The organism is Spirosoma foliorum (genome assembly GCF_014117325.1).
Lineage (GTDB): Bacteria > Bacteroidota > Bacteroidia > Cytophagales > Spirosomataceae > Spirosoma > Spirosoma foliorum.
In genome coordinates this window covers 864684-1095369 of sequence record NZ_CP059732.1, presented here as the reverse complement: position 1 = coordinate 1095369, position 230686 = coordinate 864684, and the positions used below count along the sequence as shown (strand labels likewise).

The following is a 230686-nucleotide window of genomic DNA, read 5'->3' as shown; positions in this document are numbered from 1 at the left end:
CCATAGTCAGGGTTGCCTTTGACAGCCTCTGGGTTAAAACTTATATCCTGCATACCATGCGCTGCGGACGGCATATTAACCCGCAACAACTCCCGTCGTTTACCGCTAAATACCGGGCTAGTTATATCATCCTGTTTCCATTCCGAAACAACCCATTGCAAAGCCATCTCTACCGAATCGCTGTAGGCGTAATCGGCCCGTTTGCCCTTGACAGCTTCTGTATGCGTACTGTACATAAGCCCGTTAGTCAGATAGTCGGGGTGGAATGCAAAACTACCTAAACCAGTGCCGAGCCCCGGCTCGTTGATGAAATTTTCGATCAAGGGACGAACATCCAGAAAAGGCTGAACTTCTCTGCCGACGATTCGATAAATCAGTCCGCGTTGGTCACTTACGAACTGCGACCCGTCGCCTGAAGGGTGAGCGCGCATCGTAGCAATCCGGGTGCGAGGCATTTTATCGCTGGAGGGCGGAATGGTAACAAAATCTTCCAGCTCGATGGTAAGATTTGATTTAGCTACAGGTTCTGTCAATCGCGCTGTCGCTCCTCCTGTATCGTTTTTGACTTCCAGCGGTTGACTATTGCGCTTTTGGGTCTCCTCAGCAATGTAAGCCACAATGGATTTCAGCTCATCATCCTTCAGAAAATCGAAAGACGGCATAATCATCTTGTAGCGTTTCGAAAGATTCACCGCCCGCACATTTCCCGACTCAATTGCTTTAACCGGATTCTGCATAAACGCAATGAGTTCTTTCTCAGACAGCAGGCGGGTAATGCCCCCAAGTTTTGGCCCGATTCCATCCTGCTCCAGCGCGTGACAGGATACACAGTGTGTTTTAAAAAGTGCCTGCCCCTGTGAATCGGCTGTTGTTGGATGCGTCCGGATAGAACCCGACAGGTCATGGTCATTAGACGTATTGAGCCATACCAAAACCAGAAAGGGAAGGCTGTAGAGGTAGCGTAACAAAAAGGCCATGTATAAAGGATCAAGCCTTTAAAAGCCAACTTACGCTAGCAACTACCATTCGGGGACCGACAACTACTGTTTTCAGCGGAGATTACTGTCAACTAAGCTAATCAATCCAAGTTGGCTACAATAGCCAAGCTAATAAGGGATTTACTAAATGGAATGGTGGTTGGCTCGAAGACTCTACAACGGTACTTTGACTACAACATTCTGCCTTTTGGCTAAAACGGTTTTGCCCCTGCTGCGGACTTTTGCATAGACAAAACAGTTAACCACATGAACATTGTATTAACAGGCTCGCTAGGGAATATTGGCAAACCGCTCACCCAGCAATTGGTGCAAAAAGGGCATTCCGTTACCGTTATTAGCAGTAACGCTACCCGACAAAAAGAGATTGAAGCGATGGGCACAAAAGCCGCCATCGGGACCATGCAGGATACTGACTTTCTGACCCAAACCTTTACTGGTGCCGATATTGTTTACCTCATGGAAACCATGGAAGCCGTCGGAGATAGCTTTGATCAGTCGGTCGATTTCATTGGCCAGATCACTCAGATTGGTCAGCATTACAAGCAGGCTATTGAGCGCTCGGGCGTCAATAAGGTGATACACCTGAGCAGCATTGGTGCGGATATGGATCAGGGGAATGGTATTCTTTTGTTCCATTATAACGTAGAACAGCTCTTACGGCAGCTATCTGCAGAGGTAGCCATTAAATTCATTCGCCCCGTTGGCTTTTACCTCAATATGCTCTCGTTTATACCCACTATTAAGCGGCAGGGAGCCATTATTTCCAACTATGGAGGTGATACCAAAGAGCCGTGGGTATCACCAAAAGACATTGCCAATGTGATTAGCGAAGAGATGGACAAATCGTTTGATGGCCGTACGGTTCGCTATGTGGCCAGCGATGAAGTATCGCCAAATGAAATTGCCAGCGCGCTGGGGAAAGCGATTGGAAAGCCGGATCTACGCTGGAACGTCATTTCGGACGAACAACTACTGACCGGTTGGCTAAAAATCGGATTTAATGAGCAGGTAGCCAAAGGTTTTGTAGAACTGCAGGCCAGTCAGGGTAATGGCAAGTTGTATGAAGACTATTACCGGAATCGGCCAGTGCTGGGAGCCGTTAAACTAGCCGACTTTGCAAATGATTTTGCCCTTGTATACCACAACGAATAAACCAAGTTTTCCATGAAAACAGTACTCATAACAGGCGCCAACAAAGGAATTGGTTTCGAAACAGCTAAACAGCTGGCGGAGCTAGGCTACTTTGTTTACATTGGGAGCCGGAACCAACAAAATGGCCAAGAAGCCGTAGAAAAGCTGAAAGCTCTGGGGTTAGTCAATGTCGATTTTATCCAGATTGATGTAGCCGAGCTGGATTCTGTTAAAGAGGCAAGAGCAGAACTGGAATCAAAGATTGATGCCCTGGATATTTTAATCAACAATGCCGGCATCTCTGGCGAGCAGCCTCAGTCATTTTCTACCGGCAACATGGCTAATTTACGCAATCTGTTTGATACCAATTTTTTCGGCACGGTTCAAACGACGCAACAATTCCTGCCGCTGTTGAACAAGTCGACTCAACCCGTTATTATTAATGTATCGAGCGAAGTAGGATCGTTGACCCTGCATGCGCGTGAAGGCAAAAGCCCGAACTGGAATTTATACAGTGCGTATGGATCAACCAAAACGGCCCTGAATGCTTTTACTATTATGCTGGCGAATGAATTGAGAGGAACCGCATTTCGGGTAAACAGCGTGACACCCGGCTATACCGCTACCGACCTCAATCAGCATAAAGGACTCAAAACGGCAGAAGAAGGGGCAAAACCGATCGTGCGTATCGCGACTCAACTGGATAGAAGCGACACCGGAAAATTTTATAAAGACACCGGCGAAGTACCCTGGTAGGCTACTCTTTCCGGGTGTCGTTAGCCCGCTTACGTAGTCCAATCAATAACCCTACAGTAGCCATGTCAAGTGTTCAGCGCATCAAATCCGTCAGCGAGTTTCACCGACTCAGAGGCCTGCCCAAACCCGAACATCCACTCATCAGCGTGGTGGATTACAGCGCCATCCAGCGCACACCCGATATGAGTTTGGTAAGCTGGGTGCTGGATTTTTACCAGATTTCCATTAAACGGGGCGTGTCTGCCAAGCTAAAATACGGTCAGCAGGAATATGATTTTGATGAAGGTGTCATGTTTTTCATTGCCCCTGGTCAGGTATTCCGTATTGAGGCCGATCCAGACCCGAGCAGTCAGCGGTCAGGTTGGATGCTACTGATTCATCCAGACTTTTTGTGGAATACACCCCTGGCCAGGACTATCAAACAATACGAGTATTTTGACTATTCGGTGGCGGAAGCTCTTTTTCTCTCGGATAAGGAAGAGACAATCATTAACACCATCATTGAAACGATCCGGCAGGAGTATCACGCCAATATGGACAAATTCAGTCAGGGAATTATTATCTCCCAGCTAGAAACCTTACTGGGCTATGCCGAGCGCTTTTATCATCGTCAGTTCATCACCCGAAAAATCAGTAACCACGCGATTCTGGACCGTTTGGAAAATGTGCTGACGGATTATTTTCGCCAGGATGAGTTGATAAAAAGTGGGATACCCAGTGTTCACTATTTGGCTGATGCCCTGCATGTTTCGCCCAAGTATTTAAGTAGTTTGTTAAAAGTGCTGACTGGGCAAACCGCCCAGCAGCACATTCATAATAAGCTCATTGAGCAGGCGAAAGAGCATCTGTCCACCACCGACCTTTCGGTGGGCGAAATTGCCTTTGCTTTGGGCTTTGAGCACCAGCAATCCTTCAGTAAGCTATTTAAAGCAAAGACTCAGCTTACCCCACTGGCGTTCCGGCAATCGTTTACCGAAAATTGACTATGGCTCTGTTCCAGCTGTTTCTCCGTGATCAGGTCGGCAAATTGCTCGGCAATGGGTTGAACAGTTGAAGGCTGTAATCCTCCAAACGGATGGGTTAGCTAAAAGGATAGCATCTTAAACGTAAGCGGACAATCCCAATCAGCCAAATAGATAGCACAGGCAATCAGTGCAGTAAAGCAGCATCGGCATCCTGTTGAACCTCAACCTGTGTGCGGATCGTTCGGCGGCCCACCAATAGCACCAGCAACGCCAGTGTAGCCGCTCCTGCCATGCCAATCACCATAGGTATAGCCGAAGGCACCTCGAACATACTGATGAACACGGAAATTAGGGTGCCCATGCCCATTTGTAGAGCGCCCATCAAGGCCGAGGCACTACCGGCATTTTTGGCAAAAGGAGCCAGTGATAAGGCCGCGGCATTGGGGTTTGTATAACCAATGCAGCAAAGGTACAGAAACAGAAAAATAATGGTAGTCGAAAGCGTCAGCCAACCCGCTAGTGCCACGGCCAGAAATGTCAAACCAACGATAGACTGACAGATCAACGCCACATTAACAATCTGTTCACTCTTGTAGCGTCGAAGCAGTAGAGTATTTATCTGACTTGACCCGATAAAACCGACAGAAAGAAAGGCGAATATCCAGCCATATACTTTTTCATCGGTATGAAACACTTCCATAAACAAAATTGGCGAGCCGGAAACGTAAGCAAAAAGGCCCGAAAAGGCGATGGCGCTGGTGAAGGCATAGGTATAAAACTGCGGTTCACGTAGGACCTGCCAGAAATTAAGTAAAATCGGTTTTGGCTTCAGCGAAATCGACAAGTCGGGTTTATACTTGGCAGGCAGCCAGAAAAAAACGGCGATCAAAATAGCGACTCCCATCCCCATCAGAATAACAAATACGGCTTGCCATCCCAGCGCAGCGGTAACGTAACCCCCAACCGTTGGCGCGATCATTGGCGAAGCGCCCACCACAAGCAGGAGAAGAGAAAATACCTTCGCATTGTCTTTCACCGGAAACAAATCGCGCACCATAGCCACCGAGGCTACCGCTGCCGCGCAGCTTCCTATGGCCTGCACAACCCGCATGAAAATCAGGCCATCAATACTTACCGTAGAGGCACAGCCGGCCGAGGCTAGTATGTATACAATCAGGCCTATGTATAACGGTTTTTTTCGCCCAAAGCGGTCGAGCAATGGGCCGTACAGCAATTGCCCTAACGAAATACCAATGAAAAAGCCGGACAGGGACAGCGAGACTTTTGCCGCCGTGGTATGCAGATCTTTAGCAATGGCGGGAAATCCTGGCAAGTACATGTCAATAGAAAACGGTCCTAGCGCCGTTAGGCTACCCAAAATCAGGATAAGAAAGAAATAAGTCTTTTTAGACATCGAGTGTAAAAGCGGTGAAAGCGATCGGAATGGGTTGGCTGACCTAATGGCCAGATAAAGAAGCAGGCTATTTTACCCAACTCAGACTCATTATTTATACACAAGTTCGGGCTTAATAATTTCCGGAATGTTCAGGGATTATTTCAGAATCAGAATTGAACTTCCTACTTATTACTGAACAGTAAGCTCATCCTTAATTTTGTGTCCAGGTTAACCTAGCAAGTCCAGTTTCCTTTGTACATTTGAGGTATTACCCTCAATATAATACATTTATGACTGGTATTAAAAACTCGTTACACGCCTTTAAACTCTTTTTCTGGGGTCTTGCCGGAATATTCATGACAAGTATTTCGCTAGCTCAAACGACAGGTACGGCCCTTACGCTAGGCGGTAAAACAATTCATACCGTTGGTAAACTACCAGCAGTAGGAACGTCTATTAAAGATTTCACATTGACCGGTGTTGATCTTAAGGATAACACGTTAGCCGATTACAAGGGCAAATATGTGATCATGAATATTTTCCCCAGTGTGAATACGGGTGTTTGTTCCAAATCGGTACGGAAATTTAATGAAGATGCGGCTGGGCTAAAAAACACCGCTGTGCTCTGTATTTCCAAAGATCTACCGTTTGCGCAGAAGGCTTTTTGTGGCGCGGAAGGCATTAAAAATGTCGTGATGCTTTCGGATTTCAGAACAGATTTTGGTACTTCTTATGGCGTTCAAATTGCCGACGGACCCATGAAAGGCCTGTTAAGTCGTGCGGTAATCGTCGTTAATCCCGAAGGGAAAATCGTTTACGAACAGCAAGTACCTGAAATAGGGCAAGAGCCTGATTACGCTGCCGCTATTGCAGCCATCAAGTAAGGTCCAAACTAAATTTCCGTATTTTGTGGAAAATTGACCCTGTTATAGTGAACCACCAATCTCGTTTAAACGGGATTAACGGCTCACTATAACAGGGTCAATTTCAGAGGTGATCGCCCCCCACCTACAAGCCGCCCCTTTCCCAAATGGTAGTGCACATTCGGGTCAGACCGGGCAACTGGTCATCACGATGAGACGATCGGAATAATTTGTTAGTTCCTACTATACGAGACGATTTAGGCTGGATGCCGACGCAATCCTGTATCCATAAAGAGACTCAGCGATGGCCATAAAGAATGAATAAATTTAATCGACGTGAACTAAATTTATTTACCGATCGTTCGGTATAAAAAGAAGCAAAAAGTGGCGCACGCAAAAGTTGAACACGACGTCGTTATCGACAAACTGATGGAGGTCTTCCGCTCATCCGGCTACGACGGTTCGAGTATGGCTACTCTGGCGGAAGCGACCCAATTAAAAAAGGCTAGTCTGTATCATAGGTTTCCACAGGGTAAGCAGGCAATGGCTCATGCCGTGTTAAGCTATGTTGCCGATTGGACTCAAACCAGGATTGTCGATGTACTTTTTTCAGCCAGCACGCCGAAAGAACGTCTGGAAAAGGCCTTGAAAGCCATAGACGAACTGTATGACGGCGGTCGGCTCGACTGCATTCTCAGGGCATTGTCTCACGGATCGGAGGCCAACATTTTTCAGAATGAAATTGCTGCGGTTTTCCAGCTGTGGATCGATGCTTTTACTCATTTAGCCCTTGATTTCGGATACGATCAGAAGGAATCAGACCGGTTGGCAAAACTGGCGATCACCAAGATTCAGGGTACCCTAATTCTGGCTAGAGCTTTTGGGCAGCCATCGCTGTTTACCGAAGCGCTGGATGAATTGAGATCATTGTTTACCAGATAATTTCATGAAACTCATCAATAGGTAAATTCCTTTACGAAAGCGAATTCATGTATTAGTATGTTTCAACCTTTTACTGAACGTTCGGTAATTATTTTCATAGTTCACATAAACCAAACAAATGCGATGACGAATCACGTAAAAACAGCCCTTATTATCCTTTCAGACCCTAACGTGGGTTCGGACGACGTAAACGGCAAATTATTCAATGCCCTGGCTGCTGCTTACGACTTCAAACAAGCGGATCAGGAAGTAACGATTCTGTTTCAGGGAGCAGGAACACGCTGGCCAGCCCTACTGGAGCAACCTGATAATCCATTTCATGGTTTATTTGAAGCTGTAAAAGATAAGGTTCAAGGGGTTTCTAGTGGCTGTGCCACCGTTTTTGGTGCTGACCCCTCTGGCTATGATTTGATCACAACGAATGCCGTGCCTGGTACATCAGGGCTCCCCAGCTTTGTTCAACTCCAACAGGAGGGTTATCAAATTATCACGTTCTAGGTAACGATCTAGTTTCCAGCCGTCATCAGGCTGCCTTGATGACGACTACATCTCTTCTTTGCGTATGGACACAACCCCATTTCATCCGGGCGAACAGCAAATACAAGCCCGAGCGGGCGAAGAGCATATTGCTCGCCGAAACGGCCAGCTTATTGCCAACCGCATACCAAATGGAGCGTTAAAATTTGTCGAAAAACAACCCTTTGTTGTGGCCGCCAGTCTGGATAGTCAGCAAGCTATGTGGGTATCGCTGCTGGCGGGTCAGTCGGGCTTTCTGAAAGCCGAAAGCCCTGAAGTTGTTCAGTTGAACACCGATTATCTGCTATCAGCCAAGGATGATCGCTTCTGGGCGAACGTGTCCTATCATCCAGTGGCTGGCCTGCTTTTCATCGAACTGAGTTCCCGGAAGCGCTTGAAAGTAAACGGACGGGTGACAGTTTCTCCCAATGAGACTAGTTTGACCATACGCGTACAGGAAGCCTTTCCCCTTTGTCCCCGCTATATCCAGCGACGGGAAGTGGACGTAACTACCCTCGCCCAGCCGACAGACCAGGTTAGCTTGATAGGCTCTCAACTAACCCCTGAACTGCACGATTGGATTGCTGGGGCGGACACCTTCTTTGTGGGTAGCGCTCATGACGACGACCACCTGGACGTGAGCCATCGGGGTGGAAAGCCAGGGTTTGTCCAGGTTCTCGATAGCCAAACCCTGCTGATTCCTGATTACAATGGTAATGGTATGTTCAATTCGATGGGAAACTTTTCGGTCAATCCCCGAGCGGGGCTCCTGTTTGTTAACTTTGAGACGGGTGACAGTTTACAACTCACCGGACATGCCGACGTCCAGTTTACCGAGTCAGCTGCCGATGATCCCACCGGTGGGACCGGTCGTTACTGGCAATTTCACCTCCATAACTGGGCTCGCCAATCGAGTCTATCGGGGTTAAACTGGACCTTCTTAGAGTATTCACCGTTTAACATTTAGCCCGTATGTTCAGTTCTGTTTACGTAATCGATAAAGTAACTATCAGAGAAGACTATGAGCTCCAGTTGGCCGATTCTCACCGCTACCTATATACCCATCTGGGGACCTTCTCCTATTGTGATGGCTCTTAACTAGTTTCTCATTATTAAATCACTTACCGTGAACTAGTTATGACTACCTGTCATCTAATCAGACTTCAGTACAAATCAACTAATTGATAAGACTACCATGAATAAATTAACCGACGAAGACGATGTGCCCTTTGTTAAAGAGGAATGTGGGGACACTATGTGGGATGAAGCGATGCTCGATCAGCTTACAGAATCCACAACTAGCCAACAATTGCCCAGTTTATTAAACCCTGCTCTACCACCTGTAGAACAAGCGGGCGGTGCCAAGACTGACCAATTGAATCAAGACAGCCAGGAATAGGGAAAACTAAGCCCGCGCCATTGGTTTTCCAATTAAGTAATTGGTTGCAGCGACCAATGTGCGTTAATGTAAACCGCTCAGAAAGATAACGAAAACTGCTCTCCATTCATTCGTTGGCGCTTGTTTGTCGTCAAGTTCTGTCACTGTTTCAAATAGTGAAGCGCCACACTGCCGGATTTGAAAGCAATCGTATCAACCAGCTTTAACTTAAGCTTTTCCTGAAGGCTTCCCCCATGAAGCAAGGGTCTCCCCTGTCCCACCATGACTGGATGAACTACCAACTGAAATTCATCGATAAGACCGGCTTGGATCAATTCAGGAAGTAAACTTACACTGTCCACCGAAATTTTGTTGCCCCGTTGCTGCTTCAGTTTGAGGAGTTCTTCGGCCGGGTGGCTCCTAACAAGGCGTGTCTTATCATCTATGCTGTTTAATGAGCTTGACATAACCACTCGGTCGATCGACGACAGTCGTTGGGCAAATCTATTTTCAGCCGCTGTGCCGGATTGTTTTTGGGCCACATCAGCCCAATAGGGAAACATAAGCTGATACATGAAACGACCGAAAAAGAGCAGATCTACCTCCCTCAACGTTTCCGTGAAATACTCCAGCACCTCTTCACTAGGGTTGAACATCGTGTGATCGCAATAGCCATCCAGGCTAGTATTCATAGTGAATGTTACCGTTCTCATGGGGTTAGATAGTAGTTGTCCAATTTAAATTCTAGAAATTCTTTCGACCCTAATTGATCGCTTAGATATTGATTATCAATAGAATGACACCAATAGAATTGACCAGAATCAACAAAGTCTACCTTGGAAAAGCACTAGTAGTTTACTGTTTATACAAAAGTAAATTGGACGAGCTACGCTAATGAGGGTCAATCGCGACAATATGAGGGCATTTTGTGGCCATTTGCTCTATTGAAAGCCATCATTTTATAATCTTGATCAAATCTGTTCAGAGATACAGGCGCTATTGAGGTTATATATTAAATAGCGAGTTATGGGTTTGTAGTACCGTTTCTATAGTAACTGTCATTTCCCAAGCTGAAGCTGTTTTATAACGCAAACCTTATTACAACTCAGAAGCCGTTTTTAGCGGTACTTTACGCGCAGTTAGCAAGCTTAATCTATGGATATTCTCATAATACTAGCTAATTCAACCAGTTAGCTTACACTGAGTTTTGCTATCTTTAATGAATCGTTGTTATCGCTCATTTCTAGCTATTAGCGAAGGAATTCAGGCAACTGTCGATAAACAGCTACCTGTTAACTGGACAATTTAGTGGCTTAAGGAAATGTGGACTTGTTTCGTAAAATTGACCAGTAAAATCATGTTTAATTTAGTTTCAAGTAAAAAGTAACAAGTCCAAACTAGTACAATATGAAGGAAGAGCCGCTAGATCTATCTGGTACAGCTAGTATTTTCCATTTTCACAAAACGTTGATCGAACGGCATGGTGCTGGTACAACCCGGGCATTGGGGTGGCGGAAAATTGAAGGCCAGTGGATGCGCTTTGAAAAATTAAGCCAAATAGGTGATCTAAGCGGGCACTCTGTACTAGATGCCGGATGTGGGCACGCAGATCTTTTCGCCTTTTTAAAGAAAAGGTTTTCGTCAATTACGTATTATGGATGTGAACAAATACCTGAATTACTCCAGATAGCCACCCAACGATATCAACGTGAGAATAATGTACTCCTACTACAAGGGAGCTTTCTCGATACAACGATGCCCATGACCGATTTTGTGTTGGCTAGTGGATCACTTACTTATCGGCATAGTGATGACGAGTTTGTTTATAAGGCTATTGAAACCCTATTTGCCAAATGTCGTATCGCCTTAGGATTTAACTTGTTGAGTGGAGGAGTCGAACCCAACACGCTGCTGAGGTCTTACTCTCCCGATGAAATACTCCAATTTTGTCAGACCCTATCAAAAACGGTGCAACTCCAGGTTGGCTATTGGCCAGATGATTTCACCATTTTCCTATACAAAGAATGAAGGAGGCCTCCTTATGCAGTGCGCAGCTAAATTAGTTAGGATAAAATTAAGGTGTAAAGCCACTCCTTGACTAAACCGAATTGCTTAGCTTTGAAAGCAATTACCACGACTCTATCGAAAAAATAGCTGTTGTTAAAACGGCCAATTACCCCCGCTTGCTTAAAAATAGGCGGCTCTAGTTAAGCCTAGATTTGTCAAGCTATTTCATAGCTGACGCCCTTAGGACGGTCAATTATATAACAATCTTCTGCTTAAGAACGTCTTCCTTATGCCAGTGTCGCTTCGTCACTCCTCAACGCTGCCCAGAAGATGATTTTCCCTAGCCTGTCCAGACTAATCTTAATACTACTAATTGTCAGGCCATTATTTTTTCAGCCCGCCAAAGCCCAGGTCGATACCTTGTTTCGGCTTAGTCCCGATCTGCGGATTTTTCGCCTGTTTCAGAAGCAGGCGCCTTATTACTCCATTGGGCATACGCCCTATCTGAAGAACGCGCAGGATTCAGCCCGCGCATTCGCCCAACTCGATCGGCTGGCCACCTTTGCCCAAAATCAGGATGACGACCGTCTGTTCTGGACCGTACAACTTCATAAAATCCTGTGCCGGCATGAACTTGTCAAAGCAATGGGCAAACCCTCTTCGGTTTTACTAGCCGCTCAGCCCTACATGGACAAGTGCCCGGTTCCCGTCGTTCAGGCCGCCTACTGGCACCATCGGGGTCGGTATGCCTATGAAACCCAACAATTCGACGAAGGGTTTCGGTGGCTGCTACGGGCTCAGCAGACCTTTGAGCAGATTGGTTATGAGCACATTCCCGAAATTAATGACTACCTCTATAACTTGGGGGCAGAATATTATTTCTTTGGTGAGTACAAGACCTGCATTCACTATCTGCTGAGCTCTTTCTACTACCCACCCCTAGTCGAACGAATCGGGATTGCCGCTCACAATACGGTTGGTCTTTGCTACCAGCACCTCCATCAGTATGGTAAAGCACAGGCGTACTTCTTCCAAACCCTGAGGCTGGCTGGTAAGCACGGAGACTCGGCCTATGTGGCCATTGCCAATTCGAATATAGGCCATTTACTGCTGCTACAGAACAAGTCCAGGCTGGCCCTGCCCTATCTGTATAAAGGCTACCAATTTAGCTTTCAACGCAGACATGAGTACCAGGTACCTGAGAATGCAGCCCTGACAGCCTTATATGTGGCTCAGGCCTTATTGAATCTGGATAGTACCCAGAAAGCCAGGACTTACCTTATTCACTCGACCCGATTGTTTACTAACCGCCCCTGGTCGGACTATGATCTACAGTATTATCAGGTCCAGACTCAGTATTACAAAAAAGTGGGCAACTTCCGGCTGGCGACCATCTACCTGGATTCGCTCCGGGGAATAGAAAATTCTCAGCGGACCCTGTTCAATACCCGCCTGCTGGCAGCTAGTCAAAGTCAGGTTAACGCCGAGCGGTACCTGAATGATCTGCGCAAGCTGGAGGCTAGTCAGAGCAAGGCGGTGTGGGTACGCAATATGGTCCTCCTTGTTGCTGTGCTACTGATTCTGGCTGGGATCTATGCCTTTCGGCAAAATCAGCAGAAACGCTGGCAGGAAAAGCAGGTGTTACTGGCCCAACAGCAACGTGCTGAACAATTGCTAGCTCAATATATGGTTAACATTCAGGAGAAGAACCACCTTATAGACACCATTTCAGCTCAAATCGACCCCGATGAGCTAGCCCATCCAACACGACCCTCCATTAAAAGTTTACAGAATCGGGTTATTTTGACCGAGGACGACTGGCAGCAGTTCAAGGAACTGTTTGAAGACGTTTATCCGAATTTTTTCTCGGTTATTCTAAGTCGCTATCCTGACTTAACCAAAGCTGAAATCCGCCTGCTTGTCCTCTCCAAACTCCAGATCGATACTACTCAGATGAGCCGAATTTTAGGCATTTCACCCGAATCGATTCATAAAACAACGTATCGGTTGCGAAAGAAACTAGGGATCAGTGGCAAGATAAACCTAAACAACCTGTTCGAAAACGAGTCCACAACGCAATCTTGATAAAGTAGCGGTAATCACTTTATTGGCCTTCGCTAGACCTACTGTTAGAATGGCTGCTCCTCCCATTTATAGCAACCCTCCGCCAAACCAGGAAAGAGCAAATCTTTACCTCGATATTCGCTAACGAACCGATTTAAAGCGGGCATCTCTTGCCGACAAAGAAACGAAACAAAAAATCCGAGAGCCAAACTTAATCTCCTCTTAGGCCTATTTTGTAAACACTCCGTATGAGAATCAGTTAAGGGACTAGGCAATCAGGCACATTGATTGCGCTCCTGCTACCCATATATGGTTACCCAATTTCTGTTTGCCACCGGCATCGAAAATAGCAATCCAACCATTCAGGGCGGCACCTATCGCCAGGATGAATTAGCCAAATGCGGACACTACCAGCACTGGCAAACCGATTTCGACCTGGTCGAGCAACTAGGCATTCGTTTCCTGCGCTACGGACCGCCCATTCATACCACATTTCTTGGCCAAGGAAAATACGACTGGGCTTTTGCCGACCTAACCTTTGGTGAGTTGCGTAAGCGTGATATCGTCCCCATTGTGGATCTGTGTCATTTTGGGGTACCTGATTGGATTGGCAATTTCCAGAATCCCGATTTTCCCGCTCTTTTTGCGGGCTATGCTCGCGCGTTTGCACAACGCTTTCCCTGGGTTCAACTTTACACACCCGTCAACGAGATGTATATCTGTCATGTCATCACGCGCCAGTACCATGACCGGTATCGTCTGCCAGTCATGCATACCGAGACGAATCTTTGGCAGGGGCCCAATGGCGACGAAGCCGTGAACTGGCTTTGGAAAGAGTGGGCCAACGTCCTGCGGGTACGGAATGATGGCGTACCCATGATTGGTTTTACCTGGTATTCTCTGACGGATCAGGTCGACTGGGATTCGGCGCTACGGGAAAATAATGGCAACGTTAATCCGCTTGGCTTATGTGATCTTAATCGTCAGATTCGCCCAGTCGGTCAGGCCTACAAGCAACTTATCAGTGACTGGAAGCAAGTGCTGCCAGCCCAAAGTGTTTGTCTTGAGGTACCTATTGTGATGCCCAGTGAGAGCAATCAGCCGTGGGCCTACCAGAAGCAAACCGAGGCAAAGCAGGCACGTCAGCGTGTAGCTAATGCCGTTTCTAAAGACAACCAAACAATTGAATAGAACCTCATACGATTTCAGGAAAACGTAGTCATTGTGACTTGTGGTTGTATTGAACGGGCCATAGCTAACCGACTGGTATCTGAAGGAGCCCGAATAGTATTAGTTGACCGAAACGAGTTTAAGTCAGCTGGATGTGATTTTTAACAACATCGGACTATTGCAATTCAAACCAAAGGAGAAATTAACGAGTGAGGACTGGTTGCGCTAAATGATCATTTACTTTTACTAGGTGCGTTTTACTTTACTAAACTGGACTCTGAGGCTTTGACTCCGTCAGAATTACCCATCGCCATGTTATCGTCGCGAGTGTGCGTTGTATTGACCCAGATAGGGACAGTTGGTTGCTTACATTGCTCTAAAGTAAGAATTAACAGGGGGCCAGCACAAATTCGATGAAACGCCGATAGTATAAATATTCATTGTGCTACTGCCCTTTGTCTGCAATAGGCCTGCTTGAGCGATTCCGTACACCACACCGTATACTACTAAAAACGAATAACCCCTAACCATCTGCAACGCAGTTTGTTAGGGGTTATCTTGTACCGGGAGCCGGACTCGAACCGGCATGTCCTTGCAGACAATGGTGTTTGAGACCATCGCGTCTACCGATTCCGCCATCCCGGCGACTGAATCGTCCCGCCGAAGCGAGATGCGTTTGTCAAACGTGGGTGCAAAAGTAGGAATTAATGGATAATGTACAAGGGCTAATGAATAATTTTATTTCAGCTATCACCAACTGCATTATCCATTCTGCATTATTCATTAATCCTTACTCATATCGGAGCGCATCAATAGGGTCTAATTTGGAAGCGCGCACGGCGGGGTAAATCCCCGCAAATAACCCAACCGAGATACACACGACCAACCCAAGACCCATCCAGGTCCAGGGCACAACAAAGCTTCCTTTCCCCTGGCTAACAACACTTGAGATCAGGTTGCCTACACCCAATCCCAGAACCACCCCTCCAATTCCGCCAAGAATACAGATGACAATAGCCTCGATCAGAAACTGTTCCCGGATTCGTTGTGGAGTGGCCCCCAATGATTTTCGAATCCCAATCTCACGGGTTCGCTCCGTGACCGATACCAACATAATATTTAATAGAGCGATGGATGCACCAAGCAAGGTAATAAACCCAATGCCAAAGCCACCGATACGCAAATAACCGGTAATATTCCCGGTCTCTTTTGCCAATTCGTCGGCGCGTTCAATTTCAAACGAATCGGGCTGGCCAAGTTGGTCACGTCGAACCAGTCGCATGGTGCCGCGTGCTTCGTCTACGGCCTCATCCTGATCAGCAACTGTGGGTACCGATGCCGTGATATCAAATGTTAGTTTTTGATTTCCAGCCAGCGCACGTCCATTATCGAGTGGTATCAGGATTATACGATCGTCGCCCCCGCCCGAAAAACCACCTTTTTTAGCCAATACACCAATGATTTTATACTGGTTACCCGCTACCCGAATTACCTGATTGATGGGGTCCAGCTTCTTTTCGAACAACGTGTTCGCTACTTCGCTACCAATAATGGCCACATTGCGGGCACCAGTTAAGTCATTAGTAGTCAGATTACGACCACTTTGAATCGTGAACCCTTTTACAGACAAGTAGTTATCATCTCCCCCCGTAAGCTGAATATTCGGGTTTGTCTTTTTCGAGCCGAACTTAGCCTGAGCCGCCCCCGCCACAACCGACGAAACAGAAATAGTGGCCCCATACGGAAATCGGCGCTTAAACTGCACCGCGTCGAAATAGTCAATCGGGGCATCCTGACGCTGAACACGTCCACCCCGCCGAAAAGCATCCTGCCGGGCTACAATGCTGAATGTATTTGCACCCAAACCGGCAAAGCTGCTATCCACCGAACTTTGAATCCCATCGATAGCGGTCAGGATACCCACTAATGAGGTGATACCAATGGCAATAATGAGCGAGGTTAGAATGGTTCGCAGTCGATTCCCGGCAATTGAACGCAGCCCTTCGCGTATGTTTTCGAGTAGATTCATTTATCAATGAGTGAATAATTGAATGATTGAATAATCGAATGATGCTGATGCAGGTATTCACTCATTCAACAATTCATTCATTCAATCATTCAACCTCGCACAATATTTGCTTATCTTTCGTTATTACAAAACTACCAAGCGCATTCTTAATAGGGAAACCAATGAAACGGCTGCTGTTACCGCTTATCCTAATTCTGACCCTGGTGGGCCGGACATGGGCCTCTAAGATCCTGATTCCTATGGATGATGCCCAAAAAAACCATTTAAAAGCCTATGGTATTGCCTATTGGGTGCTTAAGGTTCATGACACCGAAATTGACTGGTTGTTAAATTACCGGGGCGGGTCGTTTATGATGCCGCAAAGCCAGGCATTTATCAACGAAATGGTGATTCGGGGCGTTAGTTACGAGGTAATTTCGGATGCGCAGTCGGCGCAGATTTTAAGCGAAGTGGCCGCTGCTGATGCCAATATGGATGCGGTCAAGTTGCAAAAACCGCCTAAAGTGGCCGTTTATTCGCCTAAAACAAAGCAGCCCTGGGACGATGCCGTAACGATGGTAATGACCTATGCCGAGATCCCCTACGATGTTGTGTTCGATGAAGAAGTCATGAATGGTAAGTTACCTGAATATGACTGGATTCACCTGCACCATGAGGATTTTACGGGACAATATGGCAAGTTTTTCCACTTTAAAGATCAGCCCTGGTATATTGCCCAAAAGCGTGAAGCTGAAACGATTGCAAATAAATTTGGCTTCTCAAAAGTCCCTCAGCTGAAGTTGGCTGTAGCGCAAAAAATCCGCGATTTCGTGTTGGGTGGTGGGTATTTGTTCGCGATGTGTAACGCTACCGATACTTATGATATCGCCCTGGCTTCGCATAATACCGACATTGTCGACACATTTTACGACGGTGATCCGGCCGACCCAAATGCAAACAGCAAACTGGATTATAGCCAGACTTTTGCCTTCCGGAATTTTCAGGTCTATACAAATCCTTACCTAATCGAATTTTCGAACATCGATAACCAGCCCGAAGAGCGGGGCTTGAGTGAGCATAACGATTATTTTACGCTCTTTCAGTTTTCTGCCAAGTATGATCCTATTCCAACCATGCTTACCCAAAATCACCTGAATGTGATTAAGGGGTTCATGGGTCAGACAACGGCGTTTAAGAAAAATTATATTAAGCCCGAAGTTGTGATCATGGCCGAAAATCGTGCCGCAGGTGAGGCTCGCTATATTCATTCCCCTTATGGTCGGGGTTTTTTCACCTTCTATGGCGGTCATGATCCCGAAGATTATCGGCATGAAATCGGCGAGGAGCCTACAGATTTAAACTTACACCCTAATTCAGCCGGTTACCGCCTGATTTTGAACAACATCCTCTTCCCGGCGGCTAAGAAGAAGAAACAGAAAACCTAGGCATGACAACTTTCACTGAAACACAACGATTCCGCCAATGGTGGCTTTGGCTTCTGTTAACCGCCGTAGTGATCGTTACGGCAAGTCCTTTGTGGGTCGCGAATGGTCAAAGTAAGCCGTCTGCCTGGATTGGCATAGGCATTAGTTTGTTCATTATGTTGTTGTTCTATGTCTGGCGATTAGATACACGTCTGGATTCCAATGGGATTCATTATCGTGTTTTCCCGATTTTCTCCTGGCGCACCATTTCATGGAACAACATACAGACCGTATCCATCACTCAATATGGTTTTGTTGGTTATGGAATCCGGTTGGGGTTCGATGGTTGGGTGTATAATATAGCCGGAAACAAAGGCTTGCGAATCGAATACAAGAACAAACGAAAAATTACCATTGGCACCCAACGCCCCGACGAACTTCAGGCTTTTTTAGACGCTCGTTTAAGTTTAATAACAACTTAACTTCTTTTCAATCAGGGTTTAACGAGCAAACCGGTAGTTAGCGAAACGATTCAAATCTTTTGTTTACTACCATGAAAAAGCTTATATTCTGTTTGCTATCAGCGCTGTTTATCATCAGTTGCACCACCATTCGCCAGGGCGAAGTTGGGGTGAAACGTCGGCTCGGGAAATTAGATCCAGTGGTAAAAGGATCGGGTATACACAGCTACAATCCGTTCACAACAACCATCATTCGGGTACCAACTCGCACCATTAATTTGCCACTCGCTCTGGAAAATATTCCCTCGAAAGAAGGCTTGAATATTAGTGCCGAGATGGCCGTTCTGTATCGAATAATCCCGGAAAAAGCGCCACAGGTACTTACAACGATCGGCGAGAAATACGAAAGCGTTGTTATTGTGAGTGTATTTCGTTCGGCTGCTGCTGATGTCTGCGCCCGCTTCTTCGCCAAAGACATGTACACAGGCCAGCGGGAGGAAATCGAAAAGGAAATTGCCGCTGAAATGCATACCGTACTGGAGAAGCGGGGTATTATTGTTGAAAGCGTACTCATGAAAAGCATTCAACTACCGAAAGGGCTAGCGCAATCTATCGAGCAAAAACTCGAAGCTGAACAACAGGCGCAGCAAATGGAGTTTGTTCTACAAAAAGAGCACAAGGAAGCTGATAGAAAAGTAATTGAGGCCAAAGGGATTGCAGACTCTCAGAAAATCATTTCAGAAGGCTTGAACAAGCAGATTATCGAATACAAAACTATCGAAGCCTTCCGACAGCTGGCCACTTCACCAAACGCAAAGATTATCATCACTGACGGCAAAACGCCGATGCTCATAAACCCAAATGGGCAATAGTTTTTTCAAGTTCAATGTTTCAAGTTTCATGTTCCATGTTCCAAGAGCACTAATTTCACTGAAACCTGAAACATTGAACTTGAAACAATAAACAGTTTTAATTGTCAAACCACTCGTCCACTACCTCTTCGCGGCTTTTACTTTCGAGCTTTTGTTCCAGATCGTCGGGAATTTTGGGAAAGAAATCGAGTCCTGTTAGTTGCTCAATAAGATCCACAGGTACCACAAATTCTTTCAACGACTTGTTTGAGCCTTCATTAGTCATCAGAAAGCCAACCATCCGAATATCGGGCTTGTTGCAGTACAGAATTACTTTATAAAACTTCTCGGGCACGCTCACCTCCGTACTTTTCCCAATCGTCGATAAACCGGGCTTGAGTACCGGTCCGGTCACTACATAAACCCCCTTATCACGACGCGCCCATGACCGTATTTGATTCTCCAGATCACCCCAAATACCTCGGTTAAACTCAGGTACCTGCGGGGTAATGTTGCTCATAAAAAAGGTTTCCCGCATCATCCGCTGCGAAAATTTAAAATCGGCAGCTGGAGCCAGGTGTCCCCGATCGTAGCCAGAACGCGTGTAATCAAATGGCAGCGCCGTGCCATCTTCCACAGCAGGATCGGGCTTGAATTGTTCATTTTTTCGGTCAGCATCGCCCGTTGTTTCATAGGCCAGCAGTGGATAAGCTACCCACTCGGCATCTTTATACTGATTTCGATAACTGAGCGTATAGCCCTCATGCCGAATTAGTTCGCCATTGGCTTTGGATACAGGGAGTAGAAAGTCAACCTGTTTTTCAAAGTCAAATCGCTGATTACCAGACGATGCTTCCGATGGGCTGCTCGAATTATTGTCACTGGCTTCACTCTCATTCGATTGCCCTCCTCTCCGATCGTCGGTTGCCTCATCAGACTTGGGTTCGGGCGCTTTATAGGGATTTGATCCTTCTCGGTCTGATCGAGAGCGGCCTAATCCAATAATTTGTCGGAAATCATTCCAGAACGCCACAACCGGTTTCGTCCGACCGCCATAGTGGAGAAAAAGGCCGATCAGAAAAAACACGAACAAGGTGATCAGCGAGTTGCCCCGCAGCCGAAAGCCCCGACGGGCGTAGTTTTTAGTTGAAAATCGAGGTTTGAAAAACATAAATCAAAGTTAGTTTTTTGTTCCAGGTTTATCCACTTTCAAGTTTCAGGTTTAATGTTCCAGGTTGGCAGTATTTATAAAATCAGGGGCGTAGTCTGATTGAAACAGGGAACATGAAACTTGAAACACCTGTTAGTGCCCTATGTCATCTCTGAATATTATTGTTATCGGTGGTGGAGCCGCCGGTTTCTTTGGGGCCATCACAGCTGCCGAAACCTATCCCAATGCTACCGTTACACTTCTCGAAAAAAATCGTACTGTCCTGAACAAAGTCCGCATTTCGGGCGGAGGCCGCTGCAATGTTACACATGCCTGTTTCGATAATCGGCAACTCGTAAAATTTTACCCTCGCGGAGAGAAACCCCTGCGCGCCCTGCTTACTCAGTTCGATACGACGGCCACAGTAAAGTGGTTCGAACAACGGGGAGTCAGTCTGAAAACGGAAGCCGATGGGCGTATGTTTCCCGAATCCAATACGTCTGATACAATTGTCGACTGCTTGCTCACTACAGCCCGACGATCAGGCATTCAGGTTCGTACCAGTTGCGGAGTGGCGTCAATTCGGCAAAGTGCTTCTGCACAGTGGCTAGTCGATTTACTAACCAACGAAACCATCGTTGCCGACCGGCTTCTGATTGCAACCGGTGGTTACCCTCAGCTAACCTCTTATGACTGGCTGCCTGCTCAAAGTGAACCCTTGTCAGCCCCTGTACCGTCGTTATTTACCTTTAATGTACCCGACAGTTATTTAATCCCGTTGGCGGGCGTAGCCGTACCCGATGCAAAAGTGTATGTTTTGGGAACGAAACAGGAACAGCGCGGCCCGGTTTTAGTAACGCACTGGGGATTTAGTGGGCCCGCCGTCTTACGCTTATCGGCTTGGGCTGCCCGCGAGCTGGCTGATAAAAACTACAATTTCACGCTTCGGATCAACTGGACCCCCGACCTGAACGATAATACGTTGCGGAACAAGTTGCAGGACTTTCGTCAGCAAAACGGACGTAAACAGGTTGTTTCGCAGAACCCATTCGGGCTGCCTTCGCGTTTATGGCAGGCGTTTGCCACAGAAGCTGGTATTTCCGATTCGCAACGGTGGGCGGATCTGCCCGCTAAACTCCTGAATCGCCTAAGCGAACGAGTTATAAACAGTCAGTTTCAGGTATCCGGCAAAACAACCTTTAAAGATGAATTTGTAACCTGTGGCGGTATTTCGCTGGATGGACTCAATCCGCAAACACTCGAAAGTAAATCCCAACCGGGAGTTTATTTTGCAGGCGAAGTGCTGGACATTGATGGCATCACGGGGGGCTTCAACTTCCAGAACGCCTGGACAACCGGTTACGTAGCCGGTTTGAACATTGGGAAATAGCCATTTTGTCCTGGCCAGGCACCAGCTTAGCCAGGACAAAATGTGAGTCATTCAATTGGAAAAATACTAGGCAGCTGACGACAGATCCAGGTTCGACTCCGACTGGTCAGTAGACTCACCCCAAGTTGAGTCACTGGGCTCAAGCATCGTTGCATTTAGAGAGATTAAGCGGGCCTGGTAGCTTTGCTGAAGATCGCCTAACGCTTCCTGCCCTGTTTCCCAACGCCGAACAACATTAACCTCACGGATAACTTCGGGCGCTTTAGGGACGTTTGCGTGGGCAAAATACTCTGGCATCCGGGCCGTCATCTCGCTAATCAGATCTACAATTGGGCCATTAATGAGTTCAGGCGATTGTTTAGTAATCTGAATAAGCGCACGGGCCATCGACGCGGAGTAAAAAGCGCAATCAATATCCTGATGACGAATTGGGACACCATCGTGCAGCCGCTGAAGATTTAGCCCGCCATCCTCCAGACGGTCGGAGGCCATTGGACTTCCTTCTGGTTGTGGAAAAACGGCATCCACATACCGCTTAAACTTCCCCCACCAGGGTGGCTTACCATTCGGCTTCAACGTGTCACAGAAAATTATCCGTAGAGGTAGTTCGGGCTGTTGAACCTGCATAACGACAAAAGCTGCCCCCAGATGCCGATCATCGGCTGCGTGCCGTCGTTGCACAACAAAGCAGTGAAGTGATTGCAGATTCTCTCCTTCTTCCCGTAATTTCTCCGTCGCTAATCGAATCGCCCGTAGTGAATCTTCCATATAGCCTTCTGTCACCACATGAATCGGCAGAGAGGTTGAAAAGAGGGCTTCCCGACGAAGCTGACGGGCAATTAGGTTCAAGGCAGTTGTATCCGATCGGCGGGTACCGAAATAGAAGCCAATGTCTTCCCGAACTTCACTGGACATTTCAGCCAAACTGATCGAATCGCCAAAGGCGCTTTGCCGGCTCTTAGGGCTGTATCGAAACGGCACTTCCAGAGGTTCGCGGTGAGCCGCTACATTATAAATGCGCTTTTCGAAGATAGACAACAGTGGTTCATAAGCATCGGGCTCGAAAAAAACCTGTGCACTGGGCCGTAGCAAATGTCGGGCAATTTCCTCCTCCTGAAGCAGGCGTTCGAGCGCATCGTCATGCTGCTTAAAAAAACTCTGTAAAGCTCCTTGCTGAATAAATTCGTCGGTACCGTTTTGCAGTTCTAGCCAGTAATCCGCGTCCGCGGCTAAACGCTGCTCAATCCATTGGTGGAGGTACCGTTTTATAGCCTCATCAAAGGCACTATTTGCCGCTTCTGCCTGCGATCTGGTATAGTCAATATAGGAAATTTGTAGGCAATTCATCGACTCGGATTCGCTGGAACCGAGCGTCATAAATAAGGTCATGGCAGGAAAATGCAGCGGTATAAATTCGTAGCTAATATACGAATTTATCAGGGTATTATTTTGACTTATCAGTAACCTGTCATAAATAAATTTTGGTATTTCTTTATCCGACAGATTTATGAATAGAAATCAACTAATAGCCACGAGAGCCATCATATACCACTCTATACTTTCTCCTTACGCTATTCCTTATTCAGCACAGTTCGCGCTGTTTCTTCGTCCCGTTTTAGCTGAGCAACCAGCGCGGGCAAGCCGTCGAATTTTTGTTCAGGGCGCAGAAATTCCCGGAGTTTCAGGGTCAGATGTTCTCCGTAGATATCCTTATCAAAATCGAAAATATAGGTCTCAATAGTTTGATTCGTGCCCGCCACTGTCGGCCGGAAACCAATGTTGAGCATACCTCCAAACTTCTGTCCAGCGTACTCAACATTAACGGCATACACGCCATTAGCCGGAATGAGCTTGGCAGGGTCGTCTACCTGCAAGTTAGCTGTCGGGAAACCAATGGTTCGGCCTAGTTGCCGTCCTTTCACGATTGTTCCGGTTAGGTTGTACGCCCTTCCCAGAAACAGATTGGCTGTGTGAACATGGCCTTCATTGAGAGCCGCCCGGATTTTCGACGAACTCACCCCTACCGCATCAATATCCTGGCGAGGTATTTCTTCTACCTCGAATCCATACTCACTCTGGTGTGCCTTTATGTATTCGAATCCGCCCTCACGATCACGGCCGAAACGGTGATCATAGCCGATAACCAGTTTTTTGGTGCCGATTTTTTCGATCAGAATCTGTCGAATGTATTCCTCTGAGGTTAGTTGTGAGAACGAACGGGTAAACGGAATAATCACTAAATGCTCAACCCCGGCCTGATCGAGCAGCTCGATTTTCTCATCAAGCGTGGTTAGTAGCTTTAAATTCTGGCTATCATTGGAAACAACGGTGCGCGGGTGTGGCCAATACGTAATCAGCACCGACTCTCCTCCGCTCGCTTTAGCCACTTCTGTTAAGCGAGTCAGAATTGTCTGATGACCACGGTGTACTCCGTCAAAAGTACCACTCGTAACAACGGCGTTCGCTAAAGGTTGTATATCGTTGAGACCTCTGTAAATAATCATTTTTTAGTCTTTAGTCAGCAGTCTATCGTCAGTAGTGAATAAGCCGTCCGCTTAACTACTGACGACTCACTCGGCTAATTACTATAGACTAGTTTCCCGGTGCATTTCGATGAATTTCTCAATGGTATGTGCATCCTCAACCCGGAAATCGCCGATGCGTGTCCGCCGTAGCTTGCTCATATAGGCTCCATTGTTAAGCAACAGGCCCAAATCGCGTACCAGACTACGAATATAGGTCCCTTTGGAACACACGATGCGAAAATCTACTTCGGGGAAACGTTCCGTATTGACTTCAAATACCGAAACCGTTACCTGACGCGCCTTAATGCCTCCCTCAACCTGATCGGCGGTTTCACCCCGGCGGGCTTTCTCGTACAAACGCTCTCCATTAACCCGAATAGCAGAATAAATAGGGGGCACTTGTAGAATATCGCCCGTTAGTTTTTGCGCTGCTTCCTGTATTTGTTCAGGGGTAATGCCAGCCGTATCGAACTCGGCGTCGAAGGTAGTTTCCAAATCGACGGAAGGCGTGGTTTTACCCAGAACAAGCGTTCCGGTATATTCTTTTTCCTGCGCCTGGTATTGGTCGATCTGTTTCGTCATCTTGCCCGTGCAGAGTATGATCAAACCCGTTGCCAACGGATCGAGCGTACCGGCATGACCGATTTTCTTAAACTTACAGGCAAATTTCAACTTATTCGCCACATCGAACGATGTCCAGGTAAGTGGCTTATCAATCAGAATAATCTGGCCGGGATCGGGTGCCGGCGGAGTTTGTTGTGTCACAGAGATACTCGGAGTAGCACAGAGATACACAAAGAAAAGATAACCAAGAATCTCAGTGCGTCTCTTTTTCCTCTGTGTATCTCTGTGTCAAAATTAGACTAAAGCACATCCAACTTCACGCCAGCCGCTACTAAGCCGAGCAGTAGTAAGCCAAGTGCAATGCGGTAGTAACCAAATACTTTAAAGCCATAACGGGTCAGGAAGCCAACAAAACCACGAATTGCCAGCAGACCCACAACAAAGGCAATTGCATTACCGATGAGCAGCATCTGATAATCGTCGGGTTGGAGCAATTTATAGGTTTTCAGGAGTTTATAGCCCGATGCCGCAGCCATAGTTGGTACAGCCAGAAAGAACGAAAACTCAGCGGCCTGTGTCCGGGTTAATCCCTGGAACATGCCTCCAATAATCGTTGCTGCCGAACGTGAAACCCCCGGAATCATAGCAATACACTGAAAGAAGCCAATTTTAAGCGCGTCGGGCACACTCACATCACCATCTTTAGGCTGTACATTCACAATTCGGTCAATAAATACCAAAACAATCCCGCCCAATAATAACGTAACAGCCACAACCACTACATTTTCGAGTAGCGAATCGATGAAATCGTTCAGTAGAAAGCCAATGACAGCAGCAGGCAGGAACGCAATCAGGATTTTGCTATAGAAATCCAGCATCGGTTGCCAGCGCGGAGGAAATGATTTTAAGTAGCTGGGTACGACAAATTTTTCGGTACGGGGATCAGTCAGGAAACGACGATGATAGAGCACCAGAACCGACAAAATACAACCGAACTGAATATCGACCGTGTAGAGTTTGGTGAATTCATTACCGGCAATGCCAGCCAAAGAAGAGTAGATGATCATGTGGCCAGTTGAGGACACTGGCAAAAACTCCGTTAGCCCTTCAATTATGGCCAACGCAATTGCGTGAATAAGCTCCATTTACAGAGTTATAAAGTTGTAGCGGTTATAAAGCTGTAAAATTGCCTTTCAAAAACGTTATAACCACTACAACTCAACAACTTTATAACTGCTTTTATGCCTTTGGGCGGGCCAGAATGGCAAAAAATTCGAGTACAAAACCGCCCATAACCACAATAGGGCCAAGCGTAAGGCCTAAAAAGCCAAAGCCAAACTCTTCTTTGTCCAGGCTCATAATAAAGAACCCGGCCAGAATAATGGCAATCCCTGCTAACATCAGCGTGTAGTTCTGCCGACCAAATGGCAGAGAAGCTGCTGACCGGGAAGGATCGCTGATCACCGACCGAGTTGGCGTAGGTTTAGGCGCCACAGTCGATGCAGCCGCTGCTTTTTTCACTGGTTCGTCACGTGTTAGCGTTGCTGGTCCAGCCTGTTTATCTTTTGCCATAGTCTTTTTTGTTATCAATGTATAATGAACAATGCAAAATGAAAAATGGATTGGCTACCCCATTTCATCACCGCATTTTATTTCATTATGCATTCTTCATTTTACATTATACATTAATCAATAAAGCTCATCTAGTGTTAGGCCCAGGTACCGATGAACGGCCTGAAATGTACTCACAAAACCAATTAGTACGCCTAGCCCAACAATACCTACCATCAGAAAAATTATCTTTTCTGGGTCCTGGAACGTCGATAATTCAGGCAGGTTATGAATAGCGAGCTGCAAGCCTGCAATCAGCAAGCCAACGGCAATAATGCCCGCCAGAAACCCCTGCCAAATACCACGTCCCAAAAACGGTCGGGTAATAAATGCATTTGTTGCGCCGACTAATTGCATGCTTCTGATGAGCATTCGTTGCGAATGAAGCGCCAACCGAATAGTATTATTCATCAACACCACAATAATGATCAGCAGAATGACCGCAAAGGCCGACATGATCGCGTAAATCTTGGTGATATTCCGATTGATATTATCTACCAGATTTTCCTGATAAACAACTTCAAACACACCATCGATCTGCTCTAAATCTTGTTTAACCTCCTGTAGTTTGGCTTCCTCAAAATATCCCTCATTGAGTTTAATTCGGTAGCTATCATGCAGTGGGTTCTCACCTAAAAACTTCGAAAAATCCTCTTTTGTTTCTGCAATAAACTCTTTGGCGGCTTCATCTTTCGTAACCAGATTAACCTGTGGTTTACCGTTAGCTACTAGCACATAAGGTCGTTCGGCGATGGTTTTATACAACGTTTCCGTTTTTTTCTCGCTGAGGTCTTTATCTAAAAACGCCCGGATTTCGTAGTTCTCGCGGATGTAGGTGACTAACTTCTTCGACTGAATCGCCAGCAACCCACAAAAACCAATTAAAAACAAGGCCAGCGTCAGACTGAATAAAATCATGCCGCTGGGGTACATACCTACTTTCTTCTTTGTACGAGCCATTCAGGGGTTCGTGTTATGAGACAAAAATAACGGATTCGACCGCTAAGCGGCTCAATTTAACAAAATTTAAGGGGAAACCGGCAAGGGGCGTGGGGCAGGGTGTACGGAGTAGGAATAATTGCTTAGATAAACCCTGCTCCCTGTCCCATGCTCCTCGCCAACAACACCTCATTGGGATAACCAACTTCAACTAAAAATAAACCATTGGCAGGTGCCGCCCGACCAGCTTTGTTCCGATCTCGGGACAGGATAATCTGCTCAAACAGTTCAAGACTCATCCGCTTCTGCCCTATTTCAATCATCGTACCAACAATGGTCCGAACCATGCCCCATAAGAACCGATCCGCTCGAATATGAAACGTCAGCGAATCCTCATTTATGCGTTCCCAGTAGGCAAAATCAAGTCGGCAATTGAAATGCGTGACGTTTGCCCGAGCCTTGCTGAAACTCTGAAAATTAGTATGTTGCAAGAGTATTTTGCAGGCTTCATTCATCAGGATTTCGTCAAGTGTCGGTCGAAAATGGTAGGTTAAGCCGCTCTCAAAAGCACTTTTCTGACGACTAATCAGGTATTGATAATAGCGAAACGTAGCCGAAAATCGCGCATGGTCTTTCTCCCGAACGGGAAAAATCCGGTGGATGACAATATCTTCAGGCAGGATACAATTGAGCGAATAAATAAATGAATCGGTAAATAAAAACGGCTCTACCAACTCAACATGGGCAAACTGCTGACGAGCATGAACACCGGCATCTGTTCGGCCACTTGCCATAACATACATCGGCTTGCCGAATCGTTGTGTTAGCGCAGCTTCGAGGGTTGTCTGCACACTCGTTCCATTTGCCTGCGTCTGCCAGCCATGATAAGCCGTTCCCCGGTACGATAATTCAATAAAATAACGCATCTGCGGCAAAAGTACCGCTTAATCCCTTGCGCTGCTACTTACTCGTCTTTAATCATCTTCCGGTGCTCCTTGCCCCAGTCGATCATTGCCTGTATGATATTCCCAAAGGATTTGCAATAAGGTGTCGTTTCATATTCCACCAGAACGGGCGAATCGGGATATACCTTACGAACGATAATCTTATTCATTTCCATCTCCTTCAATTCCTTCGAGAGCATTCGGGTTGTGATTTGGGGAATGCTCCGTTGAATCTCCCGGAAGCGCCGATTCCCATTACATAACGAGTTGATAATCGGCAGTTTCCACTTACCGCCAATCACATAGATCGTATCCTGTAGCGCTTGAATCTCCTCGGCAGGATTCCGTTTTGTAAGTACCTCAGCCATTTTGTATCGTATTCAATTTTGGTATACATGAGTATACTGATTACAAAGTTATACCAATCGACAAATACCTTTGCAACGTCCTAAAAAAATAATAAAATGAGTACACAAACAGAAACTCTTCATAGCGACCGTCGCACTGTTTTTATTACGGGAACCAGTACCGGACTAGGCCGACTAACGGCACTTTATTTTGCCAATCAGGGCTGGCAAGTGGCCGCTACCATGCGAACACCAGAAACTGAAACTGAGCTACAACAGCATCCAAATATTCAGGTTTTCAAACTGGACGTAACCAATCTTGATCAGGTAAAAGCAGCAACCGAACAGGCAATTTCCGCTTTCGGAAAAATAGATGTCGTTGTTAACAACGCCGGAATGGGGACTTATGGACCTCTGGAATTTGCCGAAGAAACAACCATCGACTGGCAGTTTGCTGTAAACGTTCGAGGGCCAATTAATATAATTCGTGCCTTTCTGCCTCATTTTAGAGCAAACGGCGGTGGTATGTTCATCAACATCAGTTCGTTTATGGGCGTGACAACAGCGGTGCCGATCGGGTCGCTGTACAACATGTCGAAGTTTGCCCTGGAGGGTTTAACCGAAGGCCTATATTACGAGCTGAAGCCGTTAAATATTGACCTGCGGCTGGTTGAACAAGGCGGTTCATCAGGAAATAATTTCGGAGCCAATATTATCTGGAATACCCACGAAACGATCAAGGACTATGACGTCCTAACCGACAAAGTAAAAAATCTGATAGGTAAATCTGACCCAAGCTTACTCGATGACCCACAGGACATTGTCGATGTAATTTATAACCTGGCAACGGGCGAAACCAAGCAATTCCGAACCTTAGTGGGCGATATGGGGAAAAATTTGATGGCTCTCAGAAACTCGATTCCAATTGAGGACTATCTAGAAAAAATAGCGGCTAATTATCAGTAAACAATCTAATCAATCAAGCAGATTTAGATTCTACTGATGCTGAGATTCTATAGTTGATTAGGTGCTTAGTTGAGCAAGAAAAAGCCACGTATCTAGTCAGATACGTGGCTTTTTCTTGCTCTATTATTCATTAACGTGGACCACGTCCGCGATGTTCTCCTCCATTCCCACCACCACTTGGTTGCTGAGGCTGACTTGGGGCTTGTGGCTGCATGCCACCACGGCCACCCTCTGCGCTCCGTTGGAAATCTCCACCGCTTCGGCCACCGGGCATCCCTTGCGGACTCATCTGAGGCTGAGGTTGCCGCTCAACACGTTCGAACGAACGATTGGGCTGCTGCATTCCTCCAGAAGGATTGCCTCCTTGCTGGAAGCCACCGGGCGAATAACTTCCACGATTGGGCTGAGTTTGTGGGCTGCTGGGTACAGGTGTTGTTCCGTAATTGCCTCCCCGATCAGTTGGGGCACCAGGCGCATTACTTCCATAATTTCCACGATTTGGAACATTGCCTCCGCCATCAAAAGAAGGACGATTAGGCGTAGCATTGTTGTTAAAATCCCGGTTAGGGGCACCATTGTTACCGTTTCCATTAAAATCTCGGTTGGGAGCACCGTTACCACCATTGCCGCCATTACCATTAAAATCTCGGTTGGGAGCGCCATTGCCACCGTTCCCGTTATAGCCTCGGTTGGGAGCACCATTACCATTGTAATCTCGATTTGGCGTATTATTCCCGTTGTTAAAATCCCGATTTGGTGCGTTGCCAGGACCGCCATAATAGCCTCGGTTCGAAGGGAAATTTCCGTTATTACCAGGTCGGCCTGAGTTATCGAATCGGTCATTACGACCGTAATCACGTCGATTATCAAACCCGCCACCACCAGGGCGATAGAACCCTACGGAACCATTGCCTACAACCGAACGACCTGGCCGATCCATTTGATCGATACGATAAACTGGGACGTTCCGTCGCGTAATACGCTCTATATCACCACGCGGTGGTCCGTACACATAAGCCCGGTTGTTCGACCGATAGATATTATTGAAAATCACGGTGCGTTGATAGATGTTCACGATCTGAGGTCGTGGCACATAATAGCTATACAAGTTGGGACTCGTGATATAAATCTGAGGAACGAAGATCCAGTACGGAGCTGGAATGTTAATGTTCACATTGATATCCCAGCCAGGTGCTAACGGAGCCCAGCCGTAATAGCCTCCACCCGACCGCCACGACACCCAGGCTGGTCCCCAGTCAGAGCCTGGAATCCAGAGCCATCCACCATAGGCCTGATCAAAAATCCAGCGACCATAGTGAAATGGTGCCCAACCCCAGGCATAATCAGACACCCAGGTATTCCCGTATTCTGTAACAACCCAGTGTCCAGCGCTGGCATAAGGTTGAAAATCGGGACCCGCATTGGGCAACCACACGTTGCCGTAGCCAGGGTACTGTATCCATTGCCCATAAGGAGCCAGTTCATTATAAAACGACTCGATTGGTACGCTAACGCCCGGCTGAGCAGCCACTTTGCCAGAATAAACAAAGCTGCTCATTACCAGCGCAATCAGGGCGATATATCTTATTGGTTTCATGATATTCATGGCGCGTTGCTGTTTTACTTGTCAGCATTATCTGACACTCATAATCGTTAGATAGCCTAGCCATCCAAACGTTTAACAACCGTCAAAAAAAAACGCTTATTAAATTCTCTAAAAAAATGCCCGACTGAATGAATCAATCGGGCAGGTATCAGTAGGGTTTAGTTTCTGAGGATTCTATTGATTCTCTGGATTCTATTGTGTGATAACTAGAATCCAGAGAATCTAAAGAATCGATAGAATCTACTTTATCAAAGCACTAATCTTCGTTGGTAATAAACATTTTTGGCTTGGGTGCTTCAATGCCATCTTTACCAAACTGGCGGGCAATGTTTTCGAGCATATAGTAATAGGTCTCCCAATAGGTGTCGCTCTTGGTCCAGACACGCACGTCATACTCGCGCGAATTTGGATTCAATTTGGCGATCAGAACATCGTGCTGACGATCTTTCAGTGCATACGGACAAGCCTCAACTACCCGCATAATAGAGGCCTTAGTTGCGTCGATATCATTCTGACTGCCAACCCCATATACCTGATCGACCCGAATAACACCTTTCGTGCTGATGTTCACAATGGACGATGTCGATAAGGGGCCATTAGGCAGGATAATCGTTTTGTTATCCAAGGTCACCAGCGTTGTGTCGAAAATACGGATGGCCTCCACATTACCGGTAAAACCTTGTGCCGTAACCAGATCGCCTACGCGGAATGGCTTAAAAATCAGAATCAATACGCCACCGGCAAAATTGGCTAAACTTCCCTGAAGGGCTAGCCCAACGGCCAAACCGGCAGCGCCGATAATGGCGACAAAGGACGTGGTTTGAACGCCAAGCGTGCTGGCAATACTTAATAAGAGTAGTACCCGTAACAGGCCATTTACCAACGAGATCAGGAACGGTTGCACATCGCGATCAACGTGCCGTTTTGCCATCGAAGACGACAGCAATCGAATGATCCAGCCAATTACCCAAAGACCCACTATAAGGGTTAAGATAGCCAGCAATACGCGTCCGCCATAAACGGTAACAAAGGTTACCAGCTGGCTGTAAAAAAGTTCAACTTTTGTCTGCGCCTGTTCCATAAGGTATATAGATGGGAATTTAGTTTGGAACTAAGACGCAGATAAATAGAAAAGTAACCCCCTGACAGTTACCTTTCTGCAATATATTTTGAGGCTAATTAAGGTTCTATAGCCAGTTTTTACGCCGGAAAATCCAGACCGTTAACGCCGACGAAATTACCATCATGGCCAGGGCAAACACATACCCATATTTCCAGTGCACTTCTGGCATTTCATCGAAGTTCATGCCCCAGATACTCGCCAGCAAAGTAGGCGGCAGAAACACCAGCGAGACAACGGTGAATATTTTAACGACCCGGTTCTGCTCCAGGTCAATCAAACCGAGGTAGGTATTTTGAAGGAACTCCAGTCGCTCAAAAATGAAATTGGTATGATCGATTAGCGAGTTAATGTCTTTGATCAGGGTTCGGAGTCGTTGCTGTTCGAGTTCATTGAACCAACCATCAGACCGAATCATCGACGAAATAACGCGCTGTTTATCAACCACATTCTCTCGAATTGACATAGTCAACTCCTGATAATCGTTAATATTCAGCAGCATTTCTTTGTCCAGATTCGCATCCAGATCGAGTATTCGATTGATCGCTTTGATTTCGCCTGACACCAATTCAATCAAATCAGCATCATAATCAATCCGCGACTCGAAAATAGAGATCAATATCTGTGCCCCATCGCTAAACAACGCCCGGCGCGACTTAATCCGCTTGACCGTATCGGCAAACGACTTGATGTCAGCATTTCGATAGGTGAACAGGGTATCATCTTTGAGGATAAAACTTACGGGCACGGTTACGTAACGCTGTTCCTGATCGGGCACCAGGAAATTGGAGTTCGCAATCATGAATTCGTCCTCTTCAATGTAGCGCGAACTACTTTCAATTTCCAACTGCTCCTGCTGGCTTAGAAAATCGACATCGAATTTTTCTTCAACGCTCTTGATTTCGGCGGCTGTCGGATTTTGCAGATCCACCCAGAGGGTTCGTTCGGTATCGGAAAACGAGTCAATATCACGAATTTTGCGAACAGCGGTTTCGTCTTGCTGAAAGATACGAATCATAGTAGTTGAGTGACGGATGGCACGGCCGCAAAGTTCGCACAAACAACCAGAATGCCATCTACCACTACCTCATTTCCGGGATTGTCATGCCTAGTGCTTTGCCAAACTAGATTCTATTGATTCCACCGGATTCTATTGCATTGATTATCAACAAAAATCAATTTAGAATCTATTTTGAAAGAACACTAGATCAATTTCAGCGCAATCAACAGGGGTTGTTTCAGGCCAGTTTAAATAAAAGCATAACTTCTCCACCTAATTCAATCTGATCTCCATCCTGAAGCGGATAAACCAGATTCGCAATATCGGCCCGTTCAACCTGCTCATCGGGATGCATGATCTTTGTTTTGTTGCCATTGGCAGGAAGCCCCCCGGCATCCACCAGAAGAACATACCGTTGCTGCTCTGCCTCATACCGGATGGTTGCATGCGACCGACTAACGGCACCATTTCCAGCCCCCTTCTGAGGGTCGAAGCCCGGATCATCCTCATTGAGAATCACAATATCGTTCGTCCGAACCCGGCCCGATGCTGTTTGAGTCGTATGCCCACGGCCAATGCAGTAAACGGTCTTTTGAGCAGGATCGAGTAGATAGCTTGCCTGTTCCATTTGCCCTACTAATGCACTGATACTAGCTCGAAGTGATGCGTTATTCGGCTTTGATTTATCCAGTACAGTCAGCCCCAGATTCCCTTCCAGATAAGTACTATCGGGTAGTTCGTCCGAGAAAAATGAATAGTTAAACTGCCAGTTGGGGGGCAGTGTAATGTAGTTATCGGCCAGTTGCCGATTCAGTTCACGCTGAAACTTACCGGGTTGATTTTCCCACAAAGCCACTCGGTACAACTCTTCCTCTTCGGGGCTTGCCCTTAAAATACCCAATCGAAGCCCAATAGGAGCCGTTTCCGGTTCGTTCTGGTAAGCCCGAAGTTTACTGACTATAAACCGAATGATCCGCTCCCGCTGCAGAGCGGCTGGCGGAGGCCCTGCCGGAACCGATTTTGGCGTAACAGGATCTGAGTCATCGCCTTTTGGCAAATCGATTATCGGTTCAACAGAAGCGTGTTGTTCCGCAGCAGTAAAGCCAAATAAGTTTTTCACTTTTTCGATCAAACTCATAGTTGATTGATGGTTACTGGTTAAGCAAAATGTACCTGCGGGCTTCAGCCCGTGAATGAATTGACTAATAATACGGGCTGAAGCCCGCAGGTACATTTAAATTCCTTAAAAGCTACCCAAATAGCCCCGCTGTTTTAAGATTGGGGCCACAACAGTATTCGCCAGATTGACGGCGTCGGCCGATGAGTTGCCCAACTCAATTCGTACAACCACAACGGTATGTGAGCGGCCGTTCGGTGTAGGAGCGAAAAATACATACCAGCCATCGTTTTCCTGAACACCCTGCACAATACGTTCAGGCGTACCCGTTTTACCCGCCACTCGGGCAACGCTAATTTTGTTCCGCCCCTCTGAAGGATTCGATTGCTCAATCATGAACTCCTGCAATTGCTCCGCATAATCGGGCCGACGGGCTATTGGTTTTCCGGTAGCCAGAGGTTTTGCTTTCCCAGCCTGATCCAACAGATAGCGCGATGGTTGCAGGATACCTTTGTTTGCAATAGCGCCCGCCATTCTGGCCATTGATGCGGGCGTTGCGGTCAACTGTCCCTGCCCCCAGGCCAGACCGGAGAATTCAGAACGATAACGCCTTGGGTACTGCGTACTCTGGTACAACTTCCGACGCACCACAAAGGATGAGTCGCGCCAGTGTTTCCGAATCTGAACCCGCTCAGCATCGGTGTGCGTATCCGAAAAGGAATAGCCGCCAATCAGATCGACGTTCATCCCCGTAGCCAGATAGAGGTCGGCCATCTCATTATCTAACGAATTATCGTTCGCTGTTCGGATGAAATACACGTTACTCGACCGAACAATCGCTTTCCGCATGTCCACCGATTCACCGCAAGGTTCTGATTCCCGTGTCCCTCGTCGGATAATCTCCTGACAGGAAATCGGATAGGTAACGCCCGATGCCGACGAGCCTAACTTATTAAATGCAGCCATTGCCGTCAGGATTTTAGCCGTTGAACCGGGAGCCGTTGGATAGGTCATACCCAGGTCACGCTCGGTTACCAGATACGGTAGTTTCAGACGGTCTCGATCCGACAACAGCAGCGTTTCAGGCGTTTTTAGGGCGGGAAGCGGGTACATTGCCGACGCCATTACATCGCCCGATGCAGCGTCCAGCACCACCACAGAAAGGCGCTTGTTATTGTATGCCGATTGGGCAAGGCCCTGTTGGATAGCTACTTGCAATTCTGCATTTACGCTTAGGTGTAGATCACGATTTTGTGCCTTACGACGAGCCACTTCGCGACTATCAATCCCGGCTCGTAAGGCTGGGGCCAGCTCACTATAATCGTAAACCGAAAGCGTACGCTCCTGCTGAACCGATGGGCTGAAGCGATCGGCGCGATACTCGGTAGCCACAAGGTTCGTTTTGCGAGGGCGACTGTTGAAACCCCGTAACTCACTGAAATGGGTGGCCTCAGCGTAATAGCCATTACTTTGCCCCCAGAAAAGCTGCGTATTCAAATCGCCAACCCAGAAAAACAGTTGTTCACCAAACGGGTAATAGCGTTGCAGCCGCTTTTGCGTAAGCGTTTCGATCTGGTCGGATTTCAGACCACTTTGCCGTAACCTGGAAAATTGCTGCCGAACAAGTTCCGGCGAACTCGTTGCCAGTACCAGACCGTTTCGGTCGTAGATCGTGCCGGATGCCAGTACACGGGTCAGACGCTCAATTCGAGGATTGTAGCTATAAACAGGATCACCGTTTCGCGTAACGACTCGGGCTGGCCGCACAATATAGTCGTTGCCTTTCCAGCTAATAATTGGCAATAAGCGACCAATCAGAATTAACACCCCAATCAGGAAACCGGCAATACCCGACATCAACACCAGATCGTAATGCTTCTCCAGGTATTCCCGTTGCTCAACCTGCCCCGGTCGATGTGCCACGCTGAACACAACACCCATCGCCATTAAATTGATGATCAGGGAGATTTTCCCGTAACTCAGAAAGGGAACACTAATGCCCGTAAGTGGTAATAAGCCAATTGATCCGCCAGCAATAATCAGGAATTGAACACCTGTGGCAATAGCGATTCCGGCAACCAGAAAAAAACTGAATGGTTGACCGGCCCGACGAGCGTGCAGGAATGTCCGATGCAACAGAATACCCATCAGCAGAAATACAGCAATGACGCCTAATCCGCCCAACTCCTCCCCCACGCTGGGCAGAATCATATCGGTATGGGCGGCTGGCATAGCGCTGGCAAACCCCTTACCGAGTCCCTGCCCTGTCCAGCCACCCGACGCCAATGTCCAGAAGCTATGTGCCAGGTGATCGCCCCCGTACACATCGTTATTCCATGGACTGAGCCACATTGCTTTTCGGCCAGCCAGACGGTCGCCAACGAATGGCAATTGATCGCCAAAGGCAAACATCGCCATTACTAATAAGAGCAATACCGGTGCTTCGGTTAATAAAGCGGCCCAGCCTAGTCCTGTCGTTGAGCGGGCTTCGCCCCGCCAGTACATATAGCCGATCAAGATCACCAACGAAAGGATGGTAGCAATTCCGCCGGGCAGCAGCCAGAGCATAATCCCATACCCCAGCCCTGTTGCCAGCGTCAACAGTAAATTGCCCCGAGCGATGCTATAAAACAACAGGAACGTAAAACAGACGACTAGCGCGGGGCCCATATCACCCAGCAACAAGTAGAGTAGCATAAGCAGTCCCGCTCCGGCCAACGCCCCAAAGCTTACGGTAAACCGCCAGCGTAAATCGGGTAGCTGGCGAATCTGTTGTTCATTGGCGGCAAAGAAACCGGCAAAGAACAGAACAAGCAGGTATTTGGTAATCTCACTGGGTTGTATCGTTAGCCCTAGTATCGACAGATTAACCCGTACGCCACTGCCCTCGGGACCCGAACCAACCAATAATGTCAGCGCAGCCAGCCCGACGGCGAGTACCAGCCATGTCCAGCCAGACAACTTAACAGACGTTCGGTTTCGAAATGCAAATAGCCAGTCATAACGCCAGTCCGCGTAAAAACGACCGATGTTTACTTGCGATAGAATTGTCATGCCGATCAACCCAACAGCAACCCCTTGTAGCGTTTGCCAGGCGTAGAGAATATCCTGCAACGGGTCTTGAATGGCTAAAAGTGTTAATACCGATATGCCCGTGAGGAGCATGAGTATGGGCAGTAGCAATGGATCTGACTGGAAACGCCGAAGTGACCAGAAGCCCTCGACGAGCCAGAAGGCCAGAATAAAGAGAATAACAATAGACCAGAATTGCGCAGTATACGCGTTTGGTGTCCGTACCGTAAAGGCATGATCGGTTTTAAGCTGCCCGTATACAATGGAGCCAATCAGACGTAGCTGGTGTGGGCGAGCCGAAAATGTATAGTCCTGATGGCTCGTCAGCCGACTTATGCCCCGACGGCTCCCGAATTCGAAACCAGGTTTAAGCGGCACAACGCTATACCCAGCCCCTTCCGACAACCCAGTAAAGCTGAATTTACCATCGGCATCTGTACGAGCGTAGGCAAATCGATCTGGGAGTGTATCGGGTTGAGCGGTGGCCGGATGGCGCTTTAATTGCACTAACACGTTCGCCATTGGCTGCTCGTCACGAAGTACTTCTCCCGAAATCGACTCCGATCCAGCACCTAGGTTAACGGTAGCCGGGTATGTTTTGGGGTTATTCCGTTCGCGGACATAAAGCACCGAATCGAACCCCATTTGCTGGCGAGACGCCTGCAACCGACTCTGAAAATCAACCCCACCAATCCGGCTCCGCCACGCTACGGGAGCCAGTACCGAAAACTGCCGCTTATTGATGGCCCCCAGATTGTCGAGCGAACCGTTTTGGCGAAGTTTGGCAGCTAACGAATCGGCAACGAACGCTATGTCTTTCGGGTCACTGTAGTAGTTGCCGCTGTTAAGTAATCGCTGAATTGATGTCGATTTGAGCTTTTCGTCAAGCAGTAAGGCCTGTCCACTGGCAAAGGCTTCCCTGGCTTTACTAAGCCCCGGAAACAGGTTCATATACAGCCGGGCAAACAGAACCAGCAGCATAACCGATGCACCTACTAAATACAAACGTCCAGACGGAACGGTAGTTTCTTTCATGTAATCGTATTGATGGTGCTTAAGGAATCCTCGTTGTATCCTCCACCACACCCGACGAATCGGGCATCGATATGGGTGGCACAGGTTCTGTTGTGGTTTCGGAATGGTCCTCTATTTCGTCGGAATCCTCTGACGACCTGCTGGAATGATCTGACCAAGTAGAGGTCGTATCGGCAGCAACTTCGGTGGCAGTCGATGAATCCGTTATCATCTGTGTTGAGTCCGGCGTTATCGTAGAGCTGACCTTATTCTTCTGGCGATTTGTATAAATAACGGCCAGACCAATTAATAAAGCCACCAGCAAACTGGCTAAGCCAATGTTCCACTTCGTTAAGCTATTGGCAGGCTCTTCCTCATAGATTGGCTGAGATGGGACTGGTCGGGGTGTTTGTGGGGCGGCAATAGGTGCGGCTACGGTTCGGGCAGAAACCGGAGCCCGGCGACCACCTGAACGACTTGCCTGCAACTGCTCAACGTTTGCCTGACCAAGCAGTAGCACCAGTTCGTTTACGTCACTAAGTCGTTCGGCGGGATTTTTGACTAGCATCCAGTCCAGCAGTGTATTCAGGCTGGGGGGCAGATATTGCCCCGAAGGAAGTTGTAATTCGGGCGGAGATGTGCGCAAGACCTGGTTCATAAACGTAGCCATTCCCGAACTGTCTGTCATTGAAAAAGGCACCCGACCCGACAGGCTTTCGTATAGTACAACGCCCAGCGAATAGTAATCCGTGGCTACGTCGACACCTCTGGGGTTGTCAAATTGTTCGGGCGAGGCATATTCATAGGTCATCAACGATTGTCCCGTCATGGTTTGCGACTGTTCACGCAGACGAGCAACACCAAAGTCCGTTAAGAGGAAATGGATTTCTTCGCTGGGCAGCACCCGGAATAGAATGTTTTCAGGCTTGATGTCACGATGGATAATTCCTCGCGAATGAATTGCCTTAAACGCTTCGGCCATCTGCTGCCCCAACCGAATACTCACCGGCACATCCAGGTACTCCCGCTCGGCAAGAAGCGTTCGCAAATTGCCGCCCTCAATCCAGTCCATAACAATAAACGGCATGGGCATATCGAGTTGCACCTCCCGAACACGCACAACATTTGGGTGCCGAATATCAGTCATTAGCTGCGATTCGAGCCGGAATCGACGAAGTGTTTCGGCATCGGTATTGAGCGCAAAGTGTTTAATCGCCACCAATTCGCCCGTGGCCAAATGACGCGCCTTCAGAACACGGGCATTTGAGCGACCCAGTTCGCCAATAATTTCGTAACCCGGAAAATGCGTATTGACACTTACGGTTGGCATCAGTCAATTAATTTAACGAGTCTGACATCATTGTATTCGTAAGAGAATCCAGCGGTGGAGCAAACTGATGATTCACAATTTTGCAGCTCAATCGGACTCCCCGATCGCTATTAGGGGCATTTTGAAGTAACGAGGCATTCGGTCCGACTGAGCTAAACGACACGTTCTCCGATTTATACAACCCGCCACTTTCTTTGTAATAATTCACCCGAACCGTAACTGACGAAAAGGTGACGGCACTTGGGTTCGTCAGTTGAAGTTGAATATTCTTGATACCCCCGAATAAGCCAACCCGAAAATCCGTAGTCTTTACGCGCAAGCTCTTGACTGCAGCCAGCGCTTCCTGTCGAAGTTGTTCCTGTCGCTGCGCTTCTTCGGCTTCCCGCTGCTGGATTGCCGATACTTCCGCCAGATTAGTAGGCGCAATAGAGTCCCCGCTAGCGGCCGAATTTTCAATGGGATCTACAGCCCCGCTCTTACTGCCCGACTTGGACCCAACCAGGACATAATAGAACGCAAAGCCAACGAGTAAAGCAGCCAATGCCAACGTTTCCAGTTTTAACCAGCCTCCTTTTTGTTTAGGTAACTGGCGTTCTGGAACGGGCGAGGATTCTTCAGAAGCAACCGATAGAGCAGGCAACTGCTTTTGTTCAGATTCCTGAATAAGCGGGGCAACTTGTGGCGACTTAGCCTGTACAGTGGGAGTCGCCATAACTCGACCAGCCTGCAAATAATTGAGCTCAGCCTGTTTAAGGAGCCACATTAATTCGTCGGGGTCGCTTAGGCGGTCACTGGCTTTTTTCTGCAATAAACCTTGCAATAACTCCCAGAACGGATTCAGCGATTGATCGTCGGTGATGGTTAGCGCGGGTGGTGCTTCGGCCAATACCCGATTCATAAACGTTACAATTCCTGAATGATCGTCCAGGGCAAAGGGCACACACCCATGAAGGCATTGGTACAAAACCACGCCCAGTGAGTAATAATCCGTTGCAGGTCCCACGCTTTTAGGATCGTTAAATTGCTCCGGCGATGCATACTCATAGGTCATCAACGACTGGCCTGTCAGTGTATTGGACTGTTCGTGCAGGCGAGCCACGCCAAAATCCGTCAGAAGAAAATGGAGCTCTCCGCTGGGTAATGGCCGATACAGAATATTTTCGGGTTTTATATCCCGGTGAACAATGCCTTGTGGGTGAATCGCTTTAAACGCGCTGGCCATTTGCAAACCCAGCCGAATAACTGTGGGTACGTCCACGCAATCCTGACCAGCAATGAGTTGCTTCAAATTGCCCCCTTCAATCAGTTCCATGACGATGTAGGGTAATTCGGCTTCTAGCTGAACCTCTCGTACCTTAACAATATTGGGGTGGGCAATGCTGGTCATGATAGCCGACTCGCGCTGAAACCGCCGGAGCGTTTCGGCATCGGTATTCAGGGCAAAGTGCTTAATCGCCACCAGATCGCCAGTGGCCAGGTGACGCGCCTTTAGAATCCGGGCATTCGAGCGACCTAGTTCACTCAGCACTTCATAGCCCGGAAATCGCGTATCAAATCGAATCGTAGCCATCAGGGGTGAACTCGTTTAGATGAATCAGGTTGGTTTTTTACGGAAATCTCAATAACGGCATTTCGGAACGTATCCTGCCGAATAACCGCGCCAATCGGCAACGCTACGTTTCGAAAAGAAACGTTTGCCAGTTGTAACTTCGTTTTGGGTGTCGTTTCAATTCCTGTCTTAAATCCAGCAATGACGATGTTTTCCAGCCGAACAGGTCCCACTCGCGTTATACGTAACGCCACTTGCGCTCGCAGCGTATCGGCGGGCATGAATACGGTCAATTTCTTATCGCCCAAAACGCTGAGCAGCGAATCGGTCAGTAAAAGGGGGGTATTAAGACGAAACGTATCGGCTGGCAAAATCAGTCGATGATCTTTGCTCCGATGCGCAGCTTGTAACAGTGAGTCAAACCGCGACATGGCCTCTGTCACGATCGATGTAGCTCCGGGCTCCGTACTAATGGCAGATAAACTGTCGGTCGTTGTTACATCGGCTTGACGGGATGGCTGGAATTGATACCAGGCAATTACCGCGATTAAGCCCCCTACCAGCAACCCCAGAACACTCCATAATCCGGTCAGACTTCGTTTTTTTACTTGCGGTTTTTCTGTGACGGGTTCGGGAGTAACGTCCACAATGGGTACTGACTGCTGTGGCAGCGCGGGCACCTCAACCGCTTTTTTAGCCGGTGTTGGTGATGATTGCGTTTTCGTATTTCGGGCAAGTACAACGGTAATATTATCCTTTCCACCCTGTTCATTGGCGATGCGTATCAGTTCAGCGATCTGTTTTTCGAGGGGAACCCCTCGATCCAAAACAGTCTTGATCTGTGCCTGTGTAATCATATCGGTCAGGCCATCGCTGCATAACAACAGTTGATCGCCCGGCAGAAAATCTGTTTCGTCCGATTCCAGGAAATCAGGATCATCGACCCGGTGTTCCGCCGATCCAACTTCCCGTAGGATTTCGTTGCGTCGGGGGTGCTGCATGGCCTCAGCTTCGGTGAGTTCGTTTGCATCTTCCCGAATCCCAACCATTGAATGATCGTGGGTAAGCTTTTCGAGTGTTCCCTGTCGATACCGGTACAAGCGGGTGTCGCCCACATGCACGAACGACAGTTTATGAGAACGATCATCAACCACGACAGCCGTCAGTACACAACACATCTGCGCCAGTCGAGGGTCCTCCTGCCGTTGATCATTAATCCGATTATTGGCAAATACCACCGCTTCGCGAAGCATAGACAACGGTTTCCCGGTGGGCGTTGCCATGTATTGTTCAATCGACTCTTTGGCAATCGCTGCCGCCCGGTCGCCACCAGCATAACCACCAACGCCATCGATAACCACCAGCAACGCACTGGCGTTGTCCCAGATCATGGAGCAAACAAACGTGTCCTGGTTATCAGTTCGGCGCTGGCCAACATCTGTCTGACCGGCAATTTGGATTGAATTCATTCAGTAACGCGGGTGGAAACCCGCTGTTTATACATCATAATCGCGGGTTTCCACCCACGCTACTGGTATATTATCGAGGTAAGTCCTGAAAATGTTTTGCCGCTATCCCTAGTACAAATACGAGCAACAGCGTAACCAGCAAGGCGTCGATCATAGCTTAGGCGTTCCGTTTAAAGTGTAACGTAACCATGCTGTTGAGCAAAATCTGGGCATTATCCGGCAAGGTATACCACTGTGGATTAGCGGGTTCGCTACGAGAAATCAACTGTTCATTGACTCGCGTTTCGTTTCGACTAAAGGAGGCTATCTGAAAGGAATCTGTTGCATCGTTGAAGCGAATTCGGGCATGCGGATTCGAGACATAGACCGATTCGACCAACAGATAATTCGGAAAATGCTGATTGTCGGGTTCTTTACGAGCTACCACAATTTCCCGATCACGCATGAGGTAGGTATTCTCTTTGTTCAGTTCGGCAATGTAATAGTCAATCTGCGCCAGTCCAGCACTCAGGCTTCGGGGCAGTTGCGCGGCATGCTGTGTAGCACCAGCCGAACCGACAGGACTTTTCGGGCTGGGCACCGATGAATCGAAATTGAATTTCACCACAAAGGCGCCCGGTTCACGGAAGTCGATATGCTGGAACATAGTCAGGCCAACATCTACTTTTTCGTAGCGATTCGTCTGTTTAACCCGACGTGTTACATTCACCCGCTCCGACGATTGAGCCTGTCCATTGCCGGGCAGAATTCCAGTCAATGCACCTACCACGATGATATCGGACGGAGTTACTTCCTGCTCACCAAACTCTCTCCCACCCCCAAACTTAAAAAACCAGCTCGACGCTACAGGCGCTACGTAGGCATACTGCCCTTTCTGCGACTCAATGATCGCTTTAAAGGCATTTACCGCTTCGTTCACGATGACGGGAAACGCATTCTGGCGATCTTCATAGGTATCAGGATGCAGAATAATCAGAAAGTGCGCGTTGAACAACATACTTTTCCCAACCGACTCCCGGTGTATCGAATCCTCGAAAGAAGCCACAAGCTCTTCCAGAATGCGCTTATTGGTTACCGTATTTACCGAATTGGTTGGTGTTTGGCTGGCTGGAACCAGCAGATTACCCAATTTACCAAGCCACCCTTCAGGCCGATTTGCCATGTATGAACCGATTAGTGAGGATTACAGCCTTCTAAACGATCAGAGGAGCTGGTTTCGTTTATCAATTAGTAGCAACGGTTGTTTTTACGCCTGAAGGGAGTTTTTGAGGGGTTGTGGTTGGGCCGAGAATCGTTATGGTGCCATTTTTCACCTGCATTCGGTCGAGGCAAACCACCCGTTCGTCGCCGGTTTTGGCGGTTCGTGCGTGATAGACGCAAAACATCTCCTTGCCATCCGGCGAATACGCAATGCTGTTATGGCCAGTGCCCGTTACCGAACCTCCCTTGTCCGTATTTTTCTGCAAGATTGGGTTGTTAGCCGCTTTTTTGAATGGGCCTAACGGCGAACTGCCCGTGGCGTAACCGATGGCGTAATACTGGCCGCCAAAATGATTGGCCGAGTACATAATGTAATAGATATTGTCTTTTTTAAACGTTACCGAACCTTCGGTCCAGCGCCGATTTACCTCACGTGAAGTAACCGACCGGCTTTCCCATTCGGCCTGCTTATCGTTTAGACTAACCGGAGGGCGCAGTACTAAAACAGGCTCGCCAATCACGCCCGAAAAATCGGATTTGAGTTCAACGCCATACACCCAACTTTCTTCAATTTCGTTGAACCAGCCTTTCGTTTTGGCTAAGTCGGCAACGTCGCTTTTGACCGGATGCTTGTAGCAACAGCGCGAAAAATACAGATAGGTTTTCCCGTTGGTATCGAAAAACACATTGGCGTCGATGATCGGATAGCCGGGATCAAAAACGGGCTTATTAGTCAGGTCAATAAACGGCCCGGTAGGTTTGTCGGCAACGGCTACGCCAATCCGAAAATTTTCCGCTTCCTTCGTCGGATTCACCTTCCATTGGGCACTGTAAAATAGGTAAAATTTACCTTTCACCTCATATACTTCAGGTGCCCAGTAAGCGCCACCCCAGTTGGCTTTCGGGTCGCTCCAGCCGTTGGCGTTTTCATGAAAATAGACCTGTCCTTCTGCTTTCCAGTTCACCATATCGTTCGATGAATAAGCCATGAAGCCCTTATTCGCTCCCCCACCCGTGCCATACATGTAATACATATTTCCCGTATGCAAAATGTAAGGATCGCCGAACTCAACAGACAATGGATTTGAGAAAGTGGCTTTAGATGTGGTAACCTGTGCGCTGGCAGAACGCAAAATCAGAGCGACCGCAATAAAAAATAAGGACAGTACTTTTCGCATGGTAAGGGGTATACTTTTCGAACTAAAGGTAAGCAAATTGTTCAGGAGGTTATGGCCTTTCCTAGGCCGTAATCTAGGGTAACACAAACGACAAACGTCTGATAGGCAGCTTTACAAAGCTGTCCGTCAGACGTTTATCGTTTGTGTTTTAACTCAATGCACTCAAATGAGCGATACATTGATCCACTTCTTTAATATACGTATCGAGTTGGCCTAAAAGAGCGCTATTCGATTCGAGATTGATCGTATGGGTCGATTTCTTAATGGGAACAACCGGCGTTTTATCGATGCTGGCTAGTTTCCGTCGCAATTCCAGTACTTGTTTTTGCTCCTCTCTCAGGCTTTCCTGAAGCGCAGCATTTTCCTCCTCCAGCAACACTATCTGCTGTCGAGATTCATTATATCTAACAAGTAGTTGCTTCAGCTTGTGCTCGAATCGCTCAACCAGAGCCAGAATTTGTTTTTCAGAAACCATAAACAATCAGACGTTCAAAACTGAGTTTAGCTCCCCTTTTTCACCACATATACTTCCCTGATTCGTTATTTTCTGATCACAGCGCCGAGCTCTTTCTCGAAGGCTGCCATCAGTCGATTCATGGTTTTTTCGATAGCCGTATCCGTCAGTGTTTGGGCTTCGTCCTGAAGCGTAAAACTTACCGAATAGGCTTTCTTATCCTGACCCAGATTTTGTCCTTCGTACGTATCAAATACATTGACCGCCCGCAGTATTTTCCGCTCGGTTTGTTGCGCCAGTCGGCTGATTTGTTCAAAATTCACCTGTTTGTCCAATACCAGCGACAAATCGCGTCTAACTTCCGGGAAACGAGGCACTTCCTGATAGCGAGCCTTAGTAGACGACAGTTTCAGGAGCGCCTGCCAGTCGAAATCGGCATAAAACACGTCCTGCTTCAGATCAACCAGTTTTGCCAATTTTGGTTGAACCAGCCCTAAGCTGACAATTGGTTTCTTATTAACAAAATACGTTAAGCCATATTGAAAGAGAGTCGTATCGGCAGCCTGCGTCTCAAACGATTTGACCCGGAACAAACTCAACACCCGCTGAACCGTTGAGGCTAAATCGTGATAAACAAGTTGCTGATTTTTTTCGAGCCAGCTTTCAGCATGTTGCTGTCCAGTCATTGCCAGACTCAGCCGCATCCGTTCTTTATAGGTTGATTTACCATCTTCACCAGTAACTTTATGATAGACCTTCCCAAATTCGAACGTCTTAAGATCTTTCTGCCGTCGGTTAATATTATACACCAACGTTTCCAGAGACGAGAACAACAGGCTTTGCCGCATCACCGATAGTTCATCGCTAAGCGGATTCAGTAGGGTTACATCGGCACCCAGTAATGTCGACCGGATAGCATCATTATACGCAGGTCGGGTAAGCGACAGGGTAAGGATTTCGTAAAACCCGTTAGCCGCCAATAACTGACCAACCCGGCCTTGCCATTGATCCGGATCGGTTTTCGGAAATTCGGATAGCGAATCAGCGGATAAATTCACCGACAGCGGAACATTGTCCAATCCATAAATCCGCAGTATTTCCTCGATCACATCCGCTTCACGCGTCACATCGACCCGGTAAGGTGGCACAATGGCCACAAAGCCTGTCTCGCTGGTTTCCTCAGCGGTAATATCCAGTGCTTCCAGGATACGGTGTATCTCTGTATGGTCAATGGCGATACCGATCAGTCGATCGATGTGTTTGTACAGAACCGGAACCCGGAATGGTTGAATCGGGTCAGGGTAAATATCGATAAGCTCCGAACTTACATTCCCTCCAGCAACCTCCTGAATCAAAAGTGCTGCCCGCTTGAGCGCATAAACAGGCATGTTCGGATCGGTGCCACGTTCAAAGCGGAAAGACGCATCCGTTTTCAACCCATGATGCTGCGCCGTTTTCCGAACAGAAGCGGCCGAAAAATAAGCGGCTTCCAGAAAGATACCTGTTGTTTCGGCCGATACACCCGAATGCAAACCACCGAAAACACCGGCAATACACATAGGCTTTTCAGCATCGCAAACCATCAGATCGGTTGCGAGCAGCTTACGCTCAACGCCATCCAGTGTTACGAAAGGGGTACCTTCTGGCAGCGTTTTCACCACAACCAGATCGCCAGCAATTTTGGCCGCATCGTAGGCATGGAGGGGCTGGCCGAGATCGTAACAGACAAAATTGGTGATATCGACAATGTTGTTAATCGGCTTAAGGCCAATACTCAACAATCGTTTTTTTAGCCAGTCCGGCGACTCCCCTACCTGAAGCCCACTTATGGTAAGACCACTAAAACGAGGGCATGCGGCTTGATCCTCAATGCGAACTGCCACAACCTTGCTGTTATCGTTAACGGCAAATGTATCCACCGATGGCATGCGTAATGGACGATTTAACACCGCTTTCAGATCTCTTGCCGTACCAAAATGAGACGCAGCATCGATTCTGTTTGGGGTTAAACCAATCGCAATTTGGTAGTCGGCTTCCAGATTGAAGTAAACAGCGGCAGGTGTTCCATTAGCGAGAGTGGTATCCAGCACCAAAATACCAGCGTGGGAAGTTCCTAACCCCAATTCGTCTTCGGCACAGAGCATTCCCTCCGAGACAGCGCCACGTATTTTCGTTTTTTTCAGCTGAATGGGATCACCCGAACTAGGATGAAGTGTTGCTCCGACCAGCGCCACCACCACTTTCTGGCCAGCCGCCACATTAGGCGCGCCACAAACAATGGACAATGGCTCGGGTTGCCCCACATCGACGGTTGTCAGGCTTAGCTTATCGGCTTCCGGGTGTTTGATACAGGTCAAGACTTCACCAATCACCACCCCAGCCAATCCGCCAGGAATCATATCAATTTTTTCAATTCCTTCCACTTCCAGACCTGTACCCGTCAACAGTTTGCCTACTTCTTCAGGCGATTCGGGTAAGTCAATAAACTCTTTTAACCAACTATATGAAACTTCCATGCCAAAGCAAATACAGATAAATACCTCAAAGGTAGCCAGAAGGCAAATCGTACAAAAACAAAAACTGTAAAACTATGAACACCAAGTGATTTAACTGCCTCATCTTTCACTTTAGATTTAACCAGGATAGTGGTGTCCACGGGCTAGAACAGATAGCTCATTTTCAATGAAATACGGAAAATAATTAAGTAGAATTATATTTTATCATTTACGGCCTTGTGTGACCCCGATGGGGTCAAATGTTTATAGAAGAGAGCTTCCACTATAAATATTCGACCCCATCGGGGTCGCACAAAATAGTAGGTCAACTTAATTCTGCTTAATTGCTAGTGTTTATTTTCAAGGTAAAAGATGGTTGAGAAGTGTGGTTTAAAGTCAATGAATGCTACGATTCCAGAGGCATCCCTTGACCCCAATAGCTGTTGTAGGATTATAAAATTGTTTAAGGGATGGTGACCCTTCAGGTAGTACCGAGTTCTTTTCATTGAAAAAGCGGAGTTCTCATTTCGCAGTGACAGATGTCACCGTGATAATGGGGTATGCAGGCCCCATAGTGGTACACGCTTGGCCCTCACTAGCTACTGTTTTACGAATTGTCACTTGAAGACTTGTGCCGACCCTCGCATAAGTTGAGTCAAGATTAATGGCATAATACCATTTATAAGGAGACGTTTGACCAATGAGCGCCCCTACTTCGGCGGTTCGGGACCCGAAATCAAGCAATGGCAGTTTGCAGTCCCCGCCAATACCCTGCGCTACGACATCAAAGGTTGATGTTATTCCGTCGTTTTGGGTTTTACAGCTGAATACTATCAAGGAGAATATTCCTGCAAAAAGTATATATCCTGTTTTCATCTATTGAATTAGTTTACAGATCCAAAACGAAATATTCCTGTTATGTAAGCAAGAAAGTCCTTTCAAATTTTACGCTGCGTTTGAAAGAAGCGTTCCTGAATAATCAATGGGAAGATTGCCCAAAACAGCGTATTGAGCACCATACAGATAGCTATACCCCCCAAAGTATTAGCAGGCAGCTTAATGAGTAAGCCGAAGGGTAGCAGAATGCAACCTACCACTTGTTGCCAGAGTGGAGACACGTTAGGCGTTAAGAAAAAAAGCACCCAAAAGAGGAACAGTACAACGCATATCGACAAATAGATACCTCCGTTCCACATTAACTTAACGGTATTGTGCTGCCAAATCATTTTGTCCTTCATAAAGATCAGCCTTATAGCTATAGAGTGGCTTAATCAATTAAAAATAAGCACTTTATAATTCTATACTCTTCAATTTATTTAACTTTAACGTTCTTTCGAAAAAATCGAAATGCGTAACAGAGTGAGGCTATTATGAAAACTAAAAAGCCAATATTTATAAAAAGCCAACCCCATTCCATTATTCCTGCAATGATCATAGACGTAAGGTTTTAAAAGAGCAAGTTTATTCTATAAGTGCCCTTTATGTTAGAAAGGTCTACGAATAAAGGCTTTAATTCCACAATTGATTCGCAGCGGTCAGGATGATCGGTTTATTATCAGTAACGACAATCGTATGTTCATGCTGCACCGCAAAACTGTCCTTGGCAATTAATGTCCAACCATCCCCTTTTTCATGAGCATACGTGGCTTTGGTGGATAAAAACGTCTCGATAGCTACAACCGAATTCTTCCGGAACCGCGTTTTATTGGACCGATCATAATAACATAGAATCTCATGAGGTTCTTCATGCAGGCTCCGACCTACTCCATGTCCGGCCAGATTCTTAATGACTCGATAACCACTTCGTTTGGCTTCTGTTTCAATCAAGCGCCCAATCTCTGCTATTTGTACGCCCCCTCGGATATGACTAATAGCTTTGGCCAGGATTCGCTTCGACGCTTCTACTAAAGCACTTTGCTGATGAATATCTTTCCCCAAAACGAAAGAACCACCATTGTCTGACCAATAGCCATTCAATTCGGCAGATACATCAATGTTCACTAGATCTCCTTCCTGAAGAATTCGTTTGATAGAAGGAATGCCGTGACAGACTTCCTCATTTAAACTAATACAGGTCCAGCCCGGAAAGCCATAGGTAAGTTTGGGCGCAGATCGGGCACCGTACTGTTCCAGCAATTGTCGCCCATATTGGTCTAGTTCAAATGTCGACATCCCTGGCCGGGCATACTGTTGCATCTGCTTAAGAGTAGAGCCAACAACATGACTAATCTGCTGCATACCGAGCAAGTCCTCTTCAGATTTCAATGACATAACCTTGTGATTTTGCTTTGATAATTCCCAATAGGCTACGCACTAAACCTATCGCTTGTTTTCATAACCCAGATCGGCAATTTTACGTCCCTCTCTGTGGCAATTAATAAGCCAAAATTAGCTACTCCAACTCTAAGGAATCTGTTTCTTTGCCCGTTTTATCGTAACGGTTACACTTTAGAGTGGTGATTTTCCATTGCTGTTTCGCTGTATCACCTTGCCCTTTTATTGGACTTGAATTGGTAAGGATTAACAGCTCGAGAATAGTACAAAAAATAACGCCCATACAAGACTGTATGGGCGTTTGATATTGGGATTATGCAACCTAGTGGAGAATATCGGAGTCGAACCGATGACCTCTTCCATGCCATGGAAGCGCTCTAGCCAGCTGAGCTAATCCCCCATTTTTGTGGGTGCAAAGATGAACAAAAAATTAATGTAGCCCAAACACAAGCTTATTTTTTTTGACCTATTAAACATACTTTCCCGTATACACAGCTAAAGTTTGTTTTGTATTACCATTTATGTAGATTTGACAATAGTCTCGTAATCGTATGCATACCGTTTATATTATTTATAGTCCTAGCACCGACCAGTACTTCATTGGTCAAGCCAAAGATATGCGAATAGCCTTGTGGCAACACAATGCGAAAACGAACCCGGCTACAGCGGAAGGAAAACCCTGGGAAGTCAAATTCACGCAGCAATTTGCTACCCGCAACGAAGCCCTAAGCCTTGAAATGAAATTAAAGAACAAGGATCGCACTCATTGGGAAAACCTAATCAACAGCACTCAACCAGCGGTGTAATTACCTCTCTACAACTCATAAAAAAAACCGCCCCGAAGGCGGTTTTTCGTTTTTCTTTTTGTCATTCCGACGATAGGAGGAATCTCAAGCTTAATTAATGAGATTTGAGATTCCTCCTATCGTCGGAATGACAAAAAGAAAAATCAAAACGGGCGCAACGCTTTCACAAAACGACCTTTAAAATAGTCCGTATACAGATTATCCTCTCGAACACCACGCGATGATGAGGCATGAATGAATCGGATATTTTGTGCACCATTCACCTCTGTTACAATACCCGTATGCGACACATAGCCAGCTTGCCCTTTGTCCGGCACGAAGAAAATTAGATCGCCGGGCAAAATTTCATTGACCTCTACTTCATGCCCCACTTCCGACTGCTGCCACGAAATCCGGGGCATTTTCAAACCCACCGTGTTAAAAACTGCGTATACCAGGCCCGAACAGTCGATCCCATCCGTTGTGTTGCCACCTGAGCGATAAGGTGTACCCGTATAGGTACGTGCAATCTTGACCACTTCAGGCACGTACCGATCTTCGTATGTACGCACATCAACCACTTTACCGGCAGGTTTTGCGGGTACAGAAGGGGGACGAGCGGGAGTTTTACCCGTTGGAGTTCGACGGGCAACCGGTTTTGACGATGATGGACGACGGCTGACAGATGGGCCAGAGGAGCGAAGAGCTTCGCAGGCCGAAAGCGTTGACAAAAGGTAGGCACTCAGCAGTACGGGGTATAACTGTTCCCGGAGCCAGCGTAGTTGCATACAGAATGGGATTAGGGTTCTTGTTGTAGCTCTATACGGTTTTAAAAATCGTATAGAGCTGAATAATGATACTAGCAACCTATTAAAATTTCATGGATAAAGCAATGCGTTTGCGAGCTTTATCGACCTCCATGACCTTAACTTTTACTTTCTGGTACACTTTAACAACCGTTTTAGGGTCAGATACAAAATGGTTGGCTAATTGCGATACGTGCACCAAACCATCCTGCTTAACGCCAATATCAACAAAGGCACCAAAGGCGGTAATGTTAGTAACGACCCCATTCAGTACCATGCCCTCGTGTAAATCATCAACGGATCGAACGCGCGCATCGTATTCAAACACCGAAAGTTGTTCGCGTGGATCGCGTCCGGGCTTGGCCAATTCGGTCAGAATATCGCGTAGCGTGGGTAAGCCAACCTCGTTTGTCACGTAGCGTTCGGTCTTGATTTGCTGACGCAGATCGGCCTTACGGATCAGGTCGATAACCGTACTGCCTACATCGGTAGCCATGCGTTCGACAACGGCGTAACGTTCGGGATGAACCGCGCTATTGTCCAGTGGGTTTTTAGCGCCTTCGATTCGTAAAAAGCCTGCACATTGCTCAAACGCTTTCGGACCAAGGCGAGGCACTTTTTTGAGCTGATCGCGCGATGTGAAGGCTCCATGCTCGGCCCGGTAGGCAACAATATTACCAGCCAATTGTGGTCCGAGCCCCGAAACGTAGCGCAACAGATATGCGCTGGCTGTATTTAACGACACTCCCACCTGGTTTACGCAACTTTCAACGACGGTATCCAGACTGGTTTTTAAATCGGTTTGATCAACATCGTGCTGGTATTGGCCAACCCCGATTGACTTAGGATCAATCTTTACCAATTCGGCCAGTGGGTCCATAAGACGGCGACCGATGCTAACAGCTCCCCGAACCGTAACGTCATGGTCAGGAAATTCACTACGAGCTACTTCCGACGCCGAATAGATAGATGCCCCCTGCTCGCTAACCATGAAAATGGGCAGGGTTTCGCCTGAGGCAGTGGCTAATTTCAACCCTTGCACAAATTCCTCCGTCTCACGTCCGGCGGTACCGTTTCCAATGGCAATAGCCTCGATTTTATATTGGCTAACCAGTTTCTGCACCGTTTGGGCCGCTTGCTGCCGCTGTCCTTCAGACTGGCTCAGATACAAGACTGTATCTGTCAGCAAATTACCCTGCGCATCCAGGCAAACGGTTTTGCAACCTGTTCGATACCCCGGATCAATAGCCAGCACGCGTTGCTGTCCTAACGGTGAACTCAGTAACAACTGACGCAGGTTATCGGCAAAGATCCGAATGGCTTCGGCATCCGCTTTTTCTTTGGAAAAGTTCGCAAACTCTGTTTCGAGTGAGGGTTTAAGCAATCGTTTGTAGCCATCACGAATGGCAAGCGAAACCTGTTCTTTGCAATCTGCCGTCCCCGACCGTTCGGCCACAAATTGTCGTTCAAGCCGTTCTATAGCCGCGTCTTCGTCTGGCCCGATACTTACAGCCAAGAAACCTTCAGCCTCTCCCCCTACGTAACGCCAGCAATCGGTGCGAAGGCACCCGTCGAAGCGGCTCAGCGAAATCGAAGTAGTCCTTAAATTTTATCCCTTCTATATCCTTCCCTTTTTTTACCGTCGAACGAATAATGGCTTCTCGCTCGAATAAGTTACGAATGCGTTGTCGGGCATCAGCATCTTCACTGATTCGTTCGGCCAGAATATCGCGAGCGCCCTGTAAGGCATCAGCCACGGTCGGAACAGCGTCAGAAAGGTAACGTTGGGCGACTCGTTCGAGATTTGATTCCCGCTGGCCAACAATCACATTGGCAAGCGGCTCTAACCCGCGTTCAATGGCAATGATAGCCCGCGTTTTCCGCTTCTGTTTGTACGGTAGGTAAAGATCTTCGAGGTCGATGAGCGAATCGGTCGCTTCGATTTTCCGGCGTAGATCGGTCGTCAACTTTCCCTGTTCATCAATAGACTTTAGAATAGCCTCCCGCCGTTTGTCAAGTTCCAGTAACTTCTGGTAGGTTTCCTTAATCTGGCCGATCTGTACTTCGTCGAGCGGTATACCAGTAGTTGAAGCGGTTGCTTCTTTTCGATAGCGGGCGATAAAGGGAACGGTCGCTCCGCCGTTGAGTAATTCGATCGTAGCGGCTACCGACCGGGCATTGAGGCCGAGTCGGGCAGCCACACGTTGTTCAGGCAATTGGGTCATACGAACTGTCAGGTATTGTAGAACAGGTCAGGAGGTAGTCAGATATTGTCAAAAATGGTCAAGCGTTGTCAATAATTGCGTTTCTACACATACAGCACCTGACTACTTCTGACTAAACCTTGCCAATACCTGACCACTTTCTGACTCTTTGTTTGTGGCCACAAAAATGGCTCTACGAACCGACAGGGCAAAAAAAAACATGCCATCTGGCATGTTTTTTACAACGGTTGTCTTTATATCTTACAATTAAGCTATTTCGACGTTAACGGCGTTTAGGCCTTTCTTACCGCGCTCGACATTGAACTTAACTTTGTCGTTTTCACGGATTTGGTCGATGAGACCGGAAGCGTGTACAAAAATATCTTCGCCACCTTCATCGGGTTTAATGAAGCCAAACCCTTTGGTTTCATTAAAGAATTTTACAGTTCCTGTTTGCATTGTTTGTTTTAAATTTGGGCGAATAACGACACAATAAAATTTATTTCCAAATGAATTTGAGATTTTTCCTGTGTCGGTAAAAAATATTTTTTCACTAAGCCCAATAACTTTGCAGATGTAGTTATCTGGTGACTTTACATGTAAAATTCTGTCTCTTTCGGTTAATGTATTCTATCCAGATGATCAATGCTTCTGTCTAGTTTGAGTCATCTTTTCATAGGCCTGTCGCATGACTTTGTGTATTTTTGGCCACTTAATCGAAAAATTAGCGTAGTGAAGATTGACGTAATTTCGTTCATGCGAGTACTGGGCATTGTAGGGGCATTATTAATTGGGGGGCTCAATGCCGCTTCATCGCAGGTTGTTAGCAGCAACACAGACGAACCCACATTGTATACCTATTGCCAACAGTTCCAGACCTTATACACACAAATTCGAGAGCAATCCATTACACCTGATTCCGCACGGCTTCAGTTCAGTAGCATTATGAACAACCTGCAAGCTCGGTTTCGGAGTATGGAGAGTTATAAGCAGGATTCGCTCCAGCGCGACAGTCTGCGCCGAACGGGGCAATATTTTTCGTTTCCCATACGCGGTTATTCGAGTAGTGCCATTGGCGGTTCGCACGGCGAAGGTTATCGGGGCAATGGCTTTGACCTGTTTGATTATAACGTGCGGGGAAGCCATCCAGCACAGGATATTTTTATCAGCGATCGTAATCAGGACAATATCGACGATCGAACAAGCAAACCTGTAGACATACTAGCCATGAGTCGAGGGCTGGTATTAGCCATCGAAACTGATTGGAAACCCGGTTCCGAGTATCGGGGCGGAAATTGGATTTGGGTGTATGACCCTACGCTTCACGGACTATTTTATTACGCACACAATAGCGAAGTAGATGTATCGCCGGGCCAGTGGGTTCACGCCGGCGAAAAACTCGCCGAAATGGGGCGAACGGGGTTCAATGCCTACAAAACCCGCTCGCCAACACATCTGCATCTGATGTATCTGCAAATTCAGCCGAACGGACTTCCTTTGCCAATAAACCCCTATGAGTGGCTACTAACCGCTAAAGCAACAAAATAAGTGATTCTGATTAGCGTACGTTAATGATCAACTGCCCCGATTGCAAATTGGGCGAACTGGCTGTTAGTGTGACGCTTCCAGCCAATCCTTTTGGACGAACAACGGCTAAACACCGACCCCGGAACGTCGTTTTTCGGGCTTGTTGAAAACTGCTCAAATCCGTTGGATTTCCATTGGCCACACCCGCCAATTCGCCGTCTCCTGCCAGTTGGAAGGTGACAGGAAGATTCGCCGTTGGAATCACCTGACCTTGTTCGTCCAGCACTTCAACCGTTACGTACGACAGGTCGTTACGACTAGCGTTTATAGCCGTCCGGTCGGCTGTTAAACGAAGGTGGTGCGGTTTACCCACAGTGCGCAATTCGACAGTGCCCGTTGGCTTGCCGTTAGCATAGCTAGTCGCTTTTAAGACGCCCGGATCGTATGGAACACTGAAGGTTGCCGTGATAGTGCTGTCGGGAATTTGCTGCTCGCCAATGAGTTTGCCATTCAATTCCAGCCGGACCGACTGACTGCGCGAGAAAACCCGTACCTGAAGTGGTTTACCTTCGGTACTTGCCCAGGACCAACTTTGCTGTTCGTCAGGCCAACCCCAATTGGTGACGGTTTCTTTCATACCGTCGGGAATAGGACTATGGACAGCCATAGCGATTGGCCGGTTTCGCCAGACAACATCGCGGTAGTAGGATTGCGGCTTTTTACTTCCAATCAAATCCAGATCACCGCACCAGGCATTGAACCAGGGCCAGGGTAACACCGCCTTTGTACTATCTTTATCCGCTTTCGGCTGAATAATCGTATGGCCAATCGCCGTCTCGCCCATGTAATCCATGGCGGTCCAGACAAAATCGCCGATGACATAGGGGTGTTTCTCGACTTGCTGCCAGTTTTCAAACGCTTCTTTGGCAAAGGTTTCAGTACCCACGATAATCCGCTCGGGATGACGCTGATGATCCGATTCGTTGTGCTTCCATTCGTAGTTATAACCGCCTACATCCAGGATCGCAAAGGCCTTGTCGGAATCTTCCCAGACTTTTTTGGGATGCTCCCAAAACACACAAAGTGCTTCGGTGACTGGGCGTGTTGGATCTAACCGATGCGCTTCATCCGTCAGTTTTTTCGTGATCTCCAGCCCGGATGGATCAGCCCGCTCGTTGATTTCGTTCCCGATACTCCAGAGAATGATGGACGGATGATTTCGGTCGCGTTGAATCATAGCAGTTAAATCACGCTGCCACCACGTGTCGAAAAAGCGATGGTAATCCTGTGGCTTTTTGGGACGTTGCCACATGTCGAACGCTTCGTCGATAACCAGCATGCCCAGGCGGTCGCAGGCGTCCAGTAAAGCGCTGGAAGGCGGATTATGGCTAGTACGAATGGCGTTGAACCCATTGGCTTTCAGCAGTTCTATCTTTCGCTCTTCGGCCCGATCGATGGCTGCGGCTCCCAGCGGGCCGTTATCGTGATGAATGCAACCACCTTTCAATAAAACCCGTTTTCCATTCAGCACAAAGCCTCGACTAGCACTAAACTCAATCGACCGAATACCAAACGTAGTCATTACGCTATCCAGCCGTTTCGTTCCTTGCCAGATGACTACCTTAGCTTTATACAAGTAGGGCGTTTCGGGCGACCATAGCTGTGGACTGTCCAACCTTAGCATCTGTTTACTCTCCGCTTGACCGGTAGCCGATACGGTTACTGTCTGCCGAGACACAGTACCTGCCGGTTTACCATTCGGTGCAATTAATTGCGTTTGCAAGACAATCGGCATCGACTTTCCACTAGCATTGTCAATCGTCGCAACAAGCTGTACCTGAGCTGATTTTTCGGTAATCTGAGGAGTAGTGATGGAAATACCTAGCGGGGCAATATGCACGGATTCGGCAACCGTTAACCAGACGTGTCGATAGATACCCGAACCGGTATACCAACGGCTATTTTGGCCCAGATTTTTTACCCGAACAGCCAGCACGTTCTTAGTGCCTGATGGGGACAAATAGGGTGTTAGATCATAACTGAAAGGTGTATAACCATAGGGATGATAGCCCAGGTGGTGGCCATTCAACCACACATCCGTCTCGGTATACACCCCATCGAACTGAATCAGAACCGACTTTCCTTTTTCCGACGAACTAAGCGTAAAGGATTTTCGATACCAGCCTATTCCGCCTACCGTATAGCCCGTAGACGTACCGCCAACACTTGCTTGGGAGAACGGTCCTGTTACCTGATTAGGCAAGTCCTCCATGCTCCAGTCGTGAGGTAGGTCTAATTTTCGCCAATTGGCGTCATTATAGGCAGGCTGTTCAGCCTGGACGGTACTGTCCTTCAAAAATCGCCAGTCCGAGTCGAAAAGCCGGTTTCGACTTGGTTGTTGTTGCCCGAATGCCAACGAAGAAACAAGGAGACAGCACGCTAAAAATAGTCTTTTCATAACGCTTATTGATAGACGAGAAAGCCGTTTGTTAATGGATTCTTCTGTAAACTTCCGACTTTGATTGTCAACTTGCCGTTTTTCCACGTCCACGCGCTAAACGGTTTTTCTATTTTATTGCTAACGGCAACAACTTTGGTTAATCATCTGGCCGGATAAATAGCCCTGATCGACTACGCTCATGCAGTAACTCTTCTCGTAAAAATGCTTCCAGATTAAATTGCGAAATAGACTTGTTACTAACCGTGAACTGTAAATCTTAACAACGACTCTGGCTTATTTATGATTCGAAAACTATTGCTAAGCGGCTATTGCTGCCTGTCTGCGCTCATCGGACTGGCTCAACAAGAAATCCCCTTATATACTGGCCCAATACCCAATGCAAAACAATCGGACGTCCATGAAATCAAACGACCCGACCAGAGTGTATCCAACGTTGTCCAACCGACACTCACGATCTTTCTGCCATCCAAAGAAAAGGTTACTGGTGCTGCTGTGATTGTCTGCCCTGGCGGTGGTTATGAAACGCTGGTAATGAAGCGGGAAGGCTTCGATATTGCCGACGCTTTCAACAAACTAGGCGTGGCGGCTTTTGTATTGAAGTATCGGCTACCCAGCGAAAAAACGATGATTGATCCGTCCATTGGCCCGTTGCAGGATGCCCAACAGGCGCTGAAAATCATTCGCCAACGCGCGACTGAGTGGGGTCTTGATTCAAAACGAGTCGGAATTATGGGTTTTTCGGCAGGCGGTCATCTGGCAGCTACAGCCGGAACCCATTTTCAACAGCCGGTGATCGACAATCCAGAAGCGGTAAATCTCCGCCCGGATTTTATGATTCTGATTTATCCGGTCATTAGCCTGTCCGCGGAAATCGGTAGCGCCAAATCCCGCAAAAACCTGCTGGGGAAATCGCCGAAACCGGATCAAATTCAGCGCTATTCCAATGAATTACAAGTTGATAAAGCCACACCGCCAACCTTCCTCACGCATGCGAGTGACGATTCGAAGGTTCCCGTCAAAAATAGCCTGGTCTTTTATGAAGCTCTCCTGCAAAATGGTATTCCGGCCGACTTGCATATCTACCAAAAAGGGGAGCACGGTTTCGGCAAAACTCCGACATTCGACGAATGGTTTGGCCGCATTCGCCATTGGCTGACAGATAGCGGCTTACTTACTCCATAATGGTTTCTCATATCTAATGATTGTCCATATACTCTTTGCGAATGCCTAGCTTTTTCATTTTAGAATTTAAGGTTGTGGGAGGAACATTCAGCATTTCAGCGGCTCCGCCAGCGCCCCAGATACGGCCATTGCATTTTTTGAGTACGGCAATGATATGATCCCGCTCATTTTCATCGATGGTTTTGATCCGATGCTCTTCGGGCGTCGTTGATACCGTCGGTTGACCCATGTTGAGCAAGCCTACCTCCTCAATCAGCGTTCCTTTTGTGAGCAGCACGCTTCGCTCAATCAGGTGTTCCAGTTCCCGAATGTTGCCCGGCCAGTGGTACGACTGTAACGTACTCAATGCCTGAGCCGACAGCCCCGTGATTTTCTTGCCCGTTTTCTGATTATACTGCCGGATAAAGTGCTGAACAAGAGCCGGTATATCTTCTTTTCGATCCCGCAACGGTGGCAGCGAAACGGGAAAAACATTCAGTCGATAATACAGATCGAGCCGGAAACGACCCTCGGCTACTTCTTTTTCCAGATTGCGGTTGGTGGCCGCAATAATGCGCACGTTGATTTTAATGGACGACTGGCCCCCGATGCGTTCAATCTCTTTTTCCTGTAATACCCGCAGCAACTTAACCTGTAGCTCAACCGGCATCTCCCCTATTTCGTCCAGAAAGATTGTCCCTCCGTCAGCCTGTTCAAACCGGCCGATTCGCTTTTCGGTGGCGCCCGTGAATGATCCTTTTTCGTGGCCAAATAGCTCAGATTCAATCAGATTGACGGGCAAGGTAGCGCAGTTGACCCGAATGAGGGGTTTGCGTTTTCGGGGAGAGAGGTTATGAATCGTAGACGCAATACGTTCTTTGCCAGTCCCGCTCTCGCCCAAAATCAGGACCGATGTATCGGAAGGGGCAACCAGCGACAGATGATCGAAAACCGTCAACAGCAAGTGACTACTACCCACAATACCCTCGAATGTAGTCGGACTGGAAAGACTGTCTGACGCTTGAGAAATGGACTCGGTTGATGGAGTGGAGATTACAGTCGAAGTTTTGGGATTCGCATTCAGCCGGTTTTCAATGGCCGTGGTCAGTACGGGTTTTAATTGACTAAACAGGGTACTATGTTCTTCCTGATAGGCATCTGGACGACGACTATAAAACGAGAAATTAAACTGTTCACCACTCGGTACAACCAGCGGCAGCACCAGGTGAGAACGCATCAAAAACGTATCGGCAATCAATTTTCGGATGGACGGTAACTGACAGGCTCGCTTAAACCCGTGCTCGTCATACCAGATTGCTTCGGTTTCGATGGGTGTTTTTGCCTGCAATACAGCCAGTTCATGCCTCTTTAGATTCGTCATAACCATTAGCTCGTTTGGCCCCACGAGCTGGTATTCGTCAAAACCGATTCGCAGATAACCCTGATCGGTATACGCAGTTGTATTGGCTTCGGCAAAGCCAGTCGCCATATAATCAAAGGGAATGAATGGTTGAATCGCCTTCCCTATGTTTAGTAATTTCTGCTCCCAGTCAACGGGCTCTGCCAGCAGTTTGGTGAGTTGTTTCAAGAGCTGAGCGCCCCGGCGGAAACTGGCTTCCTGACTATGTTCATGCCGATACTTAGCGACTTCGAGTGTGACCAGCACATCTTTCTCCCGAAAGGGTTTGACTAAAAAACCGTCGGGTTGGGTCGCTTTGGCTGCCGTCAAAACATCCTCCGTGGAGTTGGCCGAGAGATAAATAAACGGGATCGCATCCTCTTTTAATTGTTTGGCCAGATCAATGCCGGTCAGCGGACCCTTCAGAAAAATATCCAGCAACACAACATCCGGCTTTTCCTGCCCGATGAGTTCCAGCGCATTGGGAACCGAACGGGCGATACCGGTAACCCGGTAACCCGCCTTTTGCAGCATTAACCGCAGGTCGTTAGCTTCAATAAACTGATCTTCAACAATAAGTATGGATTGGTTCATAACGCAGTCGTTTCAAAAGGAAGGTTTGGGGAAATGCTAGCTGATTCTGGCTGGTCAGTTGGTTCGTAGACAAAGCTGATGTTGATAAGCGTACCGTTGTCGTTCGCTATCGTAAAGTGGCCATCAATGTCGTCACTGAGTCCACGCATCAGGCTCAGTCCCAGCGAATCGTGTTGTTGGCTATCCATGTTGGCTGGTAACCCAATCCCATTATCAGCAATGGTGAGCAAATAATTCATACCGCCTGTATGCTGGAATGAAATAACGATCTGACCCGATTTATTGCCAGGAAACGCATACTTGATACTGTTGGTAATGGCTTCATTGAGAATCAATCCGATGGGTACCGCATAGGACACCCCTAGTTTAACCGGCTCAATATGCGTTTCAAACCGAATACGCTGACCCGTACTGAAGAAATCCCGCAGATATTCGACAAGTTCCCGGATGTACGTCGACATATCGATAGACGACAGGTTTTCAGATTGGTAGAGCTTTTGGTGAATCAGTGAGATGGCCTGAACCCGATGCTGACTATCGCGGATGGCCAGCATGGCGGCTTCATCGGTCAGGTAAGCGGATTGCGTATTCAACAGACTCATTACGATTTGCAGGTTGTTTTTTACCCGGTGATGAATCTCTTTGAGCAGCCACTCCTTTTCGGTAAGTAACCGCTGAAGCGACTGATTTTGGTCGTTGATTTCTTTCTGATGGGCCTCCAGAATGGCATTACTTCGTTGCTTGAGCCGATACCGATTGTAGACTAACGCCAGAATAATCAGCAGCAGCGCGATAACAATAAACGTGACGTTTCGCAAGATCCTTGTCCGATTTAAATCATTGATTTGCAACTCACTCTGCTTCTTCAACAACTCAATATGCTGGCCTTTCAATTGAATATCCTGGTCTTTCTTTTTGGTATCGAACTGGGTTTGGAGCAAGGCGATCTGCTTACTTTTTGACTCGGTAAACAAGGAGTCGTTCAAGGCTTTGTAATGCTGGTAATGCGTAATGGCGGACGAATAATTAGCCTGAGCCGAGTCTACTTTAAATGTCCATAAATGATTGATCGACAAACTGCGCAGCGACCCCATTTTCTCCGATAACATCCGGTGAATCAGCAGGTATTTGTCAGCCTGTTTGTACTGTTGGGTAGCGATGAAAAAACGAATCAGCATCCCATAGGCATAGAGCTGGGTTTCATTATCGATGCGTTCCCGGTTTTCGGATAATCTGACGAGTCGATCGCTATAAGGCTGGGCCAGCGTATACTGCTTGCCGGGCATATAGGCGTTAATAAATTGGCCTGTAATATAGATTTGGCTAGCCAGATCGGGCAGCGTATATTTTTTGACAATAGTCCGTAAAAAAGTAAGCGCAGCCGCTGGTTGATGAAGCAATACGTAGGTATCGCTGATATTAGTTGCCAGGATACAGATGGCCCCAATGTCATTATAGATCTCAGCAATGGCAATCGACTTTCTAAAATACTGATTAGCCAGTTTGAGTTCTTTCAGGTTCTGATAGGTGATACCCAGGCGATTATAAATGGTAGCCAGTAGCATGGTCGAATCGCCGGATTGTTCGGCCGTTTGAACCGCCAATAGTCCGTACCGGATCGCTTCCTTATAATCGCCAAGTTCGCCGGAAACCTGGCCTAATAAATCATACACACCCTGTAACCTACCTTTGCCAACGGCTTTGTATAGGGTCAACGCCTGCTGAAGCGAAGCCAACGCCTTACTATTATTGCCTTCGACCTGGTACAAATCGCCGAGTTCCTTATTGCAATTGGCCTGTTTGAGTTTATTTCCCGATTGCTGAAACGTCGACAGGGCCAGTTCTGCCATCTTTATTCGTTCGGCCAGCCCAGCGCCAATTAGCGGAGAATAGCTTCCGAGTTCAAAGTAAGCCTCGCCCAGTTCATCCAGATAATGGGCATTGGAAAAAATTGTAATGGCTTTCCGCACCAGCGCTTTGGCCTGCTCCTTCTTTCCATCATGGTTGTACACACGGGCATACAAAATGTAGCTGATTGCCTGTCCTTTTGGATCGTGTAGCTTCATGCTCAACCGTTCAGCTTGTCGGGCCACTGCCATTGCACTATCCATATCGGCCGCCTGCGCGTTCGGTTTGAACATGTAATAGGTAGCCAAATCCTGCAACACATGAACGCGCTGGGTATCCGGCTTACTTTTCTGCAAACGGACCAGTAATTCCCGAGACGAATCGCCCGTTTGCGTTTGGGCAGACGCTGTCAATAGTGAACATCCTATAAGACAGGTAACCAACAACAGTCTCTTCATTATTTTTCTTTCGGCTACGAATACATAAACCAGGCCATCGCGGGTAATGCGCTGGAAGACGACGACGATAAGTAAACTAACTTACTGTCTATCAACACATAACCAATAAATATCCAGCTTTTTCAACTGATTTGGTAACGTTCTATATCGAATGGTTAAGCCACCCGCAACGATATATCGTTGTTACGCTCGTTGTCCAACGATATTCAGTAGCTAAAACTTTTGGCACAAAATCATAACTACCTGATTTTTAAATCTTTAAAATATTGGCCTTTCGTTTGGTTTAGGTGTTTCAACCAAGTAAACTAAAACGATCATGAAAATTACCCGTCCCAAAACCATCGTCTTTATCACCGGCGCATTTGTTAGCAACGATTGCTGGAAGGAATGGCAAGCCTATTTCGAACAGAAGGGTTACACCACCATCGCTCCTCCCTGGCCACACAAAGATGCCCCCGCCGAAGTCTTACGAAACCGGCATCCAGATTCCGAGATCGCGTCCAATCGCCTAGCCGACCTGACGAATTATTACGCCCAGATTGTGGAGCAACTGCCAGAAAAACCTATCCTGATTGGCCATTCTATTGGCGGCCTGATGGTTCAGCTTTTGTTACAACGGGGTCTTGGCGCAGCGGGCATTGCCATTCACTCGGTTCCGCCACAGGGCATTTTCACGTTTAAGCTATCGTTTTTGAAAGCGGGTTGGGGACCGTTGGGCTTTTTCACGTCTACCAAAGAAACATACATGATGTCGTTCAAGGATTGGCAATATGCCTTTACCAATGGCATGCCGCTCCAACAGCAGAAAGACGGGTACTATCAGTTCGCCCTACCTGAATCCAAACTCATTGTTCGGGATACTATTACAGCAGCCGCCCACGTCGATTTTAGTAAACCACACGCCCCCCTGCTGCTCACCTCTGGCAGTACGGACCACACGATTCCGGCCTCGCTCAATTACGACAATTACCGCAAATACCAGCATTCAGATTCCATCACCGACTACAAAGAATTCGAAGGTCGCAACCACTTTGTACTGGGCCAGCCAACCTGGAAAGAAGACGCCGACTACATTCTGAACTGGATTGACAAGAGGCTGTTTCAGCCAGAAACCATCAATAAAGCACTGAAAATCAACAACTAATTATTACTCCACACTCTTTCGCTCATTCACTCTTTCTATACTTCCTCATGAAAACGATACTCCTCTCATCAATCCTACTTGTATCCCTGCTTTTCGCCCTGGTGTCATGCACCAAAAATGACGCTGTTACGCCTGCTCCCAAAACGTTCGTGCTCGTCCACGGAGCCTGGCAGGCACCTTATGCCTGGCAATCGGTTAAAGATCAGCTGGTGCAGCAAGGCCAAAACGTAGTCGTAGTCGAACTGCCCGGTCACGGAGCGGATAATACGGCGCCCGCTACTCTGTCGATGGACGTTTACCGGGATAAAGTTGTGGGCGCGATTAATGCGCTCTCGGGAAATGTGATTCTGGTTGGCCATAGCATGGGTGGAATGGTTGTATCGGCCGTTGCGGAAAAAATCCCTAGCCGTATCGACAAACTGGTGTATGTCGGGGCATTTTTACCGGCCAATGGACAATCCCTGCTGGCGCTGGCTTCTACGGATAGTACGTCGCAATTAGGCCCTGCTTTAATCCCCTCCACCGATCAGCTTACTCTGGGAATCAAGACCGAGAATTTAACACCGATCTTCATTCAGGACGGATCGGATGCGGTGAAAAAGCAGGTGGTCGATAACTACCGGGCTGAACCCTTTATTCCCTTCACCAATCCCGTTACGCTGACGGCCGCCAACTTTGGTAAAGTAGCAAAGTACTACGTCTACACTGCGCAGGACCATGCGGTGAGTCCGAATCTGCAAAAACGAATGGTGGCAGCGGCAGGTATCAAAAGCACCTATACGCTTAACAGTAGCCATTGTCCGTTCCTGTCTATGCCAACGGAAGTGACAACGTTGCTTCAGGGGATTGCGAAGGAAACGGTAGTTCAATAAAATTTACCTCACCCCTTAACCCCTTACTATCATGCTAACCTTAGAAGCAACTATTGGCCTTGATGACCAACATGCACAGATCAATTACACGGCGTTAAATAAGCAATTTATTGATGGACAATGGGTTGTTGGGCGGGAGGATGCCACCGTTGATAACCTGAATCCATTCACCGATGAAGTTATTCATACGCTTCGTTCGGCAGGAACGGCCGATGTCGATGCCGCCTTTGAAGCCGCCAAACGGGCTTCTTATACCTGGGCAGCCACCAACCCACTCGTTCGCCGGGATATACTCCTGAAAGCGGCTGCGATTCTGCTGGAACGTCAGGATGAGTTCATAGGCTGGTTAACCCGAGAGACGGGCAGTACCTATTTGAAAGGCCTGCTTGAAGTGCAGCAATCACACGATATTCTGGTTGAAGCGTCCTCGTTCCCTACCCGTATGCATGGGCGTACTACCGCATCGACGATTGATGGGAAAGAAACGTACGTATACCGAAGACCGTTAGGCATTGTCAGCCTCATTAGCCCCTGGAATTTTCCCTTATACCTCTCCATGCGGACGATTGCCCCGGCTCTGGCGGTTGGCAATACGATGGTCGTCAAACCAGCCTCGCAATCCCTGGTTACGGGCGGAACCATCATCGCCAAATTGTTAGAAGAAGCAGGCATACCCGCTGGCGTGTTTAACGTCGTAGTTGGCAAGTCGGAAATCATTGGCGATTACTTCACGGCTCATCCCTATTCACGGATGGTCTCGTTTACGGGGTCTACGCCAGTAGGAAAAGGAATCGGGCGAATTGCCGGGGAAGGCCTCAAAAAATCGGCACTGGAGTTGGGTGGCAACAATGTATTCATGGTGTTGGATGACGCCGATGTCGATAAAGCCGTCGATGGGGCCGTGTTCGGGCGATTCCTGCATCAGGGTCAGGTTTGCATGGCGACCAATCGCATTCTCATTCACGAAAGCCTGTATGAGGAGTTCAAGACCAAGTTTGTGGCCAGGGTAAAGCAACTTCCCTACGGCGATCCGGCGAATAAAAACACGGTAGTTGGCCCCTTGATCGACCATAAATCGGTTCAGCGTATCCTGGGTATTCTGCAAAGTGCCGTAGCCGATGGTGCCGTTGTTGAAACGGGAAACGTATCGGAAGGAAATGTACTTCATCCCACCGTTTTATCAGGCGTTACCAAACACATGCGTGTTTTCAAAGAGGAAATTTTTGGGCCAGCCGTGGGCCTAGTCTCCTTTGCCGACGATGAGGAAGCCATTGAACTAGCCAATGCAACTGACTTTGGTTTAAGTGGAGCGTTATATACACGGGATATTTATCGCGGTATGCAACTGGCCCGCCGGGTGGAAACGGGTATGATGCACATCAACGACCAGTCGGCCAACGACGAAGTACATACACCATTTGGGGGCGAAAAATCATCGGGCACCGGTCGCTTCGGGGGTGATTTCATTCTGGAAGAACTGACGACCGTTCAATGGGTGAGTGTTCAGAAAGTCGCCCGACAGTATCCGTTTTAAAACTGTCAACCTTAATTCAACACAACATCATGAATCGTCTTCAAAACAAAGTAGCCATCATTACGGGTGGAAGCAGCGGTATTGGCCTGGCCACCGCCAAAGAATTTATCGCTCAGGGCGCCACTGTCCTAATTACCGGACGCAGCCAGGAATCCCTCGACCAAATCACCGCCGAGTTGGGCGAAAAAGCCTATGGCATTGTCTGGGATGCCAGCATTCCGGGCAATGCAGATCATTTGGCAACCTTCGTACAGGCAAACTTCTCCAGTATCGATATTCTGTTTGTCAACGCAGGGGTAGCCAAATTCGCTCCTTTCGAGACCATGACCGAAGCGATCTACGATGAAAGCATGAACACCAATGTCAAAGGGGCTTATTTCACGATTCAATCCTTGTTGCCTTATTTCAAAAATGGCGGTTCAATCATTCTGAACACGTCCATCAATGCCCACGTTGGCGCACCGAGCGCCAGTGTCTATGCAGCCACCAAAGGAGCTTTGCTTACCCTGGCAAAAAATCTATCAACTGAACTGATTTCCCGCCAGATACGCGTCAATGCCATTAGTCCGGGGCCAGTCGATACGTCACTCCACAGTGCAGCCAAGCTCGGCATTTCCGATCAGCAATTAAGCCAGATGAATCAAGGCATAATTAAGGCCGTTCCACTCGGCCGCTTTGGTCGGCCCGAAGAGATTGCCAAGGTGGCTCTATTCTTTGCTTCGGACGATTCCTCATTCGTAGTAGGTGCCGAGCTAATCGTAGATGGCGGCATGTCGATGGGGTAACGTAACTGTGGGCAGCTACCGACGCTACGCTCTTAAGCCCCTAATGGAGCAGAGAAAACTCACTTAGTTAATGTGAATTAGGGAGGATTTACGAATAGAATTATACTAGTTTTCTGTCATCCCGACATCAGGAGGTATCTTCGGCAACGGGTTATTTACCGAAGATCCCTCCTGGCGTCGGGATGACAAAAATAACATTATAAACAACTGACAATCAGTTGATGATTTCAGATTCTAGTCATAACTCACTTAGTTATGATTACGCTAACTAAAAACTAATCTCTTCCTCTAGTTTAACCAAACACAATCATGTACACCCTAAACCGCGCTCTTGGCGCATTAACCGGTATTAGTATGGCCCTTTCAACTATTTTAGGAGCCCACGCTCAATCGATTAAAACGGGCGTAACCAATGTAGTCCTCGTTCATGGTCTTTTGCCGATGGATCGAGCTGGTCTAAAGTGATTCCACTACTGGAAGCCAAAGGACTTACCGCCATTGCGGTGCAAAATCCACTCACATCACTGGCCGACGATGTAGCGGCTGCTAAACGCGCCATCGCATCCCTCCACGGCCCCGTGCTTTTGGTTGGTCATTCGTGGGGTGGTGTTGTCATTTCCGAAGCGGGCAACGATCCGAACGTAGCTGGTTTGGTCTACGTAGCCGCTTTTGCACCGGACGATGCACAGTCACTCGTTGATGCGTCTCAAACCGCTCCACCCGCACCAGGTCTCGGTGAGGCTAAACCCGATGCCGCAGGCTTTCTTTCTCTAACGCAAAAAGGTATCCATGAGGATTTCGCTCAGGATTTACCTGTAGCCGAACGCAAGATAATCTGGGCAACCCAAGGCCCATGGGCAGCTTCGGCTACCGGCGAAAAAATTACAAAAGCGGCCTGGCGGCTAAAACCTTCCTGGTACATTGTGGCTAGTGAGGACTGCATGATTAATCCGGACCTACAGCGGCAGTTTGCCAGTAAGATAAAGGCCGCAACGCTGACGCTCAAAACCAGCCATGTGCCAATGGTTTCGCAGCCAGAGAAAGTAGCCGCTTTCATCATAGAAGCAGCCAGTCATGTAAACGTACAACAAGTTAGTAAATGAGAAAATCCGTGGTCAAGTTCTATTGCTGAATAGGCAGCGGAATTTGACCACTGATTTTAGTCGATTCTTGGGCATAAACCGAAGAAGCTATCTAAATGACAAAGTAGCCCTTCATCCAGAATCAAACTCGATACTTTTTTCTGATTTTATCGACTCGGTGGCCGGTACGGAGCAAATAAAAAAACCAGCCTAATAAGACAATCAGGACGACTGTGACAACAACCCATAGTTTTCCATCACTGCGTAGTAATTCGGTAAGATTCATCGGTAATGCGTTTAGTGGTTTTGTTGAACATCCATTGTCTTTGCTTCTTCCTGACTGTCTTCCAGGTGTATTTCCAGTCGGCGAAGCCGAACCCGGAGCTGTGTTATCCAAAGACCCAGCAATGTAAAACCAATAAACGCGGGTCGAATAATGGCCTTAATAGACGCATCTGAGTCATACTGATTAAAACCGGGATTTCCTCCGTTTCCAGGATGAAGGGAGTCCGTTAAACGCGGCAAAATCAGAATCAGAGGAATAAATACGGCAAAAGCGAAAATGTTATAGACCGCCGAAATCCGGGCTCGTCGTTGTTCATCGTCAAAGGAGCTTCGTAATACAAAATAAGCCAAGTAAAGTAGCATACCTACCGCTACCCCGTTCGTTTTCGGATCATTAGGCCATAAATCGCCCCAGGCAAAATAGGCCCAGACCGAACCGGTAATACAGCCCAGAATACCAAATAAAATAGCGGTGTTTGCAAACTCAAGGGCAACGATGTCGTCATCTATGTTTCCCTTCCGTAAATATCGAATGGAGTAACTAGTTGACAGCAAAAGCATCGCCATCATCGCAATCCAGCACGGAGGATGAAAAAACGCGTTCCGGATCGCTTCATGCAAAATAGGAAGTCGGGGAACAGGTTGAATCAGGCCAGCGATGAATACATAAGCTAGAATAATCACCGTTAAGGCTTTCCACCAATAGTGTCGCATAGATGAAATCATTTACTTTTTAACCAAAGATAGATGAAGAAATTATCTACGTATATACCTTGAAAAACAACCTACTTTCCAGCATCCTTCAGGCAATCCAACTATTCATTTGTAAAATTGTGTTGATAAAACATACGCAGAGAACTAATCCAAAAAACAGCTAAATCGGCCAGGTAATGAATAAAGCATCCATAGCAGCCACGGTATTTCGGCCATTCCTTGTAAGCGTTTGTTTTTTACTGGCTATGCCTGGTGATTCATCTGCGCAAACTGGCGAGAATATTTATAGCACTTATTGTGCTGGTTGTCATGGTGCCCAAATGCAGGGAAGTGTGGCGCCTGCGCTAATCAAAAAGGACTGGAAACACGGTGGAGATCGAAATTCAATCCTGAACACAATCCGAAATGGCATTCCCAAAACGGAGATGATCCAGTGGGAAGGGACGCTGTCGTCCGCTCAGATCGAAGCTGTTACGGATTATATTCTCAAAGCTCAAACGAATCCAGAAATTGTTCGCAAAAACGAACTACCCCTTAAGGTCAAAACAAAACTTTATTCACTTAAGATTGAAAAACTCGTTACGGAGGGGTTAAAAGGGCCCTGGGGACTTGAGTTTGTTGATGCCAGCCACGCCCTAATCACCGGAAAATTCGGTGATCTGTATTGGATGGTCAACGGTAAACTTGATAATCAACCCATAACAGATCTGCCTAAAACTTATGCCTATGACAATGTTGGCGGACTAATGGATTTGGCACTTGACCCGGCGTATGCCCAAAACGGCTGGATATATCTGGCCTTTAGCCATAATTCAAAAAACAGCCCGGATAAAACGACGCCCGGCATGACCAAGGTTGTTCGGGGGAAAATTAAGGCTCATCAGTGGGTCGACGAGCAGTCGTTATTTCAGGTGGCCGACTCCCTCCAGGTTACTGGTGGAACGCGCTGGGGGTGCCGATTTCTGTTTGATAAACAGGGCTACCTCTATTTTACGATCGGAGATATGAATCGGGCTCAGGATTCACAGATATTGTCAAGGCCTTCGGGCAAGGTTTATCGCATCAACAGCGATGGTTCTATTCCAAAAGACAATCCTCTTTATGGAAAAGAAGGTGATTTACAAGCCATATACAGTTGGGGCAACCGAAACGTACAGGGGCTCGCTCAACACCCAGTAACGGGATCAATTTATGCCAGTGAGCACGGCCCACAAGGAGGAGACGAATTAAATATCCTGAAAAAAGGAGCTAACTACGGATGGCCGGTTATTACATACGGCATCGATTATAACGGCAGCATCATATCCAGAGAGACCTGCAAAGAAGGTATGGAACAACCCATTACGTATTGGACACCTTCTATTGCCGTTTGCCCCATCGAATTTATAACTAACCCAACATTTGGCAAGTGGGCCAATAACCTGCTCGTTGGCGCACTCAAGTTCGAAGAAATCCGGCGGCTGGTTATTGACCACGATAAGGTTATCGAACAGGAAATTTTACTGAAAGGATACGGTCGCATCCGCGATTTAAAAATGGGCCCAGATGGCGCTTTATATGTGCTGACTAATTCGCCTGATGCCGTACTCCGGATTATCCCTCAATGACGCATGTATGGTCAATCTCTATTACCTGCTAACAGAGCAACCTTTGTCGTAACGCTATTGCCCTTTCTCTATAAATAGCTGCTTTTCTACCCAATACGGGAAATGGTATCTTCCTGACCCAACCGCCCTTTTGTAGGGATGATGGCACCTATTAGGCCTAACGCTGATTCAGTGTTCTACTAGGTATTGCTTAATGTCATCATCACGTTTTCGCATGCCACGTCTGGCTATCTCCCTTTTCTGGCAACAACCTATTATCTTTTTCCTAGCGAAATGGCTACTGCTGTTGGCTTTCATTGAGCTATCAGTCGGTGTGCCCCGTTGAGCGCAGTCTCTACGCCACGGCGTTAGTTGCCGGGTGGCCGTTGATATCTCCGACCGGTTTTCCCGTTAAAATCAATTCAGTTTCAGCAAACGCAGCCGCAATCGAATACCGGCCATGCTGACACGAAGCGATTCGGAAGTTGTAACACCAATTGGGTAACTAAAATAAGGCTCCATCCACCATTCCTGTTTTCCGACCGTCAGGAGTCGGACGCCTGAGGATACTGTTAGCCAACGAAACGGTTGTAGGAGTACACTGGTCGACTTGAACTGGATAACTTGATCTGTGGAACTGCTGGCATGATGGCTCGAATCTGTGGGATTACTTGTAAAGGAAGTAAGTCGATAATCGCTTCGTTGTGTTTCGCCAAATGTAAGCCCAGAGGATACTCCTAAGGCTCCCCACCAACTCACGCGTTTGGTTTCCACGATACGATAACGGATAGTCAGGGGCAAAGTCATAGTCCACCATTGATACGTCTGCTGAACTAACTCACGTCGGTTTAGCGAATCCTGAGTTATCAGTCCATTACCAGCCTGCATGAGTTGCGGACGAGCTATCGATAGTCCCATTTCAATAACGAGTTTTCGATTCAGTTGCCAGTCGGCCCATATACCACCGGTTACACCAAAAGATTGGTTCATTGTGGGCGTATAAACTGCCTGTACTCCACCTAGAACCCCTACATTTATGGAATGCTTAGAAGCTACTAATTGGGGTCTCTCTATCGACAAGGCACGCACCACAACCGCCTGGTTGGTAGGGATTCGATTATGCAAAAATGGCTTTGCCAGAAGCTTGTTTATAGGTAATAGAAAACGTTCATTAATGGTAATTAGCTCGGCCGCTTTCTCATCTGTTTCAGTAAACACCAATGAGTAAATAGCCGTCTGATTTGTTGCTGTTGGTTGATAGCTACTGGCGTAAAATCTGGATTGTTTCGTCAATCGATTTTTGCTAGCACCTCGATTGTTCATTTGTCTAAATCGACCACCCGATTCAGTCGAAGAGACGACAGGTGCTTTAGCCCTATTGGGCCTTGTATTTCGACCAGTAGCCGTGACCTTACGAGCTATTCTCTTTTCGATGAAAGCTGTAGCCTCAGGATCAGCCAACGATTCGGGCAAACGTCTGTTTACACTGGAAGTCGTTCCATTTGTTGACGCTATTGAGTCTTTTGGTCTTTCTCTAGAGGATTTCTCCAGATCGAAAGACGGCGTTTGATTCGAAATCGACGACAGACTATTTTCTTTCGAATCCACCGGATGATGCTCTTCTCCAGGCTGATCGTGCATAGCCACAGCCGTTTGGTCCGTTTTAGCCCCTTGCTTATAATAGGTTGTTGTGGGTGAATTAACTCCGGCTGAACTAGATGGCAAACGTGTGGTTGAGCTCGTCACACGGACTTGTGATTTAGGCCAGAAATGACCGGGAGCCTGCGATTTTTCACAGACCACCCCAACCGCTACCAGTACGATTAGTTTAGCCGTTTGCCACCGCCTGTGCTGATGCTGCCGTTGTTGTACCCGTTCGAACCGTTGCCAGGCGTCTCCATCAGGCATAGGTTCATAACTATCTAATCTTTCCCGAAAATGACGCCAGTCTGGGTCACCTGAATGGGTAGCAGTTGGAACATAATAGATGGGCATAGCCGTACGGACAGAACCTTCCTCTCGAAGCAATTCTCTTAAGCGCTGCTTGGCACGTGTCAGATAAACTCGGGAGCTACTCATCGGAATAGCCAGTAAATGAGCAATTTCTTCGTGCGAGTAGCCTTCAATTTCGTACAGATTGAACGTCAATCGCCACAAATCGGGCAGTTGAGCCAGCAAGGCTATAATCTGCTCAGCCTGTAGGTTATCGGATAGGGTTTCCGGGATGCCTATCTCAATCGCCTGATCATCGATTGAGATGTCGGTTAAGTACTGTTTTTCTTTTCGATAGGCATCAACAGCAGTATAAACGGCTAATCGGCGTAGCCATCGACGAAAATATTCCGGGTAACGACATGCGGACTCAAGTTGGTAAAACAGCTTTAAAAAACAGTCATTGAGTGCTTCCTGTGCCATCTCTTTCGAAGAAAGGTAACGTATACAGGTCCCGTATACCAAGCCATAATAGCGCTCAAATACTTTTTTCTGTGCTTTCGGAGAAGCTCTCCGGCATCCTTCCAGCCATTCCTGTTCCTGTGGCGTACAATCCAGTAATTCAGCTACCATATGTGCTTGGGTAGTCTTGATTTTTTAGGCTAAGACAAGATGATCGACCATTGATCAGACTGTACTAATACGTTTTGATGAATTATTGATTGAGCGCGGAGGAAGGCCAATAGAATCCTTGATTAACAAGGCAATAGCCATACACCACCCATAGTTCGTTACGAGACTATGGGTGGTGTATGGTCAGAAGCTATTAAATATCAATTATTCCCAGATTGGTCGTGGTGTTCTCTAAAACCTTGACTTTGTCAATAGTTTTCGCAAACTGGCTGCCGGTACCTATGAGAACCACCCGGTATGTCCCCGAAGGTACATCGGCTAGCTTAAAGGGTTGATTGAGTCCCGTTGTGGTAGCCAATTTGGTACTGGTTTCTTTCCAGACTGTATCAGTATATACCACAGCACTAGCTTTTCCCACGCCCATACTGTCGCTCCTCGCGGTCATGGTAACAATTTTATCAATATCAAGCTTTACCGCTGTAACAGAAAAACCAGTGGGCAATTGCCCTATCGAATGTCCCATTGAATCGATCATTGCCTGTGCAATTTTGGGAGTTCCCGTGATTGCCGAGCCGTCGGCCACTTTACCGGATGCAGTCGGGATGCTACTGCTGGTAGGTTGAATATCTTGATGGCAACCAGCCAGCATGGATAACAGACTTCCTAAGAAAACTATCTTTTTCATTGACTTAAACAGTTAAACGTGAGTGACACCATAGCTATCGGTCAATGAGGAAGTCGAGAGAAAGCGATAAAACGCTACAAAACGCTTACAAAATTTTAAACTTTTTTTTCAGTCAGCCAAACAATACATTATAACTTCCTAACTTTCAACAAGTTAAATGCTAAATATTTTTACAATAAATCCAGAAAGAAGTTCGGCACATAGCTTTCTTAGCGTACTAGTTGTTCGGCTTCGTTGAGCCTGTACTTCAGCCTCCTTAAAGCCTCCATATTTCCAGTGTGTATAAATTCCAGTAAATCGGCTCTGGCATACAACTCAATTATATTCCAGGCGGGGATATAACGAGTTGGATCAGGCGATACCTCAATCACCTCCCAAACGGTTGTCCGAAACGCGTAGTAGGCTCCAGAAACATCTCCGCTGGATTCTATACTTTGCATGAAGGAGTTAGCAAGATAAACTCGCCCAAGGGGTGTAGTAAAGAAATCATTCGGTTCACTACCCATAACACCATAACCAGTAAGGCCCAAAATAGATCGACGAGTCATTTGTAGTTCTAGCTTATTCTGTGCGGTTCCACTCTTCTATAACAAGAGCAAAAACGGTTATCCAGGATCCTAATGATTTGATCAACATCATCTGGATTGTAGGCCAGCCCATCAGGACAAAAGGATTCCTAACAGCTTTACTTTCCAGCATGATCAGCGCTATCATTGCCCCAATTAACCATAGCATAAACATGGTTACCGTTAGCAATACAACTGGGCTTATCATAGTAGATAAGGTTTATGGTTTAACATTATTGGACCACCATGCCTCAATCTGATCTAGTATATAGGCTATAACAATGAGCCAGCTTCCCAGCAAGGAAAGAAAAACACACTCATCCAGGAATGATTTCCCCTGCGGTTGTTTTTCCATAGCTTTCCAGGTAATGGGAAAGGCAAGAATGGCTCCAGCCAGATAAATACAAAGAGACCAGAAAATCATAGTGATTTGGGCAAATCAATAAGCAGGCCAAACACCAAAAAATAATTAAAGCCCTAAAAATGTGATACTTACAAATGAGAACAGAACATCTCTTTTCAACCTGAGAGATTTCGCCAGTTAGCTATAGTTCAATGGTCAATTACGACTGTCAAATGAACAATAAACAGTACAGATAGGAATAGCAGGCAACTGTGCATCGGTTTTTGCTAGACAGAATTCCAAGTAGATCCTCAATATCCTGTAAGCATCTTATGGGGTTGATTCAGAAAGAAAAGTCAGTAAAGCAGGCTAAAAATTTTGGCCTGCTTTTTTGTTTGCATTGACTCAAGGATAGAATATACGCCCAAACCTGAAGGGCTGGCAGAAAGGTAATCTCCCCTGGGCCATTGGTTTTCAGAACAGAGTTGAGAGTGGATTTACCTATAAAGGCGCACGAAATCATCATGCCCTCCCTAGGGCTAGCTGTTCGACGTTAATAATCCATGAAGCACGTATCCTGCTGGTTATTGGGAAGATAGGGCAATGGTAAAACCAACAAACCTTCTTAAAAGAGGATGAAATAAGCTTCTTTTTTTTCAGTCGAAACGAATCTTGCAGTTAGCTACATCAGGATAATCAATAACCATCAATAAATAGGCTATAAACGGTGTGCTATAGCATAGCAGGCAACCGTGCCCCAGTTTTTGCTGGTTAGGAACGGTAAGGGATAGATATTCTGGATCGTGTGTCAACTCCCGTAAAACACCGTAAGATACATTGACTTTTTAGAAACACATTAGCCTTAACCTAATGACACAATCAACCTCCTCTAATCGACTCCCCGAATTCAGTGAGTCATGCTCCACAACCAATTCGTTTGACCTGCTGTATAGGAAACATGTCTCAAAAGTCTATCGAAAGTGTCTGGCTATGACTAACAATCCAGCAACTGCACAAGACTATACGCAGGACATTTTTATTAAAGTTTTTCAAAAACTAGACACGTTTCAAAACAGTTCTTCACTAGCCACCTGGCTATACGCCATCACCCACAATTATTGCCTGGATCAAATACGCGCCAAACGCCGTCATCGTAGCTGTGCTCTGGACGAGTCACTAACAGATTCCCTGGTGGAAGAAGCCGATGAGAAAATAGATTATACCTTAATGGAGCAGCTAATACAGACGCTGCCTGAAGCAGATCAATACCTGCTTTATACGCATTATCAGCAGGGTATCGATCAGGCTACATTGGCTCGGCAACAATGGATTAGTCTAAGTGCCGTAAAGATGCGGTTGTTTCGTAGTCGACGGAAACTACTGGAACAGTATAAAAAGCTACTTTAAACACCGAGAAATAAGTCAATTGCAGAAGCCTTCAGGCTGATCAATAACGTGCGTCTGCTTGAGACTTCTGCGATTTAGACGAATTATCGGAGAGTAAATTACAATCACGTAGTTGGGTCTACCCAAATAAGGAAGACAGCTTTTTCACGAAATAGAATTCGACAATTGAACAGCTTAACTTACTAAAGGTTGAACCAGACTCGGGCTTGGTATCAACGTTTTAGTGTAGCCTAAAAGGTACATTTTTGTCTCCCAAAAAACTCTTTAAGTGACTCTAGAAAGCGGTATCATAAACATTAGAATTATTTCGCTATATAGCAGTCGTAAACTACCACACATCGCACCATTATGACATATTTGAGCCTCTTGCTGATTGAGGATGATCCGGTCTGGTTGGATACCCTTCAAGCGATGGCTGCTCAATTAGGCTTCCGAACCATCCGATCCGCCACGACCTTGGCACAGGCCAGCCAACTTCTGGAAGAGCAGCAGCCGGACTTTATCGTCGCAGATATGGTTCTCCCCGATGGTCTGTCCGTCGAGCTGCTGAGTAAGGCCTATCCGCAACTGCCGGTTATTTTTCAAACAGCTTATCCGCGGGAAGACTTACTGCGGCAAGCCATCCGGATGGCTCATATTGGGTTTCTGGTTAAACCCTTTGGCTTGTTTAGCCTGAAAGCGGCTCTGGAGATGCTCTGTACCCAACTACCCGGCCTTATCCTCCATAACCCCAAAGGGATTACAATTCCGGGGAAACATGGCGAACAAGTCATGATACCGTTTGATGCTATCTACTGGATTAAGGCGGAGGGGAATTACTCCATAATCCGTACGATGGATCAGAAATATGTACTGAAACGATCCTTACGCAAGCTAGCCAGCGAGTTACCGAAAACGTTTATACAGATTCAAAAAGGCTATGTTGTCAACAAAACCCTAATCGGGCGGTTGAGCACAACCGCCCTGGAAGTTAATCAGGAGTGGATTCCTATTGGTCGAACCTATCGTAAACAGATTTTGGCGCGTATTCAATCTGGTCTATAATTTACAGGGTAATTGCATCAAACGTTAAGTTGGCTCAATAGAGTCATTAGATAAGCATCGTCTCGGGCAGCTTTCTTTCGCTTACGCTTCAAACTCATCTTGGCCGGGTCACGACTAATTAAGCCTAAGGCCAACTTACGAACCGTACTCAAATTACGCGGAGCATGGTCTTTCCGGACCTGGCACCCATCTTCATCAAAGGTGACATCAAGGTGCCAATGCTGCTCATTCTCAATACTCCAGTGCCGACGAATGTAGCAACTCATCTGAGCGGCTGAATAGCCTCTTAGTGAGCTGATATAGTAGCGTGTACTGCGCTGTTCTTTGTCATTGATCCAACGAGTTGACTCCACATAAATGACGCTTTTTAAGCCTACCCACCCCGCTGCGGCATCAATCAAGTCCAGTGTTTCGCTTACGAATACAGCCCGCTTTTCAGCTCGCCCATGGCCCAAATCCCGGCTTATATCGGCTTGTAAGGAAGGCTTTGTTCGCTCGAACCAATCGACCACTTGTTCATATAAGCCGTCCTGATTGGCCTTTAAGCCAATGAGATAGTCTGCCCGCTGATCGATAATGAGTTTGGCAATCGTTTTTTGGCATCCAATGGCATCCATACTAACCACGCTACTGGCGATGTCAATCGATTTTAACAAATCAGGAATCGCTTTGATCTCGTTGGTTTTAGTAGCTATCTGGCTCTGAGCCAGACACAACCGCTCTTTCTCGGCCCAGACACTGACAATCTGAACGGTGGCTTGTTTGTGGCCAGCCTCTACCGTTCCCCGCAGTTGTTTACCGTCGATGATAAGCTGTTTTTGGGTCAGCAGGTCAACAATTTCTTTGCCCCAATTGGTTAACAAAGTCTCCAGCTGGGTGGGCTCAAGTCGGCGAAAGACCCGATTTAGGGTATCGTGCGAAGGAATCCCGCAGGGTAGTTCCAAAAACTCACGGAACACCTCCTGTTTATCACAAGCATAATCATAAACCTCTTCAAATCCCTCACAATCAGCTAAGTATCCACAAAGTACGATCATTAGAATATCGGTTAGCTGGTGAAAACACTTTCCTTCCTGGCGGGGATCATCAATCTCAAAAAACAATTCGGCTACGTCCATCTGTCAAAGATGGCTAACTTAGCTTTTCGTGCAATCACCCTATATAATTTATCGCTCCTACATTGGTTCAAGAAGTTCATACAGAATCTTCTGGCTTTTTGTTATGTAAATATTTTCCATACATTTGTTTACTTTCAATAAAGTATACGAAAAGTGGGAGCTATTACCTCCTGCTTTTAATGGTGTGGATAGAAGACCAGAAAGCAGACAAAATATTTTTGTCTGCTTTTTTTTGTCAACACTTTACCTCTAAACTAACGTAAGTTTATCCAGATTGGATAGACGTTAATACCCGTTTTCGATAAGCTCGACCAATAGAAATCAAGTGTTGGCGAACCTCTACCATCGAGTTCCGAATGTAGTCGATATAATTTCGGTTGACCATGTAGGCCCTCTGAACCTGCATAAACTGTTCCGGCAACTCATTAATCACTTTCCGTAAAGATCGTTTCAGTGCATATTTCTGATCCATCGCTTGGATGATGGAATAATTCCCTTCTGCCTTGATCTAGCAAATAATACCGAACTAACTTACTAAGCATCTATCGAGATCAGCTCCATAGTGCAAGTTGTCAGCGCTGATAGCATAGAGCTGCTTAACATGCGCTAAAAACTTCTCACACTATCAATAGCCACAAATTGGCAGCATTAGCTCAAACGTTGTCCCTTCCCCTGGCTTACTACGGAGATCTATAGTAATCCGATTACTTTTTATAAAACGTCCCACCAGAATCAATCCAAGGCCACGGAAGGAGTTGGACTGTAATTCCGCATGAAGTAGCCTATTTTTAATAGAAGCTACTTTCTCAAGGCTCATCCCTCGCCCATTATCTTCGATGATCAATCGGACCCGCTTCTTTTCGTTCTCAGCAAAAGCTTTCAAGGCAACTTTACCACCTAATTGTGTATTTTTCAGCGCATTATCGAAAATATTCCGAATAATTAAATCGCAGGCATTCGTATCCACATAAACCATGAGCTTTTCGGGACATTCTGTTATTATTTGTATTTGCTGGTATTGGGCGATTCGTTGATAAAGCTCCTTGACATGGCGAATTTTCTCATCTAGCCGCACATTTTCGGGGTTATACGGGGTCTCTTCTCGCTGGGTTAACGCCCAGCTTAGCAGATTATCAAGCAAGAGAGAGATATGTTTACCCGTTTCATCAATCGATTGAGACACCTTTTCCAGGTCTGTATATCGGTTTGTGCTTAGGTAATACCGTATTAACTCAGCCATATTCTGAAAACTAGCAAAAGGACGTCGCAGGTCATGGGCGATTACCCCAAAAAAGTAATCCCTGACCTGATTGAGCTTAACAATTTCTTCGAAAGCGTTTTTGAGCTTTTTGTTTGCCAGACGTTGGCGATAAATGGAAAAACCAGTAACCAAAAGTCCAACACTGGTCAGTAGTCCTAGCCATAAATATAGTTGGCTCCGAGTCTCCGTCAGTTTCTTTTCCTGCTCTAAAAGCTTATTCTGGGCGTCTTTTTTCTCTACCTCGTAGGTTACGACGGCCTCCTGAAGCTTTGTTTTTATGTTCTGGACATCAAATTGTTCGCCATAAGAATAAATGCTATCGGCCCATATGGCTGCCTCTTTATATTTTTTTAACCCTACCAATGATGCATGTATGCCAGCACTGGTATACCAGAGGTATCGTACAGATGGCGGATTCTGCTTATGGGCCATTTTCATCGTCAGTTGATAAGCCTGTAAAGCCTTATCATACTTCTGTTGCATTTCGTAGTAAAACCCAAGATTATATAGGTGAACAATAGGTATGGTTCGCCGGTGTTGGGTGATCAGATTAATGACAGCAAGTGTATATACCTGGGCTTCTTTAAATCGTTCTTTGCTCTCATAGAGTAAGGCCAGAACATTCAGCAAGTGGATTTTATAATAAACATATTGCGGATGTTTATTAATTAAGGTAAGTCCTTTCGTTATCTGGGCCAGAACCTGATCGCTATTCTTCTTTAGAGATCCCCATCCAAGATAACGGCAAAAGGCATATGCGTAAAGAATCTGTAACTCTGGGTTAGTCGAATAGCGACTTAAGGCCATTGCTTCTTTTAAATATTGATGACCAAACTGGGGTTTATCGGGCGAATTTTGTTCATCTCGTTCTAGTATCATTATACCCATATTGGACAAGGCCGATACCATTCCTGTTGAATCACGTTGCCTTCTATAGTGCTCATAGGCAAGCTTAGCATAGGAAAAAGCTTTATCTAAATTCGTCTTGAATCGTTGTTGATAGGCATTAAAATACCAGTAATGACTCTTAGCTTCCGGATAGCTCGGCAACTCTTTCTTTATCTCATCAAGGTAATCCTGGTTGATTTTAAACTCCCACGAAAGAAGGCTTTTTTCCAGGCTTAGCAGGGTTGTAAGGCGGTCAATCCCACGTTGAGTAATGAGCGTTTTTTGTAAACTGTCAATATTAGAGGTAACCTGAATCTGACTAAAAGAAGGCACTTGTGCCCAGAGCACAGCCATCTTCATAAAAAACATAGTAAGTAGTATAATCTGTTTCATACATGTACCCTTTCTGTAGTAAGGCTACGATTTGCCTTGTTGAATTAACTATAGTACAGCACACGCTTGATTAAGGGCTACTTAGCGCAGATTTAGCCCACGGTTTAAACTCAACCTGGTACCCTCAGTCCAGTAACTACTATCAGCATCAGTATATAATGGCAACGGGTCTTAAATGGATGCATATGAATTACTACATCCGCTTAAGACCCGTTGACCTACTAACAGTAGTTCTGTTTAAAAATACCTGGGCGTCAGAATCCGATTCTTACCGAAGCCAAACTCATACCGAATCATAATCTCGTGCGAACTGGGAGCCACATCGCGTAAGCCGTTCATCGTTCGATCATAGGCATACCCAAACCGGAACTGATCGGTTAGCTGGACTTCCAGCATACCCACCAGGGCATCCGTCGTAAAGGTCGACCAAGTTGAGAACTGATTCCGGCGAATCGATGCGCCAATGGCGATCCGATCGGCAAACCAGAAGTTGACGTTGCCATCAAAACCGAGCGGGGCACCTTCGGCATACTTCACCAGCAGCGAGGGTTTCATCTTGACCACGGGGCTAAGACCCACCACAAAACCAGCTGCCAAATAGGCATGACGCGCCTGTACCGATCGCAAATCGCCGACGTTGTACTCACTCAGTCGATTCTTGATCAGCCGGGGCAATGATAGGCCTACATAGGCCCGGTCGTTGCTCAGGTAAATCCCCGTGCCGAAGTTGGGCAGAATCTTGGAGATGTTGCTGGCAAAAGCGGGGTCCACCTGACCATCGGGGGAGGTTTTCACCTCCGCCAGATTGGCCTGATAGCTCGACGCACCTGCCTGAAGACCTAACGCCAGGGTTGTTTTGGCCCCGACCTTAATCCGAAACGAATATGAGGCAAAGCCACCGGCTTCCTGGATCACCCCAGCCTTGTCGCTATAGAGCTGCAATCCAACGCCTACCCGCTCCTGCTTCAGAGGCATATCGGCGGTAAAGGTGGCCGTCTGGGGAGCCCCGGCTACGCCCGTCCATTGATTGCGGTACAGGGCCGACATACTCAGCACATCCCGGCTACCAGCATAGGCCGGATTTAAAGCCATCATGTTGAACATGTACTGCGAGAACATTTTGTCCTGCTGAGCCTGCACGGGGCGGCTGCTGATGCTGAGCATCAGCAGCGCCACTCCCGCGGCCCAAAGTTTAGTTACAAACTGGTTTGCCATCCGAATTAGCGGTTAATTGTCATGTATCGAACAAACTTGCGGCCATCACTCAGATGGATTATGTAGTAGTAGGTACCGTCGGGAACCCCATTCGAATCAGCCGAATTGATCAGCACACCGGTGTTGGGTTTACCATCCCAATCGTTTTGGTAATCCTCACTTTGGTAGACCAGATTGCCCCAACGGTTGTACACCTGCAGGCTAACCATCAGACCAGCGGTTCCCCGAATCACGAACCGATCGTTGGTGCCATCGCCGTTTGGCGAGAAGCCTTCGGGGATGAAGATCGACCCATAGGTCGGTGGCAGAGTCAACGTGGTCGCTTCGCGTTCGTTCGAATCGGTTGGGTTGCCATTGCCATTGAGGTCAGGATTCAACCCATTCGTCGACACATCACTCACCGTACCCGATTTAGCCACTGCCTGCGCATAAGCTGAGTTCAGGAAGGTGGTCGTGCTACCACTCGAAGCGACATTGACTACCATCTGAATCGTGTCGACTTTACCCGCAGCCAGCGTACTGGTATTATCGCCCAGAACAAGCACAGGGTCAGCGTCGCCGTTGAAGTTCGGATTCAGTTTCAGTGCACTACCCGTTGAGGTGATAATCGGTGCACTTACTACTCGGTAGGTCGATCCTGTCTGGTTGTTGAAGACTTTAGACAGGGTATCGCTTACGCTCACATTCTTCAGCGAATCAGGACCGTAGGCTTTCACCACAACCTGGTAAGTCACGTTGTAGCTACCATCCGATTGACGAACTGTATCGCGAACCGCCAGGGATACTCCAATGTACGAATCAGACGAAACGCTGTTCAACACGATTGGCGTTGTCTGGCTGTTGTTACGTGGGTCCAGATCATTGTCGGGGTCATCGTTGGTACCAGCGGTCGACACATCTTCGACTACGTCATCGGTTGGCGTCAGGGCCGAAGCCAGCGCCGTGTTGTAGAAAGTCAACGCGTCGGCATTCCGCACATCCACCCGAACCGTGAAGCTCAGCGTGGCTTTGGCACCCGCAGCCAGTGTACTGGCCGTATCGACCAACATATTGGTGATCAGGCCCTGACCTGAGTAACTCGGATTGACCGTTACCGTACCAACCCCTGAAACCGAGATCTGATTGCTAACAATGAGCGCACCGTGACCAAAAGCTGCGGAGAGGTTATCCACGACCTGAACCTTCTTGAGGTCTACACTACCCATGTTATTCAGTGCAATCGTGTACGGAATGTCGTAGATCCCAGCTGACACCAGCGTTGGCGCACCCACCGATTTAGCTACCCCAAGTAAGCCTTTGGGCATATCGAAGCGAACCGCGGTTGACACAGAGCCTTCTGGCGTCGGATCGAATCCATTGTTGGAGACATCCTTCACCGTCTGGCTACCGTCGAGGGTATTTCCCTTCGCTGTTGCCGAGGAATAGAACGGACCGCTGTTACCATTGGCCTTCACGTTCACCACGAACACGACGGTATCCTGAACACCAGCCGCTAAAGTGCTGGCACTGCCGAGAATATTCGGTTGCGTATTCCCATCGAAGCCTGCATTAGCCACCAGCGTGCTGCCCGATCCGGTTACTGGCGAACCAACAACGCTATAGGAAGCAGGCGATGCGAACACCCCGTTCAGACTATCCAGCAGACTGACCGCGGTCAGATCCACCGAGCCCACGTTCTTCAACGTCGCTTTATAAGTCACGTTGTACGAGTTATCAGGCTGCGGTTCAACCTTCACGACCGCCAGAGCTACACCCAGCCCCGGTGTACCGGTCTGCGACACAGGCGTACTGGTTGTATCGCGTACCGTCACGCTCGAACTGTTGTTGGCCCCGTTCGGATCAACATTGTCCAGATAGGTAATCTCGGCTCTGTTGATAATATCCACTCCTTTCGTCACAATCCGGGCGCTGAACACGATCTGAGCAGACGCGCCCGCTTTCAGACTATCGATCCGTTTGGTAATCATCCCATTCGCGAAGGTGTAGCCACCCGATGGCAACAGTTGCAGACCACTTGGCAGTACATCGCGTACATCGACGTTGTAAGCCGTATGTGGACCCGCATTGCTAACCGTCAGCGTATAGGTGACTGGCGAGCCATTCACTGTAGTCTGGTTCACCGTTTTAGCAATACTAACATCCGTTGCCAGCGTATCGGTGGCGCAGTTGAAGACTTTCACGACCACTTTCGCTGGTTTGCTCACGCAACCCTGAGCCGTTCGCTCCACAATCCAGTATGTACCTTCACACACCGAATCCGGCCGGATGACGATGTTGGATGAGTTACACTCGCAGATTCGATACGTATAGGTGCTACCGACTGTGGTGGTGGACAGCGCCTGCGTCAGATCGACGATTTTCGACGGACAGGTATTCCGCAGGTTCGTCACCAGCGGTGGCAACACAGGCTCGGCTATTTTCACCGTTACATCAGCCGATTTCACCGAGGTGCATCCTTTGTCGTTCATTACCTGTACACTATAGACACCACTCTGTTTCACCACGATGGTTCGCGTAGTGGCTCCGTTGCTCCAGTTATAGCCTGCATATCCGGCAGGGGCTTTCAGGATCACCGAATCACCGGCGCAGAGTTGGGTGCCCCCAGCGACCGTAATCACTGGGGTACTCTTCACACCATTCAGCGTCAGCACCAGTTGATCCGTAGCTACCGGGCAGTTCACGTTCGTAGTGCTTACCGTCAGCGTCAGCGTTACCTGACCAGCCTGTACATCATCCCCACTAGCGGTATAGATCGCATTGAGCGAGTATGGGTTATCGAAGCTTCCGTTGCCACTGGTGGTCCAGTGAGCGGTGTTGCCACCGCCCCCCATTGCACCGTGTAGTTGATAACTTGCCGTTGAACAAACACTCGCATCATCACCGGCATTGGCCGTGGCTGGGTTAACCCCATCGCAAGGTGTTGGTTCCGTGCAGGTAGTAATCTGCACATGAATCACCGCTGGCAGACTCACGCAACCAGTACTGGTCCGCTCGATCACGTAGTAGGTACCGGCACCAACGGCAGCAGGGTTTGCTACCTTGTTGGTCAGTGCGGCATCCGTATAGTATTCGAACAACCCACCCGTTGTCGTTGGCTGACTCGACATCGCGGTCGATAGATCCACCGTTGTGATTGGACACGTATTGGTTTTATCGACTACCGTCGGTACCGCTACTTTACCCAATACCGTGATGGTCAGTCCACTGGAAACATCGCTCCGGCAGGTGCCTGCCGCACTAGCACAGTAGGCCGTGTAGGTTTCGGTACTGGCAGGCGAAATGGTTATGGACGAGCCCGTCATGTTGTTGGACCAAATCACATGCTCATTCGTTGTGCAGCCCGTTGCCACCAGCGTTACCGGCGAGCCATAACAAACCGTTGTGCTGCCAGTACCTTGTAGTGATAGGGTTGGTGTGGCTGGCTTGCCGACATGAACCGTCGTAGCCGCCGACCAGTCACCTTCACAATCGCCCAGCTTGCACTTCACGCGGTAGGTAGCATCCTGTGTTGGCGTTACGGTCAGGATTGCTCCCGTTGTACTGCCATCCGACCAGAGGTAATTTCCGCTTGTGCAACCCGTAGCCGTTAGCGAGACCGTTTCACCAACGCAAATCGATGGCGTACTCACGATAATCGGTACGGCTGGTGTACCCAGGGTAATGTGCAGCGTAGCCGAAGGAGCACTTGGACAGCCATCCACTTCACAGATAGCCGTTAGCCAGCGTTCGGTATACACTGATGTCTGATAGACAGCTCCTTCTTTACCATCCGACCATTTCACAATTCCACCTGCGCAACCCGTGGCGGTTACCGAAACCGTACCCCCGTTACAAACTGTTGAGGCATTGCTCGACAGTGACGGTGCGTCAACGACGCCTACGTTCACTTTAGCACCCGTTGCATCGAAGGCGGCACAGCTATGACTAATCAGTTGCAGCACATCCGTCGTCCGGGTAACACCCAGGTTGATCGATGACAGCGCGAAGTAATTTGCATCACCCGATGCCCCGTTATAGACCAGCGTATGAATCGAGTAGTGAGCACTAGCCGATGGTACACTGAACTGAGGGGTTGTGCTGCTTTGCTGAATCACACCATCTTTCGCCAACAGGTAGACGACCGAATAGCCATTGGGTTGAACCAGACCACCACTCAGCGTTGCCGCTACAAGCGCGGTGGTGCTACCCGCGGCACATACGTTACCGTTCACCGGCGTCAGCCCACCTGCGTTAACCAGGCAATTTCCTGGATTGATCGTGATCGTATTGGATGGGTCGCTCAGACAGGTCCGGTATTTACACTGAGCCGAGTAGGTCTGCGTCCCTTCGGGGCGGACCACTAGCGAGCTACCGGTGTTATTTCCGTGGATGTCGTTAGCCGACCAGATCACCGTACCCGGACAACCACTGGCGGTCAGCGTCACTGACCCACCAGCGGTCACGACCGTAGCCGAAGCCGTAATCGTAGGTGCAGTAACTGGTACGACCGTAATCACATACGAACTCGAGGTTGGGCTCGTGCATCCGTTCATCGTGCAGTATACCGTGTAGCCCGTCGTTACCGTTGGTTTCACGATAATGCTGGCCGTGGTTTCACCTGTACTCCAGTGAGGGGTACCCAGGCAATTTTGCGCGGTAAGCGTTACGTCTTCGCCAACACAGATGGCGCTGGTACTGCAGACAGCCGTTGGCGTGGGCAGGGTCGTTACCGTCACCGTAATCACGTTCGACTTACCCGTACCACACTGACCAGCATCTTTACAGAGGGCATAGAACTCGTGGTTCGCATCCGTAGCGGTCATGGAAACAATCGCTCCCTGCTGACCATCTGACCAAATCACCGTGCCGCCCGTACAGCCCGTGGCCGTCAGCGTGACGACACCACTGATGCAAACCTGTTGCGTTGAAGCGGTTACTACCGGACTGATGCCTGTACCCGTATTGACAACTATGCTTACCGTGTTGGAAGCCCCGCTCTCACAGGTACCAACCTGGCACGTTGCGTAGTAGTCGGTTGTCGAGGTCGGATACATATCGATGCTTGCTCCCGTGCGGTTGATGCCATGCCAGATTACCGTACCTGCACAGCCCGTAGCCGTCAGCGTTACCTTCTCACCACTGCAAATCGAGTTACGACTGGCGGTAATGGTTGGTGCCGCAGTAGGTGCCAGGTTAATCGACACCACATTGGACTGTGGCGAAGGGCAGAGCGTTCCCGTCTGACAGATCGCGTAGTAGGTATGGTTAGCTGCCGTTGCCGTCATCGAAACGACCGCTCCGGTCTGACCATCCGACCAGTTCACGGTGCCATTACAACCCGTTGCGGTCATTGAAACAACACTACCCGAGCAAACGGTCAGGCTTGATGCAGTAACCACCGGAGCTGTAACCGGCGCGTTCACAACCACTGTTACTTTAGTAGATGGAGCACTTTCACAACCCGTAATCGTACAGGTCGCATAGTATTCGCTCGTTGATACCGGCGTCACCGAAATGCTGGTACCGGACTGATTGACACCATGCCATTGAATGGTTCCTCCTGCGCAACCCGTGGCCGTCAAGGTCACCTGCTCACCGCTGCAAACCGCTGTACGGCTAGCGACGATGCTTGGCGTTGCCATTTGTGGCACCGTAATGGTCACCACATTGGATTTGGCACTACCACAGGCCGTACCACTAGTAGGCACACACAAGGCATAGAACTCCCGATTCGTTGGGGTAGCCGTTACGGTAATAACCGATCCGGTCTGACCATCCGACCATTGTACCGTGCCATTGCAACCTGTGGCACTTAACGATACCAGGCCACTGTTGCAGACGAGGCTCGTTGAGGCAACCACCGTCGGCGCGGTAGCTGGTGAGCTGTTCACCGTCACCCGGACGGTGGTCGACGCACTACTTTCGCAAGCGCCCAGCTTACAGGTCGCATAGTACTCAGCCGTTGCTGTTGGATAGATGGTGATGGTTAAGCCAACCAAATTCACCCCATGCCATTGTACAGTACCGTTGCAACCCGTTGCCGTCAGCGAGACGGGTTCTCCACTACAGACGAGGGTTTTATTCACTCGTACAATCGGCGTCTGTGGATTTACCACCGCAATGGCAATCGCACTCGACTGATCGCTGAGGCAGCTGCGGAACTTACACTGAGCATAGTAACTGGTATTGGCCGTCGGAGCCACCGTGATGCTAGCTCCCGTCTGACCTGTCGACCAGAAGACCGTTCCGTTGCAGCCGCTAGCCGTCAGAACGACGGAGCCACCGGTGCAAATCGTATCGGCCGAAGCTGTTATCGTCGGAATAACTGGCGCTACAACCTGAATCGTGTAGATATTCGAGGATTTGCTGGTGCAGGCCCCATTCTTACAGAACACCCAGTAGCTGTTGCTGCCAAGCGTTGGCGTAACGACGATGCTGCTGGTGGTTGCCGTTGTGCTATTCCAGATTGGCGTACCCACGCAATTTTCCGCCGTCAGCGTCACCGTTTCGCCTGGGCAAACGATGGTTGTGCTACAGGTTACAGTTGGCGTTGGCAACTCCGTATTCACATTGATGGTCACCAGCGCCGGATTGCTTAGGCAAGTACCCAGGCGACACTGTGCCGTATAGGTTGTTTTGCCATAAGGCGTTACGACAATCGACGCACCTGTCTGGGTTTTCTCCGACCATTGGATCACGCCCCCTTCGCAGCCCGCAGCCGTCAGCGTGACCGACGTTCCGGGACATACATTATCCGCACTCGCACTGATTGTCGGTGTTTTGACATCCAGTACCGTAACGGTAATCGCATTCGAAGCGGGGCTCACGCAACTACCGATCACGCAACTGGCGGTATAGGTCGTCGTGACGGTTGGTGTCGCGACGATGGTCGCACCCGAATGGCCATCCGACCAGCGAATCGTACCCGATTCACAGCCACGTGTGCTGAGCATGGTGGAACCGCCTTTGCAGATTTCGGTAATCGCACAGGTTACGACCGGTGGTTCGACCGAGCAGCCACAATTGGCTACCCCAATCGTCACGGTCTGATCCTGCCAGCAACCCGCTCCGTTGAATACACGGATGGTGTACGTCTGACCACCCACCAGATTCGAGGCCAGTACGCCATTGGCAGGCACTGACTGAACCGTCGGGTTGGTCGTCGTAAAGCTGGTACCCAGCGCGAGAGCATACCGATAAGCCGTGTTGGCAATCGCCAGTCCATTAATGCTCACCGTACCGTTCGCCAATGGCTGACTACCGTTACAGGTTGGAGCCTGACTGGCCAACGTAAAGGTTACGCCTGCTTCCTGTTCCACCACAATAGGGCAGCAAGCACCATTGGGGCATTGCGACCCGTTGACCTGGATGGTGTATTCACCCAGTTGAGTCGCCGTATAGGTATAGCTGGTGGCACCTGAAATCGCACTACCATTGCGATACCATTGATAGCTGCTATAGCCCTTCGGAGCCGACACAACCACCTGGATTGGCGCTCCCTGACAAACTTTCACTGGAACCGTTGTACAAACGGTGGCCGTATCGCCGGGTATCGCTGCGGTGTTGTAAACCACACCCACCTGCGTAATGCTGGCCGAGAAGGTCAGGGTTGTCGTTGCTCCAGCAGCCAGATTTGGCACCGTCCAGATACCGACCGGACTGGTAGCCGCGTAGCTACCCGCCGTAGTCGAAACAGACCCTGGGATAAGTACCAGACCCGCACTCATCGATTCCTGAACGTCTACATTCGTTGCCGATCCGGTGCCTCTATTGGTCAGCGTAAGGGTGTAAGTCACCACTTCGCCCAGGCCAGCTCGAGTCTTGTTGACCTGTTTGGTCAGATCCAAGGATGGAGCCGGATTTGGTCCACAAACAACCCCTGGAATAGTCACCACCTTGTCGGCACAACCCGCTCTGCTTACCGTTAGGCTTAGTGGCGCACCCGAAGGCACACCCGTAATCAGCCCGTTACTGGCCACACCCTGACTAACTTTCACCGTTGCTCCGTTGAGGAGGGTGTAGTACAGGTAGTAGGTATTCGTGCCCTTGTCGTCACAGATCGGACCGCTCAGGCTGATACCTGGATTTTCACAGGGGTTTGTGCAGTTTGCTGGGCTACTCACATTGACCCGAGTCATACAGGTTCCGTCGGTTGCCGTGATCGTGAGCTGGGTTCCTACCGGGATACCGACGATGGTATTCCCCGAAATAGTCCCCGCATTGACACTCACAACGCCCCGGTCAGTCGAGTAGCTCACCGAATACGTACCGTTACCCGAACAGATTGGCTGACCGGTGGTCAGTTTAGGCTGCGTACAGGTTGGTGTTATCGGACACGAGGCTGGACTTTCCACCATCGATACGGTGTTACAGCCAATACCATTGCTGGCCGTCACACTCACTGGTGTACCCACCGGAATGTCGATCACACTCGAACCACTCACCGTACCCGCACTAGCCAGCACATTGCCTGTGCTGCTGTAAATGCTTACGCTATAGGTACCATTCGCTGGATTGCAAACGGGATTGCCTACGGTCAGCACCGGTTTCTCACAGGTTGGCTGAACGGGCGTCACCGTAATCACCTCGATATCACTATCATCTTCATCCTGCGATGGATTATGCTTGTGATCCCCTGACGTATCGTCATTGATCGGCGTACCATCGTTCCCCGGATTGTTATCCGGATCGGAATCTTTATCCGGCAGGTTCTGCCCGTTGCTCGCACTGCTGATCTCGGCTCCGTTGGTCAGGCTACCGGTTACACTCGAGCTTACCACAAAGGTGATGGTGCGCGTGGTGCTCTGCCCGGCAGTCAGATTCGTGATCGGCGTGTTGAGTGTCGCCTGACCATTGCTGGCTGTCCAGTTGGCATCGTTCAGCGCTAATCCCGCTGGGATGTAATCCGTCACCTGAACAGCTGTCGCGTCCACAGTACCCTGGTTGATCACCGTCACCGCAAAGGTTACGTTGCTACCCGCCACTACATTCGTAGACTGTCCAGGGGCCAATTTCTTGGTCAAGGCCAGATCGAAGACAGGAGCCGGATTCACATTAATCACTTCGATATCACTATCATCCTCATCCTGTGATGGGTTGTGCTTATGATCGCCCGACGTATCGTCATTGATCGGCGTACCATCGTTGGTCGGATCGTTGTCAGGACTCGAATCCACGTCTGGCAAGTTCTGTGCGTTGCTCGCACCGCTGATCTCAGCATTGTTGGTCAGACTACCCGTTACGCCCAACCCTACCGTGAAGGTAATGTTACGGCTCGTGCTCTGACCAGCGGCCAGATTGGCAATCACACTAGTAAGCGTAGCCTTGCCGTTACTAGCCGTCCAGTTCGCATCGTTCAGCGTCAGTCCAGTTGGGATGTAGTCCGTCACCTGAACGTTGGTTGCATCAATGTTGCCCTGGTTGTAAACCGTCACCGTGAAGGTTACCTGACCACCCGCTACCACATTGGCAGGCTGTCCATTAGCCAATTTCTTGGTCAAGGCCAGATCGAAGATAGGCGTACTGCAATTAGTAGGCGTGTTCAGAATCGCTACTGGCGAAGCCACACAACCATTGGCGTCCTTGATGGTCAAGGTATACGTGCCACCACTCAGGTTGTTGAGACTGGCCGCTGTGCTGCCCGTGCTCCAGGTATAACTATACGGAGCCGTACCACCACTGATGCTCACCAGACTCACACTACCCCCGCTCAGACTCGAACAGGTCGGTTGCGTGGGCTGGAACACGGCCGCGATCTCCGTGGGCTGGGTGATGGTGAAACTCTGCACCGCCAGACAACCATTGGCATCCCGTGCCGTCACCGTGTACACTCCAGCACCAACGCCCGTTAGATCCTTACTCGTCGAGCCATTGCTCCACACATACCCAATCGGTGGGGTGCCGCCCGTTACCGTGAGCACCACGCTACCCGTCTGGGTACCATAGCACTTCACATTAGTAGGCACACCCGATACCTGAGGACCAGCCAGGTTGCTGATGTTGGCCGAGGCCACACCCACACAACCACGGCCATCACTCACCGTAACATTGTAAGAGCCCGGAGCCACATTCACCAGGTTCTGGCTGGTAGCCACCACCACGCCAGCTGCATTGCGCCACTGGTAGCTGTAGGAACCACTACCCCCACTCACCTGCACACTCACACTGCCCGTGGCCTGACCACAAACTGCGTTCTGAGCCGTAGCCACCACATTGACCGGACTGCTGCTGCCTACCACCACACTCGTCGTGCTGCTACAGCCACTACCATCCTGAACGCTGACCATGTAGGTACCTGCGGGCAGACCCGCAAGGCTAGCACTGGTACCCATTAACACACCTGAGCTATTCGTCCACTGATAGGTATAGCTACCACTGCCGTTACTCACTTGTACGCTGGCACTGCCATTCGGCTGACCACAGGAGGTCGGACTGGCCTGAGCCAGAATCGCTGGCGCACTCGTCGAGGAGATGCTCACCTGCTTCTGACCCACACAGCCCTTGCTGTCGCTCACCGTCACCGTGTACATACCCGCCGACAGACCGGTGGCAATCGAACTGCTGCTCACCACACTGCCTGAGGCATTGGTCCACTGATAACTATACGGACCCACACCACTACCCACATTCACCACTACCGTGGCAATGCCATTGGATTGGCCACACAAGGCCAGCGTCGTACCCGTGTTCAAGCCCAGAGCCGTACACAATGGCGTCACCGTAATCACTTCAATATCACTATCATCCTCGTCCTGAGACGGATTGTTCTTATGATCACCACTCGTATCATCATTCACCGGGGTGCCATCGTTATCCGGATTGTCATCGGGAGTCGAGTCTTTATCCGTTCCGCCCGAGGCACTGCTGATCTCAGCGGTGTTGGTCAGACTACCCACGAAGCTGCTACTCACCGTGAAGGTGATGTTGCGCGTTGTGGTCTGGCCTGCCAACAGACTTGCAATCATCGTATTGAGCGTTGCTTTACCGTTGCTGGCTGTCCAGTTGGCGTCGTTGAGCGTCAGGCCAGCTGGGATGTAATCCGTCACCTGCACGTTAGTCGCATTGACACCGCCCTGGTTGATCACACTCACCGTGAAGGTCACCTGACCACCGGCGACCACTGTCGCGCTCTGGCCACTGGACAACTTCTTGGTCAAGGCCAGATCTAAGGACGCACAGTTGCTCGGAGTAGGCAACACCGCTAACGGAGAAGCTACACATCCATTGCCATCCCGAATTGTTAGGGTATACGTACCACCACTCAGCCCATTGATGCTGGCCGTTGTAGCACCTGTACTCCAGGTGTAACTGTAAGGAGCCGTACCCCCACTGATGCTCACCAGACTGATGCTACCACCGCTCAGACTCGAACAGGTTGGCTGAGTCGGCTGGAATACAGCCGCGATTTCGGTGGGTTGGGTGATGGTGAAACTCTGCACCGCCAGACAACCATTGGCATCCCGTGCCGTCACCGTGTACACTCCAGCACCAACGCCCGTTAGATCCTTACTCGTCGAGCCATTGCTCCACACATAACCGATCGGTGGGGTGCCGCCCGTTACCGTGAGCACCACGCTACCCGTCTGGGTACCATAGCACTTCACATTAGTAGGCACACCCGATACCTGAGGACCAGCCAGGTTGCTGATGTTGGCCGAGGCCACACCCACACAACCACGGCCATCACTCACCGTAACATTGTAAGAGCCCGGAGCCACATTCACCAGGTTCTGGCTGGTAGCCACCACCACGCCAGCTGCATTGCGCCACTGGTAGCTGTAGGAACCACTACCCCCACTCACCTGCACACTCACACTGCCCGTGGCCTGACCACAAACTGCGTTCTGAGCCGTAGCCACCACATTGACCGGACTGCTGCTGCCTACCACCACACTCGTCGTGCTGCTACAGCCACTACCATCCTGAACGCTGACCATGTAGGTACCTGCGGGCAGACCCGCAAGGCTAGCACTGGTACCCATTAACACACCTGAGCTATTCGTCCACTGATAGGTATAGCTACCACTGCCGTTACTCACTTGTACGCTGGCACTGCCATTCGGCTGACCACAGGAGGTCGGACTGGCCTGAGCCAGAATCGCTGGCGCACTCGTCGAGGAGATGCTCACCTGCTTCTGACCCACACAGCCTTTGCTGTCGGTCACCGTCACCGTGTACATACCCGCCGACAGACCGGTAGCAATCGAACTGCTGCTCACCACACTGCCTTGTGCATTGGTCCACTGATAACTATACGGACCCACACCACTGCCTGCATTCACCACTACCGTGGCAATGCCATTGGATTGACCACACAAGGCCAGCGTCGTACCCGTGTTCAAGCCCAGCGGGGCACACACCGTGCACGAAGCCGGTGGCACTACAACCACCATCGGCGAACAACCATTTACCGTTGTCACAGTCACACTCAACGGAATACCCGAAGGAATGCCACTGATCAAGCCATTACTCACACTGCCCGCACTGGCCAGTACCGTCGTACCTGGATTGACCGTGTAGTTGACCACATAACTCGTAGCCCCATTGCTACACTCAGGACCACTCAGGGTGATGGCTGGGTTCTCACAAGGGTTAGCACAAGAGGTCGGTGATACGACCGTCACTCGGGTCACACAGGTACCGCTGCCACTGGCCGTCACCACCACATTGGTCCCCACCGGAATCTGCTCGATCCGGTGCGCCGATGCGTTGACCACACCCACGTTGCTGCTCACACCACCACTACCCGTCAGTCGGTAGCTCACCGTGTAGGTTGTGCCCATGCACAGCGGCTGACCCACCGTCAACTGAGGTGGGGTACAGCCGTTGGGACCCGAGGCATTGCAGTCCACTGGCGAAGCCACACTGGCTACGTTCACACAGCCTACCCCATTGCTGGCACTCACACTTACGGGGGTGCCTACCGGAATATTAATCACACTCAGTCCACTCACCGTGCCCGCGCTGGCCACGATGTTGGTGGTACTGGAGTACACACTTACACTATAGAAGCCACTGCCATTACAGACCGGATTACCGACCGTCAAGATCGGCTTCTCACAAACCTGCGGATTGCAGCCCGTCGGTGTGATTAGCACCGCTACTGGCGAAGCCACACAACCATTGGCATCCTTGATGGTCAAGGTATACGTGCCACCACTCAGGTTGTTGAGACTGGCCGCTGTGCTGCCCGTGCTCCAGGTATAACTATACGGAGCCGTACCCCCACTGATGCTCACCAGACTCACACCACCCCCGCTCAGACTTGAACAGGTCGGCTGCGTGGGCTGGAACACGGCCGCGATCTCCGTAGGTTGGGTGATGGTGAAGCTCTGCACCGCCAGACAACCATTGGCATCCCGTGCCGTCACCGTGTACACTCCCGCGCCAACGCCCGTTAGATCCTTGCTGGTCGAGCCATTGCTCCACACATAGCCAATCGGTGGGGTGCCCCCTGACACAGTCAGCACCACGCTACCCGTCTGGGTACCATAGCACTTCACATGGGTAGGCACACCCGACACCTGAGGACCAGCCAGGTTGCTGATATTGGCCGTAGCCACCGCCGTACAACCTGTGGCATCCGTTACTACAACGCTATAGCTGCCCGGTGCCGCGTTGGTTAGGTTCTGGCTGGTAGCCACCACGCCACTGGCCGTTCGCCACTGGTAGGTATAACCGGAAGAACCGCCACTCACCTGAGCTGTGATCGAGCCGTTGGCCTGACCACAAACCGCGTTTTGAGCTGTTGCTACGATGGCTAGCGGGGTGCTGTTGCCCACCACTACAGAGGTCATGCTGTTACACCCGTTGGCATCCACCACGTTCACCGTGTAAGTGCCCGCAGGTAGATTACCTACACTTGCACTGCTACCCACAACCACACCGGTCGAAGTCGTCCACTGGTAGGTATAGCTACCACTGCCACTGGTGACCTGCACACTGGCACTACCATTAGCCAGCCCGCAATTCGTGGTAGTTGCCTGGGCGACGATTGCCGGAGCATTGGTCGAAGAAATGCTCACCTGCTTCTGACCCACACAGCCTTTGCTGTCGGTCACCGTCACCGTGTACATACCCGCCGACAGACCGGTAGCAATCGAACTGCTGCTCACCACACTGCCTGAGGCATTGGTCCACTGATAACTATACGGACCCACGCCACTGCCCGCATTCACCACTACCGTGGCAATGCCATTGGATTGACCACACAAGGCCAGCGTCGTACCCGTGTTCAAGCCCAGCGGGGCACACACCGTACACGAAGCCGGTGGCACTACAACCACCATCGGTGAACAACCATTCACCGTTGTCACAGTCACACTCAACGGAATACCCGAAGGAATGCCACTGATCAAGCCATTACTCACACTGCCCGCACTGGCCAGTACCGTCGTACCTGGATTGACCGTGTAGTTGACCACATAACTCGTAGCCCCATTGCTACACTCAGGACCACTCAGGGTGATGGCTGGGTTCTCACAAGGGTTAGCACAAGAGGTCGGTGATACGACCGTCACTCGGGTCACACAGGTACCGCTGCCACTGGCCGTCACCACCACATTGGTCCCCACCGGAATCTGCTCGATCCGATGCGCCGATGCGTTGACCACACCCACGTTGCTGCTCACACCACCACTACCCGTCAGTCGGTAGCTCACCGTGTAGGTTGTGCCCATGCACAGCGGTTGGCCCACCGTCAACTGAGGTGGAGTACAGCCGTTGGGGCCAGAAGCATTGCAGCCTGTCGGTGAATCCACCGTGGCTACATTCAAGCAGCCCACTCCATTGCTGGCCGATACACTCACGGGCGTACCTACTGGAATATTAATAATACTTAGTCCACTCACCGTGCCCGCGCTGGCCACGATGTTGTTGGTACTGGAGTACACACTCACACTATAGAAGCCACTGCCATTGCAGACCGGATTACCGACCGTCAAGATCGGCTTCTCGCAAACCTGCGGACAACTAGTGATACTAATCGGGCAGCACAAAGTGCCACTACAACCAGTAGCATCAACCGCACTGTAGCTATACATACCCGCTACCGTGGCCACATAATCTATCGCTGTTGCTCCGGGTATGGCTACTCCATCTTTGTACCACTGTACAGACGTGTAACCCTCACCCGTCGTTAAGGTGAAGGAGGTCTTCGTCCCACAAAGCGTGTAACTAGCTGGCACACAAGGAGCGCAGCTCTCAATACTAATGGGACAACATAAACTTGTACTACAACTCGTGGTGGCATCCGTCGCACTGTAGCTATACATACCCGCTACTGTGGCAACATAATCTGTGGTGGTTGCTCCGGCGATGGCTGTCCCATCTTTATACCATTGCACATTAGTATAACCACTGCCAGCCGTTAATGTAAAGGAAGTCCTTGCCCCACAAATCGTGTAACTTACTGGCACACAAGGGGCGCAGCTCTCAATACTAATGGGACAACAGAGGCTTGTACTACAACTCGTGGTGACATCCGTCGCACTGTAGCTATACATACCCGCTACTGTGGCAACATAATCTGTGGTGGTTGCTCCGGCGATGACGGCCCCATCTTTATACCACTGCACATTGGCATAACCACTGCCAGCCGTTAAAGTAAAGGAAGTTTTCGCCCCACAAAGTGTGTAACTTACTGGTACGCAAGGGGTATCCAGATTCGCTTCAACAACTGGGTTCGCCTGTTTATTTGCCAAACGTTCCAATCTGTTTTGCCCACCTAGTTCACCCATCGAAGCCAGGTTTTCATCTCGCCTGGCGAAGAGATTCAACCGCTTTGGAAAGCTATGGGCTGACAAGGTTGATCGGCGACCCTCTCCTCCTGGTAGAGTAACGGGCTTCAAAGGCTCAGTCATGGCCTTACACACCCCTACAGTAACGAAGGATAGGACCAGCAATGGCAACAAAATGCGGACTACCCACTTAGGTGGGCTACACACATTCTGCCATAAGGAGCAGGTAAACGGTAGATACTTTTTCATAGATGACTGTGTCTTGGTGTATTCCATAGCTTCGGGTGGGTTGAGTTGACAGAGGCAATCAGGCCGGAATTACCTTGCGGCTTTTCCGATGCCTGATTGCTCTGACAAACCTCTATCTTCCAGACGGATTCATCATTTGACGGTTATATTCGTCGTACAGGTTGGACAAATGGGTACCAAACCCGCATCCTGTGTTGAACTCGGCTGGCTTTGGCTCAGCGTAAAGCTGCTCGTTTGGCCATTGAGTCCCGCATCGCTATCCACAGCATCATTGCTGCCCACATTCGGGGTAGTGTAGGTTTTCCCCGCTGGGGTCGTAAACTGAACATAATAACTACCCTGTGGCAGATTCGAGAATACGTAATGGCCTGTCGCATCGGTCACCGTACTACTTACGGGCTGGTTGGTGGTGGCATTATAGAGCGTTACCGTCACATTGGCTACGCCCGTTTCTCCACTACTTTGCAGACCGTCCTTATTCGTATCGTTCCAGACATATCCATTCACTGTGCCCACTACAGTTGGTGGCAGCACCGTAATGCTGACGGTCGCCTTGTCACACTTACCCGCACTGTTACAGGCGGTGTAGGTGAAACTGTCGGGACCACTGTAACCCGTCGTTGGGGTATACGTATACGTCCCGTCGGGGTTGAGCACCACCGTGCCGTGCATCGGTTGACCACCCGTAAACGTCAGCGGCAGAGCCGGACTGTTGGGGTCACTATCGTTCGAAGCCACCGTGCCCTGTTTAGGCGTGTTGACCATCGTCAGCAAGGCATCGTCCACCGCCACCGGGGCCAGGGTGGTACCCACTGGCGGGGTCGGTAGTACCGTTACTGTTACCAGCGCTGTGGCACACAAGGGACTCGTGGCCTTGTCGCACACCTGGTAGGGGAAGGTGACTACCCCCGTGAAGTTCGCCGGTGGGGTGTAGGTTACACTGCCATCGGGGTTCACTGCCGCCGTACCAACCGAAGGTTGACCCAGCAGGGTGGGTGTGTTCAACTGACCGTTACCTGACGTGTTGCTGTCAGGATCGGTGTCGTTGGCCAGAATCACCACCTTCACCGGGGTACCCATCGTCGTCTGGGTGTCGTCATCGTTGGGCACCGGTGGATGGTTGACTGGGGTCGTTGGATCCGGAATCACATTGATGGTCACGCAGGCCGTGCTGCTCAGGTTAGCCGTGTTGGTGGCCACGTAGCAGAAGTTAACCGTCCCCGTAAAGTTAGTTGGCGGGGTGTACACGTAGCTGCCATCGGGGTTGAGCGCCACCGTACCATTGGTCGGCTGATTGAGCAACGTGGTGGTCAACGGCAGACCCTGGGGATCGGTGTCGTTGGTGAGCACATTGCCCGGTACCGGCGTGTTGATCCGCGTATTGTTGATATCACTGGTCGCGATCGGTGCTTGTACACAGTTGGTAGCCGGTAGATTGACCACCTTGGCACTACAGCCATTGGTGGTGGTTACCGTCAGCGTCAGGCTGCTGCCCGAGGGTACATTCACCACCTGGTTGCCTGATACCGTGCCCGCACTGGCCACTACCGTGGCTCCCGACACCGTCGTGAAGCTCACCGAGTAGGTCGAACCACTACAGATCGGAGCCCCCAGCGTAATGGCCGGATTCTCACACACATTGCTGCAGGAGGCTGGCGAGCCAACGCTCAGGTTGCTCACGCAGCTACCGTTGGTGGCCGTAACCACCACATTGGTGCCAATCGGGATGTTGATCACGGTGTTACCCGAGACCGTACCTGCCGAAGTAGTTACCGTGCCAGCGCCGTTCAGACTGAAGGCGACCGTATAGGTGCTGCCGTTACAGATGGGCTGACCCACACTCAACTGAGGCTGGCTGCAAGTTGGGTTGGCCGCACACGAAGCCGGTGAGGTTACCGTCGTCGAGTTGGCACAACTGGCCCCGCTGCTGGCTGTCAGGATCACATTGGTGCCCACCGGAATGCCCGTTACGATGGTACCAGATAGTGTACCGGCGCTGGCTGTGATGATGGCCACACTACTAAAGAAGCTTACCGAGTAGGTGCCATTGGCTGGATTACACACCGGAGAACCCACCGTTAGGGTTGGCTTCTCACAAGCCAGGGGCAGCACCGTAATGCTGACGGTGGCCTTGTCGCACTTACCCGCACTGTTGCAGGCGGTGTAGGTGAAACTGTCCGGACCACTGTAGCCCGTTGTCGGCGTATAGGTATACGTACCATCGGGGTTCAGAACCACCGTGCCGTGCGTAGGCTGACCTCCCGTGAACGTCAGCGGTAAGGCTGGGCTGTTGGGATCACTGTCATTGGCCGCTACCGTTCCCTGCTTGGGGGTGTTGACCATTGTCAGCAGCGCATCATCGACCGCTACCGGGGCCAGCGTGGTATTAGCTGGGGGCGTTGGTAGTACCGTGACCGTGACCAGGGCCGTGGCACACAGCGGACTGCTCGCCTTGTCGCACACCTGGTAGGGGAAGGTAACTACGCCCGTGAAGTTCGCCGGTGGGGTGTAGGTTACACTGCCGTCGGGGTTCACTGCCGCCGTACCCTGGGCAGGTTGACCCAGCAAGGTGGGCGTGTTCAACTGACCGTTACCTGACGTGTTGCTGTCGGGATCGGTGTCGTTGGCCAGAATCACCACCTTCACCGGGGTACCCATCGTCGTCTGGGTGTCATCATCATTCGGCACCGGCGGATGGTTGACCGGCGTGGTTGGATCGGGGATCACATTGATGGTCACGCAGGCCGTACTGCTCAGACCCGCCGTGTTGGTGGCCTTGTAGCAGAAGTTGACCGTGCCCGTGAAATTGGTGGGCGGGGTGTAGACATAGCTGCCATCGGGATTCAGCACCACCGTCCCGTTGGTGGGCTGATTGAGCAACGTGGTGGTCAACGGCAGACCCTGGGGATCGGTGTCGTTGGTGAGCACATTGCCTGGTACCGGCGTGTTGATCCGCGTATTATTGATATCACTGGTCGCGATCGGTGGCTGAGGAGGAATTAACCCGGCATAGACCGTCAGATTGGCCTGTCCTACCGTTAGGCTATATGTACCTGTAGTTCCCGATGTTCCTGTTGTTGAGCTAACATCACTATCGGTAGCATCGTTACCCACATTAGCTGTGGTGTAGGTATACCCCGTAGGTGCTGTAAACTTCACATAATAATTGCCTGCTGGCAAGGTCGTAAACTGATATGAGCCAGAAGCATCCGTCACTGTCGTGCTCACCGGTGCACCTGTGTTCTGATTATAGAGCGTGACCGTACTACTGGCTACCCCCGTTTCGGCACCGTCCAGTTGACCGTCTTTGTCGGTGTCCGCCCAAACCTTACCACCCAGTAATGCACTTGGACATTGTACATCGCCACAAACAAACTGCAATGTCTTTCCTCCCGAATTAGCTACATATGGTATATAGGTTGAGAAAGAGTTTGTTGTTACATCAAACTTGGTTACACAGTCACCATTATATGTCGAAATATACATATTGCCATCAGGACCAACTGTAATATCCCAAGCATTTACATTCCCATTGGTCGTACTTGCCGCATGTGAACTTGGTGTGGGGAATGTATATGTTGCAATAACGGCTCCTGTTGTACCGTTTATTTTCACCAACTTATCAGCTCCATTAACCCCATCGCCAGACAGTATTGCCCATAAATTTCCGCTGGCGTCAAAGACAAGCCCTCGGTAATAATATCCACTAGGAGCAGTTGCCACCAGTGTGGGAGAGCCTGTTAACGTAGGGGATACATACTGAATCGTCGACCCAACGTTACGAAAGTTTGTAGATACGTAGATATTACCTGTTGTAGGATTAACCGCACTTCCCCATAGTTCGACCGGAGTCGATAAAAAATTCGCCAAGGGATAAGTGGCTACTACCGTATTGGTTGCTGTACTAAACTTTCTTAGACCACTATATGTACTTAAATATAAATAGGCCCCATCAGCAGTTCCCGATATATCCAATATCTCTCCAAAACCATTTGGCTTGCTACCGGAAAAAGGAATCGAAGTCACATAGGTACCCGTAGCATAATTGTAAATCTGCAGGGTTTTACTATTTGCTGATGCAATATAGACTAAGTTAGTGGCTGGGTTAGCAGCTATCCCTTCGCCACCTCCTCCTCCGGGAATCTCACACTTCATGGTTGCACCACCACTGCTATAAGTCATTACCAGTGTTGTAGGAATGCCAGTCGTAAAATTCTGTTCACCTATAAACAACGTGTACTTATCACACTGTACATTGACCGTCACTACCGCCGTACTGCACACAGTTGGGGTAGTTTTGTCGCAAATGGTGTACGTAAAACTGACTGGCCCATTATAGCCTGGTGGCGGTGTATAGGTAATTGTACCATCGTTGTTGACGGTGGCCGTTCCCGTTACCGGGGGTGTCGAGATAGTGGGCAAGGTCACATTCGAGGTGGTAGCCGGTGAGCCATTGTCTGTATCATTGGATAACACCGGAATGGTTACGGCTGTGCCGGGCGAGGTCGTGGTGGATTCAGGATTGGCCACTATAGCTACACCAATTGGCGTGGTAGCCGTACGACTATTATTAGCCATATTAAAGTCAGATGTGCCATTGGGTGGGGTTACAGTGACCGTATTGGCAATGGTGCCACTCGAACCAGCCAGACCCGTTATTACCAGCGTAACACTACTACCTGAAGGGAACGTACCGATCGTAACATTACCCGATTGCAACGAGGCTACGCTGACAGTGGGGCATACCGCTCCACCCGAAGCTCCCGAGCAACTCACACTGGTAGCCGTAAAGTTGGCTACGGCTGGATCGCTCACGGTCGCGCCATTGGCAGCCAATGACCCAGCGTTCGATACGACGACGGTATAGGTGACCGGGTTACCAGCCAGCACCGTGCCCGACGAAGGCGTTTTAGTAACTGACAGATCGGCTCCGCAGCTAGCGGTATTTTGAAAGACAACCTGACCCGTAAAAACAGCCCCACGGATTCCACCTGCATTTGCACGCACATTTATCGACTGATAGCTAAAAGCTGTGTAGATATAGCTATGCGAACTATTGTAAGGAACCTCTAAAGGAATTTGGTATGAAGTATTAGCTGCATTATAATAGAGGGTTTGTTCTACAGGGTGAAGCCAAAAGCCCGCCTGGTCAAATCCATTGCCATTCGTACTGGCATTCGCTTCTCCTTCAATGGTGAAGCCCTTCGATACTAGAGAATAACCCGAGGGCGTAGCGGGAATATCACCCACTGTAATCGAGAAGGTGCCGACTGGGTCAATAGCGCCAGTCTGTATCCAGTTCTTAAACTCGGCATCCCTAGCCGTTCCTGCCCATGCTTCCTGCTGTAGATTGTTGGCAGGGAGGCCATTAAAAATAGAACCAGTTTCCAACCCCACTCCTGCAATGGCCGTAGCTGGACCGATGGAAAAGCCATTACTACCAACTCCATAGGGAGAATAGCTAAACATAGAACCAATCAGACTCCACTGATGGTCAGTGCCATTATAGGCGTTCAGGTCGGAGTATTGCAGGGGTACGGTGAAACTATTGCCAATTCCCGTAACGGCGGGGCCACTGCTCAGGCTATAGACCAAACTGATGGTACCGCCATTGGCTGAAACACTATTGGCGGCTGCCGTTGCTGTAGGGTCTAGCTTGTACACCGATTGCGTACCTGTACAGGAGGGATTGGTGATCTGAGTTACCGCCGTCGAGCTGTTGTTGCCGGAGTTGGTATCGCCAGTCACTGAAACCGTAGCTGTGTTGGTAATACTACTCCCAATTGCTCCGGTAGCGGTTCCGGTTACCACCAGCGCCACCGCCGAATTTGCCGGAATGCTCGGAATCACCAGCCCCGATTGGAGTCCTGCCGGGGTGGGACTGGTTGGACACGAAGCCGCTGTTCCACTGCCACTGCCCGCATTACAGGAAACACTGGTCACGTTGAAGTTGGCAGCAACGGGGTCGGTCACCGTTACGTTCGTCAGATCGGTAGTGCCTTGGTTAGATACCAGCAAGGTATAACTCACCACTCCGCTTGGGCTAACCGTAGTTGGACCTACCTTTGAAATAGCTGCATCAGTAACACTGGCCAGGTTGGTGATCGTGCCTATTATTGAATCAGCCGCGCCTTTCACCACTTTATTAACCATGCTACTGGCGGGGAAGGTCAACACGAACAGGATCAATAAAGGCGACAGCCACCAAACGGTGCTATATCGCTTCCCAGCATACTGGGCAGCAGATATGAAGGATTGTTTCATCCTTGTCATTATTTGCGTAGTTGTTTGTCCCATAGCTTGATCGGTGGGTGGCTTTTTCGCCGGTATCGTATCTAATGGAATTTGCTTCCTGCACACACCCAGATAGGGCAGGCTCGAACGAAGCATCTGTCGGAATAGGTGTTGCCTGGTCATGATTTGGAGAATGGATAGAGATATTCGTCTATGGTGCGTTGATTACAGTGTGATACGAAAATCGAGTAATAGCCAGCACCAGGCGGGGGTGCTCCCTGTCGGTTCCAGGGCATTAGTAAGCGGTCTAACCTTCGGTAACTGGTAGCATGCGCTCCCAAGTCATCATACAGTACAGCGTCGGAGCGCTGTTTGCCTGTGTATACAGCGTTCTGGATTGTTGAAAGCCAGGCCCATTGATGGGGGCTTACGGTCGGTTGGCCAGACAGGTTCCGATCTGGCAATTGTGTTTCTGTCACTTGATTTGGTTGAAGGCTTACCCAAAGGATAAAGCTGGTTATAATAAATAGTATCACTTTTTGTTTATACAAAATGCGTTCCATAATTACATTTTTAAGTTACAATTTGACTAATTAGTACGAAAGACTGCTCGTTGGTTTAACCAGGTCGTTGGCGCAAGGGGTGTTTTTTATCATGGTTCTAGCGGCCCGGTCAAGCTTGATTTATGGGAGGCTTTGAGATTCCTCCTGTCGTCGGAATGACCAAAAAGCGTCTCAATTGGGAAAAGTGGGGTTTGGTTCTGGCTGATGATTCGTCATGTTTTTACGGTGAGTAGGTGTTACTTTTTATCATTTCATTAACTAACGGTTATCTATATACGAATAGGATTTACATACAGTTAGCCTTTGTATTCAAGTCTTCTGATGTCATTCTACACCCTTTTGTTATGCTGCTTTTTTTTCGGTTAACTTTGTTCGATACGCAAAACCAGTATGCCAATGACTATTCAAATCAGGGTTAGCAATCGTCAAAAAATGAGCTATCTCGTCGAACTACTGAAATCGATGGATTTTGTCGACGCTATTCAGGTGCAGGAAGAAACCACTTCCTCCATGAACCAGGAAAATCAGTCATTATTCGATAAGCATAATGGGAGTATACCCGATCTGGATACGGAGTCCTTTGAAAAATACTTAACCGAAATTCGAAACGAATGGGGACGCTCCTAGATACCAACATCCTGATATACATGGAGAAAGGCATTTCAGATACCAAAGCCAGTTTATTTCTTAGAGAAGCTACCAGAGAACGACTATTTATTTCGATCATAACAGAAATTGAGTTATTAGGCTTTCCTTTTGAAAGCGAGACGGCTTTACGAAGCATGGAAGCTCTAATTGCCGACTCTATTATTTTACCATTGGACAAAACGGTGGCAAACCAAACCATTGCCATTCGTCGCCAACGCAAAATCAAGCTCCCTGATGCTATTATCGCAGCAACGGCTTTGGTACACGGCTGTACGCTGGTGACCCGTAATGTATCGGATTTCGTTTCCATCGATGGTCTGTTAGTCATTAATCCGTTCATACTTTAGAATCTCCCTTGGTGGTGACTCAACAGGTGTTACTGGGTAGCCTTTTGTCATCCTCCTTCGTCGGATGACAAAAGGAAAGCAGGTCACGGTATTCGGTTTTCAGAACGTAAACCGAATACCGCCCCTTCTATTTCACGGTAATGGTTGTAAAACAATTTGGACTCGTACACTTCGGAATCAGACCCGCATCTACCGTCAGGTTTTGCTCGCCCGCTGCCAGGGTGTAGTTCCCCGTCTTACCCCCTACCCCAGCATCGCTGTCGGTCGTATCGTTGCCCGTATCAACCGTCGTGAAGGCCGCCCCACTCGGTGCCGTGAAGACTACATAGTAGGTGCCTGGATCCAGATTGGTGAACAGGTAATGACCCGTGCCATCCGTTACCGTGGTACTGATGGGCTGGTTGGTGCTCGCATTATAGAGCGTCACCGTTACCCCAACCGCTGGCGGCTCATTGGCATCCTGCTGGCCATTCTTGTTGTTATCGTACCAGACATAATCGCCCAGACTGGCCTTCAGCGGAGTTACCGTGATCACCTCTGGATCACTATCATCCTCATCACCGCCCGTCTTGCCATTTTCATTGATGACGTCATTCTTCGGCGTACCATCGTTGTTCGGATTGTTGTCCGGTGTCGAATCCACATCAGGCAGATTCTGGGCATTGCTGGCACTGCTAATCTCGGTCACGTTGGTCAAATTACCGCCCGCGAAACTGCTGCTCACCGTGAAGGTGATGTTCCGCGTTAGGCTCTGGCCTGCCGACAGACTCGAAATCGCCGTATTGAGTGTCGCCTGACCATTGCTGGCTGTCCAGTTGGCATCATTCAGCGTTAGGCCCGTTGGGATATAGTCCGTCACCTGAACGTTGGTGGCATCCACATTACCCTGGTTGTAGACCGTCACCGTGAAGGTTACCTGACCACCCGCTACCACCGTCGCACTCTGACCACTAGCCAATTTCTTGGTCAAGGCCAGGTCGAAGACCGGAGTTGGACTCACCGTAATCACTTCAGGATCACTATCATCCTCGTCGTCAGCAGGATTACCCTTATGGTCACCATTCAGATCGTCGTTGATGGGTGTGCCATCGTTGCCCGGATTATTATCCGGATTAGAGTCCTTATCAGGCAAGTTCAGCGCATTGCTGGCACTGCTGATCTCAGCTACGTTCGTCAAACTGCCTACGAAACTGTTACTCACGGTGAAGGTGATATTCCGCGTTACACTCTGGCCTGCCGACAGGCTCGCGATCGTTGTATTCAGCGTCGCTAAGCCATTGTTCGCACTCCAGTTGGCATCGTTCAGCGTTAGGCTAGTTGGGATATAATCCGTCACCTGAACGTTGGTGGCATCCACGTTGCCCTGGTTATAGACCGTCACCGTGAAGGTCACTGAACTGCCAGGGGTTACATTGGCTGACTGGCCAGTTGCGAGGGTTTTCTTCAACGCCAGGTCGAAGACCGGGGTTGGGGTAACCGTGATCACCTCTGGATCGCTATCGTCCTCATCCTGAGACGGGTTGCTCTTATGATCACCACTCGTATCGTCATTCACCGGCGTACCATCGTTGTTCGGATTACTATCCGGCGTCGAATCCACGTCGGGCAGATTCTGAGCGTTGCTCGCACTACTGATCTCAGCTGTGTTGGTCAAACTACCTGGCACACTCGAACTCACCGTGAAGGTGATGTTGCGCGTTACACTCTGGCCCGCCGACAGGCTCGCGATTGTTGTATTCAGTGTCGCTAAGCTGCCATTGGCGATCCAGTTGGCATCGTTGAGCGTTAGCCCGGTTGGGATGTAATCCGTTACCTGAACATTGGTCGCGTCCACGTTGCCCTGATTGTAGACCGTCACTGTGAAGGTCACTGAACTGCCAGGGGTTACACTGGCTGGCTGACCGGCGGCTAAGGTTTTCTTCAACGCCAGGTCAAACACGGGCGTAGTGCAGTTGCTCGGAGTGGGCAACACCGCCAGGGGCGATGCAATACAGCCATTGGCATCCTGAACGGTCAGGGTGTAGATGCCGCCCGATAGCCCGCTGATGCTGGCCGTTGTGGCACCCGTACTCCAGGTGTAACTATATGGAGCCGTACCACCAGTGATGCTCACCAGACTCACACTACCACCCGTCAGACTTGTACAGGTTGGTAGCGTCGGCAGGAAAATAGCTGCGATCTCGGTCGGTTGGGTGATGGTGAAGCTCTGAACTGCCATACATCCGTTGGCATCCCGAGCCGTTACCGTGTAGACGCCCGCTCCGACGTTGGTCAAATCTTTATTCGTCGAGCCGTTGCTCCACACATACCCAATTGGTGGGGTGCCGCCCGTTACCGTGAGCACCACGCTACCCGTCTGGGTACCATAGCACTTCACATGGGTAGGCACGCCCGAGACCTGAGGCCCGACCACGTTACTGATATTGGCCGTAGCCAGAGCCGTACAACCTGTGGCATCCGTTACTACAACGCTATAGCTGCCCGGTGCCGCACTGGTTAGGTTCTGGCTGGTAGCCACCACCCCACTGGCATTCCGCCACTGGTAGGTGTAGGCGGGAGAACCTCCGCTCACCTGGGCCGTGATCGAGCCATTGGCCTGACCACAAACTGCGTTTTGGGCTGTTGCCACGATGGCTAGCGGAGTGCTGTTACCCACTACTACACTGGTCATGCTGTTACACCCGTTGGCATCCACTACGTTCACCGTGTAGGTGCCCGCTGCCAGATTATTGACACTTGCAGTGCTGCCCACTACGACGCCCGTGCTTGTCGTCCACTGGTAGGTATAGTTACCGCTGCCGCTGCTCACCTGCACACTCGCACTACCATTGGCCAGGCCACAACTCGTGGAGGCTACCTGGGCTACGATTGCTGGCGCATTGGTCGAAGAGATGGTCACCATCTTCTGACCAGAACAACCTTTGCTGTCGGTCACCGTTACGGTGTACATGCCGGGGGCAAGACCCTGAACGACACTGCTACTGCCAATGGCGGTTCCCTGCGCGTTAGTCCATTGATAGGTATAGGGAGCCACGCCACTGCCTGCATTCACCACCACTGTGGCAATCCCGTTGGATTGGCCACAAAGTGCCAGCGTCGTACCCGTGTTCAGACCGAGGGCCGTACACAACGGGGTTACTGTGATCGGTTCGGGGTCACTATCGTCCTCATCCTGCGATGGGTTATTCTTATGGTCGCCACTGATATCGTCATTGACAGCCGTACCATCATTATTTGGATCACTGTCAGGCGTTGAATCCTTATCGGGCAGATTCTGAGCGTTGCTGGCACTGCTGATCTCAGCCGTGTTGGTCAGACTACCGCCCGCGAAACTATTGCTCACGATAAAGGTGATATTCCGCGTTAAGCTTTGACCTGCCGACAGGCTAGAAATTGCCGTATTCAGCGTAGCCGTGCCGTTGCTGGCTGTCCAGTTAGCATCGTTGAGCACCAACCCAGCCGGAATATAATCCGTCACCTGAACATTGGTCGCATCCACGTTGCCCTGGTTGTAGACCGTCACCGTGAAGGTCACGTTGCTGCCAGCAACCACTGTTGCACTCTGACCAGGCCCTAAGGTCTTCTTCAAGGCCAAGTCAAACACCGGGGCCGGACTCACCGTGATCACCTCTGGATCGCTATCATCCTCATCGCCACCCGTCTTGCCGTTTTCATTGATGACGTCATTCTTCGGCGTGCCATCATTAGTCGGATTGTTATCCGGTGTCGAATCCACGTCAGGCAGATTCTGGGCATTGCTGGCACTGCTGATCTCAGCCGTGTTGGTCAAACTACCTGGCACACTAGAGCCCACCGTGAAGGTAATATTCCGTGTTACACTCTGACCTGCCGACAGACTCGCGATCGCTGTATTGAGCGTCGCTAAGCTGCCATTGGCTGTCCAGTTCGCATCATTCAGGGTTAGTCCAGTTGGAATGTAATCCGTCACCTGAATATTCGTCGCGTCCACATTGCCCTGGTTATAAACCGTCACCGTGAAGGTCACCGAACTACCAGGGGTTACATTGGCAGACTGACCGGCGGCTAAGGTTTTCTTCAGAGCTAAATCAAAGACCGGAACAGGAATGATGCCCGCATCTACAGTCAGATCCTGCTGACCCGCCGTCAGATTGTACACGCCTGTGGTGCCACCTGCACCCGCATCACTATCGGTGGCATCGTTGCCACTGTTGGGCGTGGTGAAGGTCGTGCCCGAGGGAGCGGTGAATACCACGTAGTAACTGCCCGGATTCAGATTGGTAAACAGATATTTACCCTGGCCGTCGGTCACTGTGGTAGAAACCACCGTGCCGCTCACCGCATCGTGCAGTACTGCCGTCACCGAGGCTACCCCCGTTTCGGTGGGGTCTTGCTGACCGTTCTGATTCGTATCGAACCATACATAGTCACCTAGGGAAGCTTTCAGCGGGATCAACCCGGCATCTACCGTCAGGTTCTGTTGACCCGCCGTCAGACTGTACACACCCGTGCTACCACTCTGACCGGTCAGACTCGCCACGTCACTGTCGGTGGCATCGTTACCACTGTTCGGTGTGGTAAACGTCGTACCGGCAGGAGCCGTGAAGACTACATAGTAATCGCCTGGATTTAAATTCGTAAACAGATATTTACCCTGACCGTCGGTCACGGTGGTGCTCACTACGGTGCCGCTGGTTGCGTCGTGCAGCACAACCGTTACACTGGCTACTCCCGTTTCGGTGGGGTCCTGTTGGCCGTTACTATTGGTATCCAGCCATACATAGTCGCCTAAGGAAGCTTTCAGTGGGATCAGACCAGCATCCACAGTCAGATTCTGTTGACCCGCCGTCAGACTGTACACACCCGTGCTACCACTCTGACCGGTCAGACTCGCCACATCACTGTCGGTGGCATCGTTGCCAGTGTTAGCCGTCGTGAAGGTCGTGCCCGAGGGAGCCGTGAAGACTACATAGTAATCCCCTGGATTTAAATTCGTAAATAAGTATTTACCATTCCCATCGGTCACCGTCGTGCTTACCACTGTGCCGCTGGTTGCGTCGTGCAGCACGGCTGTCACATTGGCGACTCCAGTTTCGGTGGGGTCTTGCTGGCCGTTCTGATTCGTATCCAGCCATACGTAGTCTCCTAAGGAAGCTTTCGCACAGGTGGGCCACGGATCAATTACGGCCTGACCTAATGCGATACAATTCTTACTGTCGGTCACCGTTAGCGAATAGGTGCCAGCCGCCAGACCTGTTAGGCTTGTTGCCGCACTACCCGTACTCCACAGATAGCTGTAGCCAGGGGTGCCCCCTACTACACTCACGATTTGTAGCGTGCCGCCCGTTACGCCACCCTGGGCGTTACATACCGCCGACAACGATTGGATGTCCGCTATGATCCGGCTTGGCTGCGTCAGCGTGAAGCTAGCTCCACTCCGACAACCCGATCCGTCCGTGACGACGACATTGTAAATACCAGCCTGAACACCCGTCAGACTCTGAGCCGTTGACCCATTATCCCATTGATAGCTGTAGGCTCCACTGCCGCCACTCACCACCAGACTGACGCTACCCGTCGAGGTACCAAAACAGATCGGGTTGGTGGGTGTGCCGCTCACCGTGGGAGCACTTGTATTGGGCACTACGGCAGTGGCGATGGCCGTACAGCCGTTTGCATCGGTTACTTTTACTTCATAGGCGCCACCCGCTACCGCAGTTAGGTTCTGCGTGGTTGCACCCGTATTCCAGACATAATTGTAAGCTTGGCTACCACCACTCACTGTCAGAGTTACACTGCCATTGGCTCCCAAACAGCTGGAGGAAGTGGGCGTAGCCACCACCGATAAGGGGCTTGTGCTAGGCACCATGACGGCTAGGGCACTTACGCAGCCTGCTCCATCCGTTACCGTTACGGTATAGGTGCCCGACGCTACGTTACTGAGCGTAGCCGTGGTAGCACCCGTGTTCCACAGGTAGGTATAGGTGCCTGTGCCGCCCGTGGCCGTTACACTGGCACTGCCCGTGGCCTGCTGGCAACTGGCCGCTACGGCCGTACCGGACAAGACTGGCCCGCCTGTGCTCTGGATGGTGCCCACCAGCACATCCTTGCAGCCATTGGCATCGGTCACCGTTACTGTAAACGTCTGACCACCACTCAAACCCGTAATGGCCGAGGTGCTGGCTCCTGTACTCCAGGCGTAGGTATAGGGAGCAACACCCGTGTTGACCGTGACCGTGGCCTGACCATCGGCCTTGCCACAGTGGGCCTCAGTGGTTAATAGATTGACCCCTAACGTACAGGGTTGTACGTAAATGATAGCGGGGTCTTCGTCGTCCTCATCGGTTGCCGGGTTGGTATCACCCGGTGTTCCTTTCCCGTTACCCGTGATGCTGTTATCACTGCCCGAGTTTGGATTACCGCCCGCATCGTTGGTGGGGTTGGTATCGGGTGTGCTGTCCACATCGGTGGGTGGGGTATTATTTGGGTTGGTATCATTATCGGCACTGCTGATTTCAGCCTTGTTGATAATTGGCCCCGACGCCGTGCTGCTGACGGTGAAGGTAATGGTCACCGTGGTGCTGCTGCCAGCGGCCAGGGAGCCCGAAATAGGCGTTTTCAGCGTAGCGGTTGAGCCATTAGCTGTCCAGTTCGCGTCGTTCAGCGTCAGCCCAGCCGGAATATAATCAGCCAGTTGGATGTTGTAGGCTGGCGATGATCCCTGGTTGTAGACAACCACGGCAAAAGTGACATTGCTGCCCGGCTTGATAATCGAAGCCTGGCCTGGAGCTAACGACTTGGTCAGGGCCAGATCAAAGCTCGAACCGATGAAACCAAAATCATAGTTATGATTGATGATTCCGTCAGGTCCTGTCTTTATACTAATCGTAGGCAAGCCATTGACCAGGAAGGCATCGTTATTGTCAATGGTAGACCCGGTATTCACACTCCCAGCGGTTTCACCTAGTGATGGAGAAATATTTGTCAAGGTCAAGCCAGTCGTAGAGGGATCCGTACCCAAGGACGCAACATCAATCGTATAGTTGGTATTCTGGGTAATGGGCAGGCCGTATTTCTGACTAGTGGTACTACTACCCGCCTGATTGGAGAAGATATAGTTGCCATTGGCATCTGTCACGGCGGTAGCTACCAGATTACCACTGGCATCCCGCAACTCAACCGTTACACCAGCCAGAGAAGGCTCGCCTGCATCCTGAATGCCATTACCATTAGTATCTTTCCAGACCCGGTTACCGATTTCAATAGGAGGTATCGCATCGCAGACCTGATCAGTACCCGTGATACGGCTTATTTTTTGTCCGCCAATCAATGGAGTACTATACTCCCCAATCCCGGTGGTCAAATTTAAATAACTGGCTCCCATCAAATATAAACCACCCGCATCTGTATATCCAGCTACTACATAGTTTGTACCCGTTTTAATATACAAACCTCCATTGAAAGCATATGGATGTCCTCCTGCCGAGTTCTGCTGAAAGAACCATCCTTGCCCACCCGGCCCATCAGGTGCCCCTGGATCTCCTGAGTTAAAACTTGGAAGTCCAGTATATGGCCCTAATTTCCCTTGACTTTCCAATGTATAAGTCCCATCACCATTAGGCCAGGCTCCCATAACATATCCAGTCTGATTAGCACTTGTTGGTGCTCCATATACATGACGGTCTGTCGTACCAATTACCATCGCTCCATTGTCGGCAAATGCCAGATCCAACATAACAGGCTGCAACCCAGCAGAGGTAGTATTCCCCCAACTATATTGTACTGTTCCGCTTTCTGCACCAGCAGAAGTACCTCCACCAGTAAATGTAATGGGATAACTTAAGGCCTTACTCCATGTTCCACTAGCCGGATCATACGCCAGCACCACTCCTTTCAAATCGGCATTACTCTGACTAATTTCTGCATCACAAACTCCGCCCATATAAATCTTGCCACCATACTGTTTCAGAGCAGTAGGCCGGTAAACACCTCCACTACAGTTTGCTAATGAGGATGGTGGTGTTATTTCAAAGGCCGAAGTAGGTTTAGTTGCCGGCAAATTATTGTAATCTACCTGACTTACATCTACGCCTACTAAAGTACCTTTAGACATATTGACGACATACATCGTATCGCCTGATTGCGAGAAGTCTAGCCCGCCTAATCCCTGTACACCAAATGGATTTCCTCCTACTGATGTAGCTGTACTTCCTACATTAATGCCCAAGTCTGATAATTTCACCAATAACTTTGTACCCTGGTAAGTTTGGTCACCATTTTGGCCGTTATAATCAGCGATATATATAGCCGACGACCCATCTGGGGCCTGAGGAAACACTCCAGGTATATTTGTCGAAAGTGGTGACATATATACCCAATTAGTCGGACGTTGTGATGCCACTCCCAAGGGAACCCCAATCTTTGAAGATGCTATATCATTAGTGATACTATATCCACCCCCACTACTGGCACCATAAACGGCTTTACCTCTATCAAGATAATCCCATGAGCCAACAGATGTTGACGCCCCTGATAATCCTGTCCCAAATACCATTCGAGAGTTATCTTGCAGGCTACATATACTGCTGGGTAAATACAGGCCTAAATCGTTATTCTGGGTAACCCCCTGTATAAATTGCACGGTTGTTCCATCGTTGATTCCATATACTGAAGGGCTATACTGCGAAGGCCAATTGCTAAACTCCAGTTTATAGGGTTGGCCTGCCGTCAGGTTACTGAAATTATAATAGCCCGCTGGAATATTCAGTGTCGGATTACCCGCAGAGGTCGTTGTGGTTCCTACCAGATTACCACTGGCATCATAGGCATTCACCGTAACACCGCCTACTCCCTGCTCGACACTATTTAGCACCCCATTGATGTTCCCGTCTAAATACACAATGCCACTCGTAATGGTCGAGCTAACGCAGGTATAGACCGGACGCGTAACCGCATCCACCGAATAAGTCGTCGCCTTCGTTTGGAGTTGCACGTACCGAGCATCGACGGGAAGTGTCAGACTCCCCGTCGTATTGGCCGTTGAGGCTGGCATCTGACCTATAGTTGTATAAGGGCCACCCAAATTGGTGGCCACCAACACCTGCATGGGCGCGACTAAATCACCCGATTTATAGTTCACGCTCACCGTGTTGCCTCCCGCTACCACCGAACCCAGATCCAGCGTCAGTACCCCATTGGCAGCGATCACCGCATAGGCACCATCGGGCGTACCCGTCCCGTAAGTTGGATTCGTCACACTCGTCGCCCCGTTCAACCCCACGGCCCCCGTGTTGTAACTCACCACTTGCTGACCCGCTGAACAGATTGAAACCGGGTTACTCACACAGGTGTAGACTGGATAAGTGACCGCATCAGGACTATAAGCCGTACCTGTCGTCGCTAGTTGCACATAGCGAGCATCAATAGGTAAATTAACCGTTTGAGTCGCCGTCGTTGTACTGCCTACTAACTGGGCAATATTGACATAGGGTCCGCCCAGGTTGGTAGCAACCAGCACCTGCATCGGTGCTGTCGTGTTGGCCGACGAGTACGTAACTCGTAGGCTGTTACCGCCGGTAACCACTGTACCCAAATCCAGAATCACCGACGAGTTGGCCGATACCGTCGCCACCGCGCCATCCGGCGAACCAAACAAATTCGTGCTGTTAGTCACCGTACCACTGGTATTATTCAATCCTTGAGCCCCTGATTGATAACTCACCGACTGCTGACCCGCTCCGCAGGTGCTAGAGATCGGTGTCACACAGGTATAAATCGGATAAGTCAACGCATCAATATAATAGGTCGAATAAGTACCCGATGTCACCAATTGGACATAACGGGCATCCAGGGGTAGGGTAAAGCTTCCATTCGTCATGGATGCGCTGGAGGTCGGCTGAAACGAACTGATATTAGTAAACGAGCCAACCACCCCCGTCTTACTCACCAAAACCTGCATGGGCGTTGCGTAGGTAGAGGTATACTGCGAATAATAGGCCAGCGAGAGTACGTTGCCAGCCGCCACAACGCTTCCAAAATCCAGCGTTACAGAACCATTGGTATTCACTGTGGCCACGGTACCATCAGGGGAGCCAGTTGCATTGGCACTATTGGTCACCGTTCCGGTGGTAGCTCCTACCCCCTGGATACCCGTCTGATAACTACTCGACACCTGACCCGCTGAACAGGACGTGACTGGACTCGAAACGCAACTGTACAGCGTCTGGGTCACCGCATCCACTGAATAGTTAGTCGCTGTAGTTTGCAATTGGACATACTGCGCATTTAATGGTAAGGTTATACTGACCGTGTTGCTGGACGTACTACCCGACAATTGAGCAATATTGGTATAGGGCCCACCAGCAGCCGTAGCCACCAACACCTGTAATGGAGCTGTAGTATTACCGGATAAATACGTTAGGTTGATCGAATTACCGGCCGAAACCACGCTCCCCAGATTCAGAATTAACGAAGAGTTCGCACTCAGGGCCGCCAGATTCCCATCCGGGTTCCCCGTCGCATTGGTAGCTGTGGTCACTGTACCCGTAGTAGTACCTACTCCCTGGGCTCCGCTGGTATAGCTGACTTTAGATTGACCACTGGCACAGGTGGTCGATGGCGGACTCACGCAGCTAAAAATAGGATAGGTCACTGCATCTACCGAGTAGGTGGTGCCCGTCGTTTGAAGCTGCACATAGCGCGCAGCTACTGGCAACTGGATCGAATTACTCGTCGTGGCGGTACTACCTGACAGTTGACCAATATTAGTATAGGGGCCACCCAGACTGCTGGCCACCAGCACCTGCATCGGCGCTGTGGTGTTGGCCGACGAGTAGGTAACGATCAGGCTATTGCCCGCCGTCACCGCACTTCCCATGTCCAGCGTAATCGACGAGTTGGCATTCAAACCAGCCACCGCTCCATCCGGACTCCCCGACGCATTGGTTGCATTGGAGACGGTTCCCGTGGTCCCATTAGTACCCACGGCGCCCTGCGTGTAACCTACCAGGGTCTGCCCCGTCGCACACTTGGTATTCGGCGGGGTGACACAAGTATACACCGGATAGGTAATGGCATCTGGCGAGAAAGCTGTGCCAGTTGTTTTGAGTTGAATATACTGAGCTGTGATGGGCAAGGTCAGTGGCTGACTGCTGCTACTGGTCGAGCCAGCCACCAAACCAATTAAGGTATAGGGGCCACCCGCACTACTAGCTGCCAGCACCTGCATGGGTGCCGTCGTATTGGCCGATGAATAAGCTAATGTCAACGCCGTACCCGCAGGCAAGGCACTGCCCATATCCACATTGAACGAGGAGTTGGCGGCCAGCGAGACCACTGCACCATCCGATACGCCCACAATGTTAGTCGGATTGGTTACCGTTCCGGTGGTAGCCCCTACACCCTGTGCTCCCGTCTGATAGCTTACCGACCGCTGACCAGCCGCACAACTCGTTGAGGTGGGCGTAATACAAGCATAAGCCAGATAGGATAATCCATCGACAAAATAGGCCGACCAATCATCGACCGAAACTAATTGTATATAGCGTGCATTCGTGGGCAAGTCCAGGTAAATGGTACTATTCGTTGTACCGGGCGGCAGCCTGTTAATAGTCGTGTAGGGGCCAGTTGGCGTAGTAGCTACCCGAACCTGCAGGGGGGAGGCAAGAGCAGCGGGGTACTGAGAATAGTACGTAAAGGACAAGACATTAGGAGCAGCTACCGTACTGCCAAGATCCAGCGTTAAGGTGCCGTTAGCGATTACAGTATACGCTCCATCAACTACTCCTGTGACATTGCTGGGACTGGATACCGTGCCCGTCGTCGTATAAACAGAAGCCGCTCCACCCGCCGGATAACTAATAGACTGCTGGCCTGCAGCACAGGCGGCCGGGTTGGCCACGCAACTATAGACCGTTTGACTCACCGCATCCACCGAATAAGAAGTACCCGTGGTCTGCATCTGTACATAACGCGCCCCTACGGGTAATACCACACTGCTCACTGTACTAGCCGTACTGCCGGGCAACTGAGCAATGTTGGTATAGGGGCCACCCAGATTCGTCGCCACCAAAATCTGCAATGGAGCCGTCGTGTTGGCCGACAGGTAAGTAAAGTTTAGCTGATTACCAGCAGCAATCACGCTGCCCATGTCGACAATCAGCGACGAACTGGCGCTCAGTACTGCCAGGCTGCCATTGGAGGTACCCAGGATATTAGTACTATTGGTGACCGTACCCGTCGTATTGTTCACTCCCTGGGCGCCACTCTGAGTACTCACCGACACCTGACCCGTTGGGCAACTGGTGCTGGGGTTAGTTACACAACTATACACCGGATAGGTCAGCGCATCGACTGAATAAGCTGTACCACTGGTGACCATCTTAATGTACTCAGCCCCCAGGGGTAAAGTGATTTGCCCCGTGGTAGTAGCCGTATTACCAGGCATCGTACCAATGAAGGTATAGGGACCGCCTACAGCCGTAGCCGTCCAGATCTGCATCGGTGCCGTAGCATTGGCGGCTGAATAGGTAACCGTCAGAGTCTTACCAGCTCCCAACACACTGCCCATGTCCACAATTAAGGACGAGTTGGCACCTAGTGCTGCTACCGTACCATCAGGTACACCGATCACGTTGGTGCTATTGGTCACCGTACCCGTTGTATTGTTGAGTCCCTGAGCCCCCGCGTTATAAGCTACCGATTGTAGCCCCGAAGCACAAGCCGTGCTGGGTAGCGTGACGCAGGAATACAAGGGATAGGTTAAGGCATCGATATAATAAGTTGAATAAGTACCCGATGTTACCAATTGGACATACCGGGCATCCAGGGGCAACATAAGACTGCCACTCGTTACAGACGCACTGGAAGTTGGCTGAAACGAACCAATGTTGGTAAACGAACCAGCCGCGCCTGTACTGCTCACCAACACCTGCATGGGCGTTGCGTAGGTAGATGTATACTGGGAATAATAGGCCAATGAGAGGACATTTCCTGCCGCCACCACGCTCCCAAAGTCCAACGTTATAGAACCATTTGTATTTACTGTGGCCACGGCTCCATCAGCAGGACCGGTCGCATTGGTACTAGTAGTAACCGTCCCCGTTGTTCCATTAACCCCTTGTGAGCCTGCGGGGTAATACAATAAGGTTTGCCCGGCCACACAGGTCGGGGCAGGGTTATTTACGCACTTATAAACAGGATAGGTGACCGCATCGGGGTAATACACCGTACCCGTGGTGGCTAGCTGCACATAGCGCGTATCTAGCGGTAACGATATCGACGATGTCGTCAACGTCGTTGACGCGGGCAACTGGGCGATATTGGTATAGGGTCCGGCTGCTGAGCTAGCTACCAATACCTGTAATGGCGCGTTTGCATCCGCTGATTTATAGGTAAAAATTAAACTATTTCCGGCCGATACCACGCTGCCCATGTCGAGCGTCACGCTGGAATTGGCATTCAGCGTTGGTGTTACGCCATCGGCTACCCCAAGCACACTGGTCGCACTGGTAACTGTACCGGTAGTACTCACTACGGTAGTGGCTCCAGCGAAATAGCCCGTCAATAGTTGGTTCGGTCCACAAGAGGGTACTTGAGCCATCAGTCCACTAGCCGTCAGCAGACACAGCCATAGACCTGCCAGGATTGCCCCCCAGGTCTTTTGTCGAGAAATCATCATGTATAGGTGCTGCATGGTTATAGCTCAGTTAGTGGAGATGGATCATCAGCACCCGTGCGCTGATAACAGTGAGTTTCGTAGAGTTGATGAAAGGACATGGCACCCTGACCTGGAGCCAACCTCTGCGGTAAGATGGCCTCTGCCGGTAATCCATCGCGTTTCCGATAGTTGTCGGAATGAGAGACGATGAGTTCCTGCTGAACTGATTGCCTTTGTAGGTGTATATGATCTGATAGTGTCCTGACCCAATTGGCCATTTCTGGCTGGGTCGAACAACTACCCGCTGCATTGAATTGGCAGCTTTGCTGAACGGGCAGTAGACCACTGCTTACACTTAGCCAAAGCAAAAAGCCAGTCAATGCAAAGAGGGAGCCTCTTTGTTTCGTAAATAATAAATTCATATGCGTATGATTAGTACAGTGGGAGTCTGTTTGAAGCGTCTAAAAACTGATGTGTTTTGTCATTCCGACGCTAGGAGGAATCTCAAGCTTGACCAATAGGAATGTTGAGATTCCTCCTAGCGTCGGAATGACAAAACACACCAGGGAATGACAAAACACATTAGGAAATGAGTGACCACGGATATGCACCTGAGCTGTTCCTATATACTTTTGTAACGCTGATCGCTCTATCGTTTTCCGTTGGCGATTCCTGGGAAGGCTATCGGTTCGTCTGGAAGGCAAAGCATCCATTTGGTGGATCGACGGCCTAAAAACAGAAAGGGCAGTTGCCCAGATATGCTGTATGTAGCTAAAAAAATCCATGATCGTACTTGGTTCTTGTTTACGTTCTCAGCAATGAGAATATCTCTTTATCGGACTAAGGTGACCTGCAAGGGGATGCAGCGGCTGAGCGAACAGATTGGCTCGGTAATCACCATATATTGATCAGCCACTGGTTGCTGTAGCAGACTCCGCTGGCCTGAGGGCCATTGCACCTCAATCCGGTTGATGCTCGCCGATGGCCCTAAACCGATCAGTTGCGTATAACTGTTGGTGATGCCATAGCTTTCGCCAGCCCGCACTTCCCGAACCAGCCGGACGCCATCGGAGCGGTACACAACGATCTTGGCCCCTACTCCATTGGTATTCGATTGAATCCCCTGTAGGGTGATACCTACATAGTGGTTGCCGTTGGGTTGGTTCAACCAAAGATCATCTTCGGCATCGGCCCTTGGGTAATGGCTGGTGTATACATCCAGAAAACCATCGTGATTCAGATCGCCTACTGCGAAGGAGGTTGTCTTGATGGTTCCCAACGCATTGGTCTGGAGTGTAAAGGTCTTATCGCCATTATTACGCCATACCTGACCCACCATATCGCCCGACAACACCACATCAACATAGCCGTCATTATCAAAATCGCGCATGATGCCCTGTAACGGGTCTACCACGCCAGTAATGCCACTTTGGGTAGTAATGTCAGTGAAATGCCCAGTACCATCATTCTCCAGGAGCATGGTTGGCAATTCGTGGTTGGTCACCAACAAATCCTGATCGCCATCGTTATCGATGTCGGCAAAATCCGCCGTCCATGACTGCCCGCTGATTTTTACGTTATGGGCAGCGGCTTCCTCGGTAAACCAGCCTGTCGGGTCCAGACTAAATTTGGCACTATTATTGATAGTTAGGTTACTAATTCGATCGTAGGTATGATTAATGAACAACTGATTAATTCGACGGGGATCACCCGCATTTGCTGGCCCCATCGCCAGCATCGAGCATTTGGCCAGGTACAGGTCCAGATCGCCATCGTTGTCAATATCCGACCAAACCGAGCCATAGTTGCCCGAATTATCGGACGTGGGTACCGAGCGCATATCGATCCAGTTTGTTACGGGACTGAATTTTCCGGTACGATCGTTCTTCCATATCTGGTTCAATCCTTTATCGTGGCAGGCGAAGTAATCCAGCCAACCGTCATTATTAATGTCAACCAGATTGGCAGCCTGCATCCAAACGGTGGGGCTTTTGAGGGTATCAGACGAAAAACTATTCCCCTGATTGTAGAGAACCGTAATGCCATCGTAGAAACCGCCAGTCAGGATATCGTTTCGGCCATCCTTGTTGACATCACCAACGGTAGTCGAAATAGCCTGTACTTTCAATTTACTGATCAACGTGCTACTGAAATCTCCCTGCGGAGATGGATAGAGAATGGATAGTTCGTTGGTTTTGGAATTAACCCGAATTATATCATCCAGTCCATCGCCATTGACATCCACCACCGCCTTCGACAGAAAGCCGACGAACGGGCGGTTCGATAGCTTATCGTTGGCATTGGTGAAGCTTATTTGCCCATAGGCACGTTGACCAATACCAACTGTCAGCAAAGCAAACAACAATGTAAAAAATGGATGTCTCATACTGCTCTTGTCAAAGCAAAAAAGAAGTCAGGTGAAGCAAAAACACAACTAACGATGTATATTATACGTCAGCCATTAACTGTCTCATTAAACGTAACGAGTGAAAACGGGTATAAGGGAATTAAGCGCCTGGACGACGTTGGCAAATCCATATAACCAGGTGATCGCCCTGACTTAGCGCCTGGTAGTCGCCTGGAGTTTGAAAAAAAGCGGGGTGCCAAGTCATCCGTTGGCCTGAGAAGAATTGGCCGCTCTTTAACGAACGTTATCGTCCATCCAGACCGGGTCCATCCAGACCGGGTCCATCCAGATTGAGAGGCTGTACAGAACCGTGTTGTCGGCAAACGGGCAAACGAATAGTCGCTCGTTATCAATAGGCCAGGTAGCCCTTGAATCAATAGTAAGTAGAGTTGATTTGCCATATGCTGAATAGACGTTTTGCTCATCCTGCCAGACCCTGGAGTTAACCCGATCTAACTTGCCTATTAAGGAGCAAAAACTGAGGCATAGTGGCCTTTTATCCCGTTCAAATCCGCTTTTTGCTGCTTATTGCCAAGTTTATACTGCTAACTGCTAGTTGAACTATAGCTAACTGCGAAATCCTCTTGACGTAAAAAAAAGCGAGATCACTAAACGTCTTTTCGTCTTTTTGGGTAGGTTCAAATTGGTGGTTATAGTAGATTACTTGTTATTAAGTAGCCATTGAACCTATATTTATTACAGATTTCGTTCTATTTTTTTCTACCGAAAACAGAACGAAATCTGTTCATTGGCAAAAAAATTGATGGTTTCTCATTATAGATTTTTAGGGATTCGCCTAGCTTTCAAAAGGGCAAGTACGATCAATTGATAACCTACTGACCGCCCTATCAGATCGAAGCTGTAACGGCTGTATTATAGGCAACTCCCTGTCTGATGCGGTCGACAATTGGGTCTTTTTTTAGCGACAGATTAAACCTCAGCCACATGCTGATACTGGCTTGATTTAAAATCATATCACTAACATCAGTCCAGGTAAACGAACTTTGATCAAGACGGACAACTACTTTCCGGGTTCTGCTATAGCCATTCATAGACTGTAAGTCCAGCTTATAGTTCTCGTAAAGAATTTTTCTGAGATGGTCTTCTGAACAGGCCTGATGAACATCTAATGCCTCAAATAGCGCCCTTCTGACATACTGTAAATACTGTGCTAATGTCTCTACGGGTTGATTGTCCGTCTGTAGATTAATATAGGCCGGTTTAGTTAGCCAAACAGCAATCCTGAGAGCCATCATCTGGTGGATACACCATTGCATTTCTTTATCAAATCGGCTGAGCAAAAATGGGACATCATGCAACAAATATAGATTCATGCCGGACGATGTAGGGGGAGCAAAAACAACGCTCGCGATATTTGTTTGTCCCCAACAGTACAGGCAGTATCGAATAATCGAGTACCATTGGGTTTCCTTGATTCCCACCGTTGGAACAACTAGTATATCAATACTTTGTACAATTCTATCTTTCTCCTTGCTGAGTCTGGATAATTCTTCATAAATCTCCCTGAAACTCAGTCCATCAAGATTTTGCCTAAAAAACACCAGCATTTGATCAGTTTCGTTGGGATTCAATCCTGTCATACGAATAATCATACTTCGCAAGGACATATAGGAGGCACTCCCTCGATTCATCCGAGAGGTTAGGGTTACTAGATTCATCATTTTGTGCTGGATAAAATAGGTTCGTAGACTAGCAAGGATTGGCTTTTCTATGAGGAAGGAAATGGGGCGTTTCCCGTGTCTTAATAGGCAAGGCAATAGAGCTGATAGACAGGGATCTATGGGCATACCGCACGGAAATTCTCTGCTCTTTACGTTGGAAGAGTAGTCGCCTTGAATCAAAAAAAGCGTTTGCTTAACGTGACTTAGCCAGTAGCTATTCTGCGTAAGAATAAGGCATAAAGCCTCGTGGATTTATTCTAACAATTCAACAGATTTAGATTGGAGTCACACCCAATCTAAATCTGCGGGATTGCTTACACCTAAAGTTAGGCCAAAACCTGAAGCAGGGTTGGCAGCTTTACAGCAACAGGTGGAGCGTCATTCTGTAAAAGCCAGAAGGCAATTGATTTTATCGACAACTACTGTCTGCTTATTCATCAATATATTTACTATCCGTTACCTCCAAAAGATTTAATAACCCTTCTAGTTTGTGCCGGTAAGAGACCCCAATTGGTATTTTTGTTGCGCCAATGGACAAAGCAGAACGATCAAAACTGGTGATTTTGCTGGTATTGATAATAAATGACTTATGCACCCGCATAAAAAAATGAGTGGGCATAAGTTTGGCTAGTGAAGCAACACGCTCATTTACAATCTGATACCCATCATACATATGAATTTTAGAATAGATTCCATACGATTCGATGTAATCAATGGCCTGATAGTTGAACCGCTGGATTTTACGGCCCGTTTTTAGGAAGATGGAGTCTAGGTTAGCAAAGCTATTTGACGCAAATCGCTGCCTAAACGCTCGACTCATCGCTCTCAATAGCCGTTCATAACTAAATGGCTTTAAAAGGAAATCAGAAGGAGTGCCAATATTATAACATTCCAGAGCCTCTTCAGGTCGACTGCTAGTCACAATTACTGGCGGCAAATTTATCCCACTTTTAAGTAGTACCAATCCATTGTCACCCCCTAAGCTCGTATCTAAAAATATCAGATCGATACTTTCTTTGGCCAGAACATCAACAGCCTCTTCCAGTGTAGTACAAACCTTTGTAAATTCTAACAGCGGAAATTTTAGCAATTTGTCTTTTAGGTCAGCAATGTCAGCCTCTACGTCATCAATGATAATGTACTTTCTTGCTTTCATGTTACGATAGTTTAACGGGTGGGAGATCGGTCAATTAAAATAAGGGTAAATCAATAGGCGTGAACCTGTAGAATACCTTATTAATAAACCCTTTCAAAAATATTATACCAAATAACAGGCCTCTTTTCTTATTTACGATTGTAAAGGGTGACGAAACACATCTAGAGTACACAAATGGAAACAATTGCATCATTTTTTAGCATTTTTACAATCTATTCCGTGCACTATCAATAAATTTAACGGATTGATATACAAATCGATTCGACACATGATAGTAAGGCTACAGCACCTGATTGTTGGCTCCGCTTTTTGTCATCCAATAGCTGGGTGTGCCTCATTGGCTAACGCAGGAAATAAAGCATCATCGTATCCGCTTGATTGTCAATGGCAAGCACCGTATATCCTTACAAGGCTCCTGATTATCAAGTGGCAGAAATTCAACGGTTTGAGAACGTGAGCATCCATTTCTCTCTGTTGCCGTAACAGTGTAACTTCCGGGAATCGTGACAACGGGACTCGCTTCGGTGCTGGTAAATCCGTTAGGGCCAGTCCATTGCAAGGAAACTCCCTCGGTCTCGGCTAAAAGCGTAGCGGAACAATTTGCACAGGCTTGAGCTGCGCCCCATGCTGTTAACGAAGGAGGAATTGTATCGGCCGCAATAACAACCGTTGTTGTCATATAGTTAGACGAACAATTCGTATCTCTACCCGTAAGGGTGTATGTCCCGGCGGACGACACTGTAGGATTTTGCAGCGAACTGGCAAATCTATTGGGTCCAGTCCAGCTATAGTCAGCATTTGGCACGGAAGCACCATCGGCATAGAATGCTCTCCCCGTTAACGCTACACTCTTTTCGGTGCAGGTTAGTTGCGCCGGAGTCGCCGAAACGGCTACAGATGGCGTAATGACAATAACGGTTTCACCAGACTGGCGGCAGGCAGGGTTCTCCGGCATTGGGTAAATCAGAGCATATATATATAGGAGTGTATTCGCTGAAGTTGAGTTAGTAGTTGGAATACCTGGATTATGTAGTACTGAATGGCCAGTCGATAAGTCAGGTTTAACAGTACCCAGAACAGTACCTGCATTCGTATACATGGCAGTACCAGACTGCGGACTGGTGAACAAAACAAATCGTACAGAATCAACCTGGCTCAGGTAAGTTCCCTTACTGCTAATCGAATCAATAACCGATCCTGGGCATAGGCTAATACTGTCTTTTTCATTGGTTAATTCGGGACAAGTGTAAATCGACAAGTCATTTGTAAAGTCATTCTGACCAGCATCTAACGTGTTAACAGCAATCACAGCCGAGTTATCCTTCAGGGTAGCATCCGAATCCCGAATATCCGAATCAGGGGAATCAGACTGATCTGTTGGTGAAAGAAAGTATTGACGCGACAAACTGGAAGCAGCCTGACGAGCTCCTCGGGCAGCTATCCGCCCTCCTGCTGACGCTAGTGGCCGGGTCCCATTCACCGAAATATCCAGCAATGATAGCTGTGCCATGTCCATCCGAATCTCATAGGAGTGATTGTACAAAATACCTCCTGGAACTGTCTCATTCGTAAAGTAAAACTGGCCTCCATCATGTGTCGTTTGGGTCGCAACTTGCGCTCCTCCCTTTTCCATGTCATGCAGGGTCAACACAACACCATCAACACCAGGCTCGTATGGGTCCTGAATGCCATTCCGATTATCATCGAACCAAAGGCGATTTCCTATTGACAAAGGGGCAGGATCACAAAGGGCTTTATTATCGCCTAACCCCGACGCTTTTCCGAACGAACCGGGACTAACGGTGTAGAGAACATAATCCCGATTGTTATTACCTGTTTTTGTATTAAAAACTTTTAGCCCACCCGACAAATACACATTAGACATGGGGTCATAGGCCGATGTAATGACTTCACGTCTGCCGGGTATGAGCGACAGTGCTCCACTGGCTACCTCAGCATGGGCGATATGGTCAATAAAAAACCAGTTGTCCTTACCAAAAAACTCGCCCCCTCCGGGTCCTTCCTGATTGCCAACGCCCGTTCCTGTCAGTTGGCCAGATTTACCATTCTGTTCTAGCTCAAACTGACCGTTCGTATTACTGGCCCGCAACAAATCTCCAGCAGTAAAGCCATTATAGAGTCCATTGCCAGCGGGATCGTGGTTTGCCATTCCAGACAATTGCCCGAATCGATCCGAAAAGCCCATCAACATACCGCCATCATCGTCAAACTCCAGGTCTGTCAGCATGGGCTGCGGATACATAACAAAGTAAGGGGTATTTCCTTCACCACAGGGAGTTGGCCAGGTATCTGCCCAGGGCAACCAATGATCGTACTGGATACAAGTACCCGTTAAATCGGCTGGGCCACGACGAAAATCGAGTGGAAATGATAGAACTTCCTCAAAAGTAGGGTTAGTCAACGTCGGATCAACCTGATAAATAGTGGCTTTCAGGTCTTTCTGATCCTGCGATGTTTCTGCTGAGCAAATGACCCCAACATACAGCTTTCCGTGATGCATTTTGAGCGCCCACGGTCGAAAATCAGCATTGGAACAACCTGGATTGGGAATATTCCAGGCTCGCACAGCGGTTGCCGATACAGGAGCAACCGCTGGCGAACCAATCGGCAAACTGTACAACTTACGGTCCTTCAGGTTAATAAAATAAAGCGTTTTATCATCTTCGGATAAATCCATTCCACCAAAACTCATCCGTCCCACGGCAGTCATCGAAGCAGGATCCGTACTCGCCTGTGTTTTATCCCCAAACAGATTAGCCAGCGGATTGGCATGTGGATCATCTCCGACATCGATTCCTATCGAACTGACGGACATAAATGACGTAGTGCTTCCTGAAACAACATCGGTGATATAAATACCTCCAGGGCCAGCAGGGCCAAAGCTCATATGCCGTTTAACAACGGCAGCACTAAGAATTTTTTTCGAACGGCGCTGATAGGACAGTGCCCAAACAGCCCCTACTGCGTCAGCATTTGCCAGATCAACAGGTGGAAAATTAGTTGAACTGGCAATACCGGTGGCTTCATAAGAAAATTTAACTATAGCAGGCGACCCGGCCGATTGTTTGTCGATTGGAACCGGATTACCATCCCCATCGGTGGTCAGTTGTGTATTACCATTGACATAACAGGGGGTAACGATTTGAATATCTGTACGCTGACAATAATCGGCAGGATAGTTTATTCCCAAATCGGCCTCATTGTTAGGAGCCGTAACAAACTGCATACTGGTTCCACTGTTTGCCCCGTATGACCCATTATACTCTCCTGCCTGGAAGTTGGTAAATTCAAGCCGAATTCGTTTTCCTGCCGGTATACTTGTCTCGCTAAACGAATAGGTTCCATCAGCGGCAGTTGTTGTGGAAATCGGTGTTTTACTAAATTCCACAAAAGCTAAAACCCTTATTCCGGCTACACCCATTTCAATCGGCAACGTGTCGGACCGAATACCATTGGAATCAAAATCCCGGAAAACGACGCCTTTCACCTGCCCATTGACGGTTATGCAGTTGCACAGCACTAGAACAATAGCGATCAACCCAGGCCAAATGATTAATGAATAGATTTGTTTCATGATAAAAACGCATATGTATTCCCTGCTTTTTCCAGGGGAGGAAATGCGCTAACGCTCCTCATGTGTTATTTTTGCTTCGCCCTAAACCGCTAGTGCGGTTCGATTTTGTCTGAGAATGTGTATCGTAAAGCCAAATCAAGCGACTATTCAAATCTCCAGCCCAGATTGGCTGATATCATAACCTATGTATGGATCTGGGTACTAAATGGACAATAAGGGTAGACGGGGAACACTGGCTAAACGCAACTATTTTACTACCGAAGTGACGAGACAACAATAATGCCCTCCGTTTGCCATTATGCCAGTGCAGATGACAAACCACCTATATGGTACACGAAAAGCGTTTATCTAGTATAAAATCAGTAAAAGGTCTATCTAAAAGAGGCCACCATTTTTGTGATAGGTATAAGAGAATTCCACTATAGACATCTGACTCCATCTTTATTAAGCAAGTAGGCGTCTAAACTCCCTTAAATAAGCAAGTTTTTATGCCGTTTACGTACTTAATATGTTGCTTGTCACCTTTTACATAAGATTAAAGGAATAAGCCAGTTAATTGGCATTGTATTTCCCGCAGCTTTATGTTAAAATACCTGGCAGGTATTTTCATTGGGACAAGGACGTATTGATGAACAACTGAAAATCCAATACCCTTTTATCGTTTTATGAGCCAAACTTCTTCAATCATCCCTTCTAACTCAAGACGAGTACGCCCAAAAAAGGGTTGCGCTTTATTTATAATTGATAAACTTGTTCAAAAATTACCGATGCTTTAAGGGTAGTCATATCGCTCTGGGCAACGATTATCATTTACTAAATATACCGACTACGTACAATTAAGACACCACTCGTCAAATGAGAAATACAGCCTAGTTTAATTAACTCAAAGTAAAAAACAATTACAAATAAGGGCAGAAAATGTTTACATTTTCTGCCCTTATTTGTAATTGTTTTTTACTAATATTTTTTCACAAAAGAATTATCTATTCTTTTTAGGCTATTTATAGACTTCTCGAAGGAGAGTTCGTACCGATACACCAATAATCTACGTAAGTCAATATCCAGTCTGCTCGACCTACTTTTTGAACAAATCACAAAATATACCTTTATATAGGATAAGCTGATCGATTCTTTTGGGAGTAAGACATGTCACATTAAGTAACACGATCTTATCTTGGACAGCAAATTTAAGATTAGACTAAAAACAAATTCCACAAACCTATTTACGCACTCCAAAATCACCTTTTATTATAAATAATATCAATATTAGTTACTAAAAAATACACACAAAATACTCAAATACTACGTTTTATGTTTCTAAGAAATTATTTAGATATATAGTTCATTTAATTACAAAGGCACATAAACTTAAGACACTGATTTTTACAGGCTTACACCTTTACATTTTTATAAATTTGTGGTTAATAATTCTACTTCATCACTTAATTATAATTTATTATTACCTAAATAGCATTTTATAGTCTAACAAAAATAGACTAGCTATCCTGGAATGAATAAATTAAAAATTTTGATTATAGAAGATGATTTAGTTTGGCAACTTAAGCTCCAGATGATGTTGGAACAACTCGATATTGGGACGATAACATTTGCCAGTACCCTAGCCGAAGCCCGACAACTCTTAGCCACTCAATTGCCAGATTTGGTAGTTGCAGATATTGTGATGCCCGATGGTATTACGCTCTCTTTACTTACGAAAAACTATAAACAGTTGCCTGTTATTTATCAGACAGGTTATTCGCAGGAAGATTTTTTAAAAAGAGCTCTTTCTATGCCCTACGTTGGCTTTTTAATGAAACCATTTGAGCGGTTTGCGCTACAGGCATCGATTGAAATACTATTTTCCAAAATTCAGGCAAATACATTACTTCCAACGAGCGCAATTAGTGTCATCGGAAAGCACAAACATCGAATTGATGTATCTTTAGAATCAATTTATTGGATTAAGGCAGAGGGAAATTATTCTATACTAAATACAATTGATCAAAAATATGTCTTAAAACGATCCTTACGTAAAATAGGAGATGAATTAAGTGTTTCCTTTATTCAGATTCATAAAGGTTATATTATCAATATTAATTACCTGGAACGTATTGGAGAAGACGAAGTTACCATCAATCATCAGTCTATTCCTATCGGACGTAAATACCGGAAAGCGTTATTCGAAGCCCTGCGAGATAAACACTAGTTTTGATCAATACATATCAGTAGCTAAACAAATGCAAATAATCGAGCCAAATCGACCGAAAACGCCCCATTGCCAGGAGCATTGGCAACAAAGAGTCATCAGAGGAATGAGTAGAAAAGACGAAGATGTTGCACAAATACAGTTCTAGCAACTCTACTTGTGCACAGCAACTATCTTTAAATGGGGCAATAAACCGTTAGCTACCGGCGCAGTTGGCCAATACTTAAGTAGCTTTTTACGACTCACGCACCAGATTAACGCCTGTAACCAGGAAAATCATACCCACAATAAAAGGAGCGGCTGATTCTGCCTTCGATACGCTCAGGCCCAGAACAGGTTTCCCATTAGACAGAAAAGCGATCAACGCAAATAGTACGACAACTACACCCAGAATGGTGAGCGATGCGCCAAAGAAGCGCCGGAAATTGGTATTATTATTATCCATGAGGGAATTGATGTATGATGTATGATATAGGTTGTATGAATCTGAGAGCAATTATACAGCCTATATCATACATCATACTTTTTTAGTTAATCCGCGTTTGCGGCCTTCTTCAAGTAAAAATGGGTAAGCAGCCTCAAGCGAGTTCGGAACAAGGCCATCTAAAATAGCTTCCCGTAGCACGGTTTTTAATTCACCTACCTCTTTCGACGGAGGCAAACCAAAGGTTTCCATAATCAGCTCGCCGGTAATAACAGGCTGAAAATTACGGAGTTTATCCCGTTCTTCAAGATCATGCAATTTGCGTTCAACCCGGTCGAAATTACGGAGGTGCTTTTGTACACGCTCGTAATTTTTCGACGTAATATCTGCCCGACAAAGTGCCATGAGTCCTTCCAAATCATCTCCAGCATCGAACAATAGTCGGCGCAGGGCTGAATCGGTGATTTGCTCTTTGGTGAGCGCAATGGGTCGCAGGTGTAGCCGCACAAGTTTCTGCACAAACCGCATGTGTTCGTTGAGGGGCAGTTTCATGGTACGAAAAATACCTGGCACCCACCGAGCGCCCATGTCTTCGTGTCCGTGAAATGTCCAGCCAACTTTCGCATCAAAGCGCTTGGTAGCCGGTTTGGCAATATCGTGCAACAAAGCTGCCCAGCGTAGCCAAAGCTCGTTTTCCGGAGCAATGGTTTCGTGGATCGACTTGGCCCGATTGGCCACATTATCAAGCACCTGAAGGGTATGGTAAAAATTATCCTTATGTCCCTTCCCTTCAATGGTTTCAACACCCTTGAGCGCAATCAGTTCAGGGAATATCCGCTCCAGCAAACCCGCATGATACAACAGCTTAAAGCCATACGAAGGCGTGGGCGATAGAATAATCTTATTTAACTCATCAGTGACGCGCTCCCGCGAAAGGATATCGATCCGCTCGCTCATCCGAATGATGGCCTCGAACGTATCGGGCTCAATGTCGAATCCCAACTGCGAAGCAAAGCGAATAGCCCGCATCATGCGCAGCGGATCGTCCGAAAAGGTAATATCGGGCGCGAGGGGCGTCCGAATGAGTTTACGCTTAATATCTTTTAGCCCGTCAAATGGATCAAGTAAATCCCCAAAATTAGTCGTGGACAGGCTGATTCCCATAGCGTTAATCGTAAAATCCCGGCGATTCTGGTCGTCTTCCAACGTACCATCTTCCACAATCGGTTTACGCGATTCACTACGGTACGATTCCTTGCGGGCTCCCACAAATTCAACCTCCCAGGCATCTTCACTCTGGTCAGCCCGAAGCATAGCCGTCCCGAAGTTCGGGAACACGGAAACATTGGTTCGTAAGGCCTTCCCTACTGCTTCAGCGAGTTCGATACCACTGCCGATGCAAACGACGTCAATGTCTTTCGATGGGCGGCCTAAAATCAGGTCGCGCACGAAACCGCCAATGACATAAGCCTGTAAACCAAGATTGTCGGCCTCTTGGGCAATGGTGTCAAAAATCGGATTCTTATGTAAGGTTTCGCTGAAATTCATAATTATTGGTTTACGGTTTTCAGTTTATAGCTTTCGGTTGGCTGACACAGAGTTTCTATTACTGGTCTGATTATCTAACCGAAAACTATAAACCATACACCGAATACCATAGTCCTTTATTTTCGTATAAAACTAACTTCCCCATTTACTTTCAACCGCATAATACGTGGTCGTTTAGGCATACCAGGGAGGGTTCCAAACCGTATCGTAACGAGTGCTTCGGCGGCAGGTGGCAGTACTAACGACTCAAACGGAATCGAAAGCAACCCGCGCCCAAAACTGCTAACCAGTCGTTGTATATCATCGTTCAAGACGCGCCGAACGGCTATTTCTTCCGTTACCGGAACACCATCGCTATTTGCTTTGGACTCTGCCAGTGTTTGCCAGAATACCGGCGACAGATTTTTAACCTGATCGTAGATAACCGTCAACGGATTTTCGGCAAATTCGACCAAATCATAGGCAACATCGGGAACTTTAGCCACATACAGGCCCAGCAGATCGGTCTTGGGGATAAGCACCGTTGGCTGAAGCTCCTTAGGCATTATATTCCTTAAGGTAAGCAGTTGACCAACAGCCACATCATTAATCGGGTCGGCCGCAATCGACCAACCCGTTTCGTCGGCAATGGCGATCAGCTGCCCCTGCCGCAGTTGATAGGCGATATCGCGAATAGATAAGCTCATAGCTGAAATAAACCACAAAAATACGCCAAGTTTGCGAAAGACGACAGCGACTTAGAAAGATGGGGGCGTAACAACCCAATAAACAAAACAAGGAATGGGTTGTTGTGTGTCTGATAAATTGCTTTCTATAAGTAATTTCACTCACCTCACGTCGTTCCCAATACCAAGTCTATGGCTGCTGAATCGCGCCCGCACTACCATCAATTTTCACACTCGCTGCTTGCGCTGGCCATTTTAACCGCCGGAATTTATTTAGGACAGGATATTCTGGTACCCCTCGCCATGGCGGGCCTGATTGCCGTTTTGCTCCGCCCCGTCGAAAACCGACTCATAAAATGGGGTATACCCAAAGTTGTTGCCATTAGTCTGGCCTTGCTGCTAGCCATTGTTGTAGTATCGGGCCTAACGATTCTGATGTCGATGCAATTGTCCGATTTTGCAGATGACCTGCCCAAGATTCGCCAGAATCTGAATGATTTTTTCCATGATGTAAAGCGTTGGGTCCGACGTGAGTATAATGTCAGTTACCGGCAGCAGGATAAGTATCTCCAAAAAGCGCAGGCCCAAACGCTCGACAGTTTACAGAGCAGCGATACGCTGGGGTTCGTTACTGGCCCACTGGGCACGTTAACGTTAATCCCTATTTACGTCTTTTTGCTTTTGTATTACCGAACCATGCTGCTTCATTTCGTCATCATCCTTTTCTCTGATAAGCACACCGAGCGGGTTCGTGAAGTATTGGGCGAGGTCAAATCCGTTATTCAGAGTTACATGGTTGGGCTACTCATTGAAACGGCGTGTGTAGCAGCTCTCAATTCAGTTGGACTACTCATATTAAACGTACAATACGCTGTCTTACTGGGAATTATGGCAGCCATCTTGAACCTTATCCCTTACATTGGGGGCTTGGTCGCTACACTCTTAACCGTACTGATCACCTTTAGTAACAATCCCGAGGTATCGGTCATTTTAGGCGTTATTGGTATTTTTCTGTTGGTTCAATTCATCGACAACAATGTATTCGTGCCGCTTATTGTAGCCTCGAAAGTCCGGGTAAACGCGCTCGTTTCCATTGTGGGGGTTCTGATTGGTGGCGCGCTAGCAGGCGTATCTGGCATGTTTTTATCTATACCAGCCATTGCCATCATGAAAGTAATTTTCGACCGGGTCGATAGTCTGCGTCCCTGGGGTGTGTTACTGGGCGATCAAACGCCTGAAGATAAAGGCAACAATCTGTTTCGACTCCCTAAACGCCGAGCTAAACCTAAGGTGGTTGAAGAGTAAGTATTGTTCAAAGTTTCAAGTTCAAGGTTCCAGGTTGGCTGACGCACAATTGAACTTGGAACTTTGAACTTGAAACCTGAAACAACTAGTCTAATTATAAAGCTTCTTAATCACTTCCTGTTGAGTCCGTAGGAAATGTTGCCGCTCGGCAGGTTGGCCCAATAAGGTGTCGGGCGGATACACGCTTTGTTTAGCGTAACTCTCAGCGTATAGTTCAAACCGTTGGCGAGCCAGCAGATTAGTTAGCGCAGGTCGCTGGCGGAATTCCCGGAGGGCCGCCAGGTCGATATCCGCATTCGCGACGATACTTTCGCCATAAGCCGCTTCGGCAAGTACGATACCTTTGGGGTCGATGATTTTAGATCCCCCATCAACTGTGCCGCCTGGAAGCGGACTACCGACTAAGCCGCCCGAATTAGCCGACACGACGTAGGCCATATTCTCGGTGGCTCTGGCCAGTTTTGCCACATTTTTCTGAGTCAATAGCGGGCTGCCCGCTTCTGAGGTCGAATGAATTAACACTTCGGCACCACGCATCGACAAACAACGAGCAACTTCGGGATAAAGGATTTCCTCTGACGCAATACAGGCCAGATTCCCAATGTTTGTTTTCACGACCGGGAACAATGAATCATATCCATACGCATCCAGATACAGCTCCCAAACGTCGTGAGGTGTGGGAATATACATGGCATTCAGGCGTCGGTAGCGGAGTAGCACATCGCCATTGGGCCCCATAATAAAGCTAGTCTGAAAGTACAGTTCCGGAAAGAATGAATCCTGCTCATACACATTACCCGAAAAATAAACCTGCTGTCGCTGCACCATAGCACTGATGGCCTCATAAATGGGGCCATCGATCTCCAGAGCCGCCTTTTCGCGCCATTGCTCTATAGTTTCGTTAATAGGACCACCCGTCAGAAAATGTTCAGGTGCTACAACAAGTAATGTCTCACGCCCCAGCAAGCCAATAGATGCAGCAATTTGTTGTTCAATCCGCGCGATGGTTTTGAGCATTACGGCTTCGGCTTCATCGCGGGTCTGGCAGGAATTGACGGTTTGACAGGTTAGCTGAAGTGCCAGGGCTTTGTATGACATAGATTAAAGGGGTTACAGATGATTCGTTGTTGGGCACCAAAATAAGGTGTTTCTGCGAAATAATCGCCAATAGCCCGTTTCAGGCATCATTCAGGAACGCATTGGCTCGCTCTTTTCGAGTATTCTCCTTCGGGAGAGGCTTAGCTTCTGGCAAGCTCAGGAACAAATTGTCAATCTCGTTGATTAACTACTTACTGATTTGTTGCTCCATACCGATCAAACAACCACGACACAACTAAAACGACATGACTGTTGATGTACTGGCTATAGCAGCCCATCCTGATGATATTGAAATGACCTGTGCGGGCACGATTCTTTCGCTCGTTGCCCAGGGTAAAAAAGTAGCTGGCGTTGATTTAACGCGTGGCGAATTGGGAACCCGAGGCACTCCCGAAATACGGGCGCAGGAAGCCGCTGAAGGCAGTCGGATCATGCAGTTAGTGGCTCGTGAAAATATGGGATTTCGGGATGGATTCTTCCGCAATGATGAAGAGCATCAGATGGCGCTGATTCCAATTATTCGAAAATACCGTCCTAAAATCATCCTGACCAATACACCGGATGACCGCCACCCCGACCACGGGCGGGCGGCTGAACTGGTCAATGATGCCTGCTTTTATGCTGGTTTACGGCAAATTAAAACCGTTGATGAAGATGGCCAGCCACAGGAAGCTCACCGGCCAATTTATGTCTACAACTTCGTACAGGATCGCTGGCTAAAACCTGATTTCATCGTAGATATTACTCCCTACTGGAACGAGAAACTGGCTGCCATTAAAGCCTATAAAAGTCAATTTTTCGATCCAACGAGCACCGAGCCCCAAAGCTACATTTCGGGTGAGCCCTTCCTGAAATTCCTGGAGTCCCGCACCCGCGAACACGGCCATATGATTGGTGCCGAATTCGGTGAAGGCTTTATCAGCCGCCGTATGCTTGGCGTTCAGGATTTGACGGTGTTGGTGTAGTGTAAGTAAAACACAGCCAGACTATAAAGGAAAAAGGCCATCAAGCTATACACGATAGCTGATGGCCTTCGTTCGGCGTGGTGAATACTACGCCGAGCAATAGTAAATTATTACTTTCCGCTACCCAGTTTACCAGCCTTGTTTGCCTGACCAGCAGCGGTTGGGTTTTTCACGTATTTGTCTAGCCAGCCGTTCATTTCCCACAGCATGTGCAGTAATGATTCTTTGGCCGTGTAGCCGTGACTTTCGTAGGGCAGGAACACCAGTCGGGTTGTAGCACCGAAGCCTTTGAGCGCGTTATAATATCGCTCCGACTGAATGGGGAATGTACCGGTATTATTATCCGCTTCGCCATGCACCAGCAGCAGTGGGGTTTTCATTTTGTCGGCATTCATAAACGGCGACATGTTGTTATATACCTCAGGTGCCTGCCAGTAACTGCGCTGCTCATTCTGGAAACCAAAGGGAGTTAGTGTTCGGTTGTAAGCGCCACTTCGGGCAATACCGCCTTTGAACAACTTACTATGGGTGAGCAGGTTGGCGGTCATGAATGCCCCATATGAGTGCCCCCCGACGCCTACTCGGCTCGAGTCAACCACGCCCAACCGAACACCTTCATCGACGGCCGCTTTGGCGCTCGATACTAATTGCTCAACGTAGGTATCATTGGGTTCTTTGTCGCCCTCACCCACGATGGGAATGCTGGCGTTATCCAGAATGGCGTAGCCCATGGTTACGAAAGCAGCACCACCCCAGTAGCTAATCCGGTTGAACTGGTAAGGAGAGCCAGAAACCTGACTGGCAGCTTCCTTACTTTTGAACTCGGCTGGATACGCCCATAAAAACGTTGGTAGCGGCCCCTGCTCTTTCTTGTACCCAACTGGCAAATAAAGCGTAGCAGTCAGCTCAACACCATCGGCCCTTTTGTAGCGAAGCTGTTGTTTCTGCACGCCTTTCAACTGTGGATATGGGTGCGGGAAGAACGTGACCTGAACCGGCGCAATCCTGGCTTTCATATTCCGAACGAAGTAGTTTGGATTTTCGTCGGGCGTTTCGCGAGTGGTCAGAATCACTTGTTTGGTGGCATCCAAAACGGCAACAGGTCGCTCGAAATACGGAGCTGCCGACCGCCAAAGCTCTTTTGTCTGTTTCGTTTTTAGATTCAACAAGCTTACAAATGGTCGGTCGCCTTCGGGCGATGAACCAACGGCATTAAGCATCAGAATCTCGCCAGATGGCAGCAAGTTCAGCACTTCACGGCCAAACTGGTTATGCTTCATATCGGGTTGGCCCGGATTAGTGTATCGATCTTCATACGAACGATCAAATAGAACCGACGTCTGCCAGGTAGTTGGGTTAACGATTTTGGTAATCGTTTTACGATTCTGCCACCAGCGTTCGTTAGCCAACGCCGTTGTTTCAGTACCCCAATCGAAGTTTTCGAAACGAAACTGAGCCGCGTAGATTTCTTTCGGTGACGCCGAGAAAGGAGCTTCGATCTGAAACACCTTATCCCGAATGTCGGCCTTAACCTTTGGGTCGCCATTGTCCTGAGCAACGGTATAGTAAACTGTCGCGGGGGAATCAGCCCGCCAGCTAAAATCGCGAGGTCCGGTTGGAACCCCGTCACGGCTATACGGAACTGCTTCCTGCAACGGCCCATCGTTCAACGTTTTTACCAGCGAACCCGCAATGGCATAAATTTCCGATTTAAGCGGAAAGCGATTCACGGGCACCAGATACGAAAACGGTGTATGAACCGTCTCGATCATAACGTATTTTCCATCTGGTGAGGGGTCAGAGGAAAGAATAATACCGGGTTGACCAATGTTGGTAACCATTCCATCTAAACCAACCCGTGCAACCTGCGCCGTGGTGTAATAGGCGAATTGCTTTTCATCGGATGGATTTTTCAGCAGATCCTGGTAGGTAGGTGCCTGTCCGCGTGAGCCTTTTACGTTTTCCTGCGTAGTTGGCCCGGCAGGAACCCGACTAATTTCGGGCTCAGGCCCGCGACCGGCAGGAATCGTTTTTACGATTAAGCTTTTACTATCTGATACCCAGCGGTATGGTACGCCCAGGGTTGCATTAATGGCAAACGAACCAACTTTCTGAGCGGCTGCCGTAGCTACGTCGGCGATATACAAATCAATCCGACTATCAGTCGAATTGGCGAAGGCAATCTTCGTTCCGTCTGGCGACCATTGAACAAAACTAATCAGCGGTGTAGTCGGCAAACCTGTTATTGCTTTTCCATCTTTTTCGGTCAGTTTTTTGAGTTTCAGACCCGTTATGTAACGCGCCCGACTTGGACCGTTGTTTGCCGGATTCAGGCGCAGACCAGCCAGTTTGAATTCGGGTTGAGCCAGTTCGTCGATGCCAGGCGCACCAGCCTGTTCCAGAAAGAGCATCATATCGCCCTTATCCGACATACTGACGTTTGGGGTAGGCGGCATGGTTACTAAATCAGCTAACGCTTTGGGGGGCGTTTGATACGCTGGTGCATCCTGTGCCTGTGCGCTCAGCGAGACAGTAATCCAGGAAATCAACAAAAGCCACCGGCTTTTTCTAGTCGTTAAGTTGTGAAGCATAAAGTAGAGGGTATTTCAGGTTATTGAGTATTAAAGATAGGTCGAAAACAAATGATACAGGTCAAAAAAATGCCGCAGCCAATTATAGCTGCGGCAGCTGGCATTTAAAACGAAATCCGATAACCGACCTTTTTGTAATTCTCATTCGGAGTAATGTCCGAACCATTTCCTTCCAATATCAAAACCAGATCAACGGTTTTGGTTGTTCCAGTTGGGGCAGCTCCCGTTAATATCTCAACGGTGCAGTCCCCAAAGCTGGATTTTGCCGGAATGGTGAACGTCCCTCCTTTCAAATTATAATGTACACCTTCTATTGCTGTCGTATTGTCTTTATCAACCGAAAATTTAATAACCTCATCCTTAGCTCGTTGGGCACCTACCAAATTTACCTGAGTAATTAACGTACCGGCTCCGTTCTTGGTCGTTAACAGCGGGTATGTTTTTCCAACGGCGAGTGAGGTAACAACTGTAGCCTGGAATTCGACAAGCGTTTTACTATCAAACAAGAAATCGTTTTCCTTGAAACAGGAAGTTTGTGTGAATAAGACAACGCTTATCATCACGAAACGCAAGAATAGTTTCATATCAATTTGTGTATTAATGATTTGAGCCCAAAGTCAACGGCTTAGTAGTTATAATTCTGCTTCAGATTGCGGTTGTTGTTGATCTCGCTGATCGGAATACGAGCCAGAACGCGGTAATCTGTGAACGGCAGGTTGGTAGGCAGTTTGACAATATCACGTCCCAGGCGTTTTAAGTCCCAGAAACGGTGCCCCTCGAACGCAAACTCCAGTCGGCGCTGTTTGATGATCTCATCCAGTAGAGTAGCTCCCGTCAAGCCCGTTTTCTCGGCCAGACCACAACGTGTCCGAATGGTGTTCAAATCCTTGATCGCGTCGGCTTCCTTTCCCAGTCGGTAATAGGCTTCGGCCCGGTTCAGGTACATTTCCGAAATCCGAATAACCGGAACATTATCGAGGTTAATGGTACCGTTTTTACCCAGAAATTTGGTGGTCTCAATGTTCTGAGCACCCCGCCCTTTGGTGCCTAATTCGTACAATTGACGGCGAATATCCAGCACGTTACCTGATGCATCTTTCTCTGATTCCAGATCAGCCAACAAAGCCACTGTTGGCACCACATCACCAAAACCACCCGTTTGCGCCGTGTTGCCAAGCGTTACCAGCGTTGTAAAAGTTGTTTGTAATGAGGTATTTACCCCGATGTTCTCATTTGTCTGAAAATTAATTTCAAACATCGATTCTGGGTTAACAGCTGTACGCCAACCAGCTATATACGTGGTTTTCGACTGAAAGACTCCCACGCCAGAAGTCAATGCACTGGTTGCCATATCGGCCGATTCCTGATATTTTCCGGCATAAAGTGCGACTCGGGAATATAGTGCCTGAGCTGCCCCTTTAGTTGCATAAACGGGGCCTCTCGACGTAGCAGTGCCGCCCAGTTTATCGATAGCGGTTGTCAAGTCGGCCAGAATCTGCGTATATACAGCATCGATAGTTGGTCGACTGGGGAATTCCACCTGCTGCAAGGTCAACACGCCTGTCAGCGCCAATGGAACCCCACCCCGGTTATAATCATTGATTACCGCCGTTGGCATATAGGCATAGGATTTCATCAAATCGAAATACATTAATGCCCTCAGAAACAAACACTGACCCATGTAGGAGTTACGCTGGGCATCTGTCAATGTAACTTTAGGCAGCGCATCCAGCACCAGGTTTGCCTGATTAATTCCGTAATAATCCTGCGTCCAGTTAATCATATGGTTTCCTGGCTGATTCTGATATTCGGCCACCAGTCGGCTGGAGTTATTGGTTGCCCGCCCATTATCAGAAAGAACCTCAGGAAGCGCGATCAAATCTCGCCCGTACAGGTCGGTACTTTGCAAGGCGTCATACACGGCATTAACGGCAGCATTAACCGCTTCCTGTGTAGTAAGGGCCGTACCCGAATCAACGGCGGTTTTGGGCTTTACATCCACTAAACTAGTACAGGCAAAGAGGCCACCCGTCAGAATCGTTGTGGCAAGTGCCCGTTTAAACATATATATTTTCATAAACTAAATGACAAAGGATGAAGTGAATTACAAACCGATCTCGACCCCGAACGTATAGGTCTTCGATTGGGGAATAGCGCCCGTATTACCCGATCCGAAGTTCAGGAATTCAGGATCGTAGCCTGTCCATTTCGTCCAGGTAACCAGGTTTGTAGCTATCCCATAAATGCGCACATTCTGGAGCAGTTTCGTACGGGTGAGCAAGGCTTTCGGGAATGTATACGCCAGTTGTACCTGCTTTAAACGGATGTAGGAAGCATCTTCAATAGAACGGCTCGTGCTGGATACATACGAAGACCCCAGTATCTCAGCTCCACCATTATATGGTCGTGGTACGTCGGTAATTTGACCGGGTGCTGTCCAGCGACGATTATAGACGTCGGTTAAGGTGTTTACGTTGCGGGTTCCGTCATCCATGAGCGTGAGCCCCTGCGAGTTATTTACACGGCGCCCGAATTCATACTGAAAAAATGCCGTCAGGTCGAAACCTCTGTATGAGATCTGGTTACGCCAGCCGCCGTAAATATTAGCAAAGTCCGAACCTAAGTATTTCGAATCGCGAGGAGTCTGGTAGGTATAAACGATGTTACCATTCTGATCATACCACATAGCGCGGCCTGTAGCCGGATTCACACCCGCATAAACAGGGGCATAGTTAGCATAAACAGGTTTACCAACGATGAAATTACGGGTAACCGTTGTGTTACCTGCCTGCACCGGCGCTGTCAGCAGAATAAGACTGTCGACGTTGGCCTGTGGAGAAATACCGTCGTAGAGTTTGGTAACCTTGTTATCAATAACTGAAAAGTTGAAACTACTTTCCCAACGCAGCGACGAGGTTTTCAGCACATCAACCGTAATTTCGGTCTCGAAGCCCCGGTTCTTTACCTGACCTGCGTTAAACGTAATAGTGGTGTAACCACTTGTGTTCGGCACCTGACGTTGTAACAACAGATCGTTACTGGTCCGATCGTAGACATCGAATTGGCCCCGAATTCGGTTATTGAAGATACCATATTCCAGACCGGCAGCGATCTCTGTGTTTCGCTCCCATTTCAAGTCAGGGTTGGCCAGACTGGTTACAGCAATACCACTACCCCCGTTGTAGTTAGCCCCACCGACATACAACCCTCTTGAATCGAAGTTCCCGATCTGGTCGTTACCTGTCGATCCATAGCTGGCGCGTAATTTCAGCTCCGTCAACACAGGATTATTTTTTAGGAAAGCCTCATCCGATACTAACCAGCTACCCGAAATTGAGGGAAAGAAACCAAAAAGGTTATTGGCTCCGAAACGTGACGAACCATCGTAACGGCCAATCAGTGATAGAAAATATCGGCTGTTGTAATTATAGTCGATCTTACCAAAAGCAGAAGCTCGGTGATAACCCGTCCAGGAGCTTGACATGCTCTGGTAATTGGCAGCGGCAGAGATGTACTGGAAAGCCGACGTTGGGAAACCATAAGCCGAACCACTAGTACCATTCCGGGTATCGCTCCGATACTCAAGCCCGGCCAAGGCATTTATCGAATGCTGACCAAACTGATGTGCGTAGGTAAGCGCACCGTTCGTCAGGAAGTTGATGCTTTCTTCATTCTGGAACGAATCCCGGCCCTGTACACTATAGGCATCCTGGATACGTGGGTCAGCATAGTAGTTCCCTTTAATCAGGCGATAATCCAGATTGACAGTTGGCCGGAATGTTAACTGCGGGGTTATTTTATACGTCAGAGCGGCACTGCCTACCAACTGATTTGTAGTCGAGGTGATTTTAGCGTAATCGGCTGATAGGATGAAGTTGTGACTAACAACCCCAACGGCACCACCCGTTTGTGGCGTATTGGCATAGCTGCCATCAGCATTATAAATTGCGTTGGTTGGTACCATAACAGGCCCCCCGAAAGCGGCTGACCCCAAATAACCTCCACCATTGGGCGACGCGTACTGCCCACCCTGGGTTGTGGTACTTAGGTTGATCGATTGCTCAAACTGCAATTTATCCGAGAGTTTTTGGCCCAGCCGCAAGCTGGTTGTAAAGCGTTTAAAATAGATTCCAACAACGTTACCATCCTGTGTATTATAGGATGATGAAAAGTGGAAGTTATTCCGATCGCTACCGCCAGAGAGCGAAACCTCATAATTCTGTACCCGTCCGCTACGCATAGCCGCCCGCTGCCAATCGTACGTTTTCAGGGTATCGACAATAGATTGCAGCTGATTTTCGCCCAGGTTAGCAATATTCGTATACCGAAGAATGCCCAACACCTGCTGAAGCGCCCAGGTTCTGGACTGCGTTGGGTTAGCGTTCATGAACGCTTCGGTACGCATATTTACCCACTGCTGTGAATTCAGTACGTCGAAGTATTTGATCGGCTCAACAACGCCCTGGTAATAATTCAGTTTTACCTGTGTTTTGCCGGCTTTCCCTTTTTTCGTGGTAATGATAACAACCCCATTGGCTGCCTGTGAACCATAGATCGATGCAGCCGCAGCATCTTTCAACACCTCAATCGACTCAACATCGTTAGGGTTCAGGAAGTTAATCGGGTTCGAGCTGGCATAGCTATTTGTATTCTGCGTGTTTAGCTGCACACCATCTACAATGTAGAGGGGTTCGTTACCTGCCGTAATCGAACCTACACCCCGAATACGCACCTGCATAGCGCCACCAGGAGCACCATTGGCCGAGGAAATCTGCACCCCCGAAATACGGCCCTGCATAGCCCGGTCGATACTTTGCGCGGGCACGTTCTGGATGTCGGTCCCTTTAATTTTAGAGACGGCTCCGGTTACTTCCCGTTTGCTGAGAACACCGCCATAACCCGTTACAATGACTTCTTCCAGATCGCTGTTAGTGCTCTGCAATTGAACCGTAACCGTACTCCGGTTTCCCACTTCAACTTCCATACGAGCAAATCCGATCGATGAGACAACCAGTGTTGGTTTGCCGGGTACTGACAAACTGAAATTCCCACTGGCATCTGTCGTTGTACCACGCGTGGTACCCTTTACCGAAATACTGGCCCCAGGCAACGGGCCACCATCGTCACTGGAAGTGACGCGTCCTGTGATAACGCGATCTTGAGCATATGAGAAACTCATTATACTCGATAGCATTAAAAATAGGTTAAACAGTAGTTTTCTTATCATCTTTGATGAGTGCTTAAATTTTACTCCTAAAAATAAAACCATCCAATTTGATATACAAAATATAATATTCAATTTTAAATAAAATACAATTTAATATTTTAACTATTTAAGTTTTATAAATATATAATCCTAATATTAACCAATATATACATATTTAATTTACGGTAAAAATATTATTTTAAATATAATTTTTCTCATAATAATCAATAAGTAACGTCGGTTGGCATTACGCATAAACCTATAATTCCCTTATGCTCTTTATCCCATAAACCCGTGATGGATCGGCACCTGTTTACTGCCGCTGACGAAGATTTTCACCAAACGGCCTTTGAAATTTAGTTTATTTGGCCTTTAAACACGGCGGACCCCACTCCTTCTCAAAAAGCTCTACGTGAACAGGTTACGCTTTTGATTCTTGTTTGTTCAATCATGCACACTTCCCTCTTTCTGCTCCTGTGCTTCTTCGCCTATTTTGCGACGGGGCAGGCGATGCACGAGACGCCCCAGCAGGCGCTCAATCAGTACGTCGCTTTCCTGAATCAATCGGTCAATGAAGTAAGCGATCGACAGCAGCGGATACAGGCTTATTATGCTGATATGGGAGTGCATCAATTGCAGCACCGCTTGCGCCTATCGCCATCGGGCACTTTGGAGGAATATTACTACAAAAAAGCCCTAACCAGCGAGGCTTTCACCGATGTGGAAAAACAGCGACTAAACGCAAGTACACAGGCTCTATGGCAATTGGTCAACAAAATCGATCAGACAGCCAAAGCCCTGGAAACCTATGATCGACTGAAAGATTATGAACGCGATAACTTCAAGAAAGCAACCGAACTTATCACAGAATTTCAGACACTTACAACTCAATTCAGCAACGACAAAGACAACTTCTATAAACAGATCCAGCGCATTTATCGTCGATATCAGCCTTATCGCGCTACTGATGCCTATCTCTATACCGAAAAGGAAATGGAGAAAGTGCTCGTCAGTCAGCAACAGTTACTTGATACGCTAGCCTATTATTTGACTGAAAAGGCGCCCTCCAACTGGCCAGTCAAGCTGGTACAGCAGAGCATAGTCACCGATGAAAAACTACTAAACGAATTCGGGAAAGGTAAATCAGTTATTCAATATCCGGCCTCGAGCATGCTGGATTCGTTTAAAGGGGGATTGCAAACGATTCAGGCGCTAAAAAAACGGGCCGTCGACGATTATAACTTTGCCGCTCAACAAACATCGCGACACAACAACGAATTCTATCGATCCTTTATCAACCAGTATAACAACGACTTATTAAGCTGGTATCAGGGCTTTGTCAGGAATAGCACGCCGACCAAACAATTGCTGGATTATCCAAGATACATTCGTGCTTTTGCTTTCGATGTCCCTCAACCCGCCAGTCCAAAAACCGATGCGACTGCTTCCTTTCAGGACAGTGCGCCCATTGCACTCTCGATAAAACCAGCCGCAGCGCCAGCCAGTCCGGCCACCTTCGAAGCGTTAAATGCCTATATCGACTTTATAAACGAATCGTTGCGGCAGATGAACCAGATGCAGCTACTAATCCGCGATTATCAGTCTTCGGCCGACTATTATCGGGGATCGCCCAGTCGACGAAACATGTCAATCTACTCGCACGCAGACTATAAAGTTCCTCTGTCTGAGCACCAATTACTTGTTATCAATACTCCGCAAATTCCACAATCTTACCGAGCCTCCATTAATGGACAAGCTGACGCGCTACTGTCGATCCTGAAAGAAATGGATGCGTTGAGTATTGAGTTGATCAATTATACCAGCACCAAACAATATGAACAGGACAACCTGAAACGCTCCGATGCTATTCTGGATCGATATGCCTACCTGTTCGATACGTTTGACCGAAGGAAGGAACAACTCTATCAGGATGTACGACGTATTCACGAAAGTTATCCGCTTAAAAAGCCGATCTCCTCCTACGATGTATCGGGACAGGCAATGCTAAAACTGATTGATCTGAATAAAGAAGCCTTGTTTGGTGTACGCGCTTATCTGAAAGGCGAAGCTCCTCAACTACCAGCAACAGACATTCTTCAGGCAGAAGCCAGAACTCTGATTGCAAACGAATTCCAGAATTTGAAAGGGTTAAAAAGGTTGGGCCGGAACAATGGCGGATGCCCTTATACACCCTATGAAGACCTGGCCGAAAACTCGATCAAGATGGCCGAAAAGGTGCAGAAAGTCGCGGCCAAATCGCCCGATCGGGAGTATGAATCGTTTTACTATTTCTATAACCAGCTGGCTTACCTTTACAATCAGTTCAGCGATTTGGCCAAAGTAGGCGTTTTAAAAACCATCAACGAGCCGAACGTATTGGCTTTCCGTCGGTCCACACCAACTATTATTCAGCCAGTAGCTGAAAAAGTGCCCAAACCCATTACTCCGTCAGTTCAGGAAGCAAAACCAGTTGCCCAATCGACAACAGCTCGCCAAAGTCCAGTCAGTAATCCAACTCTAGCGACCAGTACAACGACTATTAAGCACGACACTGTTTACGTAAATCAAACCAAAGTTGATACCGTATTTATCGATCGACCTGGCCAGACAGTTGTTGTTAATTCCTTAGCCGGTTTTGCGGCCAACAATATGGTGTTGCTGTTAGACGTATCAGGTTCAATGGATTCGCCTTACAAGTTGCCGTTGCTGAAAACAGCGATCAAATCGCTGCTGCGTATCATCCGACCCGAAGACCAGCTTTCGATTGTGGTGTACTCGGGTAAAGCGAAAATTGCCCTGAAGCCAACGTCAGGAACGAACGCCAATGAGATCGCCCGTATCATCGATCAACTTCAATCTGACGGCGACACCGATGGGAACGGAGGCATCCGCTTAGCCTACAAAGTGGCCGACAAGAACTACATCCGGGCGGGCAACAACCGAATTATTCTGGCTACCGACGGCGAATTCCCGGTAAGCGATGAGGTGTACCAACTCGTGAACGAATCCAGCAATCAGGACATTCATTTAACAATCTTCACCTTTGGTCGAAACGAAATCAATGGCCAAAATCTCAAAAAGCTAGCCCAAATGGGCAAAGGAAGTTATACACACATTACTCGCGAGAACGCCAATCTGCAACTGATTCTGGAAGCACAAGCGAAGAAAGTGCCGTAGGCTATATGGCATGCGCTAAGAAAATTCTAAAAACATGCCAATCGGCAGCTAGAAACAAAGGACATTAACAACGGTCTGGTCATGTCCGCAACTGTACATTCTCTGTCCGTTTCTGGACAAGGCGATTCTTTCTCTAAATCAAAATTGCCCTTATTTAGCCAGAAAAGCCCATTTATCAAGTTGGCAAGGCATTTGTTTAGCAAATAATAAGCAAATCATTACCGACAATGGGAAGAGCTTATTTAGGCGAGTTTGAGGAGTTGGTTTTATTGACCGTAGCTGTACTCGAAGGAGGGGCTTATGGCGTTACGATAGTTGCCGAACTCAAGCAACGCACTGATCGAACCATCAGTTTGAGTGGCGTACATATTGCTCTATATCGCTTAGAGGAAAAAGGCTTCGTGCGTTCCGAGTTAGGTGGAGCCACAGCTGCCCGAGGAGGCCGACGCAAACGCCTGTTTGTTATTACGGCACTCGGAAAACGAACCTTAGGCGACATGCGGGAAGTGCGCAATCAACTCTGGGATTCTATTCCTAATCCTCACCTCATTGTTAGCCATGACTAAGCAACATCCAGTTCCACCTGCCTGGGCCGATCGTTTAGTGACGTGGTTTTGTCCCAACTATTTACAGGAAGAGCTACTAGGCGATTTACATGAACAATTTGATCTGCATGTAGAAGAGGTTGGCGAACCAAAAGCGCGTCGACTTTACGTACGGGAAGTACTCAAGTTTTGCCGCCCCTACTTCCTGAAACGCCGAGTCAGCGCACTTACGCAACCCGCTACCAACATAGCCTCATTCAATAAGGATCGATACACGTATACACAACCGGACTCTCGGCCCACTTTTTTTCTTAGTCCCGATATGCTTCTTAATTATATTAAAATCGCCCTTCGTACCCTCTGGAAAAGTAAAGGGTACGCTGCCATCAATGTTGTTGGCCTTTCCGTGGCTTTCGTTGTCTGTATCTTTTTGTTTCTGAGGTCTTATTTACATCTGACCTATGACAATTTCCATCAGGATGACGACCGTATTTTTCAAACGTACTTCTTCTCGAATGATCCCGAAAAGGCACTCCGAAGTGGCAATATGCCTTTACCTTTAACACCAGCGTTAAAAGCCGACTATCCTGAACTGGAAGCGGCAGCCCGCATTTTGACTGGGCGAAAGAGTCTGGTAGAAGTTAAAGGAAAGTATTTCGATAAGCTGGTTTTGCAGACTGATCAGGACTTTCTGAAAATCTTTTCATTTCCGCTGATTAAAGGAAATCGGGAAATCGCCCTTCGTAATTTGAGTAGTGTCATTATCAGTGAGAATATGGCTAAAACCGCATTCGGCACCGAAGACCCGATGGGTAAAACCTTGCAGATTGGCAGCGAGAGTCATAAAAAGCAATATATTGTAACAGGTATCATTAGCGATGCGCCCGACAATTCGTCCATTCAATACGACATCTTAGTCCGGATCGAGAATTCGTACAGCTATCAGCAAGATAAAGATAACTGGAGCGCTCAGTCACATACCGTTTTTGTAAAACTCCCTCCTCACGTCGATCAGGCCACATTTGAAAACCGCTTAAAACCATTCGCTCAGAAGTATTTCAAGGGCAATCTCGACGAACTCAAAAAGAAAGGGGCCAAGCCCGATCAGCATGGCGATTTGTTTGCCGTTCGGTTACAGAATCTCTCCCGTGTACATTTTGATCGGGATATAGCAGGCAGAGGTGGCACCCCAATTGCAATCGTGTACACACTGATGGGCATCGCCTTTTTTATTCTCCTGATCGCCTGCATCAACTTTATCAACCTAAGTATCGCAAGGTCATTCACTCGTGCCCGTGAGGTTGGTGTGCGTAAAGCGTTGGGAGCGCTGAAAAACCAGCTTTTTGTTCAGATTTGGGGTGAATCAACCCTAATTTGTCTGGTTGGATTTCTAGTAGGCGTGCTACTTACCTATTTACTTTTACCCCTCTTCAATGCTACGTTCGACGGTAGAGTCAAATTCGCACAAATGCTTCAGCCAGGTTTTATTGGCGTCATTTTGATCGTGTTTGTCCTAGTCACCTTTGTTGCAGGTGGGTATCCTGCCTGGCAGATGGCGAAGTTCAATGCAGTAGAAGTTTTGAAAGGTAAATTATCCATCAAACGCCCCGGAGCAATCCGCAACTCACTGATTGTTACCCAATTTATTATGTCGAGTTTACTGGCCTGCTGCACCATCATCGCGTCGCAGCAACTGAATTTTCTGCGGACAAGGCCACTCGGGTTCCAAAAAGAGCAGGTGATTAGTATTCCGGTTGGTAATCAGGTAAATGGTCGGCAAGCACTAGGACGCCTACGAAATACATTAGCCAATGACCCATCTATCTTGTCGATAAGCGGTACAGGTATCAATCTGGGACGTGGTAAAGATCGAGTCAGCTCCCGATCGAGTATTGGCTTTACGTACAAAGGCCGAAAAGTATCAAGCGATTTACTATTAATCGACTTCGATTACCTAAAAACGCTAAAAATCAAACCAATAGCGGGTCGTGATTTCGACCGAACCTATGCAACCGACTCCGTGAAGCGCGTAATTATTACGGCAAGCATGGCCAAAATGATGGGTGAATCGAATCCTGTAGGTATGTTGTTGGGAGACGATGCTGATTCATCGAATACGAAGTCACAAATTATTGGCGTCGTTCCTGATTTCCACTTGTATTCACTAGCCGACGAAGTCAAACCGATCACCATGTACCTGTCTAATACCGAATCCATTCAGTACATTTTTGTCCGGGTCACTCCACAGAGTTTGGCCGGTACAATGGATAAACTTAAAGAGGTATGGAAGGGAGTGGCTCCACAGTCGGAATTTCTGGGCACGTTTCTGGATGAGAATGTGGATGCCTGGTACCAGAATGAAGAGCAATTGTCACGAATCTGTAGTCTGGCTTCTAGCATCGCTATTCTGCTATCTTGCTTAGGCCTATTCGCTGTAGCCATGATGATCATCGAACAACGTACCAAAGAAATTGGTATTCGGAAAGTAATGGGGGCCAGCATCGTGAGCATCATTATTAACCTCTCCCAGGACTTTGTCAAGCTGGTTATCATTGCTCTGGTGATCGCTTTACCAGTAGCCTGGTTTTTAATGAAAACGTGGCTGGATAGTTATGTAGAGCACATAGCGCTAAGTGTATGGGTTTTCGCAGGTGTTGGTCTGGCCGCTATTCTGGTTGCTCTGGCAACGGTAAGTTTCCAAACGATAAAAGCCGCGCTGGTAAATCCTGTAAAGAGTTTACGAAGCGAATAATAAACCAATAAATCGCTTAAGTTGCCCGGTAATTAAATGAAAAAGCATCACTTGTGAAGGCGATGCTTTTTCATTTAATCTATAGAAAGACAACCGTTTTACGGGCAAACAATTTTGTAGAACGTATAGCTTACCGTTAGGGCGACATAGGTGTAGCTATCTGACAGAGCCGGGTTTCCTTGCGATGTTTTGGTTACGGCTCTACCAAATGTTAGATCGCCGAGGCCATCCAGGTAGTCAGTTCTGGAGAATCGTGTCCCAAACTCTGCCCCAATACTCCAGGGTCGCTTTATTTCATACTTTACACCTATACCAAGTGGATAGGTAACAACCCCACCCGCCCGAATAACATCATTATTAAATCGACACAAGCCAATTCCTCCAAATATATAGGGAGTCCAGTTTTTTGCTTTTGGCAAAGGCTTATAGTTCAAAAAATTGTATTCAAAATCAATGTATAGTTCCTGGATATTGGTCTTATAGGAATAATTACGAGCTAACTGAAGGGGATCACTGCTATAGCGATCCTCACCCCGAAATGATCCAATAGAGCCTCCTGCACGCATTGAGAACGACCGGGTTGCATTATACCGAAAGAATCCTCCGACTGCCGGACTAATAAATCGGGGATTCATGGCTGGCGTTACGTCGCCTTTACAGAGCATCCCGCCTAAACTGGCTCCAAGTTCAATTTTTTGCGCCTGTGTGCTAAAACTGATAAAAAGCCCGACTACAATCAGCCGGGCTATATTTATTCGGTATCGATGCATAAATTCAATGACAGTAACCTATAAGCTTTTTGCATTTTCTACCTACTGCTTATTTAATAGGCGGACACTTGATTTTGGTCGGAATAATATACTGAATTGTGAACGTCGTTAAAAGATATCCATCTCTTGGAAGCTTTTTAGCTCCCCCTCCGCGCGCTGACGACGCGAATAAGTCCGGATTAGACTGACGAAGTTGCTGGAGATCAGCGGCACGAGAATCACCAGTACGAGCAGCAATCGATTCGTTCCGACGATCGGCTAAGGCAGCCCCTAGTCCTTGTACGGCGTCAGGATTAGGATAGGCTCCCCCCACATCATCCAGATAATTGGTTAAGGTCATTCGGTAGCCAATCTCAGCGCCTATGTTAAAATTATCATTAAGTCTATATCGTGCACCAATCCCAACTGGAATCGCCAGTGTAACCAATGAATAAGGTTTTTGATAACCTGGTTGTCCCTGGCCTTCCGTGTGCAATGGCTGAAGTTTCACCCATTTATCCAGCTTATATGCCTGCTGAAGTGAATCACCAGGCATCGTTTCGGGGCTATGGGCCACTAAGGCAAGACCACCAAATAAATAGGGAGTGAATTTCGCACGAACATCTGAATTGCGCCCATCTTCTATAAAATTATAAATACCTGTAATAGCGAATTCTTTTACATCATTCCGAAAGTTTAGGTTCGTCACATATTGAAGTGCATACTTCTGCGGGTTACTTTTACTGAAGGTATAATCATCCCCTACGATTCGTGCCCAGGTAAATGCAACCCTAGCTGCAAAGTGAGGGGTAAATTGGCGCGTATAGCCCAGTCCAAGATTCCAGCGAGGTAAATTAAATAATGACCTTAAGGGTGTACTATACGGATTCAATTCCCCAAAATAAGTCGATGTCCCCCCGCCAAACGAAACTGACGAATAAGGTACAAAATGTGTATTTGGTCGTCGCTGGGCTAGGCTTTCGGTAAACAGGCCTGTCAATAAGCAAATTGCCACAGCCCCAACTACCAACTGTTTGTAGTTATTCATACTCTTAAGATAGGTGAATCAACCTCGATTGGTCCACAAACCAACCAATTCCGAAACGGCCATATTGTTGCTTTTATTGGCAATACGCCGTAAAAATTATGCCACAAATGAGAAATGTGGAGAAATTGTGAAAACTAAGACAGACTTTATACAATCCACCCTATTGCTTCGTTAATTACGAATATCCCAGCCCCAGTTAAGCTTACTACGTAACGTATTCAGGAAGTTATCGTCGCTAAGTTTGACCAATCGGGCTTTAAATGCTTCTTTCTGAAGGCTAATTCGAACGGAAGTATCAACCGTAAAGGAACGAGAATCCAGGGCAGCTAAAAAATTACCACTCCGGCTTTCAACCTCAAAAGTAAACTGGCAAGTATCCATCACAATCATCGGTCGAACGTTCAGATTGTGCGGGCTAATGGGGGTAATAATCAGGCTACCAGTATGGGGTAATAATACCGGGCCTCCACAACTGAGCGAATAACCCGTTGATCCCGAAGGCGTTGATACAATCAGCCCATCGGCCCAATAGGAATTCAGAAACTCACCATCAAGATAAGCATGCACCGTAATCATCGACGATGTTTGCGTGCGCGTGATCGTGAAGTCGTTCAGCCCAAAGGGAAGGTTTCCAAAAATATCCTGGCTCGACCGAACGCTCACCAAAGTGCGCTCATCAATACTGTACTGCTCATTGAAAAGAGCATCAATCATTAGTCGTACCGATGCAGGAGCAACGGTTGCCAGGAAACCTAACCGGCCAATGTTAATACCGATAATTGGAATCTGACGAGCGCCAACATGCGTTACTGCATCGAGCAACGTGCCGTCTCCTCCTAAACTAAAAATAAAATCGGCGTCGGTAACCCCTTCCTCAACGGTATAGGTGGCTTCACTATAATGGGCTACACCCGCATTATCCAGAAACTCGCGATAGCCTTGCGAGATAATCAATTCGGCCTGCCGTCTAGCCAATTCCTCAAACATCGATTGGATGTACGGCCGGGCCGATTCGGGAAAGTTGCGCCCGTGAATGGCGATTTTCATAGATTAGTTTGTAGTTTGAGTCGAGCCGCTGGAGCGGTTTGTAGTTTGTCGTTTTTGCTGTCGTATAACTTCGAACCACAAACTACGAATCACGAACGACAAAACTACGTATTAAGGTAGCGAAGTAGCGAATCGAGTCGTTCCTGATCAATACTTTCGACCGGAGCATTGGCAAAAGCAGCTTCAATTTGATAACCGAAGCGTTCAAGTGTTGAAATGACAGGGGTAATATCCCGTCGGTTGAGTTTAAGCGTTAATCGGGAGCGATCGGGCATTCCATAGGCAGCACTGGAGAAAAAACTGCTTATGATTTTAACATTATTAGACTCGACTAGTCGGCTGATTTCGGTCAGTGAATAATCGCGTTCATTCATATTTAAAATCAGAATGGCACCAACTTCCTGTACACCAAGTTCCTGTCCAAACTGCTTGAGCAGTTCAGTAACGGAAATTGTGCCCATAAACTCCTGTCCTTCGTTCAGGACTGCCACAACTTCCATTTGCTGCTGAATAACCAGCCCTAAAACCTCAAACAAATGTTGATCTTCGTGGACATAGGTCTGCTCAAACAAGCGAAGTACATTACCCAGCGACCGTTCATCGTCGGCAACATCCAGGAGCAACTCTTCGCTCACGATTCCCCGGTATTCGCCCTGATCGGTCAGAACGAGTTGCCCGACGCGGTGTTCCTGCATCCAGTCCAGTGCCTGCCCAACGGAGTCGGTTGGCTTTAGGGCAGGAAGCATAGGGTCTATTAGTTCGGCAGCCAGCATAGGTAATAACGTGTAGTCAATAAAACAGTAACCTGTTTAGCAGAAAACTACGGAAATTCTTCCAGAGTTTCCAAATCTTACGATAAGTAAGTAAAATATGAGCGAAGAGCGAGGGAGAACAACGGGCACTCCTACCCTTTTAGGTATATACTTACTCTACTAATTCACTAACCAGATGCCGGGCGAGCCAGCCGTCCAGCAATTCATTAAATCGGTCGGGGCACTCCATCATGGGTGCATGGCAGCATTTGTCGATAAAGTATAGTTCAGAATTGGCAATCAATCGATTGAATTCATGGCCAACCTCCGCCGGTGTAATGGTATCATTGAGTCCCCACACCAGCAACGTGGGCACCTGAATCTTGTATAAGTCCTTAGCCACGTTGTTCCGCTGAGCCGACTTGGCAATTCCCACAATACTCATGCATTTTGGAATACTGCTGGTAATCTCAAATACTTCGTCGATCAGTTCTTTAGAGGCTACCTTCGGATCGTAGAATGTATAGGCAACGCGTTCGGCAATGTAATCATAGCTGCCACGTTTGGGGAAAGAGCCTCCCATACCGTTCTCAAACAAGCCTGAACTTCCCGTGAGTACTAACCCTCGGACTTGTTCAGGATTTTTGAAGGTATACAAAATGGCTAAGTGGCCACCTAGAGAGTTACCAAGCAACGTCATGCCGTGCAGGTCTTTCTGCACAACAAACTTCTCAATGAAGGCCACTAAACCTTCCAGACTTGCCTGCCGAAGCGGCATTTCATAAATCGGCAGCAATGGGATGATTACCCGATAACGACCAGCAAACGTGTTAATTACACTATCCCAGTTACTAAGCGCCCCAAATAGTCCATGCAATAATAACAGCACATCACCCTGGCCCTCATCAACATAGCGGAAACCCGCTTCCTCTCGAATCTGATAGTTCATGCGTATTCAATAGTTAAGGATGTGGCAGAATCTGTTTTTTTAAGAGTAAACAAAACAAAGTCAATCCAGTTTTTAATCATTGGCAATCCATAGTGCGTTAAGGCTGCTTCAGGGTGAAATTGGACACCCCAAATTGGTAACGTCTGGTGTCGCATGGCCATTACTTCCTCTTGTTTTGTAACAGCCGTACACACCAATTGATCAGGCATCTCTGTCAATAGTAGTGAGTGGTACCGCGTTACATCAAACTCTCCCGGTAAGCCATACCATAGTACATCGTCGGTCAACACCCGGATTGGCGAAACTTTACCATGCATTGGCCGATGAGCCCGAATCAGTTTCGCCCCAAAGAACTCGCCCAGCGCCTGATGGCCCAAGCAAACTCCCAGAATTGGTACTCGCTTATGGTAGTAACGAATCACGTCCATGAGTTGTCCCGCTTGTTGTGGCACGCCCGGTCCTGGCGATAATACGACGGCGTCAACAGGTTCCTGGGTCAACTTAACCCAGCTTTCATCGTTACGAACAACCCGACATACAGCCCCCGCATGCTGTAGATAATCTACCAGCATGTACGTAAACGAGTCGAAGTTATCAACAACCAACAGATTCATGCCGCTATAACGCAACTTGTTGCGACAAAATTAATATTTTCTAAAAAAAAAACAACAATACATAATTATTATACACTGATTTTCAGCATGTTAAATTATTATAAACTTTGAATAATTAAAGTTATATAGAAAAAATACCACAATACGTCTGGGATTTTGTTATCACAGCGCTGTGTCATTTAAATTTGATTTTTATTCGGTTCCTCAACTTCTTTTGATATGTCTGCAGATGCGCATGCTCAGTCCGCTGTTGCGGTGGATTCACCTGTTGTTATTATTGGTGCCGGTATAGCTGGCTTAACCTGTGCCGTTTATCTGAAACAAGCCGGTATTCAGGCAATCATTCTCGAAGCTAGCGACGGTGTAGGCGGGCGTGTGCGTACGGATATGGTGGATGGTTTCAAACTCGACCGGGGATTCCAGATTTTACTAACAGCTTACCCAGAAGCGCAACGTTTACTCAATTATAGCGCGCTTGACCTAAAACCGTTTCGGTCGGGGGCATTGATTCGCGATCAGGGAAATTGGCTAACGTTACAAAATCCGCTTCAGGAACCGCTGGCTATTTTTCAAACGCTGGCCTCAACAGTTGGTACGCTGAGCGATAAGCTGCGCATTGCTGAATTAATGCGCCGAACGCAAAGCCTGACATTTAGCGAGTTATTCCAACAGAAGCCCAAAACAACACTGGCTTTTTTACAGGAGTTTGGTTTTTCCGAACAGATCATTGATCGATTTTTCCGGCCTTTTTTTGGGGGTGTTTTCCTGGAAGATGAACTGACTACATCAAGCAATTTCTTCGAGTTTTGCTTTCGAATGTTTTTCTCGGGCGATGGCGCTGTACCAGCACAGGGCATAGGAACTATTGCCGACCAGTTGGCGAGTCATCTGGCTCCTGGCCAACTCTGGTTAAACAGTCCGGTAGAGCAAGTTGTGGGTAATACTATTCTGTTGAAATCGGGTAAAACGATTACGGCAAGCGCCATAGTCTTGGCCGTTGATGCTGCACAAGCTGCCTTGTTGCAAGGTCATCCCGAACCCACCGATGCGTCGTTTCATCAAACAACTTGTACCTACTTCTCTGCCGACCCAACTCAGTTAACCCTTAGTCCCGATCAGAGAAAGCTTTTACTACTCAATACAAGCCGTAGTTCGGTCGTACATAATGTAGCGATTATGAGCGATGTGGCTCCCGACTACGCTCCTGCCGACAAAGTGCTGATTTCGGTCAGTACGCAGGGGCCGCAAACCATCAGCGAAACGGAATTAGCGGAGCAGATTAAACGGGAATTGACTAGCTGGTTCGGAGAAGGAGTTCAAGCATGGCACCATTTACGAACCTATTCCATTCCACATTCTTTACCCATTTACAATCCAGAACAGGCTGGTGAAGATGCGCTACAGAAACCATTTCAGTTGAGCCCTACGCTGTATCAATGCGGTGATCAAACGGCCTATCCATCGCTCAACGCAGCTATGCAGACGGGTCGCGAGGTGGCGGAGTTGATTAGTAAACAATAATGGTGGCAGTGGTGTCAGCTTTGAGAAGCTGACACCACTGCCACCATTATTGTTTACTCTTGCTTACTGCTTGGCACTCAATTGATCCAGGAACAGGTAACGCGCCCGGTTCTTTTCCATTTCGGAACGTGTATTCACGTCAATCTGCATAACATCAACACTCTTATCGCTACTCACAGCCGACCACTTTGGCAAACCGGGTCCATTTGGGTTAGCGGTTTTTATAAAGTTGGCAAAGTAATTCTGCATCACTTCCGACACTTTGTAATCGTCAGGTGTCCAGGCATATACCTTATTCAGAGGCAAATTACCCATCGCATATTCGATTTCTGCCGAGTGAACAGCACCACGAGCAGGCGAAATTTTCATAGCTGCGGCATCCTTACCCTTTACTACGCCACCCGCCAAGCCAGGAGCAGCATCGCCCATAGCAGCAGTCATGGCTGGACGTGGACGGGCATATAGATAACGATACACTGGTTTACCTCCCGTTTTGGCCTGCATATCAGCCCAACGCCAGGTACTGTACCCTATGAAACGATCACTGGCCAGATCGGTAGCGGCCTGGGCAACTTCTTCATCCGTTTTAGCAGGGTACAATTTCAGCACTTCGTCGGCACGTTCTGGGTAGAGTTTTTTCACCGTTGCGGTATAGTTTGCTACAGTAGGCTCTTCCTTTCCCATCACGGCGCGATAATTCATTTCTTCCGAATTCCAGCCAACCAGCAGAGGCACATGCGCCTGCTGACCCGTTGTAAATAACTCTACTGGCGATTTTGGGAAGAAATAGCCATCCAACGCCGATGTGAACCAGGGAACACCAGGCTTCAAGGTCGCTTCAAGCAATTTTTCAGCCGACATTGCCCGTAAATCGGCGAGTGAATTAGCGCCAATGCTCGTTGCAAACTTCACTCCCGCTTCTTCGGCAGTGGCAAGTGGAGCAGGTGGCAACGTTCCTAACAGCGAACCACTTTCGCCAATAGCCCCGGCAATCAGGTTTTTCGACAAGGGCGATACCATCAACGCACTTACCGAAACCGAACCAGCCGATTCGCCCGCAATGGTCACTCGCTTAGGATCACCACCGAAAGCGGCAATGTTTTGCTGCACCCAACGCAAGGCCGCAGCCTGATCTAAATACCCATAATTGCTCGACGCATGATGGGGCGACTCCTTGGTCAGTTCGGGGTGCGACATGAAGCCAAACACGCCCAGGCGATAGTTTACCGTGAGGGTTACAATGCCTTTACGCGCCATGCTTTCGCCATCGTAACGGCCTTCAGACCCATCACCCGCTACAAATCCTCCGCCATAAAAATACACCAATACGGGCAGTTTTTCAGAAGCAGACTTGGCAGGTGTCCATACGTTCAGGTACAGGCAATCCTCGCTCATACCGTCGGACCGGAAGCCCATATCACCGAAAATAGCGCCCTGCATAGCTCGTGGGCCAAAATGGTCGGCTTTACGTACACCCTGCCAGTTTTTGGTGGGTTGAGGTTCTTTCCAACGCAAATCGCCAACGGGTGGCTGTGCAAATGGAATTCCTTTGAAAGCACGAATGCCGCTGGCTTCGGTAACGCCTTCTACCACGCCATTGACCGTTTTGGCCTGGGGCGCTGACTGAGCAATGGCCATGTCGGCTAGCGGAGCAGCCAATAATGACAGCATCAAAAGGGTTTTCATGACAATCTGTTTAGTGTATTCGTGTAAAAAAGTAAGCTACCTAAATCAATTTACCCTTAAATCAGGCAACTTAGTAAAGGATTGTTTTTATTATTGTAACATATTGATACAATAATAAAGGCTTCTGTTGGCACGGCCAAACTTTTTGCTACTTTCGGCTAAATTTTAATGGTATGAGTGCGCAGTTAAAGACGGAAGAAATTAAACCAGACGGCAATGATTTTTTACCGGGTCTGGCTATTGATACGGTCATTTTCGGGTTTCATCAAAATCAGCTGAAGATTCTGTTGCTGGAATACCGCAACACAGGGCTAATGGCTTTACCTGGAGGTTTTATTCTGACCAATGAAAATCTGAACGATGCCGCCAAACGGGTTTTATCAGAGCGCACAGGTCTAAGTGATATCTATCTGGAGCAGTTCTATGTCTTTGGTGACCTCAGCCGATTTGACCCCGCTCCTATGCGGGCGATTATGGCAGCCAAAGGCTATGCACCACCCGAAAATCACTGGTTGCTACGGCGATTTATCTCTGTGGGCTATTACGCATTAGTTGACTTTACGAAAGCGGTGCCTATCCCCGATTCGCTCTCGGACAGTTGCGCCTGGTATGATTTAGCCAACCTACCTCCATTGATGCAGGATCACCAGTTTATTGTCCAAAAAGCGTTAGACACCCTCCGCACCGATCTTGATCGTAAGTTGATCGGCTTCAATCTATTAGCCGAAACGTTTACAATGGCCGATTTACAAAGCCTTTATGAGACCATTCTGGATCAGAAACTACATCGGTCTGGCTTTCAGCGCAAGATGCTCAGCCTGGGAATTTTAGAGCGACTAGACAAACACTACAGTGGAGGAGCGCACAAAGCGCCGTTTCTGTATCGATTCATGTCCAGCAAATAGCTGATTGAAAACGTGAAGCTGTCTTCGGGAGTTATTTCTCCCGTTTCTTCAGTTCGTTTTTTTGTTCAGCCGCTTCAGATTTAATCATAGCCACTCGATCCTGGCCATCCAACGTAAATCGCTGGAGTATGGTGGCATTTTCGAAGTCGATACAATACAAATAGCTCGACTGATTAGCCGTTTGCTGACGCTCAAGAAGGGTTAATGAAAGCAGTTTACCTAGCTTTGCGAGTTCGGCCTGACTCTCTTGCTGAGCGGCCGAAATGCCTTTCCAAAATTCAGGTGTAAAGTCGCTTTCCTGTAAACGACCTTGCGCAACACGCTCCAAAATAGACTTAATGCGCTGGGTGATGGCAGGATCGATATTGGCAATGGGCGGATAGCCTTCCCATAGAAAACGTTTCATCAGTGGCAAAAGCGGCATCGGTACCTGGACCAGTTCCTCTCTGATTTCAGGAATTTTGTAATAGTGACCACCCTTCGCCAATTCGTTTGCCAGATTAAGTTTAACTTCTTCCTGATTATTGGCCAATGAAAACAGCGAGATCTCACCCATTCTCAAATCATAAACTGTTGAGTACTTCGTCGCGTAGATTCCTTCCTGTAAACAAGCCTGCAAAATAGGAATGCCATTCGCCAAAGTTGGCTTGGGAGCTGCCGACAACGACTTAGAAAGCGTCTGTCCGCCATACCCAAAGCCTCTCGATTGGCTCGACCGATCAATGTGCAGTTTGCCATTTTCGGCACCAATAATTATGGAAGCGCCGGTTTTATCGGCAATCAGGATTTTTGCATACGAGAAACTTGGTTCCAGGTTTTTCTGATAAAACGCAATGGCGTCATCAACTGTAGCGCACGTTTCCAGCATCCGTTCGCTAGGGTTTCCCTGAACCCGTTTCATCGCAGAAGTAGGCACCCATTTTTCGTCAAATCCGGCTACCCAGTCAAATGCCAGTCCTTTTGTATTGACTCCACCCTGTGCCCAACCATCGTCAAAACCAACATAAGCGCAACCGAAATAGCCTTTTCCAGCGGGCAGAAACCACATTCGGGTGGCAGGATTGGAGTAATCTTCGTTGTTAAAAAACAAGGTTCGCTGGGCATCTGTCAATACAAAAATCGTACAGGCAGAGGTAGGCACAGCCATAAATAAGAGTAACAAACAGTGTACTACACGATTTATCAGAACAAGCGTCAAACGAACCGGCATGGTTTTAGGTGTTTAGTAATCAATGGCTAAGAACATAATGGTTGAATACGCATTTTATCATGACTGATCAGAATGATGTTATCCTTACACAAACCAAGTAAAATAGCAGTTAAATTGCCGCCAGATTCATTGATTTTTTCATGCGTGAAAACGTATTCCTCCGCTATGGTTTCTCCTTACTAATTGCGTTGCCGATTGGTTTTCTACTCCTTTTTCCGCAATTAATTCACTGCTTTCGAATTCAGAGTTCGGACCAATTTCGGATGCTAACGGGCGCACCGAATGTCTACATCCATCAGACAGCCACCAACCAACAAGTCAACCAATTTAGTCAACATCTACTGGCAGCCCGCCAGCGTATCCAACGATTCTGGGGAGACCGACGCGGGCAGGCCATTCTGATTTATTGTCCATACCAAGCGGATTATGAACAGTATTGTGCCGGGGGCGAAGGAGCTGGTTGTAGCCTCGGAATGCCATGGGGAACATCGTATCTGATTCTGGGACCGGATGGCAACAATACCGACGTAATTGCCCACGAGTTATGTCATGATGAACTATTTGCCCGATTGGGCTGGTGGCGCGTAAAACAACAAATTCCGCAATGGTTCAACGAAGGGCTGGCACTAATGGTCGATTATCGATTTAGCAACCCATCCGTTTGGGAGACGCCAGATAGCTCTTCCCATGACAGATCAGTTTGGGTCGAAACTGGCCCAATGCACTACCCCCCGAGCCCGATGTTAAAACTCTCCGAACTCGAAACCACCCGCGAATTTTTCGGAAATAATGCAACGCATACTATGCTCGCTTACCAAACAGCCGCCGATGAAGTAGCTCGCTGGTTATTGATAGCTGGTCACAAAAGCGTACCTATTCTGACCCATGAGATTGCGGATGGTGATGACTTTGGTGATGCCTATCGCCAGTTGGAGCGCGCGAAACGGGAGAAAAAGTAGTTCTGCTAGTATATTTACAACTTCACAATCCGTTTGGATGCCCTTCTATCCGCAACTTGTATAGTTAAAATATAAGTACCTGGCGGATAAGACTCAAGCGAGAGCGATGATATAGTTTGCCGGGTTTCCTGCCGACGGATTAGGCATCCGGTCATATCCGCAAGTTCCAACACGGCCGGTTGTGCGGCTTCTAACCCACGAATGTGTACGGTCAAGTTTGTAACTGCCGGAACAGGATAAATATCGACCGAATTAGCCAGCGATTGATCCTCAATACCCAAGGCTGGGTTTACGGTAACAACAAGATGGCCCTGATTATAGATTGACCCCGAGCAGCCCTCTAAAGACGTTCTGAATGTCACTACAGCTTTACCCGGTTTATCAGTCTTTGGAATAACCGGATCAGTAGTGCCACCTGAAGAGTTAGCGTTGATAACATCTGTAAGCCCCGTAAATGCCAAATCACCGGATTCTCTAAGGTAATAAACAACAACATTATCAGGCAAAGGCTGGAGGCCATATTCTCTTAATGAAACGGCTTTATCGCCCTGATTATAACTAATGGCTCCCCACTTTTCGCCACCAGTACTATAAATGTTTATAGGAGATACCTCTGGAGCGTGTGGCTTAACGATCACCTTAATTTCCTGCTTATCACTTTCACAGCCATCAACCAGTTGGGTAGCATAATAAAACGTCGTACCCGGACTACCTTTAACAATTATGTAATAGTCTTGAACTGAACTATCGTTATAGGGTATACTACCATCCTTATTATACAATTTAGAGACTGCTATTGGCGAGGTTACCGTTAAAGAAACACCCATAAACGGACTACTTGAGCCATTTGGCTTTTCGCACACAACAATTTCGGCAGGAGCTAGCACCGGTTCAGGCTTGGCCTTTACACGTACAGTCAACTGAGTATTTAACTGACCATAATTTGCGCATCCCTTTTTTGAGTCGATAGGCTGCAATGCGAACTCATACACCTGGGACGATGGGCTGTTTGTGTTGGGCGTTACAGCGCTTGTAGAAAATTGATTGTCAGGAAGTAGCCGAGAAGAAACTATATAGTTTTCGGGTGGTGCCGCATAGCCATTTACCGACAACGGACTTGCTTTCTCGCCCTGACAATACGCAAGCGAACCGTAATAAGTGTTCGGCAGATGGAAGGGCACTTCTACCGATTTGGCATTTACAGGCACTGGGCCAGTAACTGGCCGGTAGAGGAGTCGCACAACAGTTTTTGCTCTATCGCTCTCGCAATCATTCACTGACTGTGTCAGATAAAACGTCAAGTCCTTAACCGGGTATACGTACTTCGCCGAAAAATAGCCCGTCTTTGAAATCTGAAAGGTTGTATAGGAGGTGGAGCCAACCATAGCCGTTCCCTGAATTACTTGTTGAACGCTCAGATTTTCATTGTAGAGCGTACTAGTGGCATTAGGCATAACCTCGGTGTAAATAAAGGAGTAAACCGACGCACTGGGCGAGATATACTGGCAATCTAAAATAAGACTGTCGACCTTTGGTATAGCTGGTTTGGCCCTAATTGTCAGCACGGTTGCACTAGGCGTACTAAAAACCGTCGAATTACTCGATACCACCCGAATCCGATAATTACTTCCCGCAGCTATATTCGCTGGAATGGTCGCTCTATACGTTACCTCTGTACTCCCTGATGTTGACACCGGAGTTGAGGGTATAGCAGAATAAATGGCACCATCAGAAGACAACTCTACCGAAAAATCACTTGTGACACCTGCTCGATTAGCGCTTACATCAAGCTGTGAGCCAGCACATATTGAGGTTACAGATAAAGGCTGTGTATCAACAGATTGAGCCACTGTCGTACTAAACAATAGCGAGATGAAAAATGTAAAACCTCTCGTTAGCCAACACAAAGGGGAAAGCATTGTAGCAGTAAGTTGGGGGTTAATTGAACACCAACTGATCAGCCATTAATAGGAGACACTCCTAAAAGGTGAGTCGCCAAATACCTAACGGCCAATTTTTCCTACAACTTCACAATCCGCCGGGAAGCTCTTCGATCACCCACCTGAATGTTTAGAATGTAGGTGCCCGCCGGATGCTGATCAAGGGACAATGACGATGTAGCTTGTCGGGTTTCCTGCCGATTCGTCGTATGTCCGGTCAAATCCGTTAGTTCAAGAACGGCTGTTTGCGCGGTAGATAATCCATTGATGCGAACCGTCACATTTGTTGTTGCGGGCACCGGATAGACCTCAACGGCATCGGCTAAGGGTTGATCCTCAACACCCAGCACCGGGTTTACGCTTACAATAACCACTCGATTGGTTAAAGAGCCCATCCCACAACCATTGCTAACCGATGTAAGATAATAGTATGTTGTTTTCTTAGGCGTAATGGCAAACGCGTATGGGCTTGTTGTTGCCGTTAACGACTGGATTGTCCCCAGGCCGCTGGACGTACTATCGCGGTAGGCAATCGCAAACGGAGCCTCACCCGAAAATAGGACGGTTAAGCTGGACGGCTGCCCCTCATAAATCGTTTGATTACCCGTAAGCGTTGCTGCGGGTAACGCCCGAACAGTGAGCAAGGTGGGGCTGTTTTTCCCATTAATAGGAATCTTTGGATTTGTCGCCACAACCCGCACCCAGTAAGACCCAGCAGCCGTATTAGTAGGAATGTTACCACTGATCTGCCCATTGACAGCCAGACTATTGGGCATATCTACGTACACAATCTTCGTGGTATCGGTTTCAACCTTAGCCAGTTGAAGTTTAAATACATTGCCCGAATTGAAATTCCCGGAAGTTGAAAAACTGGTTGTCAGGCTTGCCCCGGCACACACCGTTGCCGATATTAATGCCAATGTTTGGATGGCGGGAACAAGCACCGTAACCGTCGCCGACGATCCGTTGGCAGGTAATCCCGTGCCACATTTATTACTAACTTCAGTAACCTTGTACTCCGTCGTTTGCGTTGGGAGCACCAAGATGGTGGTATCTTTTAAGGCAGCACCGACCAACCCAGTCGACAGTTTGTACGTATAGGAACCTATGCCCGTAAAGGATAATTTCAGCGGGACTTCTACACCCACATTGGTTGTTGTACTGCCGACAATAGACATCGTTGGCAATGCCTGAACAAATACCGTGATGGCTACTTTAGGGCTTTCGCAGCCGTTGGCTGTTTGGGTCACATAATACACATCTCCATTCGGATTGGCAGAAGCGGCCGACGTTGGTGGCGTTGGAGCTGTTGTGGTTACGTTTCCATTTGGATCAGTCCATTTCAGGTTGGTTCCCGTAGCCTCAAGCGGTTGCGCGCTCGTACCCTGACAAATCTCAACTGTTGCTTTCGTAACCGCTGGCATAGGCGTTGTTAGAACCATAACACTCAGCGTTGCCTTTGGGCTTTCGCAGCCGCCTACAGTTTGGCTAACCAGCAACGAAAACGAGGCCCCCTTGTCGGTAGTGATAACTGGAGCCGACTCAAATTTATTTCCATCGATATTATACCATCGTAACCCCTCACCTACTGCCGTTACTGGCTCAGAAGCCGCAAACTGACAGAGAATCTTAGCGCTCACCCCCGGAGCAGACGGTGTGGGCGCTACGGTTACAGTCAGCGCTGCTCGTGGACTTTCACAACCATTTGTCGTCTGGCTGATGTAATAAGTTGTCTGGCCCGTTTGTGATGTATTCACTACGGGCGCGGTAGATGATCCGGTTCCACCATTATTGCTGGTATACCACAGCAGATTTTGCCCTGTCGGTTGTATTACTGGTGTGGGGTTATTCTGGCAAACTACCAACGACTGAACAGTTGGCGCATCCGATGGTGGCTTGACTTCTACCACTATACTTGCACGGTCGCTTTCACATTCATTCAAGCGCTGGGTAACGTAATAGTTGACCACACCAGAATTAGTCGTCGACAGTTGGGCTGGGGTTAGTGTGCCCGTACCACCTGTTGCACTAGTTCCGTACCAAAGTAGCGTTGCAGCAGCATCTGTAGCCGTGGCACTCAGCGCCCCGCTTGCCTGTCCCTGGCAAAACGAAAGAGAACTGATGGAAACCGTCGGCAAATTCGGTTTGGCCTTCACGGTCAGAATCGTCGGGCTGGGCGTACCAGTCATATCGGGACTTTTTGATACAATCCGAATCCGATAATTTGTTCCACCGGGTGTATTGGCCGGAATCGTAGCCCGATAGGTAATTTCATAACGCCCTGATGCCGACAAAAGAAATGAAGGAATGTCGGTATAGGTAGTTCCTCCGTTGGAGAGTTGTATGGTAAAATCGCTGGAAGCGGCTGTTCTGAGGCCCGTTACATCAATCTGTGATCCCGCACAAACGGAAGTCACGGCAAGGGGTTCGGTATCGAGCGTTTGCGCCGAAACCTGATGATATACGAATGAAATAAAGAAAATTACAGTGATAAACAGACGTTCCCTATATCGTTCGCACAGTTTAGGGGAATGTAAATGGTGGGCCATAGGTATCGGTTATCTTACGGGTAAGCTGCTATAACTATACAGGTGGGCAAATATATATATATCCCCAAGTATTTATACTTAACGGCATAACTCTACTAATAATAAACTGTTTACAAAAATGGCAATTACAATTTATCGCTAGCAGATTTTCGATCAACCCTTACCAAGACACCTATTATTTCTGGCTGTAAATCAAGACGGTATCTTTATTTCAACCGCACTAATTGATGGCGTTTTTCTTCACTTGCCAATTCCTTAGGTAAATGCGCCAGAATTTCGGTTTTGAACGTGTTGATGAGTTTACGCTTCAGAAAACTCCGGTGCATAACAATACTCACTTCCCGAACAGGCTGGGGCATAGCAAACGGACGAAGTCGTCTCTGGCGGGCAGTATCCATGTCAAGCGTGGCCAGGTAAGGCAGTAGCGTAAACCCGCCCTGCTTGTCGATTAACTTGATCAGCGTTTCGAGCGAACCCGTTTCATACCGTAAGGCCGTTGTGCTATTCGCCTGCCGGTCGGCCCCGCACAAATTCATGACCTGACTACGAAAGCAATGGCCCTCCGTTAATAACCAAAGCCCATCCGTCTGCAAATCAACCGGGGTAATTACCGACTTGTTCAATAGTGGGTTTGATTCAGCAGCATACACCACAAAAGGCTCCTGAAAGAGCGGAATTTCAGTAATCCCGTTTTCGGCAAGTGGCGTGACAACCAGGCCCACGTCGATCAATCCATTCCGAAGCCGTTCGATTACCTGCTCGGTCACCAATTCCTGAATCTGCACGGTTACGGCAGGGTATTTGGCAATAAACTCGCCAATGAAATACGGCAGTAGATACGGTGCCAGGGTTGGGATAATACCAATCCTGAAATCACCCCGAAAATCATCTTTCGATTCACTTACAATTTCGGGAATACGTCGGGCAGCCCGTAGCACATCGCGGGCCTGGGCCAGAATAGCCTGCCCGGTTTCGGTTGGTACGACGGGCTGTTTTGATCGGTCAAATACCAGAATACCCAGTTCGTCTTCCAGTTTCTGAATCTGCATGCTCAGTGTTGGCTGAGTTACATGGCAAGCTTCGGCAGCAGTAGCAAAGTGTCGATAGGTATCAACAGCAACAATATAATCGAGTTGAGAAAGCGTCATTGAAAAATGTAGGATGTATGATGTAGGGTATATGATGTATTCTTTTCGCAGCGCATATCCTATATCATACACCCTACATCATATATCCAAACAAATCTAAAACCCATCGAACCAAATGAAAGACTCCGTGTTCTATTTTTGTTAAGCTAATCCTCACTACTCATGAATAAACATCGACTTTTCCTGCTCTTTCTTTTGCTTGCTGGGCCGTTTTGTAACGCTCAATCAAAAAAAACACCGAATCCACCCGCACCAGGTTTCGACATAGCCGGTTCGGACCCACGGGCGGTACAAATCGCCGACGAAGTGATGGCAGCTATGGGTGGGCGGGCAGCCTGGGACGAAACACAACTCATCACCTGGAATTTTGATGGTGTTCGAAAACTCATCTGGGATAAATGGTCGGGGGATGTTCGGGTCGATAATCTGCACGACGATCAGACGGTGTTACTAAATATCAACAATGACATGGGCCGGGTTTTCCGACGTGGTGAAGAATTAACGGTCGTCGATTCGGTAACGAAGTATGTCAAGCAAGGCAAACGAAACTGGATTAACGATTCCTATTGGCTGTTCATGCCCTTTAAACTTAAAGACGCAGGCGTAACGCTTAAGTATCTTGGAGCAGAACCTACCCAAACGGGAAAAGCTTCGGATGTGCTACAAGTGACCTTTAAACCTGGCAGCAACACGCCCGGTGCCCGGTATAAAGTGTGGGTAGACAAAAAAACGCACCTGGTATCGCAATGGGCTCATTTCCAAAAAACCACTGATAATCAACCCACATTCACACTTCCTTGGGAAGACTATCAGCAACATGGTGACATTCTGCTTGCCAGCGACCGGGGTGACTATGAATTAAGTGATATTATGATCTTTTCGGGCTTACCCGGCGAAGTGTTTAGTGACTTTACCCGTACAGACTTAAGTCGATATCCCGGAGCAAAGTAAGTTCAACGTTTCAGGCAGGTTGCCGATGCGATTCAGGCTTCGATGTCGTAAATTTGTAGCCTTGAGCCTGGGACTAAACCAACCCAGTTAAATCTCTATTTTCCTGTACATGGAAGTTTCTGCTTTTCAACCTCGCGTTTCCGCTCCAAAATCGGTAGGAAAAACGGGCGTATTGATCGTTAATCTAGGTACACCCGACAGCCCTTCGGTTCCGGATGTCCGTAAATATCTGCGCGAATTTCTGATGGATGGTCGGGTAATCGACATCTCTTATGTGTCGCGTTTTTTTCTTGTCAATGGCATCATTGCTCCATTTCGGGCACCGAAATCGGCTAAAATTTACAAGCAACTCTGGACCGAAACGGGCTCGCCTTTAAAGTATTACGGCCATATTGTGGAGAAGGAACTCCAGCAACAACTCGGCGATGAGTACGTAGTAAAACTGGCTATGCGGTACCAGAGCCCTAGTATAGAAGCGGGGTTGAATGAGTTTCAAAAATTAGGCTTAACGGATATTGTGGTCGTCCCATTTTTCCCACAATATGCGTCAGCGTCGACCGGCTCTGTTTACCAGAAGGTAATGGAACTCGTCAAAAGTTGGGACGTAATCCCAGCTATTCGGTTCGTCAATCGCTTTCTGGAGCATCCAAAATTCATCGAAGGTTTTGCGCAAATCGCCCGTAAGTACATGACAACTTACGATTACGACCATTTCCTGTTTAGCTATCACGGCTTACCCGAAAGTCAGATTCGGAAGGGTGATGTTACAAAAACAGTTTGTCAGTTTGGCGAGTGCTGCAATACATTCCATGCGCTAAATCAGCATTGCTACCGGGCACAGTGTTTCGAGACAACCCGTCTGCTTGTGCAGGCATTGGGTATCCCCGAAGGTAAATACACAACCTGTTTTCAGTCGCGGCTAGGTAGCGATCCCTGGATTAAACCGTATACCGACGATATTATTAAGGAATTGCCCGCAAAAGGGATTAAGAGCGTACTGGCCTTTTCGCCCGCTTTTGTCGCCGATTGTTTAGAGACGACTATTGAAGTTGGTGTAGAGTACAAAGAATTATTTGAACAGGCGGGCGGTAAGCACTGGCAATTGGTTGAAAGCCTGAACGATAGCCCCATCTGGATTGAAGCCCTGATCGACTTGGTGAAAACAGCATAAGGTGAAGGTTTTATTTAAACTGGATGATTTTTTGTCATTCCGACGCAGGAGGAATCTCAGGCTTGACTTATAATGACCTTTAAGATTTCTCCTACGTCGAAATGACAAAAATCTAATAAAAAAAGAGCCCGCTTCTTATTAAAGAAAGCGGGCTTTACATTACGGCAGATACAGTACTGAAGACTATAAGAGGCAATTTATTGCAACAGTCATGACAGTAGCAACATACTATATTTCTTATATCTGGTACCAGACTATATATGCGTTACTATCCTTTAACGCATCTTCATCTAGTAATGTTTCCTGGACTCTCATTTTAATTGCTCTCCCAAACAGAAGCCTGTATCCTCTTACAGTAACGTAATAAAACCTTTGATAACCGAAGCCAATCGGATAGCTTCAAAAACCCGAGCTTCGGTAGCGCCATGTTTCAGCACACTTTCTTCGTGCGACCGAACGCAGAGTTCACAACCATTAACTGCCGATACGGCAAGGCTCATCAGTTCGAAAAACTCTTTTCCCAGCACCGGATTCATCATGATACTCATGCGAATGCCGGGTTGAGTCTGCTGGTAATAATCCTTACCAACAAAGTGACGGAACCGATAGAATATGTTGTTGGTACTCAGTAAAGAAGTACAGGCAATCGTTTCGGCAACTTCGGCATCGGTTGCCCCTTCCTGCTGAGCAGCACTTGTCAATGAATCAACCAGTGGCTGAAGCTTTTCATTGACCGCTACCGACAAAGCCAATAATAAAGCTTCTTTCTTTGTCAGCGTTTGACTGCTGTTAAGCACATTGCCCACATTGATTTTCAGATCGCGCAGGTACCGATGATCGGCTTTTGCCAACGCATCCAAAGCAGGGTATTCAGCTTCTGCACCCAGTCCTACCAGTTTCAGAAGCGACAGAACGGTTTCGTTTTGTGTGGTTGTCATGATTAATATTGAATGATAGAATGATTGAGTGATTGAATGGTTGACTAAACTCAGTGGCTTATTCACTCATTCTATCACTCAATCATTCAACATTAAATTAAGCCGTTAGCGTAGCTTCGCCTTTTACCCAGTTGCATGGGCAAAGTTCATCGGTTTGCAGGGCGTCCAACACGCGAATTACCTCATTCACGTTCCGGCCAACAGACAGATCGTTAACAGCAACCCAACGAACAATACCTTGTGGATCAACGATGTACGTTACACGATAAGCCACTTTCTCGTTGGCTTCCAGGATACCTAGTTCTTCAGCAAGCGACTTCGAGGTATCAGCCAGCATTGGGAATTTCAGACCACGCAGATCGTCGTGGTTTTTGCGCCATGCCAGATGAACAAATTCGCTATCGGTCGAAGCACCGATCACCATTGTATCGCGATCCTGGAAATCTTCAAACTTGTTGTTGAACTCAGCGATTTCAGTTGGGCAAACGAAGGTGAAATCTTTAGGCCACCAGAACATGACCAGCCACTGACCCGCATTTTTGTGATCTTCCGAAGAGATTTCGTAGAACTCTTTGTCTTTATCGAGCGAAACAACAGCCAGCTTTTTAAACTCTGGGAATTCTGAACCAACAGAAACGATATGATTTTTCATGGAATGTATTGAGGTTGTATATGAGAACCAATCTTGATTGAGTGCAAATTACGGAAGCAATACGCATAGAAGATATGATTTTTATCAATGAGCTTATAGATAAAAACTATCAATTTCCAGGAATTATAGTGATATTCAGTCCACTACGATCTTAAGCTAATAAGCCCTGACTTCTATATTCTTTAAAGAATAATGCAATTGATCAAAATCATCCAAATTATGATTTTACCAATACACACAAAAAAGCCCGATGTATTACTGCATCGGGCTTTCAACTTGTCAGGACTTTCGCTCTGAACCGTGGCACGGCTCTAAACGTAATATACTGTTAAGCCGCCATTCGTAAATAAGGCTCTTGATTTGATTGTGGCTCCTCAAGCATTGGTGCAATGACTGTGTTCATACGATCGCGCACGAAACTCTCTTGTAAGTAAGACGGCAATTTGGCAACCAGTTGGCGGTACGCCTGCATACCAAGGGCTTTGGCAATGTAGGCTTCGTGTACAGAATTCACATGAGCAACAATAGTCACTAAACTCTGGTGAAACAGTTTCACATCGATTTCCGAATCGACAAATCGCTCTATTTCGCGGTTAGTTGACGAAATCCGCAGGCGACTCAGCATATCGAAATAGGTTGTGTAGCCAATTTGCTTAGCCAATTGCTTGTATTGTTCTACACTGAATTTTTGCAGAATCTCCCCTGTTTTGGGACTTCGCAACGCCGTTTTCGGATTCGTCTGAATCGCATTACGTAAAGCTCGTACGCGTTGATCGCGGGTGGTTTTCAGAAACTGAGCCAGTTCGACCTGCACCGAACCTTCACGCGAGGGCAGCAATAAATCAGTCTTGGCTGCCACAGTAAACCGTTTCGCCATCGGTAATCGCTGAATGCGATAGCTATTAATTGGGCCAAGCGCGTAATAGCCAATAGAAGCTGGATAATAGCCTCGCACAACCATATTGCCAATCCGTTTCCGAATCAGCTCCTCGTTACTCACATTAATACCCTGAACAGCCAAAAAGGCCCGTGCACTAAATAAAGCGCTGTAATATGCCTGCGGAAACGTCCAATGCAATGAACTCTGTAAATACTGTTCGTCATTGACAACAGGGGTAATCCGCAGCGCATATTCGGCACTCCAGCTATTCAGTAATAGTTTCTCCAGTGCCTTACGATTTTCGTCGGTCGCACGCCCATAAAACTGCTGAAATATGGGAAACTTAGCGAGATCGAATAAGTCGTTTTGATGATGGATATGGTAATCCATCGCAAAGAAATGGTTCAGAAACACCTGCGCCGGAATAGATTTCCGCCAGTTATCGTCGAGCGGCAAATTGCCCGCTGAAGCTTGCGCAAGAGGTGCCTGAGCGTTCGGGGAATGCATCGTTGCGTTGGTTTTCCTTGTCATACAATACTAACGAAAATAAGCATTTTTGCGTTCATTTTTGAGTCGTAATTTTCACTACACAACTAACTGAAAATCAGATTAATACGTATCATTTTTGAGGCCTAAAAAGTTAGCAAAAATCAAGTCATACCAGGCAGGGCCGATAAGTAACTTTCGGGTATTTAGACGTACTTTTGATACACGTTTCAACGTTGCTTCTAAAGTATGAATTGGACAAAGTATATAGTAGTTTTCGGAGGCCTGTGCCTGAGTAATGTAGCGCCATCCATAAGCTGGGCACAACCACAACACCAAGTTGCCCCAACCGGCAGAACGGCGCTTGTTAATGGAACAATACTGGATGGACAGACCAAACAACCCATTGTGGGGGCCACTGTTCTGGCGAAAAGTCAGGAAGGCATTGTTCGAACTCAACAAGTCACCAATACAGCTGGCGTCTACCAACTCCTCCTCGACCCAAAGCAATCTTATATTGTCACAATAAAAGCAGAAGGTTATGCTGATGTTGATGAACAGCAGGTATTCTCAGATCCAAATGTTACTACGCTGCATAAGACAATACCAACCCTGTTGTATCGCAGTGGCATAAAACCACCCAGCGCAAAGACAGCCCCTTCCCCGGTTCATACGGCAGCAACAACGGTAGTCTCTCCTCCGATTACGCGTCCTGCTACAACGCCACCGGTATCTGAGCAACCAGCGGCTAGTAACACATCGGTTGTTCAAACGTCTCGCATAGCGCCACCCAAGACACTCGATGCAAAAGTGATTTATACACCACCGCCTATTGTGGCAGCGGCTGGCACAACAACCCAGTTACAGGCTCTCCAGTTTGTTCAAAGCAAAGCGGAACTACTACCCGATGCTCAACCCGCTTTAGAGCAACTCCTGGGCTTTATGCGCGATCATCCAACCGCTGTCATTGAGTTAGCAGGGCATACCGATAACCAGGGCGATTTTGATGAGAATCTTAAGCTCTCGAAACAGCGCGTAGAGCTTGTGAAAGATTATTTGGTAAAGAATGGTGTTACCGCAAATCGGGTTGCTACACGTGGTTATGGGCCAACCCGCCCTATAGCAAGCAATAATTCAGAAAACACCCGGAGACTTAACCGACGGGTTGAAATGACGGTGTTGAAAGAGTAGGGAGGTTTATGGTTTATGGTATTTTGTTTACGGTGGCTGGCGAAAGCAACTCATGCGTCAGCCACCGTAAACAAAATACCATAAACCTATTTCCTTCCCAACCAAAGCCCACAAATAACCAGCCCTGTCCCTGCAACAGTATACAGAGTGATGGGTTCGTTCATGAGCAGATACGAATACGCAAAACCGAATATCGGGCAAAGGAATAGCCACAGCGAAGCCCGGATGGCGTCTTGCCGAACGAGATAGAACCATAGTTGCAGGGCTGCTACCGAGACGGGTAAAATCAGCCAGAGTACCGCTCCCCAAAAACGTAGATCATAATGGGAGTTGCTGAATGTCGTAGGCTCAAGCACGCCCAGTAGCACAGTAAACGGGAGCAGTTGAAAGCCACCCAACAATACCTGCCAACCATTGATGACCAAGTTAGGCAATCGCCACTGGATGCTGGCATAATAAACCGTTGCTGCCGATACGGAGATCATACCAAACAGCAGAATTAATAAGCCCTCAACGGTGGCATAACTAGTTTGCAGCAGCGGATACGTCGCAATCCCGACGCCTAAAATTCCCAGAAACAATCCTCCTAATTCATTCAATTGCGGTCGCCGACGCAACCAGATTGCTGATAATAAGGCAATAAATAAAGGATTGGTGGCCGTTGATAAGCTCCCAATACCCGCCGATACCTGTTTCAGCGCCAGCACAAACGCGCCGAGGTAAATTGTTGTATTGAGCAATGAAAAGATCGCTAACTGACGAAATTCTACACGCGTAGGCCAGGCGTTTTTCGTTCGCTGGATGCCATACGCAAACAGGAGCATCCCGCCACCAGCGATGAAAAAACGTACGTTAGCCAGAATCAACGGATGCACCGATTGCACACCAAATTTGGTTGCAACCGAAGCCGAAGCCCAAAGTGCCGCAAAGAGAAGGCCGGGAATAAGTTGTTTCATAAATACCCGGCTTAGTCGAAGAATTCGGAGGGAACTACCTCAATTGCCCGCATAAGCATGGTATACTGGCTATCGCGGGAAAGAAATTTTCGAAGCAACAATTCTTGTTCAAACTCTTTATCTCTGTCTCCAGAAAGTTTAGCATGATACCACTTAGCTACAGCATTGACCACTTCATGATGGCGATTACTGATAGCCTGCTTCAAGTCACGGTGTACATGGTTTAATAAATTAGCAGTATTAACAGCCTTTATATTGTCTTCATGTCGTGCCTTGAACAAAGCATTTCCGCCAAACTCAACTTTATAGATAATCTCATACTCAACATCGTCGTTGGCATCACATGGGTCAAGATAACCGCCAGCAGGTATGGATTTAGGTTTCTGCTTATTGGCTTTCTCATGGATTGCATACAGGTTTTCCCAAACATAAATTGGCTTGGCAGGGTCGTTTTGTGGAATAAAATGGTCAATTTCCATTTCATTCATACTGTCAAATTTTCTCTCTGTCAGGTAACATTTTTCTCTAAAGACTTTAAATAAAGCTTCAAGTACTTCCTGATTGCGGTACTCTTTCTTGGCAGCTAATGAAGGCGGGACTGGAACATCCCGAATTACGTTAATCATCGGGCGGCTTCTTGCTGTACTTCCTGTTGAATAGTTAATAGTTCCAGCTCTACCTTCAGCGTCGGAGAAAGATATGCGCTATTCTCATCATAGATTTTCTGTAAAGCCGCTTTCCTTTCCGCAGGTTTATCGGCGAGGTTATTTAACGTCTCATTAACCTGCTTTATAATGAGATCGGCAGTCTCCGAATACTCATTCCCTAAACCAAAATGCGACACCATCAAATCTGAATAACTCCGCCCCACAGTTTCTTCACTACCACGCGATTCCTTTGTCGTCAGATCAAAAATTGTAGCGTTTTTAATGCTGGCAATAACGGCTGGTGAATGCGTAGCCGCAATAAATTGAATATTAGGAAACAGGCTCGTTAACAGCGGTAGAACCTGTTCTTGTAATTGAAGATGTAAATGCGTTTCAGGCTCATCTATTAGAACAATACCACAGGGATTGTAGGTATAGTCATTGACTTGTTTACGGATTAGGTCAACACGCATGAACAAGTCCATAAAGATGCTTATAAAGGCCGAAAAGCCCTCTGAAAGTGTATTAAACGTAAGTCTACGATTATCTGTAAGATTCAAAAAAAAACTCATACGTAGAGCGGTCAAATTCGATCTCTTTTAATTCTCCTCCAAAAATCTTGTTTAACGTATCTTTAAGCGAATCAAAAAATAGCTGCACATTATGAACTTGTTGAATCTGTGATTCAATTTGACTAAACGCTTGCTCTACCTTCCTGTTGACTAAATACTGTTTGAATTTGCTAATAAAAAATTCCGTCGAATCAAGCGAATTAAACTTATTAGTAAACTCAGTTTCTTTTGATGGAGCTTCTACCGGTAATGCATCGCCTTTTCGCTTAGCTTTGAAATAAGAATATACGATAAGTTGTTTATTTTTCTGCCAAAAATTTTCTGCATGTAAAGCAGTTGATGGGAGTATACGTTTATACTTAAATAACTCATTACTCAAATTTACATATCTATCTGTACGGCCAAATGAGTTAAAATTCATATCTATTTCTCTTTGTAGAATATCAAAATATTCAGAAAGAGAACTGGCATTATACCATCTATTTTCTCCAGTTCGCCATCCAGATAAATAGTAATTCAGGCTCAACAGAATCGTACTCTTCCCAGACCCATTTTTCCCCGTCAGAATCAGATGGCTAAACGGTTCATAGTCGTGTAGTTCAATATTAAAATCCTTGTACGCGTAACAGTCGTTCACGTACAAGGATTTGATATAGGGAAATTCTTCTGGCGTGATCATAATCAGCGTTTTTTCACAAACTAGCTTTCTACAAAGTTACACGGGTGTACCTAAAACCCAATCTTGCCTTTCCGCCCGCTTGGCTTCTGCTCATTAGCCCAGTCGCGCATGTCGGCGAGTTCTTTTTCGAAGCCGCCCGATAGAATTGGGAAGCGGCACCACGAACGCGGATCCAGGTTATGATCGTCGAGGTGGAAAGAAGGCGCGTAACGCTCACGTTTCCACTGGTTGCGGCTCCAGAGTTTGAAAAAGCGCTCAACCCAAACCAGCAACTTCTCCCGATCATAACGACCTGCGTACCGAACCTCAACCAGTTTCAACACCTCAACAGGTGGTTGCTTATCCCGAATAGCGGCCTCTTCGATGGAGTTGAGCACATCGTAGGCCATCAGATCATCTTCGTCAGTTTGCTTTTTGTCTAACGGACGGAGTTCGGCGGTGGGTTGCAGGTTATTGACCGCATGTAGTCCCTTCACTTTGATTAAATCATCGGATGCCGCTGCGTCCATCACCGAGCCAGTACGGTCAGCGGGGGTTGATTCGTTTTTTACGTTCAGGCCAACCGTTTCGAGCCAGCGCAACCAGCCCCGCAGAAAATGCTTATCGATTCCCGTGATGGGCGAAATACTACCTGCTGTGTCACCATCCATCGTCGCATAGCCAACGGCCGCTTCGGAGCGGTTCGAGGTCGTGAGCAGCAACGCATTATTCAGATTGGCCAGCATCCAGATACTTGGGGCACGAACCCGAGCCTGAATATTTTGTAGCGCCAGATCATCGGTATCCCAGGAAAGTTTTCGGCCTAACTGCTCCTCAATTAGCCCCCGATATGTTTCGACCAGGCCATTGATGTTGATATTCATGAAGGTCGCTCCGATATCATCAGCCAGTTCTTTAGCCGAATTGAACGTATCGTCCGACGAGTTTTCGGTGCCCTGATACATGACCGTGAGTAACTTACCAACCATCTCTTCGGGCGATTCGCAATCCTGAATGGCTTTGATGTACCCAAGCTTTTTCTTGACGCCATCCAGACCAAGATTCTGCACTGCCATCCGAATCATCAGAGATACAAGCGCAGCAATAGCCGACGAATCAGCTCCGCCACTCAACGACAATACATACCCTTGCGAGCGACTCTTTCGCAGATAATCGAAAAGGCCTAAGGCAACGGCCCGAGCAAATTCTTCTTCTTTCAGATAACCACCCCGCTCCCAGGCTTCGAGTTCGGCTTTCTGGATAACGGGCGCAATGTCGGGCCAGTCGAACCGATCCGATACACGGAGGTTTGGGTACGCCAGGGCGATATTCCCACGGCTTTGTGTCTGATTTAGGCGAGTAAGTTCAACATCGACCACTGCCGGAACGATCAGAAAATCTTCGTAACTCAAGCGCGGTCCCGACACCAGCAGCTCACCATTGGAGGCTACCATAGCGTCGCCATCGTAAATCATTCGACCGGCTTCATTGCCCAGCATATTCGCGTACACATAGCTTACTCCAAATGCCCGCGACGCATCGACCACGAAACGCTCACGCACCTGCGATTTCAGGAATGCAAAGTGGCTGGCCGTCGGATTCAGGATAATATCAATCCCACGTTCGTACAACATCCGCCCCGGCCGATTGGCGACCCAGGCATCTTCGCAAATCTCGAACCCAACCCGAATGCCCGACAAATCGAAGACCAGATCGCCAAATGGATAGGTAAAATCGCCAATTTTGATCTCATCCCGAACGTAGGGATTCCAGGGCTGGAACCAGCGGGTTTCGTAATGAACGCCATTATTGGCCATATTTTGCTTTACCGCAAAGCCCAGAATTCGCTTATTGGCAATCAGGCAGGCCGTGTCGTATGTTCGGTTGTTATGGCGAAGCGGCAGACCAACGGCCACGGCAATGTCATTGGTATATTGAACGATATCCAGCAGCGACGCAATCGACTGGTCGATGGTATTCTGGGCAAAAAACGCATCCTCACAGCCATAGCCCGAAATACACAATTCGGTCAGACACAGCAGACTAATATTCTGCTTCTGGGCTTCCTCGATGGCATTGATAATATTTTTTTTATTGTGCTCCCAGGCAAGTGGGATTTGATTCAGAACACCAGCGGCTACTTTAAGGAGTTTCATGTAGTACAATGAGTGATTGAGCGAATGAGTGAATGAGTGAATAAACTCAGAACTCAACGCCGTATTACATATTCTTCTATTAGGATAACAAAGATGGGGCGAAAATAGGTTTAGTTTGCTAGAAACTAGGTGAATGGAACTGAAGATGGCTTATGGACGTATCGCCCACAAGTTTTACTATATTTGGATATATACTTGATTGTTGCGTTTTAAACTATTTTTATGCCCTCTATCGAATTTGATGTTCATGGAAATCTGCAACCTTACACTGTTATTACGCTCACCATCGAAGAGTTTAAACAAGCGTTTGTAACAGCGTTTCCTGATTCGGAGAGAAGAAGTCTGTTGTTTGACACATTTTTAATGCATGTAACCAATTTCAGAATAACCGCAAATGAAGAGTTTTTTGTCTGGGTTGACGGTAGTTTTATAACCCGAAAAACAAACCCATCCGATATTGATTTCGTTATTTTTCTAGATGCTGATTGTTACACACGTCATGAAGAACAAGCTGCTTTTTTTCGGCAGCAGCGCTTTCTGCCCAATAAACTTATAGATGGTTATTTTGTGCAGGTTTATCCAGAAGATCATCGACAGCGTAATTGGTACGAATCTGATCGACTGCGTTGGCTACAGGATTTTGGCATTAGTTTGGCAGGACGGAAAAAAGGAATAGTTCAACTTAATTTTTAAACTCATGAATGAATTAGAGCAAATTCTGGAGGACACTGAATTACGGGCGGGAGCTATAGCACGGCTGTTGACACTGATTGAACGAGACAGCGATATCATTAATCGTCATCGCTCAATTGGAGATGCAGGATCTTATGTGCAACAATATATTGATTTGCGCGAAGCTAATTTAGCTACCTTATCCCGCCTTCTTGAAGCCAAAGGCACAATTCGAGCAGAATTACACTTTACCGAACAAGCCGCTTGATACTCTATTGATAAGAGTAGAATTTTCTAACACCTTAAAAATCTTCCCTCAAAAATCCCCATAATTCACCTGCACGCAGGTTAGGCCAAGCTGTCGTCGCCACATATCTACGACTTGCTGGCGGTCGTCAACTACGAGCTCGACGTAGTAATGGCCAAGAATATGCTGTTCGAACAGTTCATATTTGATGTCGACATCCTTCCGATTGTCCTGTTGCGGGCGCATAAACAACTGATAGTCTTCTGCTTTCCAGCCAAAATAATGATTAAGCCAGCTTATCGTTTCGGAGCGGCAAACAGCGTCGCGGCCCGAAAGAAATATAATGGTGTAGCCTGATATTTGTAATGATTTCACCAGATTAATAATCGGCCACTTGGGTGTATCGATACCCACTCGACGCCAATCAAACGGAGAGCGATCTCCTCGTTTTGCCACTGTTCCGTCAATGTCAACCAACACGCAATGGGGTAATGTCTCGTCCTGGAGTCGCTGAAAAACAGGGTTTCGTGTTAGCGTTTCAGGGCGGAATTTGAAAATCTTCTTCAGGACAGTAAGCTTTTCTGCTTGCATCCGAATCACGGCCTCTCCTACCGAATCAGGTCGATTCTGGTCGCGACGAATGCATTCGTCAGTAGGGGTTTCAATCAGTTTGTATTGGATTTTAACCTCATCAAAATGGCTAGCAAGTAGATTCCGGTATTCGTTGATGTACTTCAGTTTTAGCGTTGTGTTATCGATTACAATATACCAACCCCGTGTTAAACCATCCAGAATAGCTGTTTTCTGCATTTCACTGACCAGACTTTCAAGACGATCTTTTTCCCGGTCGGGCCAGGTAGTCCAATACTCCTGAAGGGATACCGACAATAGACTGCGTCGGAGATCATCGCGATTGACACGCAGCCAGTTTGGATTTTCGGCGCAGAATTGCCGGGCAAAGGTTGTTTTACCGCTCCCGCTCAGACCGGTTAAGATGAGGACTTGTTTCATTCCATCTCAAAGGACACTTATATTACATCAGTATACAACCTGAAGCTCGCTAGTTGAACACGGGAGTGTACTAAATGTCTTTATAAAACTAAAACTTTGGCAGTCAATCGATGCGCCCCTTGATAGCCACTGACCAAGTATAAACCGGGAGCTAGCCGTTGAGTTGGTGTCAGAACGGCACTTGTCTCCGATTCTTTGCTAATATGAATGGGAATTGATAAGCCAAAACTTGTTTGTAAAGATAGCGTCTGGGATTCCATATTTCGAAACCTAACCTGAATCTGATCGCCCTTCAACGGGTTTTCAGTAATTTTTAGATCAGGGGTTATATCATCGAGCGTAACTGAAATGATTTGAGAATAGGTCACCCCCTGATCTGCCCCAAAATCAGCCTGTTTTAGTCGATAATAATTTATGCCATTTAATGGCTCCGTATCCAGCACTGAATATAATTCTTTGCGGTCTGACTGCCCCATAGCCGGTACACGCGCCAGCGTCGAAAACTCCCGCGCGTCCTGACTGCGCTGAACCTCGAAGTAATCACTATTCTGCTCCCAAGCGGTTTCCCAAGTCAATGCGACCTGGTTACCAACTGTTTTTCCATCAAACGAAATAAGATGAACGGGTAAAGGGCCACTCCAGGATAAGTCCTCAATAGTGATGGTCTGCGCACCAGGGTTAGCAATGGTCTGCGCTGCATTATTGCAGTAATTAATCGTGATTTGAGTAACTGCCCCTGAAAAAACAACCAGATTTCCAGGGTCGGAAGCAGAGGCAGGTGCATCACCAGTGCCAGTAATTGTATTACCCGAAATACTGGAATATGTCCCGGCTGAACCAGAAGCACTAATAGTTGGGCTGACGCTTCCAGCCCCATTCATTCCGCTTACGGTAACCTGATCGATAAAATCATAATTAGCACCATTGGCAGCTCCCCGATCGATGTTCAACACTCTAAATCGTACATCTTGTAAGCCGGGGTTAAAGGTGATCGTTACAGCAACGCAAGCCGAGTTAGACGTATGGTTAACAGCCAGTTGGAGCCCTCGACTAAAGGCTTGAGGAGAATTAGTTTGTAAACCGCTAGTGGTTCCGCCTACTGATACTGTTACGTTAGTAGCAGGTGTACCGACAGCAGTATATGATTTTGATAAGGAAGTAGTAGTCCACCCCCCCTTGTGTGGTTTGAAAGTCTAAATCCGGTTGTGCTATAGCCGCTATTACAGTTAGCAAATTCAGCAATAGATATACATATTTCATAAAATGTCAAATACAAGATATAGGGTATAAATAAAATCAAAAGTACCATTTTTTATTTTTATATATATTTAATTATAATCTTTTATTTTGATATAGATTATCATTTTATTGCTCATATACTAGTTCTAAAACACACATCCCGGTATCGTGCATTCGTACACAGCTGTGTACGAATGCACGATACCGGGATGTAAGCGGTCTCTTTTAAAAAGCCTTAGCGCAATATTGAGGGGATATCCACGTCTCAGTTCGGCAAATAGCTCATTTCCTGCGTTGTTTTCTCTGCCGTCTGAAAACGTCGCTTGAAATAGGTATAAGAAGCAACTACCAGCATGCTGTACAGACCTGCCATAATGTAGGCTCCATATATAAAAAACTCACGGTAACTGATATTGGCATGCCCGAAGTTCTTATACAAAAGCACCGAAACGCTGCCCAGGTAACCGTACCAATCGGCCAGCGTTACAATGAAACCAACCGTACTAACGTACCGGAATGAAGCAATCAATCGCTCGAAATACAGGCCATTACAGGGCACATAAGCCATGTATAATCCTAAGCCCGTCAGCAAAAACCAGTTACCCGCCGAGAGGGAGTCTGTTACATAGGCATAGGTGCTTAAGCCAACCATTGCCCCACCTGCCAGCATCAGGCCATTAAGGAGAGTGAACGCCCGAAAGTTATCGGTAACTCGCTGAAGCAGCGCCATCACAATTAGAATACCAACGGCCACCAGAGTTTCGGTTTTGGCGAAAATAGCCGGGTTTTCGACACCCGCATCTTTCAGGATTTCGGGCCCGAAGTTGTCCCGGAAATCCCGGAATGCCGATAACAGCACATAAGACAAAATTAGCAGAATCAGGCCCGGTCGAAAATTGCGGACAAATGCCCGGCGCTCGTCGGCATCCATCGGTTTACGTTCGGTACGGAGGGCTCGGTCTTCGTCGGTCGGTGGCGGTAGCAGGGTCATGGCGTAAATCGACGCCAGCATGGGCAGCACAAACAGACTTCCCGTTACAAACGGCAACCAGAACTCGGATACTCCCCAGGCACTTTTGATCGTCAAGGCAACCGTTTTCACAAAACCCGACGCAAAGATGAAGGAAGCCGTCAATCCAGCTACCAAAGCATCGGTCTGACGGCGACCTTCCAGAAAACCCAACATGGTGCCGTAAACCAGACCCAATGGTAAGCCATTCAGAAAGAGAAAAACGATGTTATAGGGAGCCGGAACCAACGCAAACCCTAGCAAGGCTGAGAGGGCTACGGTTACGTAGATGAGAATATTGATGGCCCGACGTCCCGGCGACATCTCCGAAACAACCTTCACACCAATCCCTTTCGAGACGGCATAGCCAAATACCTGCGCCGTAACGAGCCAGATTTTATAGCTGATTCCGGCAAAGAACATGCCCTCGAAGGTCGTTGCGGTAATACCTCTCCGGAAGGCATACATGCAGGCGTAGGTACAAAAAGCGGCTGTCGCCCCGAAAATAACAAAGGTCGTTGGATTGCGCAGAAAAGCGGGAGAACGCATAGGTAGTTGGTATGCTAGCAGGAAGGTATTATTGACGAAGCATCACAAAATAGCGAATAAGTCCGAATGCGCAAGCTACAGCGTGTACACTAATTCTGGGCGTATTCAAGACATTGCCGACAGATCGTCAGATAATAGGCCATATCTGGCGTTGACAAACCGGGTATTTTAGCCTGTTCATCCCACCCCCGAACTTGCAGAATTTCCCGGAAGTATGGGTTGGTTTCAAACGCCAGAGCCTCTCCCGCTTTCATAGGGCCGCCCTGAAATTCAAGCGTTTTTACACTCGCTTCTGACAATCGGGCAAAGTATTCCGGTTTTTTATAAACCAGGTACCGCTTAGCATTTACGTGATGCTCAATCAGTTGAGCAACTTTCTCCGAAAACCCCATCTCACGCAGATAATCGGCTCCGAGTTTCTCGTGATCGATGGTACCGTAGCCATCCATATAGCCGCCAGCCAATTCGGGTGGTAGCAAATGGCCAATATCGTGCAGAAAAGCAGCGGCAATAGTTTCCTCATCTGCACCCGCTTTTTCGGCCAACTGGGCGCATTGAAGGGCGTGTTCAAGCTGGGTTACAGGCTCACCATAATAGGCGTCGTCCCCACTCTGGATGAATAAATCGGCAATGACTTGCATCGTATTATTGGTAATGTAAATAGGTCCGTTCAAGTGTCCCGTCATCGTACAGATCAATAAGGGCATACCCTGCTTTTGTTTGCTGATAGGTGTCATTGCGCCACCAATCGCCACAAACAGCTCCGTTACACAGGTACATAACGCCATTATAATCCACCCGATCAAGCAGGTGCATATGGCCACTCAGGGCGGTTTTTACGTTTGGATATTGATAAAACAGCTTCAGCAATTCAGGAGTGTTCGATAGTACTAAAGCTGCTGGAATGGTCCAGGCTCCGTCTTTAACATTCTTCTCACTGAAGAAGCCAGTCGGGCTAAAAATCGGGATATGCGACAGAATTAAAACCGGCGTTTTTGTCCCTGTTTTAGCTAAATCCTGTTTCAGCCAGTCTAACTGCTCCTGATCAATGTAGCCAGTGTACCACTTCCCGTCTGGCTTAGGTTGTACGCTGTCGAGAATAATAAAATGCCAACCGTTCCGATCAAATGAGCGATACCGATTGCCAATCTTCATCTGATCGACTGCCCATTTTTTGCCGTAGCTAGGATCTGATTTTGCCTCTTCAAAACCCCAGATGTCGTGGTTACCGATGCAGTATTCGATCGGCAGCGAGTTGTTCGCTTTTACGACCGAATTCCAGGCATCCCACTGTTTCTGTACATCGGCCCGATCCTTCGCCAGCGCATCCATGATCACATCGCCCCCGTGCAGAATGAAGGCTGGTTTATCGGCATGACTCTGCGCATGTTGAAAACACTTCGCAACCGACTCCATCGGCTTACTGTCGGGCGTAATGTGCGTATCGCCGAGGTACGCAAAGCGTAGGCTGCGCTTACGGGCTGAAGGTGCCGATGTGATCAGGCCGTCAGTAGCCGACGCCAAGGGCAGCAGGGTCGCTGATTTAAGGAGTGTTCTACGATTCATCATAACCAGGTTAGTCTGTCTGAGTACAAATCTATCACCGATTTGCGCCCGAAATAGTGTCAATCGCTTTACCAACTGGATGATCCGTCTTAAACTCGAAGCCCAGCAACTGAGCTAAGGTAGCGGCTATCTGATTCTGAAAGAGCACTGGCCCATTTTTCTGCTCACCCGTAGCTGAAATTCCTTCTCCCATTGCCGCCAGCCAGATCTGATATGAGTCGGCGGTTTTGGTGCCGTGATCTTTCCAGCGTGCTTTTGGCGTGTGACCACGTCCATGATCGGTCGTAATGACTATGGCCGTTTTTCCGGCATACTGCGGCATTGTCTGCACAAGTTGCCATAAATTCGCTAAATACCCATCAATCGACTGAAGCATTCGCAAATGATCCAGATAACGCCCGGCATGAGCCAGATCGTCCGTTTCATCGAATGATAAAAAGAGCACGCGTGGCTGGTTTTGTTTTACGTACTGACGAGCCGCGAAATACGTCAGAAAATCGGCCCGAACGCCATCGCCATTTTCTCGGGGGTACAAGGTGGTTATGTCGCTCAACAACGAATCGGCAGCCGTGCGTGGCTGGCTGGGTTCATTGGCCGAGCTGGCGTAGATACCGGTTTTCTTTTCGTTGACAGCCGCTTCAATTACATCCCAGGACGAAAACACGCCCACTTTTCCGGCGAAACCAGGTTGCTTGTTCAGGAACTCCAGCACCGTAACATTGGGGTTATCAATTTTGTCTTTCGACTTGATTCGATCATCGGCATAGCCACTCAGAATTTCATTATACCCAGGATAGCTAAACCAGTGCGGATTTGACACATTCATGCGACTCCCTTGCTGGCGATTCCCATAGAGTTGCCCCTGCTGCCCAATGGTATTCCAGAGAAAAGGTGTAAGCCGCTTCCGACGTTCGGTTGGGGTAGATGCCCAGAATTGCTTATGAGCACCAGCAGTATCGCGGCTAAACACCGGATCGAACAGGAGCGTTGAGTCTGCCCCGTTAAAAATCTCCTGCCAGCGCACCCCATCGAGAGTTACCAGAATAATATTCTGCGCTGGTTGAGCCAGTGCGAAACTGCTTATAAACAGCGAACACAGTAAATAGATTAGTCGCATAGTTTAGGCTTAAAAAAGACCTATAAGGTTTTTGAAACCTTATAGGTCTGGGAAATTATTAATAAGTCTGGACAATTATTGCAAAATCCACATCGTAGCATTGATATCATCATTGCCACCATACTGGTTGGTCAAAGCTGCTTTCAGATTGTCGGCGTTGGTTGTCCGTTCGTTGGTTGGGTACTGCCAGCGTTTCGGAATCCGGGCGCTGTTGCCTGTACCTACGCCCGTGAGGAAGGTAGGTACGCCAGTCCGGCGTTGGTTGTAAAACGCTTCCAGACCTGAGTTTTGAAAGAAGGCAATGTATTTCTGGGTCAAGATCTGAGTCAGTCCGGTGGCATTGTTGCCCGCATATTTTACCGATGCCTGGGCCAGATAGTTACTCATGCTCACATTAACCGTGTAATTATCGAAGTTGGCATTACCGCCATCTCGTGAGAATGTTACCGTGTTATCGCCGTCTTTCAACCCGTAGAAACCCATCGATGCAGCAATCCCTTTCTGGTAATAATCGTCGGCATTACCCGAAACCCATCCCCGGTTGATCCCTTCGGCAATGTTGAACATCAGTTCAGGGTAGCCAATGATGAAGACGGGTTCGCCAATATAGGATGAGTAGTAATGCTTCCGGTTCTGGAATGAGTACTCCCCTTTCAGTACTTTGGTGGCCATATCCTGCTGATCTTCTCCCGACGAAGCACCCACAAACGCAGTATAATCAGTTGGTTTCAAACCAGCCGCAATCTTTGCCGAAGCAGGCTCTGCCACAACAAAAACGCGGGGATCTTTACGTTCTACCAGCAAATCTATGTACGTTTTAGCCATATTCTCACGCGTAGCGTTCTGGCCAAAGTTATCCTGGTTACGCGGGTATTTATTTTGAACACCGTTGTGGATGTACTGTAAGTTATCGCTCATTCCCGTCAGAATCGGGTACTTCGTCGGATTCCCAATCATATCGGCAAACTTTTGTTTAATACCCAGATCGGCATCGCTTTCTTTCTTGCTCAAACTAATGAGCACCCGCAACCGATACGTATTTACAGCTTTCTGCCACTGACGCAGGTTGTTCGCGAAATAAAAATCGCCACTCAATGTATTGTCGCCTTTCGCAATGATGGCTGCCATATCGGTGTTGGCGTCGTCGAGCCATTTCAGAATCTGAATGTATACCGCCTTCTGCGTATCGTATTTGGGCGTCAGATTGGCCTGATCTTTCAACGCATCGGTTAACGGAATATCGCCCACCCGCCGAGTCATGTTCTCGTAGAAATAAGCCCGAAAAAATTTTCCTAGCGCCGAATATGGGTTCACATCAGCAGCCCCTGCCCGTTTGGCTTCGGCCTCCATTTTCAACACATCTTTCAGCGTATAGAAATTCAGGCTTGTCGTTGTCCAGGTGTATTCGTTGGTAGCGTAGTAATTGTAGTTACTATCGAAAAACTGATTGTACCGCTGCTCCGCTCCCCAGGGTGCATAGGTCACACCTGCAAAACCAGAAGGACTATTCTGACTATCATACATATCGTTCAGAATACCTTTCAGCACCAACGAAGCAGGCGCATTGACGGCCCGGTTCGGGTCTTTTTCGAGTTCATCGAAGGGCTTTTCGCAACTGGATAGGGCCAGCAGGAGAGCAAGGATGGGAAGAATATAGTTATGAAGTTTCATGAGTTTTAGTGATTTCTCCCTCCCCCCGGCCCCTCTCCCAGAACGGGAGAGGGGTGAAAAGCAGGGCAGTTATGCTCCCCTCTCCTGTTTGGGAGAGGGGCCGGGGGGGAGGGTAGACTAAGATTAGAATGTCAGATTCAAGTTAAACCCGTACCGGCGGGTGGTTGGCGTTTGCAGATCCGAACGGCCATTGCCCGTAAACTGGTCGATATCGATGTCTTTCTTCTCGGCAAAATAGAGCAGGTTTCGGCCAACGAACGAGATAGATGCCTGCTTGATACCCAGGCGGTTGGTGAAGGTTTGGGGCAGGTTGTAGCCAATGACGACTTCGCGAAGTTTGGTAAATGTGCGGCTGATGATATTACCGCCATCGAACCCATACCGTTTGGCAATGTAATCCTGCAAGTATGCTTTCGTGGTATTCGGCGCAAACTTCAATTCACTATAGTTGGTCACCTTACCATCGGCGTCGTAGTTGATGTTCGCCCCGTTACTCACCTGAACACCTTCGCCTAAGTACGATTTTATTCCTTTTGTATCGTTCAGACGAGATACGCCCATATCGCCCAAAACTGTATTAATATGACGGCCACCCGCATAGGTTTTCTGTTGTACATAGTCAGAAATAACACCCCCTACGCGACCATCGAACTGGAAGCTAAACGTGAAGTTCTTGTAACTGAAGCGGTTGTTCAGACCCCATACCCAATCGGGATTGATGTTGCCTACGTACTGCGCAACTGTCGTTTGAAGTGGGCGACCACCAGCGTCGTTGATAATCTGGCCATCGGGCGAGTAAACAAACGTTTTAGTGTAGTATTTATCGGTACGATCGCCAATTTTGAAGAACGTATTCAGAGCCGTTACACCCGGATAAAAATCCTTGTAAATCTCTTTGTAGGTCGACCAGTTGGCCAGCACATCCCAGTTAAAGCCGTTCGCACTACGGATCACTTTGCCCGTCAGGGAGAGTTCAACCCCTTTCTTTTGTGTTTTGATCCCATTCACCAAAGCCGCCGAATAGCCGGTTGTTTCGGAGATAGGCAGACTAAAAATACGTGGGCCATCCTCGCTGATGTAATAGGCCGCATCGAAAGCCAGACGATTGTTCAGGAAGCGGACATCTAACCCAACTTCAGTCTGCGATGTACTATTCGGCTTGATGTTGGGATTATTCAGCGTATTGGTGAAATAAGCCGTCGAGGTATTGTTGACCGTTAAAGGCGTACTATATACAGCCGAGTTCTGATAGGTTGGCCCGTCATAGGATGAAAAATACTGCTGACCATAGCTTAATGGGAACGAGGGTACCCCAATCGTCGACTGTGTAAGACCATCTTTTACGTTGGCATACGAAGCCCGTACTTTCAGGAAAGAAATAGCCTGTGGCAAATGTAGATAGTCTGACAAAACGGTACTCAACGCTACCGACGGATAAAAGAAGGTATTGTTGCCTTTGGGAAGCGTCGACAGTTTATCCATCCGGCCCGTGGTCGACAGTGTTACAAAATCCTTCAGCGTGAAGTCAGCCGAATAATAGGCCGATAATACACGCATATCGGCCATGAAGTTCGAAGCAAGACCTGCATTGAGCGAGTTCGAGAAGTTATATACCCCCGGCACATTCAGGTAGTTGGTCGATGTGTAATTTGAATTGAAGTTATAAATACGCATGTTGCCCCCCGCAATGGCATTTACATTCAGGTTGGGGCTAACGCGCTTGTTGTATTTGAGCAACAGATCGGTGTTGTTGTCCAGGAGGTTTCGACGGTCTTCACGGTAATCACCTTTAGCCTCTTCCCGACCATATACGGTTGCCGAATACGGAAATTTCTCCGTACGAAGCAGGTTCCACATCGACACCTGCGTGCGTAGTTGCAGGTCCAGACCATCGGCAATGTTATATTTCAGCGATGTCTGCCCGATAATGTCTGTTTTATAATGCCCACGCAACCATTCTTTTGTAATAAACCACGGGTTGTTATAACGTTGATATTCAGCATATATCTGTTGAACGCCCTCTTTACCAGGCTGCCAGTAATTCTTCATATCATCGATACTCCAGTCGGCTCCACCCCAAATAACTACGTTATAAATCAGCGAGTTAGGGCCGTAATCAACATCAGGAATGTTTGGTGTATACTGGCGATTCACTTGCAGATCACCCTCAAATCGAAGTCGGTTGGTGAAATTATAGCCCGTATTGATTTTAAAGGTTGTGCTGTTTAGTTTGGTGTTGGGAACCAGACCTCGCTGGTAGTTGTGCGAAACCGAGAATCGCAGGTCGTACTTCTCACCCGATGCCGATACAGCGATATTATTAGTCGAGAGAATCCCGGCCTGCAAAAACCGCTTCAGGTTATCTTTCCCCCGAGCAACCCAGGGAGTTCCCTGCCGTTTGCCAGTAGCCGGATCGACCGGGCTATCGTATTGTGGAATCAACTGGCCTTCAAAACGAGGTCCCCAAATGTCATAGTCACCATCGTTTTTACCACCGCCTTTACCATCAACGAATTCATAAACGCCGTGATCGCCAGGGCCATATTCATCCTGAACCTTTGGAATGGCCAGAAAACCATTATCTACCATCTGGCTGGTATTCACATCCACCGCAAACCCGCGCTTATCTTTCGTACCGCGTTTGGTCGTGATCAGGATAGCCCCGTTTTTACCCCGAAATCCGTATAAAGCCGATGCCGAAGCCCCTTTCAGAACAGAGTAGGTATCGATGTCGTCGGCACTGATGTTCCAGGTATCAGAGTTGACAGGCACGCCATCCACCACAAACAGCACGTCGGTATTTCCCCGCAAGATTACGTTGGGCCGACGCAGTAGTTCGGCAGAAGCGCCGATGGTCAAACCAGCTACTTTACCTACTAAGGAGTTCACCGGGTTCGGTTCGCGCGCCTTAATAAGTTGAGCTCCATCGACCGTCTGGATGGCCACCCCCGTTTGCCGAATGTCTTTTTTAATACCCAGCGCCGTTACGACAACTTCATTCAGTGTCCGATCGCCAGCCAGCATTGTCACATCTAAAGTAGTGCAATTACCGACTGCAATTTCCTGTGTAGTATAGCCGATAAACGAAAAAGTCAGTGTGCTTTTTGAGGAAGTGTTAATCGAATAGGTACCATCAGCGCGAGAGGTGGTTCCGGCATTGGTGCCTTTTACAACAATCGATACGCCCGGCAGCGGTTGGTTATCATCGCTGGAAACAATCCGCCCGGTGATGGTTTGCGCCAGGGCCGACAGACCCGGTAATAAGCACAACAAAAGCGTTGTGGCAATGGTCCACCGAATGCTTCGGTATAGCGCAGGCATTATAGCCTTTTGTGGAGACCAATACTCCAGCATGAACTTGGGTAAAGTAAGTTGCATATAGCATCAGGTTAGTATTACTTAAGTAATTACTCACAAAAGTATATGTCTATCCTAAGGCTCATACACACTGACTATCAAGCTTTTATTAAACAGAAAGTCAGATATTTCACATGAATTTAATAGGTTTTTAATGATTGTTTTAGTATGGCTCTGTCCGCCTTTTACGCATCCGGTATCGACTAACCCTGATCTTGATGAGTAGTATAGCTATCCACAACCTCAATTAAAAAACATCTCTCTAAAGCTGAACATACTATAACATATGGCGTATTTTTTGATGCGACTTCCTAGCTAAGAACATTTGTTTTATAGCAACTCCATTTGACCATTTTTCAAGTAATAGCTACAATTACCCTCTCTCTATGCCAAAAACCATCTACCTTATTCTAGTGTATTGTCTTTTCAGAACTTTCCTTTGCCCAATCGCGAGAGCACAGACAACAGCTCCATCCACTGCTCCTTTTTGTGGTATCGAGAACATCACCCTGGAGAAAGCTCAATCTTTAGTGAAAGAAGCCGAACAGGCTCGTCAGAAAAAAATAGCTTCTGGCAATGCATTTCAATCAGTTACCTATGTGCCAATTCGCCCACATATCATACGGCAAAGCAATGGCAGTGGGGGATTCAGTTTGGCTAACTTAAATAAAGTAATGGCTATGACTAACAGCTATTACTTGTCTAATGGACTCGGAATTCAATTTTATTTCGCGGGCTCATCTCCCGATTATATCGATAACGATGATATGTATAACTCATATAACTATCAGTCGGTTGATGCTTATGATGCTCGTAATGCCATGAATCAGTATTATGTCAATCAGTTCGCACAGTCGGGGCTAGGCGGGTTTGCTTATTATCCAGACAATGCTATTTATTCCACCCGTTCGTTCATTTTGAATGAATACTGGAATATAGATGATATGGGTAACCGGCTCATACCCCACGAACTGGGCCACAGCTTTAACCTGATTCATACGTTCGATAACAATAATGGAACTGGTAATTCTACAGAACTGGTAACCCGGGGGGCTGGAGCCAACTGCACTAGTGATGGTGACCTGATTTGTGATACACCCGCAGACCCCTACGGCATGCCAGGGGCTTATCTTACCTATTACAACGGTTGCCCCCAGTATGACCCCAACAGTACAGCCCGGGACGCGAATGGCTATTCGTTCTCGCCATCAGTGACCAATATCATGTCGTACTATTTTCCTTGTACGCACGATTTTACACCCGGTCAGTACGACCGAATGCAAGCTGCACTAGCGCTTCGGCAAAGCCATACAGCCTATACACTAGATGCTCCACCTACCAACGTAACCGCTCCCAGCAATCTTTCTGCTAGCTTGAACGGGACGTCTATCGTTCTGACCTGGCGGGATAACAGTAGCAATGAGATGGGCTATTTTATTGAGCGTTCTACTTCGGCCAGTTCAGGTTTTGTACCCATTGGGGGCGTGGCTCCTGATGTAACGACCTTTACAGATGATAAAACAGTTCCTTATACGCAATATTATTACCGAATTCGCCCCTCTAATAGCACAACGGGGAGTCTTAGCCCTGTCATACCTTTTCTGACAGACCCCTCTGTAACAGGCCTTTACTCATCAACTCTCAGCGTAAATGCAGTACAGCTAAACTGGAACAGCCTGGGCACTGGTATTACCTATATCGTGCAGTATCGACCTACAGGAACTATAGATTGGTACACGCTTTCAGGTGTATCGACCAATTATTATCAATTATACAATTTACAGGTTAATACGACTTATGAATGGCAGGTAAAAGCAACTGGTGCTAGTACGTATAGTGGTCCACTGACTTTTTCAATTCCTTGTCCTGTACCCTCTCTTTACACGACATACCCTACCAGAACCTCAACTTCACTTAGTTGGCTATACGCTTTTCCTGAGACATATACCCTACAATGGCGCGTGCAAAACACACTGACCTGGAATACCATAGAAGCAGTCACCAGCAGCTACTATTCACTTACAGGTCTAACAGCATCTACAGCTTATGAATGGCGCGTACAAGGTACTTGCCCAGGTTCTACAACCGTCACGACCGACTATAGCAGTCCACAATCGTTTACAACCCAAGCCTGTCCAATACCCGCATTAAGACTGTATTCCACCAGTTCAACCTCTGTTTCGGTCTACTGGTACACGAGTTTCTATGAATCGGGTCGTACCTTTTCGTTACGCTATAGGCCCGTTGGAACAACTGATTGGACAACTCTGAATGGATTAACTGTACAGGAATACTCATATTATTCAATTAATGGCCTGACAACAAACACCACCTACGAAGCACAGGTGGAAAGTGTTTGTTCACCAACCGACCATTCGGGATTTTCTCCCTCGCTTAATTTTACGCCGAGTTGTCAGGCTGTTACATATACATATAGTTCAGCCAACTATTCTACGGCCAGCTTACAATGGTCCACGAATTATCAACCTGAACCAGGCACCACCTTCGACCTGCAATACCGGCTATTGGGGACCACCGACTGGAGCACTATAAATTCTATTCCTGTTACACCAAGTTACTGGACCACAACCTATTCGCTCACCGGCCTGACACCTAACACGACTTACGAGTGGCGTGTCAGAACAATTTGTCCTACAAACACTCAGGCAACTCATACAATTGGTAACAACTTCACCACTAGTTGCTTAGCGCCTAACTATGGTTACTGGGGTTCTCTATCTAGTTCCTCAGTGAGTCTCTTTTGGAACGCTTCTAGTGAGCCGACTTCGCGCTTCGATATACGTTACCGCCCGATTGGAGCAGCCGATTGGATCACACTTAGTAATCTGACCATTACAGGTAGCTCCAATGTATTTTCTTATAGTTTGACTAGTCTGTCGAATAATACTTTCTACGAGTGGCAAGTGAGAACCGTTTGCTCGGCAACAGACAATTCAACTTTTATTAATGGACAGAGCTTTACTACTTCCTGCCGAATTCCAGAAAATCGATATGCAAATCCACTGAGCAACAGTGCATACCTAGGCTGGACATCGATGGGTTTCGATGTCACCTACGATGTACTCTACCGACGTGTGGGAACAACCACCTGGATACCTATCGCTGGGCTTAAAAGCAACAACATTACGATAATGGGCTTACTACCCAGTACCAGTTACGAGTGGCAAGTCAGCACCCGATGTAGTGATGGGGTTATGTCTGCCTATTCTTCTACGAATTCATTTACTACTTACGCTTGCATTACACCCTATAATTTATCTACTAGCAACTATACGCCCACCTCAGCAAAATTGAGCTGGTATAACTATTATACAGATGCTAGTTCATCCTATGAAGTTCGCTACCGTATTGTTGGAACAACCAACTGGACGGTTGTCAGTAATCTTAACTCTATCAGCCTTGCAATTACGAATTTAACTCCTGATATGCAGTATGAATGGCAGGTTAGGACTATATGCTCCCCTACCTCAAGCTCTGACTTTTCGTACTCCTTCTTATTCCAGACCTGTAGTGCTTTTTATACCATTCGGGCAGGTAATTGGTATGATAATACAATCTGGTCATGTAACCGCATACCAACTTCAACTGATATCGTTCAGATTAAACATGCTGTAACTGTTCCATCTTATTACACAGCCAATGCGCTTAGGGTGGGTTTCGATCCGGGACAACAGCTCACGTTTGGACAGTACGCCAGATTACAACTGGGGCAGTAATTTGTACTGTACCCTTTAATACCATAAGCTGGCTATGCTCTGTTCGGCATAGCCAGCACCTGAGCTCATACCTTTTCCACCAATTCCAGTTACGATTCGGATTGTTTTATCGACATCATACTCAAAAATCTCGTCGGGTGTCTGGCTGTAAAAACCAGCCCATGTTTTTCGAATCGTTAGCGGAAAGGTAACAATTCGCTGCGCTTCGGTTATCATCAGATTGTTAATGAAATCCTGCGTATGGTAGCCTAAATCTTCGGCCTGAGTAGCCTCAGCATATTCGTGCGAATCGCCCACGATAATGGAGCCATCCACCGCCTGCTTAAACAGAATATGAATGCCCCACTTTTTCAGTTCGACCAGATGTTCTGGAAGTTGGTTAGACAGTGTAGCATACGATGGGCATTCCTGAAAGGCTTCATACCGACGTATGGTCAATCCCGTCAGGATATTGCCAGGAAGGTTTAGACCCGCGACGGGCTCTGCCAGCAGCATTTGCAGCTTGCTAACTACCAGTCCCGCCTTGGCAAGCACATCAGGAAATAGTAATCGTACTTCGTGACCACCGCAAATAAGCACTCGCCCAGCCTGAAACTGCTCCCGATTACTCAGCGTAACCGTAGCTTCAGAACCCGTTGACTGACAGTCGATCACAACCGAACCAGGCCGATAATCGACAGTGTATTTTTGCTGGCTATAGGCAATTAGCCGGTGAATCATCTGCTCCGGCTCTACACTCATTTCCTGTGGAAAGAAAATGCCACCCAGTACATAGTTGGGCTGAAGCGACGGGTATTTTGCCAGACACTGCGCTTTGGTCAATAATTCACATGGGTAACCGATCTGTTGATACCGATCGTAGAGTTCGTTAGCCAGGGTCCATTCATCGGCATCCGACGCAATATAAATCGTGCCGTTTTCCCGAACCGTCAGATCTGTTTCCTGTTGAATAGCCCGATAGATTTCCAAGCTTCGCCGTCCATAATCGAACCACCGCCCAGCCAGCCCAGACGGTACTACCTGCCCGAAATTACGCACGGTGGCCCCAATTGGATACCGATCTTTTTCGAGCAATAAAACACGTTTCCCGGCCCGAGCAGCATGATAGGCATGAAACGTACCAAGAGCGCCCGCACCGACAATAATTAAATCGTAAGAGGTCATAATTAGAAAGGGTCAGAAGCAGTCAGGTCTTGTCAAGAATAGTCAGGAATTGTAGAAAACAACTTTTGACTACTCTTGACAAGACCTGGCCACACCTGACATTTTTATACAACAGGAACCTCGCGCACATCCAGCAACGCTGGTAAATCGCGTAGGGAGTTAATCAATAAATCGTGAGGGTACGCTTCCAGCTGTTCGCGGGAGTGTGTTCCGTTGGTAACGCCCAGATTAAGCGCCACTCCGGCAGCCCGCCCTGATAATAAATCAGACGGTGTATCGCCGATATTCACGACTGCTTTTGGATTGCTTACACCCAGCAAGTCCATTGCCTGCTCAATCATGTGCGGGTAAGGCCGCCCGCGCTCGACTTCATCGCTGGCAATCGACACCTGAATCAGACTTTCGGCGGTACCTACCCGTCGACCGTCAAGGCCATTGAGCCAGCCGAGTTTTTCCAGAATAATATCGGTAACAACCCGATAAAATCCAGTTGTCAGCGCAATGGCGATCCCGCGTTCATGCAGGTAAGCAAAGGTTTCCAGACAGCCATCGGTAGGTGTTGCGCCTTGCGTCAGGTAGTGATTTTCGAGAATCCGGCGGAAACTGGCATACGATACATCCACCTGCTGCTGTATCGTCGGGTTGTCCTCACCCAGTTGCTCTTTCCAGAGCGTTTCGAAGACATAGCGCTTGGCAAGACCCTGCATCGCCAGAATGCGCTCATCGGTAACAAATAGGCCCGTTTCGGCGGCTGCTTCCGCAAAACACCGTTCTACCTCGTGGTGGTCGGTCACGGTCGTGCCCGCCATGTCAAAAACCACTAATTCAATCGGTTGCATGTATTGAGTTATCTGGAAAACCGGCTCACCAGAGCGGGGCAGTAAAACAACAGAAAAAAGTTAAACTCTTGGCCAGTCTGGTGTTAAGAAAATAAGAATGTTTATCGATTAAGCCTAGCAATTCGTTGATCCACAGAAGGTTCTCTCGCCACTAGTGAGAGGCACTTTCTCGCAGCTTAAGGATAAGCTCTGTTTTCAACTGGTGCAGACTTTGTTCCAATCCAACCGGATACGTATGTGGGTTAACGAACCGCTTTACGCCTGGATGCAAGCCAGCCAATTGCGTTTGTACACGCGCCCGTACGGCATGGATATCGGGTAGTTCATAAACCCGCTTCCCTTCCTGAAAAATGGGCACTAATAAATCCTCATATTGTTGACTTACGGTAAACCGTCGTCGCTTCGTAAAATCCATCGGGTCAATCATGGTAGCCGGTTGCTTCTCGTCGCTCATTTCCTCCGTATTAAAGATCATATCGGCCAGAAAACCGCGCTCATCCCGAAACCGACGCACCTGCTGAATACCCGGTGTCGACACTTTAATGGCCTGTTCCGATAACTTCATCTTGTAAGACCATCGGCTGGCGGAATCCTCTGCGGTTTCGTTCTGAAGCGCAGCCAGTTTGTAAACGCCACCCAGAGCGGGCTGATCGAAGGCGGTAACGAGTTTAGTACCTACGCCCCAGATATCAATTTTTGCGCCCTGCTGTTTCAGGCTGGTGATGATTGTTTCGTCGAGATCGTTACTGGCCACAATCGATGTTTTCTCAAAGCCAGCTTCGTCCAGCAACTTTCGGGCTTCGATACTCAAATACGCTAAATCGCCCGAATCGAGTCGTATGGCCGCCAGTTTGTGGCCCTGTTGTTCGAGTTTTCGCCCGGTTTCGATCGCATGGCGTACACCCTGCAAGGTATCGTAGGTATCGACCAGTAGCGTCACATTATTTGGCAATACCTCCGCATACGTATCAAACGCCTGTTGCTCATCATCGAACGACATAACCCAACTATGCGCGTGGGTTCCCTTCACGGGAATATCGTAAAGTTTTCCAGCCAGCACGTTCGACGTAGCATCGCAGCCCCCAATGTAAGCGGCCCGGCTCGCCGTCATACCACCGTCGACGCCCTGTGCCCGACGTAGTCCAAACTCCAGCAACGTATCGGTATCGGCAACCAACCGCAATCGGGCTGCTTTGGTAGCAATCAGCGACTCAAAATTAATGAGGTTCAGTAGCGGAGTTTCAAGTAGCTGACACTGTAAAATAGGCCCTCGCACCCGTATCAAAGGCTCATTCGGGAACACAACGGTGCCTTCGGGAATGGCTTCAATACTACAGGTAAGCGTCAAATTGGCCAGATAATCCAGAAAAGCCTCCTCAAACATCGGCTTATTGTCATTCCCTTTTAGGGTTCGGAGGTACCGTAAATCTTTTTTTGAGAAGCCGAAATGATCGATGTAACCGATCACATTGGCTAGTCCACAAGCAATCGTAAAACCGCCATTAAAGGGGTTCTTTCGGAAGTACAGATTAAAAACAGCCTCTTTCTCAGCGGTTTTCGATTTCCAGTACCCATAAGCCATTGTTACCTGATACAGGTCCGTCAGTAGGCTCAGCGACGTGTCATAAAGCTTATTCGTCATGAACGCGAAGGTAGTATGTCAGAACTTCACAGAAAATTTATCGTCACAAAAACAAAAAACTGGTTAATTTGGTCTGATAATTGTGAGGGGCAGTTTTACATCCAACTTAGACGCTCAACATAACGGATACATTTTACCGCCTATAGGACAACCATGCAGAAGCTAAGCCTATCGCAATCCCTTCAGCAGAAGTTATCTCCGCAGCAGATCCAATTTATTAAACTGCTGCAGATTCCTACTGCTGAATTAGACACACGAATTGAAGAAGAGCTGGAAATTAATCCAGCTTTAGAAGAAGGCATGGATGAAGAGTATGATCAAAAAGATGACGACTCATACGATGATGCTGATGACTATAAAGAACGGGATGATGATCTGGATATAGATAGTTACATTAAGGACGAAGATTATGCCGGGTATAAAATGCAGGGCGATGGCAATTATGCCGAAGATGACCGCGACATGCCGCTGGCCACCAGCTCGAGCCTGACCGACTCACTTCTTCAACAGTTTGGTTATTTAAACCTGACCGAACAACAGCGCATTGTTGGCTTACAACTCATTGGCAGTATTGAAGCCGATGGGTATATCCGGCGCTCGTTGCAGGCCATTGTCAACGACCTCGCCTTTGCCCAAAATGTGTTTACGGATATCGATGAAATTGAACGTATCCTGCACAAAATCCAATCGTTCGATCCGCCGGGCATTGGGGCCCGTACGCTTCAGGAGTGCCTGATTCTGCAACTCCAGCGTAAAGATCAGAGCGATCCCTGCATTGGCTTAGCAATCCGGATTATCGACGAATTCTTCGATGAATTCTCCAAGAAACATTACGACAAGATTCAGCGCCGATTGAATATCAGTGACGATGCCCTCAAGCGGGTCATTGACATTATTATCAAATTGAACCCTAAGCCGGGCTCTGTTGAAGGCGAATCGGGCACAGCCCAATACCTGGTTCCCGATTTCATTCTGACTAACAACGGGGGCAAACTTGAATTAACGCTGAATTCAAAAAATGCCCCAGAGCTGCGTATCAGCCGCTCCTTTGCCGACATGCTCGATACCTACGACAAGAGCAAAAAGCAGAATAAGAATCTGAAAGAAACTGTGTCGTTTGTCAAGCAGAAATTGGACGCGGCCAAGTGGTTCATCGACGCCATCAAGCAACGCCAGCAAACCTTGCTGCGCACCATGAATGCCATTGTCCGTTTCCAGTACGATTTCTTTCTCACTGGCGACGAATCGCGGCTCCGGCCCATGATTTTGAAAGACATTGCAACGCTGATCGACATGGACGTTTCTACCGTATCACGCGTAGCGAACAGTAAAGCCGTCCAGACTGAATTTGGTATTTATCCGCTTAAATATTTCTTCTCGGAGGGGATCTCGACGGATACGGGCGAAGATGTCAGTAGCCGTGAAGTGAAGAATATTTTAAAAGATCTGATCGACGCCGAGCCGAAGCTTCATCCCTTATCGGACGACAAACTCGAAAAAATCCTGAACGATCGGGGTTACAACATTGCCCGCCGAACAGTGGCCAAATACCGGGAACAGCTTAATATCCCCGTAGCTCGGTTGAGGAAACAACTTTAAAAATGAATAATGTAAAATGGATAATGTAAAATGCTACAGACCTAGAGCTTATTTTTACAGCATTATTCATTCTACATTATCCATTCTACATTGAGTACGCGCTTTGCCCGCTTCCTTTCGGTCGTTCTCCATCCGCTGCTCATGCCGACATTACTGTTCGGCGTGTTGCTGTTTCAGGCACCTGGTGTTTTGGGGATGGATGCCTTCTCCATCTCCTTACGACTTAGTCTGCTAGTGCTCATTTCTGTCGGCACATTTGCTGTGCCTGCGCTGCTGATTTATTACCTCTTCCGCAGTGGCTATGTTCAGAGCCTCCAGTTGGACACGTTAGCTGATCGTCGTTTACCGTATTTCTTAACGGCCTGTGTCTATCTATCTCTTGCCTATCTATTCCTGTTTCGGATGCAGCTCGTGTCAACGATTGCTCCCGAAATTGGGATTTTAGTAGGAAGTATTGCGGTCTCTATTCTTCTCGTTGGCCTAATTAGCCTATCCTGGCAAATTAGTGCCCACAGCGTTGGTATTGGGGGTACTGTAGGGGCTATTGCCAGCCTAATGCTCAAATTCAGCATAACCGATCTGTTTTTCCCACTACTTATTCTGGTAATCCTGACGGGTTTTGTTGCTAGCGCCCGGCTAAAACTCAATGCCCATACACCAGCCCAAATTGGTGCTGGTCTGGCTTTGGGTGTAGTTGTTAGCTGGCTAACGGTTCTCTGGCTTCTATAAAAAATCGGTTAACCTAGTAAATCCTAAAACCATGTACGAAAACCTTCTTTACGAGTTGTCTGATTCGATTTGCCGAATTACGCTCAATCGTCCACAAGTCTACAATGCCCTTAGTCCGGGGTTGATTCGTGATATCACGGCAGCCATTGAAGCCGCCGGGGTTGACGAACAGGTGCGGGTTGTCGTAATTACAGGTGCAGGAGATAAAGCATTTTCATCGGGTGCCGATCTTAAAGAAGGCGTTACTCAGGCTGCATCATCGGGTGGTCAGCTTGCCCTTGGCGACTCTCTACGGAGTACCTATCACCCTATGATTCGCGCCATTCGAAACCTGCCGAAACCTGTAATCGCCCGTGTCAATGGCGTAGCAGCCGGAGCAGGCTGTTCACTGGCTCTGGCTTGCGACGTGATCATTTGTGCCGACGACGCGTATTTTAGCCAGATATTTGTTAACATTGGTTTGATGCCAGATGCGGGGTCAACATTTTTCCTCCCTCGTCTTATTGGCCCACAACGAGCGTTCGAGCTTTGTAGCACTGGTCGGCGGGTGTATGGCCCGGAAGCGGCCCGATTAGGGCTGGTTGGCCGTTCAGTTCCGGCTGCGGGTTTGGATGCTGCTGTTGATGAAATCGTAGCTTATTATGCCGTTGCCCCTACCCTCGCCATTGGTGCTATGAAAAAAGTTTTGAATCAATCCTTATATTCCGACCTTGACCACCAACTCGACCAGGAGGCTGATAGTCAGGATCAACTGGGTCGTTCGGCTGATGCGATGGAGGGTATTAGTGCCTTTTTGATGAAGCGTAAAGCAAATTTTTCAGGAAAATAGATTGACAACTAATTTTTTTCTCTCTACTTTTGCACTCCCAATCAACGGGAAATGCTTCACAGCAATGCATTCGTAGCTCAATTGGATAGAGCACCTGACTACGGATCAGGAGGTTTGGGGTTCGAATCCCTACGAGTGCACTTGAATACTTCTCTATTAGGTCAAAAACCCGCTTTAAAGCGGGTTTTTGCGTTATTACCCCCTATCTCTCTACTGCTCAAAATGATACAAATGGGTACTTTTCCGGGTACACCTCTAAAATCCGTGGGTACACATTTTTAGGGCCAATAAGTCTAAATTATTTTAGAAATAGTATAACATTGATTAATAGAAACTTAAGAAAGGATTAAATCCTAATTAAGACAACTGTTATACTGACGGCAAAGTCAACATGACTTTAATCATCCATTTAGTTACTAACATGGTAACATTCTTGTGTGATATGGCATTTTGTTTTGTAACTGTTAGTAACATTATGTTCCGTAAAAAATGAGAATCCTGTTTAAGATCCGCTTAAACAAACGTAACCCATCAGCTAAAGCCGTTATTTATTGTCGTGTAAGAATTGACGGAATTACAGCAAATGACTTTTCTACTTTTATCCAAGTGATGCCCGAAAGCTGGGATGCAGAAAAACAGTTAATTAAAGGTGGTAGCCTTCGCGCCCGTGACGACAATAACACACTTAAACAGATCCACTCCGATTTAACAAAACTCCATCTCCACTTCCAGATTAATGAGGAGTTCATTTCTGCCCAGCACCTGGTCGATATTTTCACGAAAAAACACCAGATCACTTACACCTTTTCTCAATTAGTAGATCTTTTTGAGAAACACGTACTGGCAACCTATTCCAATGAAGGCACCCGCCGAAACTACAACACCCGTATTGAAAATATCAGACTATTTCTGGAGGAACAGAAGTGGACAAATTTGCAGGCTGAACGCTTTACGTTAGGGTGTGCAGATGAGTTTGTGCGTTGGGCTAGAGTTCGAGGCCTGGATAACAATTACATCGTTAGGCATACACAGGTTTTAAAGAACATCACAGAGAGTGCTGTTAGGAGTGAAATCCTTAAAATTGACAAGCTAGCCGCGTTTGTTCTCAAGAAAAAGGAGAAAGTAAACACCGACCATTTAACTCGCGCCCAGCTCATCCACCTGGATAGATTTGACTGGAGGCCAGAACTCCGTAGAATTGTGGATCTGTTCTTATTTTCCGTTTACAGCGGTCTCCATTATGAGGATGCCCAAACTCTTACCTCCGACGAAATACGAACAGGCATAGATGGCCGCAAATGGTTGTTTAAGCCACGTGGTAAATATGCTGAATCGGAGTTCTTTGCTGGTGAGTCTGTCCAGATCGTTCCGCTATCAGATGAAGCGCTGGCACTGATAGAAAAATATGGTAGTGTGGAGCTCTTACCCAAGATCTCGAACTCTGGATACAATGATTGGCTCAAACAGATCCAGCATATGGCAGGAATCAAACTAAATCTTACGGTGAAGATCGCCCGAAAGACGTTTACCAATGTCATGCTAAACGAATTGGGTGTTTCTGAGGAGTCGGTGGCGGCTATGTTGGGCCATAGCAGCACTAAGCATGTTCGCTATTATGGCAAGGCTAATGAGGAACGGGTGGCCAGGGAAGTAGTTTATAAGTAACTCACATAGTACTTTATTTAAATCTGTACCCTACCGATACAAAGTAAAAAGCACATAAATAGTAAACGACTTAGTAATTAGTCGTTTACTATTTATGTGCTGTAATACCATACAAGACACATACTAAAAATATTTCCCTTGTATTATAGTAGCCTAATAACCTTATTGCCTTTTAAAATTGTTTATACCGTGTAATTGTAATTATTTCGCGCTTAAGGTATTATAATGCAGCTATAATTAGTACTATTATACTAAATGCCAGTATTTTTTCAATTTTTCAGTTAGTTACAACATTATGAGTTTAACTGTTGACTCTCGTTATAACTATCATCTTTCTACTCTTTACAGCTCATCCTTCGTAAAGAGCTATCTAAATAATTCTTTTAGTGATAGGTTATATGAATTACTCAAAGTATCAAAATTATTAGATTACTTCTCTACAGATTGTACCCTTGAAGTAATACTAGCCGAAATATATCAACACTTATCCATATTCTATAGATCAGAGTATGTTTATAAGAATGCAGTTGCTAATGAGCTATTATTAGCTAATCATAGTTTATATGATGCAAAGCTATTTACTGAGTTTATAGCTGAACAAAGTTTGCTAGACGTTCTAATTGTAAACGGTACAACAACTGCTTATGAAATAAAAACAGAATTAGATACACTAGATCGTTTACCTAGTCAACTTAAGTCATATCAATCAATGTTCGATAAGGTTTATGTAGTAACCTGTGAGCAAAACGTAGCTAAAATAAAAAAGATTGTTGATGAGAAAATTGGCATACAAGTTTTAAATTCTAACAATAAAATTGACCTAGAAAGAGAGCCTATTTCAAATAAAGAAGATTTTATTACTGATAATATATTTTTCGCACTTCGAAAAGATGAGTATTTAAGGCTTATAAAGGGAAAATACGGGTACATACCCCAAGTTCCAAACACCAAAATATTCGGTGAATGTTTAAAGCTTTTTAAGGAATTAAGTAGATATGAGGTTCATGATTGTTTTGTAGAAGTTCTTAGGAGTAGAGCACTCCTCAAGCACCAAATACAATTTATTGAAAGTGTTAGCTACAGCTTGAAAATGTTATTTTTGGAAAGAAATCTTTCTAAGAATGATTGCTCTAACCTAACGCATCATTTACAATCCAAACCATTATAATAAATGTACTTTCCTTATCTACGTGGTCGCCAAAACGAACTTTTGGCTTTGAATCAATTGTCCAGTGTTCTATCTGGTACTCTGAAAGTTCTCCCAATTATTGAGCCCGTTAAAGCTCAGAATTATAATGCTTTTAGATCACTCGCAAGAAACAAGGTTCCATTCGTTTTAATAGTAAATCCAACGGTTGGAGATCTGCAAGGTGCAAGTGGCCAAGCTGTTATAGAGAATAAACTAATTAATGGCTCATTGAGCGGATCTACTAGTTATTATCTTGGAATTATTATTACGGCTAATACATCTTTAGCACAGATAGACTATTTTTTACGGACATATCCAGATCATCCAAAAGTAATTATCCATAAGGCAATTTACAGTGACACAATTGGCTTGCTAAGTCTATTATCCGGGTATAAAAATATTGAATACCAAGTATTCATTGACAATAGGACTAGTACTGCTTATCAAAATAAGTTTATCTCATATCAAAGAATTCTGTTAAAAGATGGTTTTGTAAAATCTGCTAGCAACGCCACATATGAAGACAGTGACTTATTTTGTGACATCCATACTACTTATAGTAGTTTAGGATTTCAGGGATTTGGAGACTTTCTGACTATAGGCGATGAATTCAAAGAAGGAGGTATGTCGCCCTTTGTAGTCGCAATACATTTGACCTATCTCGATGGCGATGTTTATGTAGGACATTTTTTGTCTGATGCAACATCAAAATCACGTGCAGATACTGCGGGAAAATTTAGTGAAGCATTAAGTAATTTGATAAGTTTTGTTAATCACAACGGAATGGCTGCTCAGACTCTAGGAATTCAAGAATTTGAGGATCTGCATATCAGAGGCCACTACCCTGGTCTAGGACAAGTAAAAAAAGCATCGATGAAACACCATATTGAGTTCATTATGAACTTGATATAGTAGAATTAAAGTCGATCTAAAATAATTGCACCCCTACAAATGCGGAATGAACTCAAAATGAGTTCATTCCGTAAAATTACCCCCCACTTTTGGCCATTTTTTTCTTTCTTGACCCCGCCCTTTAGCATTTTGGAACTTTCCAAAATTTCACAGCGCGAATATCTGAAAGCAGGTTATTGGAAAGTTTGGTATTAGAAATACTCCACGTCGAAATCAATTTCGGATCTGATCCGCCCCCCCCTTCAATTTCCAAAATATATAATAGTCAACCGTATCACTTAAGTGGGTAGCTCGCTCCTGGTCTATGTTGCTGCTCTCACTTGCCTTACTCTTAGTGTAGTCGATATTGAGTGGGCTGTTGTCCATACTGATCACCGTAGCCTTACACCTGATCCCGTCTATGCGTACCCGAATGAGCTGCTCATTACGCTCGGCGAACACGTTGTTTATGTCTTTAAACTTCTCTATATGGGGAGGGTTGTAGTTGAGCGGTGCTGTAGAGACGTGCCATCCAGAGAGCTCCAAAATCTCAGCGACCTGCTCAAACATGCTTTTTGTAGAGCCTGCCGATTTATTGCGCCCGTTTCTATCGCCGGTTAAAACAGCCACCTTTTTTTTATGGTCTGCATATTCAGTGGCTATTAGCGTGGCCAGGGTTTGTGCCATTGTCATGGCCACCCCGTTGGCATCCACTGCTGGCTCCTTACAGTATAGGTTATCTATCAGCCTGGCCTGCACTATATCACTCTGCCAGATGGTGCAACTGGTAAAATGAGCGTTAAAATCTAGGCTTATTTCCAGGCCAGTGGTGGTATTGTAGAGGAGCTCATCTTGCCATGTCGCTCTGGTTTCGTGCTCATCACTTTCCTCCTTGATTACGTGGATGTGATGCTGGAAAGACGGGTAAAAATTATGGGGCATTTTGGAAAGCCGCTTGCCTTCCACCTCCACCTCATACTCCAATTTTGTCAGGCTTTTTTTGAGCGTCTCTAAATAGTCTTTTGGTAGAAACGCCAAATTATCACGGGTCTTAACTTCCAGGAAAAAGTACTTTTCTGGCTCGGACTTGGCCAGCTCCTCAATTTCGTACATCCATTGCCCCCCAATATCCCAGGGAGGGGAGCTAAAAACGGCCAGCATCTGGTGGAACGTCGAATCGTACTTGCCCTCATTAGCTCGTAAGGTCGGTACGACTACTTTGAGCCACTCTTTTTTAAAATTCAACCCTTCGTCAATGACGTATAAATCATAGTTAGATCCCCGGTTTTCGGCAGCGGCCATTTTAAAGCTCTCAAATTCAATGACAAAGCCGTTCGGGAAACTAATGCAGTTTTCCCAGATGTCGGGCGATTCGTGGGGTCGGTCAAAATGAGCAGGTGGCTCCCGCCACATTACCATTAACCCGTTGCCCGTTTTAAAATCATACTCCGTAATGCCGTGTCGTTTCCAGCCCGCTTTTAAACCGGAGGTTAATTTACTCTTGGCTTTTTTGATGGTTGGAACGCCCCAACCACATTTGGCTTTGGGTAATTCATCCGATGCCAATAACAGAAAATCGGAGAGCGTAATGGACTTGCCAGAGCCCCGCCCGCCAATCATCCCCGCCATTTTATAGCGATTGGTACAAACAGCCTCCAGGAAAATGGCTTGTTTTTCGTTTACTTCCACTTCGACATGGTCAGTGCCCAGCGTTTCATTCTCCGATTTCATAGGTGGTATTTTCGACTGGTTTAGGCTCCTGGCTCGTGTTGTTGTTAATCGTTAATTGACGCACTTTAAAGGTGACTTTCGAGGGCTTTTTGTAGGCTTCGGCATCCACTACTTTCTGGTTATCGTAAGCCCCGTCGATTTTGGCCGCTTCTTTCAGCAGGAGCGAATAATTGTAAAAATCATCGGCCTCCAGCGCCTTTTTAGCGGCTTCCCGGAACATCTCCGAATAGAGATATTTTACACCCTCTTTATCTCTGGAGCTGCGGAGCTCGGCAAATACCACGTAACTCATGGTCAGGATCTCTCTGGCCCGTCGATCCTGGAGCGACGTAGTTTTTTTAATCATGGCCAACACCTGGCCATCACTAAAGCCCTGCTTTAACCAATCGCGGGTATCATTAATGTGCTTAAAGGTTTCGGCTTGGATCGGTGTAAGCACATGGCCATCCTCCAGCAGATAGCGCTGGTAAACTGTAATCTCATCCCGTACCTTTTCTAAATACTTGTTATTCCCTTTTAGCGGTTTCATAGCTCAGTAGTCGTAGTTGATCCTCATACTCGTCTTTGATGGCCAGTAGCCTGGCCAGCTCCGTGGCCCAAACACTGGCTTTGGCGTGGTCGGGTTGTTCCCGTAGCTTTTTCTCGTTTTTGGAAATATTGACCCGCGTTTTTTGCAGCTCCAGCTTAATCTCAGCGGCCTGGAGTCCCTGGCTGGCCGTGGTGGGTTTGGGGGTTGGTTCTTCCCTCCGTTTTTGGCCCGTTTGGATTTCGTACCGTACATCTTTCCACTGCTCACGAATGGCCAGGATCTGATCCACGAATGGCCTCCGGCACTCCACATCGTTATCCGCAAAATCGGCCAGCTTATTAGACAAAAGAGCAGCCTCACGATGGAGCGCTTCGGCCTCCAGCATGAGCTGCTCTTTTATCGGGTTGCTGCCGTTATCAACGGGCAGGCCGTTGTTTACTAATTTTTTTTTTCGTCGGCTGCGGGAGTCGTGGCCGCTGGAATTTCGGCTGGTTTATTTGCTGCTGGCTTGGCCGTGGTTGCTTTGGGAGATGCCGCTGTTTTGAGGGCTTTTTCTAAAGCGGTTTCTGCTGAAGCTGCCGATTTTTGAGCCTCCTCTAATTTTTGGCTTTTCTCATTAAGCTGCTCTTTGAGTAAAGTAATTTCATTAAACTGCTCCTCGTTTTTGCCAGCCAGCTCCTGATTTTTACTATCCAGCTCGTCAATGATAGCTACCAATGTATCCAGTTCACTTTTTACGGTTGCCTGGCCATCGGCTGCTGGCTCCTCCGCTGGTTCTTCTTCGGCCAGCGCCTGCTCAAAATCGGCCTGTGCTTTCTCGAATTTGCCTTTTTTTACGGGATGCTCTGGATCGGCATTGTGCTCCATTTCGGCCAATTGGCAAGCGGCCTTAAGTTGTTTTAATTTATCGTTCATTGGGAATTATGATAAGATGATTTGTCGGTTAAAATGCTTTTCGTTGGTTGAGTAAATCAGATTATTGCTTTCCGCGTGTTGCGGCTTTGGCGGCTGCTCCGGCTGGCTCATCGACTACCTCCACTACGGCCACGTAAACCCCTGGATAATCGCCCTGGATTCGTTCGGCATCGGCAATGGCCATTGATTCACTTACCACCACATCCCGCTCACCAAAGCCAAATTTTATACCCTCGGCCTGATTCAATACTCGTACTACTTTCATTGAGATGTAAAAAGTACGGCCTCCAATGCCAGCAAAGGAGGCCGTGGTTTAGCTAATTGAGTTTGTGATTATACCAGCGTTACACCTGGAATGGCCAGCGCTGCTCCTAATGGAATGTAGCCAAACTGATAGCCATCGTTTTTGGCTTTAAGCGTCCACTCTCGGCGGTCGCTGCCTTTGGCTCCAGTGGTGTGAACAATTTCAAACTGTAAGCCCATTAACGATGTGCCCATGACCACCCGCAACCCATCGGTTAGGATGGCCACCGCCACCACCTCCACGTTTAACAGCTTTTCGATTGCAGCCACTTGCTCCTTTGTATAACCGGCCACTTTAAGCTCCAGGCCTTGCTCCCAGGACTGGTATCCAGTAGCGCCTTTTAATCCCTCATCCAGCTTTAAACTGTTGTCGGAAATGGCCACCTCGATAAAGGTGCCAGCGGGTGGCCCTGTTACCAGAACAGGAACCACCGTTACCTCTCCAGCCGTAATATCCGCCCGTTTAGGCCATTCGCCCGTAAATTGATCGGTAGGACATAAGAACAGTCTCCGCGCACCGCCTGGGTTGACGGTTTGCTGTGGCGTTCGGGGAATGGCGGCCAGGGTGGCCATTGCCAGGCCGTGGCTATCGAACAAACGAACGCCTGTAACGCTCCAGAACGCGTAAGACGTAACCGGCATCGAAATCAGGCCCGCCAGTACGTTATCCGTGGTCGCAATGATAACAGTCGCAAAAATGAGCATAGCCGAAGCCATTAAAAACTTGGTAAACTTCATAGAAAAACGAGATTGATTAATTAGAAAAATTTGGGGGATCTGTCTACAACTTTCGGCCTGGCTACTGGCAGTAGCCAGGCCGAACCATTACACTTTGTCGTTCTGGAAAACGAATTTGCCAAAGCCGAAATCAAAGCCAACACTCATCCGAATGTTAATTTTGATGGCTTTTACATCCTTCACCACTGTTAAGGTGTAGGCCGCTACATCCTCGTTGCACACGAAATTCATGTTTGAGCCTGGTGTGATAAGCATAGTCGATTTGCCCGTTAAGCCCACATCGGGAGTAAGGGTAATATTCTCATAGTTATCCATTACTCGCATCACCTCGTTAGGCCGTACCGTGTTGGGGAATTTGGCTTGTCGTCGTCGGTTGATGCTTCGCGCCATACCTGGCGAACAACGGAATTGCACCGGGATCTCCAGCATGGCCTGGTTTTGAGCTTCTACAACGGCACACAACGCAATAGCCTGCTCATAGCTGTTGGTGTCGTCAATCGTAGCGGCTGCGGTCATGACTTGAGCCGCTGGAATTTCCAGGGCGGTGCGAGCTGCCGTGAGCTTGGAGAGTAAGCCCGTAATGGCATAGACTGAACCCGTATTGCTGGCGTTTTTAACCGCTTTCCAGCTCGCTTTTTCAATCAAATTAGCTCTGGCAGTACGCAAGATTTGCGACAAAAAGAACACCTCGAACGGATTGGCCAGCACTTCCTTCTCGGAGGTTAATCCTTTAACGTACTGGAGATACGAACGGAAAAGCGTTTGAATTTCGCCGGTCGTGAATTGCAAATCAATATCGACATCCTCAAAGGTGGGAATACGGGCACCGAACTGGAGTGCATTGGCGGATGGGTTAAAGTCATCCGATGCCGCCCGTAAAATATCCATGATCTGGAGATTGATGAGCGGGCTCTTATTGTCGGTGACTAACATTTGATAGAGCTCCCGGATCTTGGCCTCTCCATCGGTCAGAACGTCCGTAATAATCTCTTTTCGTCCATCGAAAACCTGCATTAAGGCCGATGGCAACTTACTAAAATCGTAGCCTTGTGTTTGTGCCATGTAAAGTGATTGAAAAAAAATAGTTGAAAAGTTGTTACTTATTAGATGACTGTCCGTCTCAGGGCGCTATTTCTGTGCTCGTCGGTACGTCTCCAGCGCGGTGGCATTGTAGCTGGTGAGCGCTTGAGCTCCGTCTGCGTTGCTGGCATCTGCCTCTGGCAGTTGAGCGCCTATCCCGGCTTGTTTCTCAAACCAGGCTTTGTATTTGCCGCCCTCGGTTTCGGCTGCGGTCTTTTGGCCCTCCAGCTCGGTAACTTTACCCTCCAGGCCAGTAACCTTGCCCTCTAGCTCGGTAATCTTTCCGGCCTTTTCTGTGATCTGACTCTCTAGGCCAGTGACCTTGCCCTCCAGAGTGGTTTTTTCGCCCTGGATCTCCTCCAGTTTTTGCGTAAGGCCTAACACCTCACTCGTGAAATCGTTGTGCTCATCGGTGGAGAGCTTCTCAGAAATTACCTTCTCGGATTTTCCGAAAAAGGAGGCCATAAACGTGGCCACCGTCTGCTTTACTGCTGCCATTTATTTGGATTGTTTAAACGCTTGAACTGTGGCTTTAAAAGCCTGTTGAAATGATCCCACCTTATCGGCCAGACCTAACTTAATGCCCTCCCGAACCCCGTACATTTTGCCTGTGCTCCACTCATCGGAAGTCAGTAGGCCAGCCCTGCCGCGTCGGACATAGCCCACAAATTCCTTTTGGGCGCTATCCAGCATGGCCTGCATTTCGGCCTCCACTTCTGGAGCGAGTGGCTCTATACCATTAGCCAGGTTTTTCTCTGTGGAGCCGCTGGCTCTGAAAATCCGAATGTCCAGCCCTTGCATCTCCAGCGCCTTGCTGCGGTTCTCGTACACCATCATGGTGCCAATGCTGCCGATGGTTGGCAGCGTCTGATCTTCCAGCCATATCTGGCCTGCCTGGCTGGCCAGAAAGTAGCCTGCCGATGCACAAAAGTTCGTCCAGACGTTTACGGTTTTAGTCATGGCCCGTATGGCCTCCGCTGCCGCCTTTAAGCCATCCACGGCCCCGCCTGGCGTGTCCATCTTAAGCAGTACCGCCTGTACGGTGTCGGAGAGTTCTGCCGCTTGCAGAATACCCGCTAAATCCTCATACCCCCAAGAGCATAAGCCATACCGTGAGAGTGCTCCCTGGATCGGGATTACACATACACCAGAGCTGGTGTACACATCGGCCACATAACTGTAATAGGAGGAGGAACCTGCCATTACTTTTGGCATATCGGCTGGCAGTTGGGCAGATGGATGAGTGGAGATATAGGAGAAAGGTAAAGGGTCTTTGCCATTAGCCAGCCGTGGCTGGATAATGCCCTGCATTTGCATGGCAAAGGTTGTGTCAAGGCTCCAGAGGCCCGAAAAATTGACTCCTCTCATTCGTTATACAGATTGGTATTAACTATCTGCCACGAAAGTGAGGCTCTTTTTACCTACTCAAAAGGACATAAAAAAAGCCTCTAGTAACTAGGGGCTTATATATTTTACATTAAATCTAACTAAGTACAATTGCTCAAGTATTTTAAGGAATTTTAATGTATTAAATTAAATATATTCATACATTTAGCCAATCTTAAATGCCTAATAATTCGTACATTAGCTATTCGAATTAAGCATAATCTCCGTAACCAGACTGTATTTACCATGAATCATAAACTACCTGTATGGGTTGTGGAAGATGATGAAGATGATCAATATTTCATCAAGCTAGCTTTCGAGTCCATTAAGCCACCCATTGACGTTAAACTGTTAAGTGATGGGGATCAGTTACTACCTAATTTACAACAGGCCACTGTTTTACCTCAGCTCATTCTCCTTGACTTAAATATGCAGCGCCAAAATGGCTTTGAGACCTTACAGGAAGTTCGGGCTACCGCTACATTTCAAGATTTGCCGATTGTCATTTTTACAACGTCAACCGACCAGAATGATCTCGTAAAGTCAATGCAATTAGGAGCGAGTGGATTTGTCACAAAATCGTCAAATCATATAGATCTTATAAAAACAGTTAAATCCTTTATAGATACCTGGAGCCTTGCAGCATAACTAAGTTAGCTTCCTCTCTACTTTTTCCCCTCAAATTGATTTGGCTCTAAGCTTAAGGTCCAATAATCCAGAATTGCCTGGAGTTGAACTTTCATTTCCTCAAGACTAGGCTTCTTTTCAAAAATACCTTGAACGTGAACTTTATACGCTTCTTCAACCAAATGTTTATCAACTGGAGAGGTCAAGAGAATAAATGGAATTGCTTTTGACTTTAAAGCTGAGAGTTGGTTTAAGCGCTCCATTACCTCCAGTCCATTAAGTATGGGGGTGAAGATTTCAGAAATAATTAGAAAAGGTAACTGATCCGTTTTTTCTAAATAGTCCAATAACTGCTGACCATTTTCAAGGAAAATAATTTGAGTGTCAGGAGCAATCTGATTTAAAATTGTGGAAACTAGTTCTCTGTCGTCTTCATCTTCGTCGATAATAATAATCGGGCCATGATTTCCCATTTTACATAAAGTTGAGTAGTATTATCTAGTACAACACAACGTTTGGCTATTAGTTAATAAATAAAGTTTGGTTACAGATTAAGAGGGAGCCTTACGGCGAAACTTTCGCCAACGCCACCAGCCAAAAAGCCGTACAGCCGCGTAATAGAGCTTATTTCGGAAACTACCAGGCTTAAAGCGTTCCATCAGTTCAAAGTAAACCCCATCGGCATAAGCCCTGTCAGCGCTATCGCCAAGCGCCTTTATTTCAACGTAGAGATCTGCGAACTTTTCCCAATCCATATACAGCCTATCGTGAGCCACTGCTGCCAGGTTGGTAAGGTTATCGTATGCAGGCAGCAGGCTCTGGCTCCAGGGTGGAGTGCTGTGGCAATCGGTAATAAAATCGGCAGGAATGAGCAATAGTTTGTGATCGGCCAGCTCCACCAGCACATCCTGCAAAACCGTCATTTGATCCGGCTTCTCCAGTCGGCTATCAATGACCACCGGCAGGCAGTAAAACGAATCAGAAAGCGCAATTAATAAAGCGCGGTCTAAGTCGAAGTCTGGTAGGTGATGTAAAAAAGCCATCGGTTTCTGTTGCTCCATTACAGGCCTCCTCTGCTGTCAATGTTGGCAATTTCCCGCTGAATGAGTAGGTAAATGAGGCTGGCCACACTGGTGGAATCGTTGATGGCTACACCCATTTGTTTGAGCGATCCAAGCGTAATGGATTGGAAAAAATCCCGCTGGCTTATCGACTCGCCTTCGTAGTCGGCTGGTACGACTCGGCCTTGAAAGTCCACATAAGAGCCATCCGTTTGCCGCGTAACAATCTGATCGGCATACCGCTGGAGAGCCGCCTTTTTCTGATCGGATGTTAATGATTCGTCGGCCAGGATCTGCTCCGTAATCGGTAGGCCACTAGAGGCATCTAGGGTAATTATTCGTACCTGTTGCACCATATTGAGATCCCGCGTAATCACGAAATTCTCATGTTCGCCTATCCGGCTTAAGCCAGTGATGGCCTCACTGGAAATGTGGTTATGTATTGCATTCATTGGTCAAAAAAGATTAAAACGTGGTGAGTGCTGCCCGTTTCCAGCCAGCCGTGGTTTTTACGTAGAAATAGGTATCACTCCAGCAGATTTGCCCTACCTGGCCGTTTGCGTCGCTGGTGCTGGTTGGTGTGTAGCTGGTTTCCAGTCGGAGCTGCTGGTGGCCGGTGGTTCCTTTTAAGTGCATTTTAGATGTGGGTGCACTAGTGCCTAGTCCCATAAATCCACTGGCTCCTAATATTCTAACCCATTCAGACTGTCCGGCTCCACTCCAGCCCGATATGACAAAGGTGCTTTCGGTGCCTAAACAACCGATTGTCCAGGTAGTAACATCCTTTTGGCCGAACTGCATTAGCGCCCCGTTCTGGGCACTGGTTGACCGATTGTAAAGATTCAGGAAAACCCCGCTTGCTGGGTTTGACATATTTATGTCTACTGGATAGGATGGCGTTTGTCCCGCTGGCGTACCAATACCTATTTTGCCATCTCCCTGTATCCGCATGAGTTCTTGACTCGTTGCGGGCGATGTGCCAGCATAAAAAATGTGGTTAGAGCCCGCTTCTCCTACTTGGTAACGGAGTGTAGCGCTGTTCACGCCGAATCCAAAAAATTGATGGTCGTTATTGTAGGTATCCCAGAGTGATATTCGTTTGTTGCCAAAAGTCGATGACAGTTTTAACAATGGCGATAGTTCGTTTATAATCAAGGGATACGCCAACACCCCCTGATAAGGTCGCCATTTTAACACCAAATCAGGATCTACGCCTAATTGGGGAATCGCTATGCCTGGTATGTGAAACTCGATAATAGCCGCCTTGCCGTTACCCTGGCCCTGAACTTGGAGCGCTACCTGACCAGCAATACTATCAACCATGTTCGTTGCATTGCTTATTCCTCTTGTTGTTAGGCCACCAAATAAGGTAACGGCTCCTGTCCTAAATACGCCCTCATTATTGGCACCGCCTGGTGTGCTATCACTTGTACGTAGCCAGGTGGATAGGTTGCCATTGATAGCGGTCTTTACCCAATCAATGAGTTGATACAGTACATAGCGTACAAATGAGGCTTTACCTCTCCGCTGTTGGGTCGGAGTGGCATCTGGAATGTTTGAATCAATGAGCGCCTTTAAAGCGCTGTCGTCGGGTGCTGCCATCGGCTTGTTTATAAGTGGTTATTAAGCGTTAAAAGAAATGTCAAAGGCTGAATCAAAATCGACATCGGCAAAGAGGGTGGTGCTGTCGAAGGTTTCCAGAAACCAGGCAGGGTGCCAGCTCCTGGCTTTGGCTGTTACCTGCACATAGTTGAGCGCTCCGATAGTTCGGTTTATTTCCAATCGGAGGCCGTTGCCGGGTTCTCCGGCCAGGTAGGCCTGGCCGTTTCGATCCAGCCAAATGGCCAGCCATCGCCTGGCCTGGTTCGTCTCTAGCCAGTCGGTGAGCGCTGGCTGGTTTCGGGGTAGTGCGGCCTCCAGGGTCAGCTCCCAAATGGTGCCCGCTCCCGTTGGATCGGCCTGGCTGGTTTCCTGCATGGTGCAGCCACCCGCTGGAAATACTAGCTCAGTGAGTGGAGCGCCTGCCACCACATTGAGCGCATTCTTAGAAACGGTTTTGGGGGAGCCCACCACCGGCAGCTCATCGGGTGAAAGGATGGCCAGCACCTGCTCAATGGGTAGGAGCTTGAGCCTAGCCACCTGGCCAGCATTTGGCTGCTGGAGTGTTAAGCCTATCCGGCTCTCTGTTACTTGCATAGCCAAAAGTAGCCACCTACTTAGCCGCTGGAAAGGACTGGATTTTAGGCCACTTTCCAAAACAAAAAGAGCCTCTACGCGCCGTAGGGGCTCTTTTTGGGCTAGTTTAGCCCGGATACTTTTGCACTCAGTCGGACAATGTTGCTCTCAGCCGGACAATGTTGCGCCCAGCCGGACAGGTTAGGCAAAAATATTTTTTTCGGCGGCTCTGGTTTGCTTGTCCACTCGCTCCAGATAATCCCGATAAATTTTGCGGATGGTTTCAAAATCCACATCCACATCCGGCTCGATTTGGTAACGCTCCAGAAAGCTCCGAATAAACCGGGAGTAGTCACCTCCACAAAGTCCATGTAAGGCCCGTACTTCGATAATCAGCGAACGCCTAAAGAGCTCATCCAGGGCTTTGGCCAGAATGCTGATTTTTTCGGGTGGCACTTCGTGGGTTTTATCCCGGCAGCTATACCAGATGGTTAGATTGTTGCCGCTTGGTTCAACTCGTTGGTAAACGTAAGGAATCGCCACAATCATACTGGAGATCTGTGCCCGAATCAACGAACGCCCCCCAACATACAGGCCACCATCTGGCTCGATGTTGCCAAATTCAGGATTTAAAAGATACTTTTTTAAGTGCTTGGGTACTGAAACAACTACCTTTTTTCTCACGGAATAAATACGGGTTTTTCATAGTTATAGCGGTTAACGTCAGGAGGTTAAAGATACACAATAACTGAAAAATTACAATTTACTTCTGTTGCCAAAATACAAAAATGACCTCAATGAGACTATCTATCAGCTTAGGCTAAGTTATGCTTTTGCTGCCCATTTACTCAATATAGGCCGTTTTTAACTTCATTTAATATAAATAGTAGGTCGATTAATTCTAATTAGTGCTTAATTGCCACCTGTTAAACAGTTCTAAACACATCTCTTATGAAAAACCTCATTTGTATTGTTCTGCTTGTTTTTATCCAAATTTCGGCAAAAGCACAAACAGAAAAAGGCCGCTGGAACGCTGGATTTAGTGTCGGTCAGTTCAGTTACCAAAAAAATGACCTTCTGAGCGGTTTTTCAGGTTCAATTAGTCCAACTGCGGGCTATTTTGTAGCGCGTAATTTCTTGATAGGCACTGGTATTCCTATTAGCTACAGTTCCACTGATTATTCAAATCTTGGGGTTATTCGAAGAATGAGAGTAACAAGTATTGGAGTCTCCCCATTCGCCCGTTATTATATAGGAGCCTCTAAACTAAAGCCTTATGTTGGAATTGCCTATACTTATTCGCACTCCAATTACCATGAAGAAAACTCACAGACTATACCTACTATAATGAATGACGAGTCAACCTCAGCGAGTTTAACACCTTCTCTTGGGCTAGCTTACTTCATCAATCGAAGTATTTCATTAGATGCCCAATTGGGCTATAACTTCTATAGCTCGAAAGCGTCCATATTTGACTCATCAGCATACAACTACCGAGTTGCCACGCTTGGGATTGGTTTTAATATTTTCTTCGGTAGCTGATTTTCAGCCTAGTAAACTCTCATTACATATCAAACGCCCAACAAAAGAGAAGATTCTTCTGTTGGGCGTTTCGCTTTATTTTATTCTGCCAAATACAGAAATAGCCCCTATGAGGTTATCTAAACGCCCGGCCTGGTTCGTGTTGTAAACGGCATTGGTGGTGCCATTCACGGAATCCCGAACCTGATACACTGCCCCCTCTACGGCATTGATAGACCCCTTTAAACTGGCTACCTGGCTACCCATTCCGTTTAGTCCTGTTTTGGTGCTAAAGGCCAGGCTTTCCAAACCGTTTTTTGTGGTGGTGGCTAGGTTATCCATTGCCTGCGCGTTGGAGCGGGTGGACACATCCAGGGAGTAAGTCACCGAATTGGCCAGTCGGCTCATGGCCTGCTGCTGGCTGGTGTCGGCTGCTTTGATGGCCTCCTGGATCTCACCCAATACTTTGAGCTGTTGTTTGCCCTGTTCCACAGCCTGCGCTTGTGCCTGGTTGGCCTGATCGGCTCCACCTAGCGGCCCCTCTCCATCACTGGAGTAATCGGCCACCCCGCCATCCTCGTAGCGTTTGGGGACATAACCCCCATAGCGGAACATTCTGCCGCTCCAGGCTTGGCCATCCATCAAACCACCCTCTCGGAAAGCTGGCCCCCGGAATGCCGTACCACTAAAATCCGTAACGGGTGAGCTCCGCTTGCCTGGCGTTCGGGCATTGGCAAACATCCGACGGATAAACGGCAGGTTTGCCCTAGTTTGCTCTCTGGAAATGATGGCCTCACCGCCCTCCATTTCGCCCTGTTCCCGGCCTGTGGCTCTATCCACAATGGCCAGCCCTCCAGTGCCGTAGGTGGAACCATGTCGTCCACCGCCTGGAATGAATCCGCCTTTGTCAAAACTTGGCTGTGGCTGGCGTTTAATCATGGCCACCTGAATACCCGTCATTACGGCAGTAGCAGCCGCAAACACCAGGTTCACCGGCCAGAAACCAGAGGCCAGTGCCTTAAGGGTGGCCAGTGCTCCAGTGATCACAGCGCTGGCAATATCGGCGTTCTGTTGGGCTTTCCAGGCCTTGAGTTTGGCCGCTGCCTCCACCGCTTTGGCGCGTTTATCTTCGGCCTCAATGGCGGCCTCTAGATCCTTTTTATTTTGGATTCTAGTGGCTTTCTCCTGCTCCAGCAATTTGAGCTTTTTAGCTTTCTCATCCTCGGCTGTTTTGACCTTTGCCGCTGCCTCATCTTTGGCGGTTTGGATCAACTCTTTCGCCTTGTCCTTATCCGCCGTCTCCAGCTCTTTAAGGAGCTTAATTTTAGCTTTCGCTTCGTCGGTGGCATCTTTGGTTTTGGCTTCGTATTCGTCGGCAGAGAGCTTGGTTTTTGTCTCAAAATCCTCCTTTGCCAGCTTAATCTCCAGCTCGGCTCTGGCCTTACTTTCCTCGATCATTTTTTTACGAGTAGCTGAGTCCAGATCGGTACGCTTTTGGATGCTGGCAATTTCGGCATCACGGGTGGCCTCGGCTGCATCAATTTTCTGCTGCTTCTCGTCTTTGGCATTGTCCACCGCATCATCATGCACCGCTTTGGCCGCTGTTTTTTTCTCGGTGGCCTCCTGGTTGGTTCGGTCAATTTCGGCCTCCATATCGGCCTTACTTTCCGAATTACTCATTTCAGAGTAGAGTGTTTCCAGCGTCTTGATTTTCTCGGCCTCGGTTTGCTTAATGGTTTTGATGTTCTCGCTGGCCTGCTCTTTAGTGGTTTTAATGGCCTCCGTTGCCTGATCCACGGCCAGCTTTTCGGTGGCTAACTGGTCGTTTAAAATGGCCACTTTCTCATCCCGCTCCCGTTTGGCTTCGGCAATCTCTTTATCTGCCCGTTGCTGTGCCAGGTTAGCCAGAAACTGTGCCGCCTGGCTGGCCATCTGGCCAATGGCTGCATACTTCTCCGTATTCTCCTGGAGTCGTTTCTGCCAGGCCTCTTGCTCTCCCTGGACTATCTTATTGGCATGGTCAACGAACGCAGAGAGATCGCCTTTTAGAAGTGCTCCGAATGCGTTCGATGTTTCCGACCAAATCGCGTTCTTTTTCTCCTTGAGCTCTTTCTCAATTTTTTCAATCTCTGCCGCGTTTTTCGCGCTCGATAACTGCCGCTCATTGCGGTAACGATCCTCAATAGACGTAAGCGCGGTAGCCAGTTGACCCTTATCGGTTATCTCCCTGGCAGCTTTGGCTTTTTCGGCTGCTTCCTCTGCGTTGAGCTTTTCAATCGTGGCATTATACTGGATGGTGAGCCGGTCTTTGTGCACATCGGCCAGTAGGTTGGCATTGCCTTTGGCCGTGAGTTCCCGCCAATTCAGTAGGGCATTTTCGGCCAGCCGCTCCTGCTCCAGAATAAACTTTTTAGCCTCCAACCTGGCCTTTTCTTCTTCCTCGGCTTTCTTGCGTTTCTTCTCGGCAAACTCCCCGGCCACCCTGGCCACATCCTCCTCCAGCTTTTTATCCAGAGCCGCAATTTCCAGGTTCTTGGTTTTCTCATCCTGGATGCCCCGCATAATGGCCTCCACCTTTAGATCCCGCTCGGAGCCTAACTTTGCAAACTCGCGTTGCATCTCGTCTTTGATGCTGGCCACGTGAGCGGCAGCCTCCAATTTAGCCAGCTCCTCCAGTGCTTTCTCGTTGGCTTTTTCGCGTTCCTTTAGGGCTTTTTCGTGCTCTTTGAGATCGGCCTTTCTCGCTTTTTCGGCCTCTTTGGCTTGTTTGTCCAGTGCCTTTTTCTGCTCATCGGTCAGGCCTTTTCCATGTGCGGCTCCCTGTTTCTTTCCGGCAAACTCAGCCTTTTGCACGTTGGCTGGATCGCTCCAGATGGCCACCACGGCAGCAGCTCCCGCTTTTACGTTGGTTTTTACGTCGGTAATCACTTTGGCCCCGGCTGCTTTGGTCTGATCCCAGGCCTTGCCTGCTGCCTCAAAGTTTCCAGATAAAAACTCTTTGATGGCCACGGCCATATTTTTCATCACGCCACCAGCGCCCACGGCAAAATCGGCCAGGGTTTTGTAATAGCTCACGGTGCCCGTAATCAGCGTAGCCAGTACGCCCACCAGGTTACGAATCACCGTAATGCCTACGCCCATGAGCGAAAGCAGGCCAGAGAAAACGGGCTTTAGTTTGTCGCCAATTTCCACTTTTAGGCTGTCGAAGTTGTCGCCCAAATTGGAGGCCTTTCCCTCCAGGGTTTCCATCATTTTGGCGTTTTGGCCTGCCACCCCGTTCATTTGCCCAAAGGCAATAATGGCCCCCTGTATGGCTTCGGGTGTATTCTTAACAGTGGTATTTACCCCTTTAAAGCTAAACGTGACCTCATCCCCGGCTTTTTTAGCCGATATGCCAAACTCCTTTAAGCGCTCGTTTTCCCCGGTTTGTGCATCCAGTGCAGCCTCCACCAACTGATCGAACGTTTTACCCTGGCTGGCAGCGAGATCCGTCATGGCCACCATTTCCTTTTGGGAGGGTCGTAAGCCTCGGTTCACCATTTTTACATAGCCCTCGGTGAGCTCATCCACGGAATAGGCTGTTTTGGCTCCCAGATCCTTAAGGGCTCCCATTGCGGCCTTTGCCTCCTCCTGGCTCCCTAGTGCCGTTTCCAGTACTTTACCGTACTTCTCAAACTTGGCCGTAGTCTCAAAAATGCTTTTGCCAATGTCGACAATAAAGCCAATCACCTGGAGCGCCATAAAGGCATTAAAGGCTTTGGCCATCGTGCTCACTCCAGAGCTTATTTTATTCCAGAGCGTTGGCTTTCCAAGCTCATCACCGCCCTCTTTAATCTTGTTTACCTCATCCTTTACGCCCTTAAATTGCTTCTCGGCATCACCTAACCGTTTGGCCGCTGTAATAAATTCATCGGTGCCAGGCTTGAGCGTTTTAAGATCTTTATTGAGCTGCTTAATAAGGTTATCTAGCTGGCCATAGGAGAGCGTGGTAACGTCTACATCCTTTTTAAGTGCTGCCGTTGCTTTCTGTACATCGGCTAGTTCATTCTTGTATTTCTGCCAGTTTTCGGAGCCCTTGCCTCCGTCTTTTTCAATGTCTTTAAGGGTGGTTTTTAGTTCTTTGGCCTTTGCGTTGAGTGTGTCGATACTCTTGCCTACATCTCCCTGATTTAGTTGGAGCGTAAGGCTGGCCACCTCGTTTAGATTTACCATGTGAATGTGGCCTTATGATTGAGTAAAAACAGCTTTATAGGCGCGGAGCGCGGTTAAATTGCTGGCCGTGGCCAGATCTCGATACAGATACGGGAGCACATCCTTTAGGAGCGGATCGGAGTAAATGCCTCGGTATTCCCGTTTTATGGAAGGGTAGCGCTGCCGGTTAATTTTGATGGCCCAGGCAATGCGCTCCACACTGGCCAGCTCACTGGCAGGCTTCGCTTTGTGAGCGGTTGGGTAGCCTGGTACATAAGCAAATTTTGAGAGTCCTACCTTTTCCACAAAGGACTCCATTGCCACCAGTGGGGGTGTCCGGCTGTAGTTCATCGATCGTAAATCTCGGAGCCGAACCAGGCCAGCCATCTCCAGTCTGGACTCCACGAAAACCCCGGCCTCTTTGGCTGCTGTGGCCCGAAATGAATTTAACATTTCGCCGGTAAGTTTGAGGCCTGCCTGCTCTATTCGCTGAATAAAAGCCCGCTCTGCCTGGATCGTGTAGCCGTCTAGTATCTTAGCTGCATCTCGGTTATTGGTGAGCCATTCGGCTCTGGCATCTCCCCGTATGCCGTTGGTTGCTTCCATTGTTTAGCTTTTTTCGGAAAGCTAAACGGGTAAATAGGTGGCCAAAAGGACAGCAACGGCTGCCGCACAAAAAAGCCACGGCTGGCTGGCTGTGGCTTTAGAGTTTCTAGTTCGAAATACCTATTTTTATGCCCAAAGGCAAGCTATCAATCTAATAAATAGCTTGTTTGTTTTTAATTTCTAATACTCACCAGGGACCGAAACAAAATGGCTAGTAGTATAAGTAAAATAAGTTTCGCTACATCTATTAAAAGTCTTACTCTAAAAACTTATGTTGAGTCTCTTAGTAGATATAGAAATGGAATAGAACAAGCTATAAGCTTAAAAGATGAACTACCAATCTTTATAGATACCAGTGTTTTTCTAAGATATTATAGTATCTCTGAAAAAGATAGAAAAACTCTGTTTTCTTTCTTTTCTCAATTCAAAGATAGGATTATTATTACTACTCAAGTACAGAAGGAATTCGTAAAAAACAGAGAAGATGTAATTGAGAAATTCTTTGAAGATACATTGGAAAAATTAAAAACATCATTTAGGAGCGATATTGTTAATAAGATTAAATCATATAGAGAGGTAAATAAAAAGGTAATCAATGACTTTAGTTTTTTAGATAATTTTCTAAGAAAAATGTCAGAAGAATTAGATAAAAATTATGATTCTTTAGTTGAAAGTGTAGATAGTAAAAAGAGTAATCTTAATAAGGCAAAATATGAAGATGATTTATTAGCTTTAATTTTAGGAATGACTCTAATAGACAATTTAAGCGAGGATGATATTAAAGTTATTAAAGGAGAGTACGAAAATTTAAGAAAAGGTTATGACTCAAAAAATGTAACTAATGAAATAAAAAAACCTCAGGCTGCTTTTCCAGGTCTAGGAGACATAAAAGAAAAACCTGAAAATCCATATGGAGATTATATTATCTATCATGAAATCATCAATTATATTAATGAAAAAAAAACAGATGCTATATTCTTAACCTATGACAATACTAAGGGGGATTGGCTTAAAGAAAATAAACAACCACACGATCACTATATTCAAGCTACATTCATCGCTACTAGCAAAACTTTATATTTTTTAGATGCTGATAGATTTTTTGCTGACAGATTAAATGAACACTTCGACTCACTAATTTCTGAGGTAGAATATGAAAAGCAAAAGATCATTGATTATGAACGTTTATTTGTTCAAAACTATACTCAATTTGAGTATTACGTAAGAGATTTATGTTCAATATTGAAAATTGAAAAATACAACAATACCTCATTATTAAATCTTTTAAATCAACTATATAATTTAGGTCATATAAAATACGAAGAAATAAGGGACTTTGGGATTTTACGAGAATTTAGAAATATCCTTGTCCATTACAATAATAGAGAAGTAATTGAAAGTTTCAGTGAGAATCGGCTTGTTGAATTGTTGGCGAGACTTGATATTTTAACTAACATCATAAAAGGGTTATTTCCCAAAATTCAATAAATAATATTACAGTCATCTTTAATGATAACTATTGATAATAGTTATCATTAAAGATGTAATTCTCTATGCTCTTAACAGCAGCACCTGCGCTGCTTGTTTTATCGGCAGTGCCACCTGTATCCTGGCCACCAAATAATCCACGCCATTGATGTGCACTTTCTGGCTCCAGTCCAGTGTGGCCAGATCTACCTCATTCAGATCCATCTGCCGCTCCAGGTAGTACATCCGTTTTCGCATAGCCTCCACGGCTGGCCAGAACCTAGCGGCCAGGCCATCGGCTCCCGTCCAGTACAAGGAGTAGCCCCCTGATTTTGCCGTGGCCACCGGCAGGCCAGCCGTGAGTCCATTCCAGAATAAAAGCCGTGGACTAAAATTACTGGTGAGCTGGCTAAACTGTGCTGTTCTGCCTGCCTGTTTGGTTATGGCCAGGCCTGTGGTGGCATCCGTTAACAGGGTGGAAAGCTGGCAGCTTATTGGCGTGGTTCCTGTCTCCTCGTCCAGTACGGGTGTTAGATAGTCGGCCAGCTCTGGCGGGTTGTCTTTAGCCAGGCCATCACCGCCATCGACCACACTGGAGAGTAAAAGCCTGCGGTTTAACTCTGGTCGTTTTTTGTAGGTCTTTACGGCCTTTTCGCTCCAGTCTTTCGTGGCCGTGTTGCCCAAAAAGTCGCCTAAAAAATCTAGCTTAATGGATTTTTCGGCTGGATCTATCAGCATGGCCAGGCCAAATAGCTTGCGTAGCTCCAGCAACAGCACCGGCATGGTGAGCGCTGGCAGGTGCTGGCTCAAAATCAGCGTGTAGCTGCCATCTAATGCCCTAGTATTGTAGAAAAGCAGCTTTTGCAGCTCCGTATGAGCCAGAAAAGAGCCCGAAATACTTACCCCTGTTAACTCGAAAAAGCGCTTAATGACCTCCATCAAAAACGGCATAGGCACCTTTGGCTCCGCTGCTGTGTAGGCTCCAGCGGTGTACTCATTCACTTTGCCAGAGTAGGAGATGGATGCCCCATTAGATCCATAATAATCTGGATTGAGAATAGTAGGAAAAGCGGCCACATTTCGCACCTCCATGCCGGGACCAAACTGCTGCACCACCGGCAGCAGCGTGGCAGGCAGGGAAATACTACCAAAATCCACTTCGGAGAGTGGCGTGGTGTGCAGATCACCAAACAGCTCACCCAATGCCTGCACCACCTGAAACGTGTAACTATCAGAGGCCTCCGTTAGGATGGCCACGCCTTGCTGGAGGAGCTGGCCATTATAGTACTTTTCGCACTCGTAGCGGAGCCCTACGGCATCGTTTTGGAGCTGCTCTGGAAAGCCTAAGATGATCCGGTTTTTGCCCGTAATCGGCAGCGCGGGAATGGTGGCTTTGCTGGTCAGAACATCCTCAAACGTCAGGTACGGATTGAGCAGCTCCAGCTCAGTGCTCATGTTGGGAGCCAGATCCATCTCCTCCCCATTGATTCGTATTTGCAGGCTCATGGTTAGAGTTGGGTGGCTTTAAAGTATAACTTATCCATTGAGGCCAGCGTGAGTAAAGCGGATAGGCCTAAGTACGCGTAACCGTCTGAGTTCATGGCCACATTAGTATTATAGCGAATTGTGCCATTTTGGTAGATCTTGACATTAACGGAGCTAGTGGCCGTACCGTACACGATAAACCGCCAATTGGCTGAATAGACCGGAAAGTTTAAATCATTGGAATAGCGTGGATAAACATAGGGTCGGCTTTGGCCTTGCAGATCCCAGGTGTTACCAATCTTTACCGAGGAGCCGCCTGCCTCGTACCATTCCACCTCAAAGCGATTACCGTCATTTACCCGATAATGCCACTGGCCTGCTGGAACGGCCAGGGTGTAGAGTTCTGGAGCCACCGTACAGGAGCCGTACTGGTCGGCATAGGCCTGGGTGTTCTTGCTGGTGTATTCGGCCTCCGCTCTGGCATCGGCCTCCGCCTGGCCAATTTCAGAGCCGTACTTTCCGGCAGCGATCACCACCAGAGCAGCCTCCCCAATATCGCCCCCTGTGCAGGTTGTACGTTTAAAGGTGGTGGCTCTGGAAATGGCCTGGCTCGGATAGGGCGTAGAGCCAGCGGTAATGCCTGGCAGTGGCAAGCTGGCAATATAATCCGGGTCGCCTGGTTGGTTCGGCTTTTCGGTTAGTGGCTTGAAAATGGTATTATCATCCAGGTAATATTTCTGGAATTTGAGCGGTCTACCGTTGCCGGTTCGCTTGCCAAACTCATCCAGCACCTGAATAACACCAATACCGTTCCAGCCTACTGGCCTGGCTGGTGCAGGACTGGCCACCGGCAGGCTGGAGTAATTCAGAATAGGCGCTGCTACCTGGAACGTAAAACTCCTAGCCACCAGATCCGCATTATCTTCGGCATCCACCAGAGTAGTGGTTAATAGCTCCAGCGCTTGATGGCCTTTTTTACTCAATAGGTAGATGTTTTGAGAAAGTAAAAGTTCATCCAGGCACTTAAGCTGCTGCTCGGCAAACCGCTCAAAAAAGCCCGTACTCACCGAAAGGGTTTGTTTGCCCTCCACGTGCACCACCTTGAGCTCGGAGAAATCGGAAGGAGCCCCGGCAGGCCGTTCCATTGCGGCCATCGTTCGGAGGGTTTCCAGGGTTTCAGAGCCTGCCCCGGTTAATCGGAGGGTATCCCACCCGCCTAAACTATTTGAGTATAAAATCCAGCGCTCTTGCCCTCTGTATTTTCGATCCAGGGTATAACTCCGTACCTCGCTCAATCGGTTGCGTTCGCCATCGGTGAGCCATACCCGATAGCTGGCCACCGTTTTGGCTCCGCCTATTAAACCCAGCGCTTTGGCTCCAGTGGGAACACAAACTACTTGGTAGGTTTGCCCTCCAGAAAGTAGGCCTTTGTCCAGGGTCTCCTCGCTGCCATCGGTGTAGGTAATCTCCACCCTGCGCCGGATGGTGGCAGGAGTAGGCGACATGTTGAGCAGGTAAAACAAGTACTCTGGCTGCTGCTCCCCGACTACTTTGTTATCTAGCTGCCAGGTTAAAAATGGCCGCTGTTGGCTCATGTAGGTGGTAAAAAATACCTCTCCCCAGGTGGCAAAATCCAGATCGGAGAGCCCTGCTTTGAGTATCCACTGGTTTTGCAACTCTTTGGATGAGCCTGCCAGGAGCACTCCATTATTTAGGATGGATTCGCGCAACATATACGGCATGGTCAGGCTGGAAATAATACACATATCGACCGTTCCCGCTGCTGGCTTTTGGTACTCCAGGAATCCATCCAGGAGCTCATCCAATCGAAAGAAAGCACCCTCGTACACTGTTGAGCCAAATTCTGTGCGTGGTGGCTTTTCGGCTCCTGGCATTTTTACCAATCGCTTAAAGGTGGTGGAGCCTGGCGAAGTAGGCACCAAAGCCTCCAGGAAGTAACGGAGGCCAGTCCTGGAGACTAGACTGGTATCGGCAGCGTCCAGCACGTGCTCAATTTTATTTCTGGAAAATTGTACCGGCAAAAATACCAGGCCTGTTTTTAATGGATCTATCATAAAAAATGCCTCACCTTTTTTGTCAAAAGTGAGGCATTTGGCCAGATGGCAAAAGGACAAATATTACGAGTTAATTAGCTGCGTTAATTCATATTATAATGATAGATGTCTTGCCTATATGTTTTTTTTAACTGTTGTAAGGCCATTCTATAACGAGTTTTGACTGTACCCAACGGGATTTTTAACTCGTCGGCCACCTCTTGTAATTTATAATCCCGAAAATAAAGCAAGTCAACAATTTGACGATACTTTGGTTCTAAGTTAGCCGTAAGAGTTTGATATAGCATACCTCCTTTAAAAATGGGACTCGCCACACCATCTGACCGCTCATAAATATACGTTGCCGCTACTGCCCTAACTTTCTGAGCTCTCAAATCATCTAAAGCCAGATTCTTGGTAATATTTATCAACCAGGTAAATAGCCTCCCCTGGCTTTCGTCATAGCGTTGAATATTTGTCCAAACACGAATAAATGTGTCCTGAAGTAAATCTTCAGCTCGATCTCGGTCTTTTACCATTCGTAAAAGCACACCAAACATGGCTGGACTATAGGAGTCGTATAACGATTTATAAGCACTTGGGAGTTTAGCCTGAAGATCCCGGACAAGATTAAGTTCAGTTTGTGGAGTAGACGTCATTAAGAAGGGAGGCAAGATTGTTGTATAGTTACGTAACTTAGCCCTTTCCAGATTGTTACTATTTTTGACCATAATAATTTTCTGATAATTAAGAATTTACACACCAATCGGTAAGCCTGATTTAGCACGTATGTGAGAGAGACAGCCATAAATGTGGTATAACTCTCAACGACAATGAAAACCTTAGCTAACCTTTTCGAACATTTTGATCACCTGGATACCAGCATAAATAAGTGGCTTGTAGCCAACAGTATTCTACTATTACGGATCTGTATGGGCTTGGTCTTTCTGGGCTTCGGCTTCCTTAAGTTCTTTCCCGGAATAAGCCCCATTGAAGATTTAGCCACCCGGACAACTACTAGTCTAACTATGGGTATTTTTTCAGGGCATCGGGCAATGGACTTTGTAGCTGGCCTAGAATGTATTATCGGGGTGTGCTTTTTAAGTGGCCGATTTCTACGAGTTGGGGTTTGGCTAATGGCCTTTCAAATGGTTGGTGCCATGTCGCCTTTACTCCTCTTTCCTGGTGAATTGTTTCCTGGCCCCACGTATGCCCCAACGCTAGCAGCTCAGTATATTCTTAAAGATATTATCCTGATTGCTGCCGGAATGGTCATAGCCTCTACCTGGACAGGTGCCCGGATCGTAGCCGAACCTCGGAGTTTGCGCAGCACATTACGCTCAAAAGTAGCAGGCGTTGTTAGGCATCGACGCAGCACATTAGCTTCGAGCTAAAAACTACGGCAGATATAATAGCATTTAACGGTGGCTACTGGCTAGGATTTTTACCCGTTGCCAGAGTATCTCTTTTTCCAGCTGATCAGACTTTTTCAGAACAAATTTCTGGTAAAGGCTCATGTAAATAAGATCCATTTTGGGAATAATAAGATCCCATTCTCCGGTAAATATGGCTTTAATCCACAAGTAGTCAACTATAAAGGGAAAAGCTAGAAACCAGACCAGATAAAACCGAACTTTTTTAACTGTTTGCATAGATGATACTATTTGCCATTAGTCCAACTCGCATACGAACTTCATAACCGTAAGATGCCTCTAAGGTAATCATTGTAATCGGCTCCATAAATACCTTTGTATTAGGATCTACCAGGCAGGTAATGCCGTGGTTTTCTCGGATGGCCAGGGAGATGGCCAGGCCTATCCGTTCGGCCTCATCAAAGGCAGCATCTTCCTGCTCCTCTTGGCCCATTTCGCCCCGGCAAATCACGTAATAGGTGGAGTCGAACCAGGCCAGCACATTATCCGCTCCATTATCCTCCAGCGCGTACTTTGGCCGTAAGGCAAACACTGCCGGGTAAATGTCCTCGGAGCTGCTCCTGGCCAGGAGTCGATCCATTTTATCGCCACCCGATTGGTGCACCGTATTAACGCCCTCAACGCTGGCCGCTATCGGC

At 47.8% G+C, this 230686-nt stretch carries 167 protein-coding genes, 3 tRNA genes and 1 pseudogene (2 of these 171 only partly in view); 57 read left to right on the top strand and 114 right to left on the bottom strand.

The window, feature by feature from the left end:
* Nucleotides 1–977 carry the 5' portion of a PQQ-dependent sugar dehydrogenase gene (locus H3H32_RS04515; RefSeq protein ID WP_182461476.1) on the bottom strand. The gene continues 742 nt to the left of window position 1, outside the view, so the window shows 977 of its 1719 coding nt (coding positions 1–977); its start codon is at nt 975–977; the stop codon falls past the left edge of the window.
* Between the two features lie 267 nt (nt 978–1244).
* Between H3H32_RS04515 and H3H32_RS04510 the strand changes: the two genes are divergently transcribed.
* The 3 genes from H3H32_RS04510 to H3H32_RS04500 all read left to right on the top strand — a co-directional run bounded on the left by H3H32_RS04510 (nt 1245) and on the right by H3H32_RS04500 (nt 3868).
* Nucleotides 1245–2150: an NmrA family NAD(P)-binding protein gene (locus H3H32_RS04510; RefSeq protein WP_182461475.1), complete on the top strand. Its 906-nt coding sequence runs from the start codon at nt 1245–1247 to the stop codon at nt 2148–2150.
* 12 nt (nt 2151–2162) lie between these two features.
* Nucleotides 2163–2885: an SDR family oxidoreductase gene (locus H3H32_RS04505; protein ID WP_182461474.1), complete on the top strand. Its 723-nt coding sequence runs from the start codon at nt 2163–2165 to the stop codon at nt 2883–2885.
* 62 nt (nt 2886–2947) lie between these two features.
* On the top strand, nt 2948–3868 hold the full coding sequence (locus H3H32_RS04500; RefSeq protein WP_182461473.1) for a helix-turn-helix domain-containing protein: 921 nt from the start codon (nt 2948–2950) through the stop codon (nt 3866–3868).
* Between the two features lie 166 nt (nt 3869–4034).
* On the opposite strand, the gene H3H32_RS04495 is transcribed toward H3H32_RS04500, so the two are convergent.
* On the bottom strand, nt 4035–5264 hold the full coding sequence (locus H3H32_RS04495; protein ID WP_182461472.1) for a multidrug effflux MFS transporter: 1230 nt from the start codon (nt 5262–5264) through the stop codon (nt 4035–4037).
* A gap of 272 nt (nt 5265–5536) precedes the next feature.
* Between H3H32_RS04495 and tpx the strand changes: the two genes are divergently transcribed.
* From tpx to H3H32_RS04470, 5 genes are all read left to right on the top strand, one after another.
* Entirely contained in the window at nt 5537–6130 is a 594-nt protein-coding gene (gene tpx / locus H3H32_RS04490; RefSeq protein ID WP_240543655.1) for a thiol peroxidase, read from the top strand.
* A gap of 363 nt (nt 6131–6493) precedes the next feature.
* Nucleotides 6494–7051 carry a TetR/AcrR family transcriptional regulator gene (locus H3H32_RS04485; protein ID WP_182461471.1) on the top strand — a complete coding sequence of 186 codons (558 nt, stop codon included), beginning with the start codon at nt 6494–6496 and terminating at the stop codon, nt 7049–7051.
* A 123-nt stretch (nt 7052–7174) separates the two neighbouring features.
* A complete protein-coding gene (locus tag H3H32_RS04480) occupies nt 7175–7549 on the top strand; it encodes a DsrE family protein (RefSeq protein WP_182461470.1) in 375 nt (124 codons plus the stop codon).
* 64 nt (nt 7550–7613) lie between these two features.
* Complete coding sequence (locus H3H32_RS04475) at nt 7614–8534, top strand: pyridoxamine 5'-phosphate oxidase family protein (protein WP_182461469.1); 921 nt, start codon at nt 7614–7616, stop codon at nt 8532–8534.
* A gap of 228 nt (nt 8535–8762) precedes the next feature.
* Nucleotides 8763–8966, top strand: a complete 204-nt coding sequence (locus H3H32_RS04470; protein ID WP_182461468.1) for a hypothetical protein — start codon at nt 8763–8765, stop codon at nt 8964–8966.
* 140 nt (nt 8967–9106) lie between these two features.
* On the opposite strand, the gene H3H32_RS04465 is transcribed toward H3H32_RS04470, so the two are convergent.
* The gene (locus tag H3H32_RS04465) at nt 9107–9658 is read right to left on the bottom strand and encodes a dihydrofolate reductase family protein (protein ID WP_182461467.1); all 552 of its coding nucleotides are present in this window, start codon (nt 9656–9658) and stop codon (nt 9107–9109) included.
* 694 nt (nt 9659–10352) lie between these two features.
* Between H3H32_RS04465 and H3H32_RS04460 the strand changes: the two genes are divergently transcribed.
* The 3 genes from H3H32_RS04460 to H3H32_RS04450 all read left to right on the top strand — a co-directional run bounded on the left by H3H32_RS04460 (nt 10353) and on the right by H3H32_RS04450 (nt 14207).
* Nucleotides 10353–10973, top strand: a complete 621-nt coding sequence (locus H3H32_RS04460; RefSeq protein WP_182461466.1) for a class I SAM-dependent methyltransferase — start codon at nt 10353–10355, stop codon at nt 10971–10973.
* Nucleotides 10974–11282: 309 nt separating this feature from the next.
* Complete coding sequence (locus H3H32_RS04455; protein WP_182461465.1) at nt 11283–13037, top strand: transcriptional regulator; 1755 nt, start codon at nt 11283–11285, stop codon at nt 13035–13037.
* Nucleotides 13038–13325: 288 nt separating this feature from the next.
* Nucleotides 13326–14207, top strand: coding sequence for a family 1 glycosylhydrolase (locus H3H32_RS04450; protein WP_182461464.1), 882 nt, complete (start codon nt 13326–13328; stop codon nt 14205–14207).
* Between the two features lie 540 nt (nt 14208–14747).
* Here the strand turns inward: H3H32_RS04450 and H3H32_RS04445 are convergent.
* A tRNA-Leu gene (locus tag H3H32_RS04445) sits at nt 14748–14831 on the bottom strand.
* A 145-nt stretch (nt 14832–14976) separates the two neighbouring features.
* Nucleotides 14977–16215 (bottom strand): ABC transporter permease, encoded by a 1239-nt coding sequence (locus H3H32_RS04440; protein ID WP_182461463.1) that lies wholly within the window; start codon nt 16213–16215, stop codon nt 14977–14979.
* A 161-nt stretch (nt 16216–16376) separates the two neighbouring features.
* Between H3H32_RS04440 and H3H32_RS04435 the strand changes: the two genes are divergently transcribed.
* From H3H32_RS04435 to H3H32_RS04425, 3 genes are all read left to right on the top strand, one after another.
* A complete protein-coding gene (locus tag H3H32_RS04435; RefSeq protein WP_182461462.1) occupies nt 16377–17639 on the top strand; it encodes an asparagine synthetase B in 1263 nt (420 codons plus the stop codon).
* A 2-nt stretch (nt 17640–17641) separates the two neighbouring features.
* Entirely contained in the window at nt 17642–18100 is a 459-nt protein-coding gene (locus tag H3H32_RS04430; protein WP_182461461.1) for a hypothetical protein, read from the top strand.
* A 71-nt stretch (nt 18101–18171) separates the two neighbouring features.
* Nucleotides 18172–18951, top strand: a complete 780-nt coding sequence (locus H3H32_RS04425) for a prohibitin family protein (RefSeq protein ID WP_182461460.1) — start codon at nt 18172–18174, stop codon at nt 18949–18951.
* 97 nt (nt 18952–19048) lie between these two features.
* Here the strand turns inward: H3H32_RS04425 and H3H32_RS04420 are convergent, their stop codons facing one another.
* The gene (locus H3H32_RS04420; RefSeq protein ID WP_182461459.1) at nt 19049–20101 is read right to left on the bottom strand and encodes a DNA/RNA non-specific endonuclease; all 1053 of its coding nucleotides are present in this window, start codon (nt 20099–20101) and stop codon (nt 19049–19051) included.
* 142 nt (nt 20102–20243) lie between these two features.
* On the opposite strand from H3H32_RS04420, the gene H3H32_RS04415 reads away from it, so the two are divergent.
* Nucleotides 20244–21470, top strand: coding sequence for a BaiN/RdsA family NAD(P)/FAD-dependent oxidoreductase (locus H3H32_RS04415; RefSeq protein WP_182461458.1), 1227 nt, complete (start codon nt 20244–20246; stop codon nt 21468–21470).
* A gap of 66 nt (nt 21471–21536) precedes the next feature.
* Here H3H32_RS04415 and H3H32_RS04410 read toward each other — a convergent pair whose 3' ends face one another.
* The 8 genes from H3H32_RS04410 to H3H32_RS04375 all read right to left on the bottom strand — a co-directional run bounded on the left by H3H32_RS04410 (nt 21537) and on the right by H3H32_RS04375 (nt 28421).
* The gene (locus H3H32_RS04410; RefSeq protein ID WP_240543654.1) at nt 21537–22859 is read right to left on the bottom strand and encodes a hypothetical protein; all 1323 of its coding nucleotides are present in this window, start codon (nt 22857–22859) and stop codon (nt 21537–21539) included.
* A 182-nt stretch (nt 22860–23041) separates the two neighbouring features.
* Entirely contained in the window at nt 23042–23974 is a 933-nt protein-coding gene (locus tag H3H32_RS04405; RefSeq protein WP_182461457.1) for a bifunctional riboflavin kinase/FAD synthetase, read from the bottom strand.
* Nucleotides 23975–24055: 81 nt separating this feature from the next.
* Nucleotides 24056–24760 carry a tRNA pseudouridine(55) synthase TruB gene (gene truB / locus H3H32_RS04400; RefSeq protein WP_182461456.1) on the bottom strand — a complete coding sequence of 235 codons (705 nt, stop codon included), beginning with the start codon at nt 24758–24760 and terminating at the stop codon, nt 24056–24058.
* 98 nt (nt 24761–24858) lie between these two features.
* The gene (locus H3H32_RS04395; protein WP_182461455.1) at nt 24859–25704 is read right to left on the bottom strand and encodes an undecaprenyl-diphosphate phosphatase; all 846 of its coding nucleotides are present in this window, start codon (nt 25702–25704) and stop codon (nt 24859–24861) included.
* Nucleotides 25705–25798: 94 nt separating this feature from the next.
* Nucleotides 25799–26131, bottom strand: coding sequence for a DUF3098 domain-containing protein (locus H3H32_RS04390; RefSeq protein WP_182461454.1), 333 nt, complete (start codon nt 26129–26131; stop codon nt 25799–25801).
* Nucleotides 26132–26248: 117 nt separating this feature from the next.
* Nucleotides 26249–27130 carry a cell division protein FtsX gene (locus H3H32_RS04385; RefSeq protein WP_182461453.1) on the bottom strand — a complete coding sequence of 294 codons (882 nt, stop codon included), beginning with the start codon at nt 27128–27130 and terminating at the stop codon, nt 26249–26251.
* Between the two features lie 122 nt (nt 27131–27252).
* Nucleotides 27253–28035, bottom strand: coding sequence for a tRNA pseudouridine(38-40) synthase TruA (gene truA, locus H3H32_RS04380; RefSeq protein ID WP_182461452.1), 783 nt, complete (start codon nt 28033–28035; stop codon nt 27253–27255).
* 38 nt (nt 28036–28073) lie between these two features.
* Nucleotides 28074–28421: a winged helix-turn-helix transcriptional regulator gene (locus H3H32_RS04375; protein WP_182461451.1), complete on the bottom strand. Its 348-nt coding sequence runs from the start codon at nt 28419–28421 to the stop codon at nt 28074–28076.
* A 96-nt stretch (nt 28422–28517) separates the two neighbouring features.
* Here H3H32_RS04375 and H3H32_RS04370 point away from each other — a divergent pair, with 96 nt between their 5' ends.
* Entirely contained in the window at nt 28518–29366 is an 849-nt protein-coding gene (locus tag H3H32_RS04370; RefSeq protein ID WP_182461450.1) for an SDR family oxidoreductase, read from the top strand.
* Between the two features lie 130 nt (nt 29367–29496).
* On the opposite strand, the gene H3H32_RS04365 is transcribed toward H3H32_RS04370, so the two are convergent.
* From H3H32_RS04365 to H3H32_RS04295, 15 genes are all read right to left on the bottom strand, one after another.
* Nucleotides 29497–30963 (bottom strand): DUF6600 domain-containing protein, encoded by a 1467-nt coding sequence (locus H3H32_RS04365; RefSeq protein WP_240543653.1) that lies wholly within the window; start codon nt 30961–30963, stop codon nt 29497–29499.
* 265 nt (nt 30964–31228) lie between these two features.
* Complete coding sequence (locus tag H3H32_RS04360) at nt 31229–32053, bottom strand: mechanosensitive ion channel family protein (RefSeq protein WP_182461448.1); 825 nt, start codon at nt 32051–32053, stop codon at nt 31229–31231.
* A 106-nt stretch (nt 32054–32159) separates the two neighbouring features.
* Complete coding sequence (gene corA, locus H3H32_RS04355; protein WP_182461447.1) at nt 32160–33110, bottom strand: magnesium/cobalt transporter CorA; 951 nt, start codon at nt 33108–33110, stop codon at nt 32160–32162.
* A 220-nt stretch (nt 33111–33330) separates the two neighbouring features.
* Entirely contained in the window at nt 33331–34230 is a 900-nt protein-coding gene (locus H3H32_RS04350) for an FHA domain-containing protein (protein ID WP_182461446.1), read from the bottom strand.
* A gap of 105 nt (nt 34231–34335) precedes the next feature.
* Entirely contained in the window at nt 34336–38316 is a 3981-nt protein-coding gene (locus H3H32_RS04345) for an FtsW/RodA/SpoVE family cell cycle protein (RefSeq protein ID WP_182461445.1), read from the bottom strand.
* A 19-nt stretch (nt 38317–38335) separates the two neighbouring features.
* Nucleotides 38336–39625 (bottom strand): serine/threonine-protein kinase, encoded by a 1290-nt coding sequence (locus tag H3H32_RS04340; protein ID WP_182461444.1) that lies wholly within the window; start codon nt 39623–39625, stop codon nt 38336–38338.
* A gap of 7 nt (nt 39626–39632) precedes the next feature.
* Nucleotides 39633–41195 carry a serine/threonine protein kinase gene (locus H3H32_RS04335; RefSeq protein WP_182461443.1) on the bottom strand — a complete coding sequence of 521 codons (1563 nt, stop codon included), beginning with the start codon at nt 41193–41195 and terminating at the stop codon, nt 39633–39635.
* On the bottom strand, nt 41195–42643 hold the full coding sequence (locus H3H32_RS04330) for a PP2C family protein-serine/threonine phosphatase (protein WP_182461442.1): 1449 nt from the start codon (nt 42641–42643) through the stop codon (nt 41195–41197). Before H3H32_RS04330 ends, H3H32_RS04335 begins: the two co-directional genes overlap by 1 nt.
* 157 nt (nt 42644–42800) lie before the next feature.
* Entirely contained in the window at nt 42801–43805 is a 1005-nt protein-coding gene (locus H3H32_RS04325; protein ID WP_182461441.1) for an FHA domain-containing protein, read from the bottom strand.
* A gap of 61 nt (nt 43806–43866) precedes the next feature.
* The gene (locus H3H32_RS04320; protein WP_182461440.1) at nt 43867–45021 is read right to left on the bottom strand and encodes a glycoside hydrolase family 43 protein; all 1155 of its coding nucleotides are present in this window, start codon (nt 45019–45021) and stop codon (nt 43867–43869) included.
* 148 nt (nt 45022–45169) lie between these two features.
* The gene (locus tag H3H32_RS04315) at nt 45170–45496 is read right to left on the bottom strand and encodes a hypothetical protein (protein WP_182461439.1); all 327 of its coding nucleotides are present in this window, start codon (nt 45494–45496) and stop codon (nt 45170–45172) included.
* A 65-nt stretch (nt 45497–45561) separates the two neighbouring features.
* Nucleotides 45562–47991, bottom strand: coding sequence for a phenylalanine--tRNA ligase subunit beta (gene pheT / locus H3H32_RS04310; protein ID WP_182461438.1), 2430 nt, complete (start codon nt 47989–47991; stop codon nt 45562–45564).
* Between the two features lie 917 nt (nt 47992–48908).
* A complete protein-coding gene (locus tag H3H32_RS04305) occupies nt 48909–49208 on the bottom strand; it encodes a hypothetical protein (protein WP_182461437.1) in 300 nt (99 codons plus the stop codon).
* 271 nt (nt 49209–49479) lie between these two features.
* On the bottom strand, nt 49480–50241 hold the full coding sequence (gene map, locus H3H32_RS04300) for a type I methionyl aminopeptidase (protein ID WP_182461436.1): 762 nt from the start codon (nt 50239–50241) through the stop codon (nt 49480–49482).
* Nucleotides 50242–50570: 329 nt separating this feature from the next.
* Nucleotides 50571–50644 (bottom strand) — tRNA-Ala (locus H3H32_RS04295).
* A gap of 151 nt (nt 50645–50795) precedes the next feature.
* Here H3H32_RS04295 and H3H32_RS04290 point away from each other — a divergent pair.
* Entirely contained in the window at nt 50796–51050 is a 255-nt protein-coding gene (locus tag H3H32_RS04290; protein ID WP_182461435.1) for a GIY-YIG nuclease family protein, read from the top strand.
* A gap of 143 nt (nt 51051–51193) precedes the next feature.
* On the opposite strand, the gene H3H32_RS04285 is transcribed toward H3H32_RS04290, so the two are convergent.
* The 3 genes and pseudogenes from H3H32_RS04285 to H3H32_RS04275 form a co-directional block, all read right to left on the bottom strand.
* Nucleotides 51194–51817, bottom strand: a complete 624-nt coding sequence (locus H3H32_RS04285) for a C40 family peptidase (protein WP_240543652.1) — start codon at nt 51815–51817, stop codon at nt 51194–51196.
* 82 nt (nt 51818–51899) lie between these two features.
* Nucleotides 51900–54060 (bottom strand): annotated as a pseudogene (locus tag H3H32_RS04280) (Tex family protein).
* Nucleotides 54061–54306: 246 nt separating this feature from the next.
* On the bottom strand, nt 54307–54498 hold the full coding sequence (locus H3H32_RS04275) for a cold-shock protein (protein WP_018620078.1): 192 nt from the start codon (nt 54496–54498) through the stop codon (nt 54307–54309).
* Between the two features lie 297 nt (nt 54499–54795).
* Between H3H32_RS04275 and H3H32_RS04270 the strand changes: the two genes are divergently transcribed.
* Nucleotides 54796–55587 (top strand): M23 family metallopeptidase, encoded by a 792-nt coding sequence (locus H3H32_RS04270; protein WP_182464227.1) that lies wholly within the window; start codon nt 54796–54798, stop codon nt 55585–55587.
* A gap of 10 nt (nt 55588–55597) precedes the next feature.
* Here H3H32_RS04270 and H3H32_RS04265 read toward each other — a convergent pair whose 3' ends face one another.
* Complete coding sequence (locus H3H32_RS04265; RefSeq protein WP_182461434.1) at nt 55598–58024, bottom strand: glycoside hydrolase family 2 TIM barrel-domain containing protein; 2427 nt, start codon at nt 58022–58024, stop codon at nt 55598–55600.
* Between the two features lie 282 nt (nt 58025–58306).
* On the opposite strand from H3H32_RS04265, the gene H3H32_RS04260 reads away from it, so the two are divergent.
* Complete coding sequence (locus H3H32_RS04260; protein ID WP_182461433.1) at nt 58307–59209, top strand: alpha/beta hydrolase; 903 nt, start codon at nt 58307–58309, stop codon at nt 59207–59209.
* Nucleotides 59210–59222: 13 nt separating this feature from the next.
* On the opposite strand, the gene H3H32_RS04255 is transcribed toward H3H32_RS04260, so the two are convergent.
* Together H3H32_RS04255 and H3H32_RS04250 are read right to left on the bottom strand one after the other, a co-directional pair.
* Nucleotides 59223–61181 carry a sigma 54-interacting response regulator gene (locus H3H32_RS04255; RefSeq protein WP_182461432.1) on the bottom strand — a complete coding sequence of 653 codons (1959 nt, stop codon included), beginning with the start codon at nt 61179–61181 and terminating at the stop codon, nt 59223–59225.
* Nucleotides 61178–63442, bottom strand: coding sequence for a tetratricopeptide repeat-containing sensor histidine kinase (locus H3H32_RS04250; protein WP_182461431.1), 2265 nt, complete (start codon nt 63440–63442; stop codon nt 61178–61180). The genes H3H32_RS04255 and H3H32_RS04250 overlap by 4 nt, the downstream gene beginning before the upstream one ends.
* Before the next feature lie 361 nt (nt 63443–63803).
* Between H3H32_RS04250 and H3H32_RS04245 the strand changes: the two genes are divergently transcribed.
* The 6 genes from H3H32_RS04245 (at nt 63804) to H3H32_RS04225 (ending at nt 68925) form a co-directional block, all read left to right on the top strand.
* Complete coding sequence (locus tag H3H32_RS04245) at nt 63804–64631, top strand: alpha/beta hydrolase (RefSeq protein ID WP_182461430.1); 828 nt, start codon at nt 63804–63806, stop codon at nt 64629–64631.
* A gap of 47 nt (nt 64632–64678) precedes the next feature.
* Nucleotides 64679–65503 (top strand): alpha/beta fold hydrolase, encoded by an 825-nt coding sequence (locus H3H32_RS04240; protein WP_182461429.1) that lies wholly within the window; start codon nt 64679–64681, stop codon nt 65501–65503.
* 31 nt (nt 65504–65534) lie between these two features.
* On the top strand, nt 65535–67037 hold the full coding sequence (locus H3H32_RS04235) for an aldehyde dehydrogenase family protein (protein ID WP_182461428.1): 1503 nt from the start codon (nt 65535–65537) through the stop codon (nt 67035–67037).
* 29 nt (nt 67038–67066) lie between these two features.
* Complete coding sequence (locus H3H32_RS04230; RefSeq protein WP_182461427.1) at nt 67067–67822, top strand: SDR family oxidoreductase; 756 nt, start codon at nt 67067–67069, stop codon at nt 67820–67822.
* A 309-nt stretch (nt 67823–68131) separates the two neighbouring features.
* Nucleotides 68132–68287, top strand: coding sequence for a hypothetical protein (locus tag H3H32_RS37310; RefSeq protein WP_240543651.1), 156 nt, complete (start codon nt 68132–68134; stop codon nt 68285–68287).
* Nucleotides 68284–68925 carry an alpha/beta hydrolase gene (locus H3H32_RS04225; protein ID WP_240543650.1) on the top strand — a complete coding sequence of 214 codons (642 nt, stop codon included), beginning with the start codon at nt 68284–68286 and terminating at the stop codon, nt 68923–68925. Before H3H32_RS37310 ends, H3H32_RS04225 begins: the two co-directional genes overlap by 4 nt.
* A 121-nt stretch (nt 68926–69046) precedes the next feature.
* Here H3H32_RS04225 and H3H32_RS04220 read toward each other — a convergent pair whose 3' ends face one another.
* Nucleotides 69047–69190, bottom strand: a complete 144-nt coding sequence (locus tag H3H32_RS04220; protein WP_182461426.1) for a CcmD family protein — start codon at nt 69188–69190, stop codon at nt 69047–69049.
* An 11-nt stretch (nt 69191–69201) separates the two neighbouring features.
* The gene (ccsA, locus tag H3H32_RS04215; RefSeq protein ID WP_182461425.1) at nt 69202–69903 is read right to left on the bottom strand and encodes a cytochrome c biogenesis protein CcsA; all 702 of its coding nucleotides are present in this window, start codon (nt 69901–69903) and stop codon (nt 69202–69204) included.
* A gap of 176 nt (nt 69904–70079) precedes the next feature.
* On the opposite strand from ccsA, the gene H3H32_RS04210 reads away from it, so the two are divergent.
* Nucleotides 70080–71510 (top strand): PQQ-dependent sugar dehydrogenase, encoded by a 1431-nt coding sequence (locus H3H32_RS04210; RefSeq protein ID WP_182461424.1) that lies wholly within the window; start codon nt 70080–70082, stop codon nt 71508–71510.
* A gap of 396 nt (nt 71511–71906) precedes the next feature.
* On the opposite strand, the gene H3H32_RS04205 is transcribed toward H3H32_RS04210, so the two are convergent.
* From H3H32_RS04205 to H3H32_RS04185, 5 genes are all read right to left on the bottom strand, one after another.
* Nucleotides 71907–74054: a sigma-70 family RNA polymerase sigma factor gene (locus H3H32_RS04205; RefSeq protein ID WP_182461423.1), complete on the bottom strand. Its 2148-nt coding sequence runs from the start codon at nt 74052–74054 to the stop codon at nt 71907–71909.
* A 193-nt stretch (nt 74055–74247) separates the two neighbouring features.
* A complete protein-coding gene (locus H3H32_RS04200; RefSeq protein ID WP_182461422.1) occupies nt 74248–74739 on the bottom strand; it encodes a hypothetical protein in 492 nt (163 codons plus the stop codon).
* Nucleotides 74740–74948: 209 nt separating this feature from the next.
* Complete coding sequence (locus tag H3H32_RS04195) at nt 74949–75287, bottom strand: hypothetical protein (RefSeq protein ID WP_182461421.1); 339 nt, start codon at nt 75285–75287, stop codon at nt 74949–74951.
* A gap of 13 nt (nt 75288–75300) precedes the next feature.
* Nucleotides 75301–75513, bottom strand: a complete 213-nt coding sequence (locus tag H3H32_RS04190) for a hypothetical protein (RefSeq protein ID WP_182461420.1) — start codon at nt 75511–75513, stop codon at nt 75301–75303.
* Nucleotides 75514–75525: 12 nt separating this feature from the next.
* Nucleotides 75526–75729 (bottom strand): hypothetical protein, encoded by a 204-nt coding sequence (locus tag H3H32_RS04185; protein WP_182461419.1) that lies wholly within the window; start codon nt 75727–75729, stop codon nt 75526–75528.
* Nucleotides 75730–76518: 789 nt separating this feature from the next.
* Here H3H32_RS04185 and H3H32_RS04180 point away from each other — a divergent pair.
* Together H3H32_RS04180 and H3H32_RS04175 are read left to right on the top strand one after the other, a co-directional pair.
* Nucleotides 76519–77055: an RNA polymerase sigma factor gene (locus tag H3H32_RS04180; RefSeq protein ID WP_182461418.1), complete on the top strand. Its 537-nt coding sequence runs from the start codon at nt 76519–76521 to the stop codon at nt 77053–77055.
* A gap of 348 nt (nt 77056–77403) precedes the next feature.
* Complete coding sequence (locus tag H3H32_RS04175; protein ID WP_182461417.1) at nt 77404–78099, top strand: LytR/AlgR family response regulator transcription factor; 696 nt, start codon at nt 77404–77406, stop codon at nt 78097–78099.
* A 17-nt stretch (nt 78100–78116) separates the two neighbouring features.
* On the opposite strand, the gene H3H32_RS04170 is transcribed toward H3H32_RS04175, so the two are convergent.
* From H3H32_RS04170 to H3H32_RS04140, 7 genes are all read right to left on the bottom strand, one after another.
* Nucleotides 78117–79217: an ISAs1 family transposase gene (locus tag H3H32_RS04170; protein WP_182459992.1), complete on the bottom strand. Its 1101-nt coding sequence runs from the start codon at nt 79215–79217 to the stop codon at nt 78117–78119.
* 265 nt (nt 79218–79482) lie between these two features.
* Nucleotides 79483–79689, bottom strand: coding sequence for a LytTR family transcriptional regulator DNA-binding domain-containing protein (locus H3H32_RS04165; protein WP_182461416.1), 207 nt, complete (start codon nt 79687–79689; stop codon nt 79483–79485).
* A gap of 153 nt (nt 79690–79842) precedes the next feature.
* A complete protein-coding gene (locus H3H32_RS04160; RefSeq protein WP_182461415.1) occupies nt 79843–81759 on the bottom strand; it encodes a tetratricopeptide repeat-containing sensor histidine kinase in 1917 nt (638 codons plus the stop codon).
* Between the two features lie 237 nt (nt 81760–81996).
* The gene (locus H3H32_RS04155; RefSeq protein WP_182461414.1) at nt 81997–82974 is read right to left on the bottom strand and encodes a PorP/SprF family type IX secretion system membrane protein; all 978 of its coding nucleotides are present in this window, start codon (nt 82972–82974) and stop codon (nt 81997–81999) included.
* A gap of 5 nt (nt 82975–82979) precedes the next feature.
* Entirely contained in the window at nt 82980–98939 is a 15960-nt protein-coding gene (locus H3H32_RS04150; RefSeq protein WP_182461413.1) for a T9SS type B sorting domain-containing protein, read from the bottom strand.
* A gap of 132 nt (nt 98940–99071) precedes the next feature.
* Complete coding sequence (locus H3H32_RS04145) at nt 99072–105356, bottom strand: Ig-like domain-containing protein (protein ID WP_182461412.1); 6285 nt, start codon at nt 105354–105356, stop codon at nt 99072–99074.
* The gene (locus tag H3H32_RS04140) at nt 105353–105652 is read right to left on the bottom strand and encodes a hypothetical protein (RefSeq protein WP_182461411.1); all 300 of its coding nucleotides are present in this window, start codon (nt 105650–105652) and stop codon (nt 105353–105355) included. The genes H3H32_RS04145 and H3H32_RS04140 overlap by 4 nt, the downstream gene beginning before the upstream one ends.
* 516 nt (nt 105653–106168) lie before the next feature.
* On the opposite strand from H3H32_RS04140, the gene H3H32_RS04135 reads away from it, so the two are divergent.
* Nucleotides 106169–106363: a hypothetical protein gene (locus tag H3H32_RS04135; protein ID WP_182461410.1), complete on the top strand. Its 195-nt coding sequence runs from the start codon at nt 106169–106171 to the stop codon at nt 106361–106363.
* Nucleotides 106348–106731, top strand: a complete 384-nt coding sequence (locus H3H32_RS04130) for a type II toxin-antitoxin system VapC family toxin (RefSeq protein ID WP_182461409.1) — start codon at nt 106348–106350, stop codon at nt 106729–106731. The genes H3H32_RS04135 and H3H32_RS04130 overlap by 16 nt, the downstream gene beginning before the upstream one ends.
* A 127-nt stretch (nt 106732–106858) precedes the next feature.
* On the opposite strand, the gene H3H32_RS04125 is transcribed toward H3H32_RS04130, so the two are convergent.
* Both H3H32_RS04125 and H3H32_RS04120 read right to left on the bottom strand, forming a co-directional pair.
* Complete coding sequence (locus H3H32_RS04125; RefSeq protein WP_182461408.1) at nt 106859–120403, bottom strand: SdrD B-like domain-containing protein; 13545 nt, start codon at nt 120401–120403, stop codon at nt 106859–106861.
* A gap of 2 nt (nt 120404–120405) precedes the next feature.
* Complete coding sequence (locus H3H32_RS04120; protein ID WP_182461407.1) at nt 120406–120789, bottom strand: hypothetical protein; 384 nt, start codon at nt 120787–120789, stop codon at nt 120406–120408.
* A 167-nt stretch (nt 120790–120956) separates the two neighbouring features.
* Between H3H32_RS04120 and H3H32_RS04115 the strand changes: the two genes are divergently transcribed.
* Nucleotides 120957–121100, top strand: a complete 144-nt coding sequence (locus H3H32_RS04115) for a hypothetical protein (protein ID WP_182461406.1) — start codon at nt 120957–120959, stop codon at nt 121098–121100.
* 99 nt (nt 121101–121199) lie between these two features.
* On the opposite strand, the gene H3H32_RS04110 is transcribed toward H3H32_RS04115, so the two are convergent.
* From H3H32_RS04110 to H3H32_RS04095, 4 genes are all read right to left on the bottom strand, one after another.
* Nucleotides 121200–122753 (bottom strand): CRTAC1 family protein, encoded by a 1554-nt coding sequence (locus H3H32_RS04110; protein WP_182461405.1) that lies wholly within the window; start codon nt 122751–122753, stop codon nt 121200–121202.
* Nucleotides 122754–123622: 869 nt separating this feature from the next.
* On the bottom strand, nt 123623–124387 hold the full coding sequence (locus tag H3H32_RS04105; protein WP_182461404.1) for a hypothetical protein: 765 nt from the start codon (nt 124385–124387) through the stop codon (nt 123623–123625).
* 499 nt (nt 124388–124886) lie between these two features.
* The gene (locus H3H32_RS04100; RefSeq protein WP_182461403.1) at nt 124887–125612 is read right to left on the bottom strand and encodes a LytR/AlgR family response regulator transcription factor; all 726 of its coding nucleotides are present in this window, start codon (nt 125610–125612) and stop codon (nt 124887–124889) included.
* A gap of 361 nt (nt 125613–125973) precedes the next feature.
* A complete protein-coding gene (locus H3H32_RS04095) occupies nt 125974–129207 on the bottom strand; it encodes an SdrD B-like domain-containing protein (protein WP_182461402.1) in 3234 nt (1077 codons plus the stop codon).
* A gap of 1510 nt (nt 129208–130717) precedes the next feature.
* Here H3H32_RS04095 and H3H32_RS04090 point away from each other — a divergent pair.
* Nucleotides 130718–131413, top strand: coding sequence for a LytR/AlgR family response regulator transcription factor (locus H3H32_RS04090; protein WP_182461401.1), 696 nt, complete (start codon nt 130718–130720; stop codon nt 131411–131413).
* A 235-nt stretch (nt 131414–131648) separates the two neighbouring features.
* On the opposite strand, the gene H3H32_RS04085 is transcribed toward H3H32_RS04090, so the two are convergent.
* The 3 genes from H3H32_RS04085 to H3H32_RS04075 form a co-directional block, all read right to left on the bottom strand.
* On the bottom strand, nt 131649–131858 hold the full coding sequence (locus H3H32_RS04085) for a hypothetical protein (protein WP_182461400.1): 210 nt from the start codon (nt 131856–131858) through the stop codon (nt 131649–131651).
* A 72-nt stretch (nt 131859–131930) separates the two neighbouring features.
* Nucleotides 131931–133385 (bottom strand): CCA tRNA nucleotidyltransferase, encoded by a 1455-nt coding sequence (locus H3H32_RS04080; RefSeq protein WP_182461399.1) that lies wholly within the window; start codon nt 133383–133385, stop codon nt 131931–131933.
* Nucleotides 133386–133501: 116 nt separating this feature from the next.
* On the bottom strand, nt 133502–134071 hold the full coding sequence (locus tag H3H32_RS04075) for an L-threonylcarbamoyladenylate synthase (protein WP_182461398.1): 570 nt from the start codon (nt 134069–134071) through the stop codon (nt 133502–133504).
* 171 nt (nt 134072–134242) lie between these two features.
* Between H3H32_RS04075 and H3H32_RS04070 the strand changes: the two genes are divergently transcribed.
* Complete coding sequence (locus H3H32_RS04070) at nt 134243–135355, top strand: AI-2E family transporter (RefSeq protein WP_182461397.1); 1113 nt, start codon at nt 134243–134245, stop codon at nt 135353–135355.
* Between the two features lie 90 nt (nt 135356–135445).
* On the opposite strand, the gene H3H32_RS04065 is transcribed toward H3H32_RS04070, so the two are convergent.
* Nucleotides 135446–136453 (bottom strand): nitrilase-related carbon-nitrogen hydrolase, encoded by a 1008-nt coding sequence (locus tag H3H32_RS04065; RefSeq protein ID WP_182461396.1) that lies wholly within the window; start codon nt 136451–136453, stop codon nt 135446–135448.
* Nucleotides 136454–136698: 245 nt separating this feature from the next.
* Between H3H32_RS04065 and bshB1 the strand changes: the two genes are divergently transcribed.
* Entirely contained in the window at nt 136699–137418 is a 720-nt protein-coding gene (gene bshB1, locus H3H32_RS04060) for a bacillithiol biosynthesis deacetylase BshB1 (protein ID WP_182461395.1), read from the top strand.
* Between the two features lie 110 nt (nt 137419–137528).
* Here the strand turns inward: bshB1 and H3H32_RS04055 are convergent, their stop codons facing one another.
* The 4 genes from H3H32_RS04055 to H3H32_RS04040 all read right to left on the bottom strand — a co-directional run bounded on the left by H3H32_RS04055 (nt 137529) and on the right by H3H32_RS04040 (nt 145203).
* Nucleotides 137529–140009 (bottom strand): S9 family peptidase, encoded by a 2481-nt coding sequence (locus H3H32_RS04055; protein ID WP_182461394.1) that lies wholly within the window; start codon nt 140007–140009, stop codon nt 137529–137531.
* Between the two features lie 104 nt (nt 140010–140113).
* Nucleotides 140114–140593 (bottom strand): DUF4843 domain-containing protein, encoded by a 480-nt coding sequence (locus H3H32_RS04050; RefSeq protein WP_182461393.1) that lies wholly within the window; start codon nt 140591–140593, stop codon nt 140114–140116.
* A gap of 41 nt (nt 140594–140634) precedes the next feature.
* On the bottom strand, nt 140635–142086 hold the full coding sequence (locus H3H32_RS04045) for a RagB/SusD family nutrient uptake outer membrane protein (RefSeq protein ID WP_182461392.1): 1452 nt from the start codon (nt 142084–142086) through the stop codon (nt 140635–140637).
* Between the two features lie 27 nt (nt 142087–142113).
* Complete coding sequence (locus H3H32_RS04040) at nt 142114–145203, bottom strand: SusC/RagA family TonB-linked outer membrane protein (protein ID WP_240543649.1); 3090 nt, start codon at nt 145201–145203, stop codon at nt 142114–142116.
* 462 nt (nt 145204–145665) lie between these two features.
* On the opposite strand from H3H32_RS04040, the gene H3H32_RS04035 reads away from it, so the two are divergent.
* The 3 genes from H3H32_RS04035 to H3H32_RS04025 all read left to right on the top strand — a co-directional run bounded on the left by H3H32_RS04035 (nt 145666) and on the right by H3H32_RS04025 (nt 151689).
* Nucleotides 145666–148392, top strand: coding sequence for a vWA domain-containing protein (locus H3H32_RS04035; RefSeq protein ID WP_182461390.1), 2727 nt, complete (start codon nt 145666–145668; stop codon nt 148390–148392).
* A gap of 227 nt (nt 148393–148619) precedes the next feature.
* The gene (locus H3H32_RS04030; protein WP_182461389.1) at nt 148620–148958 is read left to right on the top strand and encodes a PadR family transcriptional regulator; all 339 of its coding nucleotides are present in this window, start codon (nt 148620–148622) and stop codon (nt 148956–148958) included.
* Entirely contained in the window at nt 148951–151689 is a 2739-nt protein-coding gene (locus H3H32_RS04025) for an FtsX-like permease family protein (RefSeq protein ID WP_220472599.1), read from the top strand. Before H3H32_RS04030 ends, H3H32_RS04025 begins: the two co-directional genes overlap by 8 nt.
* A gap of 98 nt (nt 151690–151787) precedes the next feature.
* Here the strand turns inward: H3H32_RS04025 and porG are convergent, their stop codons facing one another.
* From porG to H3H32_RS03995, 6 genes are all read right to left on the bottom strand, one after another.
* Nucleotides 151788–152459, bottom strand: a complete 672-nt coding sequence (gene porG, locus H3H32_RS04020; protein ID WP_182461388.1) for a type IX secretion system protein PorG — start codon at nt 152457–152459, stop codon at nt 151788–151790.
* 49 nt (nt 152460–152508) lie between these two features.
* Nucleotides 152509–153486: a DUF6089 family protein gene (locus H3H32_RS04015; RefSeq protein WP_182461387.1), complete on the bottom strand. Its 978-nt coding sequence runs from the start codon at nt 153484–153486 to the stop codon at nt 152509–152511.
* 171 nt (nt 153487–153657) lie between these two features.
* On the bottom strand, nt 153658–154533 hold the full coding sequence (locus H3H32_RS04010; RefSeq protein WP_182461386.1) for an NAD kinase: 876 nt from the start codon (nt 154531–154533) through the stop codon (nt 153658–153660).
* A 104-nt stretch (nt 154534–154637) separates the two neighbouring features.
* Entirely contained in the window at nt 154638–155306 is a 669-nt protein-coding gene (locus H3H32_RS04005) for a CBS domain-containing protein (protein WP_182461385.1), read from the bottom strand.
* A gap of 151 nt (nt 155307–155457) precedes the next feature.
* Nucleotides 155458–156234 (bottom strand): alpha/beta fold hydrolase, encoded by a 777-nt coding sequence (locus H3H32_RS04000; protein ID WP_182461384.1) that lies wholly within the window; start codon nt 156232–156234, stop codon nt 155458–155460.
* Entirely contained in the window at nt 156231–156848 is a 618-nt protein-coding gene (locus tag H3H32_RS03995; RefSeq protein WP_182461383.1) for an anthranilate synthase component II, read from the bottom strand. The genes H3H32_RS04000 and H3H32_RS03995 overlap by 4 nt, the downstream gene beginning before the upstream one ends.
* Nucleotides 156849–157067: 219 nt before the next feature.
* On the opposite strand from H3H32_RS03995, the gene H3H32_RS03990 reads away from it, so the two are divergent.
* Nucleotides 157068–158369: an NAD(P)/FAD-dependent oxidoreductase gene (locus H3H32_RS03990; protein WP_182461382.1), complete on the top strand. Its 1302-nt coding sequence runs from the start codon at nt 157068–157070 to the stop codon at nt 158367–158369.
* A gap of 63 nt (nt 158370–158432) precedes the next feature.
* Here H3H32_RS03990 and H3H32_RS03985 read toward each other — a convergent pair whose 3' ends face one another.
* The gene (locus tag H3H32_RS03985; RefSeq protein WP_182461381.1) at nt 158433–160055 is read right to left on the bottom strand and encodes a carboxylesterase/lipase family protein; all 1623 of its coding nucleotides are present in this window, start codon (nt 160053–160055) and stop codon (nt 158433–158435) included.
* A 173-nt stretch (nt 160056–160228) separates the two neighbouring features.
* Between H3H32_RS03985 and H3H32_RS03980 the strand changes: the two genes are divergently transcribed.
* Nucleotides 160229–160960, top strand: a complete 732-nt coding sequence (locus tag H3H32_RS03980; RefSeq protein ID WP_182461380.1) for an NUDIX hydrolase — start codon at nt 160229–160231, stop codon at nt 160958–160960.
* A gap of 31 nt (nt 160961–160991) precedes the next feature.
* On the opposite strand, the gene H3H32_RS03975 is transcribed toward H3H32_RS03980, so the two are convergent.
* The gene (locus tag H3H32_RS03975; RefSeq protein ID WP_182461379.1) at nt 160992–162170 is read right to left on the bottom strand and encodes an Ntn hydrolase family protein; all 1179 of its coding nucleotides are present in this window, start codon (nt 162168–162170) and stop codon (nt 160992–160994) included.
* Between the two features lie 140 nt (nt 162171–162310).
* Here H3H32_RS03975 and H3H32_RS03970 point away from each other — a divergent pair, with 140 nt between their 5' ends.
* Entirely contained in the window at nt 162311–163129 is an 819-nt protein-coding gene (locus H3H32_RS03970; RefSeq protein WP_182461378.1) for a hypothetical protein, read from the top strand.
* A 14-nt stretch (nt 163130–163143) separates the two neighbouring features.
* On the opposite strand, the gene H3H32_RS03965 is transcribed toward H3H32_RS03970, so the two are convergent.
* The 3 genes from H3H32_RS03965 to H3H32_RS03955 all read right to left on the bottom strand — a co-directional run bounded on the left by H3H32_RS03965 (nt 163144) and on the right by H3H32_RS03955 (nt 168766).
* Nucleotides 163144–164979 (bottom strand): T9SS type A sorting domain-containing protein, encoded by a 1836-nt coding sequence (locus tag H3H32_RS03965; protein ID WP_182461377.1) that lies wholly within the window; start codon nt 164977–164979, stop codon nt 163144–163146.
* A 170-nt stretch (nt 164980–165149) separates the two neighbouring features.
* On the bottom strand, nt 165150–167618 hold the full coding sequence (locus H3H32_RS03960) for an Ig-like domain-containing protein (RefSeq protein WP_182461376.1): 2469 nt from the start codon (nt 167616–167618) through the stop codon (nt 165150–165152).
* A gap of 206 nt (nt 167619–167824) precedes the next feature.
* A complete protein-coding gene (locus H3H32_RS03955; RefSeq protein ID WP_182461375.1) occupies nt 167825–168766 on the bottom strand; it encodes a hydrogen peroxide-inducible genes activator in 942 nt (313 codons plus the stop codon).
* Nucleotides 168767–168928: 162 nt separating this feature from the next.
* Between H3H32_RS03955 and H3H32_RS03950 the strand changes: the two genes are divergently transcribed.
* Nucleotides 168929–169717 carry a hypothetical protein gene (locus H3H32_RS03950; RefSeq protein WP_182461374.1) on the top strand — a complete coding sequence of 263 codons (789 nt, stop codon included), beginning with the start codon at nt 168929–168931 and terminating at the stop codon, nt 169715–169717.
* A gap of 109 nt (nt 169718–169826) precedes the next feature.
* Nucleotides 169827–170888, top strand: coding sequence for a ferrochelatase (gene hemH / locus H3H32_RS03945; protein WP_182461373.1), 1062 nt, complete (start codon nt 169827–169829; stop codon nt 170886–170888).
* A 350-nt stretch (nt 170889–171238) separates the two neighbouring features.
* Here hemH and H3H32_RS03940 read toward each other — a convergent pair whose 3' ends face one another.
* The 3 genes from H3H32_RS03940 to H3H32_RS03930 all read right to left on the bottom strand — a co-directional run bounded on the left by H3H32_RS03940 (nt 171239) and on the right by H3H32_RS03930 (nt 173865).
* Nucleotides 171239–171826 (bottom strand): carboxymuconolactone decarboxylase family protein, encoded by a 588-nt coding sequence (locus tag H3H32_RS03940; RefSeq protein WP_182461372.1) that lies wholly within the window; start codon nt 171824–171826, stop codon nt 171239–171241.
* A 97-nt stretch (nt 171827–171923) separates the two neighbouring features.
* Nucleotides 171924–172478, bottom strand: coding sequence for a peroxiredoxin (locus tag H3H32_RS03935; RefSeq protein WP_182461371.1), 555 nt, complete (start codon nt 172476–172478; stop codon nt 171924–171926).
* A gap of 328 nt (nt 172479–172806) precedes the next feature.
* Nucleotides 172807–173865 (bottom strand): hypothetical protein, encoded by a 1059-nt coding sequence (locus H3H32_RS03930; RefSeq protein WP_240543648.1) that lies wholly within the window; start codon nt 173863–173865, stop codon nt 172807–172809.
* Between the two features lie 228 nt (nt 173866–174093).
* Between H3H32_RS03930 and H3H32_RS03925 the strand changes: the two genes are divergently transcribed.
* Nucleotides 174094–175035, top strand: coding sequence for an OmpA family protein (locus tag H3H32_RS03925; RefSeq protein WP_182461369.1), 942 nt, complete (start codon nt 174094–174096; stop codon nt 175033–175035).
* 86 nt (nt 175036–175121) lie between these two features.
* On the opposite strand, the gene H3H32_RS03920 is transcribed toward H3H32_RS03925, so the two are convergent.
* Genes H3H32_RS03920 through H3H32_RS03905 form a run of 5 tightly spaced genes read right to left on the bottom strand, consistent with a single transcriptional unit; the run spans nt 175122 to nt 180024 of the window.
* A complete protein-coding gene (locus H3H32_RS03920; protein ID WP_182461368.1) occupies nt 175122–175991 on the bottom strand; it encodes a DMT family transporter in 870 nt (289 codons plus the stop codon).
* Between the two features lie 11 nt (nt 175992–176002).
* Nucleotides 176003–176617: a hypothetical protein gene (locus H3H32_RS03915; protein WP_182461367.1), complete on the bottom strand. Its 615-nt coding sequence runs from the start codon at nt 176615–176617 to the stop codon at nt 176003–176005.
* Nucleotides 176614–177210, bottom strand: coding sequence for an AAA family ATPase (locus tag H3H32_RS37305; protein ID WP_240543647.1), 597 nt, complete (start codon nt 177208–177210; stop codon nt 176614–176616). The genes H3H32_RS03915 and H3H32_RS37305 overlap by 4 nt, the downstream gene beginning before the upstream one ends.
* Nucleotides 177182–177889, bottom strand: a complete 708-nt coding sequence (locus H3H32_RS37300; protein ID WP_240543646.1) for a hypothetical protein — start codon at nt 177887–177889, stop codon at nt 177182–177184. Before H3H32_RS37300 ends, H3H32_RS37305 begins: the two co-directional genes overlap by 29 nt.
* Before the next feature lie 50 nt (nt 177890–177939).
* Nucleotides 177940–180024 carry a nitrilase-related carbon-nitrogen hydrolase gene (locus H3H32_RS03905; RefSeq protein WP_182461366.1) on the bottom strand — a complete coding sequence of 695 codons (2085 nt, stop codon included), beginning with the start codon at nt 180022–180024 and terminating at the stop codon, nt 177940–177942.
* Nucleotides 180025–180246: 222 nt separating this feature from the next.
* Here H3H32_RS03905 and H3H32_RS03900 point away from each other — a divergent pair, with 222 nt between their 5' ends.
* Nucleotides 180247–180717: a DUF6932 family protein gene (locus H3H32_RS03900; RefSeq protein ID WP_182461365.1), complete on the top strand. Its 471-nt coding sequence runs from the start codon at nt 180247–180249 to the stop codon at nt 180715–180717.
* A 4-nt stretch (nt 180718–180721) separates the two neighbouring features.
* The gene (locus H3H32_RS03895) at nt 180722–180964 is read left to right on the top strand and encodes a hypothetical protein (protein ID WP_182461364.1); all 243 of its coding nucleotides are present in this window, start codon (nt 180722–180724) and stop codon (nt 180962–180964) included.
* 48 nt (nt 180965–181012) lie between these two features.
* On the opposite strand, the gene H3H32_RS03890 is transcribed toward H3H32_RS03895, so the two are convergent.
* The 8 genes from H3H32_RS03890 to H3H32_RS03855 all read right to left on the bottom strand — a co-directional run bounded on the left by H3H32_RS03890 (nt 181013) and on the right by H3H32_RS03855 (nt 192426).
* On the bottom strand, nt 181013–181954 hold the full coding sequence (locus H3H32_RS03890) for a phosphatase domain-containing protein (protein WP_182461363.1): 942 nt from the start codon (nt 181952–181954) through the stop codon (nt 181013–181015).
* 80 nt (nt 181955–182034) lie between these two features.
* On the bottom strand, nt 182035–182907 hold the full coding sequence (locus H3H32_RS03885) for a hypothetical protein (protein WP_182461362.1): 873 nt from the start codon (nt 182905–182907) through the stop codon (nt 182035–182037).
* A gap of 551 nt (nt 182908–183458) precedes the next feature.
* A complete protein-coding gene (locus tag H3H32_RS03880; RefSeq protein ID WP_182461361.1) occupies nt 183459–184751 on the bottom strand; it encodes a DUF5690 family protein in 1293 nt (430 codons plus the stop codon).
* 89 nt (nt 184752–184840) lie between these two features.
* Complete coding sequence (locus tag H3H32_RS03875; RefSeq protein ID WP_182461360.1) at nt 184841–185392, bottom strand: HD domain-containing protein; 552 nt, start codon at nt 185390–185392, stop codon at nt 184841–184843.
* Nucleotides 185393–185396: 4 nt separating this feature from the next.
* Nucleotides 185397–186320 carry a metallophosphoesterase family protein gene (locus H3H32_RS03870; RefSeq protein WP_240543645.1) on the bottom strand — a complete coding sequence of 308 codons (924 nt, stop codon included), beginning with the start codon at nt 186318–186320 and terminating at the stop codon, nt 185397–185399.
* Nucleotides 186321–186351: 31 nt separating this feature from the next.
* The gene (locus H3H32_RS03865; RefSeq protein WP_182461359.1) at nt 186352–187434 is read right to left on the bottom strand and encodes an alkaline phosphatase family protein; all 1083 of its coding nucleotides are present in this window, start codon (nt 187432–187434) and stop codon (nt 186352–186354) included.
* Between the two features lie 75 nt (nt 187435–187509).
* Entirely contained in the window at nt 187510–189105 is a 1596-nt protein-coding gene (locus tag H3H32_RS03860; protein ID WP_182461358.1) for a SusD/RagB family nutrient-binding outer membrane lipoprotein, read from the bottom strand.
* 123 nt (nt 189106–189228) lie between these two features.
* Complete coding sequence (locus tag H3H32_RS03855) at nt 189229–192426, bottom strand: SusC/RagA family TonB-linked outer membrane protein (RefSeq protein WP_182464224.1); 3198 nt, start codon at nt 192424–192426, stop codon at nt 189229–189231.
* 422 nt (nt 192427–192848) lie between these two features.
* Here H3H32_RS03855 and H3H32_RS03850 point away from each other — a divergent pair, with 422 nt between their 5' ends.
* On the top strand, nt 192849–196199 hold the full coding sequence (locus H3H32_RS03850; protein WP_182461357.1) for a fibronectin type III domain-containing protein: 3351 nt from the start codon (nt 192849–192851) through the stop codon (nt 196197–196199).
* Between the two features lie 15 nt (nt 196200–196214).
* On the opposite strand, the gene H3H32_RS03845 is transcribed toward H3H32_RS03850, so the two are convergent.
* From H3H32_RS03845 to H3H32_RS03835, 3 genes are all read right to left on the bottom strand, one after another.
* A complete protein-coding gene (locus H3H32_RS03845; protein ID WP_182461356.1) occupies nt 196215–197363 on the bottom strand; it encodes a TIGR03364 family FAD-dependent oxidoreductase in 1149 nt (382 codons plus the stop codon).
* 104 nt (nt 197364–197467) lie between these two features.
* Nucleotides 197468–198202, bottom strand: coding sequence for an HAD family hydrolase (locus H3H32_RS03840; protein ID WP_182461355.1), 735 nt, complete (start codon nt 198200–198202; stop codon nt 197468–197470).
* Between the two features lie 151 nt (nt 198203–198353).
* Nucleotides 198354–199844, bottom strand: a complete 1491-nt coding sequence (locus tag H3H32_RS03835) for a nicotinate phosphoribosyltransferase (protein WP_182461354.1) — start codon at nt 199842–199844, stop codon at nt 198354–198356.
* A gap of 153 nt (nt 199845–199997) precedes the next feature.
* On the opposite strand from H3H32_RS03835, the gene rpoN reads away from it, so the two are divergent.
* From rpoN to H3H32_RS03800, 7 genes are all read left to right on the top strand, one after another.
* Entirely contained in the window at nt 199998–201443 is a 1446-nt protein-coding gene (gene rpoN, locus H3H32_RS03830; protein ID WP_182461353.1) for an RNA polymerase factor sigma-54, read from the top strand.
* A gap of 141 nt (nt 201444–201584) precedes the next feature.
* Entirely contained in the window at nt 201585–202172 is a 588-nt protein-coding gene (locus tag H3H32_RS03825) for a hypothetical protein (RefSeq protein WP_182464223.1), read from the top strand.
* 31 nt (nt 202173–202203) lie between these two features.
* A complete protein-coding gene (locus H3H32_RS03820; protein ID WP_182461352.1) occupies nt 202204–203001 on the top strand; it encodes an enoyl-CoA hydratase/isomerase family protein in 798 nt (265 codons plus the stop codon).
* Between the two features lie 66 nt (nt 203002–203067).
* Nucleotides 203068–203141: transfer RNA gene (locus H3H32_RS03815), tRNA-Arg, on the top strand.
* Nucleotides 203142–203490: 349 nt separating this feature from the next.
* Entirely contained in the window at nt 203491–204666 is a 1176-nt protein-coding gene (locus H3H32_RS03810; protein ID WP_182461351.1) for a phage integrase SAM-like domain-containing protein, read from the top strand.
* Between the two features lie 295 nt (nt 204667–204961).
* Complete coding sequence (locus H3H32_RS03805; protein WP_182461350.1) at nt 204962–205834, top strand: sce7726 family protein; 873 nt, start codon at nt 204962–204964, stop codon at nt 205832–205834.
* A gap of 3 nt (nt 205835–205837) precedes the next feature.
* The gene (locus H3H32_RS03800) at nt 205838–206767 is read left to right on the top strand and encodes a sce7725 family protein (RefSeq protein WP_182461349.1); all 930 of its coding nucleotides are present in this window, start codon (nt 205838–205840) and stop codon (nt 206765–206767) included.
* 213 nt (nt 206768–206980) lie between these two features.
* On the opposite strand, the gene H3H32_RS03795 is transcribed toward H3H32_RS03800, so the two are convergent.
* The 9 genes from H3H32_RS03795 to H3H32_RS03755 all read right to left on the bottom strand — a co-directional run bounded on the left by H3H32_RS03795 (nt 206981) and on the right by H3H32_RS03755 (nt 213410).
* Nucleotides 206981–208477: a terminase large subunit domain-containing protein gene (locus tag H3H32_RS03795; protein ID WP_182461348.1), complete on the bottom strand. Its 1497-nt coding sequence runs from the start codon at nt 208475–208477 to the stop codon at nt 206981–206983.
* Nucleotides 208461–209006, bottom strand: a complete 546-nt coding sequence (locus H3H32_RS03790; RefSeq protein ID WP_182461347.1) for a hypothetical protein — start codon at nt 209004–209006, stop codon at nt 208461–208463. The genes H3H32_RS03795 and H3H32_RS03790 overlap by 17 nt, the downstream gene beginning before the upstream one ends.
* Nucleotides 208984–209391, bottom strand: coding sequence for a hypothetical protein (locus tag H3H32_RS03785; protein ID WP_182461346.1), 408 nt, complete (start codon nt 209389–209391; stop codon nt 208984–208986). Before H3H32_RS03785 ends, H3H32_RS03790 begins: the two co-directional genes overlap by 23 nt.
* Nucleotides 209392–209444: 53 nt before the next feature.
* Nucleotides 209445–209921: a hypothetical protein gene (locus H3H32_RS03780; protein ID WP_182461345.1), complete on the bottom strand. Its 477-nt coding sequence runs from the start codon at nt 209919–209921 to the stop codon at nt 209445–209447.
* Between the two features lie 61 nt (nt 209922–209982).
* The gene (locus tag H3H32_RS03775) at nt 209983–210186 is read right to left on the bottom strand and encodes a hypothetical protein (RefSeq protein WP_182461344.1); all 204 of its coding nucleotides are present in this window, start codon (nt 210184–210186) and stop codon (nt 209983–209985) included.
* A 68-nt stretch (nt 210187–210254) separates the two neighbouring features.
* Nucleotides 210255–210962, bottom strand: coding sequence for a hypothetical protein (locus H3H32_RS03770; RefSeq protein ID WP_182461343.1), 708 nt, complete (start codon nt 210960–210962; stop codon nt 210255–210257).
* A gap of 87 nt (nt 210963–211049) precedes the next feature.
* The gene (locus H3H32_RS03765; RefSeq protein ID WP_182461342.1) at nt 211050–212024 is read right to left on the bottom strand and encodes a hypothetical protein; all 975 of its coding nucleotides are present in this window, start codon (nt 212022–212024) and stop codon (nt 211050–211052) included.
* 66 nt (nt 212025–212090) lie between these two features.
* Nucleotides 212091–212540 (bottom strand): hypothetical protein, encoded by a 450-nt coding sequence (locus tag H3H32_RS03760; protein ID WP_182461341.1) that lies wholly within the window; start codon nt 212538–212540, stop codon nt 212091–212093.
* Nucleotides 212541–213410, bottom strand: coding sequence for a S49 family peptidase (locus H3H32_RS03755; RefSeq protein ID WP_182461340.1), 870 nt, complete (start codon nt 213408–213410; stop codon nt 212541–212543).
* Nucleotides 213411–213674: 264 nt separating this feature from the next.
* Here H3H32_RS03755 and H3H32_RS03750 point away from each other — a divergent pair, with 264 nt between their 5' ends.
* Nucleotides 213675–214076: a response regulator gene (locus H3H32_RS03750; RefSeq protein WP_182461339.1), complete on the top strand. Its 402-nt coding sequence runs from the start codon at nt 213675–213677 to the stop codon at nt 214074–214076.
* A 17-nt stretch (nt 214077–214093) separates the two neighbouring features.
* Here the strand turns inward: H3H32_RS03750 and H3H32_RS03745 are convergent, their stop codons facing one another.
* The 6 genes from H3H32_RS03745 to H3H32_RS03720 all read right to left on the bottom strand — a co-directional run bounded on the left by H3H32_RS03745 (nt 214094) and on the right by H3H32_RS03720 (nt 217975).
* Complete coding sequence (locus tag H3H32_RS03745; protein ID WP_182461338.1) at nt 214094–214528, bottom strand: response regulator; 435 nt, start codon at nt 214526–214528, stop codon at nt 214094–214096.
* Between the two features lie 78 nt (nt 214529–214606).
* Entirely contained in the window at nt 214607–215098 is a 492-nt protein-coding gene (locus H3H32_RS03740; RefSeq protein ID WP_182461337.1) for a DUF1353 domain-containing protein, read from the bottom strand.
* Between the two features lie 17 nt (nt 215099–215115).
* Nucleotides 215116–215568, bottom strand: coding sequence for a hypothetical protein (locus tag H3H32_RS03735; protein WP_182461336.1), 453 nt, complete (start codon nt 215566–215568; stop codon nt 215116–215118).
* 13 nt (nt 215569–215581) lie between these two features.
* Nucleotides 215582–216718 (bottom strand): hypothetical protein, encoded by a 1137-nt coding sequence (locus H3H32_RS03730; RefSeq protein ID WP_182461335.1) that lies wholly within the window; start codon nt 216716–216718, stop codon nt 215582–215584.
* 21 nt (nt 216719–216739) lie between these two features.
* A complete protein-coding gene (locus H3H32_RS03725) occupies nt 216740–217312 on the bottom strand; it encodes a hypothetical protein (RefSeq protein ID WP_182461334.1) in 573 nt (190 codons plus the stop codon).
* Between the two features lie 180 nt (nt 217313–217492).
* Nucleotides 217493–217975, bottom strand: coding sequence for a hypothetical protein (locus tag H3H32_RS03720; protein ID WP_182461333.1), 483 nt, complete (start codon nt 217973–217975; stop codon nt 217493–217495).
* A 267-nt stretch (nt 217976–218242) separates the two neighbouring features.
* Here H3H32_RS03720 and H3H32_RS03715 point away from each other — a divergent pair, with 267 nt between their 5' ends.
* Nucleotides 218243–218833 (top strand): outer membrane beta-barrel protein, encoded by a 591-nt coding sequence (locus tag H3H32_RS03715; protein WP_182461332.1) that lies wholly within the window; start codon nt 218243–218245, stop codon nt 218831–218833.
* A gap of 75 nt (nt 218834–218908) precedes the next feature.
* On the opposite strand, the gene H3H32_RS03710 is transcribed toward H3H32_RS03715, so the two are convergent.
* Together H3H32_RS03710 and H3H32_RS03705 are read right to left on the bottom strand one after the other, a co-directional pair.
* Entirely contained in the window at nt 218909–223024 is a 4116-nt protein-coding gene (locus H3H32_RS03710; protein ID WP_182461331.1) for a hypothetical protein, read from the bottom strand.
* A gap of 12 nt (nt 223025–223036) precedes the next feature.
* Nucleotides 223037–223609, bottom strand: a complete 573-nt coding sequence (locus H3H32_RS03705) for a hypothetical protein (protein WP_182461330.1) — start codon at nt 223607–223609, stop codon at nt 223037–223039.
* A 207-nt stretch (nt 223610–223816) separates the two neighbouring features.
* Between H3H32_RS03705 and H3H32_RS03700 the strand changes: the two genes are divergently transcribed.
* On the top strand, nt 223817–225097 hold the full coding sequence (locus H3H32_RS03700; RefSeq protein ID WP_182461329.1) for a PIN-like domain-containing protein: 1281 nt from the start codon (nt 223817–223819) through the stop codon (nt 225095–225097).
* Nucleotides 225098–225160: 63 nt separating this feature from the next.
* Here H3H32_RS03700 and H3H32_RS03695 read toward each other — a convergent pair whose 3' ends face one another.
* From H3H32_RS03695 to H3H32_RS03685, 3 genes are all read right to left on the bottom strand, one after another.
* Nucleotides 225161–226582 carry a hypothetical protein gene (locus H3H32_RS03695; protein WP_182461328.1) on the bottom strand — a complete coding sequence of 474 codons (1422 nt, stop codon included), beginning with the start codon at nt 226580–226582 and terminating at the stop codon, nt 225161–225163.
* 2 nt (nt 226583–226584) lie between these two features.
* Complete coding sequence (locus H3H32_RS03690; protein ID WP_182461327.1) at nt 226585–228636, bottom strand: DUF5977 domain-containing protein; 2052 nt, start codon at nt 228634–228636, stop codon at nt 226585–226587.
* Nucleotides 228637–228719: 83 nt separating this feature from the next.
* Entirely contained in the window at nt 228720–229346 is a 627-nt protein-coding gene (locus H3H32_RS03685) for an RNA polymerase sigma factor (RefSeq protein ID WP_182461326.1), read from the bottom strand.
* A gap of 102 nt (nt 229347–229448) precedes the next feature.
* On the opposite strand from H3H32_RS03685, the gene H3H32_RS03680 reads away from it, so the two are divergent.
* On the top strand, nt 229449–230009 hold the full coding sequence (locus tag H3H32_RS03680; protein ID WP_182461325.1) for a DoxX family membrane protein: 561 nt from the start codon (nt 229449–229451) through the stop codon (nt 230007–230009).
* Nucleotides 230010–230253: 244 nt separating this feature from the next.
* On the opposite strand, the gene H3H32_RS03675 is transcribed toward H3H32_RS03680, so the two are convergent.
* A protein-coding gene (locus H3H32_RS03675; RefSeq protein ID WP_182461324.1) for a hypothetical protein crosses the window boundary here: on the bottom strand, nt 230254–230686 show its 3' portion. Its footprint extends 35 nt past the window's final position; the window shows 433 of its 468 coding nt (coding positions 36–468); its start codon lies off the right edge, out of view; its stop codon occupies nt 230254–230256.

Coding starts and splice junctions, on each gene's coding strand:
- H3H32_RS03875 (WP_182461360.1), bottom strand. CDS start 185,392: ATGCAAGTCATTGCCGATTTATTCATCCAGAGTGGGGACGACGCCTAT.
- H3H32_RS04030 (WP_182461389.1), top strand. CDS start 148,620: ATGGGAAGAGCTTATTTAGGCGAGTTTGAGGAGTTGGTTTTATTGACC.
- H3H32_RS03735 (WP_182461336.1), bottom strand. CDS start 215,568: ATGAATGCAATACATAACCACATTTCCAGTGAGGCCATCACTGGCTTA.
- H3H32_RS04205 (WP_182461423.1), bottom strand. CDS start 74,054: ATGGTAGCTGAATTACTGGATTGTACGCCACAGGAACAGGAATGGCTG.
- H3H32_RS04015 (WP_182461387.1), bottom strand. CDS start 153,486: ATGAATAACTACAAACAGTTGGTAGTTGGGGCTGTGGCAATTTGCTTA.
- H3H32_RS04175 (WP_182461417.1), top strand. CDS start 77,404: ATGACATATTTGAGCCTCTTGCTGATTGAGGATGATCCGGTCTGGTTG.
- H3H32_RS03755 (WP_182461340.1), bottom strand. CDS start 213,410: ATGAGAGGAGTCAATTTTTCGGGCCTCTGGAGCCTTGACACAACCTTT.
- H3H32_RS03740 (WP_182461337.1), bottom strand. CDS start 215,098: ATGGCTTTTTTACATCACCTACCAGACTTCGACTTAGACCGCGCTTTA.
- H3H32_RS04455 (WP_182461465.1), top strand. CDS start 11,283: ATGATTTTCCCTAGCCTGTCCAGACTAATCTTAATACTACTAATTGTC.
- tpx (WP_240543655.1), top strand. CDS start 5,537: ATGACTGGTATTAAAAACTCGTTACACGCCTTTAAACTCTTTTTCTGG.
- H3H32_RS04435 (WP_182461462.1), top strand. CDS start 16,377: ATGAAACGGCTGCTGTTACCGCTTATCCTAATTCTGACCCTGGTGGGC.
- H3H32_RS04320 (WP_182461440.1), bottom strand. CDS start 45,021: ATGCGAAAAGTACTGTCCTTATTTTTTATTGCGGTCGCTCTGATTTTG.
- H3H32_RS04480 (WP_182461470.1), top strand. CDS start 7,175: ATGACGAATCACGTAAAAACAGCCCTTATTATCCTTTCAGACCCTAAC.
- H3H32_RS04410 (WP_240543654.1), bottom strand. CDS start 22,859: ATGACCTTATTTATGACGCTCGGTTCCAGCGAATCCGAGTCGATGAAT.
- H3H32_RS04150 (WP_182461413.1), bottom strand. CDS start 98,939: ATGAAAAAGTATCTACCGTTTACCTGCTCCTTATGGCAGAATGTGTGT.
- H3H32_RS04050 (WP_182461393.1), bottom strand. CDS start 140,593: ATGAAACTATTCTTGCGTTTCGTGATGATAAGCGTTGTCTTATTCACA.
- H3H32_RS03975 (WP_182461379.1), bottom strand. CDS start 162,170: ATGCCGGTTCGTTTGACGCTTGTTCTGATAAATCGTGTAGTACACTGT.
- map (WP_182461436.1), bottom strand. CDS start 50,241: ATGTCATTGAAATCTGAAGAGGACTTGCTCGGTATGCAGCAGATTAGT.
- H3H32_RS04055 (WP_182461394.1), bottom strand. CDS start 140,009: ATGCTTCACAACTTAACGACTAGAAAAAGCCGGTGGCTTTTGTTGATT.
- H3H32_RS37305 (WP_240543647.1), bottom strand. CDS start 177,210: ATGAGTTTTTTTTTGAATCTTACAGATAATCGTAGACTTACGTTTAAT.
- H3H32_RS04095 (WP_182461402.1), bottom strand. CDS start 129,207: ATGAAACAAATCTATTCATTAATCATTTGGCCTGGGTTGATCGCTATT.
- H3H32_RS03900 (WP_182461365.1), top strand. CDS start 180,247: ATGCCCTCTATCGAATTTGATGTTCATGGAAATCTGCAACCTTACACT.
- H3H32_RS04345 (WP_182461445.1), bottom strand. CDS start 38,316: ATGAAAGAAACTACCGTTCCGTCTGGACGTTTGTATTTAGTAGGTGCA.
- H3H32_RS04510 (WP_182461475.1), top strand. CDS start 1,245: ATGAACATTGTATTAACAGGCTCGCTAGGGAATATTGGCAAACCGCTC.
- H3H32_RS04465 (WP_182461467.1), bottom strand. CDS start 9,658: ATGAGAACGGTAACATTCACTATGAATACTAGCCTGGATGGCTATTGC.
- H3H32_RS03790 (WP_182461347.1), bottom strand. CDS start 209,006: ATGAAACCGCTAAAAGGGAATAACAAGTATTTAGAAAAGGTACGGGAT.
- H3H32_RS03690 (WP_182461327.1), bottom strand. CDS start 228,636: ATGATAGATCCATTAAAAACAGGCCTGGTATTTTTGCCGGTACAATTT.
- H3H32_RS04255 (WP_182461432.1), bottom strand. CDS start 61,181: ATGAACCAATCCATACTTATTGTTGAAGATCAGTTTATTGAAGCTAAC.
- H3H32_RS04200 (WP_182461422.1), bottom strand. CDS start 74,739: ATGAAAAAGATAGTTTTCTTAGGAAGTCTGTTATCCATGCTGGCTGGT.
- H3H32_RS03960 (WP_182461376.1), bottom strand. CDS start 167,618: ATGGCCCACCATTTACATTCCCCTAAACTGTGCGAACGATATAGGGAA.
- corA (WP_182461447.1), bottom strand. CDS start 33,110: ATGATTCGTATCTTTCAGCAAGACGAAACCGCTGTTCGCAAAATTCGT.
- H3H32_RS03990 (WP_182461382.1), top strand. CDS start 157,068: ATGTCTGCAGATGCGCATGCTCAGTCCGCTGTTGCGGTGGATTCACCT.
- H3H32_RS04505 (WP_182461474.1), top strand. CDS start 2,163: ATGAAAACAGTACTCATAACAGGCGCCAACAAAGGAATTGGTTTCGAA.
- H3H32_RS04070 (WP_182461397.1), top strand. CDS start 134,243: ATGGCTGCTGAATCGCGCCCGCACTACCATCAATTTTCACACTCGCTG.
- H3H32_RS04170 (WP_182459992.1), bottom strand. CDS start 79,217: ATGGACGTAGCCGAATTGTTTTTTGAGATTGATGATCCCCGCCAGGAA.
- H3H32_RS04475 (WP_182461469.1), top strand. CDS start 7,614: ATGGACACAACCCCATTTCATCCGGGCGAACAGCAAATACAAGCCCGA.
- H3H32_RS03925 (WP_182461369.1), top strand. CDS start 174,094: ATGAATTGGACAAAGTATATAGTAGTTTTCGGAGGCCTGTGCCTGAGT.
- H3H32_RS04430 (WP_182461461.1), top strand. CDS start 17,642: ATGACAACTTTCACTGAAACACAACGATTCCGCCAATGGTGGCTTTGG.
- H3H32_RS04065 (WP_182461396.1), bottom strand. CDS start 136,453: ATGTCATACAAAGCCCTGGCACTTCAGCTAACCTGTCAAACCGTCAAT.
- H3H32_RS04110 (WP_182461405.1), bottom strand. CDS start 122,753: ATGAGACATCCATTTTTTACATTGTTGTTTGCTTTGCTGACAGTTGGT.
- H3H32_RS03715 (WP_182461332.1), top strand. CDS start 218,243: ATGAAAAACCTCATTTGTATTGTTCTGCTTGTTTTTATCCAAATTTCG.
- H3H32_RS03795 (WP_182461348.1), bottom strand. CDS start 208,477: ATGAAATCGGAGAATGAAACGCTGGGCACTGACCATGTCGAAGTGGAA.
- H3H32_RS03745 (WP_182461338.1), bottom strand. CDS start 214,528: ATGGGAAATCATGGCCCGATTATTATTATCGACGAAGATGAAGACGAC.
- H3H32_RS04045 (WP_182461392.1), bottom strand. CDS start 142,086: ATGAAAATATATATGTTTAAACGGGCACTTGCCACAACGATTCTGACG.
- H3H32_RS04155 (WP_182461414.1), bottom strand. CDS start 82,974: ATGGCAAACCAGTTTGTAACTAAACTTTGGGCCGCGGGAGTGGCGCTG.
- H3H32_RS04160 (WP_182461415.1), bottom strand. CDS start 81,759: ATGAAACAGATTATACTACTTACTATGTTTTTTATGAAGATGGCTGTG.
- ccsA (WP_182461425.1), bottom strand. CDS start 69,903: ATGCGACACTATTGGTGGAAAGCCTTAACGGTGATTATTCTAGCTTAT.
- H3H32_RS04385 (WP_182461453.1), bottom strand. CDS start 27,130: ATGGCTCGTACAAAGAAGAAAGTAGGTATGTACCCCAGCGGCATGATT.
- H3H32_RS37300 (WP_240543646.1), bottom strand. CDS start 177,889: ATGATCACGCCAGAAGAATTTCCCTATATCAAATCCTTGTACGTGAAC.
- H3H32_RS03730 (WP_182461335.1), bottom strand. CDS start 216,718: ATGGCAGCACCCGACGACAGCGCTTTAAAGGCGCTCATTGATTCAAAC.
- H3H32_RS03860 (WP_182461358.1), bottom strand. CDS start 189,105: ATGAAACTTCATAACTATATTCTTCCCATCCTTGCTCTCCTGCTGGCC.
- H3H32_RS04470 (WP_182461468.1), top strand. CDS start 8,763: ATGAATAAATTAACCGACGAAGACGATGTGCCCTTTGTTAAAGAGGAA.
- H3H32_RS03750 (WP_182461339.1), top strand. CDS start 213,675: ATGAATCATAAACTACCTGTATGGGTTGTGGAAGATGATGAAGATGAT.
- H3H32_RS04425 (WP_182461460.1), top strand. CDS start 18,172: ATGAAAAAGCTTATATTCTGTTTGCTATCAGCGCTGTTTATCATCAGT.
- H3H32_RS04005 (WP_182461385.1), bottom strand. CDS start 155,306: ATGCTGGCTGCCGAACTAATAGACCCTATGCTTCCTGCCCTAAAGCCA.
- H3H32_RS03765 (WP_182461342.1), bottom strand. CDS start 212,024: ATGGCACAAACACAAGGCTACGATTTTAGTAAGTTGCCATCGGCCTTA.
- H3H32_RS04180 (WP_182461418.1), top strand. CDS start 76,519: ATGACACAATCAACCTCCTCTAATCGACTCCCCGAATTCAGTGAGTCA.
- H3H32_RS04135 (WP_182461410.1), top strand. CDS start 106,169: ATGAGCTATCTCGTCGAACTACTGAAATCGATGGATTTTGTCGACGCT.
- H3H32_RS03820 (WP_182461352.1), top strand. CDS start 202,204: ATGTACGAAAACCTTCTTTACGAGTTGTCTGATTCGATTTGCCGAATT.
- H3H32_RS04500 (WP_182461473.1), top strand. CDS start 2,948: ATGTCAAGTGTTCAGCGCATCAAATCCGTCAGCGAGTTTCACCGACTC.
- H3H32_RS04000 (WP_182461384.1), bottom strand. CDS start 156,234: ATGAACTATCAGATTCGAGAGGAAGCGGGTTTCCGCTATGTTGATGAG.
- H3H32_RS03780 (WP_182461345.1), bottom strand. CDS start 209,921: ATGAACGATAAATTAAAACAACTTAAGGCCGCTTGCCAATTGGCCGAA.
- H3H32_RS04415 (WP_182461458.1), top strand. CDS start 20,244: ATGTCATCTCTGAATATTATTGTTATCGGTGGTGGAGCCGCCGGTTTC.
- H3H32_RS03680 (WP_182461325.1), top strand. CDS start 229,449: ATGAAAACCTTAGCTAACCTTTTCGAACATTTTGATCACCTGGATACC.
- H3H32_RS04120 (WP_182461407.1), bottom strand. CDS start 120,789: ATGAATTTATTATTTACGAAACAAAGAGGCTCCCTCTTTGCATTGACT.
- H3H32_RS04450 (WP_182461464.1), top strand. CDS start 13,326: ATGGTTACCCAATTTCTGTTTGCCACCGGCATCGAAAATAGCAATCCA.
- H3H32_RS03785 (WP_182461346.1), bottom strand. CDS start 209,391: ATGCTGGAGGCCGAAGCGCTCCATCGTGAGGCTGCTCTTTTGTCTAAT.
- H3H32_RS04100 (WP_182461403.1), bottom strand. CDS start 125,612: ATGAAAGCAAGAAAGTACATTATCATTGATGACGTAGAGGCTGACATT.
- H3H32_RS04395 (WP_182461455.1), bottom strand. CDS start 25,704: ATGGAGCTTATTCACGCAATTGCGTTGGCCATAATTGAAGGGCTAACG.
- H3H32_RS04260 (WP_182461433.1), top strand. CDS start 58,307: ATGATTCGAAAACTATTGCTAAGCGGCTATTGCTGCCTGTCTGCGCTC.
- H3H32_RS04145 (WP_182461412.1), bottom strand. CDS start 105,356: ATGACCAGGCAACACCTATTCCGACAGATGCTTCGTTCGAGCCTGCCC.
- H3H32_RS03970 (WP_182461378.1), top strand. CDS start 162,311: ATGCGTGAAAACGTATTCCTCCGCTATGGTTTCTCCTTACTAATTGCG.
- H3H32_RS04305 (WP_182461437.1), bottom strand. CDS start 49,208: ATGAAGGACAAAATGATTTGGCAGCACAATACCGTTAAGTTAATGTGG.
- H3H32_RS04325 (WP_182461441.1), bottom strand. CDS start 43,805: ATGGCAAATCGGCCTGAAGGGTGGCTTGGTAAATTGGGTAATCTGCTG.
- H3H32_RS03870 (WP_240543645.1), bottom strand. CDS start 186,320: ATGATGAATCGTAGAACACTCCTTAAATCAGCGACCCTGCTGCCCTTG.
- H3H32_RS04230 (WP_182461427.1), top strand. CDS start 67,067: ATGAATCGTCTTCAAAACAAAGTAGCCATCATTACGGGTGGAAGCAGC.
- H3H32_RS04105 (WP_182461404.1), bottom strand. CDS start 124,387: ATGATTATTCGTATGACAGGATTGAATCCCAACGAAACTGATCAAATG.
- H3H32_RS04370 (WP_182461450.1), top strand. CDS start 28,518: ATGAGTACACAAACAGAAACTCTTCATAGCGACCGTCGCACTGTTTTT.
- H3H32_RS04190 (WP_182461420.1), bottom strand. CDS start 75,513: ATGATAAGCCCAGTTGTATTGCTAACGGTAACCATGTTTATGCTATGG.
- H3H32_RS03810 (WP_182461351.1), top strand. CDS start 203,491: ATGAGAATCCTGTTTAAGATCCGCTTAAACAAACGTAACCCATCAGCT.
- H3H32_RS04245 (WP_182461430.1), top strand. CDS start 63,804: ATGAAAATTACCCGTCCCAAAACCATCGTCTTTATCACCGGCGCATTT.
- H3H32_RS04460 (WP_182461466.1), top strand. CDS start 10,353: ATGAAGGAAGAGCCGCTAGATCTATCTGGTACAGCTAGTATTTTCCAT.
- H3H32_RS04365 (WP_240543653.1), bottom strand. CDS start 30,963: ATGAAACCAATAAGATATATCGCCCTGATTGCGCTGGTAATGAGCAGC.
- H3H32_RS04350 (WP_182461446.1), bottom strand. CDS start 34,230: ATGAGTTTGATCGAAAAAGTGAAAAACTTATTTGGCTTTACTGCTGCG.
- H3H32_RS03895 (WP_182461364.1), top strand. CDS start 180,722: ATGAATGAATTAGAGCAAATTCTGGAGGACACTGAATTACGGGCGGGA.
- H3H32_RS04315 (WP_182461439.1), bottom strand. CDS start 45,496: ATGGTTTCTGAAAAACAAATTCTGGCTCTGGTTGAGCGATTCGAGCAC.
- H3H32_RS04125 (WP_182461408.1), bottom strand. CDS start 120,403: ATGCAGCACCTATACATGATGATTTCTCGACAAAAGACCTGGGGGGCA.
- H3H32_RS04210 (WP_182461424.1), top strand. CDS start 70,080: ATGAATAAAGCATCCATAGCAGCCACGGTATTTCGGCCATTCCTTGTA.
- H3H32_RS04375 (WP_182461451.1), bottom strand. CDS start 28,421: ATGGCTGAGGTACTTACAAAACGGAATCCTGCCGAGGAGATTCAAGCG.
- H3H32_RS04240 (WP_182461429.1), top strand. CDS start 64,679: ATGAAAACGATACTCCTCTCATCAATCCTACTTGTATCCCTGCTTTTC.
- H3H32_RS03800 (WP_182461349.1), top strand. CDS start 205,838: ATGTACTTTCCTTATCTACGTGGTCGCCAAAACGAACTTTTGGCTTTG.
- H3H32_RS03880 (WP_182461361.1), bottom strand. CDS start 184,751: ATGCGTTCTCCCGCTTTTCTGCGCAATCCAACGACCTTTGTTATTTTC.
- H3H32_RS03915 (WP_182461367.1), bottom strand. CDS start 176,617: ATGATTAACGTAATTCGGGATGTTCCAGTCCCGCCTTCATTAGCTGCC.
- H3H32_RS04025 (WP_220472599.1), top strand. CDS start 148,951: ATGACTAAGCAACATCCAGTTCCACCTGCCTGGGCCGATCGTTTAGTG.
- H3H32_RS03980 (WP_182461380.1), top strand. CDS start 160,229: ATGAGTGCGCAGTTAAAGACGGAAGAAATTAAACCAGACGGCAATGAT.
- porG (WP_182461388.1), bottom strand. CDS start 152,459: ATGCATCGATACCGAATAAATATAGCCCGGCTGATTGTAGTCGGGCTT.
- H3H32_RS04115 (WP_182461406.1), top strand. CDS start 120,957: ATGAGTGACCACGGATATGCACCTGAGCTGTTCCTATATACTTTTGTA.
- H3H32_RS03685 (WP_182461326.1), bottom strand. CDS start 229,346: ATGGTCAAAAATAGTAACAATCTGGAAAGGGCTAAGTTACGTAACTAT.
- H3H32_RS04075 (WP_182461398.1), bottom strand. CDS start 134,071: ATGAGCTTATCTATTCGCGATATCGCCTATCAACTGCGGCAGGGGCAG.
- H3H32_RS04270 (WP_182464227.1), top strand. CDS start 54,796: ATGCGAGTACTGGGCATTGTAGGGGCATTATTAATTGGGGGGCTCAAT.
- H3H32_RS04090 (WP_182461401.1), top strand. CDS start 130,718: ATGAATAAATTAAAAATTTTGATTATAGAAGATGATTTAGTTTGGCAA.
- hemH (WP_182461373.1), top strand. CDS start 169,827: ATGGAAGTTTCTGCTTTTCAACCTCGCGTTTCCGCTCCAAAATCGGTA.
- H3H32_RS03760 (WP_182461341.1), bottom strand. CDS start 212,540: ATGGCAGCAGTAAAGCAGACGGTGGCCACGTTTATGGCCTCCTTTTTC.
- H3H32_RS03725 (WP_182461334.1), bottom strand. CDS start 217,312: ATGCAAGTAACAGAGAGCCGGATAGGCTTAACACTCCAGCAGCCAAAT.
- H3H32_RS03845 (WP_182461356.1), bottom strand. CDS start 197,363: ATGACCTCTTACGATTTAATTATTGTCGGTGCGGGCGCTCTTGGTACG.
- pheT (WP_182461438.1), bottom strand. CDS start 47,991: ATGGAAGTTTCATATAGTTGGTTAAAAGAGTTTATTGACTTACCCGAA.
- H3H32_RS03950 (WP_182461374.1), top strand. CDS start 168,929: ATGAATAAACATCGACTTTTCCTGCTCTTTCTTTTGCTTGCTGGGCCG.
- H3H32_RS04390 (WP_182461454.1), bottom strand. CDS start 26,131: ATGGCAAAAGATAAACAGGCTGGACCAGCAACGCTAACACGTGACGAA.
- H3H32_RS04220 (WP_182461426.1), bottom strand. CDS start 69,190: ATGAATCTTACCGAATTACTACGCAGTGATGGAAAACTATGGGTTGTT.
- H3H32_RS04330 (WP_182461442.1), bottom strand. CDS start 42,643: ATGAATTCAATCCAAATTGCCGGTCAGACAGATGTTGGCCAGCGCCGA.
- H3H32_RS03695 (WP_182461328.1), bottom strand. CDS start 226,582: ATGAGCCTGCAAATACGAATCAATGGGGAGGAGATGGATCTGGCTCCC.
- H3H32_RS03770 (WP_182461343.1), bottom strand. CDS start 210,962: ATGAAGTTTACCAAGTTTTTAATGGCTTCGGCTATGCTCATTTTTGCG.
- H3H32_RS03985 (WP_182461381.1), bottom strand. CDS start 160,055: ATGAAAACCCTTTTGATGCTGTCATTATTGGCTGCTCCGCTAGCCGAC.
- H3H32_RS04195 (WP_182461421.1), bottom strand. CDS start 75,287: ATGACTCGTCGATCTATTTTGGGCCTTACTGGTTATGGTGTTATGGGT.
- H3H32_RS03835 (WP_182461354.1), bottom strand. CDS start 199,844: ATGACGAATAAGCTTTATGACACGTCGCTGAGCCTACTGACGGACCTG.
- H3H32_RS03995 (WP_182461383.1), bottom strand. CDS start 156,848: ATGAATCTGTTGGTTGTTGATAACTTCGACTCGTTTACGTACATGCTG.
- H3H32_RS04130 (WP_182461409.1), top strand. CDS start 106,348: ATGGGGACGCTCCTAGATACCAACATCCTGATATACATGGAGAAAGGC.
- H3H32_RS04165 (WP_182461416.1), bottom strand. CDS start 79,689: ATGGATCAGAAATATGCACTGAAACGATCTTTACGGAAAGTGATTAAT.
- H3H32_RS04275 (WP_018620078.1), bottom strand. CDS start 54,498: ATGCAAACAGGAACTGTAAAATTCTTTAATGAAACCAAAGGGTTTGGC.
- H3H32_RS37310 (WP_240543651.1), top strand. CDS start 68,132: ATGTACACCCTAAACCGCGCTCTTGGCGCATTAACCGGTATTAGTATG.
- H3H32_RS04040 (WP_240543649.1), bottom strand. CDS start 145,203: ATGCTATCGAGTATAATGAGTTTCTCATATGCTCAAGATCGCGTTATC.
- H3H32_RS04085 (WP_182461400.1), bottom strand. CDS start 131,858: ATGGATAATAATAATACCAATTTCCGGCGCTTCTTTGGCGCATCGCTC.
- H3H32_RS04010 (WP_182461386.1), bottom strand. CDS start 154,533: ATGAAAATCGCCATTCACGGGCGCAACTTTCCCGAATCGGCCCGGCCG.
- H3H32_RS03805 (WP_182461350.1), top strand. CDS start 204,962: ATGAGTTTAACTGTTGACTCTCGTTATAACTATCATCTTTCTACTCTT.
- H3H32_RS03825 (WP_182464223.1), top strand. CDS start 201,585: ATGCCGACATTACTGTTCGGCGTGTTGCTGTTTCAGGCACCTGGTGTT.
- H3H32_RS04080 (WP_182461399.1), bottom strand. CDS start 133,385: ATGAATTTCAGCGAAACCTTACATAAGAATCCGATTTTTGACACCATT.
- H3H32_RS03890 (WP_182461363.1), bottom strand. CDS start 181,954: ATGAAACAAGTCCTCATCTTAACCGGTCTGAGCGGGAGCGGTAAAACA.
- H3H32_RS03940 (WP_182461372.1), bottom strand. CDS start 171,826: ATGACAACCACACAAAACGAAACCGTTCTGTCGCTTCTGAAACTGGTA.
- H3H32_RS03865 (WP_182461359.1), bottom strand. CDS start 187,434: ATGCGACTAATCTATTTACTGTGTTCGCTGTTTATAAGCAGTTTCGCA.
- H3H32_RS04495 (WP_182461472.1), bottom strand. CDS start 5,264: ATGTCTAAAAAGACTTATTTCTTTCTTATCCTGATTTTGGGTAGCCTA.
- H3H32_RS03775 (WP_182461344.1), bottom strand. CDS start 210,186: ATGAAAGTAGTACGAGTATTGAATCAGGCCGAGGGTATAAAATTTGGC.
- H3H32_RS03840 (WP_182461355.1), bottom strand. CDS start 198,202: ATGCAACCGATTGAATTAGTGGTTTTTGACATGGCGGGCACGACCGTG.
- H3H32_RS04335 (WP_182461443.1), bottom strand. CDS start 41,195: ATGGCTACGATTCGATTTGATACGCGATTTCCGGGCTATGAAGTGCTG.
- H3H32_RS04235 (WP_182461428.1), top strand. CDS start 65,535: ATGCTAACCTTAGAAGCAACTATTGGCCTTGATGACCAACATGCACAG.
- H3H32_RS03935 (WP_182461371.1), bottom strand. CDS start 172,478: ATGAAAAATCATATCGTTTCTGTTGGTTCAGAATTCCCAGAGTTTAAA.
- H3H32_RS03850 (WP_182461357.1), top strand. CDS start 192,849: ATGCCAAAAACCATCTACCTTATTCTAGTGTATTGTCTTTTCAGAACT.
- H3H32_RS03955 (WP_182461375.1), bottom strand. CDS start 168,766: ATGACGCTTTCTCAACTCGATTATATTGTTGCTGTTGATACCTATCGA.
- H3H32_RS04185 (WP_182461419.1), bottom strand. CDS start 75,729: ATGATTTTCTGGTCTCTTTGTATTTATCTGGCTGGAGCCATTCTTGCC.
- H3H32_RS03700 (WP_182461329.1), top strand. CDS start 223,817: ATGGCTAGTAGTATAAGTAAAATAAGTTTCGCTACATCTATTAAAAGT.
- truA (WP_182461452.1), bottom strand. CDS start 28,035: ATGCGTTATTTTATTGAATTATCGTACCGGGGAACGGCTTATCATGGC.
- H3H32_RS03855 (WP_182464224.1), bottom strand. CDS start 192,426: ATGCCTGCGCTATACCGAAGCATTCGGTGGACCATTGCCACAACGCTT.
- H3H32_RS04340 (WP_182461444.1), bottom strand. CDS start 39,625: ATGCCAACCGTAAGTGTCAATACGCATTTTCCGGGTTACGAAATTATT.
- H3H32_RS04405 (WP_182461457.1), bottom strand. CDS start 23,974: ATGATTATTTACAGAGGTCTCAACGATATACAACCTTTAGCGAACGCC.
- rpoN (WP_182461353.1), top strand. CDS start 199,998: ATGCAGAAGCTAAGCCTATCGCAATCCCTTCAGCAGAAGTTATCTCCG.
- H3H32_RS04420 (WP_182461459.1), bottom strand. CDS start 20,101: ATGTTTTTCAAACCTCGATTTTCAACTAAAAACTACGCCCGTCGGGGC.
- H3H32_RS04265 (WP_182461434.1), bottom strand. CDS start 58,024: ATGAAAAGACTATTTTTAGCGTGCTGTCTCCTTGTTTCTTCGTTGGCA.
- H3H32_RS04285 (WP_240543652.1), bottom strand. CDS start 51,817: ATGCAACTACGCTGGCTCCGGGAACAGTTATACCCCGTACTGCTGAGT.
- H3H32_RS04360 (WP_182461448.1), bottom strand. CDS start 32,053: ATGGAACAGGCGCAGACAAAAGTTGAACTTTTTTACAGCCAGCTGGTA.
- H3H32_RS04035 (WP_182461390.1), top strand. CDS start 145,666: ATGCACACTTCCCTCTTTCTGCTCCTGTGCTTCTTCGCCTATTTTGCG.
- H3H32_RS03930 (WP_240543648.1), bottom strand. CDS start 173,865: ATGCATTCCCCGAACGCTCAGGCACCTCTTGCGCAAGCTTCAGCGGGC.
- H3H32_RS03920 (WP_182461368.1), bottom strand. CDS start 175,991: ATGAAACAACTTATTCCCGGCCTTCTCTTTGCGGCACTTTGGGCTTCG.
- bshB1 (WP_182461395.1), top strand. CDS start 136,699: ATGACTGTTGATGTACTGGCTATAGCAGCCCATCCTGATGATATTGAA.
- H3H32_RS03710 (WP_182461331.1), bottom strand. CDS start 223,024: ATGGTAAATCTAAACGAGGTGGCCAGCCTTACGCTCCAACTAAATCAG.
- H3H32_RS03705 (WP_182461330.1), bottom strand. CDS start 223,609: ATGGAAGCAACCAACGGCATACGGGGAGATGCCAGAGCCGAATGGCTC.
- H3H32_RS04290 (WP_182461435.1), top strand. CDS start 50,796: ATGCATACCGTTTATATTATTTATAGTCCTAGCACCGACCAGTACTTC.
- H3H32_RS04440 (WP_182461463.1), bottom strand. CDS start 16,215: ATGAATCTACTCGAAAACATACGCGAAGGGCTGCGTTCAATTGCCGGG.
- H3H32_RS03905 (WP_182461366.1), bottom strand. CDS start 180,024: ATGAAACTCCTTAAAGTAGCCGCTGGTGTTCTGAATCAAATCCCACTT.